The organism is Brevibacterium atlanticum, assembly GCF_011617245.1.
Lineage (GTDB): Bacteria > Actinomycetota > Actinomycetes > Actinomycetales > Brevibacteriaceae > Brevibacterium > Brevibacterium atlanticum.
The window spans coordinates 1322636-1553321 of record NZ_CP050152.1 but is presented as its reverse complement, the minus strand read 5'-3'; the positions used below and the strand labels follow the sequence as shown (position 1 = coordinate 1553321).

Below are 230686 nucleotides of genomic sequence, written 5' to 3'. Positions count from 1 at the left end.
GCGGCGCGGCGACCTTCATGGCCGAATATGCCCCCGACAATCGCCGCGGATTCTTCGGCAGCTTCCTCGAATTCGGCACTCTGGCCGGTATGGCCGCGGGTTCCCTCTTCGTCCTCCTCCTCCAACTCGGTCTCGGCGAGCAGACGATGACGGACTGGGCATGGAGGATTCCGTTCGTCTTCGCCGGCGTCCTCGGCGTCGTCGGCCTCTACCTGCGGAACCAGCTCGACGAGTCGCCCGTCTACGAAGAACTCGATGACGAAGGTCAGGACAAGTCGGTGGGCGAAGTCTTCAAGACTCTCTTCGTCCATTACTGGAAGCAGCTGCTCATCCTCGGCGGCATGGTCGTCGCAGTCAATGTCGTCAACTACACGCTCCTGTCCTACATGCCCACCTACCTGCAGGACCCGGTCGGCATGAGCCCGAACGCCTCTCTGACCGTGATGTTCCTGGCGCAGGCATTCATGATGATCCTCATTCCCTTCGGCGGGATACTCTCGGACAAGGTGGGTCGCAAACCCGTCTGGTACTTCTCGCTCATCGGGCTCTTCGTCGCAGCGATCCCGATGTTCATGCTCATGGCCAACGGATTCATCTGGGCTCTCATCGGCCTCGCCGTGCTCGGCATCCTCTACATTCCGCAGATCTCGACGATCTCGGCGACCTTCCCGGCGATGTTCCCCGGCCCGGTGCGCTTCGCCGGCTTCGCGATCTCCTACAACGTCTCGACCGCGGTCTTCGGCGGCACCGCTCCATCGATCAGCGAAGGCCTCATCGACGCGACGGGCAACACCATCATCCCCGCTTACCTCGTGATGGCCTCGTGCGTGATCGGCTTCATCGCAGCCATCTTCATGAAGGAGACCAAGGGCGCGTCACTGCGCGGAGCGGGTCTACCCGAGGAGGGTGCCGACGTGGTGATGGACGACACCGACCTCGTCAGCGATAAGTAGCCCCGCACGCGATCATTCTTCGGCCACCAGCCCTGATACTCCCCGATCGGGTCCACCGTCTCACGGTGGACCCGATCGGTCTTGACGGGCCCGTTCCCACGTGAAAATCTGAACGAACGATCAGCATGTGCCACGAACCGTTGAGAGGATGCCCGCGTGAAGAGAGCTCTGTACACCGACGACCATGAGGCGTTCCGAGGCACCGTCGCCGCCTTCCTCGACCGTGAGGTGGTCCCTCACCTCGAGGAATGGGAGGAGGACCACCTCGTCGATCGGCAGATGTGGCGCAAGGCGGCACAGACCGGGATCATCGGTCTCGCGATTCCCGAGGAGTTCGGTGGTGCAGGCGTCTGCGACTTCCGCTTCGAGATGGTCCGCAGCGAGGAGATCGCCCGCCGAGGTGTCGCTTCGGCGACGAGCGGGTGGGGAGTCTCGGACGGCATCGTCCCCGGCTATCTGCTGTCCTTCGGAACGCAGGCGCAGAAGGCGAAGTACCTCACCGGCCTGGCCTCGGGAGAGATGATCGGGGCGATCGCGATGACCGAGCCGAATGCCGGCTCGGACCTCCAGGGCATCACCACCAAGGCCGTGCGCGACGGCGAGGACTGGGTGATCAACGGGACGAAGACCTTCATCACCAACGGTGTCCACTGCGATTTCGTCATAGTCGTCGCCCGCACGAACCCCGATGCGAAGCCTTCGCGCGGCACCTCGCTGTTCATCGTCGATGCCGATGCCCCGGGCTTCGAGCGCGGGCGACCGCTGAAGAAGCTCGGCATGGATGCCCAGGACACCGCGGAGCTCTCATTCTCCGATGTTCGGGTTCCCGCCGACGCCCTGCTCGGCGAGCTCGACAGTGGCTTCATCCACCTCATGGTCAATCTGCCCACGGAGCGCCTGCTCATCGGCTCCGGAACCCTCGCCGGTGCGCGGGCGGCTCTCGAGTGGACGGCCGACTACGTGTTCGAACGCCCCGCCTTCGGGCAGACCATCGGCGATTTCCAGAACACTCGCTTCGAACTCGCGGAACTCGAGACCCGCGTCGACGCCCTCGAGGCCTTCATCGACCGCTGCGCGCTGGCACTCAACGCCGGCGAACTCACCGCCGTCGACGCCGCCAAGGCCAAGTACCTCGGCTCGGACCTCGAGATCGAGGTCGTCAACCGGTGTCTGCAGCTCTTCGGCGGATATGGCTACATGCTCGAATATCCGATCGCCCGAGCTTTCAAGGACAACCGCATCCAAGCGATCTTCGGCGGCGCCAACGAAGTGATGAAGGACCTCATCGGCCGCGACATCGCCGGCCGCCACCGGCCCCGCTGACTCACTCGCCGGCGACCTCGAGGAGCACCTTGCCCATGACGGTGCGCTCGTCGAGTTCCTTGATCGCCGCAGCGGCCTTCGCCAGCGGGTAGGTCGCATGGATGCGCGGATCGAGTCGGCCGGCAGCCACATGTTCGCGCACAGCCGCCCACTGCCGGGCAATGAAGTTCGGGTCGCCGTGAGTGGCAGCGCCCCACGCGACACCGTCGACGGAGATGTTCTTCAGCAGCAGGCGATTGACGCGAATCGAGGGGATCTCGCCCGCGGTGAAGCCGAGGACGAGAAGCCGACCGAAGGGAGCGAGCACACGTGTGGAGTCGGTGAAGCGGTCACCGCCGACAGGGTCGAAGACATAGTCCACACCGCCGGGCAGGATCTCCTTGACCGCGTCCTTGAACCCTTCGGCGAAGACGACGTGTCGGGCTCCGAGCTCGCGGACGACCTCGGCCTTAGCCTCGGTGGACACGACCGCGATGACGGTCAGGCCCATCGCCGCACCGAGCTGCACGCTGGCCGAACCGAGACCGCCGGCGGCACCGTGGACGAGCAGGCTCTGCCCCGGCTGGGCGTTCGCCCGCAGCCGCAGCGCGAAGTCGGCGGTGAGCACGTTCATCGGCATACCCGCTCCGGAGGCGAGGCTCACTTCGTCGGGCAGCGGCATCACCTGCGTCTCGTCGGCGACGAGGCACTCGGCGAAGGTGCCCACCCCGGTGATCGCAGCCACGCGGTCACCGACGGCGAAACGCGAGCCCGGGCCCGCCTCGACGACGATGCCGGACGCCTCCGAACCGAGGACGAAGGGCAGTTCGTGCTTCGTCTGATACAGCCCGCGGGTCTGCAGCAGCTCGGGGAAGGTCACACCGGCGTAGGCGACCTCGATGAGGACCTGCCCCTCCCCCGGTACGGGTCGGTCCACCTCGGCGATCTCGACATCATCGGGGCCGGTCAGGGCGGTGACATGAACAGCTTTCATCGGGTCCTCACTTCGCTGTGTTCTGTTCTTCTCGGCCGCACTCATGCGTCTGTCCTCAGACGCTTCCGCGCGTCGGCGCGGCCTGTCCAGACGTATCACATTCCGGCAGTGACCGCGGTCACTTCTTCGGCTTGACTCACACGCCTTGGTTGAATACTGTAAACGAAACTGAACGATTGTTCACTCGGGAGGGTCACCGTTGACACATCCACCGGCAGGTTTCGACACCGCATCCATCGGGCGATGGATCTCACAGCGATTCGGGGTGAGCGACTTCGACGTCGAGGTCATGTCGATCGGCCGGTCGAATCTCACCTTCACGATCACCGTCGACGGCCGACCACGCTGGGTGCTGCGCCGCCCACCGCTGGGACATGAGGGTGGCAGCGCCCACAACGTCGCCCGTGAGGGCAGGATCATGGCTGCGCTCACCGACAGTGCCGTGCCCGTGCCGACGGTCCTCGACATCGTCGACGACCCCGAGGTCCTCGATGTGCCCTTCGTGTTCATGGACCACTGCCCCGGCTTCGCGATCAACACTCCGTCGGACTGGGCGTCGATCCCCGATGAGTCGAAGGCCGACTGCGCCTTCGGCATGATCGATGCCCTCGCAGCCATCCACGCAGTCGACATCGACGCGGTCGGCCTCGGCGATCTGCGCAGGCCGGGCGGACTCATCGAACGGCAGCTGCGACGCTGGCTCGGCCAGGTCGAACAGATCTCCACGCGTGAGACACCGATGATCCACGAGGTCCACGACGTGCTCCTGGAGTCGATGCCCGACCCGGCGGGCAGTCCCATCGGACTCGCACATGGCGACTTCAAACCGAACAACATGATCTTCGCGCCCAGAGGCGGGCTCAATGCCGTCGTCGACTGGGAACTCACCGCCGTCGGCGAGGCGCTCACCGACCTCGGCTACTTCATCGCGATGCTCACAGTGCCCGAGGAGTACACGAGCATCTGGGTGCCGACACCGGCGGACGGCTTCCCCGACACCGAGGCGCTCATCGACCGCTACCAGAAGGTCAGCGGACACGAAGTCCACGACGTCGGCTACTACTCGGCGTTCGCGATGTGGAAGCTCGCCTGCATCCGCGAAGGCGTCTATACCCGGCTGAAGACCGGCCAGATGGGCGATCTCGACCTCGACCCGGAGGTCGCCGGCGAGGGCGTGGAAGACCTCGCCGGTCAGGCCCTGACTCTGCTGGAGAGATCATGAGCACACCACGCTTCGACGGCGCACGAGCCATCGTCACGGGCGCCGCCGGCGGAATCGGGGCGGCCCTGGCCGCCGAGCTGCTCGGCCGCGGCGCCTCCGTCGTCCTCGCCGACCTCGATCCGGCCGTCACCGACACCGCCTCCCACCTCGGCGATCGCGCCCACGCATGGGTCGGTGACGTCTCCACGGTCGACGGCATCGGCGAACTCATCGCGTTGGCCGACGACCGCCTCGGCGGGGTCGATCTCTACTTCGCCAACGCCGGCATCATCGGTCCGGCCATGCTCGGGGACTCCGATGCGGACTGGGATCCGATCATCGACGTCAACATGCGCGCCCACATCCGCGCAGCCCAGGTACTCGTCCCCCGCTGGCAGGAGGCCGGTTCCGGGCATTTCGTCGCCACCGCCTCGGCGGCGGGCCTGCTCACGCAGATCGGGTCGGCAGCCTACTCGGTGACCAAGCACGCCTCGGTCGGCTTCGCCGAATGGCTGGCCATGACGTATCGGGGCGACGGGATCCGCGCCTCGGTGATCTGCCCGATGGGGGTCAACACCGCACTGCTCGATTCCGCCGGAGACGAAGGCGGTGCCGCACAGCGGGCGGTCACCGAGGCCGGGACCGTTCTCGAACCCGAACAGGTCGCCGTCATCGTCCTCGACGCCGTCGAGCGGGACGAGTTCCTCATCCTTCCCCACCCCGAGGTGCTCGAGATGTACCGCATGAAAGGCAGCGACTACGAGCGCTGGCTGCGGGGAATGTCCCGCTATCAGTCCCGATTGAACGAGAGTTGAGGAGTCAACGTGTTGGAGACCACCGAACGCGGACGCGAATACCAGGAGCGGCTGACTGCCTTCATGGACGAGTTCGTCTATCCGGCAGAATCCGTCTACCACGACCAGATGGCCGCGGCGGCGAGCCCGCACACCCAACCGCAGATCCTCGAAGATCTCAAGGCCGAGGCGAAGAAGCGGGGCCTGTGGAACCTCTTCCACCCGCATCCCGACTGGGGACCGGGCCTGACGAACCTCGAATATGCGCCGCTGGCCGAGATCACCGGGCGCAGCATCGAGATCGCCCCCGAGGCGATCAACTGCAACGCCCCGGACACGGGCAATATGGAGGTCTTCACGCTCTTCGGCACCGATGAGCACAAGGAGACGTACCTCCGCCCGCTGCTCGAAGGCACGATGGCCTCGGCCTTCGCCATGACCGAACCGGCCGTGGCCAGCTCCGACGCCACGAACGTCGAGATGCGCATGGAACGCACCGACGAGGGATTCCTGCTCAACGGCCGCAAATGGTTCGCCTCGAACGGCATGCACCCGAACTGCCGCGTGCTCATCGTCATGGGCAAGACCGATCCCACCGCCGAGGTGCACCGGCAGCAGTCGATGCTCGTCGTCCCCATCGACGCCCCCGGTCTCACCGTGGTCCGCAACCTTCCCGTCTTCGGCTACGCCGACCGGGAAGGACACGCCGAAATCGTCTTCGAGAACGTGCTCGTCCCGTTCAAGGACATCCTCAAGGGCGAAGGCGAAGGCTTCGCGATCAGCCAGGCCCGGCTGGGACCCGGCCGCATCCACCACTGCATGCGCGCCATCGGAGCCGCCGAACGGGCGCTCGAGCTCATGGTCAAGCGCGCCGAGTCGCGCGTGACCTTCGGTGAGAAGCTCTCGAATCGGTCGAACATCCAGGACTGGATCGCCGAATCCCGGATCGAGATCGACCAGGCCCGCCTGCTCACCCTGCATGCCGCGGACATGATGGACAAGTACGGCAACAAGGTCGCGAAGAACGAGATCGCCGAGATCAAGGTCGTCGCCCCGTCGATGGCGCTCAAGGTCATCGATCGGGCGATTCAGGTCCACGGCGGCGGCGGAGTCACCGACGACTTCCCGTTGGCCCGGCTCTGGGCGCATATGCGCACCCTGCGGCTGGCTGACGGACCCGATGAGGTGCACAAACGCTCCATCGCCCGCAACGAGATCAAGAAGCACCGAGGCTGAGCCCTCAGCCGTGTCCCGCGGGGACTCGGCACCCATCCGGCCGAGACCGTCTCAGAGGTCTCGGCCGGGAACTGATCTGAAAGGATGTTCGATGACGAACAGCTGGTATGACACTCGTCCCTGGATCACGACGCTGGGCGATCTCGCCCAGGAGCCCTATGTCCTGCCCGACTCGACGCCGCTGGACGATCTTGCCGCGACCGTCGCTGCCTGCGGTGACGAAGAGGCCTTCAGCTACTACGGGTTCCGGCTGACCTGGGCCGAATTCGATCGGCGGACGACGGCGTTCGCGGCGTTCCTCTCCACCCGCGGAATCGCGCCCGGGGCTCGCGTAGGCATCTATGACCAGAACACCCCGGCCTTCGTCATTGCGACCTATGCCATCTGGAAGGCCGGCGGAGCGGTAGTGCCGCTCAATCCGATGTATCGCGGCGAACTCGAGCACATCTTCGCGGACTCGGAGATCAGCGGACTCATCGTGTCGAAGGCTGCGTATCTCGATCGGGTCAAGGACTATGCCAGCGGTCTGCCGCTCGTCGTCCTCAGCGACGATCGCAGTTTCCAGAAGCACGGCCCGGACGCGATCTTCTCGATGTTCGCCGAGCTTCCGGACGTCCCTGATCTGCCCGATTTCGAGGCAGCCGTCGAGGACCATCTCGACACCGACTTCACACCTCACTCCCCCACACCGTCCGACCTCGCTCTCATCGCCTACACCTCGGGCACCTCGGGGCGGTCGAAGGGTGCGGCGGCGACGCATGCGAACATCTCGAGCAATTCGCGCTACTGTCTGCGCAACCCCGAGCTCGGTCCCGGCGACGGCTACCTCACCCTTGCCCCGCTGTTCCACATCACCGGCTTCATCTGCCAGTTCCTCGCCTCGGTCGCCGGTGGCGCCAGGCTCATCCTCAACTACCGGTTCGAACCCGGTTCGTTCATCGCCCTGTGTGCTGCGGAGAAACCCGCCTATATGGCCGGACCCGCCACGGTCTACACCGCCCTGATGGCGCATCCGGACTTCGACCCGGAGAAGTTCTCCTCGTTCAAGTCGATGATGTCCGGCGGGGCTCCCCTGCCGGAGGGGCTGGTCAACAAGTTCGAGGAACGCGCGCACATCTACGTCGGTCAGGGATACGGCCTGTCCGAGACGTGCGCTCAAGTCGCGACCGTGCCGCACGGGTTCAACGCTCCCGTCGACCCCGACAGCGGCAACCTCGCCTGCGGCCTGCCCCAGCCCGACGTCCTCATCCGCATCCTCGATGACGATGGTGAGCCCGTGGGCCCCGGCGAGGTGGGTGAGGTCGCGATCTCCGGACCGCAGGTGGTCTCGAGCTACCTCAACAATCCTGAGGCGACGGCCGCGCAGATCCCCGATGGCGAACTGCACACCGGGGACGTCGGGTTCATGCGTGAGGACGGGTGGCTGTTCATCGTCGATCGCAAGAAGGACATGATCAACGCCTCCGGGTTCAAGGTCTGGCCGCGCGAGGTCGAGGACGTCCTCTACACGCATCCGGCGATTCAGGAGGCCGCGGTCGTCGGCATTCCCGATGACTACCGCGGCGAGGACGTCGCCGCGTTCGTCACTCTCCAACCCGGCGCCGAGGCGACTCCTGAGGAGATCATCGCCTTCTGCCGTGAGCGTCTGGCCTCCTATAAGGCACCGCACCAGGTGACGTTCATCGACCAGCTGCCGAAGACGAGTTCGGGCAAGATCCTGCGCCGCACGATCCGTGCTGACGCCGTCGAGGCAGCGCAGGCGGCACGCGAGGAAGCACAGGGAGCCGCTGGGTCTCACTGAGGGAGGCTCTGACCGCTGTCGCTTCGGTCTGGGGCCGCTCGCCGCAACTTGCTGTCCAAAACCACATGCGAGTCAATCAGCAGATGCGACTGGCAGGACCGCTGAGACTCGCTGGTCGATCGTTCGATTGCTGTCTGGGGTGTGGAAGAGTAGCGTGTCCCCGTGCGGGGACGGAGTGAGTCCCTGAGAAGTGAACAGCGCGAAGAAAGCACGTGGTGAGCATGGGTGACTGGTTCGAATCACGACCGTGGATGGCGACCTGGGGCGATGCGGCTCCGCAGCCGAATGTTCTGGAACCGTCGACGACCGTGGCCGACCTGGCCGCAACGGTCCGGGCACACGGCGAGGCCACGGCGATCAGCTACTACGGTTTCTCGCTCACGTGGACCGAGTTCGACCGCTGGAGCAACGCCTTTGCCTCATTTCTCGTAGCTAATGGGGTCACTCGCGGTGATCGCATCGGCATCTATGACCAGAACACTCCGGCGTTCGTCATCGCGAGCTACGGGATCTGGAAGGCCGGCGGCGCGGTCGTGCCGCTCAATCCGATGTATCGCGGCGAACTCGTGCATATCTTCGACACCGCCGAGGTCAAGGGCATCATCGTCTCGAAGGCGGCCTACCTCGACCGGGTGCAGCCCTTTGCCGAGTCCTTGCCGCTCGTCGTCCTCAGCAATGATGGTGATTTTCAGGTCGAGGGACCGGATTCGATCTTCTCCGCGTTCGCGGATCTGCCGCCCGTCCCCGATGCCTTCGACTTCCGCAGCGTCGTCGCGGAGCACCTCGATAACGGGTTCACTCCTGACCGGCCCGCTCCCGAGGACACGGCTCTCGTCGTGTTCACCTCGGGCACCTCGGGGAAGTCGAAAGGGGCGATGGCCACTCACGCGAATGTGTCGAACAACGCGCGCCAGGCGGTGCGCACCTCGTCTTTCACCCCTGGTGAGGGGTATGCGACGCTCGCTCCGCTCTTCCACATCACCGGATTCGTCAGTCAGTTCGTGGCTGCCGTCGCCGGTGGTGCGCGGCTCGTCCTCAACTACCGTTTCCAGCCGGGTCCGATGTTGGAGCTGTGCCGCCGCGAACGTCCGGCGTATATGGTCGGCCCTGCCACCGTCTACACGGCGATGCTCGCCCACACTGATTTCACCGAGGATCATTTCTCCTCGTTCAAACGCCTCAAGTCCGGTGGAGCTCCCCTGCCCGAGGGCCTCGTCGATCGGTTCGAAGAGAAGACCGGAATCTACCTCCAGCAGGGCTACGGGCTGACCGAGACCTGCGCGCAGGTCGCCTCGGTGCCGGCGGGGATGCGGGCACCGGTGGATGAGAACAGCGGCAACCTCTCCTGCGGTCTGCCCCAGGTCGACACGATGGTGCGCATCATCGACGGAACCGGTGCCTCGCTCGGTCCGGGCGAAGTCGGCGAGGTGGCCGTCTCCGGCCCGTCGGTCGTTCCCGCCTATCTCAACGACCCGGAGGCGACAGCCGCGCAGATCCCCGGCGGAGAACTCCGCACCGGCGATGTCGGGTTCATGGACGAAGACGGCTGGCTGTTCATCGTCGATCGGATGAAGGACATGATCAACGCCTCCGGCTTCAAGGTCTGGCCGCGTGAGGTCGAGGATGTTCTGTACACCCACCCTGCCATCGAAGAGGCTGCTGTCGTCGGCATCCCCGATGAGTACCGCGGCGAGGATGTCGTTGCGTTCGTCACCGTGCAGCCCGGCGCCGAGGTGGCACCGGAGGAGGTCATCGCCTACTGCCGTGAGCGTTTGGCCGCGTTCAAGGCACCGCATCACGTCACCGTGCTCGATCAGCTGCCGAAGACGACCTCGGGGAAGATCCTGCGCCGGACCATCCGTGAGGATGCCATCGATGCCGCCGAGGCGGCGCGGAAGGCGGCGCAGGGGGCAGTGGGCTCCGACTGACGAGTTTCGACGTCGGTCAGGGGATGCGAGAGGCCGGATATTTCTCGGCTGCGCTGCGGATCTCCGGGGTGAGATCCGCGTCGTCGACGATTCCCGCCATCTCCCATCGGCCGTGGACCGGACATCTCTGGAACCGGTCGGCACCGAAACGGATCGATGTGAACGACACCCGAGGGATCCAGCGTGTCCGGTAGTACCCGTCGCCTGAGCAGCGGACGATGACTTCGTCGGCATAGGTCTTCTCGCTCATATGCTCAGGTTAGCGCATGGTCACTTGCCGAACTGAGGCAAGGCGGGTCCGTTCGGTCGGGCACGCGCACGCCGGGGCACCCGCTTCCACTTCGCTCAGCCGAGGCTGACGGTGCGTGCTCCGCCGAGGCGGGCGAACCGGTCGGGCTGGCAGGTGAGCAGGATGACCTGCGCGTTGCGGCCGACATTGCCGAGGATGACGTTGAGCGCGGACAGACGCTTCTCATCGGCGAAGCCGAACGCGTCATCGAGGATCACCGGAGCACCCGAGGACTCATCGACGAGGGTGGCCACGGCGAGGCGTCCGATGAGAGCCAGCTGCTCCTTCGTTCCGCCCGAGAGCGATTCGAAGCTCACCGTGCGGCCGTCTAGCGTCCGGGAGACGATCTCGAGGTCTTCGGAGATCTCCACCGACAGCCCCTGACCGAAGATCACCCGTCCGAGCCGTTCGATCTGCTCCTTGAACGGAGCGACGTACTGTCGCTGCGCTTCTTCCTTGTGAGCGAGCACGGTCTCACGCAGCAGGCGGATCGCCTCCGCCTGCCGGCGCAGTCGTGCCAACCGTGAGCGCTGCGAATCCAGGGTCTCCTCCGCAGCCTTGAGCCTGTCGTAGATGCCCTCTGCCGCCCGGTCGTCGATGAGCGCCGAGAGCCGATCGACCTCCTGCCGACCGGTCTCCTGCTCCTGCTGTTTGCTGTCGAGGAGCTGGAGGGCGTTCTGCAGCCGCATCTCCAGGGTCTCGGGGTCGGCGGCCTCATAGCGAGCCCGAGCCGTTTCGACCTCTCCCTCACGTTTCTGAGTCTGTTCCCGCGCATCGGCGTGTGCGTCCTTCAGCGCCTCATCGGAGTGAGCGTCCCGATCGGCCGCCAGTCGGGCAGATAGGTTCGTCCATGTCGTCATCGCCTGCTCGTGCTGAGCCTGCGCTCGGACCGAGGCGACCCGCGCCTCATCCCGGTCGGTGCGGGTACGCTCGAGTGCGGCGCGGGCCTTGTCGACGGCATCCTGTGCGGAGTCGACGGCTGCCGTGGTCGTGTCGACTCTCGCTTCGAGCTCGTCGATCGTCGTCGCATCGACCTCGTCGGCCTCGGCGACCTCTTCGGTCTCGGACCCAACGTCGCTTCCCGCGGGCTCTCCCGCTTCGACGATGAGCTGTTCGGCTCGGGACAGCGCCGCGTCGAGCCGGTCGCGGTCGTCGTCACCGATGAGCGCCCGCAGCGTCGAGTTCGCCTCGGCCAGCAGCGCTTCGGCATTCGTGCGCACCTCGGCACGCTCACGCGCATGATCGAGCGAATCGACGCCGAGTCGTTCGAGCTCGGCGTCGAGTTCGCTGCGTGCCCGGTCGACGGCGCGGTCGAGTTCGGCTGGGGACTGTCCCGGCCGAACCGTGATGTCGACGACGGAATCGATGACGATGCTCGTGTCCTTGACGACGGCGAACTCGGCATCGGTGTCGTCCGAGAGCGCGGTTCCGTCGATCCTGACGTCGGTGTCCCCGAGTCGCCTGGCGATGATGTGCGCGGCCGCGGCGGTCTTCGCCTTCTCTGCGATGCGCACCTCGGTGACGAGGCCGCCGAGGTGGTCGACGTCCTTCGCCGTCACGGTGATCGACCCGATCGTCGCCCTCGCGTCGGCGACTCTGCCCTCCTGTTCGCGGATGCTCGCCAACCGCCTGCGCAGTTCGCTGACCTCACGGCGTGCGCGGGCATGAGCGAGGCTCGCGGATGCCGCCTTCGCTTCGGTCCGCGCGGTCTCGAGTTCGGCCTGCCTGGCGTCGAGGTCCTGCTGCGCTCGGGCGAAGGCCGCATCCTGATCGCGTTCGGTCTGTATGACGGTCTCCCGGCTCGCTGCCGCCTCTTTCACCGCCGCGTCGGCGAAGGTCGTCTCGGCGATGAGCCGACTGCGACGGTCATGGGCCTCTGCTGCCCGCTCCTCTTCGCGTTTCGCGGATTCGGCCGCCTCGGCGGCACGGTCGAGTTCGGCTTTGAGCCCGGACACGGCCTTCGCCGCCTCTTCAGCTTCCTCACGTTCGGTCACGGCCGCGGTCAGCTGATCGCGGACGGTCTCCAGGCGGTCGGCGGCTCGAGCGTGCCGTTCGACGAGTGCGTCCATGTCCCTGCTGCGCTCGTCGAGGGTCCGGTGGCGCTCTTCGGCGGCCGGGAGCTCTTCGGCGAGCTTCTTCAGCTCTCCGGTCTCCTTGCCCTTTGCCGTGAAGAATTTGAGGTATTCGCCCTCGACCCGGTCGAGGAAGGCATCGTGATCGGCCGGGACCTCCCCCGATGCATTGAGCGCGCCGTGCAGCGCTTTGATCTCGGCCAGCGATGCTTGGGCGAGACTTCGGCCCTGGGCGACGTCGAGGGCATCGAGGAGGTCGACGTCGACGGTTTCGTCGAGGAGAGACAGGAAGCGCTCATGGGCCTCATCGCCGCTGAGCTGCTCGGGCACCGGTGCCAGGATGCGCAGTTCGGTGAAGGGCTGCTTGAGCCAGCGTTTGCTGTAGCGGACCTCGTAGCCGCCAGTGCTCAAGTGCAGTTCCACCTGGGGACCGACATCGGAGCCGACCGGCTGAGTGTCCTTGACGCTGGCCTTCCGGGAGCTCGCTTTGTCCTCGCGCAACTGGGTGATGGCCTGGTGGATCGAAGACTTGCCGATCTCGTTCGGACCTTCGACGACCGTCACGCCGGGACCGAACTCGACGGTGGACTCGGTGATGCCCTTGTAGTCGGTGAGGGTGATCGAGTGGAGTCTCATGAGGTGCTCCTGGCGAATCGGTAGAGCAGGCCGAGGGCGTCCTGGGCCGCGATCGCGGTGTCGTCCTCGGCCGCGGCGCGTGCGGAGAGGTCGTCGAGGGTCTCCTGCAGATACCCGCTCAGACCGAGATCGGCGAAGTCCTCATCGGCGGCGATGACCGCGAGGTCCATGTGCCGCTCCCAGAGGGAGACGAGGGCGAACAGGTCGGTGAAATGGTCGAGGAGCTCATCGAGTCGGGCCTTCGCCGCCGTCGGCAGGGTGCCGCGGAGGATGAGCCAGACCGCGGTGCGGTCCTTGTCCGCCACGGCGTTCATCCGCTGTTCGAACTCGTCGACGTCGGCGGCGGAGTTGAGGTCGGCCTCGATGACCGTGAAGGTCCAGGTGCCGAGGTGGATCTTCTCGACCGCGGCCGCATGGGTGTCGGCGTCGATGTCGACGAGCAGGACGTTGCCCGGATCGTCTTCCCGCCGAGAGGTGACCTCCGGTGCTCCCGGGTACCAGATCCGGTCGGCGACCTCGAAGGTGGCGTGCCTGTCTCCGAGGGCGACGAACTGGGCGCGGTCCTCGCGCAGCAGGGCCCTGAGGTTGTCGGTGTCGATCGTGGCCAACGATTCCCGGTCGGGGTCGAGGACGCTCACGGCACCGTGACCGGCGATGATGCGCACGGAACCGCGAGCCACCTCGGCGAGGTCGGTCGTCGCTGCGGCGACGAGATCACCCTGGGGATGCTTGGAGAACCAGGGGGCACCGACGATCTCGACCCCGGGGACGACTTCGAAAGGATCGCTGTTGCGGAGCACATGGACATGGTCGGGCACGCGCGAGGTGAACGCGGGTGAATCGTAGATCGATGCCGCGTCGAGGGGGTCATGGTTGCCCGGCAGCAGAACGACGGGGACGGTGATCGAGGCGAGCGCTTCGAAGGCGCGCGCGATGATGGCGCGGTCGAGCTGATTGGTCTCGAACACGTCTCCGCAGACGAGTACGAACTCCGCGTCCTGCTCCTTCGCAAGCTCGCCGATGCGGGAGACGACGTCGAGTCGGGCGCGGTGGAACCGGGGGCGAGCTTCCGGGCTGAGGTAGTGGGCCGTCATCCCCAGCTGCCAGTCCCCCGTGGCGATGAATCTCATCTGCTCCTCCTCATCTCTCTCCCATCCTACGGGCGAGTGACTACCGTATCGGCCGGTCATGACACACGTGAGGCACAGCACACTCTGGACAAGGTCCAGGCGCCCCACCTGGGCGAACACGGCGGCCCCGGAGACGGACCACGCGCACACGCCACCGCCTTGACCGATACGACATCTCAAGTACGCGACTACTGCTCGAAACTTAGGTTAGGCTAAACATTTGTGAACTCCACTGCACTGACCGCCACCAGTCTCGTCCTCGGCTACGATCGCACTCCCGTCGTCCACGAGGTGAGCCTGACGATCGCCCCCGGAGAAGTGACCGCGCTGCTCGGCCCCAACGGCTCGGGCAAGTCGACCGTGCTGCGCTCCTTGGCCCGGCTCCACCCGATCACCTCGGGCGAGGTCGTCGTGACCACGAACGAGGAGGACACGCAGGCGAGCGCCCTGAGCGCCAAGGAGTTCGCTCGCATCGTCACGCTGCTCTCCCAGTCGCGCCCTCACCCGTCGGGGTTGAGCGTGCGCGAGATCGTCGCCTACGGCCGACACCCGCACCGCAAGCGCTTCGCCGCGCTCACGGACACCGATCGGGAAGCCATCGATCGGGCACTTGAGCTCACGGGCACCGGCCGCATGGCCGACCGGCCGGTCGATCAGCTCTCCGGCGGCGAACTCCAGCGCGTCTGGCTGGCCACCTGCCTGGCCCAGGACACCGGCGTGCTGCTGCTCGACGAACCGACGAACCACCTCGACCTGCGCTACCAGGCGGAGATCCTCGACCTCATGCGCGAACTCGCCGATGACCACCACATCGCCGTCGGAGTCGTCCTCCACGACCTCGGACACGCGGCCACGGTCGCCGATCACGTCGTCCTGCTCGACCAGGGACGCATCCGTTCGGTCGGCACCTGCGAAGAGGTCTTCACCGCCGACGTCCTCAGCGAGGTCTACGGGCTTCCCATCTCCACGCGCATCGATGCGGACTCAGGCCTGGTCAGGGTCGAGGCCCTCAACCGGCGTCGCCGCCGCGCCGCCGGCAGAGCTCAGGTTCCGCTCGACAGCCCCGACCCCACCCGACGAGGCACGCCTCCACCCGACGAATCACCCGACGAATCACTTCACCCACCGAATCACTCCAACAGCCGAGGCACGCTCGGCCCATCAGAAAGAAGACCATGACGACGACACCTCTGCCGCGCACCGCCTTTGCCGCCTTCGCCTCGGCCACCGCGATCTGCGCTCTCGCGCTCACCGGATGCGGCACCACCGACACCGAGGCCCCGGCCGATGCCCAGTCCACGGCCTCGGCATCATGCGCGGACGACTCGAGCACCACCTCGGCGGATCCGGTCACCGTCACCGACGACACCGGTCACGAAATCACGCTCGACAAGCCGGCGGCGAAGGTCGTCTCCCTCGAATGGCAGTACACCGAAGACCTGCTCTCCCTGTGCGTCGACCCGGCCGCCGTGGCCGATGCGAAGGGCTTCACCACGTGGGACACCGCAGAGAAGCTGCCGGACAGCGTCACGAATGTCGGCACCCGGCAGGAGCCCAACGTCGAGTCGATCCTCTCGGCCGATCCTGACCTCGTCATCATCGAGACGACGAACCGCAAGGACAAGATCGTCGGTCAGCTCGAGGACCAGGGCATCCCGGTCATGGCGATGGCCGGGGCCGACGGAAAGGACCCCGTCAAGTACATGAAGGACACGTTCACCACGGTGGCGGAGGCGACCGGTCGCACCGACCGTGCCGAGACCGTGCTCGGCGACTTCGATGCCACGCTCGAGGAGTCGAAGAAGGCCATCGCCGAGGCGGACCCTGGGACCAAGGACTTCGTGTACTTCGACGGGTGGGTCAACGGGTCGAATGTCGCCCTCCGCCCGTTCGGGCAGGGGTCGCTGATCGGTGAGCTCGGTGAGGAGCTGGGGCTGAAGAACGTGTGGACCGGCGAGGTCGACCCCGCCTACGGCCTCGGCCAGACCGACATCGAGGGCATTGCGAAGGTCGGCGACGCGAACTTCTTCTACACCGGCACCGAGGACCCCGAGTCCGAGGACTATGTCGAGCTGCTGAAGAAGAACGACATCTGGGCGAACATCCCCGCCGTCAAGGACGATCGCACGTGGGCGTTCCCGGCCGGCATCTGGACCTTCGGCGGACCCAAGTCCTCCGAGCAGGCCATCGACGCCTACGTCGACGCGCTGACGAAGTAGTCCATGACTGCACCTGTGTCGGCAACGACCGAGGATAAGACAGCGGCCGAGTCGGCCATGGCCCGGCGCCGCGGTGGTGGGATCGTCGGCGCGATCTCGGCCACCGGGGTGCTGTTGGCGCTCACCGCGGTCCTCGTCCTCCTCTCCGCCTGGCACATCACCCAGGGCACTTCCGGGATCGGTGTGCGTGATCTGCTGGCTTCGCTGATCGGTCAGGGTTCCTCCCTCGCCGAGGCGGGTCCCGGTGCCCGTGACATCCTCCTGGGATCGCGGCTGCCGCGCGTGGGGGCGGGCATCCTCGTCGGCATCGCTCTCGGCGTCGCCGGGGTTCTCTTCCAGTCCCTGGCACGCAACCCCTTGGCCTCGCCGGACACTCTCGCCGTGACGGGCGGAGCGTATTTCGCCGTCACCGTGGTCACGGCCTTCGGCATCGCGATCCCGATGTGGGCCTCGGGCGGCGTCGCGTTCATCGGCGGGCTGCTGGCCGCTGCCCTCGTGCTCGGCCTCGCCGGGGGTGCGGCGGCCTCGACGACCCGGCTCGTGCTCGCGGGCACGGCCACGGCCATGGCGCTGCAGGCCGGAACGTCGACACTGCTCATCCTCTTCTCCGAGGAGACGACGAGCCTCTTCTCCTGGGGGTCGGGCACCCTCAATCAGCTCGACGGGACGGCCGCCGTACGCAGCATCCCCGTCATCGGTCTCATCGTTGTGGGCGCGATCCTCCTGTCCCAGCGTCTGGATCTGCTCGGCCTCGGCGATGATGCGGCTTCGGTGCTCGGAGTCCCGATCCGTTCGACCCGGGCGATCGGCATCCTCTTCGCCGTCATCCTCACCGCCACGGCGGTGACGCTGGCAGGACCGATCGGCTTCGTCGGACTCTGCGCACCGGTCATCGCCCGCCTGCTCGCCCGTATGGTTCCGGTGCTCGGTCGGCATACGGTGATGATCCCGGCGACAGGGCTCATCGGGGCGATCATCGTCATCCTCTCCGATGCCGTGCTGCGCGCGATCGTCGGCGCCACCGAGGCGATCACCCTGCCTTCGGGTGTGACGACGACGATCCTCGGCTCGATCGTCCTCGTCCTCCTCGCCCGGTCGATGCGGTCCTCGGGACCGGCACAGGCCACCTCGGCGGCGAAATCGACGCTCATCGGCCCCAGGCGGGCGAGCGTGGTCATCGGTCTCGGAGTCGTCGTTCTCATCATCGCTGCCGTGCTCGGTCTGCTCACCGGGGAACGGTTCTACCTCCTCGGTGACGGTCTGCTGTGGCTGCAGGGTCAGGCCGCCCCGGTCATCGACTTCGCCTTCGATTCCCGGGCACCGCGGGTGGCTGCGGCGCTGGCCGCCGGCGCCGCGCTCGGACTCTCGGGCACCCTCGTCCAGGCCAGCGCCCGGAATCCCCTTGCCGAACCGGGATTGCTGGGGATCACCGGCGGGGCCGGACTGGGGGCGGTCATCGTCGTCACCCTCATCCCCGGCGCGGGCATCGGATTGGTCTCCGGTGTGGGCATCGTCGGGGCGCTCGTGGCGTTCGCGATCGTCTACGGGCTCTCGTGGCGGGGCGGGATGAATACGGACCGGCTCGTCCTCATCGGCATCGGTCTGTGGTTCGGGTTCACCTCGCTGACCACGCTGTTCCTCGTCCGCGCGAACCCGTGGGACACCCCGACCCTGTTCACCTGGCTGTCGGGATCGACCTACGGTCGGGTGTGGGCCGATGTCGCCCCGGTCGCCCTCGTCCTCCTCCTCGCCGTGCCCGCGGCGTTCGTGTGGACGCGTGAGCTCGATCTGCTCGCCCTCGACGACGATACGCCGAGGTTGGTCGGCGTGGCGCGCGAACCGGTGCGTCTCGCGGTGCTCATCACCGCTGCCGTCCTCGCCGCGGTGAGCGTCTCGGCCGTCGGCGTCGTCGGCTTCATCGGCCTCGTCGCCCCGCATGCCGCCCGCGCACTGGTCGGTGCCCGACATCGTCGGGTGGTGCCGGCCGCGATGATCCTCGGGGCGGTGGGACTCGTCGTCTCCGATGCCGTGGGCCGCACGGTCATCGCGCCGGCGCAGATCCCGGCCGGACTCATCGTCGCCCTCGTCGGCGCCCCGTACTTCGTCTACCTGCTCGCCCGATCGCGGGCGTGAGGGGCGCTGATAGCACGGGCGTGCGGCGCGGATGCCGCGGGTGGGGTCTGCACGGCGTGCTCAGTCCGGACGCGGCCGAGCCTCGCTCGACTGCTTGGCCGAGACCGACTCCGTGCTCCATTCGGCGCTCCGATCGCGAATGAAATCCCGCAGCCGGGACACGACCCGACCGGGCCGCCGAACGGCTGCGCACAGCGCGATCTCGCGGACGTAGCCGGAACCGCTCAACTCCACCTCGGCGACTCCGTCGACCGCTCGCACGGCTCGCGGCAGCAGTGCCACGCCCATGCCGCGTCCGACGAACTCGCGGATCGTGGAGAACTCGGTGACCTCGGTCTTCACCTGCGGCGCGAAACCGGCGGCACGGCACCACCGATCGGTGAGCGCTCGCAGATTGTAGCTGTCCGGTGTGGAGATGAACTCGTCATCGGCGAGCTGTTCGACGGTGATGTGCGCGCGGCGGGCCAACCGGTGGTCGGCCGGCAATGCGGCCACGATCCGCTGAGTCCCAATCACCTCATGCGGCACCTCCGGCGGGGGCGGAATGATGAGCGCGAGATCAAGAGCGCCACTCAGCAGATCGTCGACGAGTTCGGCACCGTGCGCCTGCTTGAGATCGAGCCGGATGCCCGGATGTTCAGCAGCGAAGGCGGCCAGCAGATCGGGAACCTCGCCGGCACCCATCGTCAACGGGAATCCGAATCGGATGGTGCCGTGATCGGGGTCGGCAGCCTCGGCGACATCAGTGAGCGCGGCACCGATCTCGTGCAGCGGCATCCGCACTGCCGCAGCGAGTTCGCGAGCCGCCTTGGTCAGACCGATCGCGCGTCCGTGCGGAACGATCAGAGGCACGCCGAGGTGGTCCTCGAGTCCGTGGATGCGCCGGCTCATCGTCGACTGCGGAATGCCGAGCGCTGCGGCCGCCTCGGTGAGGTGCCCGTCCTGGTCGGCCAACTCGACGAGCTCCCGCAGTGCCGTCAGCGGGACACGGGCATCATTCGATCGTTCCATATTCGGATCATACATATCCTTTTCCTCATTGGACGGATGATTCTTCGGCGCGCATCGTGAAGTCATGTCTTCGCACACCACAGCCTCAGACCATCTGCCCGACGCCGACGTCGTCCTCATCGGCGGAGGAATCATGTCGGCGACGCTGGGCTCGATGCTCACCCAGCTCGAACCCGAATGGCGCATCCTCATGCTCGAAAAGGCCGAGAGCATCGGCGGAGAGAGCAGCGATGCGTGGAACAACGCAGGCACCGGACATTCGGGTTTCTGCGAACTCAACTACATGCCCGACCCGACCGACGGTTCGAAGCCCGCATCGATCGCGGGTCAGTACCACCTGACTCGGCAGTGGTGGTCCGAACTCGTGCGCCGCGGCCTGCTCGACCCACGCGACTTCATCCACGAAACGGCGCACATGAACCTCGTCTTCGGCGCCGAGGACGTCTCCTATCTGCGCACGCGCGTTCAGACCCTGCGCGCCGATCCGCTGTTCGCCGATCTCGAGTACACCGACGACCCTGCCACCATCGCGCAGTGGGCTCCGCTGACGATGGCCGGACGCCCTTCGACCGGTCAGCCCATCGCGGCCGCCCGCCACCCCCGCGGCACGGACGTCGACTTCGGTGCGCTGACCGGCGCGCTCACACGCATCGGGACCACCGAGGTCCGCACCGGCCACGAGGTGACCGGGCTCGATCGGACGGAGGCGGGATGGACGATCACCGGGTCGACCTCGCAGGGGTCGTTCACGGTGCGCGCGGGCACCGTCTTCGTCGGAGCAGGAGGGTTCGCCCTCCGACTCCTGCAGAAGGCGAGGATCCCGGAGGTCCGCGGCTACGCAGTGCTTCCGGTCGGGGCCGCCTTCTACCGGTGCTCCACCCCGTCCGTCGTCGCCGACCACGATGCGAAGGTCTACGGTCAGGCCGATGTGGGTGCGCCTCCGATGTCGGTGCCGCATCTGGACCGACGCGTCGTCGACGGACGCGAGCATCTGCTCTTCGGCCCTTATGCGACGTTCAGCACGAAGCTGCTCAAACACGGCCGCCTCACCGACTTCTTCAGAACCCTGCGCCCCGACAACCTCCACGTCATCGCCGCCGCCGGCCTGCAGAACCTCAGCCTCGTGACCTTCCTCATCAAGGAACTCGCGGCCGGCCCCGCCAAGAAGTTCGCCCAGCTGCAGCGCTTTTACCCGCAGGCGCGGCGGAACGAGTGGACGCTCGCCCCGGCCGGGCAGCGGGCACAGCTGGTCACACCGGATCCGAAGCGGATCGGAGTCCTCCAGCAGGGCACTGAACTCGTCGTCTCCGCCGACGGTTCGATCGCCGGCCTGCTGGGCGCCTCCCCCGGAGCCTCGACTGCGGTCCCGATCATGCTCGACCTGCTCCGGCGGGCCTTCCCCGTCCAGTGGCGGGAGCGCTGGAGCACTGCCATGACCGAGGCCGTTCCTGATCGCGCCCGACAGACGTGGACCGCCGAGGCGGTCGCCCGCACCGTCACCGACACCGCCGAGGCGCTCGACCTGGCACACTCACACCGCTGACATCGGAGATCACCCACAACCGGCCCTGACCCACGGATCAGGGCATTGGCAGAACCCCACAGCGGAAAACTCTCAGCGTTGTGGCAAGTTGAATTGCACGGGGAACGAATCGACTCTAATGTGACTGACAACACTTACCGTTAGGGAGATCACACATGAGGCGTCTGACCCGCAGTTTCGTGGCCATCTGCTCAACCCTTGCGCTGACGGCGGGCCTCGCCGCGTGCAGCGGCGGCTCCGACGAAGCCGGCGGTTCCGGCGACACGATCGTCGCGGAGACGGCGTTCAGCCTCGCAACGATCGATCCCCACCGGCAGTTCGAGTTCACCGGCTCGACGATCGACAACGCCCTCTACCAGACCGCCTTGGAGTTCAAGGACGGCGACCTCACGAAACCCACCGACGGTCTCTGCTCCTTCGAGATGTCCGATGACGACAAGACGATGACGCTGAAACTCAAGCAGAAGGACGCGAAGTTCTCCAACGGCGATCCCGTCACCGTCGATGACATCGTCTTCTCCTTCGAGCGACTCCAAGGCCTCAAGGGCAATCCCTCCTTCTTCCTCGACGGTGTGAAGGTCAAGAAGGTCGATGATGAGACCATCGAGCTCAAGAGCGAGAAGCCCAATCCGGCACTGCCCTACATCCTGCCCAACTCCTCCATCGGCATCGTCAACTCCAAGGTCGTCAAGGAGAACAAGGGAACGACCGACGAAAAGGACGACGCCGAGCAGTTCCTCAACGAGAACTCGCAGGGCTCGGGCCCCTACAAGGTCGACACCTACGACCCGGACAGCCAGGTCGTGCTCACCGCGAACGAGCACTACAACGGCCCGGCACCGAAGTACAAGCGCGTCGTCCTGCGCAACGTCTCGGCCGAAACTCAGCTCACCGACATCCAGTCCGGTCAGGCTCAGGTCGCCTACGACCTCAACTCCGACCAGGCGAACTCGATCGACGACAGCATGGCGCAGAAGACCTCGCTGCCGTCGACGCGCAGCCTCTACATCTTCAACAACATGGACTCCAAGGTCAGCGACATCACGACCAACGAGGACTTCCGCAAGGCCGTGGCCTCAGCCATCGACTACGATAAGATCCTTGAGCTTTCCGGCGAAGGCGCTCAGCGCATGGCCGGGCTCGTCCCGAACGAGTTCAATGGGGCCGTGCCGAAGGACCAGGCACCCGAACGCGACCTGGCGAAGACGAAGAAGCTTTTGAAGAAGTCCGGCTACGACGGTGAGAAGATTCCGTTCCACTACTCGAGCGACCAGTCCGTCAACGGCGTCGACCTCGCCCAGCTCGCCGAGACCCTGCAGGCACAGCTCAAGGAGGCAGGCATCAACCTCGCACTCAAGCCGGCTCCCAGCGCCACGCAGCTCGACGGCTTCCGTTCGGGCAAGCAGCCCATGGGCATCGGCACCTGGGGTGCGGACTTCCCCGACCCGTCGAACTACAACGTCTTCGTCCCCGGCGGCAGCGTCGCCGAACGCGTCAACTGGGACAAAGGCGCCGATCCTGCGATCACGAAGCTCGCCGAGAAGGCTGAGAAAGCCGATGAGGATTCCCGCGGCGACGCCTATGCCACGATGTACAAGTCGCTGTCGGACACCGGGGTGTGGATCCCGCTAGTCCAGCCGGTCGACACCATCGTCGTGGGCAACAGCGTGAAGAAGTTCGTCTCCAACGCGGACACCTCGTTCGACTTCGCAAAGGCAGAGTGAGGATGGCGGAAGCCGCACCAACGGCAGCGTCCACCACCGAGACGACTCCGACCTCAGGCACCACCACCGGTGATGCCGCCCAGAGGATCGAACCGCCGAAGCTTCATCCGCTGCTCCGGTTCATCCTCATCAGAATCGGCATCTCGGTCCTCCTCATCTGGGGCGTGACGATCGTGACGTTCCTGCTCACGAACCTCGTGCCCACCGACCCGGTCGCCGCAATACTGGGCGACCGGGCGGCTGCGGACCCGGAGATCGTGGCGCAGACCCGTGAACGGCTCGGCCTCGACCAACCACTCATCGTCCAGTACTTCACCTACCTGAGCAATCTGCTCCACGGGGACCTGGGAGTCTCCAACCAGACGCGCACCCCAGTGCTCGACTCGATCGGGCAGGTCTTCCCCGCCTCGATCGAACTCGGCATCGGTGCCATCCTCATCTCCGTCATCCTCGGGCTGCTGCTCGGTCTGCTCAGCGCGCTCAAGCAGAACACGATCGTCGACCATGCGATCCGCACGCTCAGCCTCATCGGCATCTCCGCCCCGACGTTCTGGATCGCGACCGTCGCCTACTTCGTGTTCTTCTTCAAACTCCGCGTCATCCCCGGTGCCGGGCGTCTCGATCCGTGGATCACTCCCCCGCCGAAGGTCACGGGACTCTATACGCTCGATTCCCTGCTGGCCGGGCAGATGGCGACCTTCACCAATGCACTCGGACACCTCATCCTCCCCTCGTGCGTGCTCGCCCTGTTCACGATCGGACTGCTCACCCGCTTCTCGCGCTCGAGCGTGCTCGACATCATCAAGTTCGACTACGTCACCGCAGCGAAGGCCAAGGGCCTGCCCACCAGCACTGTCGTGTTCAAATACATCTTCCGCGGCGCCCTGGTCCCGATCATCACCGTCGTCGGACTCGCGTTCGGCTCCCTGCTTTCGGGAGCCGTGCTCACCGAGACGGTGTTCGCCTGGAACGGCCTCGGCCAATACGCTTACCGCGGAGCGACGACGCTCGACTTGCCCGTCATCATGGGGGTCGGCCTCGTCATCGGCATCGTCTACATCATCGTCAATTTCATCGTCGACCTGATCTACGGCTTTGTGGATCCGAGAGTGAGGGTGAGATGAGCATCGGCACTCCCAAATACTCCGCCGAGGGCTCCACCGGCACCGAGGCGGCCGTCCGTGACCCGCTCACCCCCGGTGTGAAGCGGTGGCAGTTCCGATTCCCGAGGTCCCTGCGCACCCCGTTGGGCTTCGTCGGTGCTGCCATCCTCCTCATCTGGCTGCTCGTGGCGATCTTCGCCCCGCTCATCGCCCCATTCGATCCGCTGGCCCAGGACTTCCCACGGCTCGCGGCACCCGGCGGAGAGAATGTGCTCGGTACCGACACTCTGGGTCGAGATGTGTTCTCCCGCATCGTCGTCGCCGCAAGGACCACACTGCCGGCCGCCGTGTTCGTCGTCATCTGCTCGGCGGTTCTCGGTTCGGTGCTCGGAGCGATCGCCGGCTACTTCGGCCGTGCCGTCGACGAGATCATCATGCGTATCGCCGACCTCGTCTTCGCGTTCCCCACGATCATCCTCGCCATGGTCATCGCCGCAGCGCTGGGGCCGGGTCTGAAGAACGCGATCATCGCGATCCTGCTCGTGTCCTGGCCCTCCTACGCCCGTGTCACCCGGTCACTGGTGATGACGGCTCGCAGCAGCGAATACGTCATCGCCGGTCGCCTCCTCGGTTTCAGCGCCGGCCGGTCACTCATCCGCGAGATCGCGCCCAACGTCATCTCACCGGTCGTCGTGCTCGCCACCCTCGACGTCGGCTCAGCGATCCTCACGATGGCCGGCCTGTCATTCCTGTCCCTGGGTGCTGTCCCGCCGACTCCCGACTGGGGCGCGATGATCAGCGAGGGTGTCTCACAGTTCGCCGCCTGGTGGATCGCGTTCTTCCCCGGCCTGTGCATCCTCACCATCGTCATGGCCTTCAACTTCATCGGCGACAGTCTGCGCGACACCCTTGACCCGCACACCGCACAGGAAGTCGGTGAGACGACATCATGAGCATGATCAGCATCAGAGACCTCAATCTCTCCGTCACCACCGGCAAAGAGACCTCGCACATCCTCCGGGACGTCTCGTTCGACCTCGAGGCCGGTTCGATCACCGGAGTCGCCGGTGCCTCCGGGTCCGGTAAGACACAAACCGGGTTGGCCATCATGGGCCTCTCCCCGGCGGGGGCGGAACTGAGCGGAAGCATCGACTTCGACGGCGTCGAACTCGTCGGAATGCCGGCCAAGGCCCACAACCGGCTGCGCGGGGCGCAGCTGTCGATGGTGTTCCAGGATCCGGCCTCGGCATTCCACCCCATGCTCACCGTCGGCGACCAGATCACCGACCATCTGCGGCACCACCAGAAGGTGTCGAAGAAGCAGGCGCTGGCGAAGGCCGTCGACATCCTGGGCCGCACACGGGTCCCCCACCCCGACGAGGCCGTGCGCAAGTACCCGCATCAGTTCTCCGGCGGGCAGCTGCAGCGGATCGCCTTCGCCTCGGCGATCATCTGCGATCCGAAGGTCCTCATCGCCGACGAACCGACCACGGCGCTCGACGTCACCGTGCAGGCCGGCATCCTCCGTCTCCTCCGTGAACTCTGCGACGACCTCGACCTCGCGGTCCTGCTCGTCACCCACGATTTCGGGGTGCTGTCCTCGGTGGCCGATTCCATCGTCGTGATGAAGAACGGCGTCGTCGTCGAGACCGGTGACCGGGAGACCGTGATCACCGCACCGAAGCACGAATACACACGGTCGCTCATCGAATCGCTGCCGGGAGCGGAGGTCGCATCATGACACCGACCGGTCACACCTCGACCCAAGCCCGCGACGAGTCCACCGCCGCCGGTGCCCCGCTGCTCGCGCTCGATTCCGTGTCGTGCGAATACAAGCTCGACGGCGGCGGACGGTTCCGCGCGGTCGACGGGGTCTCCCTGCAGCTCGGACGTTCCGAGGTGCTCGGACTCGTCGGTGAGTCCGGCTGCGGAAAGTCCACTCTGGCGAAGCTCATCTGCGGGCTCGAGAAACCGGCCGGAGGCTCCATCACCTTCGACGGCAGTCCGGTGAGGGCCTTGGGTCTGAAGAAGCGGGCGAAGAGCCTGCTCGGCGTCCAGATGGTCTTCCAGAACCCCTACGCCTCGCTCAACCCCCGGCGGCGCATCCGTGATCAGCTCGAGGACGCCCTCGCTTTGGACCCGTCCGGGAGCTGGAGTGTCGAGTCGCTGCTCGAGGCGGTCGACCTGCCGGCGGACTCCGCGCAGCGTTATTCGCATTCGTTCTCCGGCGGGCAGCGGCAGCGCATTGCGATCGCCCGTGCCTTGGCGGCCGGTCCGAAGGTGCTCGTCGGCGATGAGCCGATCGCCTCTCTCGATGCGTTCCTGCAGGCGCGCATCGCACGGATGATGCGCGACCTCGCCATCGACTCCGGCGCGTCGATGATCTTTATCAGCCATGACCTCTCGGTCGTCCGCGACATCGCCGACCGGGTCGCCGTCATGGAGGCCGGTCGCATCGTCGAGGTCGCGCCGACCGCGGAGATCTGGAACGACCCGCAGCACCCGTACACGAAGAAGCTGTTGGCCGCCATTCCCAAGGTCGACGGTAAGGGCATCATCCCCGGCTGAACGGATCCGCGTCTCGACCGGGTCGAGTGCGCACACAGTCGGGTGCGCGCGGGGCCAGTGCGCACACAGTCGGGGGCGGAAACGCGGTCACGGTCAGAGTGGAAAGGAGACTCAGCATGGTCATGCTGATCCGCGGGGCGGAGATCTTCGCCCCCGAACCGCTGGGGGTCCGCGACATCCTCGTCGAAGGTTCCCGCATCGCCCATATCGGTGAGGTGGATCCGGTCGCCATCGCCGCGTTGCCCGGTGCCCAGGTCATCGAGGCCTCCCGACTCACCGCCACACCCGGCTTCATCGATCCGCATGTGCACATCACCGGCGGTGGCGGCGAGGGAGGCTATGCGACCCGTACTCCGGAGATCGCCGTCACCGACATCCTCCGTTCGGGCGTGACCACCGTCGTCGGCTGCCTCGGCACCGATTCCGTCACCCGCACGCATGCAGGTCTCCTCGCCAAGGCTCGGGGTCTCGAGGAGGAGGGGATCACGACGTTCGTCTACACCGGAAGCTACCAGCTCCCGGCACGCACGATCACCGGGTCGGTGATCGATGACATCGTGCTCATCGACAAGGTCATCGGTGCCGGAGAGATCGCCGTGTCCGAACGACGCTCGTTCCAACCCACGGTCGAGGCACTCGCCGACATCGTCAGTCAGTGCCATGTCGGCGGGCTGCTCAGCGGCAAGGCCGGTGTCACGCACTTCCACGTCGGGTCCCATGAGTCGAGGCTGACCCCGCTCCATCGCCTCCTCGACGACTATCCGATCGCTCCGCCTGCCGTCTACGCCACGCACATCACCCGGGATGAGGAGCTCGTCGCCGATGCCGTTGCGTTGGCGGCGAAGGGAGCTTTCGTCGATATGACAGCCGGTACCTCGACTGTGGAGTCGGTGCGCCGGTATGTCGAGCTCGGCGGTGACCTGGACCGGCTGACCCTGTCCTCGGACGCCAACGGAAGCCTGCCGAGGTTCGATGCCCAGGGCCGTCTGATCGACCTGAAGGTGGCCGACCAGTCGACCCTGTTTGAGCAGGTGTGGGCCTGCGCCGAGTCCAGCGGACTCTCCCTGACCCAGGTGCTCGCCTTCGTCACCGCCAATACCGCCGATGCCCTCAAGCTCTCCCGCAAGGGCCGGATCGTGCCCGGGCATGACGCCGACCTGCTGCTGTTCGATGAGGGCCGGACGCTCCGACACGGTTTCGCCATGGGGCACCAGACCATCAGCGACGGAGAACTGCTGGTCCGTGGGACGTTCGATGCGGCACCGTCTCAGACACCACGATCTCAGTCGCACCCGGACCGCAGCGGTCGGGACTGAACTCAGTCGCGTTGGGTCCGTGCCGATCTCCTCTGCGCGTATTCGCCGGGACTGAAGCCGGTGACGCGGAGGAAGTCGGCGTTGAAATGGGACTGATCGAACCAGCCGAAGCGAGCACCGAGATCGGCCAGGGAATCATCCCATCCGCGGTCGATGGCCCCGACGGCGTCGATGATCCGAGCCCGGGTGAGGATCTTCTTCGCGCCGACTCCGCAGAAGCGGCTGAACAGCCTCTGCAGCGTGCGTTCGGTGACACCGGCACGTTCGGAGAGCATTCTCAGGCTCACGACCTCCGGATCATCGAGGATGTCGAGTAGGTGCTTGAGCCGCATATAACCCCCGGTCATCTGCGGTCGGCGGGAGAGCAGCCACGACTCGACCGCCTCGGCGAGCGCGGAGATGTCCGGGCCATCCGACAGACTGAAGTCCGAATCTGTCAGTCCCAGATCGGATTCGAGGGCGGGAAACCACTGTGCTGCGGGAACGGTGGTGTCGCGGATGTCGGCCGGCATCTGCCCGGAGAAGGCCAAGGTCGCCCCGAGGTGGAAGTTCACCCCGAAGACTCCGCCGCGGCCGAAGATCCCGACGTCGAAGCGTCGCTGCGTCACCGGACCCGTCACCCACACTCCCGGTCCGTCGGTGTTCGCCCGCCGGCTCGTCCCGTATTCGAAGGTCAGGTTGATCGTCGGCTCGGCAACTGTCGCGGTCTGGTAGCTCTCGCCGTCGGGAAGATCCCAATCGACGGCCCAATAGCGTTTGACGAAGGGGCGCAGGCGCTCCGCGACCACGCGGACCGACGAATACTGAGCATGTTCGAGCAGCTCCCCCGGCTTGAGGACGCGACCATAGAGATGCTCGGGCGCCGGTGACGTATTTTTCCTAGTGACGGCATCGTCCATGAGACAAGAATGTCAGACATGACCGACACACAGAACTCCACAGACCCGACCGCCCCCGACAGCACGGCCCAGTCCCCCATCGCCGCTCTGGCCATGGTCACCCTCGACGCCCCGGATGCTGCGGCACTCGGCCGTTTCTACTCCGCCGTCCTCGGCTGGCCGATCGCCTATTCCGATGAGAACTATGCGATGCTCACCGGCCCCAGCCACGCTCTGGGCATCGGCACGATCCCGGACTATCAGCGCCCGAACTGGCCCGATGACGGGCACAAGCAGTTCCACCTCGACCTCGCAGCCGATGACATCGAGGCCGCAGCCGACCAATGTGTGGCCCTCGGCGCCACCCGCGCCGATCCGCAGCCCGGCGAGACCTGGGTCGTGCTCATCGACCCTGCCGGGCACCCGTTCTGCCTCTCGGATGCGAAGAACTGGGGCTGAGCGGGCACATTCGGCCGCTCACTGCACGGTGAATTGGCGGTCGTGCAGACCGGTGGCGGCACCGGGGATGGCAGGCCGTCGCTGCGAGGTCTGGATGTTGCCGTCGGCGTCGATCGCGCGCACGCTCACCGTGTGCGTGTCCCGGCTCAGTCCGGTGAGTTCGCACCGCCACTGCCGCCACGTGTCGGCGGTGAGCTCTTCGCTGAGATCGGCGGTCTGCCAGTCGCCGTTGTCGACGCTCACCTGCACCTTCTCGATCCCCGTGTGCTGAGCCCAGGCCATGCCCGCGGTGCTCACCCGTCCGCCGTCCTTGGGCGTCACGGACGCTCCGGGACGCGGCACGTCGATGCGGGAGGCCACGAGCACCGGCCCATGCGTGGACCAGCCGCGGGTCGTCCAATACGCTTCCCTGTCCGCGAATCGGGTGACTTCGAGGTCGGTCACCCATTTCGTTGCCGAGACGTACCCGTAGAGACCGGGAACGACGAGGCGCGCCGGGTACCCGTGGTCGCGGGGCAGCGCGTGGCCGTTCATGCCCACCGCGAGCAGGGCCGCCCGGTCGTCGGTGAGCACCTCGAGCGGGGTGGAGGCAGTGAAACCGTCATCGGAGCCCGAGAGGACCATGTCCGCCCCGGCCTTCGGCTTCGCTCGGGCCAGCAGGTCCCGGATCGGGTATCCGAGCCACTTCGCGTTGCCGACGAGGTCCCCGCCGACCTCGTTGGACACGCAGGCGAGACTCACGTAGTGCTCTTCGAGCGGCAGGTCGAGCAGCTCGGCCATGGTGATCGTCACTTCGTGTTCGACGAGTCCATGGATGCGCAGCTGCCACGTCTCGGCATCGACCGACGGCGGGATGAGCGCGGTATCGATGCGGTAGAAATCCTCATTCGCGGTCACCAACGGGGTGAGCCCGGTGACGTCGAGTTCGGCCCCGGCCGGTATCTCCGGCGCCGAGGCGGCCGGGCGGGGCAGGACGAGCCGCGTCACCGTGCCTGCCGCACTCCGGGCCAGCGAGGCCGCTGACTGACCGGCGGCGACGGCCGCGATTCCGATCGCACCGAGTCCCGCCGCGAGGCCGAAGAAGGCCCGCCGGTCGGGCCGTCGTGCGTCCTGTTCTCCTGTGACTGTCGCCGGGCCTTCTGCTGGTCGTGCGTCGGGTCGTCCCGCCTCGTCGAATCCCCGGTGTCGGCCGCGATCGAGGAGGTACTGGAGCACGAGGTAGACGATCGCGCCGGCGGCGACCCCGCCGAGCGTCGGCAGCGCGGCGGACAGCTCGTCGCCGGTGGTCACGGTGAGCACGGCGGGCAGCAGGCCGAAGCCGATGAGCAGGACGATCGAGAGTCCCCGTCGGTTGGCACCGATCCAGCCGATGAGCGCCCCGAGTGCGGCTCCGCCGATGACGATGGTGATGACCAGCGCGAGTTTGTCCCCGGTGCCGAAGACCGCGATCGCCGCCTTGATGAGGGCGGTCGGCATGAGCGGGATGAGGATCTGGCCGAGGATGAGCGCCGGGGCCGAGACGATGCCGAGTCCGCGGGCGATGAGTTCGGCGGTGCCGAAGTAGATGACGGTGGCGACGATCCCGGACAGGACGGAGGAGAACGTGCGACGGTCGGTCATCGCTCTTCGCCTCCCCTGCCGGTCCTCATGCGAGCGTGCGACGCAGACGCACGGCAGCCTCGGTGAGGGTGCGGATCTGCTCCTCCTGGGGCGGGCCCGCGGATGTGCCGAGTCCGTGCTCGAGGAGAACGACGATCTGGTCGGCGAGCGCCTGATCGCTCAGCCACGGAACCTCGCGTCCGGCCGAGGCGATGGTCGAGAACTCGGCGAGAGCGTCGACGATCGCCTGTCGTCGGCTGGATGCGGTCGCGGTCGCCTCGTCGAGTTGGGCGGGGCTGAGCGAGATGATCCGGATGCGGAGTCGACGCACCTCGGTCTCGAGTTCCGCCGCGGCTGTGGTCATAGTCCCATGGTAGTCCTCGACCGTGTGTCCGGCTCCGAGGTGGAGCTCAGTCGTCGGCCACCCACACGGTCATCGTCTCCTGATAGGAAGCCAGGGCTTCGGGTCCGTTGTCGCGGCCCCAGAATCCGGACTGTCGCATTCCGCCGAACGGGGTCGCCTCGGTGCCTTCGCTGTAGCCGTTGACGGCGAGCGTGCCCACTCGGATCCGGTCGGCCCACCAGCGCACCCGGCCGATGTCCTCGCACCACACGGTCGAGGCCAGGCCGTAGGGTTCGTCGTTGATCAGGGCCACCGCGGCTTCGCGGGTGTCGCAGCGGACGAGGTGCGTGACGGGGCCGAAGATCTCGCCGCTTCCGAGGCGGCTGTCATCGGGGACGGATTCGATGACGGTCGGCGGGTACCAGGTGCCGGTGGGAGGCACCTCGGCGCGGGTGTTCGCGATCCGCGCGCCCTGGTCCACGGCTTCGTCGACCCAGGTGGTGATCCGGTCGCGGGCTTTCGTGTTGATCACGGGACCGATGTCGGTCGCCGGATCGAAGGGGTCGCCGACGGTCAGTGCCTCGGTCGCGGCGATGAGGGCGGTGCGGAAGTCGGCGAAGCGTTCGTCGTCGGCACCGACACAGATCACCCGCGAGGCGGCCGTGCAGTTCTGCCCGCTCGTGCCGAACGCGGCCCCGATGATGTCGGCGGCGATGGCGGTGAAGTCGCCGGCATGGTCGGCGTCGACGATGTAGCCGGCCCGGCCGCCGAGTTCGAGGGAGACCTTCTTGAGGTTCGACCGGGCGGAGGATTCGAGGAAGGACCGCCCGACTGGGCCGGACCCGGTGAAGGTGAGTACGTCGATGTCCTCGTGCAGCCCCATGGCGGCGCCGATGCCCGGACCTGTGCCGGTGAGCACGTTGAGGATGCCGTCGGGGACGCCGGCCTTCGTGGCGAGGCGGGCGAAGTGGAGGGCGCTGAGTGTCGAGTCCTCGGAGGTCTTGATGATCATCGCGTTCCCGGCGGCCAGTGCGGGGGCGACCTTCCAACCGAGCATGGCGATGGGATAGTTCCACGGCAGGATGGCGGCGACGATGCCGGCGGGCACTGTCGTCACCCACCCCCAGCCGTCCGCGCTGCGCAGGTAGCGGCCGTCATCGTGGGAGATGAGGTCGGCGGCGAACCTCAGGTTCGCGACGACATCAGGGACGTCCTCATCGACGCTGCCGACGGCGATCTTCCCGGCTTCGACGGCGTCGAGGTAGGCGATCTCTGCGGCGTCGTCCTCGACGAGGTCGGCCAGTCGACGCAGCACGCGGGTCCGCAGCGTCGCGTCACCGGCCCAGTCGCCGGTGTCGAAGGCGGTGCGTGCCCGAGTCACGGTCTCATCGAGTTGGTGCCGGCCAGCCGCGGTGAGGCTGCCGAGGACCGTTCCGTCGCTCGGTGAGATGAGGTCGATCTGGTCGCCGTCACCTGTTTGGGGTCGACCGCCGATCCACAGCCCGTTGTCGCCGTCGATGATGGAGCGCAGTGCGGCCTCGCCGCGGTCGCGCAGGGCCTGATCGGTCGTGGTGGTGTCGGTCATCGTTCCTCCTCCAGGGCGGCGATCGCGTCGAGAAGCGCGGTGAGCGATTCCGTGTCGGCCGTCGGCAGAGGTGCGCGCACCGGTCCCTGTTCGTGCCCGCGGCGGCCGAGGGCTTGTTTGATGAGTGAGACGAACGCGGAGCTGCCCTCGATGAGCCCGAGCGCGGATCCGAGCTTCGTCCACAGCTCGACAGCGCCGGCCCAGTCCCCCGAATCGGCGAGTGCCCACAGTCGCTGGCAGTGCTCGGGCAGCAGCCACGCCGAGGCGGCGACCCAACCACTGGCGCCTTGAGCGAATCCTTCGAGGGCGATCCCGTCGGCGCCGACGAAGATCTCGATGTCCTGACCGAGGGTCTCACGCAGTTCACGGATGCGGGTGGCCGCTCCTGAGGTCTCCTTGATACTCCAGAGCCCTCCCGTGTCGGCGAGTGCGGCGAGGTGGTCCGGGAGCAGGTCGGTACCCGTGGAATGCGGGTTGTTGTAGACCATGGCCGGAACCTCGGCGGCGGCCAAGACCGGATGCAGGGCAGCGATGACGGCGTCGGGTTCGAGCCCGCCGTAGAAGGGAGGGGTGACCATGACGGCATCGGCTCCCCAACCGGCGGCCCGGCTGATCTGCGCACTCATCTCGGCCGGGGTGTAGGCCATGCATCCGATGACGATATGGGCACGACCGTCGACGGCGGAGACGAGGGTCTTGATCTGAGCTTCGCGTTCGGCGGGGCTCAGCGCCAGGGCCTCCCCTGTGGCGCCGAGGCCGAGGACGCCGGTCACGCCCGCAGCGACGACCTCGTCGATGCGTCGGCTCAGGGCCTCGAGGTTCTGGGCACCGTCCTCGGCGAAGGGAGTCGTGGGAACGGCGAAGACGCCGCGCATCGGATTCGTCATCGAATGGTCCTCTCAGGAGGTGCGGATGCTGGTCCGGTCTTCGGCGGTGAAGACGGTCCGCCGACGGTCATCGTCGGTATCTCAGACGATAGGCATAAAAGTGATCACAAGCAATGGGGCAGGGCGGAGGCAGAAGGCTGCCAACCGAATTCACCTCGTTCAAGCGTCAGCGCATCTGTCGATAGGTGCACCTATCGACAGATTCGCTCCGCCTTGATCGACAGCCGAAGACCCCGTGAGGATGCCGAAGGGCGGATCCCCATGTGGGAATCCGCCCTTCGATCACATGATCGACTGCGAGTTCAGTCGCTGCCGGTGATCAGTCTCTGAAGTAGGAGATGAGACGCAGGATCTCGATGTAGAGCCAGATGAGGGTGACCATGAGCGAGAACGCGCACATCCAGGAGTACTTCTCCGGGATCTTGTGCTTGACGCCCTCTTCGATCATCTGGAAGTCCATAATCAGGGTCATCGCGGCGAGCACGGTGGCGACGATGCCGATGACGATGCCGAGCGGAATTCCGAAGATGGAGAAGTCGCTTCGAATGCTGGTGCCGGTGAACATGGCGAGCCCGAAGCTCAGGAGCGAGAAGATCGCATAGCCGCCGACGGCGATCATCATGAACTTCATCATCTTCGAGCCGTAGCGCACGCCCTTGAACTTGAAGAGGGCGAGCATGACGCCGAAGACGCTGAGCGTGGCGAGCACAGCCTGGAGGACGATGCCGGGGAACTGCGTTTCGAACAGCGCTGAGATGCCGCCGAGGAAGACGCCCTCGAACGCGGCATAGCCGATGATCAGGGCCTTGTTCGGTTCCTTCTTGAAGGCATTGACCAGGCCGAGGACGAGTCCGATGAGCATCGCCGGGAAGGCGAGCATCGGCACGAACCAGCCGAGGACGGCACCAGCGAGGAGGATGGTGAAGAGCACACCGGTCTTCATCATCACGTCGTCGTAAGTCATCGCACGGTCGGCGACCTGGGGTCCGGCGTTGCGGTTCTCCGCGGCCGGCTGGTTGAACAGGTTGTTGAGTTCCTGATCGGACATGACCGGCTGATTGCGTCCGGCCTGGGCGCCCTGGTTGATCGCCCGGTTCATCATGGGGTTACTCACGGTCGAGATCCTTTCGATCTGAGTAGAATGCTCGCGCCGACGCGGTGCCACGCGAGTGGTGATTCACGATCCAGTCTAGCGACAACACCTGGACGGACACTGAAATTCCCGGCTCCGCCTCGGTGAGCGTTGCACGATCGTAATCCCGGTAGTTCTTGGAGACCGCCGAGGTGGCCGGCGCGGCGGGGCCGGCGAACAGCCGCCCACCCCAGCCGCCGCGCCCTTCGTCACCTCAGCCCATGTGGTAGTCGGTGGCCGATCCGGGGCCCCACGGGATTCCCGTGGCCCACCAGATGAAGAACAGCAGACCCCAGAAGAGGAACATCGCCAACGACAGCGGGATCGTGAATGACAGGAGAGTGCCGATACCGGCGTCCTTCCGGTAGCGCTGGATGAACCCGAGCACGAGGACGAAGTAGGGGCTCATCGGAGAGATGATGTTCGTCGTCGAGTCACCGATGCGGTAGAGCGCCTGCGTGGTCTCCGGGGAGATCGAAAGCAGCATGAACATCGGCACGAGGACCGGGGCCATGAGCGTCCACAGACCCGAACCGGAGGTGAGGAACATGGCGCCGAGCGCGGTGAGCAGCCAACCGCCCAGCAGGATGACGAACGTGCCGGTGTTGAGGGCGCCGAAGAACTCGGCTCCCTTGATCGCGAGGATCTCGCCGAGGTTGGACATCGTGAACAGCGCAAGGAACTGGCTGGCTGCGAAGAAGAGGACGATGACCGGCACGAATGGCAGCAGCCCCTTGGCCATCATCTCCGGAATATCCGCAGTCGTCTTGATCGATCCTGTCACGCAGCCGTAGACGATGCCGACGAGGAAGAAGCCGACACCGATGATTCCGGCGATTCCTGCCATCAGACCCGATTCGGGACCGAAGCCTCCGGCCTCATCGCGGAGGAACGAGTCGGCGGGCAGAGCGAGGAAGAAGAGGATCGCCGCACAGGCGACGATGGCGAGCACGGCGAAGACCATGCCCCGCTTCTCTTTGGGTTCGAGCTCCATCGTGACGTCGAAGTTCTCCGGGTCGTTCTCGTCCTCGGGGTCGAGTTCGATCTGATCGGCGCGTTTGGTCAGCAGCAGCTCGGTCACGAGGGTGACGGCGGCGGCGACGACGAACATGGAGACGAAGTTGAAGTAGAAGTTCGCGACCGGGCTGACCGTGTAGCTGTCGTCGATGATGTGGGCGGCCGACGTCGAGAGTCCGCCGAGGATGGTGTCGAGGGAGTTGACCATCGGCGCCGCCGAATATCCGCCCGAGGTCGCAGCATAGGCGACGACGCAGCCGAGCAGCGGGTTGCGGCCGACGGCCTTGAAGGCGAGCCCGCCGAGCGGGATCATGATCATGTACGAGGCGTCGGAGGCGATCGACGAGGCGGTGCCGGCGAGAGCGACGATGAAGGTGATCCACTTCGGCGAGGCTCCGGCGATGGTTCCGCGCAGCATCGCGGCGATGAGCCCGGACTGTTCGGCCACGGCCACGCCGAGGAGGACGATGATGACGAGTCCCAGCGGCGGGAAGGTGACGAAGTTGTTCGTCGCCCCGGCGACGATCTCGCGCAGCGATTCGGTGCTGAAGAGGTTCGTCACCGCCACCGTCTTATCCGTGGCGGGATTGACCGCGCTCAGCCCTGTGGCGGAGAAGATCGCCGAGAGGATCATGACGATGACGGCCAGTGAGAGGAACAGCCAGAACGGGTGGGGCAGCTTGTTGCCGACCTTTTCGATGACGACCAGCAGTCGCATCAGCCAGTTGAGGTCTGATGAACCGCTGCTCTTCTCATCGGCTGAGGTAGTGGTGCTCGACATGGGTTCTCCTCGGTCGTAGACGCACCGGTCGGTGCGTCGGCCCGTGTGACGCACATGTGAGTGCAATCACGTCGAAGAGACAAGTGTCGTGGACAATCGCTGTTGTGTCACGGCGATCTCATATTCCGGAAGCGCTGAGGCGGCTCATCGCCCCGCGGCCCGATCCCCGGGCGGCCGGCCCGATCCCCGTGCAGCCGCACACGTCGGACAGACGTCTCGTCCGTTGTGCGGACAATGACGAAGCGCGCCGATCGCAGCATGGCTGCGGTCGGCGCGCTCGTTGTCACGCGCTGTTCTCAGCGCTCCACGTCGCCGCGGATGAAGGCTTCGACCGCCTCGTGGGCGGCGTCGTCGTCCTGCTGCTCCGGGGGCGACTTCATGAAGTATGAAGAGGCGGAGATGAGTGCTCCGCCGATGCCGCGGTCGAGTCCGATCTTGGCCGCACGCACGGCGTCGATGATCACGCCGGCGGAGTTCGGGGAGTCCCAGACCTCGAGCTTGTACTCCAGCGCCACCGGGGCGTCACCGAAGTTGCGTCCCTCGAGGCGGACGAAGGCCCACTTGCGGTCGTCGAGCCATTCGACGTAGTCGCTGGGACCGATATGGACGTCACGATCGGCCAGCTCGGCCGAGGTGTTCGAGGTCACGGCCTGCGTCTTGGAGATCTTCTTCGACTCGAGGCGCTGCCTCTCCAGCATGTTCTTGAAGTCCATGTTGCCGCCGACGTTGAGCTGGTAGGTCCGGTCGAGGACGACGCCGCGGTCTTCGAACAGCTTCGCCATCACACGGTGGGTGATGGTCGCACCGATCTGGCTCTTGATGTCGTCGCCGACGATGGGCACACCGGCGGCGCGGAACTTCTCGTCCCATTCCTTGGTGCCGGCGATGAAGACGGGCAGGGCGTTGACGAAGGCGACCTTCGCATCGATGGCGGCCTGCGCGTAGAACTCGACGGCCTCCTGCGATCCGACGGGCAGGTAGCACACGAGCACGTCCGCCTCGGCGTCCTTGAGCGCCTTGACGACGTCGACGGGGTCACGATCGGATTCGACGATCGTGTCGCGGTAGTACTGTCCGAGTCCGTCGAGGGTGGGCCCGCGCAGGACCTCGATGCCGGTCGGTTCGACGTCGGCGAGCTTGATGGTGTTGTTCTCGCTGGCGGTGATCGCCTCGGCGATGTCCACGCCGACCTTCTTGCCGTCGACGTCGAAGGCGGCAACGAAATCGAGGTCACCGACGTGGTAGTCCCCGAACTCCACGTGCATGAGTCCGGGAACCTTCGTCCCAGGCGACGCGTTCCGGTAGTACTCCACACCTTGGATCAGGGACGAGGCGCAGTTGCCCAATCCGGCAATCGCGACTCGAATCGATTTCGTTCCCACAATTCTCCTTTGTTGTTTCGGGTCTCACCCGAATGCCAAGTCTCCCGAGGTTACAAGGGATTGCGCGCCTCGGATATTCCTGACCGAGTCCGGAATTCGCCCGGACCCAACTATTCATCTTAAACTCCTCGTCAAAGTGGCGAGGCATGTGACCGACCGGGTCAGGCGGCCCGGGCGATCGCGGTGTGTCCGTTCAGCTGACGACCAGCGGTTCGAGAACGAGGTCGGGGTGGTTCTTCTCCACGCCCTGCAGCCGCCACCGGTCGGAGAACAGCGCAAGCAGTTCACCGTCGGAACGGTGGAGGACCTCGACGGACCGTTCCCTCGCCAGGGTCGGCACACATTCGGGGGTGGTGCGCCTGGCCAGGGAGAAGTTGAGTCGCTCGAGGCTGCAGGGGGCGTTGAACTCGTTCGTCATCCGGTCTTCGGCGACCTCGAACTGCATCGGACCGACCGCGCCCAGGACCGGAGCCTGGTCGCCGCGCAGGTCCGAGCGCAGGACCTGGATGACGCCTTCGTGGTCGAGCTGTTCGATGCCGCGGCGGAACTGCTTGTACTTCGAGGAGTCCTTGGCCCTGATGACCATGAAGTGTTCGGGCGAGAACGTCGGGATGCCCGGGAACTCGACCTTCTTGTCCAGGTAGAGGGAGTCGCCCACGCGCAGGGCGGAGGCGTTGACGAGGCCGACGACGTCCCCGGGGAAGGCTTCGTCGACGACGTCGCGGTCGCGGCCGAACACCTGCTGTGCGTACTTCGTGGCGAAGGGTTTGCCGGTCGCGGCGTGGGTGAGCACTGTGCCGCGTTCGAAGACTCCCGAGCAGACGCGGATGTAGGCCAATCGGTCACGGTGGTTCGAGTCCATTCCGGCCTGGACCTTGAAGACGAAGCCGGAGAACGGGTCGTCGACGGGACGCGGGACTCCGTCCTTGTCCGGGCGCGCCTCGGCGGCCGGCGCCAGATCGACGAGGAGGTCGAGGAGTTTGTGGATGCCGAAGTTGAGGACCGCAGAGGCGAACATGACCGGGGTCGACTTCCCGGCGAGGAAGGTCTCCTGATCATGGTTCTGCTCTTCCATCTCCATGAGCTCGGATTCGTCGACCGCGGTCGACCACGCATCGCCCTCGAGCTCGGCGGCCGCCTCGGCGGGGTAGGTCTCCTCGCCGGCGATGGTGGCGCCGCCGTCGGTGCGGGTGTACTTCGTGTACTCGCCGGTGAGCCGGTCGAGGACGCCGCGGAAGTCGCCGGACTGGCCGACGGGCCAGGTGATGGGGGTGGGCAGCAGGCCGGTGCGCTGCTGCACCTCGTCCATGAGTTCGAGCGCGTCGAGGCCGGGACGGTCCCACTTGTTGACGACGGTGATGATGGGGATGTTGCGGTGGGCGCAGACCTCGAAGAGCTTCATCGTCTGCGCCTCGAGGCCCTTGGCGGCATCGATGAGCATGACGGCGCAGTCGACGGCCGAGAGCACTCGGTAGGTGTCCTCGGAGAAGTCAGCGTGGCCGGGGGTGTCGACGAGGTTGAACACGGCGTCGCGGTACTCGAACTGCAGGGCGGCCGAGGAGATCGAGATGCCGCGGTCCTGCTCCATCTGCATCCAGTCGGAGACGGTGGCGCGACGCCCTGCCTTGCCGTGGGTGGCTCCGGCCTGACCGATCGCACGCGCGTGCAGGGCGAGCGCCTCGGTGGTCGTCGACTTACCTGCGTCGGGGTGGGAGATGACAGCGAAGGTGCGGCGGCGTGCCGCTTCGCGTCGGATGTCCTTATCGGAATACTGGCCGGAAGTCACCGCAATATCCTATCGTTCTTCTCTTTCGGCCGTCGTGTCCGGTCGGTCACAATGGTGTCCGGAGCGGTCGCATTGCGTCCGGCGTGCTGTCGGCATTGCGTCCAGCGTCCTGTCGGAATCGGCCAATATGCTGGTGGCGATGTCTGAGGAATATGTCGATTACGCCGGCCGTTCGGAGCCGAAGGAACGTTGGCTCAAAGCCCTGCCGCTCATCCTGGCCGGGGTGCTCGGTGCCCCGCTGCTCGCTTTCGCGATCATGTTCTCGTGGCAGATCGCACAGATCACGAAGTACATCTTCGACATCGGCACCTCGGGCTGGGAAGCCTTCGCGATGGTGATGCTCAGCCTCTCCGGTGCCTTCTTCGTCCTCTTCTGGATTGCGTTCCTCTTCATCGGCTCGCGTCGTCGCACGTGGAAGTGGCGGATCTGGTGGGCATCGGCCGCGTTCCTCGTCGCTGCTGCCCTGCCGCTCTGGGCACTGGCCGACAAACTCATCCACCCCGGAGCCTGAGCGGCACACCTTAGAGCTCGCGGCGTCCGCCCCCGTCTTCCTGTCGCCGCGACGGAGCCGGCAGAGATCAGAGCTGCGCGAGTGCCTTGGCGATTCGCTTTTCGGACACCGGGTGGGCGGTGCCCAGCGAATTCGCGAACAGCGACACCCGCAGCTCCTCGACCATGGCCACGACCTCGACCCAGTCTCGCGGCAGCGACACGAGCAGCTGCGACCATTCGGCCCTCGCCAGCTGGGGGAACCGCTTGCCGATCTTCTTCGTCACATCGTCGCTGACACCTGTGATGCGGTCCATGAACTGTTTGTCGCGGATCGGCGAATCCTGCATCCCGCCGATGCGCACGACCTCGGCCTGAACCCAGCGCGGCAGTTCCCGCAGCATCTCGGGCGTCATCGCCGCAGCAGCCTCGGCGCTCACACGCGAGGCCCGCCATGCCTGCACATCGGCGAGGTTCGACAGGATCGCCAACGACGATGCCTTAGACACGAGCTTGTCGAGTTCGGTGGCCGCCTTGAGCGCCTTGACCAGGAACGGCAGCAACGACGAGCAGCTGAGAGGCAGCTGCGCATGGACTTCGGTCTGGAGCCTGTCGAACTCTGCCTCGGTGGCCACCCATGAGGTCTCGGCCGGTCCCAGCCGGTCGTCGACGAGCCCGCGGATACCCACCCGGATGAGGCCGGTGAGCAGTTCGTCGGAAGACTTCTGATGCCCGGCGAGGAGGAGCTTCTCCTCGGTCGTCAGCCCGTCCTGCAGATACTTCAGCGCCTCACTCGACTGCAGTGCCAGCAGCGTGATGAGTCCCTCACGGGTGGCCAGCCGCGCCTCGAGTGCGGTGTCGAAGGCCACGAGGTCGACCGACTGCTGACGGGCGGCAAGCCCGGGCACGACACCGGCCGAAGCCTCATCGGGATCGCCGAGGCTGCCGAACGTCCAACCCGTGAGTCCCGTCTGCGGGGCGAACGAGGTCTGCTTCTGCCGGGCCTTGCGCACCTGCGGCTTCGCCCGTGTGGTCAAGGCGGCAAGATCCTCGCCGAGCCCGACGGTCTTCCTCCCGTCGACGACGCGGAAGGTCAGTCGCAGATGCGCGGGGATCCGGTCCCGGTCGAAGTCCGAAGCCGTGACCGTGATCGGCACCAGGTCGTTCAGCCCTCCCCCACCGGCGCGTTCGCTCAGGTGGGCGGCCAGCACCTCCGGCAGGCTGCCCTGGTACGGGATGAGCGCGGGAAGGATGTCGCGAGCGACATCGGGTGCGGGGACGAAGTAGCGTCGTTTGTTCTTCGGCAGCGACCGGATGTAGGCGGCGACGAGCTCCTCCCGCAGCCCGGGCACCTGCCAGGAGAACTCGTCGACGTCGACGGCGGGCACCGCCTCGGCGGGGATCTCCACGCTCACCCCGTCCTCCGTGCTGCCGGGATCGAACGAGTACCGCAGCTTCGCCTGCGTACCGTCGGCGAGCTCCCATTCCATCGGGAAGTCATCGGCCACCGAGGCGGTGAGCTCCTCACTGTCATCGCTGAGCAGCACCGAGGTGGTGAGGTCGAGCAGGTGCGCATCGCGCCGCTTCTGCTTCTTCCACCAGGAGCGGAAATCCGCCGCCGAGGTGACCCCCTCCGGGATCCGCTCAGCGAAGAATTCGTAGAGGGCATCGTCCTGGTCGAGCACGCGCCGGTTCCGTGTCCGTGACGCCAGTTCCTCGGCCTCGGCGATGACTGCGGCATTGTGGTCGAGGAAACCGAAGCGCTCGTGCCAGTCGCCCTCGATGAGGCCTTTGCGGATGAACATGTCGCGAGCACCTTCGCGATCGAAGGTGCCGTAGCCGACGCGGCGGTCGCTGACGAGGGTGACCCCGTAGAGGGAGATCTTCTCGTAGACCATCGACGCTCCGGCCTTCGTCGACCAGTGGGGTTCGGAATGCTGGCGGGTGACCAGGTCACCTGCGGCTTCGACGACCCAGTCGGGGTCGATCGCGGCGACGGTGCGGGCCCAGAGGCGGGAGGTCTCGACGAGCTCGGCGGCCATGACGAAGTCCGGGTTGACCTTGAACAGGCCGGATCCGGGGAAGATCGCGAAGCGGGTGCCGCGGGCTCCCTGGTAGTCCTTGTGGCGTTCGGACCTCGAACCGATCATCGTCAGCAGACCCGTGAGCAGGGCGCGATGAACGGCGGCGGCATGCGGGTCGAGCTTCGCTGCGGCGACCTGGTGTCCGCCCTCGCCGGCGCTACCGGAGACCGTTGACTTCTTCGCGCTGCGTTTCGCCGCGCTGAGTTCGGCGAAACCGATCTTGCCCTTCGCCCCGGGACCGCCCTGAGCGCTCGGTGCTCCCCGGCTGCCCTTCGTCTGAGCACCACGACCACCCTGCGTGTGAGCGGTGCCGCCGGCCGCCTCGGCGCTGCTGGCAGCCTTCGCACTGCCGGCCGCCTCGGTGCCGTGGATCGCGGAAGCGGACCCGTCGGACTCACCAATGCCGGCCGGGTGCCAGACCGATCTGTCGATGCGGATGCCCGCCGAGCCCAGCAGGGAGCGCAGCTGACCGACGAGGTCCTGCCATTCACGGATGCGCACGAAGTTGAGGAACTCGTCTCGGCAGCGGCGGCGGAACTTCGATGACCCCATGTCGGCCTGCAGGCTCTGCAGGTAGTTCCACAGGTTGAGGTAGGACAGGAAGTCGCTGCCGCGGTGGGTGAAGCGCGCATGCTTCTCATCGGCGGCGGCACGAAAGTCCGCCGGTCTCTCCCGCGGATCCTGAATGGACAGGGCGGCCACGATGACGGTGACCTCTCCCCCGCAGCCGGCTTCCGCTCCGGCGATGACCATGCGGGCCAGGCGCGGGTCGATCGGCAGTACGGTGAGTTTCCGGCCGATCTCGGTGACGGTGATCCTGCCGGTGCTGTCGCTGGTCAGAGCCCCGAGCTCGGTGAGCATCGTGCGTCCGTCGCGGACGGCTCGGGCATCGGGCGGGGTGAGGAACGGGAAGTCGAGGATCTCCTCATCGCTCGAGGCGAATCCGAGCGAGGCCATCTGCAGGATGACGCTGGCGAGGTTGGTGCGCAGGATCTCCGGGTCGGTGAACTCGGGACGGGACTCGAAATCGGTTTCCGAGTACAGGCGGATGCAGATGCCTTCGCTCGTGCGGCCCGATCGGCCCTTGCGCTGATTGGCGCTGGCTTGGGAGATCCGCTCGATCGGCAGTCGCTGGACGCGGGTGCGGTTGGAATACCGGGAGATGCGGGCGGTGCCGACGTCGATGACGTATTTGATGCCGGGCACCGTCAGCGAGGTCTCGGCGACGTTCGTGGCGAGCACAATGCGCGGTCGCGAATGCGGTTGGAAGACCTTCTGCTGCTCCCCGGCCGAGAGCCTGGCGAACAGCGGCACGACCTCCCAATTGCCCATCCGCGGACGTCTGCGCAGGTGATCGTTCAGGGCGTCGGCGGTGTCGCGGATCTCGCGTTCGCCGGAGAGGAAGACGAGGATGTCTCCCGGTTCTTCCGAGCTCAGTTCGTCGACGGCTGAGATGATGCCGTCGGTCTGCTCCTCGACCCCGGTTTCGAAGCTGCCGGAATCGCCGGGTCCGTCGACGTCGTCATCGTCGTCTTCGTCGACGAGGGGTCGGTAGCGGACCTCGACTGGGTAGGTCCGGCCTTCGACGGAGATGATCGGAGCGTCGTCGAAGTGGGCGGAGAAGGACTCCGGATCGATCGTCGCCGAAGTGATGATGACCTTGAGGTCGGGCCGCCGGGACAGCACTTCTCTGAGGTAGCCGAGGAGGAAGTCGATGTTGAGGCTGCGTTCGTGGGCCTCGTCGATGATGATGACTTCGTAGTCGCGCAGCAGTTTGTCGCGGGAGAGTTCGGAGAGCAGGATGCCGTCGGTCATCACCTTCACCCGGGTGGAATCGGCGACCTGCGCGGTGAAGCGCACCTGGTAGCCGATGGTGTCCCCGAGGTCTTCACCGAGTTCGTCGGCGATGCGTTCGGCCACGGTCCGCGCGGCGATCCGCCGAGGCTGGGTGTGGCCGATGAGCCCATCGACGCCGAGGCCGAGGTCGAGGCAGATCTTCGGCAGCTGCGTGGTCTTGCCCGATCCGGTCTCACCGGCGATGATGACGACCTGGTTGTCCCGTATCGCCTCGGCGATCTCGTCCTTCGCGGCGCTGACGGGCAGGTCCGCGGGGTAGGTGATTGTCGGGTTCGACGTCTCCCGCGCTGCCTTGAGGCGGGCTCGCCGCTGCTGATGGTGCGCGGCAGTGGACTTCCGACGCTGGTTCTTCCGCCGCGGCGGACGCTTCGCCCGCGGAGTCGACGAATCCGTGTGCGCGTCAGGACGCGGTGTCGACGATGCTGAGTTCTCCTGTGCCATTGCAGTCACCAGCTTAGTCGCAGCCGCAAGTGCCGTTGGAGGCGTCGAACTGTGGCGAGGAGGGGGTCTCTACCGTGAGGAGGGAATCTCTACCGTTCGGTATTCTCCGCCAGCTCCCGCAGCATCGCCAGATAGGCGTCCCAGTCCAGCTCCTCGGGAATATTCGAGATCTCTGCGTTCAGCCCGACCTGCCCATCGATCCCTTCGCGGACCACATCGACCTGACCGAGGTGGCGGGTGAGGTCGACGAGGACATGGACCATAATCTGTCCCAGGGTCACCGCGTTCATCGGGGCCGGCCAATGCGGAACCTGTCCCGGTGCGTTGAGCGACAGGGAGTCGAATGTCTCGTCCGCGAAAGTCCAGACCCGCCGGTAGAAGTCGAGGACGTCCTCAGCAGACTCCGCTTCAGAGGCGTACCAATCGGCCTGCGGATCGGTGTCGAAGACCTCATCGGCGATCACTTCGTCGCGGTGTGGCCAGGGCCGGTCGAACGTCTCGCCGAAGTACCCGATTTCGACATTGGCCATATGTTTGATCACGCCGAGGAGATTGAACCCGGTCGGTGTCCGCGGCCATCTCAGTTCGCGTTCGCTCAAGCCCTCGAGCTTCCACATCAGCGTGTCTCGCGCTCGCTGGAGAGAGGCCCTCAGCACGGTCTTCATCGCATCGTCGCTGCCCATGGTCTCAGTCTGCACCAATCACGACCGGATGAACACATTGGTCACCTCATCCGCCCCACAGCGGGGCGAGCGCTGAGTAGAGCTGCTGGATGCCGAGGATGATGAAGAGCAGAGCCGTGATCGCCAGGGCGATGTTCGTGTGCAGCTTGTTCGCCCATTTCTTCGGGATCTTCTTGCCGTTGAGGAGCCCGAGCAGGGTCACAGCCAAGAACGGCATGAACAGAGAACCGAGGACGCCGTAGGCGAGGATGAGACCGATCGGTTTGCCGAGGATGAATAACAGCATCGGTGGGAACGTCAGCCACAGAACATAGAACTTGAAGTACTTGCCGCCGGTCAAGGTGTCGGGGTGGCCGCCCGGCTTCTTGCGCATATGGCCCCAGAAATCGGCGAACATGAGCGACACGCCGTTCCACACGCCGATGATCGAGGAGAACGAAGCGGCCCAGAAGCCGACGAGGAATCCGATGCCGACGACCTCGCCATAACGATCTTTGAGCACATCGGCGAGGTCGAGCAGACCCTTGTCCTCGGCGGAGATCGATACTCCTGCCGCACGTACGACCTCGGCGCCGACGATGAGCATGGCGATGACGAAGATGCCGGTCATCACATACGCCATGGTGTTGTCGATGCGCATCACCCGCATCCATTTCGGCGTGTGCCAGCCCTTCTCACGCAGCCAGTACCCGTATGCGGCCAGTGTGATGGTGCCTCCGACCCCTCCTGCGAGAGCGAGAGTGTAGATCACACCGCCCTCGGGAATGATCGGGATGAGACCGGTGAGCATGTCCGGGACGTTCGGTACAGCGATGATCGCGAGTCCGACGACGGTGATGAACATGACGCCCACGAGGGCCGCGGTGATCTTTTCGAACACGGCGTAGCGGCCGAACCACACCATGGCGAAGCCGGCCAGGCCCATGAGTACCGACCATACGGTGAGATTGAGTCCGGGGAACAGCGCGGCCAGAGGCAGGGCGGCAGAACTCATGGCGGTGGCTCCGTAGACGAAGCCCCAGATAATGATGTAAGGGCCGAAATACCACGTTGTCCACCGTCCCAGGGACCGCCATCCCTCGAAGATCGTCTTCCCGGTCGCGAGGCTGAATCGCCCGGCACCCTCGACGAGGACGATTTTGAGGATGACGCCGAGGATGACCGCCCACAGAAGCCCATATCCGAATTGGCTGCCGGCCACCAGGGTGGCGACCATATCGGCAGCACCGACGCCGGTGGCCGCAACGACGAGCCCGGGCCCGATCACCTTCCATTTGGCGGGCCCCGAAGCCTCCTCGATTCCCGATACGGTCTGTGGAACCGCACTGTCGCTGGGTCCGCCGCTCGACTGCTCACTCATTCTGGCACCGCCTTCGTGTTCGGCCGCATACGGCCTCACCGGGCGAACGGGGATCCTCCGTAGGATCTCCTCGGGCATCGGCGGCGCAGCGGTCTCCGTGTGTCCACGACCATCGTAGTCCACTGGGCCGTACGGCACGGAGTTCATCGACTCCTCATCACCGTCGGGCGCGGACTTCCACACCCGGCGGCAGCCGTCAGGGGCTATCCTCGAAGGGTGAGTGACGACAATTCCGGCGAAGACACCCGCAGCAGGATCGCCCGTCGTGTCTTCCCCGACGGCGAGGACCCGGACCCGCGCTTCACCCTGGCCAATGAGCGGACCTTCCTGTCCTGGATCCGCACCGCTCTTGCCTTCATCGGCGGCGGCATAGCCGTCGAAGCCTTCACCTCGGAGATCTTCTCGAGCTGGCTGCGCGCCACCTTGTCGATCGTGCTCATGGTCATCGGCTTCATCCTCGCGTCCGGGGCCGCCGTCCGCTGGCATCGGATCGAATCGGCGATGCGTCGCGGCACCTCGCTGCCGCTGCCGCTCATCATTCCCATCGTCAGCCTCGCCTCGGCACTCGGTGCGGGACTGCTCGTGCTGGTGTTCGCCGGTCTGCTGCGATGACTCCCCGCTCTCCCCGGCCGCGCCCGCCCGGACCGCGCCGTCCCCTGACGCAGCCGCACCCCGATCCGGGCCTGCAGCCTGAACGCACCACTCAGTCTTGGCTGCGGACGGCGCTGACGATGACCGTCGTCAGCCTCGTCTTCGTGCGTTTCATCAACGTCTTCGAGGGCTGGTCGGTCGGTGTCTTCGTCGTGTGTATGGGTCTGGCGATCGCTGCGCTGTCGATGCAGGTCAGGCGCTACCGGTTGGGTGCGGACTCGATCCAGGCCGAACGCGGACGCCCCAGCCCCTGGGCCGTCGTCTTCCTCACCGCCTCGGTGTGTCTCATCGCCGTCATCAGCATCGCCTCGGTCATCAAGATCTCGCTGACATGAGACGCTGTCGTGAGAACCGAGGTGCCGGATCGGTGTTCCTCGTTCTGAGACCGGCGTCCGGACCGCGGTGGCCCGCGCATAGACTTGAGCGCATGAAGGATGCACACGAAGTCGCCACCGCCCCTCTCGTCGCCGTCGGACTCATCGGCGGATTCCTCACCGCCCGCGAGACCGGCATCCGCCCTCTCGGCGGCGTCGTCCTCGCCGCCGCCGGCGGCTATGCGGCCCGCTCCTGGTATGCCAAGTGTGGCTGGCCGGCCGCAGTCGGACTCGGGCTGACCTACCTCGGCGGTTTCGGCGCTTCGCATCCCCTGGCGAAGAAGATCGGAGCCTGGCCCGCGGTGTTCGCCGTCAGTGCGGTCAGCGCCGCCGCTTCCTACCTCGTCTCCGACGCGGCAGAGTCCGACTGAGCCTCTGACGCTCCCACCGCCGGTTGATCTCCTGACCGTCGAACGCCCGACCTGACGCACCCCCATCCGACTGCACGACCGACCGTCACAGACGGCACTCCTGACCCAGAACACGACTGCTCCAGAAAGCGAGGATCGTCTCCCCCATGCTCGCCGTGTTCGAAGGTTTCGCAGTCATCGGCGGGGTCATCCTCGTCGGGTTCATCCTCGGTCGCTCCGGGGTGCTCGGCCCCCACGGTCAGCAGGTCATCGCGAAGCTCGTCTTCTATGCGGGCACCCCGACGCTGCTCTACGTCACCGTCGCCGACACCGATCTCGGGCTGATCTTCAACACCGCGCTCTTCGCCACAGGCGGGTCAGCGATCATCGTCGGACTCCTCCTCTTCGTCCTCACCCGCTGGATCCGCAAGCGCAGCAGCGGTGAGGCCATGTTCTCCGCGTGGGCGACCAGCTACGTCAACATCGGCAACCTCGGCATCCCGATCGCCGCCTACGTCCTCCACGACATCGGCTACGTCGCCCCCGTGCTGCTCTTCCAGCTGCTTGTGCTCGCCCCGATCGGCATGGCCGTCCTCGACGGTGCAGGGAAGAAGCAGCACGATTCACACTGGTACTCCGCGATCCTCCAAGTGCTCAAGAACCCCATCGTCCTCGGCGCCGCGGCCGGTGTGGTCGCCTCGGCGACCGGCTTCGAACTTCCCCGCTTCGTCTTCGAACCCATCGACATGATCGGTGCCACCGCGGTCCCCGGCGCCCTGCTCGCCTTCGGCATCTCACTCAAGGACGGCTGGGCGCTGCCGGTCAAGGGCACCCGTTCTCAGCTGGGCTACATCACGGTCGCGAAGCTCGTCTTCCAGCCGGTCATCGCCTGGGTCATCGGCGGGCCGATGCTCGGTTACGGCGGCATCGACCTCTTCGCCATCGTCGTCACCTCGGCCCTGCCCACGGCGCAGAACGTCTACATCTACTCGATGCAGTACCGCCAGTCCGAGGCGCTCATGCGTGATGCGGTGTTCATCACCACTGTCCTCGCGGTGCCCGCCCTCGTCGTCGTCGCCGCCCTTCTGGGCTGAGGGCCCCACCCGGAACTCAGCTCCACCGCGTACTCCGCTGCACCACGAGCCGCGGCACCACCTCGGCGGGTGGGCCCTAAATCGGCCGCCGTGGCGTGTCCTCCCGGGCTCGAGTCCTGTGGTCACTGACAATGGGGATGTGTCCAGAGACGAGAAGAACGAGACCGAAGACCTCCTGAGCAGGCGGATGAGTTCAGGGTCGGCCAGTGCTGCCGAGAAGCAGTCGTCGACCCCTCTGGAGGCGGCGAACGATCCCTCGACCGACACCGAGGCGTTCGATCCGATCACGGATCCCATCGCCGAGGATGCCCCCAAGCATTCCGCCGATGCCAAGCCCCAGACGGGCCCGGTGAGGGTGGCTCCCGCCCATTCGTCGAATCCGAACGCTCAGTCCGCGAGCACCCGCGGTGCCGACCGATCCTCCTCGACTGGGGCGGCGGATTCCGCGTCGGCGGCATCCGCATCGACCTCGACCGGGGCCACGCGGGAGGTGCCCGCGAACGCACGGACAGCTGTGATGAGCGAGGCCGATTGGGCCGCAGTGTCGAAGGCGGCGACCTCGACCGATTCCCGTGAACCCGAGGTCCCGGAACGTCGCCGCAGCGTCCTCGACGTCATCGGCACGATCTGGATCATGCTCGCCACCCCCTTCGTCCTGCTCGCGCTGGCCGTGCGCTTCGTGGCCTCCGGGATCTTCCTCAAGTTCGAGTACTTCCGGCCCGGGTTCCCGGCTGATCGGTTCGGCTTCGGCGAGGCCGACCGGGAGCACTACGGGACCTACGTCATCGACTATCTGCACAACTTCGATTCTCGGCGCTACCTCGCCGACATCGTCATGCCCAACGGCGAACCGATCTTCATCTCCGATGAACTCAGCCATATGGCCGACGTCAAGGGGCTCATCTCGCTGCTCTACCTCGTTGCGCTCATCGGCCTCATCGGATCCGTCCTCTTCGGCCTCTACATGTGCCGCAAGGGAGGTTCAGGCATCCACGCCGGAGTGCGCCTGGGGTCGATCTTCAGCATCATCTTCATGGCGGCTGTCGCCGTCGTGGCAGTGCTCGGCTGGGACAGTTTCTTCCGCGGCTTCCACAAGGTCTTCTTCAAGGACGGAACCTGGGAGTTCTACGCCGATGATTCGCTCATCCGGCTATTCCCGCCGCAGTTCTGGGTCGATGCGGGCATCGCGGGAGGCGGGCTGTTCGTCCTGCTCGCCATCGTCCTCTTCTGCTTCAGCTTCGCCGGACACAAGAAGCGCCGTGCGGCACGGAAGGCACGTAAGGAAGCCGCCGACGCCGCTTGACGCGCGTCGGCAAGCGGTGTGCCGAATGGCGGTGTGCCGAATGGCGGTGCGTCGGCGAAGAGAGCGTCAGTCGTCAGTTGATGGCGCGTTGCGGGTGAGAGCCCCGCTCCACGGTCCCGGCCGGGTGGTCTTTCCCCTTCCACCCGGCCGAAATTCTTTCTGGACGACTGCAGCACCCGCTGACTCAGAGTTCTTTGGTCGTTCCGCAGCGTTCTGGTTGCCCAGAACGCCGTGGATCGACCAAACATTTGCGGTCACCCACCACAACCCGGCCCACTGCCGGCTCGGAGTCTCCTGCGAGAAGTGATCTTCAGTCGTCGACGGCGTCCCGGCCGCGGCGCACGAGCAGCGGATCGGCCTTGTAGACGACCGAGGTGTCCTTGTCCTCGTAGTCGAACTGGTTGAGGAAGTAGCGCATCGCATTGAGCCGCGCCCGCTTCTTGTCGTTGCTCTTGATCGTGATCCACGGAGCATGGTCGGTGTCCGTGCGGCGGAAAGTCGCCTCTTTCGCCTGCGTGTAGTCATCCCACCGGTCGAGGGACTCGAGATCCATCGGTGAGAGCTTCCACCTGCGCACCGGGTCGATCTGGCGGATAGCGAATCGGGTGCGCTGTTCACGCTGAGTCACGGAGAACCAGAACTTCGTGACGTGGATGCCCGAGTCGATGAGCATCTTCTCGAACACGGGTGCCTGCTCCATGAACGTCTCGTACTCGTCGTCGGTGCAGAATCCCATGACGCGTTCGACGTTGCCCCGGTTGTACCAGGATCGGTCGAACATGACGATCTCACCGCTGGTGGGCAGGTGGGAGATGTAGCGCTGGAAGTACCACTGGCCGGCCTCGCGGTCCGAGGGCTTGTTCAGCGCCACAACGCGGGCGGCACGCGGATTGAGGTGTTCGGTGAAGCGCTTGATCGTCCCGCCCTTGCCTGCGGCATCGCGGCCTTCGAAGACGATGACGTGCTTCGCCCCGGTGTCCTGACCCCAGTACTGGAACTTCAGCAGCTCGACCTGCAGCTTGTACTTCTCGAGTTCGTATTCCTCACGGTCCATCTGCTCGTCGTACGGGTACCCCTCCCGCCAGGTCTCGACGGCCCGGCCCATGGGGTCGATGAGGTGCGGATCCGTGGTCTGGCTGTCCGATACGGTATAGCCCTCCAGCCGGAGCTTGTCGATGTACTCCCGCAGATTCTCTTGGAACAGATTGTTCACGAGATCATTACCTTTCGATCAGGGCACAGAATAGACAGGGCGCAGAGTCGAGCCTCGAGCACGCTAGCGCGGCCAAGTGAATATCAGGTTATGCGATCGACGTCCTGCCGCGGAATGATTCCGATGCTCAGCAGCGGGGCGAGTGCGATGAGCCCGAAGGACAGCGGATAGCCGAAGGCGGTGACCAGGGCGCCGAACCCGGGGCCGAGCAGAGCCGACATGACGAACTGCCCTGTGTTCTGCGCCCCCATGGCCTTACCTGACCAGCGCGGCCCCGCAGCCTCGGCGACGGAGGCGAAGGCGAGTCCGTTGTCGGCGACCGACACCGCCGAGGCGAGGATGAACACGATCGCCGCGACGACCGGGAGTTCGGTGAGTGAGAGGGCGGCGATGGCGACCACGCTGACGACCGCGGCGATCGCGACCACCCGCATGAGGCCGACCCGTGAGCTCGTGCGATCCGAGAGACCGCCGACGACCATGCGTCCGATCGCTCCGATGATCTGCGCGGCGGCGACGATCGCTCCGGCGGTGCCGACGTGGATGCCCTGGTCGGCGATGAGCCAGATGAGGCCGTAGGTGGAGAACGCGAACTGTGGGATGACCAGCAGCGCCGAGACCCCGTGGATGCGCCACAGGAACGAATCGCTGCGGTAGGGATTGATCGCCGAGGTGGCGCCCGGCCGGGTGGATCCGTTCCCGTCCGCTGCCGGTGTGGGAAGGGACGCGTCGGGGACGTCGGTGGCGCTGTCGGGGTCGGCCACCTCGGTGCGGGTGGGAATCGACGGCGGCGGATTGCGGACGAGGGCGAAGCAGATGAGCGCGAGTGCCCCGGAGACGGCGGCGACGTACCAGAGGTAGGCAGGGAACCCACCGGCCGCGGCGATCGGTGGGATCGTTACGGCGGCGATGCTTGTGCCCAGCGGTTGGGACATCTGCCGGATGCCCATGGCCAGTCCCCTGCGGTGGCGGGGGAACCAGCCCATGACGACGCGGCCGCTCGCGGAGTTCACGGAGGCGGCGGCCGCACCGGATGCGGCGATGACGATGACCATCCAGATCGGCGAGTCGACGACGAGGACGGCGACTGCCGAGAACACGGCGGTCAGTCCGATGCCGAGGGTCATGGCCAGCCGTTCGCCGTAGCGGTCGGCGAAGGCACCCCAGGCGATGAGGGTGAGGATGAGACCGAAGCTCGGGGCGGCGGCGACGGTGCCCGCCTGGGTGAGGGTGAACCCGAGGTCGGTGTGCATATAGGGGATGAGGAACGCGGGGCCGGCGATCGCGATGGTCGCCGCCATCTGGGTGAGGACACCGATGACGAGGATGATCCAGGCTTGGGGACTCGGTCCGGTTCTCGTCATGCGTCGAGGCTACCGCCGGGTCACGAGCGGCCGCGGGACGTCTCAAATCGCGGGTTCTGACGTTTGGCTATACAGTGTGTTCTGAGCATTCCCCCTATAGCCCAATCGGCAGAGGCAGTCGACTTAAAATCGATTCAGTGTGGGTTCGAGTCCCACTGGGGGGACCAGAGATATTGGGTCTGACTCTCGTACGCGCGCTCAATCAGCGAACTGGCCACCACGGGGGCATGAGAGCCTGAGTCCGGGCGGCCCATGTGACCGCGTCGCTTTCATCGCTCATGGCCCACTGCATGATCGTTCCGACAAGCGCTCCGCTGAGGAAGGCCACGACGTGCTCGCGACCGTCCGGGATAACTGCGCGCTCTTCTGCTTCGAATACTTCTAGCGCAATGCGAACCCGTGATTGCATACGGGTGTCAATGGCAGCGCGCAGCGCTCCAGACAATCGCGACTCCAGAAGTGAGCGAAACAGCACGCGTTCCCCCGCTACGTGATCAAGTACGTCAACCATCGCCTTCCCGTATGCAGGAATGGCACTGCCATCAGATTCGCTCCTAGTGACAGTCGAAATCTTGTCCAGCTCTCGGGTGACAACATCGACAGCGAACTCGTCCAAAGTCGATGCATGCTTGTAGAAGGTCGTCCGATGCACTCCAGCCGTCTCACAAAGCAAAGCTACGCTTATCGACGAAAATTGCTCGTCCTCCAACAGGACTCGGAGCGCCTTCGTCAAAGCCTCGCGTGCTCGCGTCTGCCTCGGGTCTTCCGCCATGCATGTGCCTCTTTTCAGATCTAATCGACAGATGTAGATTAGTGCTCAGGATCGTACAACGGCGAAGAAGGGCTTCGAGCGAACACCGATCCGATTAGGAGAGTTCCATGGTATTCCCCGTCCTGCAGGACAAAGTCACTGTCGTCACCGGCGCAGCAATGGGAATGGGCGAGGCAACGGCACGTCTCTTCGCTCAGGCTGGTGCTCAGGTCGTCGTCGCCGACTTCAACGACGAGAAGGGGCGCTCAGTCACGGACGACATCGTCGCGAACGGCGGTGAAGCATTTTTCGTCAAAGTGGACGTCTCTTCGAGTGAGGACGTCAGGCAAATGATCGAGGCAACCGTTGAGAAATACGGCCGCCTCGACGGCGCCGTCAACAATGCGGCAATCACACCGGACGACAAGAATGTAGCGGAGTTCGACGAAGACTACTGGGACCGGCTGATGTCGGTTGACCTCAAAGGCACCGCTCTATCCATGAAGTACGAGATCCAACAACTCTTGAAACAGGGCGATGGGGGCTCAATCGTCAATATCTCGTCAGTGTCGGGTTTCCGGCCGCAGCCTCAGAACATTGCCTATGTCGCGGCAAAACACGGAGTCGTCGGCATGACGAAGGTCGCTGCTCTCGAATATGGAGGAGAGAACATTCGTGTGAACTCGGTCGCTCCGGGCGCGATCGACACCCCAATGCTGCGCGGGGCCCTCGAGCAGTTCGGCTTCACGGCCGAAGAATATGCACCGCAACTGAGCCTCCTCAATCGCTTCGGCCAGGCTGACGAGATCGCCCAGGCGAGCCTGTGGCTCATCAGCGACCAGTCCTCGTACCTCACCGGTACAACCATCCACGCAGATGCCGGCTACACGGCACGCTGATTCCCAGCGAGATCCCTCCGCTCAGGCATTGGGCGAGAGCTCGGTTCCGGCCCCGCGGCGACGGATCGTCGGAATCGTCACTCCTGCATTGTCGGCTTCATGGCCCGCCGGCGGCAGAGGCTTGCCGCACGGCAAGGTGCTTGTCGCCGTCTTGCCCGAGTCTGATGAGCCACTTCGGCTCGTCGCACTCGCTGTGGCAGCACCGGCGACTGCCGCTTCGGCCGCAACCCCAGCGTCACTCTTTACCTCACCGGGCGCCACCTCGGCGACGGCGGCCTCATGGGCTGCCCGGTGAGCCTTGAGCTCATCACGCAATCGTTCGGCACTCTCTGCGCCGACGATCTCGAAGCCGCCGTCGACGATCATGTCGAGGTCCTCCTCCGCGGCCTGCCCCTCCGAGGTCAGATAGTCGCCGAGGAAGAGCGAATTGGCCACGTGCAGCGACAGCGGCTGCAGCGAACGCAGATGCATCTCCCGGCCGCCGGCGATGCGCAGCTCGCGGTCCGGGCAGAGGAACCGCACGGCGCAGAGAATCCGCATGCAGTGCTGCGGCGTCAGCGTCAACGCGCCCTCGAGCGGGGTGCCGTCGAAGGGAATGAGGAAGTTGACCGGGATCGAATCGGAATCGACGGCTTTGAGCGCTTCGATCGCCTCAATGATCTGCTCGTCCGTCTCCCCCATGCCGACGATGAGCCCCGAGCACGGGGAGAGTCCTGCGCCGCGGGCCTTGTCCACGGTGTCGACACGGTCGGCGAACGTGTGGGTCGAGCAGATATCGGGGTAAAGGGATTCGGCAGTGTTGAGGTTGTGGTTGTACGCGTCGACCCCGGCATCCTTGAGCCGCTGTGCCTGACCGTCCTTGAGGAACCCGAGACACGCGCAGACCTCCACGTCGGGAGTGGAGGACTTGATCTCCTCGACCATGCCCGAGACGCGCTCGACGTCCCGGTTCGAGGGGCCCCGCCCTGATGCGACGAGGCAGACCCGTGACGCACCTCCTGCCAGGCCGAATTCCGCCTGCCGCTTCGCCTCATCCTTCGGCAGCCATGAGTACTTGAGGATGTCGACTTCGGACCCCAAACGCTGCGAACAGTAGCCGCAGTCCTCCGGGCACAGCCCGGATTTGAGGTTGACGAGGTAGTTGACCTTGACGTGATTGCCGAAGTGCTCGCGGCGCAGCTGCGAGGCGGCCGCAACGAGATCCAGCAGGTCCTCATCAGGCGACGACAGGATCGCACTGGCATCGGAGGCGGTGGCCGGAACGCCGGCGAGCACGCGCTCGGCGAGAATTTGATAGCTATCCATGTTGTCATTATTGAACACCGTTCAGGAGAGTGCAAAATCACATCTTCCAGCCCGAGCGGGCAGAATAGTGTGATGACCCCCATACTTCTCACCGTCGGTGGTCGGCCACAGTTCGTCGATGGGACCCATGACCCGCGGCTCGCCGAGGCGGCTGGACCGGCCGTACTCCTCGACGTCGACAGCGTTGCCGAGGACGACTCCAACTCCAGCCCCGGCCCCGATTCTGACACCAACCCCGAAGCACCGTCGCTCAGCGATTGCATCAGCGCACCCAACCGCCCCCTCGCCTACCGGGAAGCGGGAGCCGACTGGACGGACATCGATTTCGAGGCCGCCGACCACTGGGTGCAGATGGGACCGGCACTGCGGCGCCGCCTCGGCGAGGATCACCTGGCGACCCTCGACGTCAGCGAGTTCAAGGTGGCGACGAACGGCGGCAGCGCCTCGATCATCACCAACAATTGGGTGCATTCGGGTTCGCCGCGGGTCTACCGGGTGGCCGGCCGACTGCGGGAGTTCGTCACCACGCTCGGTGAACTCGCCAGCAACCGGTGAAGCCGCCAGCGACTACTGAGCGAGGTCGAGCTCGGCCCGGCGATCGCGATTGTCGATCACCTCGGCGACATTGAGCTCGGCCCACCGCCGCAGAGCGGTCACGGGAGCCTGGAGCGAGCGGCCGAGTGCGGTGAGCGAATACTCCACGCGCGGCGGCACTTCACCAAAGGACTGCCTGGTCACGAGCCCGTCAGCAACGAGCGATCGCAGCGTCGAGGTGAGCACCTTCGGAGTGATGCCGCCGATCGACTGTCGGATCTCACCGAACCGCTTCGGGCCGTCATCGAGGATCTCGATGATGAGCACCGTCCACTTGTCGCCGACGCGGTCGAGGACGACACGAGTGGGGCATTCGGGGTCGAAGGCGTCGCCTTCCCAGGAATCTCTGATCTTCACACCCCAATAGTATCTTTGAGGTACTCGGTTTCCAAACGATAGCGTCATGATGTCAGCACAGGAGGAACCACCTCGGCGCCGTCACCGCGGCGTCTGCAGAAAGGAACACACCATGAAGATCGCACTCTTCGGAGCATCCGGAATGATCGGCTCCCGCGTCACCGCCGAGGCGGCCGGCCGCGGCCTCGACGTCACTGCCATCACGCGCTCGGGCAGCGACGTGCCCGGTGCCGTCCGCAACCTCAAGGGAGACATGGCCGACCCGGAATTCGATGCCACGATCGCCGCTGAACATGACATCATCGTCTCCACTACCGGTCCCAGCCGCACGGGTGGCGATCATCAGGAGTGGCTCGATGCGCTGAAGACACTGGCCGAGAACAGCGGAGACACTCGCGTCTTCGTCGTCGGCGGAGCCGGATCACTGTGGGTCGGCGACACCATGCTCAAGGACACCGAGGGCTTCCCCGCCGCGTACAAGGCCGAGTCGGAGACCGGCACGAAGGCTCTCGAGCTCCTGCGCGCCGGAAATTGGTCGCCGTGGACGCTCATCTCCCCCGCCCCGGAGATCGCCCCCGGTGAGCGCACAGGATCGTACAAGTCCGAGCTCGAGGTTCCAGCCGGAAACGCGATCTCGGCCGAGGACTTCGCCGTGGCGATGGTCGATGAGATCGTCACACCTGCGCACATCGACGCCCGGTTCACCGTCGCGAACTGATCGCACCATCACCGAGGCGCCCCCCTCACTGCGAGCTGCAGCGGACCGAACCCAGTGACGGGGAACAACCTCGGCGGATATCAGACGACCCCGGGATGCCTCATCGGCATCCCGGGGTCGTTCGTCTCACCAGGTCTGAGACTCAGGCCTTGGCGGCTTCCTTGGGTTCCTTCTTCGGAGCCGGCTTCGAGTTCGCGGCTTCGACGAAGTTCTTCCGCGGCACGTCGAGGTCGGCCAACGGCATGGCATCGCGGCCGAGGACGGCGCTGAGGAACCAGTTGCCGAAGACCCGGACCTTGCGATCAAGGGTCGGGATGGCGTAGCCGTGGTAGGCGCGGTGCATGAGCCACGCGAGGAGTCCACGAGCTTCGAAGTCGCCCATCTGCGAAACGCCCTTGTACAGTCCGAGACCGGCGACCGTGCCGATCGTCTTGTGGAAGTACTGCTTGAACTCGGTCTCTCCGCGCAGAGCGGCGAGGACGTTGGCGGCCAGCACGGGAGCCTGACGCACAGCGTGCTGAGCGTTGGGCACGCAGAAGCCAGCTACGCCGCCGCCGGAGAGGTCGGGGACTGCAGCGTTGTCGCCGGCGGCCCAAGCACCCTCGACGACACCGTCATCGCCCTCGACGCGCAGATCCGCACGAACGGTGACGTTGCCGCGTTCGTTGATCGGCAGGTCGGAGTCGATGAGCATCGGGTTGGCCTTGACGCCGGCCGACCACACGATGGTGTCGGCGTCGAACTCTTCGCCGTTCGAGAGCTTGATGTGCTTGTCGGTGCAGTCCTGGAGGAAGGTCTCGAGGTAGACGTCGATGCCGCGTTCGCGCATGTGCTCGACGACCCAGCGGGCCTGCGCCTCGCCGACCTCGGGCATGACGCGGCCGAGAGCCTCGACGAGGACGAAGCGGACGTCGGCCTCGGTGAGGGTCTCGTACTGGGCAATCGCCGAACGGACCATGTCCTCGAGTTCGGTGAGCAGCTCGATGCCGGCGAAACCGCCGCCGACGAAGACGAAGGTCAGTGCCTTGCGACGCTCTTCGTCGTCTTCCATGAGCGCAGCGTCGGCAAGACGGGAGAGGAGGTGGTCGCGCAGTGCGACGGCTTCCTCGATGCGCTTGAGGGCGATCGCGTTCTCCTTCAGGCCCGGGATCGGCAGCGCACGAGCGACCGAACCGGAGGCGAGGATGATGTGATCGTAGTCGAGCTCGAATGCCTCATCGTTCTCAGGTTCGATGGTGGCGAACTTCTCAGCGTGGTTGATCGAGGTGACCTTCGCGGTGATGACCTCGGCGCCCGGCAGATTGCGACGCAGCGGCACAACGGCGTGACGGGGCTCGATCGAACCAGCCGCCACCTCGGGGAGGAACGGCAGGTAGGTCATGTACGGGTTGGGATCGACCACGGTGACGGTGGCTTCGCCCCGTCCGAGGTTCTTCAGCAGATTCTGAGCGGCGAGGAGACCGACGGAGCCCCCACCGACGACGAGGATTCGTGGACGCAGTTTCGAGTTTCTGATGAGTGCCATATGCCCATGCTAGACCCTTGTGAAAACTTTCACTAATTGTTTTCTCACAAGGTTCGAACACCGCAGATCAGAGCACATTTCGCTCCTCCTCGTCAGCGTCGGCGGCGAGCAAAGGTGATGATCGAGGCCACGATGAGGCCGAGCGCGAGCAGCGCACCGACGCCGAGAGCGGCGAATCCGAGAACAGGCGTCGACTGGGTGGCGGCGATATCGGTCGGAGCCACTGCCTGCGGACCCTCGGTCTCATCCGGTGACGCCGTCTCCGTCTCTTCGGTTGTCGCATCACCGCGCCGGTGCATCTTCACCCAGTCCTCGAGCTCCTTCTCAGCAGAAGGCGCGTTGCCGGGAGTCTTGGATTTGAGTGCCGCTTTCGGGTCGAGTCGGCCCCACCCGACGATCGGATCGGGCTTGCCCTTCTTGGTCACACCCTTGTGGCCGGAGACCGGTTTCGCGCTCGACTGCAGCTTCGCCCGGACCTCGTCGGCGCTGAGCTTCGGATTGTCGGCCCGCATCAGCGCGGCGACTCCGGAGACGATCGGGGCCGCGAAGGAACAGCCCTGTCCTTCGGCGTATCCGCCGCTGTAGTAGGGAATCGGAATGTCCTTGGCCGGGCCCATGAGGTCGACGGCCGTACCCGGGGCCGTGGAGTCGTCGAGCACCTTGCCGCTCTTGTCCAGTCCGCCGACGCCGATGACTCCCGGCACCGTTGAGGGCGACCATGCCTGTGTCGCTCCCTGTGAGGCGTTGCCGACGCAGGCGACGACGAGCACGTCCTTCTTATAGGCGTACTCGAACGACTTGTCCCAGCTCTCCGGCCAGCCCGGATCGTCCCACCCCAAGGACATGTTGATGACCTTCGCTCCGGAGTCGACGGCCCAGCGCATGGCCTTGTCGGCCTGTTCGCGGGTCGAGCCGGATTCCTTCGGTCGGTCCGGGCCCAGCCACATCGATGCGGAGAGGATCTGCGCATCGGGGGCGACACCGGTCGGTCCTGCTCCCGTGCCCTGACCAGCGATGACTCCGGCGACGGCGGTTCCGTGGTGGATCGTCGTCGATCCGCCGATCGGGGTCGTCCCGTCCTTGCCGAGTCCGCTGAAGTCCATGGCCTTCGTCACCACACCGTCGAGGTCCTCGTGGTCGGTGTTGACGCCGGAGTCGATGACGGCGACCTTGACGCCTTTGCCGGTCGAGGTCTTCCACACCTTGTCGATGCCGTAGTCCTTGATGAACCACTGGCCAGGTCCGGCCTTCGGGGCCGCGATGACCGGCTGTGTGGTGCCGACGACGAGGCCGAGGATGAGCGCGGTGACTGTGGCGAGTCGGGCGGCGGCTCTCACGAGCTCGTCAGCGCAAGGTCGAGCGCGGTCCCGTCGAGGATGTCGGTCTCCGAGATGCGGATGTCCAGCTGACCGCCCGCCGCGGCCACTGCCGTCTCGAAGCGTTGGACGATGCGGGCGAAGAGCAGGGAGCCGGCTCCGATGACATCGACGCGACCCGGGTGCATGTACGGAAGTGCCGCCCGAGAGCTGCGATCCATGGCCAGCAGCCTGCGCGATTCGCCGGCGATGTCGGCCACGCTGATATGGGCGCCGTGGATGCGTTCGCGCTGGTAGCTCTCGAGTCCGAGGATGCCTGCGGTGATGGTGGTGACAGTGCCGGCGACACCGATGAAGGTGCGTGGGGCGGAGAAGTCGACGATCTGTGCCGCCTGGTCGAGCTGAGCGTCGATGTCGGTCAGCGCGGCCCGGATCTGAGTGTCGTCAGGGGATTCGACGGGCATGTGCCGCTCGGTCAGGCGCACGGATCCGATGTCCATGCTCACCGCGGCGTCGACGTCGTCGGTGCCGAGAACGAGTTCGGTCGACCCTCCACCGAGGTCCATGACGACGAAGGGGGCTTCGGCGCCGGACAGGTTCGCGGTAGCACCGAGGAAGGACAGGCGAGCTTCTTCGTCACCGGTGATGACGTCGGGGACGATGCCGAGGATCTCGAAGATGCCGGCGAAGAACTCGTCGCGGTTCTTCACGTCGCGGCTGGCCGATGTCGCGACGAATCTCAGCTTCTCCGGCTGGTACTCAGCGGCCACCTCGGCGAATTCCCGCGCCACGGCGAAGGTGCGCTCGAGGGCCTCGGGCGCGAACTCACCCGTCGCGTCCACGCCTTGGCCGAGGCGGACGATGCGGGTCTCGCGACGGAGGTCGGTGAGTGTCCCATCGACGACATCGGCAATGAGCAGGCGCAGGGAGTTCGTCCCGCAGTCGAAGGCAGCAATGCGCATGATCGGATCCTCGTCAGTCGGTTCGGGCGGTGGTGGCATCGGGCGCGGAAGCGTCGGCGGGATCCGGAGCTCCAGCCTCGGCGACGGGCGGGACGTCGTCCATGAACGACAGCGCACGGTCACCGATCGGGTTGACCCCGGGCCCGGTTGCCAGCGAGTGTCCGACGAGTGCGTGCAGGCATTTGACTCGGGTGGGCATTCCGCCGGCCGAGTAGTCCTTGATCTCCTCGACCTCGGCGAGGCCGGCTGCGGCTCCGATCTCGGAGCGGACATCGAGGTAGGCCCGGTGGGCGGCGGCATAGGCGGCCGCGAGGTCCTCGTCCGCGGCGACCTCAGTCGTCCATTCGGCCATGATTCCCGAGGCTTCCAGCCGGGAGCATTCGGCGACGTAGGCGGGGTGGGTGAGGTAGAAGGTCGTCGGGAACGGGGTGCCGTCCTCGAGACGCGGGGCGGTGGCGACGACGAGCGGCTCACCGGTGGCACTGCGGGCGGCGATGCCGACGACGCCGCGGGGAATGCGTCCGAGCTGACCCTGCAGGGTCGCGAAATCCGCCTCGGTGCATTCTGTGATCATCAGTTCTTCTCCACGGTATTGCCGACCTCTTGAATCGACTCCAGCAACTCAAGGTACCAGGCTTGCTTGCGAACCGGCTCCTCGGACTTCGAATCCTCGGCGACGGCTTCCTGGTTGGTGACGATGACCGCGTTCTTGCCCTTCTCCACGTAGTACTGGTCCTCCCGGGCTTTGCGTTTGATGTAGTCCGGGTCCTTGAGGTTCTCGTTCTTCTGCTCGAGGCTCTTGACCTCGGATTTCGTGGTTTCGATCTCGTTGTTCAGGGCCGCGATCTGTTGGGCCTGTTTGAGTGCGGAGTTCAGCGGCGAGAGGAAGGCGAAGAGGACGATGGCGATGACGAGGAGAAACATTCCGGTGCGCCAGGACATGCGACGGCCGCGGACCTCGGCGGACTCGTCGGCCTCGACGACGGGTTTCGGCCGTCGACGAGGGGAGGCTTTGCCAGGAGCCGATTTCGGGGCACTGCGTCTGGGCTTGCTCGGGACCATGCTTCTTTCCTCTGCGACTGGGGATCGGGGAAGTGTGTCGCAACAACTCCAAGTCTGCCGTGTCCGCATGCGCAGCGCGAGGATTTGAACCCCGTGGCGTGTTCGCGCGTTCGGGCGATCGTACGAACGCCCCAATGCACCGAGCCGGGGCCTGAGCGATCGATGATGATCACTCAGACCCCGCCTCAGCAGCAAGGTTCGGCTCCACCTCGGCGATTCCGGTGTGAACCGGCACGCGCTTCAGGCCCTGACGCGCGAGTCCGCCTCAGGCTTCGAAGCGCGGGAACGCCTTGCGTCCGGCGTAGCGGGCGGCGTCACCGAGCTGTTCTTCGATGCGCAGCAGCTGGTTGTATTTGGCGACGCGCTCGGACCGGGCGGGTGCTCCGGCCTTGATCTGGCCGGCGTTCGTGGCTACGGCGAGGTCGGCGATCGTCGTGTCCTCGGTCTCGCCCGAGCGGTGCGAGATCATCGTCGTGTACCCGTTGGTCTGTGCCAGGGACACGGCGTCGAGGGTCTCGGTGAGGGTGCCGATCTGGTTGACCTTGACCAGCAGCGAGTTCGCGGTGGCATTGTCGATGCCGCGCTGCAGACGCTCGGGGTTGGTCACGAACAGGTCGTCGCCGACGAGCTGGACCTTCGAACCGATCGTCTCGGTCAGCGTCGCCCAGCCGTCCCAGTCGTTCTCGTCCAGCGGGTCCTCGATGGAGACGAGCGGGTACTTCGCGAGCAGCTCCTCGTAGTAGGCGGCCATCTCCTCGGCGGTCTTCTTTCCGCCTTCGAAGTCGTAGACGCCGTCGTTGTAGAACTCGGAGGAGGCCACATCGAGGGCGACGGCGATGTCCCGTCCGGGACGGTGGCCGGCGATGTCGATGGCCTCGAGGATGAGATCGAGTGCCGCGGCGTTCGAGTCGAGGTTCGGAGCGAATCCGCCCTCATCGCCGAGTCCGGTGGACAGTCCGCGTTCCTTGAGCACGCCCTTGAGTGCGTGGTAGACCTCGACGCTCCACTGCAGCGCCTCGCGGAAGCTGGCCGCACCGATCGGGGCGATCATGAATTCCTGGATGTCGACGTTCGAGTCGGCGTGCGAACCGCCGTTGAGGATGTTCATCATCGGCACGGGCATGACGTGGGCGTTCGGTCCGCCGAGGTAGCGGTAGAGCGGCAGGTCTGCCGAGACTGCGGCCGCTCGGGCCACGGCCAGGGAGGCGCCGAGCATCGCGTTCGCGCCGAGGCGGGACTTGTTGTCGGTCCCGTCGAGCTCGATGAGGGCCTGGTCGACCAGACGCTGATCGTCGCTCTCGAGGCCGATGATGGCTTCGTGGATCTCGTCGACGACGGCGTCGACAGCCTGGGTCACACCCTTGCCCAGGTAACGCTCGGGGTCGCCGTCGCGCAGTTCGACGGCTTCGAACTCTCCGGTGGAGGCACCGGAGGGAACGTCGGCACGGCCGACGGACTCATCGGCCAACAGCACTTCCACCTCGACGGTGGGGTTTCCCCGGGAATCCAGGATTTCGCGGGCATTTGCGGCAACGATCTCAGCCACTGATTACTCCTTAGCTATGGGTTTCACATGGGGAACATGCGCCTGCAGGACAGCTTAATGCACCGCGTAGCCGGGCTCACGCCGTGTTCGCCGCCGGTTCGAGCAGGCAGTCGCGCAGCCGCTGCGGAGTCGACGGGTCCATCCCATGCGCGAGCAGGTACGCCTCCACTCCCCCGCCGGTGTCGTTCGCGTTCGATGAGGACGCGCGGCCCTCGCCGACGCCGGTGCCTTCTCCCTTCGCCGAGGCGGCCCCGTAGTCGGCATCGATCCGATCGAGGAGGTCGTGCATGAGTCCGGGTGGGGCGGCGGTGGCGGTGGCGGCGAGATTGCGGGAGATCCCCGCATCGGCGAAGTCGCGGGTGATCGAGTCGAGGAACCCGTCGGAGAGATGAGTGGAGGTAATCGCGTATTCGTCGACGATCGCGCTGCGTCCCACGCCGAGGAGGTCGAGGACGAATGCTCCCACCACCCCGGTCCGGTCCTTGCCGGCAGAGCAGTGGAAGACGACTCCGACCCCGCAGTGCTCGGCGATCGTATCGACGGCGAGCGCCAGACGGTGGCCGAAGTGCGTGATCATGAGGTCATAGATCCGTTCCAGAGAGCGGTCGCTGAGATCCATGCCGGACGCGGCGGCTGCGGCTTTCATCTCGTCGACGCTCAGCGGACGGGCGGGGAAGAAGTGATCGTCGAAGATCGGCAGTTCGATCCGGTGCACGTCGAGGCCGTCGACGGCGTCGGGCAGCTTCGCCCGTTCACCGATGTCACGCAGGTCGATGACGGTCTGAATGCCCAGCTCATCGAGATCCGCTCTCGCGCGATCGGTCAGCTGAGCGAGGCCGTCGGCGCGGAACACCAGCCCGTGGCGCACCGCCGTATCCCCTGCCCGAGTGGGCGCACCTCCGAGGTCGCGGAAGTTGAAGGTGCCTTCGATGTCGAGCCGTTCCAGGCTCATCGCTGCTCGTCCTCGGACTGCTGCTCCCCGGACGGGTGGCTCTCGACGTTGTTCTCGTCGTTCCTTTCCGCCTTCTCTTCGGCCTTGATCCGGCGGTATTCGCGTTCGACGTCGTCCAAGTCGGGCATCTCATCTCCGGCATCGTCGCCGAAGGCCAGCGGGTGCCGGCGGATGAGCTTCTCCTCGAGGCCGTCGATGATGGTCCCGAGGCTGTGCCCGTATTCGTGGCCGCCGCTTTCGTCGAGCAGCGCGGAGTGGAAGAGCACCTGGTAGAACACGTCGCCGAGTTCGTCGACCACTGCCGCACGATGAGTCGTACTCGGTGAGTCGGCATAGTCCTCGAGTGCGACGATGAGTTCCTCGGTCTCCTCGCGCGCGTACTTCTCGAGGCTGCGGTGGTCCTGCCGGCTCGACCAGGGGCAGCGTCGACGCAGGGTCGCCATCGTCTCAACCACCTGCCGGGTTGCCGGGCCCTGTCCGGATGCGGATGCCTCCACGAATCGTCCTCCTGACGACACGAACGGCCCCCACCACCGAGGCGGTGAGGGCCGTTGCGTCGTTCACTTCGAGAATTTGTCCTTGACCGAGTCGCCGAAGTCCTTGACGGATTCGCCGATGTCCTTGGCCTTGGCCTTGAGCTGATCGGTGGCGCCTTCGGCCTTCAGCTCGTCGTCACCGGTGACGTCACCGATGGTCTCCTTGGCCCGTCCGCCGAGGTCTTCGGCCTTGTTCTCGAACTTGTCGTCAACGCCCATGGCGATTCTCCTTCGTCGAATGGTGTATCGCTTACCGCGGATCGGTCCGCATTTCGCACTCTACGCCACTGCCGCCTCGGTGGTGCGACCGATTCGAGAACAGTCGGGGAGTTCTCAACTCTTCTGCACAGCGGTCTCGTCCGTCGCTTCGGACTCGACGACGGGCACGATCGCGTCGAGGAACTGGTGTGCCCACCGCAGGATGTCCGAATCGGTCATCTCCTTGGCGTCGAAGCCGGTGCCCGCCATCGGCTTGGGCACGAGCACTGACCGGATCGCTGGTTTGAGCAGCGACTTCGGGTAGAGGCGTTTGAGCCTGACCACCTGGGAGTCTGCGAGTTCGAGCGGGCCGAAGCGGATGAAGTTGCCCTGCACGACGATGTCGCTGACCCCCGAGGACCGGGCGCGGATGCGCAGGCGGGCGACGTCGGCGAGCACTCCGACGGCCTCCGGGTAGGGTCCATAGCGGTCGACGAGTTCGGCGAGGACTTCCTGCAGTTCGGCTTCGTTGGCCGCAGCCGCGAGCTTCCGGTACGCCTCGAGGCGCAGTCGCTCGTGGTCGACGTAGTCGGCCGGCAGGTGGGCGTCGACGGGCAGTTCGATGCGCATCTCCGCCTCGGGTTCGGTGTCTTCCCCGCGGAACTTCGCCACAGCTTCCCCGACGAGGCGGACGTAGAGGTCGAATCCGACTCCCTCGATGTGCCCGGACTGCTGACCGCCGAGGAGGTTGCCGGCACCGCGGATCTCGAGGTCCTTCATCGCCACCTGCATGCCCGCCCCCAGTTCGGTATGGGCAGCCAGCGTGGTCAGCCGGTCGTGGGCGGTCTCGGTCAGCTGAGTGTCCGGAGGGTAGAGGAAGTAGGCGTAGGCGCGCTCGCGGCCTCGACCGACGCGTCCGCGCAGCTGGTGGAGTTGAGAGAGTCCGTACTTGTCGGCGTTGTCGATGATGAGCGTGTTCGCATTCGCGATGTCGATGCCGGTCTCGACGATCGTCGTGCATACGAGCACATCGTATTTCTTCTCCCAGAAGTCGACGATGACCTGCTCGAGCCGCGTTTCGTTCATCTTTCCGTGGGCGATGGCGATTCTGGCCTCGGGCACCATCTCAGCGATGTGCCCGGCCACCGCCTCGATGTCGCGGACCCGGTTGTGGATGTAGAAGACCTGGCCCTCACGCATGAGCTCGCGACGGATCGCGGCCTTGATCTGCTTGTCCTCGCGTCTGCCGACGTAGGTCAGCACCGGGTGCCGTTCCTCGGGTGGTGTGGCCAGGGTCGACATCTCGCGGATGCCGGTCACCGCCATCTCCAGGGTGCGCGGGATGGGGGTCGCCGACATCGCGAGCACGTCGACGTTCGTCCGCAGCGCCTTGAGCGTCTCCTTGTGCTCGACGCCGAAGCGCTGCTCCTCGTCGATGATGACCAGTCCGAGGTCCTTGAACCTCACCTCACCGCTGAGGAGGCGGTGGGTGCCGATGACGAGGTCGAGCTTCCCGGCGGCGAGATCCTCCTTGACCTTCTCGGATTCCTGTTTGGTCTGGAACCGCGACAGGGCACCGAGGGTGACGGGGAATCCCGAATACCTCTCGGCGAAGGTCTCATAGTGCTGCTGGACGAGCAGGGTCGTCGGCACGAGCACGGCGACCTGTTTGCCCTCCTGGATCGCCTTGAACGCGGCCCGCACCGCGATCTCTGTCTTGCCGTAACCCACATCACCGCAGATCAGACGGTCCATCGGCACCGTCTTCTCCATGTCCGACTTAACCTCGTCGATGGTCGTGAGCTGGTCGGCGGTCTCGACGTAGTGGAACGCGTCTTCGAGTTCGCGCTGCCATGGGGTGTCGGGACCGTAGGCATGGCCGACGGTGGCCTGCCGCGCCGAGTAGAGGCGGATGAGCTCTCCGGCGATCTCCTTGACGGCCTTGCGTGCCTTCGCCTTCGTCGTCTGCCAGTCGGCGCCGCCCATCTTGTTGAGGTTCGGGTTCTCCCCACCGACGTAGCGGGTGACCTGGTCGAGGGCATCGCTGGGCACGTAGAGACGGTCGCCGGGCTGGCCGCGTTTGGCCGGGGCGTACTCGATGATGAGGTATTCGCGGGTGTGCTTGTTCGCACCCTTGCCCGTGGTCCGCTGCGTCATCTCGACGAACCGGCCCACGCCGTGCTGATCGTGGACGACGTAGTCGCCCGGGGTCAGGTTGAGCGGGTCGACCTGATTGCGTCGGCGGCGGGTGGGCAGGCGTCGCATGTCCCGCGTCGAGGTGGCCGCCGCCCGCCCGAGGACATCGGCCTCGGTGAGCACGGCGAGTCTGAGATCGTCGAAGACGAAGCCGCCGAAGGAGGTCGCCGTGGTCACGGTGACGAGGGCTTCGGGCAGGTCGGTGGGATCCTCGACGAAGCTCGCGGGTACTCCGGCCTCGGAGAACACCTCGACCATCCGTCTGCCTGGCCCCGGGCCCTCGGTGAGCACAAGGATGCGCCATTTGTCGTGGACGAGGCCCTTGACGTCGGCGAGGATCGCCTCGACATCGCCGGCGTAGCCCTTCGGCGTCCGGGCGGGGACGGCGAAGATGTTCTCCTCCGGGCTCGCCAGCTCCTCATCGTGGGCGAAGCCGCCGATCTCCCACCACGGCAGGCCGATGAGGCGAGCGCCCTCGGCCATCTCGGCGACGGTGCGGAAGGTCGCGGCCGACAGGTCGATCGGGGACTCTCCCCCGGCGGCGGCACCGGCCCAGGCGGCCTCGAGGAATTCGTTCGTCGTCTCCACCAGGTCCGCGGCGCGGGCCTCGGCGCGTTCGGGCTCGGTGATGATGATCTTCGACGCAGACGGCAGCAGCGCGATGATCGGCTCCATTCCGTCGGCGAGGACGGCGGAGAGGGATTCCATGCCTTCGACGGCGACTCCCCCGGCGATCTTCTCGAGCATGTCTGCCGCGCTCGGCACGGTCTCGGCGAGTTCACGCGCACGGGCGCGGACCGAGTCGGTCAGGAGCAGTTCGCGGCACGGCGGCGCCGAGAGGCGCAGTGGCTCTTCTCCGTCTTCGGCGGGGATCGACCGTTGGTCGCTGACGGAGAACTCGCGGATCTCATCGACCTCATCGCCGAAGAACTCCACCCGCAGCGCCCGCTCGGCCGTGGCAGGGAAGATGTCGACGATGCCGCCGCGGACGGCGAATTCACCGCGCCGGGAGACCATGTCGACGCGTGAATAAGCGAGTTCGGTCAGCCGCTGCGACAGATCGTCGATCTCGCACTCGTCGCCGACGGAGAGTTCGACGGGTTCGATGTCGCCGAGTCCCTTGGCCAACGGCTGGAGGAAGGCGCGGACGGGGGCGATGACGAAGGTCAGTTCCCGACCGGGGATCGGGTGGGTCAGGCGGCGGAGCACCTCGAGGCGTTGGCCGACGGTGTCCGATCGCGGGGACAGCTTCTCGTGCGGCAGCGTCTCCCAGCTGGGAAAGACGGCGATCGATGCGGCCGGAACCCAGTCGGCGAGCGCCTCGGCGAGGTCTTCTGCCTCACGCGTGGTGGCCGTGACGATGAGCTGCGGCGCACCAGTCGAGGCCACCGTCCGGCGCAGGATCGAGGGCCACAGTCCCTTGATCGCGTCGATCGTCCCACCGCTCGTGCTCGGGTCGTTGAAGGCACCGACGAGTTCGGTGATGGTGGGATTCTGGCGTGTGAGATCGAGTCCGTTGAGCACCCGAACATTCTAGGCCACCGGGCGGACACGGCCCAGCCTGTGCGGGGTCGAGCGAAACCGTTCGAAACGTGTGAGGATGAGCACATGGCGAAGAGGAGAACTGTCCTTGCAGGTCTGGCTGCCACGGCTCTCCTGCTCTCGGGCTGCACGAACGATGCCGATGATGACATCGAGGTCGCCGAACGGTGGGACTTCCACTCTCGCCCGGATCTCGGATCGCCGAAGGTCGACATCGACTCCGGTTCGTTCCCCGACGACGGGGATCTGTTCCTCGCCCCGAAGGGCCAGACACAGACCGACGAGAAGTCCTGGGTCGGCGGCCTCATCCTCGACGCGGACGGAGAGCCGGTGTGGATCCGTGAGAATGAGGGCACCCTGTGGGACCTGCGGGTTCAGCAGTATCAGGGCGAACCGGTGCTCACGTGGTGGGAGGGCCTGGCCGAGACCCCGCACACCGCCGGAGAGGTCGTCGTCCTCGACACTTCGTATCAGGAGATCGCCCGAGTCGGCATGGGCGGGGATCTGCCCAAGGACACCTCCGACCTGCACGAGACGACGATCACCGACGACGACACTATGTTCCTGCTCTCCTACGTCAAGAAGCAGACGGACCTGTCCTCGGTCGGCGGTGACGCCGACGGCTGGGTCTGGGAGGGCGTAGTCCAGGAGGTCGACATCGCCACTGGTGAGCCGCTCGTCGAATGGCATTCACTCGACGACGTCCCCGTCGACGAATCCGAAGCCGAGCTCAAGGACGGGGAGGGGACGAAGGACAAGCCCTACGACTACATCCATCTCAATTCCGTCAGCGAGGACGACGGTGGGAATTCGCTCCTCGTCTCCGCCCGCAACATGCATGCGGTCTACCAGCTCGATCGGAAGACCGCAGACCTCCGTTGGGTCCTCGGCGGCAAAGCTTCGGACTTCGAGATGGGCGAGGGCGCGACCTTCGCCTGGCAGCACGACGCCCACCGGCGTGCGGACGGGACGATCACGCTCTTCGACAATCACGCCGCGCCCCGCCTCGGCGATACCCGCGGCCTGCGCCTCGACGTCGATGAGAAGGACAGGACCGCCGAGGTGGTCACCGAATACTCCGCCCCCGACGATCGATCATCGGGCAGTCAGGGCAACCTGCAGGAGCTCGACAACGGCAACGTCGTCGTCGGTTGGGGGTCGGAGCCGTTCGTCTCCGAATTCTCCAAGGACGGGAAGCTGCTGAGCGACCTCACCTTCACCGGCGGATCGAACTACCGGGCCTATCGCTTCGACTGGCATGCCCGACCGACCGCGCCGCCGACCGCGACGAAGTCCGAGCCGCAGACCGGCGTCACCCGCATCCATATGAGCTGGAACGGTGCCACCGAGGTCGCGTCCTGGCGGGTGCTCAGCGGTGATGACGTAGACCATCTGGCTGAGAACACCGAGGTGGAGCGCTCCGGATTCGAGACCGCGGCCGACATCACTCCGAAAGGGTCGACGATCGTCGTCGAAGTTCTCGACGCCGACGGAGAGCCGCTCGGTTCGACACAGGCAGTCGAGCGCGAGAGCTGAGGCCCGAGTGCCCGGCCACGAAGAGCCGGCAAGCGTGAGAACATTGCGAAGTGATAACGGGCTTAACGGAACGATCACGATTGCCCGCGGGCCGCGGATTTTCGGGGTTCTCCAATCTTCATCACCCACAATTGGACCATGAGTTCCAACCACTCCCCCCGTTTCTCCGACGAGGAATCACGGATCCTCTTCGGATCCGATTCCTCCGCCGGGTCTCCCCACTCCGGTCGCTCGGCGAACCCTCCGGTCGCCCACCTGAATACGAGCGTCAACCGCGATCATCATCTCTCGCGCTTCGTTCCGGTGCTCGTGCTGCTCGCGGTCATGTGGGTCGTCGAGATCGTCGACACGCTCCTGCCGATCGATCTCGATCAGTTCAGCCTCGAGTCCTGGCATCCGCTCTCGCTCTACGGCCTGGTCACCTCGCCGCTGCTGCATTCGGGCTTCGGCCATCTCATGGCCAACACGTTCCCCTTCCTCGTCCTCGGACTCGTCATCGCCGTCGAGGGGTCCCGCCGGTTCTGGCAGGTCACGGCCATCACCGCTCTGGCCTCCGGGCTCGGAGCCTGGCTGACGACCCTGCCCGGACACCACATCATCGGGGCCTCGGGCATCGTGTTCGGATTCTTCGGCTATCTGGCCGTGCGCACCTGGTTCACCGATGACATGCTGCGCAAAATCGTCTACTTCGTCATCGGGTTCTTCATCTTCGTCACCTATGGTGCGTCGATGATCTTCGGAATGCTCCCGCAGGCCAACGACATCTCCTGGCAGGGGCATCTCTTCGGGCTCGCCGGCGGCGTCTTCGCCGCATGGCTGCTCCACCGCAGGCGTGCGGGGGCGGACCAGACGAGCTGAGGCCGGATCGCACGTCGCAGGGCTCGTACGCTCAGCGTCGTGCCCTTACACTCATCGTGGCCCTTCACTCAGCGTGAGTGGAACTTCTGCTGCGCTGTGTCCAGACCCTCGTTGATGAGGGACTCGACAGCATCGGCAAGGTCGGCGAGAAAGATCGGCAGCGTCTCCCGCTCGGCCTTTGCGAACGGGCGGAGCACATAGTCCGCGGTGTCCTGCCGACCCGGAGGCCGTCCGACGCCGGCACGAACTCGCAGATAGCTCTTCGTGCCCAGCACGGAGGTCATCGACCGCAGACCATTGTGTCCGCCCTCTCCCCCTCCGAGCTTGATCTTGATGGTGTCGAAGGGGATATCCACGTCGTCGTGGACGGCGATGATCCGATCGGTCGGAATGCCGTAGAAGTCGGCGAGCTGACGCACCGGCCCGCCGGATTCGTTCATATACCCGGTCGAGGTTCCCAGCACCACCCGGGGTCCGGGCACACCCGGCACGCTGCCGCTGGGCAGTCGCCCGGTGCCGACATTCGTGCGCAGCTTCGTCCGGGTCAGCGTCGTCCCGATGCGGGAAGCGAGCTCAGCCACGACCATCTGCCCGATGTTGTGACGGGTCGATTCGTATTTCGGCCCCGGATTGCCCAGGCCGAATACCAACCATGCCTCGTTCGTCATTGCCGTTCTCTCCCCTGGTGTCTGCCGCTCAGGTGTCTCGCCGCCCTCGTGCAGGGCCGGTCTCCGCTGCCCTCGTGCCGGGCCGCCCAACTGATGTCCGGATGCTGCCCGACAGAGACGACTTCGGTGGGCCGCCACAGGGACGGCCCACCGAAATCACTCATCAGTTGAAGCTCGTCGCGACACCGCTCGGGACCGCGACGATGAGGAATCACTCCTCTTCGGAGCTCTCTTCCTCGGTGGACTCCTCGTCGGTCGACTCTTCGTCGGTCGACTCTGCCTCGGTGGCGTCTTCCTCGGCGTCGGACTCGGTGTCCATCTCGGCCTCTTCGGAGACGTTGACGACGAGCTGCTCCGGATCGGCCACGAGCTCGACGCCGGCAGGCAGCTCGACCTGGCCGGCGAGCACGTGCTCGCCTGCAGGGCGGCCCTCGACGGTGACCTCGAGGCTCTCGGGCAGCTTGGTCGCATCGGCGAGGACGAGCAGCGTCGACTCGACCTGCGAGACCATGGTGCCGGGAGCGGCCTCTCCGACGACGTGGACGGGAACGTCGACCTCGATCTTCTCACCGCGCTTGACGATGATGAGGTCGAGGTGCTCGATCTCACGACGGACGGGTTCGATCTGGACGTCGCGGGCGATGGCCAGGACGTTCTTCGAGCCGTCGGTGCTCTCGATCTCGAGCAGGGCGTTGGCGTGCTTGAGGGCCATCATGGTGGCGTGGCCTTCGAGCGAGATGTGGACGGGGTCGCCGCCGTGTCCGTAGACGACGGCGGGGATGCGGCCCGCACGGCGGATGCGACGTGCTGCGCCCTTGCCGAACTCATTGCGAGCTTCGGCCAGAAGTTTGAAGTCAGCCATTTTCTCTCCTTCGTGGTGAACTTATCTCCAAGCACCACGGCGAAACAGCCTGGATCCGCTGCGAACTGTGAGCAGGCGAACCGAATCGGTTCGTGCAGCTCGCGGGACGTCGGCCGCGTCGATCACGGAGACAGCAGTCTCCCTCGCCGAGGCAACCCCACTAGTCTACGGCACTGTCTGCGGCGGCACCAAGTCGACCGACGACGGCATCGGCGCAGGCGTCGATGCCGGTCTCGGTGAGCAGGATGTCGTAGTGGTTCGTGCCCTGCACGTCGATGACGGACAGCCGCGGCCACTGTTTCGCGTAGTCCTCGACGAGCTCGGGCGGATAGAGCCCGGGTTCGGCGGCGACGAGATCGCGTTCGGCGAAGAGGAAGACGACCTCACCCTGCCGATCCTTATCCCCCATCACCGTGGCCAGCGCATCGGCGTAGGCGGAACCGGTGTACATGTCGGCCGAATCGGACTGCATGGCTTCGACCGAGGTGGAAGGTTGGAACGAATGGTCGTCCTTGGCCGCGAGGTCGTAGACGAAGCTCTCAGTGGCCACGGTGTCGAGTCCGTCGACGAACGCCGGGTGGGCGGCGAAGAACGCGAGGTACTCCTCGACCGTGGCAAAGCTCATCGACAGACGCTCGGCGGCGGGGCCGAGCACGGCGGCGATGAGATCGTCGGTGTCGAGGTCATCGTCGTTGAGGTCATCGACCGGGTCACCGCCGGTCGGCTGCCCCACGGGCAGCGGAAGTCCGCCGTCGATGAGCACGGGTCCGCGGAAACGTCGAGCCGCCTCGGCGCCGGTGTCATCCTCATCGCTCATCCCCGCGAGGGTCATCGCAACGAAGCCGCCCATCGAATGCCCGACGAGGACCACTGGTCCCTCAGGGGCGAAGGCGTCGATCGCGGCGCGGACGTCACGGGCGTGGGCCGCCATGCCGAACGGTCCCGGCAGGGTCCGGGAATCGGCGCGACCACGCAGGTCGGGGCCGATGACGCGGACCTCGGGCAGAGCGGAGACGAGACCGGCGAAGAACAGATGGTTCGAGGTGATGCCGTGGATGACGCAGACCGTGGGCACATGCCCGGGCCCGGCGGCCACGGGCTCCCACACCCCCACGGACAGCTGACCGCCGTCCACGTCGACCCGGTACCGGTTGTAATCGTGTGACGACATCGTCGCGGATCCCTTCGTCGCTTCCTCCCAGTGTAGAACGAAGACGGTGCGGAGACGACGAACCCCGAGTCGATGATCGACTCGGGGTTCGTTCGGTGCGCCGCGATCGGCCGCGACGTCCGCGCAGGGGCGCGTTGTCCTCGCAGGCCTGCGGCAGGAGGTCGTCGGCTCAGACCTCGAAGAGGCTGGTGACCGATCCGTCTTCGAACACTTCGTGCACGGCACGGGCGATGAGCGGGGCGATCGAGAGGATGGTGAGCTTGTCGAAGGTCTTGTCCACACTCAGCGGCAGGGTGTTGGTGACGATGACCTCTTGGGCCACGGAGTTCGACAGGCGTTCGACGGCCGGGCCGGAGAACACCGCATGCGTGGACACGACGATGACGCCGGTGGCGCCGGCGGCCATGCACGCGTCGGCGGCCTGGACGATGGTGCCGCCGGTGTCGATCATGTCGTCGACGAGCACGCAGGTGCGTCCCTCGACCTCACCGACGACGCGGTTGGCCTTGGTCTCGTTCGGGCGGGTGATGTCGCGGGTCTTGTGGATGAACGCCAGGGGCACTCCGCCGAGTGCGTTCGACCAGTTCTCGGCGACCTTGATGCGGCCGGCGTCGGGCGAGACCACGGCGAGATCGCCGGGGTACTTGTCCTTGACGTAGCCGGCGAGGATCGGCATGGCGATGAGGTGGTCGACGGGGCCGTCGAAGTAGCCCTGGATCTGCGCGGTGTGCAGGTCGACGGTGATGATGCGGTCGGCGCCGGCGGTCTTGTAGAGGTCGGCGACGAGGCGGGCGGAGATGGGTTCGCGTCCGCGGTGCTTCTTGTCCTGGCGGGCGTAGGGGAAGAACGGTGCGATGACCGTGATCCGCTTGGCCGAGGCACGCTTGAGGGCGTCGACCATGATCAGCTGCTCCATCAGCCATTCGTTGATGGGTGCGCAGTGGGACTGGAGGACGAAGACGTCGCTGCCGCGGACCGACTCGGAGTACCGGACGTAGATCTCACCGTTGGCGAAGTTGTAGATGTCGGTGGGGAGGAGTTCGGTCCCCAGGTTCTCCGCGACTTGTTCGGCGAGTTCGGGATTCGCCCGACCGCTGACCAGGACGAGCTTCTTGTCGCCGGCCGTCGTTATCTCATTCACTGATCCGGTTCCCCTTCGGATGCGTTTTCGGCCGCCTGCGCTGCAGACGTGCCGGGACGATTGGTTTGGACCCAGCCCTCCAGGTTGCGCTGTGGGGCCACCGAGATGGCCAACGCTCCTGCAGGGACATCCTTGCGCACCGTCGTGCTCGCACCCGAATAGGCGCCGTCGCCCACCGTGACAGGGGCGACATACATATTGTCCGAGCCCATGCGTGCGTGCTTGCCGATGACGGTGCGGTGCTTGTTGACGCCGTCGTAGTTGACGAACACCGAGGCGGCTCCGATGTTCGTGCCCTCGCCGATCTCGGCGTCGCCGACGTAGGACAGGTGAGGAACCTTCGCTCCCTTGCCGATGTCGGCATTCTTCGTCTCCACGAAGGTGCCGATCTTTCCACCCTCGCCGAGGCTGGTGCCCGGTCGCAGGTAGGCGAACGGTCCGACGTCGGCGTCGGGGCCGATCCGGGCGAGTTCACCGTGCGTGCGCACGACGTGGGCGCCTGCGCCCACCTCGGTGTCCTTGAGAGTGGTGTCCGGTCCGATCACGGCGCCGGCGGCGATGTCGGTGGCGCCGAGCAGCTGGGTGCCGGGCAGGACGGTGACGTCCTGACCGATCGCGACGTCGACGTCGATCCAGGTGGTGTCGGGGTCGATGATGGAGACCCCGGCGCGCATGAACTTCTCGCACTGCCGGCGGTTGAGCTCCTTGCCCAGCTGCGCCAGCTGCACCCGATCGTTTGCGCCTTCGACCTGCCACAGGTCGTCGGTGGCGGTGGCGGCGACGGGACGGCCGGCCTCGCGGGAGTGGCCGATGACGTCAGTGAGGTACTTCTCTCCCTGCGCGTTGTCGGTCGTCAGGGAGGCCAGACCCTCCTTGAGCGCCGCAGCGTCGAAGGCGTAGATGCCGGAGTTGATCTCGCTGATGGCGCGTTCGGTCTCGTCGGCGTCCTTCTGTTCGACGATGCGCAGCAGGGATCCGTTCGCGTCGCGGACGATGCGTCCGTACCCGGTGGGGTCGTCCACCTCGGCGGACAGGACGGTCACGGCATTGGACGCGGATTCGTGGACGGCGACGAGGCCGTTGATGGTCTCCGTGGTCAGCAGCGGAACGTCGCCGTAGGTGACGACGATGGTGCCGGTGAGGTTCTCGGGCAGCTGGGTGAGCGCGCATTCGGTGGCCCGGCCGGTGCCGGGGACCTCGTCCTGATCGGCGATGAGCAGGGTGCGCTGGGAGGCCAGGGGCAGGGAGTCGAGATGAGCGACGAGCTGGTCGCGTTCGTGACGGACGACGACGATGAGGTGCGCGGGCGCGGTGCCTGCCGCGGCGGACACGGCGTGGTGGAGCAGGGAGCGCCCTCCGATGGGATGCATCACCTTGGGAAGCGCCGACTTCATGCGGGTTCCCTGGCCGGCGGCGAGGACGATGACGGCGGTCGGTGATGTCTGCGACATTGTTGAATCCTTCGCAAGTCGGATTGGGCCAGCTCCGCCCATAGGATTCGAACCTATACTGCACGGCTCCAAAGGCCGGCGTGCTGCCATTACACCAGGGCGGAACAGCGTGCACCAGTTCAGGGGCCCGCGCTCACGAGACACCATCATGCCACTACGATGAAATCTATGGAAATTCTACGCGAGATTCTGCTGACCCTGCATCTGGTCGGCATGGCGATCATCGTCGGCGGCTATTTCACGGTCATCCGCTCGCCGAAAGTGGTGCCCGGGATGCTCCATGCCTCCTATCTGCAGCTCATCACGGGACTGCTGCTCATGGGCCTGGCGGAGATGGGCGACGACGATGTCAACCATATGAAGCTCGGCATCAAACTCGTGGTGGCCATCCTCGTCACCGTCTTCGCCTTCCTCGGCAATAGGAAGGAGAAGGCCGTCGTCGCATCAGCGCCCGCGGAGGGCGGTGTCGCCACAGCGGTGAAGAGCCCCTCGGCCACGCTGGCGCATCTGACATTCGCCTTCGCGGTGCTCAACGTCCTCATAGCCGTCTTCCTCCACTGATTGCTACCCGACGGCGGCCCAGCAACCTGGCGCCAGGTTGCTGGGCCGCCGTCGGGTAGCAATTGGGGTGTGGGAGGACGGTGGGATCGTGTCGTGTCAGATGCTGACGGTATCGTTGATCGCGACATGACTGCTGCAGCTGAACACATCGACCATGCCGCCGGTGCCGAGACCCGAGCGGCCGAACTCCTCACCGGGCTCAATCCCCGCCAGCGCGAGGCCGTGATCCACACCGGGTCCCCGCTGCTCATCGTCGCCGGTGCCGGATCGGGCAAGACCACGGTGCTCACTCGCCGTATCGCCTATGCGCTGGCCACGGGACGTGCCCATCCCGGCGAGGTGCTCGCCATCACCTTCACGAACAAGGCAGCGAAGGAGATGGCCGAACGCGTCTCCTCCATCGTCGGCCCGGCCTCTCGCGCGATGTGGGTCTCGACGTTCCACTCCTCCTGCGTCCGCATCCTCCGCCGGGAGGCGAAGGTGCTGGGCATGAAGTCGAACTTCACGATCTATGACGCTCAGGACGCTCAGCGCCTCGTCGCTCAGATCCTCAAGGAACTCGGCCTCGACACGAAGAAGTATGCGCCGCGGGCCATACTGCATCGGATCTCGAACCTCAAGAACGACCTGCAGACCCCCGACGACTACATCCCACGGCCGAACAACCCCGCCGATGAGGTGCTCGCCGACGTCTTCAAGCGCTACACCTCCCGCCTGCGGCTGGCCAATGCCTTCGACTTCGACGATCTCATCGCCGAGACGGTTCACCTCTTCGGAGCCTTCCCCGAGGTGGCCGATTCCTACCGTCGTCGCTTCCGCCACATCCTCGTCGACGAGTACCAGGACACGAACCCGGCCCAGTATGCACTCATCAAAGCCCTCGCCGGGGATGGTGCCGGAGGGACCACAGGTGCCGAACTCACCGTCGTCGGCGACGCCGACCAGTCCATCTACGCCTTCCGCGGGGCGACGGTGCGCAATATCGTCGAGTTCGAGAAGGACTTCCCGAACGCGGACACCATCCTCCTCGAGCAGAACTACCGCTCTACGCAGAACATCCTCGACGCGGCGAACGCGGTCATCGCGAACAACGACGACCGTCGTGAGAAGAAGCTGTGGACCTCCGAGGGCTCGGGTGAGCCGATCATCGGGTGGGTCGCCGAGAACGAGCAGGGCGAGGCTCGGTTCATCGTCGACCGCATCGATGACCTCATCGACGAGGAGAAGTACACCTACGGTGACTTCGCCGTCTTCTACCGCACGAACGCACAGTCGCGTGCGATCGAGGATGCCCTGGTGCGGTCGGGCATTCCCTACAAGGTCGTCGGCGGCACCCGCTTCTACGAGCGCAAGGAGATCAAGGACGCCCTCGCTTACCTGCGTGTGGTGGCGAACCCCGATGACGACGTCAATCTGCGCCGCATCCTCAATGTGCCCAAACGTTCCATCGGCGATCGCACCGAGGGCCTCATCGCTGATTTCGCCGACCGTGAGGGCATCAGCTTCTTCACCGCGCTGAGCCGCCTCGATGAGATCCCGCACCTGAGTTCGCGGGCCCTGACCTCGGTGCAGAAGTTCTACGATCTCATGCAGGATCTGCGGTCGACGGCCGAGTCCTCGCCTCTGTCGCGGGTCATCGAAGCGATCCTCGAACAGTCCGGTTACCTCGAATCGCTGCAGAAGAGCACGGATCCGCAGGACGAATCCCGAGTGGACAATCTCGCCGAACTCGTCGCCGTGGCCGAGGATTTCGTCGCCACCCGTGAGGCCGCCGCCGTCGATCCCGACGGCGATGACTCCGGTTCCCAAGCGTCGGATGGTCAGTCCGCAGTCACGACCGATGAGGCAGACACCGACGCCGAGGCGACCGAGCGTGACGACGAATCGACCGGTGCGCAGACCGCCACGTCCGCAACCGGCGATGACGAGGCTGCAGAGAGCGAGGAATCGGCTGTCGAAGCGGCGCCCGGGGTGGGTCCTGCGGCCATCGACCAGTTCCTCGAGCAGGTGGCTCTGACCTCGGACACCGATCAGATCCCTGATGCCGAACTCGGCCAGGTCACACTGATGACGCTGCACACGGCGAAGGGGCTGGAGTTCCCGGTCGTCTTCCTCACCGGACTCGAGGACGGCGGCTTCCCCCATGCTCGGTCGTTCGAGAATCCACAGGAACTCTCCGAGGAACGGCGTCTGGCCTATGTCGGACTCACGCGCGCCCGTCAGCGACTGCTCGTCACCCGTGCCGAAACCCGCAGCATGTGGGGTCAGCCGCAGTACAACCCGCCGAGCCGGTTCCTCGGTGAGATCCCGGAGAGCCTCATCACCTGGGAGAACACAGGCAGCTTCTCTGGTGGATTCGGAACCGGCGGGCTGTCCGGAGGATTCGGATCGGGAGGGTACGGCGCCGGCGGATACGGTTCCGGCGGCTCTTCGTCCGGCTACTCCGGCGGCTCCCGGGGCTTCGGCTCGTCGCGATCGACGGGCGGTTCATCCCGGTCGCGGTCGGGTTCGGGTGCTTCGGCGCCGGTGGCCGGGTTCCCCAACCGGATCCGCCCGAATCGAGAGGTCGTCTCCGTCGAGGTCGGAGAGAAGGTCTCGCACGAGTCCTTCGGCCTCGGCACCGTCACCGAGGTCAACGGGGTCGGTGACAAGACCGTCGCGGTCGTCGACTTCGGTTCGGCCGGGTCGAAGCGACTGCTGCTGCGCTACGCCCCGATCGAAAAGCTCGGCTGATCTGCTCCGGGCTCGAACCACTCAGGCAACAAGCTCACCGCCGCATAGGCTCAGTACGACATAAGAAAGCGCCGAGGCGAACTTCCGTTCTCCTCGGCGCTCTGTCCATGCCGGACGCGGCTATGGATTAAGAATCAATCGTTGCCAAGCTTGTCGTCGGCTCCGTCGCGACCCTGATTGATCTGGTCTTCGAACTTTCCACCGGTGACATTGTTGGCTGCGTCCGCGGCCTTATCCAGGCCCTGGTCGCTGATCTCTTCACCCTTATCGCTATTCAAGGCGTCCTTGGCTTTGTTAGTAAGATCGTCGAGTCCCATGCTGTCTCCTTTCATCGGAAAAGGTTCGAAGCGAACCTCTGACGACACTCACCTTGCCACTGATTCCGTCGTGACGACACCGGCGGGTTCCATTTCCCAGAGAATGCACATAATCGAGGTCACCGCGACTGCGGGACGATGAACGCCAGTCCGATGAGAAGCACCGCGAACAGCACACAGGTGGCGATGTCGACGGCCTTCGACCGATTGGTCCACACTTCGCTCCACGTTGGCGGCATCGCTCGGAACACGGCCAGGCCCGCCGGCACCACGGCCAATACGACAGCGCCGAGGCGGAAGTCGATGAAGCTGCACGCAGCGGCGGCGATCGCCCCGAGGAGGCACCCGAGCAGCACCCAATCGCGACGGGTGGGATGCGCGTAGCGGCGCTTCCAATAGATCCATCGCTTGGAGATCGGGCCTCTCCCCCGCCCCCGCCGTGCGTGACGGGGGTGAGGGTGTCGCATCTCAGTGGAAGAAATGGCGGCTCCCGGTAAGGTACATCGTGATGCCTGCCTCGGCGGCGGCCGCGATGACTTCGTCGTCGCGGATCGATCCACCCGGCTGCACGACGGCGGTGACTCCCGCGTCGATGAGGATCTGCAGACCGTCCGGGAACGGAAAGAAGGCATCCGAGGCGGCGACGGAACCGGCAGCGCGTTCGGATCCGGCACGTTCGACGGCCAGTTTCGCGGAGTCGACCCGATTGACCTGGCCCATGCCCACACCGACGGAGGCTCCGTCCTTCGCGAGCAGAATGGCGTTGGACTTCACGGCCCGTCCGGCCCGCCATGCGAATTCGAGGTCGGCCAGAACCTCCGGCGACGCCGCCGATCCTGCGGCCAGAGTCCAGTTCTCCGGAGAGTCCCCTTCGGCCTGGAAGGCATCACGGTCCTGGACGAGGAATCCGCCGCTGATCGGCTTGATCTCCGAGGCGGGCACGTCGACGTCGCCGAGTTCGAGCAGGCGCAGATTCTTCTTCGTCGACAGGATCTCCAGGGCCTCCTCGGTGAAGGAGGGTGCGGCGAGGCATTCGGTGAAGATCGGTTTGATCGATGCCGCGAGTTCGGAGTCGACCTCGCGGTTCGTCGCGATCACCCCGCCGTAGGCAGAGAGCGGATCACAGGCGTGGGCAGACGCGTGAGCGGCTGCAGCGGTCTTGCCGACGGCGATCCCACACGGGTTCGCGTGCTTGATGATCGCCACGGCAGGCTGGTCGAAGTCGAAGGCCGCACGGATCGCAGCATCGGTGTCGGTGTAGTTGTTGTACGACATCGCCTTGCCGCCGAGCAGCGTGGCCCCGGCGATTCCGCGGGTCCCGTCGGCGTAGACAGCGGCGGCCTGATGCGGGTTCTCTCCGTAGCGCAGGTCCGCGATCTTCTCTCCGGTGATCCCGGCGAAGGCAGGCTGGTCATCGGTGCCGAGCTCGGCGGCGAACCATGCGGCCACGGCGGTGTCATAAGCCGCGGTGTGGGCGAAGGCGCGGGCAGCGAACGAGCGTCGCGCCGCGAGGTCGAATCCCTCTCCTGCCGCTGCATCGAGCACAGCCTGGTAATCGGTCGGATCGGTGACGACGGTGACAGTGGGGTGGTTCTTCGCAGCTGCGCGCACCATCGAGGGTCCCCCGATGTCGATCTGTTCGATGCAGTCGTCGAAGCCGGCGCCGCTGGCGACCGTGTCGGCGAAGGGATAGAGGTTGACGATGACGAGGTCGAAGGGGTCGATCTCGAGCTCCGCCAGCTGATCGAGGTGATCGGGTTTGCGGGAATCGGCGAGGATCCCGGCGTGCACGCGCGGGTGGAGGGTCTTGACCCGCCCTTCGAGACATTCGGGGAACCCGGTCAGCTCTTCGACCTTCGTGACCTCGACCCCCGCCTCGGCGATCTTCGCAGCCGTCGACCCGGTCGACACGATCTGCACGCCGGCGGCGCTCAGTCCGCGGGCCAGATCCTCCAATCCGGTCTTGTCGTAGACGCTGATCAGCGCTCTCTTGATCGCGCGGGTTCCTGTCACAGATCCTCCTTGAGGTTCGGTCGCCGGTCGGTTCTTCGCACGGCTGGGTTCAGTTCGGCACCGTCGCCGAGGTGGCATATCCGCGGACATGCCGGCCGTCGACGACGAGGTCGGAGTGGGCGAGGTGGGCGAGGACACGGACGAGTTCCTCCCGTTCGCGGGTCTTGATCCGTTCGTGCACGGTCTCCTCGGTGTCATCGTCCCCGATGGGCACGGCGTACTGCGCGATGATCGGACCGGTGTCGACGCCGGTGTCGACGAGGTGGATGGTTCCCCCGGTGATCTTCACCCCGTGGGCGAGCGCGTCACGGACCCCGTGCGCGCCGGGGAACGAAGGCAGCAGCGCCGGATGCGTGTTGATGATCCGCTGCGGGAACGCCGCGACGAAGCTCTCGCCGAGGATGCGCATGAATCCCGCCGAAACCACCCAGTCGGGTGCGTACTCGGCGACGGTCTCCCGCAGGTCTTCGTTCCACGTCGCACGGTCTGAGAAGTCCTTGGGACTGACGACGAAGGTCGGCACATCTTGGCTGCGCGCCCGGTCGAGGACACCAGCCGTCGGCGAGTCCGAACCGACGGCGCAGATGTCGATACCGCGCGCACCATCGGCGAATGCGTCGATGACTGCCTGCGTGAGGGTACCGGAGCCTGAAGCCAGAAGAACGATGCGCACCCGCACAGTCTAACGTCTGAGACGGAACGAGGCGCCCCGGCACTCAGCACCCGGACACCACCCGACGTTCGGGCACAGGTCGGAGTTCGGACGCAGGTCGACGTTCCGGCACCTCCCGCCGAGGCATTTGTCAGTCGTCTGTGAGAAACTGACGGAGTGACGTCACCAAACAGCACCGAAGAGAAGAAGGCCCCGACTCCCGAAAAGGAGCAGCAGGCGGCTCCGGCACGACACGGGCTCGTCCTCATCCTGCTCATCCTCGCCTCGGTGCTGACGTTCACCTACCAGCTGCCGTTCAAGCTCGCCGCCGTCGGTTTCGCCATCGCCGCAATCGTCTGGTCGGTGAAGTACATCGTCGCCGTGGTGAGGACGAAGCAGCGGAGGAACATGTCGTTGGGCATCCTCGGCGGACTGCTCAGCCTCTATCTCATCTTCTCGACGATGTCATCGGTCATCCTCTGGCCGGTGCAGTCGAAGTACGAGGAGTGCCTGCGTGACGCGATCACCCAGCAGGCTCAGCTGTCCTGCACGAGCGAATACCAGACGGGTCTCGGCGACTGGTTCAAACAGATCACCGGCCAGGATCTCGACATTCCCGACACCAAGTGAGAACGGCGCCTTCCGGCACCTCAGACCTGCCCGACTGAGCACCCATCCGTGAACAGCGGCGCGCCCACGTGTCGCTGAGCACGGCCCTCAACCCGGCGTCTCTGCTCAGCGTCACAACTGACTCTGGCATCCCTCCTCAGCGGACCTCATCGTCATCAAGGGCGACGGTGCTGTCTCCGAAGTACTCGCCGTCAACGTCGACCCCGAGACCGTCGTCGCCCGGTCCCGCCTGAAGGTTCGCCAGGCGGATGAGCAGCAGACCGACGAGCATCCCCACACCGATCCACGCAGTGATCACCAACGCCGAGGTGAGCGCCGGAGGACCGAAATCGGCGAGTCCCAGCGGACCCAGGGCACCGAACGAGAAGAGTCCGAGAGCCTCCCCACCGACGAAGACGATCCCGGCGGCGATGCCGATCCCCGGCCACGAACTCTCGGCCACTTCACGTGCACGGAATCGCCCGAGGATGGTGCAGAGCAGACCGAGAAGGATGAGAAGCACGGGCGCGATTGCCGTCCATGCCGGATAGTCGACGGTGAGCAGCTGGAGTGCCGGCACATCGGGGACCGGTGAGGCGGTCGCGCTGAACGCCGAACTCGTACCCGCTCCCCCGAGGACGACGCCGGTGCCGGCAGACCAGGAGAGAGCCGAGAAGAGAATGCCCGGAGCGAAGAGCACCTGCACGATGAGGAGGCCGATGCCTGCGGCGACCGGCGAACTGTAGACCTGCATCGAGTCGGTCACCTGCTCCCAGCCGAGAACGAACCCGACCACGAGGATGATCACCGCAGCGGCGAGAGCACCCCAGACCAGCCGGCGGGCGAGTCTGACCCCGACGTCCCAAGTTCGGTCGTCGAGAAGTCGCAGTCCCGGGAAGTCGCCGACGCCGCGAGCACGGACGCAGCCGACGAACAGCGCTGTGACGAGGAAGAGGAATAAGCGGAGGAAACCGAGCGGAGTCATCGTCGCCTGCCCGACTGCGAGCGCAAGAGCCAACAAGGGGGCAGCATAGGCGACCGTGAACGTGCCCAGTCCGGCTCCGACGATCGTCCACCACTGCCCCAGCTCGACCTCATCGTCGTCCCAGTCAGCGGCGGCGACGCCCGTGACCAGTCGCTTGACGGCAGCGGCCACGAGCAGCCACAGCCCGAGAGTGACGAGGCTCGGTGCCAGGGAGAAGTCGAAGCCGAGGGTGGTCACGCTCAGTCCCGAGATCGCCGCCCACAGTGCGAATGCCCATTCGGGGACGGCCGAATAGGGCAGCTGTGAGCCGAGCCCGATGATCCAGAAGACGATGGCCGCCACGAAGACGGCGGGCACCACGATGAGGTCGATCTTCACGACTTCGATGAGTGCGTTGACGATCGTTCGGCGGAGGGTGTGGGGGTGGGGAGAAGTCTGCATCACCACCATTTTCGCTGACTTCGGGTCAGCTTCCCGGTATTGACAGCGCGATTCCCTGTTCTGGGAAGTACAATTGCGCCAGGACAGGCTTGTACACGCAAAGGATGAACCCCACGATGAGCAACGGGAACGATCACCCCAATTTCCCGCCACCACCCAGCGAGCCTCCGGAGAGCGGCGGCGCGAAGTCGCCTGCGGAGCACACCGACGGCGACCGGGGTTCGGCCGGCGCTGACGATGTGAGCCCCGCGACGTCCTCCCCTTCCGAGGAGTCGAACACCCCACCCGAGGCGGCTGAATCGTCGCAGTCGTCTGCCGACTCGTCGGCCCCCGATGGCCAGGCACCTCCGCTCGGCAGCCCCAATGATGATTCGCCGGCCCGGCCCACTGTGACGCCTGCCGCCTCGCAGCAGGACCAGTCCCCACAGTATTCGTCACCGGGGTCGCAGGCCGGTCCCGGCCAGCAGGGTCAGGGCCCACAGCAGGTCGGCCCACCCCAACAGCCGAATGAAGCTCCGGCCTACCCGCCGGCGGGCCCCTACCCCGGTGCCGGCCCACAGAACGGCCCGTACCAGAATAGCCAGTACCAGAACGCGCAGAATTCGAGTGCCCAATACCCGGGCGGTCAGACCGGCACGCCCTACCCGGGGGCACAGAACCAGGCCGCACCGCACCAGGCCGGGCAGAGTCAGCCGGGCCAGTACCAGACCGGTTCGGGCCCGAACCCGAACCAGACCGGCTCAGGGCCCGGACAGTCGCAGGCGATTCCGCAGCCGGCACCGGCTCCGGGCTTCGCCGGCTCCCAGACCGCTGCGACTCGGGCCGATTCCCGACCGCAGAAGAAGAAGAGCAAGCTTCCGCTCTTCATCACTCTCGGTGCGGTCGCTCTCGTCATCATTCTCGTGCTCGTCGGCTTCCTCGTCATCGGCAGCGTCAATAAGAACAACTACGGCCCCGACAAGGTGGCCGCGGACTACGTCGAGGCACTCAACAAGGGCGACTTCGCTGCCGCGGAGAAGATCGCGCCCTCACCACGCCCGGAGGGCACGAATCTCGATCTCCTGTCGAAGGAGTTCACCGACGCGTCCTCCGCGAAGATCGAGAAGGCCAAGGTGGAGTCGTCGAAGGTCGACGGGGACAAGGGCACTGTCACCGTCTCGTATGAGCTCGACGGCAGTCCCTACAATGTCGAACTCGCAGCGAAGAAGGATGGGAAGCAGGATCTGTTCTTCGACAAATGGACGATGACCGGACCCGACCTCAACGTCGTCTCGCTCGACGTCCCCGCCGCCGACGGTCTCACCGTCAACGGTGAGGACTACAAAGTGAAGTCGGGAACCACCTCGTTCGCCGTCTACCCCGGCAACTACGACTTCAAGATCCCGTCGAACAAGTGGATCTCGGAGGCTTCCGACACCGCCGGAGTGAACTTCCCGAAGGCCTTCGCCCCGGGCGGTCAGCCGAATGAGGGGCAGGTGTCTCCCACGACCCTCAACCTCGACCTCACCCCCACGGATAAGTTCCAGAAGGAAGTCCAGAAGCAGGTCGAGGCCGAGCTCAAGAAGTGCTTCGACAATAAGAGCATCAAGCCCAAGTGCAAGTTCATCAAGTTCGACCCCACCGAGATCCCTGTCGGCGGTTCGGACAAGAAGCTCGACGATCTGGCGAAGAAGGACACCGCGAAGTGGACCATGAAGGACATGCCCAAGGTGAAGGCCTCGTTCGGTGCCGGTGACACGACCACCGGTTCGTTCTTCACCGAGGAGCCCGGCAAGTTCGACTTCACCGTCGACGGCAAGGCGGCCGGTTCCTCCTACTTCTCCAACGGCAACACTCTTTCGGTCTCCGGCAGCGTGAAGATCGACGGTGACAAACTCAAGGTCGAATTCTTCGACTTCTGAGTCTCTCCGCCGCACCGCGACACCCGCTCTGCGGTACCCGCACCGCGACCCTCAACGGGCGGTGGTGAGCGTTCAGCTCATCGCCGCCCGTTCTGGCGTCTCAAGGCCGACGGCATCGTCGAACCAGGCGCCGGCGGCCATGACGAAGTCGTCGGCGAAGCGTCGACCGGTGAACTGAGCCCCGATGGTCCGGCCATCGGGCATGAACCCGGCCAGCACCGTCGCAGCGGGCTGTTCGGACATGTTGTAGGGCATGGTGAATCCGATGTGTCCCATCGGCTCGTGCACCTTCGGATAGGGCATCGGCTGCTCTGCCGGGAATGCGGCGTCCGGTGAGGTGGGCGAGATGACCAGGTCGAAGTCGGCGGTGGCCGCGATGGTGCGCCGCCGGATCTCCTGCACACTGTGATAGCAGTTCATCAGCTCGACGCCGGTGGTGTCCGCCCCGTCCTGGGCCCACTGCTGGATGTACGGCAGGATGAGGGCCTGTTCCTCGACCGGCAGCGCCTTGAGGTCGGCCCACGACCGCACTCGCCAGAACAGGTCCATATCGTGAAGCAGATCATCGTCGATGAACGGCTCGATCGTGACGATCTCCGCGCCGGCCACCGCGAATCTCTCGGCCGCCTCGGTGATGGTGGATCGCACCTGAGCATCGACGGCCACTCCGCATCCGGCATCGAGGTGCAGACCGATCCGCAGCCCGCGCGGATCGAACTCAGCGTCTCCCCTGCTTCCGGGTCCGGGTGGAAGGTCGTCGGAGGCGATACGCGGCAGCCGCGAATAGTCCCGGTCATCGGGGGCGGAGACGATGTCCATGGCAGCCCGGACATCCGACATCCGGCGTGCGAGCGGACCGGCGCACCGCCCGAGGTAGGGCGCATCGAGAGGGATCCGACCGAAACTGGGCTTGAGCCCGGCCAGGCCCAGCCATGTGCACGGCAGCCGGATCGATCCGCCGATATCGGAGCCGATGTGGATGGGACCATACCCGGCCGCAGCCGCCGCACCCGCGCCGGCGCTCGATCCACCGGTTGTCAGTCTCGGGTCGAGCGGTGAGCGGGTGATTCCGTGCAAGGAGGAGACTCCCGAGGACAGCATTCCCCAGTCGGGCATCGTCGTCGATCCGAGGATGACGGCGCCGGCTTCTTCGAGCCTCTGTGTGATCGGTGCGTCGTGGTCGGAGATCGGCATCTCAACCCACGCGTGGCCGCCGGGCAGGGGCACGCCTCGGCGGGCGATGTTCTCCTTGATCGTCACCGGCACACCGTCGAGGTCGCTCAACGGCCTGCCCTCACGCCAGCGAGCGGCGCTGGCCACGGCGGCGGCCCGGGAACGGTCATCGTCGCGGTGGAAGAGGGCGTTGATGACCGGTTCGCATTCGTCCATCCTCTCCACGACCGCGGCGTGCACCTCGATCGGGTCGAAGTCTCCGGATGCGTATCCGGCCGCCATAGCGGCCGCACTCTGATCGGCAAGCGTGGTGGTCACGTTCCGCCCTTCCTCTCGATGGTTCTGGTGTCGTGTACGCGATTCTTGCGTTTCCGGTGTTGTGCGACCGGTGCTCGTGTGCCTTGTGCCCGGTACCGAAGCCGGTTCATCCGGTGGCGGCGAGCGCCTCGGTGAGGCTCGGTGTGGCGGCGATGAGTCGCCGCGTGTAGTCCTCCTGCGGGTCCGAGTAGATGTCGTCGGTGGCCCCGGTTTCGACGATCCGCCCGTCCTTCATCACGATGATCTGCGAGCACAGGTGTCTGACGACACCGAGGTCGTGGGAGACGAACAGCAGCGTGAGCGCATAGTCCTCGACCAAGTCGGTGAGCAGGTTGAGCACCTGGGCTCGCACCGAGACGTCGAGCGCGGAGACAGGTTCGTCGGCGACGAGGATCTGCGGCCGGGTGACCAGGGCACGGGCGATCGAGATGCGCTGACGCTGCCCGCCCGAGAACTGGTGCGGATAGCGCCGCAGGGACTGCCCGTCGAGGTCGACGGCCGCGATCATCTCCTCGACCCTGGCCCTTCTCTCGTCCTTGTCGACCCCGGCCGCGACGAGCGGTTCGGCGACGATGTCGGCGACTCGCATGCGCGGATCGAGCGATGCGAACGGGTCCTGGAACACGATCTGGAGGTTCTCCCGCAGCGAGCGCAGAGCGGCGGAGCTCGCCGCTTCGACCCGGATGTCGCCGACCCTGACATGCCCGGTCGTGGGCCGGTCGAGACCCGAGAGGATGTTCAGCAGTGTCGACTTCCCGGACCCGGATTCGCCGACGATGCCCAGTCTCTCCCCCGCGGCGACGCTGAAGTCGATGCCGCCCAGAGCCGTGACGTCCGCCCGGCGACGACCGAAGAGGCCCCGACCCGTGAAGATGCGAGTGACATCGGAGACCTCGATCAGCGGTTCCGATTCCGCCGCCGAGGCGGCCCCGCCCCTGTCATCGGCCGCACCGTTTCCGTCACCGGAGAGATTCCCGCCAGCGGCTTGATCCCCATCGGCCGCGCGGTCGGCAGCGACGACTGCCCCAGCGCCCTCGCTGTTCGCCCTGCGGCCCGTATCCTTTACGTGGCCCGTATCCCTCACCCGGTCTGTAATCGTCGTCTCCGCCGCCGAAACACCGGTCGGCACGCGCGGTCCCTGATAGTCGAGCGCGGTCTTCAAGGTGAACAGGCGACCGCGATCGTCGGTGGACTCGAGATCGGACGAAGCCAGCAGCCCGCGGGTGTATTCGTGCTGAGGTGCGGTGAAGATCTCGGTGACGGTGCCGGTCTCGACGATCCGCCCCCGGTACATGACGATCACCCGGTCGCAGACACCGGCGACGACAGCGAGGTCGTGGGTGATGAACAGCAGCCCGGCCTCCACGGCGGCGACACGTTCGGCGATGAGTTCGAGCATGCGCCTCTGCACGGTGACATCGAGGGCGGTCGTCGGTTCGTCGCAGATGAGCAGCCTCGGCGAGTTCGCGAGGGCGATGGCGAGCATAACCCGCTGCCGCTGCCCACCCGACATCTGATGCGGATAGGCGAAGCGCGCACTGTCGGGGTCGGGCAGATGGACATCGGCGAGGAGTTCGCGCACCCGTCCCGGGATCTGCGCGCGGGGGACCCTGCCGTGGAGGCGCAGCACCTCGCCGATCTGGTCGCCGATGCGCATGAGCGGATTGAGCGCACTCATCGGCTCTTGGAACACCATGGAGACGATGTCCGAGCGCAGCCCGGCCAGGGTCTTCTCGTTCGCTTCGAGGAGATTGCCGGCGTGCCCCTGCAGGCGCACGCTTCCCTGCGCGTGAAGCTCTTCTGGCAGCAGCCCCATCACGGACTGTGCGGTCAGCGATTTGCCGGACCCGGACTCCCCGATCAGGCCGACCCGCTCCCCCTCCGCCAGGCTCAGGCTCACCTGGTGCAGCACGGGAGTTTCGGCGCCGGCAGGAGTGATGGTGAGGTCGCGGACCTCGAGCAGGTTCTCAGGCACTCCGGGCCTCCATCTTCGGGTCGAAACGGTCGCGCAGGCCATCGCCCAAGAGGTTGAAGCCGAGGACGGCGAGCGCGATGAACAGTCCCGGCCACAGCGCCAGCTCCGGATGGGTGGACAGGAACTGCTGGGACTCCTGGAGCATCCGCCCCCAGGAGGGCACCGGCGCCTGGGTTCCGAGTCCGAGGAAGGACAGCCCCGCCTCGGCGAGGACGGAGATCGCGAACGCCACCGAGGCTTGGACGATGACCATTCCGGCGATGTTCGGCAGCACATGGACGACCGCGATCGCCGGGATCCGACGATTCGACGCCCGCGCGGAGCGGACGTATTCGGAGCCGAGCACCTGCAGCGTCCCGGACCTGGCCACTCGCGCGAACCCGGGGATCGCCGCGATGCCGACGGCGATCATGGCCGGGCCTGTGCCCGGGGAGTACACAGCGGCGAAGATGATCGCCAGGAGCAGGGCCGGGAAGGCCAGCAGGATGTCGTTGGCGCGCATGATCACCGCGTCGATCCACATCCCCCACGGCTGCTTCGCGAAGATCGCGGACACGATCCCGATCGGGGTGCCGATGAGCAGCGCGATGCCCACGGACACGACGCCGACCATGAGCGTGATCCTCGCTCCGTACATCACCCAGGTCAGGGTGTCCCGGCCGAATCTGTCGGTGCCGAACGGGTGGGCGGGGCTGCCCGAACGGAGCCTGGCGACCGGGTCGATCTCGCTGGGCCCGTACGGGGTCCAGATGAAGGAGACCAGGGCGAGGCCGAGGATGAGGATGACGAGGCAGGTACCGATGATCATCGAGGAGTTCGGCCGCAGGCGTGAGCGACGGCGTCCCGTCGCAGGTTCCGACGCCGAGGCGGTCGCTGCGCTCACGTCGAGGGCGACGTCATCGCGGGGGCTGTTCGCACCGGTGGGGATCTCACTCATGCGGCGTTCCTGATTCGGGGGTCGACGACGGGCACGAGGATGTCGACGATGAGGTTGATGATGAGCACGAGCAGCACGAGGACTATGACGATGCCCTGAACGGCGATGAGGTCGCGGTTGGCCACCGCGCGGACGAGTTCGGAGCCGATGCCCGGCAGGACGAAGATCTGTTCGATGATCACCGCACCGACGAGCAGGGTCGCCAGCTGCACACCGGCGACAGTGATGACGGGGATCGCGGCGTTGCGCAGACCGTGGACGAACAGGGCTTTCGTCCTGGTCAGGCCCTTCGCTCGGGCGGTGCGGATGAAGTCCTCGCGCATGACGTCGAGCACGGCCGAGCGCACATAGCGGGTGAGGATGGCCGCCTGCACCAGCGCCAGTGAGACCACGGGCAGGACGAGCCGGAGCAGGAAGCCGCCGACACCCTCGATCGGAGCCATCCAGCCCTGGGATGGGAACCATCCGAGGGTGAGTGAGAAGACGATGACGAAGATGATGGCGGCGAGGAAGTTCGGGATCGCGATGCCCACCTGGCTCGCCGCGGAGATCGTCACTCCGATCCAACTGCGCTGTTCGAGTGCGGCGAAGGTGCCCAGCGGCACGGCGATGAGGATCGACAGCGCAATCGCGGCGATGACGAGGATCGCGGTGACCTGGACGCTGTCGACGATGACCGGGGTGATCGCCGCACCTGTGACATAGGAGGTGCCGAAGTCGCCGCCGAGCATGCCGACGACCCAGTCGACGTAGCGGACGACAGGGGGCCGGTCGAGACCGTACTGGGCCTCGAGCGCCGCCACCGCCTCAGGGGTGGCGTTGGTGCCGAGAGCCACCTGCGCCGCATTGCCGGGCAGCAGGCTCATCAGGGCGAACACCACCACCGAAGCGACGATGAGGGAGAGCGCGAACTGGATCGCTCGGTTGGCTGCGTAGGTGAGCATCGAACGGATCGATCACTTCCAGCTGAGGTCCGCGATCTTGAACGCGTCGGAGACCCGGTTGGCGGGGACGCCCTCGATGTCGGCCCTGGCGATGACGAGATTCGGGAACAGGAACAGGAAGTCCGAGGCGGCGTCGTCGGTGATCGTCTTCGCGATCTCCTTCATCCCGGAGATGTACTCTTCCTCCGTTCCGGTGTCCGCCTTCTCAGCGATCTTCGTGATCTTCGCATCGTCGTAGCCGATGTAGTAGTCCTTGGAGAACACGGTGAGGATGTCCCGCGGTTCGGCGTGGTTGATCACCGACATGTCGAAGTCGTGCTCGGTGAACGTCTTGTCCAGCCAGACAGCGGGGAACTCCTGGGTCGTCACCTTCGCCTTGAGTCCGACCTCTTCGAGCTGGGCGGACACTATCTCGGAGATCGCCTTCGCATACGGCAGGTTGGGCACGGTGAAGGAGAACTCCTCCCCCTTGATCCCGGCCTCGTCGACGAACTCCTTCGCCTTCTTCGGGTCGTACTTCCAGACCCCGGTGAGATCTTCGTAGTACGGATCGGTCGGCGGGACCATGGAGCCGATGAGTTCGCCGTAGCCTGCCCAGGCGGTGTCGAGCACGGCCTTGCGATCGATGGCGTACATGACGGCTTCGCGGGCCTTCTTGTCCTTGAAGATCCCCTTCGCATTGTTCATCGACAGCACGACTTCGCCGTTGGTGGTCCCGGAGACGATTTGGTAGTCGTCGCTCTGGAACTCTCCCGCCAGTTCGGGGGCCTGGAGGTTGGAGACGAGGTCGATCTCTCCGGACTTCAGTGCATTCGAGGCCGACACCGCGTCCTTGAAGTATTTGAACTGCACGGAGTTGAGAGCGGGTTTGTCACCCCAGTAGTCGTCCCTGGCGGTGAAGTCGATCGACTGGCCGCGGGTGAACTTCTCGATCTCGAAGGGGCCGGTGCCGATGGCCTTGTTGGCCAGGTCCTTCGTGCCCTCGGTGTCGAAGACGGCGCCGACGAGGCTGGTGAGGTTGAACAGCCACGTGTTCGACGGCTTCTTCAGCTCGATCTTCACGGTGTCGTCGTCAGGGGTCTCGATGGACTTGACGATGTCCATCTTCGACTTCAGCGCGTTCTTCCAGTCCTTCTGCACCCGTTCATAGGAGTACTTCACGTCCTTACTGGTGAGGTCGGCGCCGTTGGAGAACTTCACGCCTTCCTGCAGTTCGAAGGTGTAGGTCGTGCGATCGTCGGAGAGCGACCAGTCCTTGGCCAGCGCCGGCTGGATCTCGCCCTCACCGTCGAGGCGGACGAGAGATTCGTAGACGTTCTCCATGAGCGCTTCGGGGATGGCGACCCCCGAGGTGGAGGTGAAGTCGAGGTTGGCCGGTTCGGCGGTGAAGGCGATGGTCATCGAGTCCTTCTTCGCGTCCTCGCCCGAGTCCGATGCCCCGGCCGAACAGGCCGTGAGCAACAGGCTCACAGCGGCTGCGCCCGCCACCCACGTCATGATGCGCGGAGTCTTCATTGTTCTCCTCGAATTCGCCGACCGCGAAGCGGGTCGTTCGCCAAACACCCAAGCATCGTCAGTCTATCCGAATTTCTCACCAGGTGAGGCGACGAAGTTCGCATGCTGGGCCCGGTCGCGGGCGAATGAGTCCCGATGCCGACGGCGGGCAGGGTCGGACTGGTGCTTTGGGCCCGCACCTGGCTCTCAGCGGGCCTGAGCCCGACTACCCGTGGGCCTGCGCCCGTCCCTCAGAGGTCGGGTTCGGCGGCGAGGAGCTCTGCGAGGGCGTCGAAGGCGATCCGGCGGTGGGAGCGGGAGTTCTTCTCTTCGGCGCTCATCTGCGCGGCACTGATCGTCGACCCCTCGGGAACGAAGATCGGGTCATAGCCGAAGCCGTTCTCGCCTCGGGGTTCGGTGGCCAGGGAACCTGGCATGACGCCCTCGGTGGTGAATTCGCGGCCGTCTGCGGTCACAGCGGCTGCGGCGCACCGGAATTGGGCTCCTCGGTGCGCCTCGGCGATGTCGCTCAGCTGCGCGAGCAGGAGGTCAAGGTTGGCACGGTCGTCGCCGTGTGTGCCCGACCACCGGGCGGAGAAGATGCCCGGCGCCCCGCCGAGGACGTCGACGCTGATGCCCGAGTCATCGGCGATGGCGGTCTTCCCTGTCGCCGAGGCAGCGGCGCGGGCCTTGATCAGCGCGTTCTCGACGAAGGTCACTCCGGTCTCGGGGACATCGTCGAGTTCCGCCTCGGCGGCGGTGAGCACTGTGGTGTCGGCACCGAGGACGGGGCGGAGGATGGTCAGCAGCTCCCGCTTCTTGCCCTCATTGTGAGTGGCGAGGACGAGGGTCGTCACTGTCCGAGCACCTCGTTCTGGATGCGGGTGAGGTCGGTGCACCCCTTGGCAGCGAGGTCGAGAAGCTGGCCGAGTTCGTCGCGGTCGAACGGAGCACCCTCGGCAGTTCCCTGGACTTCGACGAACTTCCCCGATCCGGTCATGACGACGTTCATGTCCGTCTCGGCACGCGAGTCCTCGACATAGGGCAGATCGAGCAGCGGCTGCCCGTCGATGATGCCGACGCTGATGGCGGCGATGGAGTCGATGATCGGGTTGTGGGCGGCGGGGACGAGCCCGGTGGACCGCCCCTTGTCGATGGCCCTGGCCAACGCCACATAGGCACCGGTGATCGAGGCGGTACGGGTTCCTCCGTCGGCTTGGAGGACGTCGCAGTCGAGGACGAGTGTGTTCTCTCCCAGCTTCTCCATGTCGATGACAGCGCGCAGGCTGCGGCCGATGAGGCGAGAGATCTCATGGGTGCGGCCGCCCTGTTTGCCCTTGACGGACTCGCGGGTGCTGCGGGAATCGGTGGCCCGCGGCAGCATGGCGTATTCGGCGGTGACCCAGCCGCGGCCCTGGCCCTTGAGCCAGCGGGGCACGCCTTCGGTCAGCGAGGCCGCGCAGAGGACGCGGGTGTTGCCGAACTCGATGAGAGCCGACCCCTCTGCGGTGTTGATCCAGTCGGGGGTGATCCTGACTTCACGGAGTTCGTCTGCCTGACGGCCGTCTGCGCGCACTGTCTGCCTCTTTCGTTTCGTCGTTGCGGATTCTTCTGCTGCGGCTTACGCCGCCTCGCCCGAGCTCACATGTCCCGGACTCACACCGTCCAGGTGGCTCCCGGTTTCGCGAGTTCGATGGGACCGCGGAATTCGCCGGCTGCCTCACCGCGGACGATGGAGCAGTCGGTCCAGGTCGGGATGTGGGTGAGCACGAGAGAGGCCACCTCGGCGTTCTGGGCCACTCGCCCGGCCCGCTTTCCGGTGAGGTGGATGCCTCGGGCGGTGTCGCGGTCCTCTTGGAATGCCGCTTCGCAGAGGAAGAGGTCGGCATCCTTCGCGGCGGCGACGAGGTTGTCGCATTCGTCGCTGTCCCCGGAGTAGGTGATGACGCTGCCTTTGGCATCGGTGATGCGCAGCGCGTAGGCCTCGACGGGATGATCGACGAGGAAGGACTCGATCGTCAGCGTACCGATCTGGTGTCGGCTGCCGTGATCGAGATCGGAGAATTCGAAGGCGTGGTCGAAGTCCGAATCGTCTCCCCCGTTGGCGACCGGTGAGCGACCGGGATCGGTGTAGTAGGCGCGCGTCAGCCGCTCCTTCGCACTGGGAGGGGCGAGGACCGGGGTGCGGGTGCGGATCGTGCCCGTGTCGGAGATGTCGCCGTTGAAGTACTTCGGATCGAAGCAGTGCTTGACGTAGAGCCCGGTCATGTCCATGCAGTGATCCGGGTGCAGGTGGCTGAGCACGATTCCCGACAGGCGGTCGGTGTCGATCGTCTGCTGGAGCGGGCTGAGCGCACCCGAGCCGAGATCGAGGATGATGCGGGTGGGCGTCTCCTCGTCGGATTCGATGAGATAGCAGCTGGCGAGGGCGCCTCGCCCGGGGAAGGAGCCGGCAGTGCCGATGGCAGTGAGTTTCATGTCTCGTCATCCCCTTGCGCCTGGTCCAGCAAGGTCGTCGTCAGTCGGTCCTGAATCCAGGTCAGGAAATCGTACAGGGTCAGGGTGAGGTCCTCCGATTCGGAGAGGTCCTCGCGGTGAGCGTACTTCTCCTCCTGCGCTTCCTCGGTATCGATGCCCAGGCGCACGGCGAACACGAGCCGCAGGTCGTTGAGTCCCTTCATCCAGGCCAAGACCTCGTCGCGGTTCAGGGTGATGTCGTTGCCCTTGCTCAGTCCCAACAGCACGATGCGCACATTGTGCGCCTTGGCCTGTTTGAGGTCGTATTCGGTCAGTCGCCGGAACTCGGCGGAGCGTTCCGCGTCCTCGGGGTCGACGTCGGGCAGCAGACGCAGCAGCGCCGGATCCTCGGGGCGAGGACGGTCGACGAGTCCCAGACGGGCTTCCCAGTTCTCCGAATCCGGTCGATCGGCATCGTCATCGGTCTCCGACAGGAGTGCTGCGAGGTCGGTGAAGACCGTGAGCATGAGAGAACGTTCGTTGTCCTCGAGTCTGAGGACGATGTCGTCCCCACGAGCGTCGATAGCGGCCATAGATCAGTCGGATCCTGAATCGGGTTGGCAAGCGGCCCACAAGCCGTATTCGTGCATCGCCTGGGTGTCGCGCTCCATGGCTTCGCGGCCACCCGTGGCGACGACGGAGCGGCCGTTCTCGTGGACTTCGAGCATCAGGGAGTCGGCCTTGTCCTCGGAGTAGCCGAAGTAGCTCTGGAACACGAAGCTGACATAGCTCATGAGGTTGACCGGGTCGTTGAAGACCACCGTCCGCCAGGGCTTGGCCAGGTCTTCGGCCGGTCGGACGTCGACGTCCGGCTCCAGCACTGGTGTCGTTGGATTGCTCACGTTTCCAGCTTACGGCAGAAGACTGACGCTGTCGTGACGTAAGATCGCGCCTATGAGTGATCTCACACGCGCCGATTCGACGGCATTCTTCACGGATCAGTACGAATTGACGATGGTGCAGGCCGCCTTGGAATCGGGCGCTGCACACCGCAAGAGCCTCTTCGAAGTCTTCGGCCGCACGCTTCCTGCCGGTCGTCGCTACGGTGTCGTCGCCGGCACCGGCCGGATCCTCGAGATGATCCGGGACTTCCGCTTCGACGACGCCGAGCTGTCGTATCTCAGCCGTGAGCAGATCGTCGACGATCGCACCATCGACTGGCTCTCGAACTACCGGTTCTCCGGGACTATCCGCGGCTATGCCGAAGGCGAGATCTACTTCCCCGGCTCACCGCTGCTGACCATCGAATCGACGTTCGCCGAGGGTGTCATCCTCGAGACGCTCATCCTCTCAGCGATGAACTACGACTGTGCGGTCGCCTCGGCGGCTTCCCGGATGGCGCAGGCAGCCGGTGATCGTCCGTGCGCGGAGATGGGCGGACGACGCACGAACGAGCATGCCGCAGTGGCGGCGGCTCGGGCGGCCGTCATCGGCGGTTTCGCGTCGACGTCGAATCTGGCCGCTGGCCTCAGGTACGGACTGCGTACGATCGGGACCTCGGCGCATTCCTTCACCCTCCTCCACGACTCCGAACGTGAGGCCTTCGCTGCTCAGCTGAAGTCGCTGGGTCAGGACACGACGCTCCTGCTCGACACCTACGACGTCGAGGAGGCGCTGGCGACTGCGGTCGAGCTCGCCGGGACGGATCTCGGCGGGGTGCGGATCGATTCCGGGGATCTCATCGAACAGGCCAGGGAGGTCCGGGACGGTCTCGACCGCCTCGGCGCCCATGACACGACGATCACGGTCACGAGCGACCTCGACGAGTACGCGATCGCAGCGCTGGCGGCCTCCCCCGTCGATTCCTACGGAGTCGGCACCCGTGTCGTCACCGGTTCCGGAGCACCGGCGGCCGGCTTGGTGTACAAGCTCGTGGCGCGCGCCGACGAAGCCGGGGAATGGACGTCCGTGGCGAAGCATTCGTCCGGCAAACCCTCACGGGGCGGTCACAAGGAAGCCCTGAGACTCATCGACGGTGCGATCGCCGTCGAGGAGGCCGTCGGCATTCCGTCCCTGCCGGGAGACGTCGGTGAGGGGCGTCGTCTCAGCGTCGATCTCGTCATCGACGGTGAGATCGACGAAGCGTTCATCGGGGCGGCCGGTGTGAAGAAGGCCTGTGCACGACACGACGAGTCACTGGCCGAACTGCCGCGCTCGGCACGCCGTCTGCAGGACGGCGAGCCGGCCATTCCGACGATCTTCTACACGGCCTGAGCCTCTCCCGGCATCACTTCTTGCCGACGAACCAACCCTGCAGCTTTGCGATCCGGGCCTGGATCTGTTCGCGCGTGGCCTGGGCCACGGCCGGTCCGCCGCAGGCCTTGCGCAGTTCGACGTGCACGTTCTGATGCGGCGTGCCGGTGCGGCGTGACCAGGCGCCGACGAGGCTCTGCAGCTGGTTGCGCTCTTCCTTCATCGCCCGGTGTTCGAGTTCGCTGGTGGCCGTCTCCGGTTCCGGGGGTCCTGCCGCGGTCTTCCGTTTGGCCTGCCTGGCCTGTTGGGTGCGCAGCAGTTCGTGAACCTGATCGGGTTCGAGCAGCCCGGGGATCCCGATGAAGTCGAGTTCGTCTTCCGAACCGATGGCACCGCCGGTGCCGAATTCGCCGCCGTCGTAGAGCACCCGGTCGAACAGGGCTTCGGCTCCGAGTGCTTCGAAGGAGCCGAGCTGGTCGGACGAGGCTCCTTCGTTGCGGTTCGCCTGTTCCATGGCCTGCTCGTCGAAGACGACGACATCGTTCTCGTCCTCGTTCCTCGGGCGATCGAGGGCGTGGTCGCGTTCGACTTCCATCGTGTTGGCCAAGGCAAGCAGAACCGGCACGGAGGGCAGGAACACCGAGGCGGTCTCTCCGCGCTTGCGAGCACGCACGAAGCGTCCGATCGCCTGCGCGAAGAACAGCGGGGTCGATGACGAGGTCGCGTAGACGCCGACACACAGACGTGGGACGTCGACGCCTTCGGAGACCATGCGCACGGCCACCATCCAACGGTCGGTGGAGTTCTGGAACTGCTCGATCCGCTCCGAGGCGCCGGCCTCGTCGGAGAGCACGACCGTCGGCTTCTCGCCGGTGATGTCGTGGAGGCGTTTGGCGTAGGCGCGGGCCGCCTCCTGGTCGGTGGCGATGACGAGGCCGCCGGCGTCGGGGACGGTGCGGCGGACCTCGGTCAGTCGGAGGTCAGCGGCCTTGAGCACGGCGGGGATCCAGTCGCCCTTCGGGTCGAGCGCTGTGCGCCACGCCTGGGCGTTGATGTCCTTCGTCGTCTCCTCGCCGAGCACGTGTGACATCTCGTCGCCGGCCTTGGTCCGCCAGGACATGGCTCCGGCGTAGGCGAGGAAGAGGACGGGGCGGACGACGGAGTCCTTGAGCGCGCGGCCGTACCCGTAGGAGTAGTCCGCCACCGAGGTGCGGATGCCGTTCTCGTCGGGAGCATAGGTGACGAACGGGATCGGCGACGTGTCCGACCGGAACGGGGTTCCGGTCAGGGACAGTCGGCGCACGGCCGGACCGAAGGCCTCCCGGACCGCGTCACCCCATGACAGCGCGTCACCGCCGTGGTGGACCTCGTCGAGGATGACGAGGGTGCGGCCGGCGGCGGTCCGGTTGTGGTGGAGGACCGGCTTCGCCGCCACCTGGGCGTAGGTCAGGGCCACTCCGTGGAATCCGGGCGCATGTCTGCCCTGCGAGTTCTTGAAGTGGGGGTCGAGTTTGATGCCCACACGCGCCGCCGAATCTGCCCACTGCACCTTGAGGTGTTCGGTGGGGGCGACGACGGTGACGCGGTTGACGACCCGCTGGGCCAGGAGTTCGGCCGCCAGACGCAGAGCGAATGTGGTCTTACCGGCCCCGGGGGTCGCGACGGCCAGGAAGTCCTTGGGCTGCTTCTGGAAGTAGAGTTCGAGGGCCTCCGCCTGCCAGGCACGCAACTTTCCGGCCGTTCCCCAAGCGGCGCGTTCGGGAAAAGCCGGTGGAAGTTGTTCTGCAGCGGAGGTCCCTGGTGCTGATGGGAGACGTTCCGCGGACATCTACTCCTGGGGTCCTTCGGACATCGTCTCGTAGATCTCTTTGCACTTGGGGCAGATCGGGAACCGCTCTGGGTCGCGGGTGGGGACCCACACCTTTCCGCACAAGGCGATCAACGGAGTCCCGGTCACCATGGACTCCATGATCTTGTCCTTGGGAGCGTAGTGGCTGAAGCGCTCGTGGTCTCCGGGCTCGACAAGCTGCTCGGACTGCTCGCGCTCGATCGTTGCTGAACCGCCTGAAGCTGGAATGGTCATGGCTCCATTGTAGTTCCCTAGAATGTGAGTCATGGACCAGGCCCACGACGAATCCCTCACAGAACGCTACCGGGAACTCAGCGATGACATCGCCGCGGCCGTCGCAGTCGTCTCGGCGACCCGTGGCAGCGCACTGCACGCGATCACCGTCGATTCCTTCCTCGATGTCTCCTATGATCCGCCGACCATGGCCGTGAGTGTCTATTCCGGTTCGCGGATGATGGAGACGCTGGAGGCGAGCTCGCACTTCGCGATCTCTCTGCTGAATTCGGAGCAGCGGGACCTCTCCGAACGTCTCGGAGCCTCGGGGCAGCCGTTGTACGGCTCGCTCAAGGGCATCGACACCTTCCCTGCTCCGCAGGCCGGTCAGCCCGTGCTCACCGAGGCGATCGCCTGGTTCGAGCTCGAACTCACCGAGGTGCTCGAGGTGGCCACGCACAACATCGTCGTCGGTGAGGTGGTGGCTCTGGGTGCGGGGAAGAACGCGGGCACGAGTCGCCCCCTGCTGCGGTGGCGCAAGGGCTACGGAACCATCGGACCTCGCTGAGAGCAGCGCACGTCTGGCTGGGCGTGGCAAGCGTCCCGAGCGGATGCGGGCGGAGTACCCAGAGCCGCGGTAGACACTCCAGGCTGAAACCACCGGCCCGGCACGAGACATGCGAAGAACTCCGCCCCGGGCTGATCCGCTTCAAACAGAAGCTGTCCAGGCCGGGGTGCGGGGCTCGTCACTGATCGTGTTGATCAGATGTGTCCATGGTGTCGACACAGCGGATCCGCTCGGTCAGCTGCTCACACGACTCCCTGGGCGAGCATCGCCTCGGAGACGCGGATGAATCCGGCGATGTTGGCGCCGGCGACATAGTCACCGGGTGAGCCGAACTCGTCGGCGGCGGCTGCACAGCTGTCGTGCACGTCCCCCATGATCTCGGCCAGACGTGCCTCGGTGAAGTCGAAGTCCCACGAGTCGCGGCTGGCGTTCTGCTGCATCTCCAGTGCGCTGGTGGCGACGCCGCCGGCATTCGCCGCCTTGCCCGGGGCGAAGAGGACGCCCGCCTCGGAGAAGATTCTCGCGGCTTCCGGCGTGCACGGCATGTTCGCACCTTCGGCAAGGGCGATGACTCCGTTCTTCACCAGCGTTGCGGCCGAGTCACCGTCGAGCTCGTTCTGCGTCGCACATGGGAGTGCGACATCGACCTCGACGTCCCAGACGTTGCCGCCTTCGTGGTAGGTGGCGCGCCCACCGCGCTGCTCGACGTACTCGGAGATGCGGCCGCGCTCTTCGAACTTGATGCGCTTGACGAGCTCGGTGTCGATGCCGTCCGGATCATGGATGAATCCCGAGGAGTCGGACATGGTGATGACAGTGCCGCCGAATGCGTTGACCTTCTCGGCGGCGAAGACCGCGACGTTGCCCGATCCGGAGACGGAGACGGTGCGCCCGTCGATGTTCTTCTTCGCGGCGGCGAGCATGTCCTTGAGGAAGTAGACGACACCGAATCCCGTCGCCTCCGTGCGCACCATGGAGCCGCCGTAGGACAGGCCCTTGCCGGTGAGCACACCGGCCTCGTACGAGTTCGTGATCCGCTTGTACTGTCCGAAGAGGTAGCCGATCTCGCGACCGCCGACGCCGATGTCGCCTGCCGGCACGTCACGGTATTCGCCGATGTGGCGGTAGAGCTCGGTCATGAATGACTGGCAGAAACGCATGACCTCACGGTCGCTGCGGCCCTTCGGGTCGAAGTCCGATCCGCCCTTGCCGCCGCCGATGGGCAGTCCGGTGATGGCGTTCTTGAAGATCTGTTCGAAGCCGAGGAACTTGACGATGCCGAGGTTGACGGTCGGGTGGAAGCGCAGTCCGCCCTTATAGGGGCCGAGAGCCGAGTTGAACTGGACCCGGAAGGCACGGTTGATCTGAACGACACCGGAGTCATCGAGCCAGGGGACACGGAAGATGATCTGGCGTTCGGGCTCGCACAGACGCTCGAGCGCCGAGAGTTCGAGGTATTCGGGATGCTTGTCCACGACAGGACCAAGGGAATGGAGAACTTCCTGTACCGCTTGGTGAAACTCCGACTCTCCGGGATTGCGCTGGAGAACTGTGTCGAAGATTGGCTGCAGTGATGGATGTAGACTCATGCGCACAAACATATCGGGGCCCGTATAACACGGTTCCTTACGACCAGATGATGGACATCGCTGTCTGCTCACTTCAAGTGGGATATATACGCGAATTGCCTGTCATCGGCGGTAGAAGGCGGAATGGAGAAATGGAACGCATGGATATCGAGGAGATCTGGCCGCCCTATGCACTTCGTCTGTCTTCGGGAGATATGGAGCTTTCACCGGTTCGGTAAGCCGACATTCCCGAACTCGCAGCGATCGCCCGCGGAGGCGTGAGACGCAATGGTATTCAGGCCTTCCTCGTCGACTGGGATTCCGGCAGTGATGAGCAGGTCGCCCGGAACCTCGCTCAATATCACTGGGCGACACGTGCGAACCTCACCCTCGAGGAGTGTCGGAGAAGCTCGGCTACTCGCCCAACGGTGACCAACGAACCATCGGCCAGGATGGGAGCACCCAAATTGAGAACAAGATAGTGCTTCGCTCTGAGGACTACCGACACCAGCCTGGTGAGGTCAACGTGACCGGTGCGGAACCGGTCCGTGCCTTCCTCGGCCTCAGCTCCTGATGCCGCGGTTCGATCGCCTCATTCAGGCCGTAGCCCACCTGTGGACCCGAGCACCATTCGAAGAACGCGTTCCGCCTTGAACGAGAAATAAGCCGAGTAAAAGACGACCGGCTTGGCCTCGAGTGCACCGTGCACACCGACCCTCTCCCAGCAAGAGCGGACGAACCCACAGCCACATCTTGGGCGGCCGCAGGAGAACGACCGGATGCACCGCTGCAACGGCAGGTGAATACACGAATGGCCCCGCTCAGCCCAACAGGGTCGAACGGGGCCATCCCCACACACATAGGAAGGAGGGAGCCCGCACAAACGGACTCCCTCCCGTAAAGAATATTGCGGCAGTCACCTACTCTCCCACAACCACCAAGTTGCAGTACCATCAGCGCGAATGGGCTTAGCTACCGGGATCGGAACGGTTAACCGGGCGTTTCCCCACCACTATCACCACCGCAAAACCACACAGACCACCACCACAACCCCACAAAAAAGAGGCCTCAGGCGGTAGTGGTCCAAGAACCGCACAGCGAACGCGAACACCCCTGATGCAACACCCCACAAGGAGCGGATCTTCAAACAATCATTCAGAGCAACAAAACTCGCACACACACACCAACCACAATTTTGTTGGTTGAGTGAGTGATCGGTGTATTAGTACCAGTCAACTCCACACATTACTGCGCTTCCATACCCGGCCTATCAACCCCATCATCTATAGGACACCTCCCCTGCCTCAAAGGACAGATGGAAATCTCATCTCGGAGCAGGCTTCCCGCTTAGATGCTTTCAGCGGTTATCCATCCCGAACGTAGCCAACCAGCCATGCTCCTGGCGGAACAACTGGCACACCAGAGGTTCGTCCGTCCCGGTCCTCTCGTACTAAGGACAGACCTCCACAAATTTCCTACGCACGCAGCGGATAGGGACCGAACTGTCTCACGACGTTCTAAACCCAGCTCGCGTACCGCTTTAATGGGCGAACAGCCCAACCCTTGGGACCGACTCCAGCCCCAGGATGCGACGAGCCGACATCGAGGTGCCAAACCATGCCGTCGATATGGACTCTTGGGCAAGATCAGCCTGTTATCCCCGAGGTACCTTTTATCCGTTGAGCGACCACGCTTCCACAAGCCATGGCCGGGTCACTAGTCCCAGCTTTCGCTCCTGCTCGACACGTCCGTCTCACAGTCAAGCTCCCTTGTGCACTTACACTCGACACCTGATTGCCAACCAGGCTGAGGGAACCTTTGGGCGCCTCCGTTACTCTTTAGGAGGCAACCGCCCCAGTTAAACTACCCATCAGGCACTGTCCCTGAACCCGATCAGGGTCCGAAGTTCAGGAATCCACTATGGTCAGAGTGGTATTTCACCGATCGACTCCACCCACACTAGCGTGCAAGTATCCTTGTCTCCCACCTATCCTACACAAACCACACCGAATCCCAATACCAAACTATAGTGAAGGTCTCGGGGTCTTTCCGTCCTGCTGCGCGTAACGAGCATCTTTACTCGTAATGCAATTTCGCCGAGTTCGTGGTTGAGACAGCAGAGAAGTCGTTACGCCATTCGTGCAGGTCGGAACTTACCCGACAAGGAATTTCGCTACCTTAGGATGGTTATAGTTACCACCGCCGTTTACTGGGGCTTAAATTCTCCGCTTCACCCACAAAAGGGTTAACAGGTCCTCTTAACCTTCCAGCACCGGGCAGGCGTCAGTCCGTATACATCGACTTACATCTTCGCACGGACCTGTGTTTTTAATAAACAGTCGCTTCTCTCTGGCCTCTGCGACCACCACCAGCACATCCCACCGCAAAGGGTGGTTCACCGGGATGGTCCCCCTTCTCCCGAAGTTACGGGGGCATTTTGCCGAGTTCCTTAACCACGATTCTCTCGATCACCTTAGTATTCTCTACTCGACCACCTGTGTCGGTTATAGGGTACGGGCAACACACACCCTCACGTCGATGCTTTTCTCGGCAGCAGAGGATCACCAGATCACCCCACCAAATGTGGGGCGCCCATCAGCTCTCACACCATGTGTGGGGACGGATTTGCCTACCCCCACGTGCTACCACCTTAGACCGTGACTACCATCGCACGGCCTGGCTACCTTTCTGCGTCACACCTCACGCTTACCGACTCCACACTCAGGTCCCCCCAGCATCCCCAACAACAGATCCGAAGACCCATAGGAGGAGTTTGGGGGTTAGTTTCGTGTGTTTTGGTACTGTCGGTTGTGTGTCGGTACCAGAATATCAACTGGTTGTCCATCGACTACGCCTGTCGGCCTCGCCTTAGGTCCCGACTTACCCAGGGCGGATTAGCCTAGCCCTGGAACCCTTGGTCATCCGGTGGACGGGTTTCTCACCCGTCTTTCGCTACTCATGCCTGCATTCTCACTCGAGACGCCTCCACCACTAGTTCACACTGCAGCTTCACCGGCGACTCGACGCTCCCCTACCCAACACCACACCATTACGGTTATACGTGGTGCTGCCACAACTTCGGCGGTGTACTTAGCCCCGCTACATTATCGGCGCTCAATCACTTGACCAGTGAGCTATTACGCACTCTTTCAAGGATGGCTGCTTCTAAGCCAACCTCCTGGTTGTCTTCGCAACTGAACATCCTTTCCCACTGAGCACACGCTTAGGGGCCTTAGTTGATGGTCTGGGCTGTTTCCCTCTCGACAATGAAGCTTATCCCCCACTGTCTCACTGCCACGCTGAACCTTGACTGGCATTCGGAGTTTAGTTGACGTCAGTAACCCGGTGGGGCCCATCAGCCATCCAGTAGCTCTACCTCCAGCAAGAACCACGCAACGCTGCACCTAAATGCATTTCGGGGAGAACCAGCTATCACAGAGTTTGATTGGCCTTTCACCCCTAACCACAGGTCATCCCCTCCATTTTCAACTGAAGTGGGTGCGGGCCTCCACGCGCTCTTACACACGCTTCACCCTGCCCATGGCTAGATCACTCCGCTTCGGGTCTAGGACACGCGACTGTAACGCCCTATTCGGACTCGCTTTCGCTACGGCTACCCCACACGGGTTAACCTCGCCACGCACCGCTAACTCGCAGGCTCATTCTTCAAAAGGCACGCCATCACAGCCATCAAGATGCTGCTCTGACGGATTGTAAGCACATGGTTTCAGGTACTCTTTCACTCCCCTCCCGGGGTACTTTTCACCATTCCCTCACGGTACTCATCCGCTATCGGTCATCAGGAAGTATTTAGCCTTACCAGGTGGTCCTGGCAGATTCACACGAAATTCCACGAGTTCCGTGCTACTCGGGTATCTACACACCATGCGGCAGCAGTGTTTCGTCTACGGGACTCTCACCCACTCCGGTCCTGTTTCCCACCAGGTTCGACTACACCACACACTCACACAGCCCGGCCATGCTGAACCAGAACATGCACACCCCACAACACCCACGCAGCAACACCAGCACGCTCTCACACTACGAAGGTTTAGGCTCATCCAGTTTCGCTCGCCACTACTCCCGGAATCATTATTATTTTCTCTTCCTGCGGGTACTGAGATGTTTCACTTCCCCGCGTTCCCCCCACATGCCCTATATATTCAGACACGGGTCACCACCCTCACAGATGGCGGGGTTTCCCCATTCGGACACCCTCGGATCAACGCCCGTTTATCGGCTCCCCGAGGCTTATCGCAGATTTCCACGTCCTTCATCGGCTCCTGATGCCAAGGCATCCACCATGCGCTCTTACACACTCACCCCACCCCATCAAAAGATGGTCGGCATGCGTGTGCGCGAAAAAATATTTCATCACTCTACGATGATCACAAGAAAATCACATTACATCACACCACACACACTGTGTGCGGTATGGATGCTCGCGTCCACTATACGATTCTCAAACCACTACCAAACACCACCCACAAACCCAACCACCATTGTGGCTGCCCGTGGTGCGGGTCGGTCCTGTTGGTTGAAACCACACCCAACACCGAAGTGTCGGGGTTTGTGATTCCAGGACCCAATAACGTGCCCGTTCTAGCCCACCAGTTCCCCACCGTCACACAAGGCACATACCTTGACGACGCTGAGCCGATGAGCGGGAGTTGTGATGTTCCACCCTTGAGCTCCCAACCATGACCACGCACGGGCCACGCGTTGGGGTTCTGATGTGCGCTCCTTAGAAAGGAGGTGATCCAGCCGCACCTTCCGGTACGGCTACCTTGTTACGACTTAGTCCCAATCACCAGTCCCACCTTAGACGGCCCCCTCCCACAAGGGGTTGGGCCACCGGCTTCGGGTGTTACCGACTTTCGTGACTTGACGGGCGGTGTGTACAAGGCCCGGGAACGTATTCACCGCAGCGTTGCTGATCTGCGATTACTAGCGACTCCGACTTCACGTAGTCGAATTGCAGACTACGATCCGAACTGAGACTGGCTTTAAGGGATTCGCTCACCCTCACGGGTTCGCCTCTCTCTGTACCAGCCATTGTAGCATGCGTGAAGCCCAAGACATAAAGGGCATGATGATTTGACGTCATCCCCACCTTCCTCCGAGTTGACCCCGGCAGTCTCCTATGAGTTCCCACCATCACGTGCTGGCAACATAGAACGAGGGTTGCGCTCGTTGCGGGACTTAACCCAACATCTCACGACACGAGCTGACGACAACCATGCACCACCTGTACACCAGCTCCAAAGAGAAGAACTGTTTCCAGAACGGTCCAGTGTATGTCAAGCCTTGGTAAGGTTCTTCGCGTTGCATCGAATTAATCCGCATGCTCCGCCGCTTGTGCGGGCCCCCGTCAATTCCTTTGAGTTTTAGCCTTGCGACCGTACTCCCCAGGCGGGGCACTTAATGCGTTAGCTACGGCGCGGAGAACGTGGAATGCCCCCCACACCTAGTGCCCAACGTTTACGGCATGGACTACCAGGGTATCTAATCCTGTTCGCTCCCCATGCTTTCGCTCCTCAGTGTCAGTTACAGCCCAGAGTCCCGCCTTCGCCACCGGTGTTCCTCCTGATATCTGCGCATTTCACCGCTACACCAGGAATTCCAGACTCCCCTACTGCACTCTAGTCAGCCCGTACCCACTGCACGCGCAACGTTAAGCGTTGCGTTTCCACAGCAGACGTGACCAACCACCTACGAGCTCTTTACGCCCAATAATTCCGGACAACGCTCGTACCCTACGTATTACCGCGGCTGCTGGCACGTAGTTAGCCGGTACTTCTTCTGCAGGTACCGTCACTTCCGCTTCTTCCCTGCTGAAAGCGGTTTACAACCCGAAGGCCGTCATCCCGCACGCTGCGTCGCTGCATCAGGGTTTCCCCCATTGTGCAATATTCCCCACTGCTGCCTCCCGTAGGAGTCTGGGCCGTGTCTCAGTCCCAGTGTGGCCGGTCGCCCTCTCAGGCCGGCTACCCGTCGTCGCCTTGGTAGGCCATTACCCCACCAACAAGCTGATAGGCCGCGAGCCCATCCCCAATCGAAAAACTTTCCACCAACCCTCATGCGAGGGAAGGTCGTATCCGGTATTAGACCCAGTTTCCCAGGCTTATCCCGAAATCAGGGGCAGGTTACTCACGTGTTACTCACCCGTTCGCCACTCATCCACCCAAAGCAAGCTTCGGGCTTCAGCGTTCGACTTGCATGTGTTAAGCACGCAGCCAGCGTTCGTCCTGAGCCAGGATCAAACTCTCCATAAAAAACATGGTACGAATGAATCCCAGCAAGACAGCCAACCCCTCACGGGGTGAGAAGGTTGACCAAAAAACAACCAAACACCCGAAACGCTCACCCCACTATGTTGCGGGAGGTTCGGCGAAGAACCACCCACACGAAGGATGAACACAGATGCTTGGCCGTGTGATTGTCTCACCAGAAAATAAAATGTTCTGGCATCACAACTTGTTCAAACAAACACGCTATTGGATTCTCAAACCACAAACACACACCCATCACCACACACAAGCGTGTTCACTGGGGGTATCAGTTTCTGTTGTGCACTTTTCGTCTTGCGACTCGCTGTGCCAGCGGATGTCTACTCTACATGGTTGTTCCGGCCCGTGCAACTCGAAGTTCATCTTCGTTTTACCCGAATCGTTCCCGATGAGAGCGACTGTCGCCGTTCCTTGCGGCTCGGCAACCCGGACAACGATACACACATCATCATCGGTGCGCAAAACGACGTCGAACGCTGGCCGTTCGACGCTCGCGCCGACAGTTGCACGGGCCTCAGAACAGCCGTCGAAACCTGCCCGACTTCCGCTTGAGGATCGGTTGTCAGCCGACCGGCTGGGTGAGCTCCGGAGTGTCATTGCGGACATTGCCCACTGCCTTGCCGACCTTGTGTCGGGTCACACTTGCAGGGTCGACGTGATCCAGGGTCGCAGCCAACAGTTCGGGGACGTCGTTGCTGAGCACTCCCGGGTCGATCCAATCATCGATGCGCTCACGCCCGAGGAACACCGGCATTCGGTGATGGACTTCGGAGAGATGTCCAGCCGACTCCATGGTGAGGATCGACGTCGAAACCAGCCAGCTCTCGTCCGGCTGCTTCCAGAACTCGAAGAGACCGGCCATGAACAGAGGGTCCTTGCCCGCGGCGCTCATCATCCACGGCTGTTTGCCGCCCTCCGCCGTCTCCCATTCGTAGTAGCCCGGGATCGGCAACGCACAACGGCGGCGCCTGATCGCCTGCCGGAACATCGGTTTGTCCAACACGGTCTCGGATCGGGCGTTGAAAGCCTTGAAGCCGATCTTCACATCCTTCGCCCACGAAGGAACCAGGCCCCATGACGCGGTCTCAAGTCTGCGATGGAGCTGACCCTCTTCATCGAGGCGCTCGACGACGATCGGGACGAACGATCCCGGTGGAACGTTGTAGCGCGGCGAATAGTCATAGGAGACGACGTCCAGCCGAAGCTCATCGGCGAGATCCGCCGGATCGAGAGACATATTGAGTCGACCGCACATGCGCCCATCCTCTCACTTCACTACACTGTCGACAATGGCGGCAGAAGAGAAGACACCCAGCAGACTCGACCCGATCGAGGAGTCCCGTCGGCAATGGTTGGCCCACGGATGGACCGAGGCCGCCGACGGGATGACGACGGTGATCTCGGTGATGAGGATCCACCAGCTCTTCCTGGCCCGAGTCGATGCCGCGCTCAAGCCCTTCGCCCTCACCTTCTCCCGCTACGAAGTCCTCACGCTGCTGTCCTTCACCAGGTCGGGCACACTGCCCATGTCGAAGATCTCGGCACGCCTGCAGGTCCATGCCACCTCGACGACGAACTCCGTCGACCGCCTGGAGAAGGCCGGCCTTGTCGCCCGCCGCAGCCATCCCGACGATCGTCGCACCACGCTCGTCGACCTCACCGACGCCGGCCGGGCACTCGCCGCACAGGCGACGACTGCCCTCAACGCCGAAGTCTTCTCCTCTCCGGACTTCTCCGGCATCGATCTCGATTCCCTCCTCCCCCACCTCGCGACGCTGCGCTCAGGTCTCGAGGACCACAGCTGAGCGGACAGGGACTCCACCCCTCCCCGGCCCTCCCCTGCACTGAACACGGCAACCGCGGAGCCGCCTCGGCGCTCATTTAGTTGGACGTCCAAGTAATTGCGACGTATCGTGGTGCCAGTCACCCTTTTGCGCCGGATCACTGGAGGAATCATGTCCCGCAGCACAGCAGCTGCCCTGCCCTTCGGTCTCACTGACGAACAGCAGACCGTCTCCGGAATGGTGCGCGAGTTCGCCGATACCGAGATCGCCCCGCACGCCCTCGAATGGGATGCCGAACACTTCTTCCCCGTCGACGTGATCAGGAAGTCCGCCGAACTCGGGATGGGCGGAATCTACGTCAGCGAAGAGGCCGGCGGAACCGGGATGGGCCGCATGGATGCGGCCCTGATCTTCGAGGCGATGTCGACCGGATGCCCCTCGGTCGCCGCCTATATCTCCATCCACAACATGGTCGCGTGGATGATCGACAAATTCGGCAACGACGACCAGAAGGCGAAGTACCTCACTCCCCTGGTCTCGATGGACCACCTCGGCAGCTACTGTCTGACCGAACCCAACGCCGGCTCCGATGCCGCGGCCCTGCGCACCTCGGCGCGGGAGGACGGTGACACCTACGTTCTCAATGGCGTCAAGCAGTTCATCTCCGGCGCGGGCACCTCGGAGACCTACCTCGTCATGGCCCGCACCGGTCAGGACGGCTCCCGCGGAATCTCCGCCTTCATCCTCGAGAAGAACATGGAGGGACTGAGCTTCGGCCCCAATGAGCAGAAGATGGGGTGGCGCGCCCAGCCCACCCGCCAGGTGATCATGGAGAACGTGCGCGTGCCGAAGGAGAACATGCTCGGCGAGCCCGGGCAGGGATTCAAGATCGCGATGTCCGGCCTCGACGGGGGTCGCCTCAACATCGGCGCCTGCTCTCTCGGCGGCGGGCAGTCGGCTCTCGAGAAGGCCATCGTCTATATGGGCGAGCGTCAGGCCTTCGGCACCGAGCTCTCCGGTTTCCAGGCGCTGCGCTTCGAGGTCGCACAGATGCAGGCCGACCTCGAGGGCGCCAGGTCACTGCTGTGGCGAGCGGCGAACGCCTACGACGCCGGCGATCCCAACACCTCCCTGCTGTCCGCGATGGCCAAGCTCAAGGCCACCGACACCGGCTTCGACGTCGCCAACCGGGCACTCCAGTTGCACGGCGGCTACGGCTATCTGACAGAGTATGGAATTGAGAAGCTGGTTCGTGACCTGCGCGTCCACCAGATTCTGGAAGGCACCAACGAAATCATGCGCGTGATCATCTCGCGCAAGAGCACAGGAGTGGGCTGATATGACAGAACCTTCGGCACAGGCGGCGGACGAACCCGTCATCACCTCGGTATCCCACGGGGTTGGCCGAATCGAACTCAACCGACCGAAGCTGATCAACGCGCTCAGCCAGGACATGGTGGGCGCCATCGACGACGCCCTCAACGCTTGGCGCGACGACGACTCGGTCTCCATCGTCCTCGTCACCGGTCGCGGAGAACGCGGCCTGTGCGCAGGCGGCGACATCAAGGCCGTGTACAACGACATCGTCGCCGGCAGCGATGAGAACGCGGAGTTCTGGAACCGCGAGTACAAGATGAACTACGCGATCTCCGAGTTCCCCAAACCCTACGTCGTGATCATGAACGGCATCACCATGGGCGGCGGGGTCGGGATCTCCGGGCACGGCTCGCACCGCATCGTCACCGATTCGACGAAGGTCGGAATGCCCGAGACCGGAATCGGACTCTTCCCCGACGTCGGCGGCACACACCTGCTGGCCAATGCTCCGGGAGAGCTCGGCACCCACCTCGCTCTGACCGGTCAGCCGGTCGGCCCGGGCGCCGCGATCGCCCTGGGACTGGCCGACCACTTCGTTCCCGATGCCCAGGTCCCCGAGCTCATCGACGACCTCACCGCCGGTGAGGATCTCGACACCGTCATCGGCAAGTACGCAACCGAGGCACCGGAGAACGAACTCGCCGAGGCGGCCGACTGGATCGACGAATGCTACGTGGGCGACAGCGCCGAGGACATCGTCGCGGCCCTCGCCGCGCATGCCGATCCCGCTGCGCAGGCCACCGCCGAGCTCATCGGGACCAAGGCCCCCACCTCGGTGAAGGTGACCCTGGCCGCCGTCCGCAACGCCGAGACGATGACGCTGGCCGAGGTCCTCGAACAGGACTACCGCGTCGCGGTCACCCTCACCGGGCTGCCCGACCTCAAGGAGGGCATCCGCGCCCAGGTCATCGACAAGGACCGCAATCCGAAGTGGAACCCGGCCTCTCTGTCCGAGGTCAGCGACGAAACCGTCCACTCCATCCTCACCACCGATCACGAAGAGAAGGTGTTCTCATGAGCGAATTCGAAACCATCCTGACCGAGGTCGCCGACGGAGTCGCGACCATCACCCTCAACCGCCCGAAGGCGCTCAATGCGCTCAATCTGCAGGTGCTCACCGAGGTCACCGAGGCGGCCGCCGGCTTCGACGCCGACGACTCGGTCAAGGCGATCATCATCACCGGCAGCGACAAGGCCTTCGCCGCCGGCGCCGACATCAAGGAGATGTCGAGTCTCGACTTCGCCACCGCCTACAAGGCGGACTGGTTCGCCGGGTGGACGCGACTGACCGACGTCCGCAAGCCGATCATCACTGCGGTGGGCGGCTTCGCGCTCGGCGGCGGCTGCGAGCTCGCGATGATGGGCGACATCCTCATCGCCTCGACGAAGGCGAAGTTCGGCCAACCCGAGATCAACCTCGGCGTGCTGCCGGGCATGGGCGGATCACAGCGTCTGACCCGCGCGGTCGGCAAGGCGAAGTCGATGGACATGTGCCTGACCGGACGGATGATGGGCGCCGAGGAGGCCGAGCGTTCCGGACTCGTCGCTCGCGTCGTCGAGCCCGAAGAGCTCATGACAACGGCCAACGAGATCGCGCAGACGATCGCAGCCAAGTCCCGGATCGCCTCGGCGATGGTCAAGGAGGCGGTCAACACCGCGTTCGAAACGACCCTGGAACAGGGGCTGCGCTACGAACGCCGCCTCTTCCACTCGACCCTGGCCACGAACGACCAGACCGAGGGCATGGCCGCCTTCGTCGAGAAGCGCGAGCCGGACTTCACGGATTCCTGAGCACAGCGACCGGCCCAACGATGGCGCAGACTCAGCGGGGTCTGCGCCATCGTCGTCTCCGGACGGAGGCGGCCCGAGAACCTGCGCACCGCCTCGGCGAGGGGGGCAACGGTCCGCGGAATCGACAGCCAGCCGATGTGGCGGATATCGCATTTAACAAACGTTCAGTTAGAGTGGGAACATGCATTCATCGACTCAAGGAGGCATCGTGAAACCACTCACCGATCTGCGCTCCCAGCTGCGTCTGCCCGTCTTCGCCTCGCCCATGTTCATCGCCTCCGGGCCCGAACTCGTCAAGGCTCAGTGCCGGGCCGGGGTGGTCGGATCCTTCCCCACGCTCAACGCGCGCCCGGCATCACAGCTGACCGACTGGCTCGACGAGATCACCGAATCGAACGCCGAATACTCAGAGACCCACCCGGATCGACCGGCCGCCCCGTTCGCGGTCAACCTCATCGTGCACCGGTCGAACAATCGCCTCGAGCAGGACCTCGCCGAGGTGGTCCGACACCAGGTCCCGATCGTCATCACCTCTTTGGGCGCCCGTGAGGAAGTCAACGACGCCGTCCATTCCTACGGCGGCGTCGTCCTCCACGACGTCATCAACAACCGCTTCGCGCACAAAGCTGTCGAGAAGGGAGCCGACGGAGTCATCGCCGTGGCCGCCGGTGCCGGCGGCCATGCCGGCGCCCAGTCCCCGTTCGCGCTCGTCCAGGAGATCCGGTCCTGGTTCGACGGCCCCCTGCTGCTTTCGGGAGCCATCGCGCACGGTCGCTCGATCCTGGCTGCCCTGGCCGCCGGCGCGGACTTCGCGTACGTCGGTTCGGCCTTCCTGTCCACGCCCGAGGCGAACGTCGTCGACGACTACCGCCAGATGATCGTCGATTCGGGTGCCGAGGACGTCGTCTACTCGAACTACTTCACCGGGGTCAGCGGCAACTACCTGCGCGGATCAATTGTGAACTCCGGGCTCGATCCCGATGATCTTCCCGAATCCGATCCGTCGAAGATGAACTTCGCGTCCGATCCGAACTCGGATGCGAAGGCCTGGCGCGACATCTGGGGTTCGGGCCAGGGCATCGGCGCGCTCGGCACGCAGCGCACGACCGGCGAGCTCGTCGAGACCTTCGCGGCCCAGTACGAGACGGCAAAGGCAGAGCTGCGGGCACGCCTGGGCTGAGCTGCCCAAGCACTTCTCAAAGACCAGCTAGACCTCCATTTGCTACCTGACGGCGGCCCAGCAACCTCGCGCGAGGTTGCTGGGCCGCCGTCAGGTAGTAAGTGGGGGCGGGTCAGATGGTCGAGATGATTCCGCGTTCAGTCAGGCGGGAGGACAGTCCCGCACCGTCCGGCGCATAGATCCACGGCACTCCCTGCCCGCGACCGTGGCGCTTCGAGCGGCCGCCGGCCCACACCGCCTCACCGACGGTGAGCTGACGGATGGCCACAGCGGCGACGTTCTCCGGATGGTTTTCGACGAATTCGCCGTAGACCTCTTCGTCCTTCTGCCCGTCGTCACCGATGAGCAGCCACTTCATCCACGGGAACTCCCGGGACAGCCGCTCGAGCATATTGCGCTTGTGCTCCTTGCCCGACCGAAAGACCCGCGTCGTCGTCGGACCCCAGTCCGTGAGCAGCAGCGGCCCCATCGGATAGAGGTTGCGGGAGAGGAAGCGTTTGATCGTCAGGGCCGAATTCCACGCGCCGGTAGACAGGTAGATCATCGGGGTCGACGGACGCATGAAGGTGATCCGGTCATAGAGCACAGCCATACCCGCCACAGGTGAACGCGCATGCTCGCTGAGGACAAACGTGTTCCACGCGGCGAGGAAAGGCCTGGGCAGCGAGGTGACCATGACGGTGTCGTCGATGTCGGAGATGATCCCGAAGGTCGAGTCCTCACCGATGATGCGCACAGCCGCAGAGTCGACGAGGGAACCATCGGTCCACAATTCGATCTCCGTCTCCCCCGGCTCGAAGTCGCCGGGAATGACCGTATCGATGATGCCGCCCCGGTCCGAGGTGACCATGTGCTCTTCGTCGTTGACCCGCACCCACGCCGTGTCATTGGGCAGAGGCACGCTGACGAAGGACTTCCACCCGCGGATACTCGCGTGGATGTCCGCCGCCGGCTGCCCGTTGGGAGTGAGCACCAGACGTCCGAGGACCCGCACCCAGCCGGTACCGCCGTACGTGTCGTAGGCGATGACGGTGCGCTGATAGCTGTGGTCGGTCGCCCGGTTCTGGATCCACCCGTTGAACCGGTCCTCCACCCGCGCAGCGGTGTGCAGCATGTCCGGTGTGAGATTGAGCGGACCCTCCTCGGGCTTCTTCCTCGCCATGATCAGATGAAGCCGATCTTGTCGTAGACCTCGCGCAGGGTCGCCTCGGCGATCTCGCTGGCCTTCTCGGCTCCGCGGTCGAGGATGGCCTGCAGCTGAGCCCGGTCCTCGAGGAGTTCGAGCGTACGCTCCCGCACGGGGCTGAGGGTCTCCACAGCCACCTCGGCGAGGTCGACCTTGAGATGTCCGTACATCTTGCCCTCGTAGTCGGCGACGATGTCGTCGACCGTGCGGGAGGTCAGTGAGGAGTAGATGGTCAGCAGATTCGACACCCCGGGTTTGGTCTCAGGATCGTAGGCGATCTCGGTGCCGTCATCGGTCACGGCGGACTTGATCTTCTTCGTCAGCGCCTTCGCATCGTCGAGGATGTCGATGCGCCCCTGCGGGCTCGGTTGGGATTTCGACATCTTCGCACCCGGGTTCTGCAGGTCATAGATCTTCGCAGTGGCCTTGAGTATCTGCGCCTCGGGGACGACGAAGGTCTCTCCGAACCGGTAGTTGAACCGTTCGGCGAGGTTGCGGGTCAGCTCGAGATGCTGGCGCTGATCCTCCCCGACGGGGACGAGCTGCGGATTGTAGAGGAGGATGTCGGCGGCCATGAGCGCGGGATAGGTGAGCAGGCCGAGGGACACGTGCTGCTGCTTGGCCGACTTGTCCTTGAACTGCGTCATCCGACTCGCCTCACCCATCGAGGTGGTGCACTCGAGGACCCAGGACAGCTGCGGGTGTGCCGGAACCTGGGACTGGACGAAGATCGTCGACTTCTCCGGATCGATCCCGGCCGCGATGAACTGGGCGGCGGTGCGCAGGGTGCGCTCGCGCAGGTCGGCGGGATCCTGTTCGACGGTGATCGCGTGCATGTTCGCGATGAAGTAGAAGGCGTCGTGCGACTCCTGATGCGTCACGAACTGCTGCAGCGCCCCGATGTAGTTGCCCAGATGCAGGGAATCAGAGGTGGCTTGGATGCCGGAGACAGTGCGTGGCAGAGAAGAGTTCGTCATGATCCTATGATGCCATCCTCACCACCGGCCGCTCATGGCCGGTCCCGAATGCGGACTCGGCCGTGGGCGGTCGACGGTCGGCGGGTTCGAACTCGTCTCGCGCACGTGATCCTCACGCCCGTGATCGGCGAGACGAAACAGGGCGGACGAGCGGTATAGTGACTTGCAGATCACATGAATCGCCAAGGTAACTCACACTTCTCGGTCAAGCGTCGAGGACAGTCCCCGCCGGGTCGATTATGAGGAGCATTCCGCGATTCCTATGCAGCACTCTCAAGGAGGAGGATTATGTCGGTCGAATACGTCAAGACCGAAGACGACCTGCCACCGGTCGCCGTGGTCGAGAAACCGCGGTGGACGCCCGCGAAGATCGTACTCTGGGTGGTCATCGCCCTGGTCGCCGCCGCCGGCTGGGCAATGATCGCCTTTGTCCGCGGCGAGGAGATGTCTGCCAGCTGGTTCGTCGCCGCCGCCGTCGGCAGCTACCTCATCGGCTTCCGCTTCTATGCGAAGTTCATCGAATGGAAGATCTGCCGACCCGACCCGAAGCGGGCGACCCCCGCGGAGCTCAATGACAACGGCCGCGACTTCGCTCCGACCGATCGCCGGGTCCTGTTCGGACACCACTTCGCGGCGATCTCCGGTGCCGGTCCCCTCGTCGGACCGATCCTCGCTGCCCAGATGGGCTACCTGCCGGGCACCCTGTGGATCATCGTCGGCGTCATCCTCGCCGGCGGCGTCCAGGACTACATGGTGCTGTTCTTCTCGATGCGACGCAACGGCCGGTCCCTGGGGCAGATGACCCGAGACGAACTCGGCCGCACCGGCGGCATCATCGCCTCAATCGGCATCATCCTCATCATGGTCATCCTCATCGCGGTCCTCGGTGTCGTCATCATCAACGCTCTGGCCGAAAGCCCATGGGGCGTGTTCTCGATCGCGATGACCATCCCGATCGCCGTGTTCATGGGCATCTACATGCGCTACCTGCGTCCGGGCAAGGTCATCGAGACCTCGGTGATCGGCGTCGTCCTCCTCGTCATCGCCATCGTCGCCGGCGGCTGGGTCCACAACTCGCCGTTCTGGTCCGAGGTCTTCCACCTCGACAAGGTCACCCTGGCCTGGTGCCTGATGATCTACGGCTTCCTCGCTGCGGTCCTGCCCGTCTGGGTGCTGCTGGCGCCGCGTGACTACCTGTCGACATTCATGAAGATCGGCACCATCGTGCTGCTGGCCGTGGGCATCCTCATCGTCAACCCGAGCGTGCAGATGCCGGCACTGACCGAATTCGCCTTCAACTCCTCCGGTCCGGCCTTCGCCGGAGCGCTGTTCCCGTTCCTGTTCATCACTATCGCCTGCGGGGCGTTGTCGGGCTTCCACGCCCTCATCTCCTCCGGAACGACACCGAAGCTCATCGAGAAGGAGACCCAGGCCCGCCTCATCGGCTACGGCGGAATGCTCATGGAATCCTTCGTCGCGATCATGGCGCTGGTCGCCGCGATCTGCCTCGACAAGGGTCTGTACTTCGCGATGAACGCGGCCGAGCCGCTGACCGGCGGCACCGTGCAGGGGGCCTCGGACTTCATCAACAACTCGCTCGGCATGTCCGGTGTCGAGACCAGTCCCGAGATCCTCGATCAAGCGGCCAAGGACGTCGGCGAGGAGAGCATCGTCTCCCGCACCGGCGGTGCTCCGACGCTGGCGATGGGCATGGCCCACATCCTCCACAACGTCTTCGGCGGACCAGCTTGGATGTCGTTCTGGTATCACTTCGCGGTGATGTTCGAGGCCCTGTTCATCCTCACCACGATCGATGCCGGCACCCGCGTCGCCCGCTTCATGCTCAGCGACGCTCTCGGGAACTTCTCGAAGAAGTTCCGCGACCCCTCGTGGACTCCGGGAGCGTGGCTGACGACCGCGATCATGGTGGCCGCCTGGGGATCGATCCTGCTCATGGGAGTCACCGACCCCCTCGGCGGAATCAACACGCTGTTCCCGCTGTTCGGCATCTCGAACCAGCTGCTGGCGGCGATCGCTCTGGCTGTCATCTTCGCGATCGTGTGCAAGATGGGCATGGCCAAATGGGCGTGGATCCCCGGCATCCCACTCGTCTGGGATCTGCTGGTGACGATGGTCGCCTCCTGGCAGAAGATCTTCTCCGCGGATCCGAAGCTCGGCTACTGGGCGCAGCACTTCGCCTACAAGGATGCCCTCGCAGCCGGCGAGACCTCGATGGGCAACACCGAAGGGGTGGAGGCGATGAGCGCGGTCGTGCGCAACACCTTCGTCCAGGGCACGTTGTCCATCGTCTTCGCACTCCTAGTCGCCATGGTCGTCGTCATGGCGGTCTGGAAGTCGATCGAGGCAGTGCGGAAGGGTTCGCTGCCGACCTCGGAAGAGGAATTCGTGCCCACGCAGCGGTTCGCCCCCGCCGGACTCATCGCGCGCAAGCCCGAGCGCGAGCTACAGGAGCAGTGGGACGAGCACAATACAGGGAGGCAATGACGATGAGCACCACCCATCCGCTGACCAACATCGCCCGTGACCCCTGGGGGTCCCTTCGCCGAGGTGGGGCCTGGGTGCACTGGTACCTCAAGGAGATCATGGGTGAGAACGCCTACCTCCACTACATCGAGTCCTACGAGCGCCGTCACGGCACTCGCGAAGGGGCCATGGAGGAGAAGGAGTTCTGGCGTGACCTCACCGACGAACAGGACCGCAATCCCAAGGCCCGGTGCTGCTGAGGCAGTGAGCTGCCGCTGAGGAGCAACACTCGCGGCGGTCGATTCCTTTTCGAGGGTCGGCCGCCTCGGCGAATGACGGAGCCCGGGTGCTCAGGACATGATGTCCTGAGCACCCGGGCTCCTCGTCTGTCTGCGATCCTTCGGGATCGAGGTCACGCGCACGGCTGCCGGGCCCCACCTCGGCGAGGTTGCCCCACCTCGGCGGTGTGGCTCGGCGGTCAGGCCTTCGCGGCAGGCAGGTCGTAGTCGATGACCAGCGGGGCGTGATCCGACCAGCGCTCACCCCAGCTGTCGGCACGGTCGACGGACGCGCTGACGGCCGATTCGGCGAGGGCCGGGGTGGCCATGTGGTAGTCGATGCGCCAGCCGGCGTCGTTGTCGAAGGCCTTCCCCCGCATGGACCACCAGGTGTAGGGCCCGTCGACGTCTCCGCTGAGCTTCCGGTGGACGTCGACGTAGCCGACGTCGCCGAAGAATCCGTCGAAGTAGGCGCGCTCTTCGGGCAGGAATCCGGCCTTCTTCCGATTGGCCTTCCAGTTCTTCAGGTCGCGTTCGGTGTGGCAGACGTTGAGGTCACCGGTGACGAGCACATGGTCGGCGTGCTCGGCCAGCTGCGGCATCCGTTCGGTCATCCGATCGAGGAAGCGGTACTTGTCCTCCTGTTTGGGGGTGTCGACCTCGCCGGAGTGGACGTAAGCGGACACGAGGGTGAGCAGCGATCCGTCGCCGAGGCGGTAGTCCGTCTCCACCCACCGTCCGGCCCGATCGAAGTAGCCGTCGTCGCCGAGTCCTTCGCGCACGGACTCCGGTTGGGCGCGCGCCATCACGGCCACTCCCGCACGCCCCTTGGCCTCCGCATCGTGGCTGATAGTGGTGTAGCCGGTGTCGGCGAGGACGTCGAGTGCGATGTCGTTGGCCGCGCGCACTTCCTGCAGGGTGATGAAGTCGGGTTTGGCGGCATCGACCCAGGTGGGCATCCCCTTTCGCCATGCTGCGCGGATCCCGTTGACGTTGACTGAAGCTATCCGAATCATGTGTTCTATCATGTCATGAGCGCACTACTCTTCCGGGACAGGGCGTTATAGAGTGAGAGTAAGCACGAATACATCAGGAGGCGCAATGGCCGTTGACGAAACTATCGAAGCCGAGCAGCTGAGCATCAGTCCGCTCGACGAAGTCGACGCCCGTGAGATGCGAGATTTCCTGTTGGGAGCACAGAAGAACTTCTGGGGCGACAGGGATCTCAGCGGTGACCACGATGCCTACTGGTTCCGCCAGTTCGTGACCTCGGGACTCGTCGCCCGGTACCGTTCGGAGATCGTCGGCTATCTGCTCGGCGTCATCCCTCATGACGGGCCGGCTTACATCCACCTCGTGGCGGCCCGCACCGATTTCCGGCACCAGGGCATCGGCCGTCACCTCTACCAACACTTCATCGATCATGCCCGACAGCTCGGCGTCTCCTCGGTGCAGGCGACTACGATGCCCGAGTCCTCCGGCGCGATTTCCTTCCACTCCTCGCTCGGTTTCAATGGTGAACTCATCGAGGACTACGCCGGTGCCGGCAACCCACGGGTGTTCTTCGAACTCAAACTCGCCGAAGACTGACCCTCCCCTACTACCTGACGGCGGCCCAGCAACCTCGCGCGAGGTTGCTGGGCCGCCGTCAGGTAGTAATCAGGAGGTGCGCTGGGCGGTGTCGACGACGTTCTTGAGCAGCAGGGCTCGGGTCATCGGCCCCACTCCGCCGGGGTTCGGCGAGATCCATGACGCCACCTCGGCAACACCGGGGTCGACGTCGCCGACGATCTTCGACTTCCCCGTCTCCGGGTCCTCCTCGCGTGAGACCCCGACGTCGAGCACGATGGCACCGGGCTTGACCGACTCGGCCTTGACGATGCGCGCGGCACCGGCGGCCGCGACGATGACATCGGCCTGCGCCAGCAGTTCGTCGAGGTTGCGCGTACCGGTGTGGGTCAGCGTCACCGTCGCATTGTGTTCACGCCGGGTCAGCAGGGACCCGATCGAACGACCGACCGTGACTCCGCGGCCGATGACGACGACGTGCTTGCCGGCCAGCTCGATGCCGTTGCGGCTGATCAGTTCGATGACTCCGCGCGGAGTGCACGGCAGCGGAGTCGTGATCTCCGAGTTGACGTTGAGCATGAGGCGACCGAGGTTCGTCGGATGCAGTCCGTCAGCGTCCTTCGCCGGGTCGATCGCCTCGAGGATCGTGTCCGTGTCGATGTGACCCGGCAGAGGCAGCTGCACGATGTAGCCGGTGCACTCATCGTTGTTGTTCAGCTCATCGATGACGGCCAACAGCTCGTCCTGACTCACCGTCTCCGGCAGCTCGCGGCGGATGGACCGGATGCCCACCTCGGCGCAGTCGCGGTGCTTACCGGCGACGTACCATTTCGAACCGGGGTCCTCCCCCACCAGCACGGTGCCCAGTCCGGGAACGATCCCGGCCTTCGCGAGCTCGGCCACCGTCTCGGTGAGTTCGTCCTTGATCTGCTTCGCGCAGGCTCTGCCGTCGAGGATCTGTGCACTCATCAGTACTGCTCCAGTCCGTCGTAGAGGGGGAAGTCGTCGCTGAGCTTCTTCACCCGTGCGGCGAGAGCCTCGACGTCGGCACCGGGCTTGAGGGCTTCGGCGATGACGTCGGCGACCTCGGTGAACTCCGCGTCGCCGAATCCGCGTGTGGCCAGCGCCGGGGTGCCGATGCGCAGACCGGAGGTCACCATCGGCGGGCGGGGGTCGAACGGCACGGCGTTGCGGTTGACGGTGATGCCGACCTCGTGGAGGAGGTCTTCGGCCTGCTGCCCGTCGAGGGCGGAATTGCGCAGGTCGACGAGCACCAGGTGCACGTCGGTGCCGCCGGTGAGCACGGTTGCGCCGGCCTGGGCGACGTCATCGGCGAGCAGACGCTCGGCGAGGATGGCCGCACCGCGCACGGTCCGCTCCTGACGTTCCTTGAACTCGGCGGCGGCGGCGAGCTTGAAGGCCACGGCCTTGGCGGCGACGACGTGCATGAGCGGTCCGCCCTGCTGGCCGGGGAAGACCGCGGAGTTGAGCTTCTTCGCGTACTCCTCCTTACCGAGGATGAAGCCGGAGCGAGGTCCGCCGATGGTCTTGTGCACCGTCGAGGACACGACGTCGGCGAAGGGAACGGGGTTCGGGTGCAGGTCTGCGGCGACGAGGCCGGCGAAGTGGGCCATGTCGACCCACAGCTTCGCGTCCACCTCGTCGGCGATGTCGCGGAAGGCCTGGAAGTCGAGCTGGCGGGGATAGGCCGACCAGCCGGCGACGATGACCTGCGGACGGTGCTCGAGAGCCTTCTCGCGCACCTTGTCCATGTCGATGCGGTAGGTGTCGGGGTCGACCTCGTAGGAGGCGACGTCGTAGAGACGGCCGGAGAAGTTGATCTTCATGCCGTGGGTGAGGTGTCCGCCGTGAGCCAGGGAGAGACCGAGCATCTTGTCGCCCTGCCGAGCCAGCGCATGCATCACCGCGGCGTTGGCCGACGCCCCCGAATGCGGCTGGACATTGGCGTATTCGGCCCCGAAGAGGCTCTTGGCACGCTCGATGGCGAGGTTCTCGGCGACATCGACGTGTTCGCATCCGCCGTAGTAGCGCTTACCGGGGTAACCCTCGGCGTATTTGTTCGTCAGCACCGACCCCTGTGCCTGCAGCACGGCGCGGGGGACGAAGTTCTCCGAAGCGATCATCTCGAGAGTCGAACGCTGGCGGCCCAACTCGAGGTCGAGGACCTCGGCGATCTGCGGATCGATGTCTGCAAGCGAGGCCTGCATCGAGTTTTCGGTCATTGAGTACTCTCCTGTGGCATCCGATGTGGTGAGTGGGACAGCGCGATCAGCCGCCGCGAACACCCGCAGACCATGCTAACAGCGAAGGCCGCGCCCACAGCGGGCTGACCGTCATGCGGATGCCTTCGTCACCGGCGCTCCGGACGTGGTCACCGCCTGCCCTCCGGACGTGGTCACCGCCGGCCCTGCGGGCGCCGTCCTCACGTGTCATGGTCCAACCGCGTCCGAGCACGCCGAATACGTCATGGACGAGACCACCGATTAGGATGCAGACCATGAGCAGAGAATGGATTCTGAGAGTCACCTGTCCCGATGCGACCGGAATCGTCCACGCCGTCACGGGAGTGCTCGCAGGTCGCGGAGGCAACATCACCGAATCCCAGCAGTTCTCCTCCCCCGATTCCCAGCAGTTCTTCCTCCGCCTCGAGTTCACGACCGACGATGGTGTCACCATCGAATCACTCGAATCCGACCTCGCCGAGGTGGCCGACCGTTACGGGATGACCGTGAGTCTGCAGCCGGTGGAGAAGAGGACCCGGACCCTCATCCTCGTCTCGAAGGCCGCGCACTGCCTCAATACGCTCCTCTTCCAGCATTCCTCTTCCCAGCTGCCCATCGACATCGTCGGCATCGCCGGCAACCACGACTCGCTTCGGCCCCTGGCCGAGTTCCACGGCCACGACTTCCACCACATCCCCATCACCCGCGAGACGAAGCCGGAGGCCGAGGCGAAACTGTCCGCGCTGGTCGATGAGCTCGACGTCGAGCTCATCGTGCTGGCTCGCTATATGCAGATCCTCTCCCCTGAGCTCTGCGACCGCCTCGAGGGTCGGGTCATCAACATCCATCATTCGTTCCTGCCCAGTTTCAAGGGTGCGAAGCCCTACCACCAAGCTCATGCGCGGGGTGTGAAGATCATCGGCGCCACCGCACACTACGTCACCAGCGACCTCGACGAGGGCCCGATCATCGAACAGGACGTCGCCCGGGTCGATCACAATCGAGCGATCGCCGACTTCGTCCAGCGCGGTCAGGACGTCGAGGCGGCCGTGCTCGCACGGGCCGTCGCCTGGCATGCGCAGGGCCGGGTGCTCATGGACGGCCACCGCACCGTCGTCTTCAACTGAGGCTCGTGCTCGACTGAGTATCGTACTCAGCCGAGCCCCACCTCGGCGGGGTGCCTCCGTCGAACCGGCGTCCGCCCTCCGAGCGCCGGTGCGCACTGTCGGCGCCCAGCTTCTGCCAAGGCAATTCACACGTCCGGGCACTTCTCCTGTAGGGTCGCGTCGGCCTACCTAAGGAGCTGACCTCTCGTGACAGAGACGACCTTCCGGACGATAGCGATCGTCCTCTACTTCGCCGCCATGCTGGCCATCGGCTGGTTCGCCTATCGGAAGACGAAGAACAACCTCGACGACTATATGCTCGCCGGGCGCGGGCTGCGCCCATCCGTGGCGGCGCTCAGCGCCGGCGCCTCCGACATGTCCGGCTGGCTGCTCATGGGCCTGCCGGGTGCGATCTATGTCTCCGGGCTCATCGAAGCCTGGATTGCCATCGGCCTGACAGCCGGTGCCTGGGTCAACTGGAAGCTCGTGGCTCCGCGCCTGCGCGCCTTCACCGAGAACGCGGGTGACTCGATCACGATCCCCAGCTTCTTCGAACAGCGGCTGACGGACCGGACCCGACTGCTGCGGATCGTCTGCGGCGTCATCATCCTCGTGTTCTTCACCTTCTATGTCTCGTCCGGAATGGTGGCCGCGGGCAAATTCTTCGAATCGAGCTTCGGCCTCAACTATCTCGGCGGAATGCTCCTCGTCGCGGCTGTCACCATGATCTACACGCTCTTCGGCGGGTTCCTCGGGGCGACGCTGACCGATGTGGCGCAGGGCCTGCTCATGTTCGCGGCCCTCGTCGCCGTACCCATCGTCGCCGTGATCAATGCCGGCGGACCGGCCACCGTCATCAACAATGTCAGGGACATCGACCCCGGACTCCTCAGCCTCCTCGGCAGCGAACCGTTCTGGGCCAGCGGCGCCTACCTCGCCGTGATCTCATCCTTGGCCTGGGGGCTCGGATACTTCGGCCAGCCGCACATCATCGTGCGCTTCATGGCCCTGCGCTCTCCGGTCGATGCTGCGGTCGCCCGACGCATCGGCGTCAGCTGGATGGGTATCTCCGCCCTCGGTGCCGTGGCCACGGCCATCGTCGGGATCTCGTACTTCTCCCAGCACGCCGATATGGAGCCGTCCGACGCGGAGACCGTGTTCCTCGATCTCGCGCAGATCCTCTTCCATCCCTTCATCGCCGGGCTGGTGCTCGCCGCGGTACTGGCCGCGATCATGTCGACGGTCTCCTCGCAGCTCGTCGTCACCTCCTCGGCGCTCATCGAGGACCTATTCAAGATCGTCGCTCTGCGCGCCGGGTCGACACGTACGCTGCAGGACAAGACGTATGTGCTGCTCGGCCGCCTCGGCGTCCTCGTCGTCGCCATCATCGCCGTGGTCCTGGCGATCTCTCCGTCGAACAGCATCCTCGACCTGGTGGCATTCGCCTGGGCGGGCTTCGGAGCCTCGTTCGGACCGATCGTGCTGCTCACCCTGTTCTGGAAGCGTCTGAGCAATTGGGGCGCCCTGTTCGGTCTGCTCTCCGGAGCCGTCGTCGCGTTCGTATGGGGCCAGGTGAGCACTCCGCTCACCGACGACATCTACGAGATCATCCCCGGCTTCATCGTCAACCTCGTCGTAGCGATCGTCGTCAGCCTGTTCACATACAAGCACGATGCGGAATCCGACAGGGAGTTCGACGAGTCCGTGGCCCTCTCTCGGGTGAAGAGGCAGCCTGTGGCAGGACGCTGAGCCTCCGAGGCAGCGCACTGCCGCGCGCATAACCTACAGTTCGCGGCACCTCGCACCGTTCCTGCGGTGCGCGGTGCCGCGAAGTGTATGCGCAGGCACCAACGCGCTGAGTCGACGTTGACGTTGCGCTCTGCGGGTCAAGCCTGCGCACGAACACTCGCACGCTCGCAGGACTGCACACGAGCACAGCCCAGCAGGCGCCAGCGGTGAATACACGTCGGGCGGGCATCCGATGTGGATGCCCGCCCGATGTGTTCGGCGGCGGCTCCGTCACACGGAGCAGACCGCCCAGAGGATGTTACTTCTCCTCAGCAGCCTCGGTGGACTCTTCGGCGGTCTCGGCGTCGGCCTCGACCGGAGCCTCGTCGACGACCTCAGCATCAGCCTCGACGACCTCGGCCTCAGCCGGTGCCTCTTCGGCTTCTGCCGGAGCCTCGTCCGCGGCGGGAGCGGCAGCGGCGGTGGCCTGCTCGGCTTCCTTCACGGTGGCCTGCTTCGGCGAGTAGGGCTCGAGGACCAGTTCGATGACGGCCATCGGCGCGTTGTCGCCGGGGCGCGGACCGATCTTGGTGATCCGGGTGTAGCCACCGGGACGCTCGGCCATGGTCTCGGCGATCGAGGTGAAGAGCTCGTGCACGATCGACTTGTCGGTGATCTGACCGAGCACGCGACGACGTGCTGCCAGGTCACCCTTCTTGGCGTTCGTGATCATCCGCTCGGCGACCGGGCGCAGGCGCTTGGCCTTGGTCACGGTCGTGGTGATCTGCTTGTGCTCGAACAGCTGAGCTGCCATGTTGTTGAGCATCAGGCGCTCGTGTGTGGGCGATCCGCCGAGGCGGGGGCCCTTGGTGGGGGTTGGCATTGTGAGTTACTCCTAGGTCTAAATCAGTACTGTTCGTCTTCGACGTAGGACTGGTCCTCATCAACGAGACCGGATTCGAATCCGGCAGGACTGTCCTTGAGGCTGAGGCCGAGCTCGTTGAGCTTCGCCTTGACCTCGTCGATCGACTTCGAACCAAAGTTGCGGATATCCATCAGGTCGGCTTCGCTGCGAGCAACGAGCTCACCGACGGTGTGGATGCCCTCACGCTTGAGGCAGTTGTAGGAGCGCACGGTCAGGTCGAGATCTTCGATGGCCAGCGCCAGGTCGGCGGCCAGGGCCGCGTCCACAGGCGAGGGTCCGATCTCGATGCCTTCGGCTTCGACGTTGAGCTCTCGAGCCAGGCCGAAGAGCTCGACCAGGGTCTTGCCCGCCGATGCGATGGCATCACGCGGGGTCATCGAGGGCTTGGTCTCGACGTCGAGGACGAGGCGATCGAAGTCAGTGCGCTGTTCGACACGCGTGGCTTCGACCTTGTAGGTGACCTTGAGAACCGGGGAGTAGATCGAATCGACCGGGATCCGGCCGATCTCTGCATCCGCGTTCTTGTTCTGCGCGCTCGACACATATCCGCGTCCGCGTTCGATGGTCAGTTCCATATCCAGACGACCTTCACCATTCAGCGTGGCGATGTGCAGGTCCGGATTGTGGATCTCGACCCCAGCGGGAGCAGAGACGTCGGCAGCGGTCACAGTGCCGGGACCCTGCTTGCGCAGATAGGCGACGACCGGTTCGTCGAATTCGGACGACACGACCAGGGACTTCAGGTTGAGGATGAATTCGGTGACATCCTCCTTCACTCCCGGAACGGTGCTGAACTCGTGGAGGACTCCGTCGATCCGGATGGATGTGACGGCGGCACCAGGAATCGAGGACAGCAGGGTCCGACGAAGCGAGTTGCCGAGGGTGTAGCCGAATCCGGGTTCGAGCGGTTCGATGGCGAACCGTGAGCGGTTATCGGAGACGATTTCTTCCGTGAGCGTTGGGCGCTGTGCAATGAGCACGTGGGCTTCCTTTCAGCGAACATCCGCTATATGACGTTCGCACTGCACGTCATGGCATCAGGCCATGAAGAACGGTTCGGGTTATCTGGGAATCCGTTCTGCGACCGATGTCGGACCGTGATCCGACATCCGTTGCAGTTTCAGGATCAGCCGCGGCGGCGCTTGGGGGGACGGCAGCCGTTGAACGGAACCGGGGTGACATCCTGGATGGTACCCAGTTCCAGACCGGCGGCCTGCAGCGAACGGATCGCGGTCTCGCGGCCCGAGCCCGGGCCCTTGACGAACACGTCGACCTTCTTCAGGCCGTGTTCCTGCGCCCGACGAGCGGCCGATTCGGCAGCCATCTGAGCGGCGTACGGGGTCGACTTGCGCGAACCCTTGAAGCCGACCTCACCTGAGGAGGCCCAGGAGATGACAGCACCGGACGGGTCGGTGATCGACACGATGGTGTTGTTGAAGGTTGATTTGATGTGGGCCTGGCCGGCGACGATATTCTTCTTCAGCTTGCGGCGAGGCTTGCGCGCTGTTGCGGCGCGTGACTTGGGAGGCATATGTCCTTACTCCTGATCGAGGTGGTTGGTCCTAGCCAACCGGGTGAGCGAGTTACTTCTTCTTACCGGCCACGGTGCGCTTGGGTCCCTTGCGGGTACGCGCATTCGTCTTGGTCCGCTGTCCGCGAACCGGGAGACCGCGGCGGTGACGCAGGCCTTCATAGCTTCCGATTTCGACCTTGCGGCGAATATCGGCGGCCACCTCACGACGGAGGTCACCCTCAACCTGGAATGTGCCCTCGATGTAGTCACGCAGCTGGACGAGCTCTGCGTCGCTCAAGTCCTTCACACGGGTATCAGGGCTGATTCCCGTTTCGGTCAGGGTCTGGCGCGCACGGGTGCGGCCCACACCATAGATGTATGTCAAGGCGACCTCCACGCGCTTTTCACGCGGGATGTCGACTCCGGCAAGTCGTGCCATAGGTACGTATCTCCTGTTGTTGTTTCGGAGGTGCTGATGCAAACCTGTCCCTGGTCTCCCAAGGTCTCCGGCCCCCGACCGGAGGTGTCGTCCTGCGATTCACGGCCCGGAGGTGAACACTTCCGAACCGCTCATGCGCAGATGGCGAGGTTTGCGCGGGTGTGGTGCTGCTTGAGACTCCCGGAGGAGCCTCGATCTGCTGAAAGAGCTGCTCAGCCCTGACGCTGCTTGTGGCGCGGGTTGGAGCAGATGACGATGACCCGGCCGTGACGGCGGGTAATCTGGCAGTTTTCGCAGATCTTCTTGACGCTGGGCTTAACCTTCATCGTTTTTCCTTCTTTCGGTCCTTGTTCCCGACGGGAGCAAGACGCGAATGATCGAAGATCCTTACTTGTACCGGTAAACGATTCGTCCGCGCGAGAGGTCATAGGGAGACAGCTCCACGATGACCCGGTCCTCGGGAAGGATGCGGATGTAATGCTGACGCATCTTTCCGGAGATGTGCGCCAACACCTTGTGCCCGTTGCTCAGCTCAACCCGAAACGATGCGTTCGGCAGAGCCTCGACAACGGTCCCTTCGATCTCAATGACCCCTTCTTTTTTGGCCATATCGTTCGCTAACCTCGTATTCCCGCGATACCCTCGCGTTCGACGTAATCGTGTATCACCGACTCACGTCGGCGACCCCTTGGACTGCAGTCCTCGTCACCACATGAAAAGGAGTGGATGGCAGAAGCCGCCCACATCCGAAAAAGGGTGAGTTGAGTGAGAACAGACCAATCATCAACCTTACACTACGGGCGATGAATCTTCCACACGGTGCTCGCTTCACAGCGTGAAGTCACTTACAATCTCTCCTTCGCCGAGGCGGCCCTGCCCTCGGCCGGTCCGTGACGGTTCAGCGACCGCCGCAGTCCCCTCCCCCGCCGCAGCCGCATCGGGCCCGACCATCGGGCCCGACCGCAGGCGAGCCGGGAACGGATAGGTTCCGTTCCCGGCTCGCTCACTGCTCACTCATCCGCTGCTTCCTTTCGAGGCGGAGGTCGCATTGCGGATCATTCGTCAGTGCGCAGCGGTCTTTCGCCTCGAGGCGCGATAGACGAGCCCGCCGGCTGCGAGCAGGGCGAGTGCGGCGGCGATCAGCGGCAGGAATTCGGCGCCGGTCCGAGGAAGGTGCCCGCCTCCGCCGCCGCTGCCGTTGTTGTCCTGACCGTCCGCAGACCCATCAGACGAACCCCCGTTCGACCCGGCAGTCGCTCCGTCCGAACCTCCGTCATCGGATCCGCCGCCCTTCGGGTCGTCATCGTCCTTTCCGTCCTTGCTTCCGTCATCGCTCTTCCCGTCGTCTTCGCCCACAACCGTCAACGTAGTGTTCGCGGCGGTCTTGCCGTCGGCGTCAAGGACCTGGACGACGTAGGCCCCGGGCTCGGCAGCCTTGGGCACGGCCACCTCGGCGGTGGCATTTCCGCCGTTGTCGGTGCTCAGCTTGCCGAATGTGCCTCCGGTCTCGAACTCCACGGTGTAGGCCTGCTCGGATCCGAGATGCTTGACCGTGGCCCGCACGTTGTCACCAGCGTGGACAGTGTCCTTCGAGAGAGTGAATTCGTCGGCGCGGAAGGTATCCATCTTGCACCGGTTGGGCAGAGTGATGGTCTCGTCCCTGTCGTCGACAGCGGTGTCGGGCTTGGGCAGCTTCGGCCCGAAGTCACCGAGCTTGGGCAGGGTGCCCTTCGTCAGGAACCCGTTGACGGTCACGTCCGTGCACGCCTTGTTCTCATCCCCGGACATATACGAAGTGTGCGAGGCCCCCGAGACCGAGAGCAGGCTGCCGTCGATCGTGCGGGCCAGCTTCACTCCCGCGGCATACGGTGTCGCGGAGTCGTGCGAGGTAGACACTACAAGGACGTTCGGCACGGCTGTCAGATGCTTCGGCTTGGGCAGTGTGCCCTTGAACTTCCAGAAGTCGCAGTAGTCGTAGACTCCGGGAGACACCGATGCCGATTGGAACGGACCTGCCTCGTCGTAGCGCTTGGCGAGGTCGCGCAGCTCCTTGATGTCCGGCTTCTTGCCGAAGCTGTTCTCATCGGTGCAGCGGATATTGGTGAAGGCCTGCAGCATCGGGTCGTAGTGGCCCTCTGCGTCGCGTTCGTTGTAGCTGTCGGCCAGCTGCATGAGCACTCCCGCGGAGTCTCCCGTTTTCAGCTCAGCCAGCCCCAGTGCCAGATCTGGCCACAGGGATTCGGAGTACAGCGCCTGGATGACACCGGTGCGCGCGTCACCGAATGTGACGTCGCGGTCATCGCCGTCGACGCCGGTCGGCACCGGGTTGCCTTCCAGAGCTCGGAGGATCTTCTGGTTCGCCTTCGTCAGAGCGTCTCGATCGTCGATGCCGTCACCAAGTGCGCAAGTGAAGGTCTCGTCAGCCAAGCTCTCCAGGTGCTTGGGGAACTCGATTCCCTCATAGGTTTCGGCCCAGGTCCTGCCTTCGGCGCCCTTGGCCGAGCAGTCGAGGGCGAATTGCTCGAAGGTGCCCTGGAAGCCGGCGATCTGCTTGACCGAGTCGTCTTCGCCCTCGTCGGCGTCTTGGGCCTTGACGACCTTTCCGCTGGCGTCGAGGTAGGTCTGCGGGTCCTTGTTGATGTCCTTCAGTGCCTTATAGGCTTCGACATTGCCCGGGTCCACGGCCCCGTCAAGGACGAGCCTCCCGACGTTCTGCGGGAACTTCTGAGCGTAGACGTAGCCGAGCCGTGTGCCATACGAGAAGCCGATGTAGTCGAGTTTCTCGTCCTGGCTGGTGGACCGGATGAGGTCGAGGTCGCCCACGGCATCCCAGGTGCCGAGGTGCTTCATCAGGTTCTCCTGGCCATCCTCGCCGAGGTCGAACAGTTTGCCGGTGTTCTCGATGCAGTCGTCGGCATAGCGTTCGTACTGCTCGTTCAGCAGGTCTTCTGCCTCGTCACGGTCACCGGCCCAGGCGTCTTCGGCACGGTCGGCGTCGAGCTGCTCATCCGTCGAGCACTGCGAGAACGGCATCGAGCCGCCGGTGCCTCGAGGGTCGAAGCCCACGAGGTCGAAGTTCGCGGCGAGGTCGGGTTCGCTGATGGCTCCAGCCACACCCATTGTCATGCCGGAACCGCCGGGTCCGCCGGGATTCCAGGCCACGGTTCCCTGAGACTTCGTCTTCTCGAACTTGCCGTCGACGACCTTGCCGGAAGGCACCTTCATCATGGCGATGGCGACGTTGCCGGCCTTCGGGTTCTTCGCATCGATAGGCGCGATGACGTAGCCGCATTCAGGTGTGCGTCCGATCCGCGAGGTGTAGTCGGGGTACCCGAGTTTCTGGCAGTTCTCACCGCTGAGATCGACGCTCTGGTTATAGTACTTCTGCAGCCCCGACGGAATGTTTCCGGCGCCTGTGCCGCCGCCCTTGGGATCGGAGATCGTGTACGTGCCGTCGTCCTGACCGAACAGTTCCTTGGCCAGCTCCGGATAGAACTCGTCGAGGTCGGCATCGGCCGCGTCCTCTTCGTCTTCGGAAGGCGACTTCTCAGCAGGAGTCTCGGACTCATCCTCTTCCCCATCATCGGCAGCAGTGGAGTCGGTGGGCTCGGGCGTCGGGTCGGAATCTTTCGCATCCGTCTCGTCCGGGTCGCTGACCGTGAAGTCGTCGCTGCTCTTGAGGTTGTCGTCGGTCTTGACGATGTAGGTACCGGGTTCCAGCGCGGACCCGTCGAGTTCCGCGTCGAGAGCGTCGCCTCCGGTGGCCAGTTCCGTCTCCGTGCCCTTGACGGTCTCGTTGTTCGAGGCGTGCACGATCTTCAGGCCGGTTCCGGCCTTCGCGCTCAGCGTCACGGGAACGACGAGTCCAGGCGAGGCCTCGACCTCTTCGTCGATGCCGAGCGTGATTTCGAATTTCTGCTTGTCGCTATCAGTGGGCTGAGGGGAAGACTCGGTGGTGGACGTCTGGGATGCGGCGGACTCCGGAGTGGGTGCGGCGAAGGCGGATGTGCCCCCGGCCAGCAGCAGGGAAGCGCCGATGATCGACGCTCCCAGAACACGCGAAGACCCCTTGAATGTGATTCGGGTCATAACGGCTACAGTAACGTACAGATAACGTTCAGAGACTTTTCATACTCTTTGTTATCGTTTCGTTATTTGAGACGACGACTCATCCGGGACCGGCACCAGATCATCGTCCATGACAGCACAAGTCAGAGGCCACCTCGGCGAACGGATATCGACTGCTACCGTGGGCACTGCGCCGGGGAATCCTGCGCAGTCGAACCGTGACCGACGGTCATATGATCGTGACCATCAAAGGAGAATGAGCGTGCTGGATCTCGACGCCATCACCCAGGAGTCCCTCGTCGCCAAGGGAGGCCGCAAGTGGTCGACCTTCCCAGGGTCGATCGGTGCCTTCATCGCCGAGATGGACTTCGGTGTCGCTCCCGCCGTCCGGCAGGCACTGCGCGAAATCGACGAGCGCGACCTCTACGGGTATCCGCCGTACGACATCAACGCGGATCTCAAGTCCGCAACCTCCGAGTTCTGCTCAGACCGTTACGGTTGGCAGGTCCCCACCGAACACATCGCGCCGGCCAGTGACGTCGTCGCCGCTTTCATCGGCGTCCTCACTCATCTCACCCCCGCCGGCACCCCGATCGTCCTGCCGACGCCCGCCTATATGCCGTTCTTCAATGTTGCGCGCGCCACCGACCGCGAGCTCATCGAGGTGCCGATGCTGCGTTCGGAGACCGGCTGGGCGATGGATCTCGACGCGATCGCCGCCGCACTCACCCCGGGTGCCACCCTCCTGCTGTGCAATCCGCACAACCCGATCGGCAAGGTCTACACAGAAGCCGAGCTCCTCGCCCTCGCCGAGGTGGTCGAGTCCGCCGGAGCCCGAGTCTTCTCCGACGAGATCCACGCCCCCGTCGTCTACGACCCCGCCAGACACATTCCGTACGCGACTCTCACCGACGCGACCGCCGCCCACACCACCACGGCGACTGCGGCGTCGAAGGCCTTCAACATCCCCGGTCTCAAGTGCGCCCAGCTCATCCTCACTTCGCCTGAGGATCGGCAGCGGTGGGCCCAGAGGGGCATGTTCGTCTCCGAGGCCGCATCGAATCCCGGGATCCTGGCGACCACCGCTGCCTACAGGCATTCACGGGACTGGTTGGCCGAGATCAACGGCTACCTCAAGGGCAACCGTGACCTGCTCACGGATCTCGTCGCCACGCTGCTGCCGAATGCCGCGTATATCCAGCCCGAGGGAACCTATCTGGCGTGGCTGGATCTGCGCGGATACGGTCTTCAGACGGATCTGGCCAAGCACATCGAATCCCGCGCCGAGGTGGCTGTGACCGAGGGGCGCCTGTGCGGCGAGGTCGGAGTCGGTCATATCCGTGTCAACTTCGCACTCCCCCGCCCTCTGCTCACCGAGGCGATCGAGAGGATCGCCCGGAACCTCTGACCTGCGCGGCTGACCTCAGGCGGCTGTCTGCCGGTCGGCTCGGCACGTTGCGCCGACCGCCAGTTCCCCTCAGGCGGCCGAGGGAGGCACGGGCGTGACTCCGTAGGGCGCCAGCCCGGATGCTCCCCCATCCTCGGCGGTGAGCACCCACACTCCCCCGTCGTGGCGAGCTACGCTGTGCTCCCAATGGCTCGCGCGTGAGCCGTCGGCGGTCACGACCGTCCAGTCGTCGGACAAGGTCACGGTCTCGGAGCTGCCGTTAGTGAGCATCGGTTCGATCGCCAGGCACATCCCCGGCCGGATCTTCGGCCCGTTCGACCTGGCACGGTAGTTGAGCACATCGGGAGCCATATGCATGGCGGTGCCGATGCCGTGTCCGGTGAACTCTTCGACGAGCCCGAGCTGCGGGTGCGCCTCGGTGACGTAGTCGTCGATGGCGTCGCCGATGTCGCTGATCTTCGTTCCGGTGGCGAAGGCGGCGATTCCTGCCCACATGGCCGCCTCGGTGGCGGCAGACAGGTCACGATCGGCGGTTGTACCCGCCTCATCGCCGCCGACGATCATCGTGAGCGCGGAGTCCCCGTGGAAGCCCTCGACGATCGCGCCGCCGTCGATGGAGACGAGGTCACCTGACTGCAGCACCTTCGAACCGGGGATGCCGTGGACGATCTCCTCGTTCACGGAGATGCACACGACGGCGGGGAATCCCTGGTAGCCCTTGAAATTCGACCGTGCCCCGGCCGCGTCGATGACGGCCTCGGCAGCGGCGTCCACCTCGGCGGTGGTGGCACCGGGAACGGCCGCGGACCGGGCCGCTGACAGCACTTCGCGTGTCAGCTGCCCGGCCCGATGCATGCGTTGGAGCTCCGCAGGAGACTTCAGCTCGATCCGTGGTCCGAAGATCATCGAATGGCGGAGAGGATGCGCTCGGTGATGGCATCGACCTCGCCGAGGCCATCGACCTGGCGCAGCAGTCCGCGGTCCCGGTAGATATCGGTCAGCGGCTGTGTCTGCTCCGCATAGACGTCGAGACGGTGACGGATGACGTCCTCGCTGTCGTCGCTGCGGCCTTCGGTCTGGGCACGGGCGAGCAGACGGGCGACGACCTCGTCGGTGTCGGCGGTGAGTTCCACGACGTGTTCGATCGCCTTGTCCTCGGCAGCGAGGATCCGGTCGAGTTCGTCGACCTGGGCGCTGGTGCGCGGGTATCCGTCGAGGAGGAAGCCCTCGGCTGCGTCGGCCTGGGACAGACGATCGGCGACCATCGAGTTCGTGACTTCGTCGGGCACGTATTCGCCGGCGTCCATATAGCGCTTGGCAAGCTTGCCGAGTTCCGTCTCACCCTTGACGTTCGCGCGGAAGATGTCTCCGGTCGAGATGGCGGGAACGCCGAGTGCCTCGGACAGGCGTGCGGCCTGTGTTCCCTTGCCGGCGCCGGGAGGGCCGATCAGAATGATGCGTGAACTCATAAGGTGTCCTTCCAATGGTTGTCCGCTGAACGTCAGCGTCCGGTCGTGATCAGCGCAGCAGACCCTCGTAGTGGCGCTGCTGCATCTGCGCGTCGATCTGCTTGACGGTCTCGAGGCCGACACCCACGACGATGAGCAGCGAGGTGCCGCCGAACGGGAAGTTCTGGTTGGCGTTGATGAGCACCAAAGCGATGAGCGGGATCAGAGCGACGAAGGCCAGGTAGAGCGAGCCGGGGAAGTTGATGCGGCTGAGCACGTAGCTCAGGTAGTCGGCGGTCGGTCGTCCCGCGCGGATGCCCGGGATGAAGCCGCCGTACTTCTTCATGTTGTCCGCGACCTCTTCGGGGTTGAAGGTGATCGCGACATAGAAGTAGGCGAAGAAGATCGTCAGCAGCGCGTAGACGGTGATGTAGAGAGGATGGTCACCGCGGGTGAGATACGTGTTGATCCACTCGGCGCCCTTCGACTCCGGGTCGAAGAACTGCACGATCAGGCTCGGCAGGTAGAGGACCGAGGAGGCGAAGATGACGGGGATGACGCCGGCCATGTTCACCTTGATCGGGATGTAGGTCGACGTGCCGCCGAACATGCGACGGCCCACCATGCGCTTGGCGTACTGCACCGGGACTCGACGCTGCGACTGTTCGACGAAGACGACGAGGGCGACGAGGACGAGGCCGACGGCGAGGACGATGAGGAAGATGTCGACGCCCTGCTCGCGGAAGATCGCACCGAGCGAGGACGGGAAGGCTGCGGCGACCGAGGTGAAGATGAGCAGCGACATGCCGTTGCCGACACCGTGCTCGGTGATCTGCTCGCCCAGCCACATGATCAGGCCGGTGCCTGCGGTGAGCGTGACCACGAGGACCGCGATCCCCCACCAGGTGTCATTGGCGATGAGGTCCTGGCAGCCTTCGACCTGTCCGAAGAGCGCGCCGGAGCGGACGGTGGCCACGAGCGTCGTCGCATTGAGGATCGCGAGACCGATCGTGAGGTAGCGCGTGTACTGGGTGAGCTTCGCCTGACCGGAGGCGCCTTCCTTGTGCAGAGACTCGAAACGCGGGATGACCACGCGCAGCAGCTGCACGATGATGCTCGCGGTGATGTAGGGCATGATGCCGAGGGCGAAGATCGACAGCTGCAGCAGAGCGCCGCCGCTGAAGAGGTTGATCATCGCGAATCCGCCCTCATTGAGCTGAGGCGAAGCCACGCACTGCTGGACCTGCGTGTAGTCGATGCCCGGGGAAGGAATGAACGAGCCGAGTCGGAAGATGACAAGAATGCCCAGGGTGAAGAGGAGCTTCTTCCTCAAGTCGGGCGTTCTGAAAGCCCTCCGGATTGCGCCGATCAAGCGTCCTCCTCGTTGGGGGATGGAAAAGTCAGAGTCGTGGTCGCGACCTGGCGAATGGGAACAAATACCTGCAAAAGACTACCAGGATATGAGCCTCAGGCCGAAACCGACGAAGGCTGGACGAAGGGTGCGCAGACGCTGTGTGTGAGCATGTGAGACGCCTGCGACGATGCCTGCGCCCCGCCTCGGTGCCGATGCGCAGGCAGGTATGCAGAAGGGGGCGGTCACCTCTCGGTGACCGCCCCCTCAACCCGGAGCCTGGGACCCGCGCAGCGGGAACCGATCAGGCTACGGTGGTGCTTCCGCCTGCAGCAGTGATCTTCTCGGCTGCGGAGCCGGAGAACTTGTCTGCAGTGATGTTCAGGGCCACGGTGATCTCACCGGTGCCGAGGACCTTGACGGGCTGCTTCGGACGCACAGCACCCTTGGCCACGAGGTCGGCGACGGTGACGTCTCCGCCCTCGGGGAACAGTGCCGACAGCTTGTCGAGATTGACAACCTGGAACGTCACCTTGGCGGGGTTCTTGAACCCACGCAGCTTCGGCAGACGCATGTGCATCGGAGTCTGGCCGCCCTCGAAGCCGGCAGGAACCTGGTAGCGGGCCTTCGTGCCCTTGGTTCCGCGACCGGCGGTCTTGCCCTTCGAAGCCTCACCGCGACCCACGCGGGTCTTCGCGGTCTTGGCTCCGGGGGCCGGACGGAGATCGTGCAGCTTCAGCGAGTCGTTGTTCGACATATCAATCGACCTCTTCCACAGTCACGAGGTGACGCACGGTATTGATCATTCCCCGGATCTCGGGGCGATCTTCCTGCACCACGACGTCGTTGATCCGCTTGAGACCGAGCGAACGCAGCGTGTCACGCTGGTTCTGACGGCCACCGATGGCGGACTTGCGCTGAGTAACCTTGAGCTTTGCCATCAGGACTTCGCCCCACTTTCAGCAGCTGCGCGCAGCAATGCATGCGGAGCGACCTCGTCGACGGGGAGGCCGCGGCGAGCCGCGACTTCCTCAGGACGTTCGAGGTTCTTCAGCGCAGTGATCGCGGCGTGCACGATGTTGATTGCGTTCGACGAACCCAGCGACTTCGACAGGATGTCCTGGACACCCGCAGCGTCGAGGACCGCACGGACGGGTCCGCCGGCGATGACACCGGTACCGGGAGCGGCCGGACGCAGCAGGACGACGCCTGCGGCTTCCTCGCCCTGGACCGGGTGCGGGATGGTCTTCTGGATGCGCGGGACGCGGAAGAAGTTCTTCTTCGCCTCCTCGACACCCTTGGCGATGGCGGCAGGAACTTCCTTCGCCTTGCCGTATCCCATGCCGACCATGCCGTCGCCGTCTCCGACCACGACGAGAGCCGTGAACGAGAAACGACGTCCGCCCTTGACGACCTTGGACACGCGGTTGATCGTCACGACATGTTCGATGAACTGGTTCTTGTCGTCACGGTCGTTGCGACCGCCGCGTCCACGGCCTTCACCGCGTCCACGACCCTGGCCGCCCTGTCCGCGGCCGCGGGAGGAACGGTCACCGCTGTTGTCATTGCTGGTCTCAGCAGTCGCCTGCTGATCCTTGTTCTCTTCAGTGCTCATAGGGCCAATCCTCCTTCACGGGCACCTTCGGCGATTGCCTGCACACGGCCGTGGTAGGCGTTGCCTCCACGGTCGAAGACGACGGCTTCGATTCCGGCGTCCTTGGCGCGCTGGGCCACCAGCTCGCCCACCTTGCGGGCCTTGCCGGTCTTGTCGCCTTCGAATGTCCGCAGGTCGGCTTCCATGGTGGAGGCCGAGACCAGGGTCTTGCCGACGGTGTCGTCGATGACCTGGACGAAGACGTGGCGCGTGGAACGAGTCACTGAGAGGCGAGGGCGCTCGGCCGTTCCGCTCACGTGCTTGCGCAGACGAACGTGACGACGCTTGCGAGCAGCAGCCCTGCCCTTGCCGTAGCTTTCCTTCTTGCCAAAGGCCATCTTTACTTACCAGCCTTTCCGACCTTGCGACGGACGTTTTCGCCGGCGTAGCGCACACCCTTGCCCTTGTAGGGTTCAGGTTTGCGCAGCTTCCGGATGTTGGCAGCGGTCTCGCCGACGAGCTGCTTGTCGATTCCGTGGACAGCGACCTTCGTCTGACCGTCGACGCTGAAGGAGATTCCCTCCGGCGGTTCGACGACGATGGGGTGGCTGTAGCCGAGGGCGAACTCGAGGTTCGATCCCTTGGCCAGGACACGGTAACCGGTTCCGACGATCTCGAGGGCCTTCGAGTAGCCTTCGGTCACACCGACGATCATGTTGTTGATGAGCGTGCGGGACAGTCCGTGCAGCGAACGCGATTCGCGCTCTTCGTCCGGACGGGCCACGGTGATGACACCGTCGTCGAGCGATACGGTGATCGGTTCGGCGATGGTGACGGACAGCTCGCCCTTCGGTCCCTTGACGGCGACGTTCTGGCCGTCGACGTTGACCTCGACGCCGCTGGGAACGGAGATCGGGTTCTTGCCAATACGTGACATCTTCTTCTCTCCTTCCTTACCAGACGTAGGCGAGGACTTCCCCACCCACACCCTTCTTGGCGGCCTGACGGTCAGTCAGGAGACCTGACGACGTCGACAGAATGGCGATGCCGAGGCCACCGAGAACCTTGGGCAGGTTTGTGGACTTCGCGTAGACGCGCAGTCCCGGCTTCGACACACGGCGCAGACCGGCGATGGAACGTTCCCGGTTCGGTCCGAACTTGAGGTCCAGCAGGAGGGTCTTTCCGACCTCGGCGTCTTCGACGCTCCAGTCGGTGATGTAGCCCTCAGCCTTCAGGATCTCGGCGATGTTCGACTTGAGCTTCGAGAACGGCATGCTGACGTCCTCGTGGTAAGCCGAGTTGGCGTTGCGCAGACGCGTAAGCATGTCTGCGACTGGATCAGTCATTGTCATTTGGGCACTTGCCCTTCCTCGTTACGGTTTCCGCCCACATGTGCGTGCTTGGACCTGCAACGTAGAGATTATTTTGTCTTGAACGGGAACCCGAGGTGACGCAGCAGGGCACGTCCCTCATCGTCGGTCGTCGCCGTGGTGACCACGGTGATGTCCATGCCGCGGACGCGGTCGATCTTGTCCTGATCGATCTCGTGGAACATCGACTGCTCGGTGAGACCGAAGGTGTAGTTGCCGTTTCCGTCGAACTGGCGGTCCGAGAGTCCGCGGAAGTCGCGGATACGCGGCAGAGCCAGGGTGATGACGCGATCGATGAACTCCCACATCCGGGCTCCGCGCATGGTCACGTGGGCGCCGATGGGCTGGCCCTCGCGCAGCTTGAACTGAGCGATGGACTTGCGAGCCCGGGTCACGACCGGCTTCTGACCGGTGATCAGAGTGAGGTCGTTGATGGCGCCTTCGATGAGCTTGGAATCGCGCGCGGCGTCACCCACACCCATGTTCACGACGACCTTGGTCAGTCCGGGAACCTGCATGGGGTTGGCGTAGCCGAATTCATCCTGCAGCTTCGCAACGATCTCTTCGCGGTAAACCTGCTTGAGACGCGGTGCGGGACGGCTGGTGGTTGTTTCCGTCATCAGATCTCCTCCCCGGTGCGACGCGAGTAGCGAACCCGAACGGTCTTGGTGCGACCGTCACGCTCGACGCTCTCCTCGCGGTATCCGACGCGGGTGGGCTTGTTGTCCTTGGGGTCAACGAGCGCCACGTTGGACACGTGGATGGGGGCTTCGTGAGTCTCACGGCCACCAGCGGTGCCGCCGGCCTGAGTCTGCGTAGCCTTCTTGTGCTTGATCACGCGGTTGACGCCCTCAACGAGGACGCGGTTGCGTTCGGGGTAGACGGCAAGGACCTTGCCCTGCTTACCGCGATCGCCGCCGCGTGAGGCGCGAGCGCCTGCGATCACCTGGACGAGGTCGCCCTTCTTGATCTTGAGCTTGTTCGCCATGCTCACAACACCTCCGGTGCCAGGGAGACGATCTTCATGAACTTCTTGTCGCGGAGTTCGCGTCCCACGGGCCCGAAGATACGGGTTCCGCGCGGCTCCCCTTCGTTCTTGAGGATGACAGCTGCATTCTCGTCGAACTTGATGTAGGAGCCGTCGGGACGACGGCGTTCCTTGGCGGTGCGAACGATGACGGCCTTGACCACGTCGCCCTTCTTCACGTTTCCGCCGGGGATTGCGTCCTTGACGGTTGCCACGATGGTGTCACCGATCGAGGCGTAGCGCCGACCGGAGCCACCCAGGATCCTGATGGCCAGGATCTGCTTGGCGCCAGTGTTGTCGGCGACTTTGAGTCGCGACTCTTGCTGAATCACTATTTTCTCCTGTCGTCGCGCCGGTTCTCACACGCACGCATGAGCCTTGCGGAACGGATTCATTGACATTTCACCCCGTTCCCGGTAGCCGCCCGCAGCCTGATGCAGGCGACGGGCGGGACCGGGTGGGAGGGGCGGCGTTGGCTACTTGGCGCGCTCGATGATCTCGGCGAGCCGCCAACGCTTCGCGGCCGAAAGAGGCCGCGTCTCGGCCACGAGGACGAAATCGCCGATTCCGGCGGTGTTCTCCTCATCGTGGACCTTGTACTTGACCGACTTGCGCATGACCTTGCCGTAGAGGCGGTGCTTCATGCGCTCCTCGACCTCGACGACGATGGTCTTGTCCATCTTGTCGGATACAACGTAGCCACGTGCGGTCTTGCGGGTGTTGCGCTCCGCAGCATTGGCCTCAGTGTTCGTGGTCTCCGCCATCACTTGCCCTCTTCCTTAGCATCAGCGGGGTTCGGACGGATGTCCAGCTCCCGCTCGTTGAGCACGGTGTAGATACGAGCGATGTCGCGACGCACGGCCTTGAGGCGACCGTGGCTCTCCAGCTGGCCGGTGGCCGACTGGAAACGCAGGTTGAACAGCTCGGCCTTGGCCTTCTTGAGCTCTTCGAGCAGACGCTCGTTGTCGAAACCGTCCAGTGCGTCGATGGAAAGGTTCTTCGAACCGATTGCCATTCTCACTCACCACCTTCGCGGGCCACGATGCGGGCCTTCAGCGGAAGCTTGTGGATCGCCAGGCGCAGGGCCTCACGAGCAACTTCCTCGGACACACCGGCGAGTTCGAACATAACCCGACCCGGCTTGACATTGGCAACCCACCACTCGGGCGAACCCTTACCGGAACCCATGCGGGTCTCGGCAGGCTTCTTCGTCAGGGGGTTGTCGGGGTAGATGTTGATCCACACCTTGCCGCCGCGCTTGATGTAGCGGGTCATGGCAATACGTGCGGCCTCGATCTGCCGGTTGGTGACGTAGGCGGGCTCGAGAGCCTGGATGCCGTAGTCACCGAAGGACACCGTCGTGCCTCCCTTGGCGGCGCCGCCCCGACGGGGGTGGTGCTGCTTGCGGAATTTCACTCGACGAGGGATCAACATGTCTCAGCCCTCCGATCCGGCCTCAGCCGCGGGGGCTTCGGCGTTGTTCTCTGTGGTACGGGCCTGGTCGCCGCGGCGCGGAGCGCCTTCCTGACCACGTCCGCGGCCGCCACGACCGCGCCCACGGCCACGAGGGCCACGAGCAGCAGGAGCCTTGGCCTGCTCGGCGGCAAGCTCCTTGTCGGTCAGGTCGCCCTTGTAGATCCACACCTTGACGCCGATGCGTCCGAAGGTGGTGTGGGCTTCGTGGAAACCGAAATCGATGTTCGCACGCAGGGTGTGCAGGGGCACACGTCCTTCGCGATAGAACTCGGAACGGCTCATCTCAGCACCGCCGAGGCGGCCCGAGCACTGCACGCGGATGCCCTTGGCACCTGCACGCTGAGCGCTCTGGATCGCCTTGCGCATCGCGCGGCGGAAGGCCACGCGGCTGGCGAGCTGCTCGGCAACACCCTGCGCGACGAGCTGTGCGTCGACCTCAGGGTTCTTCACCTCAAGGATGTTGAGCTGAATCTGCTTGCCGGTGAGCTTCTCGAGCTGACCGCGGATGCGATCGGCTTCGGCTCCGCGACGTCCGATGACGATGCCCGGACGTGCGGTGTGGATGTCGACGCGGACACGGTCACGCGTGCGCTCGATGTTGACCTTCGAGATGCCGGCCCGCTCGAGGCCGGTGTTCATCATCTGGCGGATCTTGACATCTTCGAGCACGTAGTCCTTGTAGCGCTGCCCCGGCTTGGTCGAGTCAGCGAACCACTTCGACTTGTGATCCGTGGTGATTCCGAGTCGGAATCCGTTCGGATTGATCTTCTGGCCCATTAGCGGTTCCCCTTCCGGCTCTTACGCTGAGGCAGGTCGTCACCGCTGGCCAGGACCACGGTCACGTGGCTGGTGCGCTTCTCAATGCGAAACGCACGACCCTGGGCACGCGGACGGAACCGCTTCATGGTCGGCCCCTCATCCACGAAGGCTTCGGAGATGACCAGTTCGTTCTCGTCGAACGCAACGCCTTCCTCGTCGGCCCGGACACGCGCATTGGCGATGCCGGAGGCCACGAGCTTGTAAATCGGATCTGATGCCGACTGTTCTGCAAACTTCAACACTGCAAGTGCTTCGGTCGCCTGCTGACCACGAATGAGGTCGACGACGCGCCGAGCCTTGCGAGGCGTAACGCGCAGGTAACGCGCCTTAGCCTTGGCTTCCATCGCTTCCTTCTCTCTTATCTAGGATCGAAAGAGTGCCCCGCCTCAGCGGCGGCGACCCTTGCGATCGTCCTTTTCGTGGCCACGGAACGTCCGTGTCGGTGCGAACTCGCCGAGCTTGTGTCCGACCATCGACTCAGTGATGAAGACGGGGACATGCTTGCGTCCGTCATGTACTGCGATGGTGTGTCCCAGGAAGTCCGGGATGATCATCGAGCGACGAGACCAGGTTTTGATGACATTTTTGGTGTTCTTCTCGTTCTGACGAGCCACCTTCTGGTAGAGGTGTTCGTCGACGAAAGGACCCTTTTTGAGGCTACGAGGCATAAGTCAGTACTCCAATCAGCGCTTCTTGCCGGTCCGGCGACGGCGCACGATGTACTTGTCGCTCTCTTTGTTCGGCCGGCGTGTGCGGCCCTCTGGCTGACCCCACGGGCTGACCGGGTGACGACCACCCGAAGTACGGCCCTCGCCACCGCCGTGCGGGTGGTCGATCGGGTTCATCACGACACCGCGGACGGTCGGGCGCTTGCCCTTCCAACGCATACGGCCTGCCTTGCCCCAGCTGATGTTCGACTGCTCGGCATTGCCGACCTCACCGACGGTCGCACGGCAGCGCGCGTCGACGTTGCGGATTTCGCCCGAAGGCATCCGCAGCTGCGCGAACCGACCGTACTTGGCCACCAGCTGCACGGAGGAACCGGCGGAGCGCGCGATCTTGGCACCGCCGCCGGGACGCATCTCGACAGCGTGCACAACGGTACCGACTGGGATGTTGCGCAGGGCAAGGTTGTTGCCCGGCTTGATGTCTGCACCCGGGCCGGCCTCGACCTGCGCACCCTGCTTGAGGTTGTGCGGGGCGATGATGTAGCGCTTCTCTCCGTCTGCGTAGTGCAGCAGAGCGATGCGAGCCGTACGGTTCGGGTCGTATTCGATGTGTGCGACCTTCGCCGGAACGCCATCCTTGTCATGGCGGCGGAAGTCGATGACACGGTACTGACGCTTATGACCGCCGCCCTGGTGGCGAGTGGTCACGCGTCCCTGACTGTTGCGGCCGCCGCGCTTGGGCAGCGGACGCAGAAGCGACTTCTCCGGTGTAGACCGGGTCACTTCGACGAAGTCGGCGACCGACGAGCCACGGCGGCCCGGAGTCGTCGGCTTGTGCTTACGGATTCCCATGAGTCTTTTCCTTCTTTGACGAAGGATCGCTTAGAGCGATCCACCGAAGATGTCGATCGATCCGTCCTTGAGGGCGACAATGGCACGCTTGGTGTCCTTGCGCTTTCCCCAACCGGTGCGGGTGCGGCGGCGCTTGCCCTGACGGTTCAGGGTGTTGACCTTGGCGACCTGCACATCGAAGATCGATTCAATGGCGTGCTTGATCTCGGTTTTGTTCGAGTTCTGATCGACGATGAAGGTGTACTTGCCCTCGTCCATCAGGCTGTAGGTCTTCTCCGAGACGACCGGAGCGACGATGATGTCGCGCGGGTCCTTGAAGTTCAGACTCATGATGCGTCCTCCGATTTGCGGTTGCCGCTCAGGAACGACTGCAGAGCTGCCTCGGTGAACACGATGTCATCGGCGAGCAGCACATCGTAGGTGTTGAGCTGATCGGAGGTGAGCACGTGGACGTGGGGCAGGTTGCGCACGCTCAGGTAGGTGAGCTCGTCGTCACGGTCGAGCACCACGAGGGTGTTCTTGCGGTCGGACAGGCCGGCCAGTGCGGCCTTCGCCTGCTTGGTCGACGGCGTATCGCCGGTGACCAGGTTCTTCATCACGAAGACCTGATCCAGGCGTGCACGATCAGACAGAGCACCGCGCAGAGCAGCGGCCTTCATCTTCTTGGGGGTCCGCTGCGAGTAGTCGCGCGGGACCGGTCCGTGCACGATTCCGCCGCCGTTGTACTGGGGAGCGCGGATCGAACCCTGACGGGCGTTGCCGGTTCCCTTCTGGCGGTAGGGCTTGCGACCGCCGCCGCGAACCTCGGAGCGGGTCTTCGTCTTGTGCGTACCCTGACGGGCCGCAGCCAGCTGCGCAACGACGACCTGGTGGATCAGCGGCACGTTGGCTGGCACGCCGAAGATCTCGGCGGGCAGGTCAACGGATCCGGCCTTGGCACCGGCGGCGTCGATGACGTCGACTGTCTTGACATCAGTCATTTCGTTCAGGCCTCCTTCACGGCCGAGCGAACGAGGACGACTCCACCCTTGGGGCCGGGAACGGCGCCCTTGATGAGCAGGAAGTTGTTCTCGCTGTCCACGGCGTGGATCGTGAGGTTCTGGGTCGTGTGCTTGACAGCGCCCATACGGCCCGCCATGCGCATACCCTTGAACACGCGGCCCGGGGTCGCGGCTCCGCCGATCGACCCTGGCTTGCGGTGATTGCGGTGCTGACCGTGGGAGGCACCGACACCGGAGAAGCCGTGACGCTTCATGACACCGGCGGTTCCCTTGCCCTTGGTCTTCGCGGTCACATCGACCTTGATTCCGGCGTCGAACGTGTCGACTCCGAGTTCCTGGCCGAGCGCGTAGTCAGCAGCGTCTGCAGTGCGCAGCTCGACGAGGTGGCGACGCGGGGTCACGCCGGCCTTCTCGAAGTGGCCTGCGGTCGGCTTGTTGACCTTACGCGGATCGATCTCGCCGAACGCGATCTGCACAGCGGGGTAACCATCGGTTTCCTCGTTGCGGATCTGCGTGACGACGTTGTTTCCGGTGGCCACAACGGTCACCGGCACGAGGTTGTTCTGCTCATCCCAGACCTGGGTCATGCCCAGCTTGGTTCCCAGAAGGCCCTTGACCTTGCGGGTGGTCGGGAGAGCGGATGAACGAGTGTTCGCCATTGCTGCCTCCCTTAGAGCTTGATCTCGATGTTGACGTCGTCAGCGAGGTCGAGACGCATGAGCGAATCGACGGCCTTCGGCGTCGGATCGACGATGTCGATCAGACGCTTGTGCGTGCGCATTTCGAAATGCTCACGGCTGTCCTTGTACTTGTGCGGCGAACGGATGACGCAGTACACGTTCTTCTCCGTCGGCAACGGCACGGGGCCCACAACAGTCGCACCTGCGCGAGTGACGGTGTCCACGATCTTGCGTGCGGCACTGTCGATCACAGCGTGGTCGTACGACTTGAGCCGGATGCGGATCTTCTGTCCCGCCATGGCGTCGTCTCTTTCTTCAGTAACTTCCGGCCATCAACCTGCAGAGCATCTGGGATGTCTGCGGTCTGTGCCGGCTGACCATGACCGACCCCCGAGGTCGGGCGTGTCGACTGATCCTGGCGGAGAAATTCTCACTTCTCGCCTGAACGCCGACGGCGCTTCTACTCATTGGCTGCTCGGTCCGAACCCGCTTGATGCAGATTCATCGATCCGATAGTGTTCCGGGCTGTTCGCGGTATCGCTACCGCAGTGCAGGGGTCAACGCCCAAAACGCAACCTCACTATCTTGTCACATAGCACTTCACCCGCGCAATTCCGGGGTGCAGGCTTGTGAGCGATCTCTCAGGGCAACGCACAGGCGTCACTCCCCCGGTCATCGCGCAGCGCCCTTCCACTGCTTCGAATGTCACCGTCTATTGGAAAGGCCCGCGTGCTGCCACGCGTGCACTTCCGACATGCAGTAGCGCGCATCTGCTGCCGGAGGGCGCAAGTACAGCCTGCGCAATGCTTCCAAACAGACCGAGGGCCGCAACCCTCGAAAGGATTGCGGCCCTCGGCTCTGGTACTCAGTGAGTCAGATCAGGCAACGATCTTGGTGACTCGACCGGCGCCGACGGTGCGGCCGCCCTCGCGGATGGCGAAGCGGAGGCCGTCCTCCATGGCGATCGGCTGGATGAGCTCGACCGACATGTCGGTGTTGTCGCCGGGCATGACCATCTCGGTGCCCTCGGGCAGCGTGATGACGCCGGTGACGTCCGTGGTCCGGAAGTAGAACTGCGGACGGTAGTTCGAGTAGAACGGGTTGTGACGTCCGCCCTCGTCCTTGCTCAGGATGTAGACCTGGGCTTCGAACTTGGTGTGCGGGGTGATCGAACCCGGCTTCACGATGACCTGACCGCGTTCAACGTCTTCGCGCTTGGTGCCGCGCAGAAGCAGACCGACGTTCTCACCTGCGCGAGCATCCGGCAGGGTCTTGCGGAACATCTCGATAGCGGTGACGGTCGTCTTGGACGACTTCTCCTTGATGCCGACGATTTCGATTTCGTCGTTCGGCAACAGGACGCCGCGCTCGACACGACCGGTGACGACGGTTCCACGACCGGTGATCGTGAAGACGTCCTCGACGGGCATGAGGAACGGCTTGTCAACGTCGCGCTCCGGCTCCGGAACGTTGTCGTCGACGGCGGCCATGAGTTCCTGGACGCTCTTGATCCACTTCTCGTCGCCTTCGAGGGCCTTGAGAGCGGACACCTGGACGACGGGAGCGTTGTCCCCGTCGAACTCCTGGCTCGAGAGCAGGTCGCGAACCTCGAATTCGACGAGCTCGAGGAGCTCCTCGTCTTCGACCATGTCGGACTTGTTCAGAGCCACGACGATGTAGGGAACGCCGACCTGACGAGCGAGCAGCACGTGCTCACGGGTCTGCGGCATCGGACCATCGGTGGCGGCAACGACGAGGATGGCGCCGTCCATCTGTGCAGCACCGGTGATCATGTTCTTCACGTAGTCGGCGTGACCCGGGGCGTCGACGTGAGCGTAGTGACGCTTCTCCGTCTGGTATTCAACGTGCGAGACGTTGATGGTGATGCCGCGCTCCTTCTCCTCAGGTGCGTTGTCCACCTGGTCGAAGGCGCGAGCCTCATTGAGATCCGGGTACTGATCCGCCAGGACCTTGGTGATCGCGGCGGTCAGGGTGGTCTTTCCGTGGTCAACGTGGCCGATGGTGCCGATGTTGACGTGCGGCTTAGTCCGTTCGAAACTAGCCTTTGCCACTGGGTTCCTCCTCGTGGTTGTCAAAAGATATGCGGTACATATCTTAGACCTTCTGTTGGTTATCTTTCATTCCGGTGAACATGTTCTTGATCACCGGGGCGACCGGATTCCGGAGATTACTCTCCGCCGCGCACCTTCTGGATGATCTCCTCGGCAACAGCCTTCGGGACCTCCGCATAGCTGGAGAAAGTCATCGAGTACACCGCACGGCCCTGGGTCTTCGACCGCAGATCACCGATGTAACCGAACATCTCCGACAGCGGGACCACAGCCTTGACGACCTTCACACCGGAAGCATCGTCCATCGACTGAATCTGGCCACGCCGGGAATTCAGGTCGCCGATGACGTCACCCATGTATTCCTCAGGGGTGCGCACCTCGACGTCCATGACCGGTTCGAGAAGAACCGGGTTCGCCTTCCTGACGGCCTCCTTGAGGACCATCGATCCGGCGATCTTGAATGCCATCTCCGAAGAGTCGACATCGTGGTAGGCACCGTCGACCAGTGTGGCCTTGATGCCGACCAGCGGGTAACCGGCGAGGACACCGAGCTGCATGGCGTCCTGGATGCCGTCATCGACGCTCGGAATGTACTCGCGCGGAACGCGTCCGCCGGTGATGGCATTCTCGAACTCATAAATCGTATCGCCTTCGACCTCGAGCGGTTCGAAGGTGACCTGGACCTTCGCGAACTGTCCCGATCCACCCGTCTGCTTCTTGTGGGTGTAGTCGTACTTCTCGACAGTGCGGCGAATGGTCTCGCGGTAGGCGACCTGCGGCTTGCCCACGTTGGCCTCGACCTTGAACTCGCGACGCATGCGGTCGACGAGGATGTCGAGGTGGAGTTCGCCCATGCCGCGGATGACGGTCTGGCCGGTCTCCGCGTCGAGCTCGACCTGGTAGGTCGGGTCTTCCTTGACGAACTTCTGGATGGCCGAGGACAGCTTCTCCTGGTCGCTCTTCGTCTTCGGCTCGATGGCCACGGAGATGACAGGCTCCGGGAAGGTCATCGACTCGAGGGCGATCGGGTTCGCAGGATCGCAGAGGGTGTCACCGGTGGTGGTGTCCTTGAGACCGATGAAGGCGTAGATGTGGCCGGCGAAGGCCTCTTCCACAGGGTTCTCCTTGTTGGAGTGCATCTGGAAGAGCTTGCCGACGCGTTCCTTCTTGCCCGAGGTGGTGTTGAGCACCTGCTCACCGGACTTGACCTGGCCGGAGTAGACGCGCACGTAGGTGAGCGCACCGAAGAACGGGTGCGATGCGACCTTGAACGCGAGAGCCGAGAACGGCTCGTCCTTCGCAGGCTTGCGGGTGAGCTCCTCTTCCTCGTTGCTCGGGTTGTGCCCGATCATCGGGGGAACGTCGAGCGGCGAGGGCAGGTAGTCGATGACCGCGTCGAGCATGGGCTGGACGCCCTTGTTCTTGTATGCGGAACCGCACATGACCGGGAAGGCCTCGGAGTTGATGACGAGTTCGCGGATGCCCGCCTTGATCTCGTCCACCGTGAGCTCTTCGCCGTCGAGGTACTTCTCCATGAGCGCTTCCGTGCTCTCGGCGACGTCTTCGACGAGCTGCGCACGGTACTCTTCGGCCTTGGCCTGCAGATCCGCGGGGATCTCGACCTCGGTCATGTCCTGACCCATCTTCGACTCGTCGGGCCAGGTGTAGGCCTTCATCTTCAGCAGGTCGACGACACCGGCGAATTCGCTCTCGGCGCCGATCGGCAGCTGGATGACCAGCGGCTTGGCACCGAGGCGGTCCTTGATGGTCTGCACGGTGAAGTAGAAGTCAGCACCGAGCTTGTCCATCTTGTTGACGAAGCACACGCGCGGGACGTCGTACTTGTCGGCCTGACGCCAGACCGTCTCCGACTGCGGCTCCACGCCCTCCTTGCCGTCGAACACTGCGACGGCGCCGTCGAGGACGCGCAGCGAGCGCTCGACCTCGACGGTGAAGTCGACGTGGCCGGGGGTGTCGATGATGTTGATCTGGTTGTCGTGCCAGTAGCAGGTCGTCGCGGCCGACGTGATCGTGATGCCGCGTTCCTTCTCCTGATCCATCCAGTCCATCGTGCCGGCGCCGTCGTGGGTCTCGCCCATCTTGTAGTTCACACCTGTGTAGAAGAGGATGCGTTCGGTCGTAGTGGTCTTACCGGCATCGATGTGGGCCATGATGCCGATGTTGCGGACCTTGTTCAGGTCGGTGAGCACGTCAAGTGCCACGGTGTCTCTCTCTCTTCGATGATTTGCTCGACTCCCCCGAGCTTATCGGCCGGCAGATGCCGCGGAGGATGTCCGCCGGCCGAACAGCAGGGAAGGCGATTACCAGCGGTAGTGGGCGAAGGCCTTGTTGGACTCGGCCATCTTGTGAGTGTCCTCGCGGCGCTTGACTGCGGCGCCGAGGCCGTTGCCGGCATCGAGGATCTCATTCATGAGTCGTTCGGTCATGGTCTTCTCGCGACGCTGACGGGCGTAGCCCACCAGCCAGCGGAGGGCCAGGGTGGTCGAACGAGTCGGGCGAACATCCACCGGCACCTGGTAGGTCGCTCCGCCGACGCGGCGGGAGCGGACCTCGAGGGACGGACGGATGTTGTCGAGAGCCTTCTTCAGGTTGACAACGGGGTCGTTGCCGTTCTTCTCGCGGGTGCCTTCGAGGGCACCGTAGACGATCCGCTCTGCGGTCGAGCGCTTGCCGTCGAGCAGGATCTTGTTGATCAGCTGCGTGACGAGCGGTGAGCTGAAGACCGGGTCAACGACGATCGGTCGCTTGGGTGCAGGACCTTTGCGTGGCATTACTTCTTCTCCCTCTTCGCACCGTACTTGCTGCGGGCCTGCTGACGGCCCTTGACACCCTGGGTGTCGAGCGAACCGCGAACGATCCGGTAGCGAACACCGGGCAGATCCTTGACGCGGCCACCGCGCACGAGCACGATCGAGTGCTCCTGCAGGTTGTGTCCCTCGCCCGGGATGTAGGCGGTCACCTCGATCTGGCTCGAAAGCTTGACACGAGCGACCTTGCGAAGAGCCGAGTTCGGCTTCTTGGGGGTAGTGGTGTACACACGGGTGCACACTCCCCGACGCTGCGGGCTGCCCTTGAGGGCAGGAGCGTCGGATCCTGCTGATTTCACATGCCGTCCCTTGCGGACGAGCTGCTGGATTGTCGGCACTAAGCGTTCTCCATTTGCTTCTCGATAGACCTAATTCCCAATTCCGGCCACGACCGCAGTCATGTCTGTGAACCGTGGGACATATCCGACTGAACATCAGGTGAAGCTCGGCTCCCGATGCCAGTAACCACGCGGTCATTCGTACCCTGCGCTCGGGTGTGTCGCGCAGACACGTCCCGACAGAGTCGATTTCCCGGCGGCCTGCATCATCGAATTCTCACAAGGGGCCCGAGCCTCACAGATCGCTCGGCAGGATCATCCGACGACGCAGATAACACAATCAGTCGCTTAACAGAATATCTCTCTTCCGCGCGTCTGGTCAAAATCGTCGACGAACCACCCTACCCCATCGACCGCGCTCCCCCACGCGCACAACCGATCGCACGTCCACACTCCCGGGTCGTGAAGGTCTTCGCCTCGGCGATCACCTCGGCGGACATTCTCACACCCGGGGCCACCTCAGCGGACGTCATCACGCTTTCCTTGACTGATTCAAAAGAAGCAGGCATCCTTATGGTGTGAACGGGACGAATCATGGACATGTCGAGGAGCCTGCCGCAGCCCTGCGGCAGACCTCTCTGCGTGTGACGAAACAGCGGGTCGCCGTGCTCGAGGCCGTGCGGGATCATCCTCACGCGGACACCGAGTCCGTCATCCGCTCCGTCCGCGTGTCGCTGCCGACGGTCTCTCATCAGGCCGTCTACGACTCGCTCCACACTCTCACGGAGGTCGGGCTGCTGCGCTGCATCCAGCCGTCGGGTTCGGTGGCTCGATATGAGCGGCGAATCGGGGACAACCATCACCACCTCGTGTGTCGGTCCTGCGGTCTCATCGTCGATGTCGACTGCACGGTCGGACACGCACCGTGTCTGGTTCCCTCTCATGATGCCGGCTTCCGCGTCGAGGCGGCCGAGGTGACCTTCTGGGGCCTGTGCCCCGACTGCGCGGACTCCGGTTCCGCAGCGGACACCGACAGCCATGCCTCGGCTGTGTGAGACCAGTGCTTCGTTCATGCCATCCCTCTCCTCGCGGGGAGACACCTGTGTCCTCTCTGCGAGGTCAGCCTTCGTCGTCAAACGGGTCGCTGAAGCCGACCCGACTGTGAAAGGAACACGATGACCGACACGACCACCGGCGGCTGCCCAGTCGTCCACACGAGTTCGGAGCCGACACAGGCTTCGGACTCGGACAACCTGGTCAACCCCACCCAGGGCGATTCCAACGCCCAGTGGTGGCCCAACCGTCTCAACCTCAAGATCCTCGCGAAGGGTCAGCCGGCGCGCGATCCCATGGATCCCGACTTCGACTACGACGCCGAATTCAACAGCCTCGACTACTACCAGCTCAAGGCCGACATCGAAGAGCTGCAGAAGACCAACTCCGACTGGTGGTCGGCGGATTTCGGGCACTACGGCCCCTTCATGATCCGCATGGCCTGGCACTCGGCCGGCACGTACCGCGTGCAGGACGGCCGCGGCGGCGGCGGTGAAGGACAGCAGCGCTTCGCTCCGCTGAACTCCTGGCCGGACAACGTCTCGCTCGACAAGGCCCGCCGTCTGCTGTGGCCGGTGAAGAAGAAGTACGGCAAGAAGATCTCCTGGGCCGACCTCTTCATCCTCGCCGGAAACGTCGCCCTCGAGTCGATGGGCTTCAAGACCTTCGGCTTCGCCGGCGGACGCAAGGACGTCTGGGAGCCCGACAACGACGTGTACTGGGGCTCGGAGACCGAATGGCTCGGCACCGACAAGCGCTACGTCGGCAACCGCGAACTGCAGAAGCCGCTGGCCGCAACGACCATGGGCCTCATCTACGTCAACCCCGAGGGTCCCGAGGGCGAGCCGGATCCGCTCAAGGCCGCGATCGACATCCGCGAGACCTTCGGCCGGATGGCGATGAACGACGAGGAGACCGTCGCCCTCATCGCCGGCGGACACACCTTCGGCAAGACCCACGGAGCCGGACCCGAATCGCACAAGGGCGCCGATCCCGAGGCCGCACCGCTTGAGGAGCAGGGACTCGGCTGGAAGTCCGACTTCGGCACCGGACAGGGCAATGACTCGATCGGTTCGGGCATCGAGGTCACCTGGACCTACCACCCGACCCGGTGGGACAACGAGTTCTTCCACATCCTCTTCGCCTATGAGTGGGAAGTCTTCGAGAACGAAGGCGGACACCTGCAGTGGCGTCCGAAGGACGGCGGCGGAGACGACATGGTGCCGATGGCCCAGGGCGACGAACGCCGCGAGCCGCGCATGCTCACCACCGACCTGTCCCTGCGCTTCGACCCGATCTACGGAGAGATCTCCCGGAAGTTCAAGGACGATCAGAAGGCCTTCGAAGACGCCTTCGCCCGTGCCTGGTTCAAACTCACCCACCGTGACATGGGACCGTCCACCCGCTACCTCGGCCCCGAGGTTCCGAACGAGGAGCTCATCTGGCAGGATCCGGTCCCGGCCGGCACCCAGCTCGACGAGGCACAGCTCGCCGCTGTGAAGGCCGCGGTCCGGGATTCCGGTCTCACCGTCTCCCAGCTGGTCTCGACCACCTGGGCAGCTGCGTCCTCGCATCGCGTCTCCGACATGCGCGGCGGCGTCAACGGCGGTCGCCTGCGCCTCGAGCCGCAGCGCAGCTGGGAGGCCAATGAGCCGGCCAAGCTCGCCGAGGTGCTCCCGGTGCTCGAGGGCATCGCCGAGTCGACCGGTGCTTCCTTCGCCGATGTCGTCGCCATCGCCGGTGCCGTCGGCATCGAAACCGCTGCGGCTGCCGCCGGTCACGCGATCACCGTGCCCGTGTCCACGGGTCGCGGCGACGCCACCCAGGAGCAGACCGACGTCGAGTCATTCAACTACCTGGAGCCGACACACGACGGATTCCGCAACTACCTCACCGAGGATCTGCCGCTCAAGGCCGAGTACCTGCTTCTCGACAAGGCCAGCCTGCTCGGTCTCACTCCTCCGGAGCTGACCGTCCTCATCGGCGGTCTGCGCGTGCTCGGTGCGAACTTCGAGGACTCCGACCTCGGCGTGTTCACCAACCGTCCGGGTGAACTGACGAACGACTTCTTCGTCAACCTCCTCGAGCTCGGCAACGTCTGGAAGCCGATCGGCGACTCGGAGACGGCAAACGTCTACGAGTGCTTCTCCCCCGAGGGCGAGAAGCTGTGGTCCGGCAGCCGCGTCGACCTGCTCTTCGGTGCGAACTCCGAACTGCGGGCCATCGCCGAGGTCTACGGCTCCGATGATGCCGGCGAGAAGTTCGTCGCCGACTTCGTCAAGGCCTGGAGCAAGGTCGTCGAGGCCGATCGCTTCGATCTCCACCGCTGAACCGCATGATGATCTCTGAGAACTGAGAGGTCCTCGGATTCACAGCACGATGCCCCCACCGATTGCGGTGGGGGCATCGTCGTATCCGGGTGAACCGTGGCAGCCAGGCCGGCTGGGAACCGGCCCGGCTGGGAACCAGTCCGGCGGGGAACCAGTCCTGTTGGGGACTGGGTTCACTCGTCCCGATTGAGGACGGCGAAGCCGGTGAAGATCTGCTCGAAGTGGGTGACAGCGGAGTTGTCGACCGTCGCATCGCCGCTGCGCGCCGAGGTGGTGTCCACGGTCGAATCCGACCCGTCGGAGTCCCCACCGGAGTCCGCGTCAGTGCCGGAGTCCGAATCGGTGCCGTCTTGTGCGGTGCCGTCGGTTCCGCTCCCACTCGAATTCGTTCCGTCCGACGAGCTTCCGTTCGAGCCGGAGCCGTTCTGATCACCCGGCATGCCGTTGGATTGACCACCGGGCATGCCGCCCCCGTCCGACTGTCCGCCCGGCATGCCTCCGCCGCCCTGTTGGCCGCCGTTCTGAGTGCCTCCGCCCTGCTGTCCGCCCATGCCACCAGGTCCGTTCTGGCCCCCGGGACCCTGACTCGTCCCCGAATCGTTCGACGCGATGGCCGCCGAGGCGCCGATCGCTCCTCCGGCGAGTCCGCCGACGACGAACAGTGCCGAACCGGCCAGCACCGCGGGGACCAGTGGGACACGGCGCTTCTGCTTCCGCGGACCCGCTGTGGTTCCGAACTGTGCGGTCTGTGCGGGCGCACCGTAGGGGTTCGCCCAGGGCCGCGACCCTGCAGAGCCCTCGGAGCGTGGGTCGGGCACCGACCGGGAGGCATGGTCGGAAGTCTGGGTGCCGCTCTCGCCGGGGTTCTGGCTGGGGTTCTCGCCGGGGACCTGGCCGGAGTTCTGGCCAGCGTGCTGATTCTGATTGGGGTTCTCGTTCTGATTGGGGTTCTGGTTCTCGGTCATGAAATCTCCTCTGGTGATCGGTGATTCCACTGTCGGACCCCGTGCTGTAGCCCTTCCCAGTCGTACCTGTGGTCAGCCTGTGCGATTCGGCTCAGGCGACGGGCAGTCGCAGTTCGAAGGTCGTTCCCGAGTCCGTGCTCGACATCGCGATGCTGCCGTGCATGAGGTCGACGAGGCCGGCTGCGATCGCGAGCCCCAGCCCAGAGGATCCGCCCTTGGCGCCGTCCTGCCGTGCCCGCGAGGGATCCCCCCGGACGAAGCGGTCGAAGACCCTGTCGCGGATATCAGGCGGAATGCCCGGCCCATCGTCGCTGATGCGGATCGCCACGACATCGCTGGGCAGCTGCCCCGAGACCGGCTTGTGCGTCGCCTGCGCCTCGATGTGCACCCTGGTGCCCGGAGGCGTGTGCACACAGGCGTTCGTGAGGACGATCGACACGACCCGGCGCACCTGGCCGACCTCGCCGCGCACCTCGAGAGCCTCCGGCGGGACGTCGAGTGAGATCGAATGGTCGGGGTTGACCACATGGGCGTCCTCGACGAGCTCGATGAGCAGGGAGGAGACATCGACGGTGTCCTCACTCGTCGGCTGACGGCCGGCTTCGAGTCGTGCGAGGAGCAGAAGGTCGTCGACCAAGGAGGACATCCGCATCGCTCCGGAATCGATCTTGCCCAAGGAGGTGGCCACCTCGGCGGGCAGATCGTTGCGGTACGGGCGGGTGAGATCGGCCCAGCCGCGGATCGTCGCGATCGGAGTGCGCAGCTCATGAGAGGCGTCGGCGACGAAGCGTCGCATCTGCTCCGTGCCCCGATAGCGCTCCTCGAGGGCGGACCCGACATGGTCGAGCATCCGGTTGACCGAGGCGCCCACGTCGCCGACCTCCGTGCCCGGAACCGCGAGTTCGGAGGGGACCCTGAGCGCGAGCTCGGGTTCGCCGGCACTGAGCTCGAGGTCGGTGACCTCCCGCGCGGTGCGGGCGACCTCCCTTAGGTCGCGCAGCTGCCGGTGGATGATCACGGCCATGAGCGCGGCCGTGGCGAGGACGCCGATGAGGACGACGAACGCGGTCGTCCACGCGGTGCGCTCAAGAGCACCGTCGACATTGCCCTGGGGGACCCCGTACACGGTGGTGGTTCCTCCGTCGTCGAAGGCCACGACCCGGTAGGAGCCGAATCCGGGCACCCGCACGGACTCGTGGGCGGACGCACTTCCGCCGTGATCACTGTCTCCGGACGCGCCGCCGTCGGACGCACTGCTTCCGGAGGCACTGCCGTCGGACACGCCACCGCCGGTTTCGACGTCGAGCAGGGCGTCGATGGCCGCCGCGGACAGGGCCCGCGGTCGGCTCAGCCCCGCCTCGGCGATGAGCCCCTCTCCCCCGTCGCCGGAGTCGACGACGACGAGAGCACCATCGCCGACACCCGGTTGGAAGAGATAGCGCAGAGCCGAATCGACAGCCGCCGACGATTCGTCACCCCCATCCGAGGTTCCCGGATTCCCGGTCGCCCCGGGGCCCGCGCCGGGCCCGTCGCCCGAACGCGCATGCGAGGTCATCGACGTCAGCTGTGCATCGAGGTCGGACATGAGCGAGCCGCGCACGCTCAGCCAAGAGGCGGTGCCGATCCCGGCCCCGACGAGGAGGAGGACGAGGCCGGCGAGGACGATGAGCCTCGTCTGCAGTCGCCACCGACGCAGGGTCACTGCTCCGCCCGCAGGATGTATCCGGCTCCGCGCTTGGTGTGGAAGAGGCTCGGCAGCTCCGGGAACGGAGTGTCGATCTTCTTGCGCAGGTAGGAGACGTAGAGTTCGACGATGTTGCCGTTGCCCCCGAAGTCGTAGTCCCACACCCGGTCGAGGATCTGGGCCTTTGAGAGCACCACCCGCGGATTGCGCATGAACAGCAGCAGCACCTCGTATTCGCGGGCGGTGAGTTCGATCGGCTGACCGGCGCGGGTGACCTCGTGGGAGCGCTCGTCGAGTTCGAGGTCACCCACGCGCAGGACGTCGTCCTCGTCGACCGGAGCGGCCGAGGCTCCACGGCGCAGACGCACCTCGATGCGGGCGATGACCTCATCGAGGTTGAACGGCTTCGTCACATAGTCGTCCCCGCCCAGCCGCAGGCCCGTCAGCCGATCGTCGACCTCGTCGCGGGCGGAGAGGAAGACGACAGGAGTGTCGATTCCCTCACCGCGGATCTTCTCGATCACGGCGAACCCGTCGAGGTCGGGCAGCATGACGTCGAGGACGATGGCGTCGAAGTGTTCGCTCCTGGCCAGCGTCACGGCCTCACGGCCGGTGCCGACCCCTTCGGCTTCCCAGCCCCTGACGTGGCAGGCCATGACGAGGAGTTCGGAGAGGTTCGCTTCGTCGTCGACGATGAGGATGCGCGCCGGCGGATTCGCTGTCGGGTTCATAGCTCGATTATCCCCTCATCCGGCGCTGAGATCGTAGAGCGAAACGGAGTCGACGGTGGTCGCCTCGTAGTTCGCCTCGACCCAGGCCGCGATCTGCGACGACGACGAGTCCGAGTCCCCGCCGCCTGGACCTTGGCCGCTGGAGCCCGATCCGATGTAGTAGTGGATCCTGCCCTCGGCCACGAGCTGTTTGAACTCTGCGAGGCTGGGCGAGGGATCGGTGCCGTTGAACCCGCCGATCGCCATGACGGGCTCGTCGAGCGCCAGCTGGTATCCGGCGGCTTGGTTCGCCCCGGTCGCCGCAGCCGCCCATGTGTAGTCCGAGGCGTCCTGTTCGAGCAGCTCAGTGAGTTCGTCGGAGGGTTCCGAGCCGTTGAGCAGACCGCCCATTCCGCCTCCTCCCCCGCCGGGTCCGCCGGTGCCGGTCTCCGAGTTGCCTGCCCCGTCGGTCGTTCCGGTGGCGCCGCCGCCTGTGCCTCCTGTGGGGGCTCCGCCGCCGGGTCCGCCGCCGCGGGCTCCTCCCCCGCCTGGCATTCCTCCACCGCCGGGTCCGCCGCCCATTCCCGAGCTCGTGCCGGCGATCGTCACGATCGATCCCTGCGTCGTACCGGCGATCGTGCGCACGGCCAGCTGAGCCGGAATCGCGGCGCTGCCGAGGATTGCGAGGGCGACGAGCACCGAGGCGAGCGCCGCACCGAACCTGCGGTGAGCGGTGACGATGAGGACCAGTGCCCCGAGGATCGAGACGATGAGCACGGCCCAGCGCAGGATGCCGGGAATGCCGGTCATATCGGAGCTGAGGATGAACTGCCATGCCCCGGTCAGGGCCCACGCGACCGCCAGCAGCAGGCGCGGGAGGGATCCGGACCGCTCGAGCAGCACGGCGAGGCCGAGGCCGATGACGACGGCGATCGCGGGAATGAGCGCGACCGTGTAGTACTCGTGGACGATTCCGTTCATGTTCGACAGCACGAGCCAGGTGATGACGAGCCAGGCACCCCACATGAGCAGTCCCGCGCCGAGGCTGCCCGTACCAGAGGAGCCGACCCTACCTGAGGCTCCGGATGCGGGCACCGCACGGTCACCGGCCGTGGCGGTGGGGACACGGCGACGGCGGGCCACCTCGGCGAGGATGAGAAGAACGATCGTGACGACGAGGAGGAACAGGGCTGTGGGCAGGAACCACGACACCTGTTGGCCGAAGCTGCCGCTGAACAGTCGGGTGATGCCCGTTTCGCCCCATCCGCCGCCTTGGCCGCCTCCTCTGCCTCCGACGGAACCCGTCTCGTTGCCGGTGAGGCGTCCGAACCCGTTGTAGCCGAAGGTGAGTTCGAGGAACGAGTTCGACTGGGAGCCGCCGACGTAGGGCCTCGAGTCGGCGGGAGTGAGTTCGACGAGGGCGATCCACCAGCCGGCGCTGACGATCATCGATCCGAGCGGGACGAGCAGCCACAGCAGGCGGCGCGGCCAGGAGGTGCGGGCGAAGAACACCCATGCCAGGGCGAGGCCGGGCACGATGAGCAGGACCTGGAACTGCTTGGTCAGGAACCCGAGGCCGAGGCAGATTCCGGCGAGGCCGAGCCAGCCGGCGATGCGGCGTGCGCAGCGGCGCGTCCGGGGTTCGGTGAGGACGCGCAGTGCATGCTGCGTCGCAACGACCGCGCCGATCATCAGGGTCACGAGCAGGGCATCCGGGTTGTTGAACCGGAACATCAACGCCACCACCGGGGACACCGCGAAGATCCCGCCGGACGCCAGCGCCGCAGCCTTCTCGAGGCCCGATCCGACGTGGGATCGCAGGCTCAGCCGCACCGAATGGACGATGAGCAGCACGCTCACTCCGGCCAGGAGGACCTGGGGCAGAAGCATCGAGAACGACGAGAACCCGAAGACGCGGGCGCTCAGGGCCATCAGCCACAGGGCGGCCGGGGGTTTGTCGACGGTGATCGCATTCGCCGAGTCGAGGGACCCGAAGAGGAAGGCCTCCCAGTTCTCCGAGCCTGCTTGCACGGCCGCCGCATAGAAGGAGTTCGCCCAGCCGTTGGCACTGAGGTTGGCGAGGAAGGCGGCGATCGTGCCGAGGGTCAGCACGGTGAGCACCGCCGGGTACCAGTGCCGTCGCAGGCCACGGGTGCGGGTGCGCGTCGGAGTGGTGTGAGTCTCAGACATGGTCGATGTCCTTCGCGTCGTTGTGCGCCTGATCGACTGCGGTCACCGCGGCGGGGCGGGAGTGACTGTGGGAGCCGCGGGCGCCGCTGTGCGAGCCGCGAGCGAAGACCCAGGTGCGCATGAGCACGAAGCGGACCACGGTGGCGGCGAGGTTCGCGAGCGTGAGCACCGCGAGCGTGCCGACGCTCGCCCACGGCCCGGTGAACCCGGCTGCGACTGCCAGCCCCGCAGAGGTGAAGGCCAGGCACAGCCCGAAGGCCGCCAAGCCTTTGAGCTGGGAGGTCAGTCGGTGGTGCGGGGACCGCACCCCGAAGGTGTGAGCGCGGTTGAGCGCTGTGTTCGCGATCGTCGACAGGAGCAGTGCGATGATGTTCGCCGCGGAGTCCGAGACGAACTGGACGCCGAGGAGGAAGAGCACGGCGTAGAGCACGGTGCTGATGATCCCGACGTCGATGAAGTGGAGGATCTGCGCACCGGTGTTCGGTGCGGGGACCTCGTGCCCGATCCGGGTTCGCCCGCCCGTGCGCAACCGGACGATGCCTTTGATGTCCTTCCACGCCGTGTTGACCACGTCGACTGAGGAATCCGGGTCGTCCGTCCAATCGGTGCCGAATTCATGGATGCGGAAGCCCGCCCATTCGGCGCGGGCGAGCAGCTCCGTATCGAAGAACCATTCGGTGTCCTCGACCTGAGGCAGCAGTTCCTTCGCCGCCCGCGACGACAGTGCTTTGAAACCGCACTGGGCGTCGCTGAATCCGACGCCGAGGCTGACCTTGAGCAGCCGGTTGTAGCAGCGGGAGATGATCTCGCGCTTGATGCCTCGCTCGATCGCGAGTCCCGGCTGCAGGCGGGAGGCGATGGCGACATCGGCCAGGCCTGACCGGATGACCTCGACCATCGGGTCGAGGACGCGGATGTCCGTGGCGAGGTCCACATCGGTATAGGCCACGACGTCAGCCGTCGACGCCTGCCACACGCGGCTCAGGGCACGACCGCGGCCCTTCTGCTCGAGGCGGACGTATTCGACTTGAGGATGACTCGCCGCCAGGGTTGCGGCGATGTCGGGAGTCGCATCAGTGCTCGCGTTGTCGGCGATGATGATCGTGACCTCGGTGCCGCGGGCTGGCTCGACGGCGAGGAGGACCTCGATCGAAGCGGCCAACGAGGCTTCCTCGTTGTACACCGGGACGACGAGGTCGACGGTGGTGGTCGGACGGGTGGCTGTGTCTGCTGTCTGCGTCTGCTGCCAGGCGCTGCTCTCATCTCTCATGTCCTCCACATTCGCGGGACCGTTTAGGCCCAGCATTGGTTCAACCTGTGGCCCTGCTGTGGAGTCCTCACCACGTCAGTCAGTCCGACGACACAGAGTGAGGACCGCTACACTGGGCACCATGGCCGACGACGACTCCCCTTCTCCTCAGCGGCGCATCCGCGCCTCCGACCAGGACCGCGATGATGTCCTCTCCGTGATCACCGATGCCGTGACGAACGGTCGCCTCGATCCCGAGGAGACGACCGAGCGGCAGGATGAGGCCATCGGTGCGAAGTTCCTCGACGAACTCCTCCCGCTCATCGACGACCTGCCCGAAGGCGACAGCCTCCACCGCAGGCTCGCTCGCCAGACCGGGCAGGCCCCCGGACCTGCGGCGCCGGGATCGGAGCTGGCCCGACGCGGACCGGCCGAACTCTCCCCCGCCGCGGAACCGGGATCAGCCTCACCGATGAACTCCGTGGCCATCATGTCCGGGCGCCGCCTCGACGTCCCGCCCGGCACCGCCGAAGTCACCACCTACGCACTCATGGGCGGGGATGACATCGACCTGTGCGATGTGATGGGCCCGGGAGTGACGGTCGAGCTGAATTCGTACGCGATGTGGGCCGGCAACGATGTCTTCGTGCCGCCGGGAGTGCGCATCCGCGACGAGACCATCAACATCATGGGCGGCAATGACATCCACGGTCCCGCCCAGGGCGACGGTTCGAACGGGACCGTCATCCTCAAGGGCCTCTCACTCATGGCCGGGCACGACGTCCGGCTTGCCAAAGGTTATCGAGCAAAGGATCAGGGTCAGCTGGAATGAAGATCGGTGTACTCACCTCGGGCGGGGACTGCCCCGGCCTCAACGCTGTCATCCGCGGCATCGTCCGTAAGGGCATCCGCGCCTACGACGCCGAGTTCGTCGGCATCCGCGACGGTTGGCGCGGCCTGCTCGATGACGACATGTTCGATATGACGATGCTCGATGTCCGGGGACTGTCCGGACGCGGCGGAACCATCCTCGGCACCTCGCGCACCCACCCCTACGAAGACGGCGGCCCGGAGCGGATGCGCGAGGTCATGGCCGCCCACGGCATCGACTCGCTCATCGCCATCGGCGGGGAAGGCACCCTGGCCGGAGCCTCACGACTGGTTCGCGAAGAGGGCCTCCACGTCGTCGGAGTGCCCAAGACCATCGACAACGACCTCGGCAACACCGACTACACCTTCGGATTCGACACCGCCCAGTCCATCGCCACCGAGGCCATCGACCGACTGCGCACCACGGCCGAATCCCACCACAGGTGCATGGTCATCGAGGTCATGGGTCGCAATGTCGGCTGGATCGCCCTCCACGCCGGAATGGCCGCCGGCGCCCACGCGATCCTCATGCCGGAGTTCCCTGTCTCCTTCGAACAGATCTCCGCGTGGGTCCGCTCGGCCCGGGACCGCGGACGGGCCCCCATCGTCGTCGTCGCCGAAGGGTTCATCCCCGAAGGTCTGGACTCACAGGTCGCCGACCAAGGCGTCGACAACAAAGGGCGGGTCCGCCTCGGCGGGATTGCGAACTACCTGGCCCCGAAGATCGAGGAGATCACCGGAATCGAATCCCGGGCGACGATCCTCGGGCACCTGCAACGAGGCGGCTCCCCCACCGCGTACGACAGGGTCCTGTCGACCCGGCTGGGGATGGCGGCCGCCGATCTCGCTCAGCACGGCCATTGGGGCAAGATGGCCAGCCTCAAGGGCACCGACATCGTCTCGGTCGAGATGTCATCGGCCGTCGACAGCCTCAAGTCGGTGCCGCTGCACCGCTGGGAGGAAGCACAGGTCCTCTTCGGCTAGGACAGCCCCACCGAGACAACGGTGGAGCGCCGAGACACCTGTGCACACACAGTGGTCTCGGCGCTCCACCGTTGTCTCGGCATCTCTGGAGCCTGGTCACCATACAGAAGGGGCACCCACAGGATGGTGGGTGCCCCTTCTGCTGTCTCAGCTCTTCAGCCGCTCAGCTTCAGCTGAACGCGCCGTAGTCGTAGTCCTCCAGCGGGATGGCGGAGCCGGAATCGGCCCCGATGCCCGCGTAGAAGTCGCCGTAGCTGTTGGTGAACATCTCGGCCTTGGCCTCTTCGGTCGGCTCTACCACGAGGTTGCGGTGCGACTGCAGGCCGGTGCCCGCAGGGATGAGCTTACCGAGGATGACGTTCTCCTTCAGCCCCATGAGCGTATCCGACTTGCCTTCCATGGCCGCCTCGGTGAGGACGCGGGTGGTCTCCTGGAAGGAAGCGGCCGACAGCCACGACTCGGTGGCCAGCGAGGCCTTCGTGATGCCCATCAGCTCGTCACGAGCCGATGCGGGCTGGCCGCCTTCGGCGACCACACGACGGTTCTCCGCCTGGTAGCGGCCGCGGTCGACGAGCTCGCCGGGCAGCAGATTCGTGTCGCCGGACTCGATCACGGTCACGCGACGCAGCATCTGCCGCACGATGACCTCGATGTGCTTGTCGTGGATGCCTACACCCTGCGACCGGTAGACCTTCTGGACCTCCTCGACGAGGAAGCGCTCGGCCTCACGGCGACCGCGGATGCGCAGCACCTGCTTCGGATCGACGGCACCGACGATGAGCTGCTCACCGGCCTTGACGTGCGCTCCGTCCTCGACCATCAGGCGGGCACGCTTGGAGACCGCGTGCTCGATCTCCTCGCTGCCGTCGTCCGGGGTGATGATGACGAAGCGCGTCTTGCGGCTGTCGTCGATCTTCGCCCGGCCGGTGGCCTCGGCGATGGGGGCGAAGCCCTTCGGGGTGCGGGCCTCGAAGAGCTCGGTCACACGCGGCAGACCCTGGGTGATGTCACCGGTCGACGCTGCGGCACCACCGGTGTGGAAGGTACGCATCGTCAGCTGGGTTCCGGGCTCACCGATCGACTGAGCCGCGACGGTGCCGATGGCCTCGCCGATGTCGACGAGCTTGCCGGTCGCCATCGAGCGACCGTAGTGCTCGGCGGAGATCTGCGCATCGGAATCCGCGGTCAGCACCGAGTGGACCTTGAGCTCCTCGATGCCGGCGGCCACGAGGGTGTCCACGGTTGCCGCGGTGACATCGGACTTCGCCGGGACGATGACATTGCCATCGGCATCGGTGACGTCGTTGACGGTGAGTCGACCGTAGACGCTGGTCTCGGCATACTCGTGCGGCACGAGGTTGCCCTCGTGATCGCGTTCGGCCACCGGCAGGGTGATGCCCTTGTTCGAACCGGCCTCCGCGGTGCGGATGATGACGTCCTGGGACACGTCGACGAGTCGACGGGTCAGGTAACCGGAGTCAGCGGTACGCAGAGCGGTGTCGGCCAGACCCTTACGAGCACCATGCGAGGCGATGAAGTACTCGAGCACCGCGAGGCCCTCACGGTAGTTCGACACGATCGGACGCGGGATGATCTCACCCTTCGGGTTCGTCACCAGACCGCGCATGCCGGCCAGCTGGCGGACCTGCATCCAGTTACCGGAAGCACCGGACTCGACCAGGCGGAGCACCGAGTTCTGCTCGGGGAAGTTCGTGCGCATGACCTGGTCGACCTTCTCGGTCGTCTCGGTCCACAGCTTGACGAGCTCGTTGCGGCGCTCGTCGTCGGTGAGCGCACCGAGTTCGTACTGCTGCTGCACCTTCGTGTCGATGGCCTCGGCCTCGGCGAGGATCTCGGTCTTCGCCTCGGGCGAGACGACGTCGGACATCGCGACGGTGATGCCCGAACGCGTGGCCCAGTGGAAGCCGCCGGCCTTGAAGTTGTCCAGCGTGTGGGCGACCTCGACCTTCGGGTACTCCTCGGCGAGGTGGTTGACGATCCGGCTCAGGGCCTTCTTGTCGATCGTCGAGTTCACGAACGCGTAGTCGGCAGGCAGGTATTCGTTGAACGTCGCACGACCCAGGGTCGTGGCCACATCCAGTGGGTCACCGGCCGTCCAACCCTCGGGAACGTCGATGTCGTCACCGGGGACGACGTTCTCCAGGCGGATCGTGATCGGCGCACCGAGGTCGAGCTCTCCGCGGTCGAAGGCCATGATGGCTTCGCCCATTCCGGAGAACGACCGTCCGTCGCCGGCCAGACCCTTGCGCTCGGAGGTGAGGTGGTAGAGACCGATGATCATGTCCTGCGAGGGCATGGTCACGGGCTTGCCGTCCGAGGGCTTGAGGATGTTGTTGGCCGAGAGCATGAGGATGCGGGCCTCGGCCTGTGCCTCGGGGCTCAGCGGCAGGTGAACAGCCATCTGGTCACCGTCGAAGTCGGCGTTGAACGCCGAGCACACGAGCGGGTGCAGCTGGATGGCCTTACCCTCGATGAGCTGGGGCTCGAACGCCTGGATGCCCAGACGGTGCAGGGTCGGTGCGCGGTTGAGCAGCACAGGGTGCTCGGTGATGACCTCTTCGAGGACATCCCACACCTGCGGGTGCTGACGCTCGACCATGCGCTTGGCCGATTTGATGTTCTGCGCGTGGTTGAGATCGACCAGGCGCTTCATCACAAACGGCTTGAACAGCTCGAGCGCCATGGTCTTGGGCAGACCGCACTGGTGCAGGTGCAGCTGCGGACCGACGACGATGACCGAACGGCCAGAGTAGTCCACGCGCTTGCCGAGCAGGTTCTGACGGAACCGGCCCTGCTTGCCCTTGAGCATGTCGGACAGCGACTTCAGCGGGCGGTTGCCCGGTCCGGTCACCGGACGTCCACGACGACCGTTGTCGAACAGCGAATCAACAGCTTCCTGCAGCATCCGCTTCTCGTTGTTGACGATGATCTCGGGAGCACCGAGATCGAGCAGACGCTTGAGACGGTTGTTGCGGTTGATCACGCGACGGTAGAGGTCGTTGAGATCCGAAGTCGCGAAGCGGCCGCCGTCGAGCTGAACCATCGGGCGCAGCTCCGGCGGAATCACCGGAACCACATCGAGGACCATACCCTCAGGGTTGTTGTCGGTGGTCAGGAACGCGTTGACGACCTTGAGGCGCTTGAGTGCACGGGTCTTGCGCTGGCCCTTGCCGGTGGCGATGAGCTCACGCAGCTTCTCGGCTTCGCCTTCGAGGTCGAAGTCGATGAGGCGCTTCTGGATCGCCTCGGCGCCCATCGCACCGGTGAAGTAGAGGCCGAAGCGGTGGAACATCTCGCGGTAGAGGCTCTCGTCACCTTCGAGGTCATTGACCTTGAGGTTCTTGAAGCGGTCCCACACCTGCTCGATACGGTCGACCTCACGGTCGGCGTTCTTGCGCAGCTTGTCCATTTCCTTCTCGGCGGTGTCGCGCAGCTTCTTCTTGGCCTGGGCGGTGCCGCCCTCGGCCTCGAGCGCTGCGAGATCCTCTTCGAGCTTCTTGGCACGACGGTCGATGTCGGCGTCACGGCGGGTGCCGATCTGCTGCTTCTCGACGTCGATCTTGTTCTGCAGGCTGGGCAGATCGCGGTGACGGGAGTCCTCGTCGACCGAGGTGATCATGTAGGCAGCGAAGTAGATGACCTTCTCAAGGTCCTTCGGAGCCAGATCCAGCAGGTATCCCAAGCGGGAGGGAACACCCTTGAAGTACCAGATGTGGGTCACGGGAGCGGCGAGCTCGATGTGGCCCATACGTTCACGGCGCACCTTGGCACGGGTCACCTCGACGCCGCAGCGTTCGCAGATGATGCCCTTGAAGCGGACGCGCTTGTACTTTCCGCAGGCGCACTCCCAGTCGCGGGTGGGTCCGAAGATCTTCTCGCAGAAGAGTCCGTCCTTCTCCGGCTTCAGGGTGCGGTAGTTGATGGTCTCAGGCTTTTTCACCTCACCGTGTGACCACCCGCGGATGTTCTCCGCGGTGGCAAGACCGATGCGCAGTTCATCAAAGAAATTGACGTCAGGCACGTAAATCCTCTTTCCTGGCGATGAACTTCTCGTTCATCGCAAAGTTGTGTCGGTTGAAGTGGAAGTCCTCAGACTTCTTCTACGGTCTGTGCTTCGCGGCGGGAGAGGTCGATGCCGAGCTCTTCGGCGGCACGGTAGACCTCGTCCTCCGACTCGCCCATCTCGACCTGGCCGCCGTCGGAAGAGAGAACTTCGACGTTGAGGCACAGGGACTGCATCTCCTTGATGAGGACCTTGAACGATTCGGGGATTCCCGGATCAGGCAGGTTCTCACCCTTGACGATGGCTTCGTAGACCTTCACACGGCCTGGGATGTCATCGGACTTGATCGTCAGAAGCTCCTGCAGGGTGTAGGCGGCGCCATAGGCCTCGAGGGCCCAGACTTCCATCTCACCGAAGCGCTGACCACCGAACTGCGCCTTACCACCGAGCGGCTGCTGGGTGATCATCGAGTACGGTCCGGTCGAACGTGCGTGGATCTTGTCGTCGACGAGGTGGTGGAGCTTGAGCATGTACATGTAGCCGACGGAGATCGGGTACGGGAACGGCTCACCGGAGCGGCCGTCGAACAGCTGCGCCTTGCCCGAGTTGTCGATGAGGCGGTCCCCATCGCGGTTCGGGGTCGTCGAATCCAGCAGTCCGCGCAGCTCTTGCTCGTGCGCACCGTCGAAGACCGGGGTGGCCAGGTTGGTGCCGGCCTCGGCTTCGCGAGCGGCCTGCGGCAGCTCGGCGGCCCACTCGGGGTTGCCTTCGATCTTCCAGCCCTGCTTCGAGATCCACCCGAGGTGGATTTCGAAGACCTGGCCGATGTTCATACGACGCGGAACACCGTGCGGGTTGAGGATGACGTCGACGGGGGTTCCGTCGGCGAGGAACGGCATGTCCTCGACCGGCAGGATCGTCGAGATGACGCCCTTGTTGCCGTGGCGGCCGGCCATCTTGTCACCGATGGTGATCTTGCGGCGCTGAGCCACGTAGACGCGGACCATCTGGTTGACGCCGGGGGAGAGCTCGTCGTCGTCCTCACGGTCGAAGACGCGGACACCGATGACGGTGCCGATCTCACCGTGGGGAACGCGCAGCGAGGTGTCGCGGACCTCACGGGACTTCTCACCGAAGATCGCCCGGAGCAGACGCTCTTCCGGGGTCAGCTCGGTCTCACCCTTCGGGGTGACCTTGCCGACGAGGATGTCGCCGTCGGTGACCTCGGCGCCGATGCGGATGATGCCGCGGTCGTCGAGATCGGCCAGTGCGTCGGGCGAGATGTTCGGGATGTCCCGGGTGATCTCCTCGGCGCCGAGCTTCGTGTCGCGAGCGTCGACCTCGTGCTCCTCGATGTGGATCGAAGAGAGCACATCGTCCTGGACGAGGCGCTGGGAGAGGATGATCGCGTCCTCGTAGTTGTAGCCTTCCCAGGACATGAACGCCACGAGGAGGTTCTTGCCCAGAGCCATCTCACCGTTCTCGGTGGACGGTCCGTCGGCGAGGACGGCGCCGGTCTCGACGCGGTCTCCCTCGTCGACGAGGATGCGCTGGTTGTACGAGGTGCCGTGGTTCGAACGCTTGAACTTCGAGGCCTTGTAGGTCAGCTGCGTTCCGTCGTCGGCGAGGACGGTGACGTAGTCTGCCGAGACCTCGGTGACGACACCGGACTTCTCGGCGACGATGACGTCACCGGCGTCGACGGCGGCACGGTACTCCATGCCGGTGCCCACGACGGGAGATTCGGCCATCACCAGCGGCACGGCCTGACGCTGCATGTTCGCACCCATGAGGGCACGGTTGGCGTCGTCGTGTTCGAGGAACGGAATCAGGGCCGACGCCACGGACACCATCTGACGTGCGGAGACGTCCATGAAGTCGATCTGGTCGTACTGGACCAGCTCGGCCTCACCGCCGCCGCCCTTCGGACGGGCCAGGACCTCGACCTCGGCGAAGCGCTGCTCGTCGGTCAGCGGAGCGTTGGCCTGCGCGATGTTGTACTCGAGTTCGTCATCGGCGGTCAGGTACTGCGTCTGGTCGGTCACGACTCCGTCGATGACCTTGCGGTACGGAGTCTCGATGAAGCCGAACGGGTTGATCCGCGCGTAGGAGGCCAGCGAACCGATGAGGCCGATGTTCGGACCCTCGGGGGTCTCGATCGGGCACATGCGGCCGTAGTGCGAGGGGTGCACGTCACGGACTTCCATAGCGGCGCGGTCGCGGGAGAGGCCGCCCGGTCCCAGTGCGGAGAGACGACGCTTGTGGGTCAGACCCGCGAGCGGGTTGTTCTGATCCATGAACTGGGAGAGCTGCGAGGTGCCGAAGAACTCCTTGATCGCAGCCACTACGGGGCGGATGTTGATCAGGGTCTGCGGGGTGATCGCTTCGACGTCCTGGGTGGTCATGCGCTCACGCACGACGCGCTCCATACGGGACAGACCCGTGCGGATCTGGTTCTCGATGAGCTCACCGACGGCGCGGATGCGGCGGTTGCCGAAGTGGTCGATGTCGTCGAGCTTGACGGACAGGTCGACCTCTTCGCCGTCGCGGGTGCCCTTGGCGGTCTCCACACCGGCGTGCAGCGACACGAGGTAGCGGATGGTCGCCACGATGTCCTCGGTGGAGAGCACCGAATCGGACAGCGGGGCTTCGACGCCGAGTTTGCGGTTGACCTTGTAGCGGCCGACCTTCGCCAGGTCGTAGCGCTTCGGGTTGAAGTACAGGTTGTTGAGCAGGTTGCGGGCCGCCTCGGCGGTCGCCGGCTCTGCCGGACGCAGCTTCTTGTAGATGTCGAGCAGCGCTTCGTCCTGCGTGTTGACGGTGTCCTTGGCCATCGTCTCGCGGATGGACTCGAACTCGCCGAACTCCTCGAGGATCTTCGCTTCGGTCCAGCCGAGGGCCTTGAGCAGAACGGTCACGGACTGCTTGCGCTTGCGGTCGAGGCGGACGCCGACCTGATCGCGCTTGTCGACCTCGAACTCGAGCCAGGCACCGCGCGACGGGATGATCTTCGCAGTGAAGATGTCCTTGTCCGTGGTCTTGTCGACGCTGGATTCGAAGTAGGCGCCGGGCGAACGGACGAGCTGCGAGACGACGACGCGCTCGGTGCCGTTGACGATGAACGTGCCCTTGTCGGTCATGAGCGGGAAGTCACCCATGAACACTGTCTGGCTCTTGATCTCGCCCGTGTTGTTGTTCATGAACTCGGCGGTGACGTACAGCGGCGCCGAGTAGGTCATGTCGCGTTCTTTGCACTCGTCGATCGAGTACTTCGGAGCTTCGAACCGATGCTCGCGGAACGACAGCGACATGGATCCGCCGAAGTCTTCGATCGGCGAGATCTCTTCGAAGATGTCCTCGAGTCCCGAGGTCGTCGCAACGGAGTCGTCACCGATCTCAATGGCCTCGGCGACGCGGTCCTGCCACGCCTCCGATCCGATCAGCCAGTCGAAGCTGTCCGTCTGCAGACCGAGCAGATCGGGAACCTCGAGAGGTTCGCGAATCTTCGCGAAGGAAATTCTCTTGGGGGGATTAGCGGTCCTGGTGTTGTCGTTGGCGGCGGCCAATTGGTTCCTTCCGAGTGCTTCACCATCTGATACGTCGTCTGCCCACTCGTCTTCGCTTCGCCGAGCCGAAGGTGTGTCGGATTTCGACTCCCGGCATCGACGTGGTTCACTTGAGTGGAAATGACGTGCCCCCCGCTATATGAAGGCACACCACAGGCAGAACGATGCAAATATCAAGCTTATAGCATCGGGTCAAGTCCTGCAAGCCTGCATTCGTCTCCCGGTCGCCGCAGCCTCCGGCCCAGCGGCCACTGTCACGCCCCGTCGTCCGTGCCCGGCGCCTCGAGCACCTTCCTCCACACTCCTACCCACGCCCAGGTCTCGAACCCCACAGCGTCGTTGATCGCGAGCATCCACGAATTCTCGACCGCATTCCACGTGTAGATCCTCTCGACCGACGACTCCCGACCCAGCGCGACGAGGGTCGCGAACTTCAATCGCGCGCCGAGGCGGTGCCCTCGGTGCTCGCGGGCGACGATGGTCGACCCCTGCCAACCGACCTGCGGTCGGTCTGCCGAGTGCGCGACCTCGGTGAATCCGGCCGCAGTCTGCCCGAGCAGAGCCAGAGACGTGGTGAGCACCTCGGCGCTGGCCGTCCGTTCTGCGTCCAGGGTTCTGACCCGATCGGCGTCCCAGACCTCCTCGTCGCCGAACTCCGCGGCTCCCGGCACATCCGTCGACATCCGCTGGTGCAGCAGAGCGACCTGGTCGAGGCGATGTTCGGGCGTCGGACCCTGCCAGGTCTCGATGACGTAGCCGTCGGCCGCCTCATCGCCGATCGGATCTCCGCTGAGCTCTTCCGCCCCCCCGGCAGCTGCGACCGAGCAGCGTTCGAGTTGGATGAACGAATAGCCGTGCCGGTGGAGGAAAGCGACGTCGGGCTGTCCGCTCGGCAAGGATCCCTTCCCGATCTGGGCTGCCAGATGGGCCCGTCCAGGTGCGGCGTCGCGCACCGTCGCCGGAAGCTCGCAATAGCTCGTCAAGCGAGTGCGTCCGTCGATCCGCATCTCCTCTTCCATGACGGTGAGCAGCCGCCCGCCGATCCCCTGACCTCGGTGGGCAGGGTGGACCGCGCACCACAGCTCTGCGGTGTCACGGTTGTCGGACAGAGGCAGAAATGCCACGCCTTTGGCCACTATGGACCCACCGAGTCGGACGATCCACGTCGTGTGAGTCTCATAGGCGGTCGACGAACTCAGCTCACGGCGCAGTTCGGCTTCCCGCGGATCGAAATCCTCCCCGAGTCCCGAAGCATGATTGATCTGTGTGTCGAAGGCGAGGATTTCGGGCAGGACGGCCTCGATCGCAGCCCCGTCGTGGTCCCCGGGTCGGATCCTCGTGATGTCCATCTGTGCACTCCATCGTCGCCGTCGGCAGGCTCATCGGTGGATTGGCCGCCTGTCGCCATTCTAGACTTCGACCATGGTCAGTGTGCATGTCATCAGTCTCGATCCGGCCGGGGTCAGCTGCGGGCTCGTCATCGGCGAGGAGCGCTGCCTCATCGTCGACGCCGGCCCCGGGCCTGCCGCGGCCCGCCATCTCATCGACCGAGTCGCCGCACTCAGCGAGCATGAGCACGGAATCGTGCCGCCCGTCGACCTGGTTCTCACCCATGATCATTGGGACCATTTCTTCGGTGCCGCAGCCCTGCTCGCCGCCGGAGTTGAGACTGTGCATGCCTCGTCGTCCTTCTCCGCCGACCAGGAGGCGACGGCATGGATCGCTCTCGACGAGGTGCGCAGCGGTGAGGACCTCGGCGATGGGGCCTCGGCCCGGTGGCTCGCCCAGCTGCCCGAGGATCCGGGCGCCCTCGTCGTCCCTGTCTCCCCTGTCGACGAGACACCGGGAGACGTCGGCAGCCTCGACCTCGGCGACTGTGCTGTGGAGTTCCACGTGCTCGGAGGTCACTCCACGGCCGATCTCGTCGTTCGGCTCCCTGAGGCGGGCATCGTCTTCGCCGGAGACCTCATCGAAGAGGGCGCTCCTCCGCAGGCCGGGCCCGACGCCGCACTGAGCCATTGGGCCGACAGTCTCCGCACACTCCTGTCCTTCACCGAGGCGGAGGTCTTCGTACCCGGGCACGGAGTTCCGGTCGACCGCGCGTTCGTCCGCCGCCAGCTCGAGGACATCGATGGGCTCCGTATGCGGCAGGACGAGGGCGACGTCGCGCTGCCGACGCGTGCGGTGCCGGGTTCGCCTGATCGGAGCATCCCGCGCGAGGTCCGGCTGTTCTGATCCGGCTGTTCACAGTCGCTAGTGGTCACCCGGCTGTTCCCAGCCGTATGTCCTGATCAGTGTGTCCTGATCCGCGCGCTCAGCTCGGATCGTCGGCGTTCTTGTGCAGGGCGGTGACGAGATCTCGACCGATCGCACCGAAGAGGGTCTGCGACCAGACGCTGTCGACGTCGACGTAGGGGCGATCGCCGTCGTAGATCCATTGCAGCGTGCGGCCGTCGGCGAGATCGTCTCGGCAGTCCGCGCATACGGGCACACGAACGCTGCGCCGTTTCCCGCTCTCCGCCGCCGAGGTGATCACCTGCTGCAGCGAGGTCGCTTCGCCGTGGAGCGGGTTGACCGTGCAGAGGCTCTGCGGCAGGGCACCGGTGGAGCGGGACGACTCCGCCGCCCGGGTTCCGCGCCGACTGCGCCTGTGCAGACTCACCTCGGCGATCTCACGTCCTGCCTCACGCAGCAGTACCATCGCTCCGGCGAGGTCGATGCGTTCGGAGTCCTCGTCGTCGACGATGCGACGGGCGATCGCGTAGGCGTCGAGGCTGCGCTCGACCCGTCCCGCGTCATCTGGCCCGAGGTTCTGCGTCTGCAGACTCTCGATCCGTGCGGCGAGCTCCGTGGTCTCGGAGCTGATCGACTCGCGCAAGGACGTCCTCTGCAGTGTGTCGACCCGATCGAGCAGTCGAGCAGGGAGTTCGAACTGCCTCCTGGTCCGCAGGGCCGCAGCGCGCTGCCGACGACTCCTCGTCAGCCACACGGCACCGATGACGAGCGCGAGCACGAGGATCGCGCCGCCGAGGAAGAGCGTCGGGAAGGAGTTCGATCCGTCCACGGTCGCGACCTCGCTGCCGGGCGCCTCCTGCCCGGTCGAGGACTCCGCCTCGGTGCGGGCCTGCGGGTGGGCATAGAGATCGAGGAGGGTGTTGAGCTTCGTCACCGAGGGTGTGCTGACGTTCCACGACTCGCGGGCGATCGAGAGCTGATCCGTCACCTGCACGTACTGATCATGATCGGATTCGAAGCGCACATCCACAGCGATCTCCGAATCGCCGTTGATCATGATGAACGCACCGTCTCCGCCGTGGAGGACCTTGATCTGCTCGAGCAGATCCGCATCGAGGGAATCCTCGTCGACGGCGATGACGAAGACCTCGAAGTCGAGCCCCTGAGTTGTCTGCCGGGCCTGATCGAGCAGTTCGGCATTGAGGGAGCCGGCGACAGACGAATCGATGTGGAAGGGATCGTCCTCGAGCGCCTCGGCGATCTGCTGGGCATCTGCACTCATCTGTGTCCGTTCCTCTTCCGCAGCTGTCTGATGACGAGCACTCCCCCGACGCCGAGGCCGCCGCCGATGATGACACCGAAGATCGCTCCGGTCACGGCCCCGCCGATCGGGTAGGCGAGCTCCCGTGGATCCCGAGCGGTGTCCTCGTTGACGATGACCGGCTGACCATCGTCGTCGATCGTGCGCGAATAGCTTTCCGCCGGATCCTCGACGTCGACGGCGGTGAGAGCCTGCGCATAACGCAGCGCGGTCTCGGATGCGTCGTCGTCGGCGTCGGTTTCGGGCATGTCGGTGAGGCGGCGGACCGCTCCACGGTCACCGATGCCCTCGGAGACCTCACCGACGACGAGGACGGTGGCCGCCTCGTCGGGCAGCTCTCTGGCGATCCTCGCCGCCAGCAGGTCGGTCTCTCCGTCGGCGTCGTCGAGGTCGGAGTCCGACAGTATCGCCACGTAGATCGGCACGTCGAGGTCGTCCACTGTCTCGCGGACCGCGTCAAGACTCGCGTCGTCGACGTCGAAGGCGCGGTACTCGTCGATGTGGATGGGATCATCGGCGAAGGAGCGGGCGATGTCCTGGTAGCGGGTCCGGTCGTAGTCGGGATCGTACTGGCCCTCGATCCGGTCAGAGTAGATCGAGTCGACGACGATCTCGTCGCTCTCCTCGGCGGCAATCCGTTCGGCTCTCGCGGCATCGAACCGGTTGGCACTCAGCAGCGCCGCGCCCACGGCCATCACTCCGACGATGATGATCGCCGCGATCCACTTCAGCCTCGAGGGTCCCTGTGCAGTCATCGGCGACCTCCCGTGGAGGTCGCCTCGGGGCTGGTGCGGCTGTCCAGCAGCGCGTCCTCGAGAGGTTGGAAGCTCCCGAAGCCGGACTGAGCGTAGGCGTCGGAGCGCCGGAAGTACGGCACAGGTCTGCGCGAGCCGCGACGCTTGGGCACCATCAGCCGTTCCGGTTCGCCTCCGGCATCGATCTCGTTCCGGCAGTCCGCACAGAGATCGACGGTCAGCGTCGTTCCCGGTTGCCGCAGCACGAACTCCTCGACGCCTGTCCGGTGGTGCGGGAAGAGGAAGCAGAAGCGCGGTTCCTGGTCTGCCGAGGCCGATCCGTGCAGTCGTGCGCGCACCCAGCGGGCGGTGGTGACGAGGACGTTGACGGCGTGACGATGGGAGAAGTCCCGGTCCTCAGCCCAATCGGGGTGATCGGTCAGCAGAGTACTCAGCGCTTCTTGGACGCGTCGACCACGGTCGTAGACGTCCCAGGACTCGTCATCGATGGGTTCGGGCAGCGGTTCGAGCGCCTTCTGCGCCTTCCTCTCCAACGACCCGCCTCCGACGAGGGTCGGGCTCGTCGTCAGGGATTTCCGCCATGAGTACTTCGTGCGGCGTCGGAGCAGCCAGACGCTGACTCCCAGCGCCGCGGCGGCAGTCGCTGCGAACACGAGTCCGTCAGGATTGTCGTTGTCGAGCCCGGTGGCTTCGATATAGTCCTCGTCGCGGTCTCCGACGTCCCGGGTGTCGAAGTCCGGCGGCGCGGGCGGATCCGTCGAGCGTGCGGCGGCGACGAGGACACCGAGCTGATACGGAACGGCGAGTTCGACCGGCAGGAAGTCGTCGCTGCCTGACCGGGCCAGCATGTCGGCGGCCTTCGGCATCGCCGGTCCGCTGTCTCCGACGAGGTACGCATAGGAGCGGGCGGCGTTCTCGGCTTCGCTGATGAGGACGAGGGTCTGGTCCTCCCCGCTGTCCTTGTGCATCGCATAGGCGAGATCCGAGGTGAAACGGCTCCAGTCCTCTTCGGCGGCGGGAGCGATGCCGGGAACGATCGCCACGAAGTGCGAAAGACCTGTCTCCGCGGTCGTCTGCGACGCCTTCTCGATCGCGGTGCGCTGATTGTCGGTCAGTCCCGCAGCGATGATCGGGTCGATGAATACCGGATCGGCCTGCCAAGCATCTCGAATCCGCGCGCGCAGAGTCGACAGCAGCTCCGCCTCGGTGGTCTCAGTCACCCCTCAAGGATAGGGCAGGACCGATCGACGCGCGGACCGGGTCATGTTGCCGTCCTGCCACATCCCCACCGAGGCTCTGCACGCGGCGGCGTCGAGCCCTCCGTATCAGATGCGACGAACCCCGCAGCACTGTGCTGCGGGGTTCGTCGATTCAGGCAGCGGTCAGGCCGCTGCCTGCGGAATCACTTGAGGGTGACGGTGGCGCCGGCAGCCTCGAGGGTTTCCTTGGCCTTCTCGGCGTCTTCCTTCGAAGCGCCTTCGAGGACGGGCTTGGGGGCTCCGTCGACGAGGTCCTTGGCTTCCTTGAGTCCGAGGGAGGTGAGTCCACGAACTTCCTTGATGACGGGAACCTTCTTCTCGCCGGCCGATTCGAGGATGACGTCGAATTCGGTCTGCTCTTCGGCGGGAGCGGCGTCTCCGCCACCGGCTGCAGGAGCGGCGGCAACGGCGGCCGGAGCGGCAGCCTCAACGTCGAATTCCTCTTCGAACTTCTTGACGAACTCGGAGAGTTCGATGAGGGTGAGCTCCTTGAAAGCTTCGATGAGCTCGTCGGTGGTGAGCTTAGCCATGGTGGCTAGTCCTTCCTGTTTTGGTCACCTCAGGTGACCGGGTTTGGTTGGGGGTGATGCTCAGGCGTCGGAAGCAGGAGCGTCGTCCTGCTTCTCGCGGAGGGCATCGACAGTGCGCGCGGCCTTGACCAGCGGAGCGGTGAAGAGGTAAGCCGCCTGGTGGAGGCTTGCCTTCATGGCACCGGCTGCCTTTGCAAGCAGCACTTCGCGGGATTCGAGGTCGGCGAGCTGGTTGACCTGCTCGGGGCTGAGTGCGGCTCCATCGAAGTAGCCGCCCTTCACCACGAGCTTGTCGTTCGCCTTGGCAAAGTTACGCAGAGCCTTGGCAGCCTCAGGGGGTTCGCCGTTGACGAACGCGATCGCGGTGGGCCCGTTGAGGTGCTCATCGAGACCGGTGATCCCGGCTTCCTTGGCTGCAATCTTGGTCAGCGTGTTCTTTACCACGGCGTAGCTGACGTTCTCACCGAGAGAAACGCGCAGTTCTTTCATCTGCGCGACGGTGAGACCGCGGTACTCGGTCAGCAACACAGCGTCGGAGTTCTCAAACTGCTGTTTGATCTCCTCGACTGCGGCTGCCTTGTCTGGCCTCGCCATGGTGTTCCTTTCATAAGTCGTCCGGTCTTCCCCGACAACGCAAAAAGCGCTCCACGCAGGAAGGCGTGAAACGCTTGAACGAAGAGTACATGGCACTCATCGAGCAGAATCTCGAGCTCACCTGCGTGGGTCACTCACTGGGAGTCTTCGTCTGCGGGCATCGAGATTCGATGGCGAATTCCGATGGATCCACAGAGACCGACGGTCTTGGGTGGTTCAAGTCTAACGAAGCTGACCTCAACAAGTCCAATCCGCCCCATTTGCTACCTGACGGCGGCCCAGCAACCTCGCGCGAGGTTGCTGGGCCGCCGTCAGGTAGTTCTGGGAGGCTGTGGTCGGTTGCGGTCAGTATTCGATGACGACGCGGCCGTCGATCTTACCGTGCTCCATCTCGTCGAAGATCGCGTTGATGTCCTCTAGCGGACGCTTCGAGAACGTCGGGTGGATCTTGCCGGCGGCGTAGAACTCCAGCGCTTCGACCATGTCCTGGCGGGTGCCGACGATCGAGCCGCGAATCGTCAGTCCCTTGAGGACGATGTCGAAGATCGGAGCCGGGAAGTCACCGGGCGGCAGTCCGTTGAAGACGATGGTGCCGCCTCGGCGGGTCATGCCGATCGCCTGCCCGAACGCCGCCGGGTGCACAGCGGTGACGAGGACGCCGTGGGATCCGCCGACCTTCTCCTGGATGATCTCGGCCGGGTCCTCGGCGAAGGCGTTGACCGTGATCTCCGCGCCGTGCTTCTTCGCCAGGGCGAGCTTGTCGTCGGCGACGTCGACCGCGACAACGCGCATACCCATCGCCACCGCGTACTGCACCGCGATATGGCCGAGTCCGCCGATTCCGGAGATGACGACCCACTGCCCGGGCTTGACCTCGGTGCGCTTGAGTCCCTTGTACACGGTGACTCCCGCACACAGCACAGGGGCGATCTCGTAGGGGTCGGCACCCTCGGGGATCACGGCGGCGAACTTCGTATCGACGAGCATGTACTCACCGAACGATCCGTCGACTCCATAGCCGCCGTTGACCTGCTGTTCGCACAGCGTCTCCCAGCCCTGGCGGCAGTGCTCGCACGTTCCGCAGGCCGTCCACAGCCAGGCATTCCCGACGAGCTGTCCGACCTCGACGTCGGTGACGCCCTCACCGACTTTCTCTACGGTGCCGACGCCTTCGTGTCCGGGGATGAGTGGGATCTTCGGCTTGACAGGCCAGTCGCCGTGGGCGGCGTGGAGATCGGTGTGACAGACTCCCGAGGCGATGAGTTTGACGAGGGCCTGACCGGGACCGGGTTCCGGGATCGCGTTGTCTCCGACGGTGAGGTCCTTGCCGAAGTCCTCGACGACTGCTGCTTTCATTCCTGACATCATTCGCTCCTTTGAGACGATGGTGGATTTCGTGATCAGTCGGGGTTTGAGAATGTTGCCGACATACCCGACGGCGGCCCAGCAACGTGGCGCCAGGTAGCTGGGCCGCCGTCAGGTAGCAATTGGGTCAGAAGAAACCCTGGGCGTTGTCGGAGTAGCTGACGAGCAGGTTCTTCGTCTGCTGGTAGTGGTCGAGCATCATCAGGTGGTTCTCACGTCCGATACCCGACGCTTTGTATCCGCCGAAGGCCGCGTGGGCCGGGTAGGCGTGGTAGTTGTTCACCCACACACGCCCCGCCTGGATGTCCCGGCCGGCACGGTACGCGGTGTTGCCGTTGCGCGACCAGACACCGGCACCGAGGCCGTAGAGCGTGTCATTGGCCGTGGCCAGGGCATCGTCGTAGCCGGAGAATGTCGCCACCGAGACCACGGGTCCGAAGATCTCCTCCTGGAAGATGCGCATCGTGTTCGAGCCCTTGAAGATCGTCGGCTGGACGTAGAACCCCCCGGCCAGATCTCCGTCGAGTTCGGCCTTCGCACCTCCGGTGAGCACCTCGGCGCCTTCCTGACGTCCGATGTCGAGGTAGGACATGATCTTCTCGAACTGGTCGTTCGAGGCCTGCGCTCCCATCATCGTGTCGGTGTCGAGCGGGTTGCCCTGGACGATCTTCTGCGTCCTGGCCACGACCTTCTCAAGGAAGGGATCGGCGATCGAGTCCTGGATGAGTGCGCGGGACGGGCAGGTGCAGACCTCTCCCTGGTTGAGAGCGAACATCGTGAAGCCCTCCTGGGCCTTGTCCGCGAATGCGTCGTCCTGATCGAGCACGTCCTCGAAGAAGATGTTCGGGGACTTGCCGCCCAGCTCGAGGGTCACCGGGATGATGTTCTGGGAAGCGTACTGCATGATCAGACGGCCCGTGGTCGTCTCACCCGTGAACGCGATCTTCGAGATCCGCTTGTTCGACGCCAGCGGCTTACCGGCCTCGAGACCGAAGCCGTTGACGACGTTGAGCACGCCTTCGGGCAGCAGATCAGCGATGAGCTCGACGAGGACGAGGATCGACGCCGGAGTCTGCTCGGCAGGTTTGAGGACGATCGCATTGCCGGCAGCCAGCGCCGGGGCGATCTTCCACACGCCCATGAGGATCGGGAAGTTCCACGGGATGATCTGTCCGACGACACCCAGGGGCTCGTGGAAGTGATAGGCCACGGTATCCTCGTCGATCTGTGACAGTCCGCCCTCCTGCGCACGGATGGCGCCGGCGAAGTAGCGGAAGTGATCGACGGCCAGAGGCAGATCGGCATTGAGCGGCTCGCGGATCGCCTTCCCGTTGTCCCAGGTCTCGGCGACGGCGATCATCTCGAGGTTCTCCTCGATGCGATCGGCGATCTTGTTGAGGATGTTCGCGCGCTCGGCCACCGAGGTCTTCCCCCAGGCGGGAGCCGCTTTGTGCGCCGCATCGAGGGCGAGTTCGATGTCCTCGGCAGTGCTGGCCGGAACTTCGGTGAACACCTGACCGGTGACCGGGCTGGGATTCTCGAAGTAGTTCCCATTGACCGGGGGCACCCACTGACCGCCGATGAAGTTCTCGTAGCGGGGCTTGAAGGTGACGAGCGATCCGTCCTGACCTGGCTGTGCGTAGACAGTCATTGCAACTCCTTTGATGCGTCTGATTTCACCGGATGATCTCCGTGTGAGCACGACGCTACAGAGGGCAACGTTGCATGTGGGTTGCATCACACCGTCGCAGGGCCGGACGGGCTTCAGCAGCCGAGTGCCTCCAGTCGCACCACGGCGGCGTTGCGCTCCGCCGCCTCGGGCGGAGCCAGGCGGAGCACGGTCATGAGCACCTCGGCGTCATCGCGGAAGTCAGGCAGATTCGCATACCGCCACAGCTGCTGCCAGGTGCCGTCCTGAAGCAGGGTCTCGCGCATGAGCGCATCGACCTCATCACCGATCTCCCGCACCCCCGGGGCGTCGGAGTCCGGCAGGACGGGGCCGCCGTAGTGTCCCAGAGCAGTGTCGACGTCCCCGCGAGCCAGGGCCTGACAGGTGCGGTCGAGGTCGGAATCGAGGTCGCCGAGCAGGCGGTAGGGGCGCGCATCGATGCGCAGCCCGCCGAGGCCGTCGATGGCCTTTCGCAGGCGTGTGATCTCGGCGCGGACGGTGACTTCGCTGCCACCGACCGGCCACAGACGTTCGACGAGACCCGACCCACTGATCCCGTCGGGACAACGATGGAGAAGCAGCAGGATCTCAGCGTGGCGACGTGTCAGTGAGACCGCCGCCCCCTCCGGGCCCTGCAGAGCGGGGACCGAACCGAAGACACTGAGCTCGCTGCGCACAGCCTCGGCGCCGGAGCGATCCATGTGTTTCGGGCGATACAGCTGGGAGAGTTCGGCACCGGCCGCCTTCGCGGTTGAGGCCAGCAGCGGCAGGACGATCGAGGACACCGCGTCGTCTCCCCCGGTGACGTCGATGATCCCGATGACCTGCCCGGTCAGCGGATGAGTCACGGGCACGGCGCTGCAGCTCCAGGAGTGAACGTCCGGGGCGAAGTGCTCGGCCTGGCTGATCTGCACCGGCGACCCCGATCGCAGGGCGAGGCCCGGCGCCGAGGTGCCCATGACCTCCTCCGACCAGTCCGTCCCCGCGAGAAATCCCATGGCTTCGGCTCGATCACGAACACCGCGTTCCCCTTCGACCCACAGCAGGCGGCCCTGTTCATCGCCGAGGGCGGCGAGCAGGCCGGCATCTTTCGCGGGTTCGATGAGGTGCGACCGCAGCAGAGGCATGATCGAGTGGAAGGGGTGCCGGCGCCTGACCTCGGCGAGCTGCTCGGCTTCGTAGGCCACGCGCACTCGTGCTCCCGCGGGATCATGCAGGCGGTCGAGCGAGCGATTCCACGATTCCAGCACCGAGGTGCGTACTCCGCCGGGGCGCGAATCACTGCCCTCCCCCGATACGGCAGGGCGCGACGAGGACGGTTGAAGTCGGTCGTGTGCCAGGCGCACGGTGGCCTGATAGTCGTCCTCAAGCAGCAGGGTCGAATGCATGGCTGACGGTCCACCTCCATCGGCGGTGTCGGAAAAGAGCCTCGATTGTTCATAATCTAACCGCGAACCATCCCCCGAGCAAGACCAGTCTGACCCCCAAGACGCTCCCTATTGCTACCTGACGGCGGCCCAGCAACCTCGCGCGAGGTTGCTGGGCCGCCGTCAGGTAGCAATAAGGGAAGGGCGGGGAGTGATCTCTCACTCCCCGCCCTTCCCTTAAGGCGAAACCTGTCTGCGTGTCAGCCGATCACACGCGCAGCGCCGAGGCGTCGACCGGAACGGCGGGGCCGTTCGAGGTCGTCACGGTGGCCTTGCTGATGTAGCGGCCCTTCGACGAAGCCGGCTTCAGACGCAGGATCTCTTCGATCGCGGCGTCGAAGTTCTCCTGCAGAGCGTTCTCGGCGAAGGAGACCTTTCCGATGATGAAGTGCAGGTTCGAGTGCTTGTCGACGCGGAATTCGATCTTTCCGCCCTTGATGTCGGAGACGGCCTTGGCGACATCCATGGTCACGGTTCCGGTCTTCGGGTTCGGCATCAGTCCGCGGGGACCGAGCACCTTACCGAGTCGACCGACCTTGCCCATCATGTCGGGGGTCGCAACGGCGGCATCGAAGTCGGTGAACCCGTCGGCCACCTTCTCCAGCAGGTCATCGGAGCCGACATAGTCAGCACCTGCTTCACGGGCAGCTTCTGCACGGTCGCCGGCAGCGAACACCAGGACCCGAGCGGTCTTACCGGTACCATGCGGAAGGTTGACGGTGCCGCGCACCATCTGGTCCGCCTTGCGGGGATCGACCCCGAGGCGGAGGGCGACCTCGACGGTGGCGTCGTACTTCGCCACGGTGGTCTCCTTGGCCAGGGCGATCGCCTGAGCCGGTTCGTAGTTCACATCTGCGGCGATCTTCTCAGCCGCGGCCTGGTAGGCCTTCGAACGCTTTGCCATCTGCTTTACTCCTTGCAGTCGTGGTGTGGGCTGCGTGGGCCCTGCCACTGTGTGGGGTGAGGTCTCAGACCTCGATGTCGGTGGTGATGCCCATGGAACGCGCGGTTCCGGCAACGATGCGGTCGGCCTGATCCAGGGTGTTGGCGTTCAGGTCGGGCATCTTCGTCGTGGCGATCTCACGCACCTGGTCGGCGCTCAGGTGAGCGACCTTGACGGTGTGGGGAGTAGCCGAACCCGACTTCACTCCGGCGGCCTTCTTGATGAGTTCCGCGGCCGGCGGGGTCTTGAGAACGAAGGTGAACGAACGGTCTTCGTACACGGTGATCTCGACGGGGACGATGTTTCCGCGCTGGGATTCTGTGGCGGCGTTGTAGGCCTTGCAGAATTCCATGATGTTGACGCCGTGCTGGGCAAGCGCCGGACCGATCGGAGGAGCCGGGTTAGCGGCACCTGCCTGAATCTGGAGCTTGACGAGGCCGGCTACCTTTTTCTTGGGAGGCATGTACGGTCCTTAATCTTGAAGTTTCGATGTGCCAGACAGATACGGCACATCGTTCGACAGCGGCCTCGGATGCAGGCCGCAATCAAACCACACCAGTATTCCATGCGCGCGACCCCGGGAGCAAATGCTCGTGAGGCGGATCACCGAGCCGATCACCCGTTCAAGCGCAGGCCCCGATATCGGCCCGCGGACACTTCGATATCCGGACTCAGCCTTGAACGAGGGAAGGCCGTCGGACTACCGTCGCCGAGGCGGCTGCCCGGGCAACAGCAAAGGGGCCCGGATTCCTCCGAGCCCCTCCGCGAGCGATCGCGTGCGCGATCAGCTGATCAGTGCGGTTCTCACAGCTTCGACACCTGGTCGAAGCCGAGTTCGACGGGAACATCGCGTTCGAAGATCGAGAGCAGAACGGTGAGCTTCTGCGACTCCGGACGGATCTCCTGGATGGTGGCGGGGTGACCCTCGAACGAGCCCTCCTTGACGAGGACGGACTCGCCGACCTCGAACTCCACCTCGGTGACCGGAGCCGGCTTCGCAGCCGCCTCGGCGGCCGGGCCTTCGGCAGCGGCGGCTTCGGCCTGACGCTCTTCGAAGATCGGGGCGAGCATCGAGAAGACCTCGTCGATGGACAGCGGGGTCGGGTCGTAGGCATTGCCGACGAACCCGGTGACTCCCGGGGTGTGGCGGACCGCGCCCCACGACTCATCCGTCAGTTCCATGCGGACGAGCACGTAGCCGGGGATGCGGACGCGACGGACCTGCTTGCGCTGGCCGTTCTTGATCTCCACGACGTCTTCCATCGGGACCTGGGCCTCGAAGATGAACTCTTCGAGGTTGAGGCTCACAGTGCGGTTCTCGAGATTCTGCTTGACCCGGTTCTCATACCCTGCGTAGGAGTGGATGACGTACCAGTCACCCTCCTGCATGCGCAGTTCGGACTTGAACTCCTCGGCTGGGTCGGTCTCGTCACCGGCGTCTGCTGGGGCGTCACCCTCGGCATCGTCACCCTCGGCAGCGTCACCCTCGGCAGCGTCACCCTCGGCTGTCGACGCTGCGGAGTCCGCGGCGGATTCGACGTCGGCGTCATCGGGCACAGCTGCCTCGGCGTCGGCGGACGGAGTTTCGGTTTCGGGCACCACAGCGGCACCCGACTCCTCGGGGGTGACGTCCTGGGTCTCAGGGGTCTCCTGCTCAGGTGAATTGGTATCCGACACCGATCAATTCCTCGCTTCGCGTGTTGTGATTCCCGTTTGGGAGTGAAGTTTCAGCTTTAAGTGTGCCACTGGGAAGAGCGTGTCACCACAGGGGCCAGAGCGGAGTTCCGCCGAAGACGAAACCGACGAGCTTGCCGAACACCAGGTCGAGGACCGTGACGAGGGCCATCATGAACAGGATGAAGCCCAGCACCACCAGGGTGTAGTTGACCAGCTGCTTCCGCGTGGGGGTGACGACCTTCTTGAGCTCCGCCACAACTTCGCGGAAGAACTGCAGGATTCGTCCGAAGAATCCGAGCTTCTTGGGACCGGAGGCACTGCTGGGTGCGCTGCCAGTCTTCTTTGCCGGTGTGTCGCTCACACATCCTCACTCGGTCGGGTTCAGTCAGGGCTTCACAATTGTTCGTGCCAGTCGAGGACGGCGCCTAGCCGATGAGACTTCGGCAGAGTCAACTGCGCAGGGGTGACAGGACTCGAACCTGCAACCTACGGTTTTGGAGACCGTTGCGCTACCAATTGCGCCACACCCCTTCGATCAGACGACCGAATCGTGACGATCCGGTTGGTGTCCAACCACGAGAAACGAGCATACCGTGCCCGACCGCCGTTCGTCGAACCGAGACTCGGGCCGGGGCCGGCGGTGTGTCGGCGCTCACTCATTCACCCGCTTCACCCTCCGGAGGCTGAGCCACCGTCGGCAGGGGTGAGGGGAAACGCACCCATGGGTCGATGATGACCTTCTGGTCGGGCGTGACCGTGATGATCTGGACGTCGATCGGGCGCTTCGTGGCGTTGTCGACGCGGATGATGCTCAGCTCAGCGTTCATCTTCAGCGGGCCCGGGGTCAGTGCGTTCGCGAGCGCCCCGCCGGTCGTCGAGCTGAGGTAGCGGACTCCCGATCCGAACGTCTCGGGGCCGACCCGGCGGTGCCAGTGTCCGCTGAGCGCGTAGTCGACGCAGCCGGTGCGCAGGGACGGCGCCCCGACGGCGGCATCGTGGATGAGCATGATGTCGAAGTCCGTGTCACAGGCTTCCTCGGCCAGCCGTTTCGCGTACTGGTCGGCGGTGAGATCGGTCTCGAGCTGCGGCCCGGAGCCGAAGACGGTGCGCCTGGGGTCCGGCGCACCGAAGAAGGTGACTCCGGCCATCTCTGCGCTCGAATCCTCGAGCACCTTCCAGCCGCGGGTCTTCGCGTGTCCGGTCGTCTCCTTCGAGTCGTGGTTGCCCTTGACCATCATGCGCGGCAGCCTCTCCGGCAATTCGTCGTCGAGGACGTCGAGGCAGTAGTTCTCCGCCGAGGTGCCTGTCATGGTGATGTCGCCGCCGTCGATATAGGCATCGGCCCCGCTCATATCGGCTACGGCCCCGACGACCCGGGCCATGCCGATGTTGCAGTGGATGTCGGATCCGTAGACGAACGTCGACACTCCTTCGTCGGATGCGCCGCCGGAATCATCGCCGGCGGTCGTATCGCCGCCGTTCGCATCGCCGTCCTCATTCGCCCCGCCCGCGTCGTCGCTCGACTCGTCGTCCTGGCCGCCGATCCCCGCAGGCGGGACCATCCCGCGGTCGCTCCAATTGCCCGTGATCGGCCGCTGATTCCACTGCGACCTCAGCGTGGTCAGCACCTGGTCGTAGAAGGCATCGTTGTCGTCGGCGAAGTCCTTCACTGCGGCGAACGCGGTGTCGATGATCCCGCCGAGGCGGCCGGTGACCTGGGAGCCTGCCAGCGGGGTGCCGTCGAAGGCCGGGTCCGGGGCGATCGGCTTCGGTCTCTGCGCCACGACGGTCCCGAGGCCGGCGAGGACGATCGCGACCACCATGGCGATGCCGATGAGCTCCCTGCCCGCGAAGGCGCGCATGACCGACTCGAGGCGCTGCGGACCGAGCACGGCGGCAAGACCGACGAGCCCACCGGTGAGCAGGCAGACAGCCAGCGACCAACGGATGAGGACCTGCTGCAGGAGGCCGGCGACGACCTGATCGACCTGCGCCTGCGGGGCCGAGAACAGGGCCGCATAGGAGGCGACGTCGCCGCCGAGGGCGTCGACGGCTCCCCCTCCGGTCTCGCCGCTCCCACCGTCGTCGGCCCGATCCGGATCCGCGGCCGGGCGGTCGTCGTCCCGGTCCTCTCCGGACACCGGGATCTCGCCGATGTCGACGCGCAGCCCGAGTCCCAGCGTAATGTAGTCCTCGGCCGGCACGAGGAGCGTGCCCAAGGGACCGAAGTCGACGGTCAGCCGGGAGTCGGCGGTGATCCGGTACTGCGCCTCATGCGGGCCGAAGGTGAGATCGGCCCGGGAGGTGAACACCGCCCACGGCAGCGTCAGGACCGCGATCGCCGCGAGGGCGATGAGGAGGCCGGTGGTTCTGCGACGTGGTGACACTCCCCCAGTCTAAGGAAGTGCTCAGCTCTGCAGGGAACAGCCGACGAAGGTCGGTTCCGGTTCGAGAGTGATGCCGAAGGCGTCCTCGACGCCGGAGACGATCGTGCGGGCGAGTTCGATCACGTCGACCGTCCTCGCGTGTCCCCGGTTCGTCAGCGCCAGGGTGTGCTTGCTCGACAGGGCCGCGTTCCCTTCCCCGACGCTGAAGCCCTTGGAGAAACCGGCGCGTTCGATCAGCCAGGCCGCGCTGGTCTTCGTCTTCCCCTCGATCTTCGCCCCGCTGAGCGGATCGGTCACCGGGTACCGGGGAGCCTCGGCAGGCAGCGCGGCGGCGTCATCGACGATGGGGTTGGTGAAGAAGGATCCCGCCGACCACGAGTCATGGTCGGCAGGGTCGATGACCATCCCTTTGGACCGGCGCAGCGCGATGACGTTCTCGCGCACGAGTGCTGCCGGGACGCGGGTGCCGATCTCGACGTCGAGCGTGGACGCGAGCTGGGCGTAGCGGACCGGCAGCGACTCGTCGCTGTGCTGGAGGTCGAAGGTCACCGAGAGGACGACGAACTGGGGGCTTCCCGTCGCGATCTGCGCACGCTTGAGCGCCGAGGTGCGGTAGCCGAATTCGAGTTCGACGGCACTGAGGCGGCGGACCTGACCGGCGACGCGATCGAAGACTTCGACGGAGGTGATGAGTTCGCCGACCTCGGTGCCGTAGGCCCCGACGTTCTGGATGGGCGTCGCCCCGACGGAGCCGGGGATGCCCGAGAGCGCCTCGAGCCCGGAGAGACCGAGGTCGAGCGTGCGGGAGACGAATTCGTCCCAGTTCTCCCCCGCCTCGGCGGTCACCTGGGTGTCGGTGGTCGAGGTCTCAGTCGTCGTCACCCCGGTGGTGCGGACGACGCACACGGTGCCGTCGAATCCTTCGTCGGCAATGAGCAGGTTCGACCCGCCCCCGATGAAGAGGACGTCGGCAACATCCTCAGCCCCTGGTTCCAGCTGGCGGGCTGCGCAGAATTCGAACAGCTCATCGCGGGTCTTCGCCACGGTCACCTGCCGGGCGGGCCCGCCGAGGCGGAAGGTCGTGAATGTCGACAGATCCTCACTCACGGCCGCGGTCACCGGGAGATCCGCACCTGGGTCCGGCTGAGGACATCGGTCTCGCCGGTCTTCACGGTGATATCGATGCGAGCGGTGCCCACGGCGGCGTCGACCGCTCCGACGGTGGCGGTGAGCGCCAGCGACGTCGTCGGGGTCGCCGGTGTTCCGGATTCGGCGTCGGGGACGAGGACGGGGGCGGAGAAGCGGGTCCGGTAGTCGCTGATCGCGCCGGGGTCGCCGAGCCATTCGACGATCGGCGCGATGACCACGGCCATCGAGAGCATGCCGTGGGCGATGACCCCGTCGAGACCGACCTCACGGGCGAAGCGTTCGTTCCAGTGGATCGGGTTGTGATCGCCCGAGGCCGCGGCGTAGTCGATCAGGGAAGCACGCGAGAGCGGGATCTCGGTCTCGACGACGGTGTCTCCGATGGTCAGCTGGGAGAAGTCGATGGGGCTCATTCTCCGTCTCCTCTCACGACGATGGTCGACGTCACGGTGACGACCGGCTGCTCGGCGGCGTCGGTGAGTTCGGTGCGGGTGGTGATCATGGCGTTGTCGCCTGCGGCACGGACACCGTCGACATGGGTCACGGCCGAGAGCGCGTCGCCGGCGACGATGGGACGGGTGAAGGAGAACTGCTCGGAGCCGTGGACGACCTTCGAGAAGTCGATGCCCGATTCCGAGTCGGAGATGTAGGCGGCCTCGGACTTCTGCGCGATGATCACGGCGAAGGTGGTGGGTGCGACGACGTCGCGATAGCCCAGTGCAGTGGCAGCCTCGGCGTCGAAATGGTAGTCGGCCTTCGCCCCGGTGGCGAGCGCGAATTCCGCGATCGCCTCCCGTGAGACCTCGTAGGGCTGAGGCAGGGCGAACGAGGCTCCCTGCTTCTCGGTATTCACCGGCATATCCGCTCTCTTTTCCGCTGTGGTCAGTATCGTCTCCAGCCTAAAGCACGGCCCCGCTGCGATGCCCACCGGCGAGGAATTGACCGTTCGTTCGTGTCCGGTTCATACAATTCCTGCACCATCGGGTTCACGACTTCAAAACTGGTATATGTTGTCCACATCACATTTGCTAAGGAGTAGTGCGATGCCGAACGAACCCCGAAGTGCAGGCCCTGCGAGTCCCGATCGGCAGGAGACGAAACCCGCATCCACGTCTCGTGACGGCGCTCCTGCCGACGTCGAGGTGGCCGTCGCCACTGATGCGGCGTATACCGGCGAAGAGGCCGAGCGTGTGCAGATCAGACGTCCCCTGCGCAACGTCTCCGAGGTGCGCCACTTCTTCCGGACGAATCAGACCCCGATCTACTTCGTCGGCGCCACCCCGTTCAATCTGCTCGGCATCGACCGCTGGGTGCGCAACTTCTCCTATGTCACCTACTACGACGGGTGGGACGGCGCACACCCGCGGGTGTTCTCACCGCGGTACAAACCGTATGTGGAGTTCGAATCGGGTGAGGCCATCAACAACTGGCTGCTGCTCAATGCCGAGGTGCGGGCGCATATGACGCGCAACGTTCCCCACGGTGAGAAGGTCAAAGTGGCGATGGTGTTCTTCGATGAGGAGACGGAGAGGATCTGCCGGGAACTCGGCTACGATCTCATCCTGCCCTCGGCCACGCTGCGCAATCAGCTGGATTCGAAGATCGAGACGACGAAGCTCGGCAATGAGGCCGGTGCGTTCTCCGTTCCCAATGTGCTCACCACCTCCGATACGTACGACGAGCTCAATGACAAGGCCGCCGAGGCGGGGCTCGGTCACGACCTGGTCGTGCAGACCCCGTACGGCGATTCGGGGAAGACGACGTTCTTCATCTCCGCCGAATCCGATTGGCAGACGCACAAGGACGACATCGTCGGCGAGCAGCTGAAGGTGATGAAGCGGATCAACAACATCCCGGTCGCCGTCGAGGCGGTCATCACCTCCAGCGGAGTCGTCGTCGGCCCCTACCTCACCGAGCTCGCCGGCTTCGCGGAGCTCACCCCGTACAAGGGCGGCTGGTGCGGCAATGAGATGAAGCCCGACGTCCTCAACGCCGAGCAGCGGGCGCAGACGCGTGACCTCGTGCGCAAGATGGGTGAAGGACTGCGCAGACGCGGATATCGCGGATTCTTCGAGGTCGATGTCCTCGTCGATCTCGACAACGACGACTGCTACCTCGGTGAGCTCAACCCGCGCATCTCGGGAGCCTCGGCGATCACGAACGTCACCGCTGGCGCCTATGCCGATGTGCCGCTGTTCCTGTTCCACCTGCTCGAATACCTCGATGTCGAGTTCGATCTCGACATCGATGAGATCAACGCTCGATGGGAGGAGCTCTCCGGCGCCGACGAATGGAGCCAGATGATCATCAAGGAGACGGCTCCGATCACTGAGTACATCACGCATTCTCCGCTGACGGGTCAGTATTACCTCGACCAGTACGGGACGCTGACGTACAAGCGCGCCGCCCTCGACTGGCACCCGCTGCAGAACGGCAGCGAGGTGTTCTTCCTGCGCATCTTCGGGGCCGGGGACTACCGCTGGAAGGGCGCCGATCTCGGTGTGCTGGTGACGAAGAATCCGCTCCAGACCAATGTCGGCGGACCGGATGCGCTGAGTATCAGGGCCAAGCACTTCATCGATTCGATCCGGGCCATGTACGCCGGAGTCCCGGTCGTCGCCGAGGATCCGGCTCCCGCCCTCGGCGGGCCGGGAGCCAAGGGCGACTGAGCGGAGAATCCTCGATGGTAGCCTCGTCACGAATCGCGTGACGAGGTGAGCGCCCGCTGCGGACGCGATCATTCCAGCCACGACCGAAAGGTGAACCGTGACCGACCCGTCACCGGACAATGCCCTGCCCACCCCCGCCTCGGCGAATGACGATGACATCTCCGTCGTCGACCCTGCGGTCGGCGTCGCGCCCGGAGTCGATCCAGCGTTCGGTGCGGATCCGGCCGTCGGTGTCGATCGGGACAACTGGCAGGATCCCGGCAATGTCCGGTGGTCGTTTCAGAACGTCGCACAGGTCCTGCCGACCACTCCGATCTCGCGCGGGAGCGGTCCGGTGGCCGAACTGCCGGTCGATCTGCAGGACCTCGGCGAGGTCGAGATCCCGGCTACGGAGTTCTCGGATGCGCGCAGCGTCCGCAGCGTCATCGAATCCACCGATACGGATGCTTGGATGCTGCTGCACAACGGCACGGTGCTCACCGAGGAGTACTTCGGTGAGATGACGCCCGGCACCGAGCATCTGCTGATGTCGGTGTCCAAGTCCCTCGTCGGCACCGTCGCCGGAGTGCTGGTGGGTTCGCGCGACCTCGACCCGAACCGTCTGATCACCGACTATGTGCCCGAACTCGCCGACTCCGGGTATGCCGGGGCCACGGTCCGGCACGTCCTCGACATGCGTTCGGGCATCCGCTTCTCCGAGGACTACCTCGACCCGCATTCCGAGGTCAGGCAGATCGAGGAGTCGATCGGCTGGTCGGAGGCGAAGCGGGAGGACCCGGGCATCGGAATGTACGAGTTCCTCACCTCACTCGGGGCGAAGTCCGAGCACGGTGGGGTCTTCGAATACCGCTCGTGCGAGACGGATGTGCTCGGTTGGGTGTGCGAGAAGATCGCCGGCGAGCCCATGCAGACGCTCATGTCACGGGTGCTGTGGTCGCGGATCGGCGCGGAGCAGGATGCACTCATCGCCACCGACCAGTACGGGGTCGGAATGTTCGACGGCGGCATCAACACGACGCTGCGCGACCTGGCCCGCTTCGGATACGTCTACGCCAACCGCGGTCAGTCACTGACCGGCCAGCAGGTCGCCCCGACGACGTGGATCGGGGACACGCTGACGACCACCGAGGACGTACGGCAGGCCTTCGCCGGGGGCCCCGGGGACAACCGGATGCCCGGCGGAGCGTACCACAATCAGTTCTGGTTCCCTTTCCCCGATTCGCATGCCTTCCTCGCCCTGGGCATCCACGGCCAGATGATCTACATCAACCCCGGAGCGAATCTCGTCGGGGTCAAGCTCTCCAGCTGGGGTCTGCCGCAGGACGCCGGGAAGCTCTTCCCGACGATCCGAGCCTTCGAAGCACTCGCCAAGGCCGTCAACTCCCCCGGCGCGGAGTAGCCCGGGCTGCGCTGGGACAGCTGGCCGCCCCACCATCTGGCCTGAACTCGCTCGTGTGTCCGAACAGCCACATGTGTCCCCGGATCCGCACACGGCCCGGCGTTCGTGGGCTATGAGCCATGGCAGAATCAAAGGGTATCGACAACGTTTGTGATCGCCGAAGTGCGAAGGAGTAAGACGATGACACCGATTCGCCGTTCGACCTGGATGCCCCGCTTGATGACCCTGGCCGCGGGCACAGCCCTGGCCCTGTCGCTTTCGGCCTGCGGGGGTGGCGACGAACCCGCCGAGGGTGAGACGTCGGAAGCGGCACAGGCCACCGAGGACTCGTCGGACGGCGGTGGATTCGGCGGAGATGCCGTCGAATCGGAACCTCCTGAGACCCAGGCTTCGGAATCCGACGAGAAGGAGCCGACCGACACGAAATCGACCGACCCGTTCGCCGATGCCGCCAGGACGACCAGCTGGGCCAGTGACGACGGTATGAAGATTGACAAGAAGGGCAACGGCACCGTGCCTGCCTCGTCGATCGAGGCCGACCTCGTCGACCTGTTCGAGAACAAGGTGAAGATGACGGTGAAGAAGGCCCATTGCGATGAGGACATGGATCTCCGGGAATGGTACGGGTTCGAATCCTGCCAGGTCGTCGTCAAGGACAAAGAGGCCTACAACGGTGAGAAGAAGTACTTCGGGACCGTGAAGATCGTCGACCACAAGGATCAGATGGTCAAGTACGAGCTCATGTTCCCCGGCATCGACAAAGAAGACTTCGATTTCAAGGATTGACCACTGCTAGGGAGCGATCGCCGAGGCGGCCCTGCCCTGATCATCCGCCACTGACGGATTGCGTGGCCGCTCCAGTGTCCAGGCCAGCTCCAGAGTGCACGCCCGCCCCTGACTGTGCAGCCGTCTCTGAGTGCACCGCCGCGTTCTCTTCGTCGCCCGCACGACTCTCGGTCGTGTGGGCGACGAATCGTTTCCTGGGGTGTCCGGACGAACCGGTGATGACGTAACGGCCGGCCGCCTCGGCGCCGGGATCCTCCGAATCCGCAGCGACGGCCGTCGTCTCCCCCGCATTCGACGATGTCGGATCCGTGTCGACCAGTGCTTCGCGGACGATCCGTCGCGGATCGTACTGGCGGGGATCGAGCACCTGCCAGTCATCGACTCCCACCGATTCGGCGGCTCGGTCCCGGGCGCTGTCGATCTGCGTCCTGAGCAGGCGAACCGCTTCGCCGAGCTTGTGCGCATAGGCGGGCAGTCGGCTCGGGCCGATGATGATCGCGGCGATGATGCCGATGAGGACGATCTTCTCGAAGCTCAGGCCGAACATGACCGGCTCCCTTCTGTGGACGAGGACGGATCCGTTGTCGACGTCGGGTCCGTGGACGAGATCGGGCCGGTGGTGACGGTTCCTACTGCGATCGAGGACCGTGATCGCTCGCTCCGCGGCGCCTCGCTCCGCGGCGCCTCGCTGCGTGACCGATCGATCGGCGTGGAATCGTAACCGCGCGACCGGTCGTGCACCCATGCGATGGCGAGCGCCGCGAGGAAGAGCAGTGCCATCGGAGCGGCGACGAAGAACATCGAGAGCACATCGGCGGCGGGGGTGACCAGGGCCGCGAAGACGACGATCCCGACGATGCTCACCCGCCATGCCTTCGCAATCGTCCGCGCCTGGAGCACTCCGATGAAGTTGAGGACAACGAGGAAGACCGGGAGGACGAAGGCGATGCCGGTGGCGATGACGATCTTGAACACGAAGTCGAAATAGTACGACGCCTGCAGGATCGTGCTGTCCTCGGATGAGGCGAAGGAGGTGAGCACTTCGACCATCCGCGGGAAGACGTAGAGGCCGGTGAGACAGCCGGCGACGAAGAGAGGAAGTGCCGCGCCGAGGAAGCCGAACGTGTACTTCTTCTCCTTCGCCGTCAGCCCCGGGGTGAGGAACCCGAAGAGCTCCCCCAGCCACATCGGGCTGGAGAGGATGATGCCCGAGTAAACAGCGATGCGCAGCTGGAGGTCGAAGGCGCCGGTGACGCTGTCGTAGTTGAGCGAGGCGCTGCGGGAGGCGGCGAGCTCGGTGATCGGGGCACGGAGGACGTCCATGACCAGGTCCGAGGTGAGGTAGCCGATGACGGTGCCGATGAGGAGCGCCACCGCCGCGCGCACCGCCCGTCTCCGGGCCTCCCGCAGGTGCGCGGACAGCGGCATCTTCTCGGCGGTGGCGGTGCTCATGAGCGGGCTCGAACGGCCGATGTGTCGACGGAGTCACCGAGGTTCGGATCAACCCTCGCCGAGGCGGGGGTGTTATCGCCCTCAACCCTCGCCGGGGCGGGGGCGGAGTTCCGTGTGGGTGCGGAGTTCCGCCCGGCCTCGGCGGAGGTGCGGTTCGAGGTGCCGGCCGGTGTCCCGGCCACCGGATCCGTGATGATCGGGTCGGTCACCGCCTCGTGGACCTGGACAGCGTTGGCGTTCTTGTCAGTCTCGGTCGTTTCGTCCTTGAGGATGCGCACGGACTGTCCGAGGCTCTTGGCGAGCGCGGGCAGCTTGGCGGCTCCGAAGACGAGGATGATGATGGCGAGGATGATAAGGGCGTGCCAGCCCGTGAGGTTGTGCAGCATGATGGTGAGCCTTTCGAATGGGTGTTCTGGTGCGGTGGTAGACGGAGTAACGCGATGGACGGGCGCTCAACTGTCGTCGCTGCCCGACGACTCGTTGCCGGAGGACGCTCCCTCAGGCGGTTCTCCGCCCTCCGGCCCCGCGCCGCCTTCCGGCGGAGTTCCGCCCTGGCCGCCGCCTTCGCCGCCGGGTGCCGCGCCGCCGGTCGGTTCGGTCTCGGTGTCGACAGGAACGTCGAGGGAGGCCACATACCCGGAGTCGGTGTCGCCGCTGATCGTGGCGAGTTGGTGCTCTCCTCCGTCGTCGCCGAAGACGTTGTCGTCATCGAGGCTGATGTTCGCGAGGTTCTTCGCCGACCCGTCGTAGGCATCGAGCTTGAACACGGCGTTGCAAGCGTCCTCGGGCAGGGCCATCTGCGAGGTGGCGATTGCATTCTCGGCATCGGTGATGGAGTCGACGTCGGGGTAGACCTCGAAGTGGATATGCGTCCACCGGCCCGAATAGCAGCCGGGGAAGACGGAGGTGAAGGTGACCTCTCCCTGGGAGTCGGCGACCTGCACGCCGCGCAGCCAGGTCGCATCCTCGACCCCGTCGGAGTACATCGAGTAGCGGCCCTGCGCGTCGCAGTGCCAGGCGTAGACGGCCACACCGTCGAAGGCCTGATTGTCGTTGGCCATATCGGTGACCTTGAGGGTGAAGGTCAGCGGCACCCCGTCGACGGTGTCGGTGCCGTCGATGTTCGAGCGGATGTCCGAGCGCACGATTCCGGACTCTTCGAGGATGTCGGGCCCGTTAGAGCCGTCTGCCGGGTACGGACCGGCCGTTTCGTCGGGGATCTCGGTGACCGATCCGCTGCTGCTCGAGCCTGTCGATCCTGAGGCTCCGGAGGTGCAGGCGGCCAGGGCCATGGTGCCGACGCCGGCGCCGACGAGCCCGAGGACTCCGCGTCGGCTGAAGAGGGTGCGGATATCGAACGAGGCGCCTTGATCGACGACCTCCTCGTCCGGGCGGTCGAGGAGCCTGCCTTCATAGGCGGGTCCGTTGGGAGTCTGGTCGGGTTCGGGTACGCGAGCCATGAGCTGTCCTTCCTTCGATGATGTGTTGACACCATCGTGGTGACCGGCTCTGGCGTGGGACTGTGGTGCCCCTATGCCGGGGCTGAGGATGCTCAGACGGGTTGTGTTCCGTCCCACCAGTCGAGGACCCGCTGGGCCTGCAGCGTCACCCATCTCGAGGGTTCGCCCGGCGGCACATCGACGTGGAACCAGACGTCACCGTCGAGGCGATGGTCCTGACTCCAGGCGCCGTCAGCGGATCGACGTGTGCGGATCGCCTCCACCGCCTCTTCCATCCGCGGATCTGTTGCGAGGCCGTCGATCATCCGCGCCTCGCGGAAATGATCGAGCGCCGGAAGGATGCCGTAGAACCACCGCCGGGGATGGAACAGCGCCAGGGCACGGTCGTCGAAGGGTTCACCGGTGCCTCGGCGGCGGAACAGGTCACGGGAGAGGAGGTACTCCTCTCCCCCTGCCCTCGCGCGCTGCACGCGCGCCCTGTCTCCGGTGACCTTCACGTAGTCGAGGAGGGCGACGAGTGCGTTGAGGGTGGAGTGGAAGGACGCGACCTCCGACCCTTCGACCCATTCGCAGTTCCACCCGCCGTCGGGCAGCTGATGGTCGAGGAACCAGTCGACGAGGCCGTCGACGTCGGCACCCAGCCACAGGCCGTTCGACAGCGTCCACGAATTGATGCACACGTCGACCTCACCGCCCCAGTAGGGCAGATCCTCGTATTCCCATCGTGCCGACTGCAGCTTCTCCGCTGTTCCCTCCAGCGCCGAGGCGGCCGCTCCCCATTCGCGCAGGTCCTTGAGCGCCCACGTCGTAGCCGTCCAGGGCTGTGATCCGTCATCGTCGAAGGCGAAGTCCGCAGGGAAGAACGCTCCACCGGCCCATTGTCCGTCGGAGTCCTGGTGGGACAAGAGCTCGGCCCCGAATCCCTCGTGGACGACTCTCGCTCGAGTGGCCTGCCAGGTCGCCTCGTCGGCGCCGAGCAGGTCGCGTTCGACCTGCCACCTCAGCGCCGGGTCGGACTCAAGCAGCCAGTCTGACAGTTGTGTATCGATCATCGTTGATCTCCCACCCTGGTCGAACGGTTCCTTCGAGGATAGGCGCCGAGGCGGCCCTTGACTACTTTTCGAACACAGGGTCTTCCAGGGCGATCAGTGCGCTCGTTGCCGTCGGCGCAGAGATCAGAGTTCCGCTCAGTCGCGCAGTGACCGCTCCCAGGCCAGGGTCGCCAGCGCCGCGGCTTGGTCGGGGAGGTGAGCATCGTCGAACTGGACTTCCGGCGAGTGATTCGTCGCAGCGGTCGCCGGATCGATGCCTTCCGGTGAGACGAAGAAGAAGACGAAGGCTCCCGGCACCTGTTCGAGTACGTACGAGAAGTCTTCGGAGCCCATGACCGGATTCGGTGCTTCGACGACGCGTTCGGCACCGAAGCGTTCGGTCAGGGTCGTCAACGCGAACTCGGCTTCGTGACCGTCGTTGATCGTCACTGGGTACTGTTCGTTCCAGACCACCTCGGCGGTGCAGCCGTAGGCGGCTGCGATCGACTCGGCCAGCCGGGTCGCTCGTTCCGGGAACTTCCGCGTCGTCTCCGCAGAAAGCGTGCGCACCGAAGCGCCGAGCTTCGCCGAGGCGGGAATGACGTTGACGGCGTCTCCTGCCTCCAGCTGAGTCACCTCGGCGACGATGGGGTCGAAGACGCTGAACGATCCCGTGATCATCGAATACAGCGCCTGGCCGAAGTCGAGAAGCGGACGGACGGGGTCGACGGAGTCCTCCGGTCGGGAGCTGTGGCCGCCCTTGCCGTGCATCGTCACATGGAGGGTGTTCGCTCCGGCCATAACCGTACCCGGTCGGGTGACGAACGTTCCCGGCGCTCCGGGGGCGACGTGGATCGCGTAGGCCGCATCGGGCGCCTGGCCGATGGCGTCGAACATCCCCTCGTCGAGCATGATCTTCGCCCCGCCCATGCCTTCCTCTCCCGGCTGGAACATGAAGGCCACGGTCCCCCGCAGTTCGGCCTGATGGGCGGCGAGCAGCTTCGCGGCACCGACGAGTCCGGAGACATGGAGGTCGTGCCCGCAGGCGTGCATGTTGCCGTTGGCCGAGGCGAAGTCGAGTCCGGTGTTCTCGACGACGGGGAGGGCATCCATGTCCCCGCGCAGCAGAACCGTCGGCCCGGACTGACCTCCGCGCAGGACCGCGACGATCGAACTGAGGTCTTTGCCGAGGGTGATGTCGAGCGGCAGGCCCTCGAGGGCTGCGAGGATCAGGCGCTGAGTGTTCGGCAGTTCGAGTCCGATCTCGGGGTTGCGGTGGAGGTCGCGGCGCAGTTCGCGCAGTTCTGTGCTCAGTGCTGCGGACTCTGCGGTGAAGTCGATCGTCATGGTGGTGTCCTTCTGTCGTGGGTGTTCCTCGACCGAGTCGGTCGCGGAGATTGTACGTGCCGTCCGAGCGACGGCGTTCATGGTGTCGGGAACAGCATCTCGACGAGATGGTCGAGCATCACCCTATCTGCGCGAGACAGCGGAATGCCGAGTCCTGTGAGCTGCGGTGGAAGGTCGGGGCCGCTCGCGTCCTCGTCGACGTCCTCGTCGGGGTCGGGTATCGGAGGCAGCGAACTGACCAGATCCGGATCGGGCCCGCGCAGGTGATGATCGGTGTGCGATTGGAAGAGCTCGCCGAGCGACAGAACGAGGTCTTCTCCTCTCAGGCACGTCGTTCCCGAGGCTCCCGGTCGTGCGCCCGACCCGACGAGTTGCAGCGACAGCGGCAGACCCCGTGAGTCGAAGCCCATCGGGACGGCGAGTGCCGGATTTCCGGTTGCACAGAAGGCCGCGGTCAGGTTCCAGTCGTCCTGAGGGGTTCCGCCTTTGAACACGTAGGTCGGTGCGGACGACGGCCACGTCGGCAGCGCTAGGACGGTACCCCCGTCGAGGAGGCTCTCGAGTCGCCCGCGCAGCTCTGCGGCTGAACGAAGTGCCGCAGCGTAGGTTCTGTCGGACACCAATGCACCGGCCAGCGCGAGGCGGCGGAAGGACCGTCCATAGTCGTTCCAGCGCGAGACCAGCTGCTCACGGTGGACGTCGTACATCTCGCGAAGCATGATCGTCAGAGTCGCCGTGATGAGGTCGTCGAGGTAGGGCAGGTCCGCTGATCCGACGTCGAGTCCCAGCGTCTCGAGTGTACGCAGACTGTCGTCGAAGGCGGCGGCCACCTCTGCGGAGATCCGCGGTGAGCCGATGACCTGCCTCGGAACGAGCACCCGTGTCGGCAGTTCCCGCAGTGAGGAACCGACGGGTACTCCGCGCATCACTTCGAGCAGCAGACGGCAGTCCTCGGCGGTTCTGGCCATGGGACCGACGATGTCGAGGCTCGGGGCCGCGGGCAAGATGCCCTCCATCGGCAGCGAGCCGGCTGTCGGCCGCAGTCCCGTGACTCCGCAGTAGGCGGCGGGTATTCGGCAGCTGCCGGAGGTGTCGGTCCCCAGTCCGACTGAGATGATTCCGAGACTGATCGCGATCGCGGTTCCGCAGCTCGATCCCCCGGGCCAACGGGTCGGGTCCCAAGGGTTGCGGGGAAGCGGGAATCCGAGCGCAGGATCCGGCCGGCCGGCTGCGTGTTCGACCATCGTCGTCGTACACGCAATCACTCCCCCGGCCTCACGCAGTCGGCCGACGACCTCGGCGTCACGGCCTCGGTGGAAATCTCGATCGAAGACTCGACTCTGGGAGGTCGGGACCGCCTCGGCGACAGCGATGTTCGCTTTGATCCCCAACAGGAGACCGGAGAGAGGTCCGCTGCTGTCCTCGCTCGCGCCGATCGCCGAATCGTCGAAGCGTTCGAGGATGGCGCCGAATCTGTCGTTCACTTCATCGGCGATGGCGAATGATGCGGCCACACGATCGTCGGTCGGTGTGTCCCCGGACGTCGTCTGGGCGATCTGCGCCCGCAGGTCAGCGGCCGGGCGAGCAGTGCCTGTGTTCACTGTGCCAGCAGAGGCCGGACGGGTGCCGAGTCGAACCACGCTGCGGTGTCCTTGACCACTGCACCGCCTTGCACAACGGCCTTGACGTTGTCCGGTGTCGCCAGCGGAGTGATGTCCTCGAGCGGATCGAAGTCGATGATGATGAGGTCCGCGAGCTTGCCCTCTTCCAGGGTTCCCAGATCGGAGTCGAGGCGGAGCAGTTCGGCGGCGTTCTTCGTTCCTGCGACGATCGCCTGCATCGGGCTCAATCCGAGCTCGACTGCGTGGACGGGCTCGCGCAGGTTCTCACCGTGCGGGCACACCCCGGAGTCGGTGCCGAGCGCGACCTTGACCCCGGCCGCCAATGCGGCGGCGACGCGTTCGCGGGCAATGGCCGACCACTTCACCTTCTTCTCGTACAGGTAGCCGGGAACCGCTGCCGGGTCGGGGACGCGCAGGGCGCTGCTGAGAGTCGGGACGAGGAAGGTGCCGTGCTCGAGCATCAGCTCGATGCCCTCGTCGTCGATGCCGTAGCCGTGTTCGACCGACCTCACTCCGCCGCGGATGGCGGCTTTGATGCCTTCGGCACCCTGCGCATGTGCGGCGACCGGCTGGCCGGCACGCTTTGCGGTTTCGGCGACGATGAGCCTCACGTGTTCTTCGGGGACACCGATGTCGTCTGGTGTGTCAGAAGGACTGGACACTCCTCCGGTTGTGCAGACCTTGATGACGTCGGCACCGCCGCGAATGAGGAGGCGGATCGTCCGCCGCACATCGTCGTCGGTGTCGATGATCGGATTGACCGGCATGTGCATCGGCACTGCACGCCCGTTGGGCATCGTGAAATCCGTGTGCCCACCGGTCGGTGACAGTGGTGCGAGTGCGAGATGGGTGCGCGGGCCCTGGATGAGTCCGGCCGCGATCGCGTCGCGGTACCCGCGGTCGATTCCGCCGAGGTCGCGAGCCGTGGTCACTCCGGCCATGAGCGTCTTCCGGGCGTTGAGCGCTGACCTGAAGGTGCGTTCCGACTCGAAGCGGGCCGCGTCGGCGGGCTGATCCTCGATCGACATGCCCAAATGGACATGGGCATCGATGAACCCGGGCAGAATTGTTCTGCCTTCCAGCGCAATGAGTGTGGCGTCGGCTGGAGCGGTCTCACGTGCCGGTCCCGCATAGGTCACGCGGCCATCCCTGACCTCGACCTCGGCATCGGTGATCGGAGCGTTGCCGGTGCCGTCGATGAGGGTGGCTCCGCGCAGCACCAAGTGATCTGCGCCGGTGATGGTGGAGGGAAGCTGTGCAGTGGACATGGGGTTCCTTTCGCGGTGGAGCAATGGGCAGATCGGCCAGGGATCGATTGGATCTGATAACTCTTCAGACGCCTTCGCGCGTCTGGTCTGCTGCGATGTCGGCGGCCGAGGTGGGTTCCTCCGTGCTGCTCTCGGGACGGATCAGCGCGAGAAGCACCGGGCAGAGACCGGTGGCTGCGGCGCAGATCACCCAGATGGAGATGTATCCTCCTACGCTGGAGGCCCCGGCCTCGGGAATGACGAACATCCCGAGGATGAGCGCGAACACGGCTCCGGCCAGTGCGCCGCCGAGTGTCTTCACGGAGTTGTACACACCGGTGGCGATACCTGTCTCGTCGGCGGGTGAGGCCTCAGTGGTCGCGGCGGGAAGGCCGCCGAGCAGGAGCCCGGATCCGAAGCCCGCGAGCGCGATGCCGATGACGACCAGCGGCAGCGAACCATGGCCGACGATGAGGAACAGCTGGGAGATCGCCACGGTCGCCGAACCGAGAACGAGAACACCTTTGAGCGAGATGCCTTTTGCGATGTAGGCGTAGACGGCGGCACCGACTGCGGCGAGGAGCATGTTCGTGCCGTTGGTCAGAGAGATGGTTCCTGCACTGAGGTCGAATCCGTATCCGACCACCTCAGGTCGGCCCGCAAGGAAGGTCGTCGTGATGCTCTGAGTTCCGAAGAGCACCATTCCGAAAAGGAACGAGGTGACATACACGGGCCAGAGTCGGTTCGAGGTGAGCAAGCGCAGGTTGAGTGCGGGAGAACTGGTGCGCAGCTCCCACCAGACGAAGACACCGATGAGGACGATCGCAACGGCGATGAGCGCGAAGCCGAGGCCCGCCTGGGAGGTGACGGCCTTGATGCCCGTGAGAAGCGCCAGCATGAAGAGAGCAAGAAGGATGAAGCCGAGCCAGTCGATGACCGGTGCGGTCCGCGAGGTCGATTCCGGGACGAGGGTGAAGACGAAGACGGTCGAAACGGCGACCATCACCACCGGAACCATGAGCTGCCCGGCTGTGGATGACAGCAGGGAGGAGAACAGTCCGGCTGCGAGTGATCCGATCAGGGCTCCGATCGTCAATGCGGAGATGAGCATGCCGATCGCGCGACGCGCCGTCTCGCCTTGGATCTGATTATGCACGATCGCCAGTTCCAGCGGCAGCCAGACGGCAATCGGTCCGGTCAGCACCCGGCCCAGCAGGACCAGCGGATAGTTGGGGGCGAGTGCGACGAGCACGGTGCCGATGAGGACGGTGACGATGCCGATACGCAGGATGCGCCGATGTCCGAAGATGTCGCCCAGTTTCGAGAGGATCGGGACACAGACGCCCGCAGTGAGTGTCTGCACGGTGATGAACCAAGCGATCGAAGCGTCGGAGACGCCGAGGTGGTCGCGCACGGAGTCGAGCAGAGGCAGGTAGTAGCCCTGCAGGAATCCACTGGAGAATTCGACGAAGACGAGAAAGCCGACGACGGCGAGGATTCTCTTGTTCGATCTCGTGGCGAGTGTCGGATCGGGGCTGGTCATTGAGGTCCTTTCACGGGGTATCGGGTCGGTGCGGCGACGGCCTCGTCGCAACAGCACCGGGTGTCATCGGCCGGTCGTCGGCGAGCGGCCGACGAGCGAACACACGAGACTGCGGTAGGTGTCCCTGAGCGCGGCATCGTCGGTGCGACTGGAGTCGGGCTTGAGAGTGATGCGGAAGAGGGTGAAACCGGCGAGAGTGTCGATGATGAGGTCATGATCGAGTTCGTCACTCATCTGGCCGCGGTCGACGGCCCTGGAGAGGATCTCTCGTCCCATGGCATGGCGGACCTTCATGAATGACTCAGAGATGATCGGAATGACGTCCATGTTGAACATGGCCAACAGCAATCCGTTGTTCTTCGCGTCGTCTTTCGACCGGCGAAAATTCTCGAGATTCTGCCACGCGTGCTCGACGAGGTCGTCCACCACGTCACCGGTGTCGGGCAGTTCGCCGAGCGTGAGTCCATCGACGAGGGCCGCCGCGACGAGTTCGGGTTTTGTCGGCCACCGCCGGTAGATCGTCGTCTTGCCGCAGCCCACGAGCGAGGCGATCTTCTCGATGTTGAGGTTGACGAATCCGTGCTCCTCGAGCTGAGATCGCACGGCCGCGAGAACACGTCGGGTCAGGTCGTCATCGAGGGGTCGACCCTTCGTTGTGTTCTCGGTCATATTCAGAGCATTGCATACGTCACATCCATTACGCAACACAACGTATCGTTTCGAAACTCGACGCGCGAAACCGAAGGTGTGCATAAGGGTTGCAGGGCAGCCGAGGGTGTGTGTACTGGTCGCTGGGCACGAACCCCCGGACCCGTCGATCAAGGCGCAGCGCGTCTGTCGACCCGCGCACCATTCGATATGCGCGCTCCCGCTGGATCGAGGTCGGAGTCCGGTTCGCGGGCGCGAAAAAGGCCCCTCACCGAGATCGAATCTCAGGTGAGGGGCCTGTCTGTAGCGGGAGGGGGACTCGATCCCCCGACCTCACGATTATGAGTCGTGCGCTCTAACCAGCTGAGCTACCCCGCCCCAGCGCCGCATTTGAGGCGGCACGAGAGCCCCGAAAGGGAATCGAACCCTTGACCTTCTCCTTACCATGGAGATGCTCTGCCGACTGAGCTATCGGGGCAACAGGTAAGAATTTACACGGCTTTGCGCGGCCGGGGCAAATCGGGATTCGGTGACCTCACTCACAAGCCCCGAAATCGGCAGGATCGGTCGGCTGCCGTGCCCACAACACCCGTGACCGTGCGATTCAGCAGCCTACTTCACCGGGTCGAATCGTCCCGCCAGGAAGCCCTGCAGGCGGCCCGGATGATTGGTGATGATCCCATCGACCTCGGCATCGAGGAGCTCCCTCCATTCGTTCATCTCATCAGCGGTCCAGACGAACACGCCGAGGTCGTTGTCCCGGATCTCCGTGACCACGGACCTCCGCACCGAAAAGCCCTTGTACGAGGGATTGATCGCCACCGCTCCGAGTTCGCGGGCCACCTCGATATCCTCGGGCTTGGGCACCATCCGCAGCAGGAACCGGGCGACCATCGGAAGCATGTCACGGCAGGTCTCCAACGTGACGGTGTTGAAGGACTGCACCACCATCCGATCGGCGATGCCGGTCTCGACGACCAGTTCGGAGATCCTCGCCACCGCACCCGATGACCACTCCCCCTTGAGCTCGAGGAGGAGTTCACCGCCTCGGTGCTGGATCGAACGCATCACCGCCGACAGTGTCGGTACCCGCACGCCGGTGAACCCGGGCCCCATCCAGGACCCGGCGTCGACGAAGGAGAGCTCCTCGGCGGTGAGATTGACGACCGGCCCCTTCCGATTCGTCGTCCGGTCGAGATCGGGGTCGTGGAGGATCACCGGCACACCGTCGGCACTCGTCGAGGTGTCGACCTCGATGAAGTCGACCCCGAGCGCACGGGCGGCATCGACAGCGGCGAGACTGTTCTCCGGCACCACCGCCGAATAGCCTCGGTGAGCGATGACCAGGGGGCGGCTGCCCGAACCGGGGCGTTCGACTATGCCTCGTTGGTGGAGGAACTGCAGGAAACTCATACCTCCACCCTATGCCCTGACCCCGATGACCGCCGCGCGAACAGCAGTGGCGCAGTCCCGGTGATCAGGAAATCTCACCGAAACCTCCGAACGGAGACCATCACGTAGTATCTTGTGATCCGGTTCACTTTCCGATTCTAAGGACCATCTATGGAAGCCATCTTCGCTGCCGCCATCGTTCTCGCGTTCATCGCGTTGGGCGAATTGATCTCGATCTGGTCGAAAGCCCGCGTTCCCAGTCTGCTCGTGGCGATGCTCGGCATCTTCATCTTCGCGAAGATCGGCATCGTCCCGGACTCCGTCGTCGACGATTCGATGCTCGTCCAGATCTACACCATCCTCGTCGCCCCTCTGCTCTTCCACATGGGTACGCTCATCCCGCTGCGAGTGATGCTCAAACAGTGGCGCTCGGTGATCATCGCGGTCGCAGGCATGCTCGTCGCGGTTCTGCTCATCCTCGCCGTGGTCGCCCCGATCTTCGGCTTCGAGACCTTCGTCGCCGGCTCCGGCCCACTGGCCGGAGGCATCGTCGCCACCAGCCTGACGACCGAAGGACTCACAGCCCACGGAGCCGCCTCGTCGATCATCGTCCTCCCGGCATTGGTCCTCATGCTCCAGTCGCTGCCGTCGATGCCGTTGACGAACTTCCTGCTCCGTCGCTACGCAACGAAGCTGCGCGACAGCGGTGAACTCGAGGAGCTCGCCCACGCCCACCACGAAGAGGAAGCCGAGGCCGCGCAGAAGAAGAAGCTCATCACCCTGCCGTCCTTCCTCGTCGACAACCAGCTGTTCATGCTCTTCCTCATCCTCGTGGGCGGATCGATCGCCACTCTCATCGAGATCCCCACGCACATCCCGTCCTCGATCGTCGCTCTCCTCCTCGGCATCCTCGCCACTGCGATAGGCCTCTCCCCCGACAAGGCGATGGAGAGGTCGAACTCGTTCGGCATCGCCATGGCAGGCGTCATCGCGATCGTCATGGCCCCGCTCGTGACCGCCTCGGTACAGGACGTCATCAACGCCTTCCTCCCCACTGTCTCCATCCTCATCGTCGGCGGCGCCGGCATCGTCCTCGGTGGGTTCATCGCCACGAAGCTGCTGCGATGGAAGGCCCCGCTGGGCATGTCGGTGGCGCTGACCGCGATGTACGGCTTCCCCGCCGACTACCTGCTCACCAACGAGGTCGCCCGCTCGATTGCCCGCGACGACGACGAGAAGGAAGCTCTCCTCAACGTCATGCTTCCGCCGATGCTCGTCGGCGGCTTCACCTCGGTGTCCGCCGGATCGGTCGTCATCGCCAGCGTCCTCGTGAGCCTGCTGTGACGTCTCCCGACTACCCTCATGCCACGCGAACTGTCTTCCCACGCGAAAGGACACCATGAACGATCTGCTCGCCGAGGGCGAAGCACTGCTGCCCGAACTCCAGGACCTGCGCCGCTCCCTCCACGCGAATCCTGAGATCGGCCTCGACCTGCCCCGGACCCAAGCTGCCGTCCTCGAGGCCCTGGCCGGTCTCGATCTCGAGGTGACCACGGGTGAGGGCACCACCTCGGTGGTCGCCGTTCTGCGCGGAACGCATCCGAACAAGCCCGTCGATGCTCCCGCCGTGCTGCTGCGTGGAGACATGGACGCACTCCCCGTGGCCGAGGAGACGGACGAGCCGTTCGCCTCGACGAACGGGCACATGCACGCCTGCGGACACGATCTGCACACCGCAGGACTCGTCGGAGCCGCGCGACTCCTCCACGCCCACCGGGAACTGCTGGCCGGGGACGTCGTCTTCATGTTCCAGCCCGGGGAGGAAGGCTACAACGGAGCGTCGGTGATGATCGATGAAGGTGTGCTCGATGCCGCCGGGCAGCGGGCGATCGCTGCGTTCGGAGTCCACGTGCTCCCGCGTCCACGCGGCGTCGTCGCGACCCGCCCGGGGACTCTGCAGGCGGGGTCGAACACGCTTCGGGTGACCATCCACGGTCGTGGTGGGCACGGCTCCCAACCGCTGACCGCCGTCGACCCGGTACCGGCCCTGGCCGAGCTCGTCACAGCGTGTCAGAATATGGTCAGCCGCCGCATCGACGTCTTCGACCCCATCGCGATGTCCGTGACCCAGCTGCGCGCCTCGGACGCGATCAACGTCATCCCCGCCTCGGCGTCCATGGGCGCGACAGTGCGCACACTCTCCGACGACTCCCTCGACATCGTCCGCACCCGATCGAAGCAGCTGGCCGACGGCATCGCCGCGGCCCACGGCTGCACCGCCGAGGTGGAATTCGACGCCCAATACCCGGTCACGGTCAACGACGTCGACGAGACAGAGTGGGCGATCGGCGAACTCGGGAGCCTCCTCGGCGAGGACCGGGTGGAGGTGCTCGCGCAGCCGATCATGCCGAGTGAAGACTTCTCGTTCGTGCTCCGCGAGGTGCCCGGCACGTATCTCATGTTCGGGGCCGAGCGCACCGACGTTCCCGCCGATCGACAGGGCAACAACCACTCCCCCTTCGTCATCTTCGACGATTCGGTGCTCGGCGATCAGGCGGCCCTCCTGGCCCACCTCGCGATCGAGAGACTGGCGAAGGAGACGATGACGGCATAGTCGCAGCCATGCGTCTGATCTGACACATCCGCATCCCCCGCCGCCGTGCGAACCCACCTACCGTGGTCAGTGTGAATACCTCGGTCCCGCGCCATCGCGATCTCACCCTCGACCTCGCCAGAGTCGTGTGTGTGCTCGTCGTCGTCTTCGTCCATCTGCTGCTCGTCAGCGTCGGTCGCAACCCGGACGGCACGCCCTTCATCATCAACCCCGTCTCCGGGCAGCGGTGGTTCGCGCCGGCGACCTGGATCGCCGAGATCATGCCCATGTTCTTCGTGGTCGGCGGTTTCGCCGCCAGGGTCGGCTGGGAGTCGGCGCAGCGTCGCGGCGAAACCGCCTCGACGTTCGTGCGCACCCGTCTGCGTCGCCTCGCGCTGCCGGCCCTCCCGCTGTTCATCGTCCTCACCGTCGCGCTCATCATCGTGAGTGCCATCGGTGTCGAACCCGGCCTGGCCGGGGCCATCGCCGTGCCCGTCGGCTCGGTGCTGTGGTTCCTCGCCGCGTACGCACTCGCCCAGGCACTGGCCCCGTGGATGATCCGCTGGCACGAACACAACCCGTGGCTCGCCCTCGTCGTCCTCTTCGCGGGAGCGTTCTTCGTCGACGTGGTCCGCCTGGTCGTCGGCATCCAAGGGCTCGGTCTGGGCCGGATCCCTGCCGAGGGCTACGGCATCGGCGATGAGCTCTTCGGCCTGCCCAACGTCGCATTCGTCTGGCTCTTCGCCCAGCAGATCGGCTTCTGCCTGCGTGACGGCTGGTTCTCCCGCGTGCGCTGGTGGAATCTGGTCCTCATCGTCGCCGGCTTCGCGTGCCTGGGACTGTTGGTCATTCTCGGTGAATATTCGGCGAGCATGCTCACCAACCAATGGCCCCCGACCCTGCCCCTGGCCGTCCTCGCCGTCATCCAGGCGGCCCTGTTGACCCTGCTCCACCGCCCGCTCACGGCGATCATGGGGACGAAACCGGCCCAAGCCATCGTGTTCTTCCTCGGCTCCCGGCTGATGTCGGTCTACCTCTGGCACGTCCCGGCCATCGTCCTGCTCACCGGAATCCAGTTGCTGTGGCTGCCGATGCCCGACCCCGGCACCGGCGCCTGGTGGCTGACCCGCCCGCTCTTCGTCGTCGCCGTCGTCGTCATCGTGTGGGCTATCTCGAGCGTCACACGACGGTGGGAGAGCCCGCAGCCGATCCTCTCGCCGAGGTGGCCCTCCGCCGCCGTCACGACCATCGCCGTCGCCGTGTTCATCGTCCAATCACTGGCGATCTCGAGCTACGGACTCGATCTGCCGCTGGCGATCCTCGGCCTCGCGTGCACCGCCGCTGCGGTCATCCTCACCGGAGGTTCGCACGCCGACGACGGATCATCCGCAACCGCCTCACCTGCGGAAGAAGTGCCACCACCGCCGAGGTGACCCACCGGACCCAGCATCACCGTCCACCGCTTCCGGGCCACCGTCGCTCCGTGGTCGGTCGCTCGAGGGCGTCGACGGTTGCCCACTCGAGGGCGGGGCCACCTCGGCGCTGTCGGTCTTCGTGGTTCGGTGGCTGCGTCGCAGCCGCCACGCGCGGACTTCCTTCTCCACGTCACGCGGAGGGGTGAAGACAGGCGGGCCCTCCCTCAGATCCATCACCGCTTCGCGGACCCGCGCGTTGAACCCGGCGAGGTAGTCGCGAACGTCGGATTCGCTGGTGAAGGCGTCGATGGTGTCGTCGAGGACGGCGTTCTCCTTGCGCAGCTGGAAGGCGGCAGGAGCGACGCCGTTGATGCCCTCGTTGTCCATCTTCTGCTTGATCCACCAGTCGGGATCGGAGGACCCGTGCAGGCCGGTCAGCGGCTTGCCGAGCCCGGGCAGATCGTCGAAATCCCCGCGCTTGATGGCCTTGTCGAGGGCGGATTCGACCACGGCGTTGCGGTCCTCGAGCGAATTCAGTCGCCGAGGAGTCTCGCCTTCGCTCGGTTGGTCGCTCATGGTCGCGCCTCTCCCGTCTGCTGTCCTCATACGCTAGGCTCCTCAGCGCAAGGTTCGCAAGGGGCACTCCGGTATGCGAAACGGCCCCGTGTCCTGTGTTTCCACAAGTCACGGGGCCGTTCCTTCTGCGTGGCAGATATAGGATTCGAACCTATGAAGGCAATGCCGGCTGATTTACAGTCAGCTCCCTTTGGCCGCTCGGGCAATCTGCCGCAGTCAGCGCTCGATGAGCACCTGAAAAGAATACAAGGCTCGGACCCGAATCACCAACTCGATTGACACACATCACATCCGGGACCCTCCACTAGACTTGAGCTTGAGAGTCACACCCGCCGAGCGCGGGTCCGAAGTCAACGAGCACAAGGAGCATCCATGGCCAGCGAATCCTCATTCGACATCGTCAGCAAGGTCGATCGCCAGGAGGCGGACAACGCGCTCAACCAGGCAGCGAAGGAGATCAACTCCCGCTACGACTTCCGCGGCACCGACGCCTCGATCGCCTGGAGCGGCGAGGCCGTGCAGATGAAGGCCAACAGCGAGGACCGGGTCAAGGCCATCCTCGACGTCTTCCAGTCGAAGCTGGTCAAGCGCGGCATCTCACTGAAGTCCCTCGAGGACGGCGACCCCTACCCCTCCGGCAAGGAATACCGCATCGACGCTTCGATCAAGGAGGGTATCGACAAGGACAATGCGAAGAAGATCTCGAAGATCATCCGCGACGAAGGCCCCAAGGGCGTCAAGGCGCAGATCCAAGGAGACGAGCTGCGAGTGAGTTCGAAGAAGCGCGATGACCTGCAGGAGGTCATCTCCCTGCTCAAGAGCCAGGACCTCGAGATCGACCTCCAGTTCACGAACTACCGCTGAGGTCGGTGCCGCTCACTCACTGCGCACTCCCTCGGCGAAGTCGAGCAGCTCGGCTGTAACGGTCGAGTTCATCTGATCATCGCCGATGCGGGGCGAACCGTCGCCTTTCTGCGCACCGTAGTCGCCGAAGCTCGCATGGTTGGCTCCCGGAATCTCGACCATCCTCGCCGAGTCGGGGAGCTTCTCACGAGCGTCAGTGACTTTCTGCGGTGTGGAGAGTCCGTCCTCGCTGCCGGAGAGGCTGAGCACCGGAATCGGATCGTCGGAGAGATCGGCGGCGCAATAGGAGCCGAAGAGCACGAGCGCATCGGCCTCACCGGCGGCGGAGCAGGCGCGGACCCCGCCCATGGAATGCCCGCCGACCATCCACGACTCGGTCCCTGGCGAATAGTCCGTGAAGACGGACAGACCGCGCGGGTCGACGATGGCCAGGCGCAGCCACGGTTTGACGATGACGACCGTGGCAGAGCCTTCGGCAACGATCCCGCTCAGACGCCGGGCATAGGCTGCCGCATCGACCTTCGCCCCGGGGTAGAAGACGAGACCGATCGAAGTCGTCGTCTCCTCGGCCGGGTGCAGCACGACAGCGTCCGCATGCTCTTCGACGGTGATCGTCGGGTCGGTGAGGACGGATTCCCAGGCCTCCGACTCGGCGTGCATCACTCCCGACTTCGCCCGGATCACCAGCCCGAGAACGGCGAGGACACAGAGCGCCAGTACACCGGCCACCACTCGGATAGCCCAGCGGCGTACTGTTCGGATGGAAGTCACTCAAGGAGTCTACGCGTGACCTCGGGGATGGCCACCATACCCCACCCACCGGTCGGCCGCGCGACGATGACGGACTGAGTCGTCTTCTGACCGAACCGTACGTTCCTTGACCCTCACATGACGGGCTGCGACGCCGATCATCGGCTCGCCCCGCACGCATCCGCCGCCGCTGTGAGGATGGCGGCATGTCCACCACTCTCACCACGCAGCGGATCTCCGCCTCGGCCCCGGCCTCCGCGCTCGAGACTCAGCCGGCAGCCCGGCACCGCCTGCGCCGAGCGCTGCCCTTCGAGGTCATCCCGCCCCGGTTCGAGAAGCAGGCCGCACGGCTGCAGGGACTGCTGCGGTTCCTCGACTCGCCCACCCCCGTCACCACCTCGGCCGTGGCCGCCGACGACCGACAGAGAAACCACAACACAGAAGGAAACACGTTGATGACCAGTGCATTCCCCCAGGCCACGATCACCGGTTACCCGCGCATCGGAGCCCGACGCGAACAGAAGAAGGCCCTCGAATCCTATTGGGCCGGCCGCATCGACGCCGCTGAGTTCACCCGGGCCGTGCATACCCTGCGCATCGACACCTACCACCGGCTGCGTGCGCTCGGCCTCACCGAGGACTACGCGATCCCCGTGTCCTACAGCCACTACGATCATGTCCTCGACACCGCTCTGAGCGTCGGCCTCATCCCCTCCGAGACCACCGGCACCGACTTCGACCTCGACGACTACTTCGCCCTCGCCCGCGGTACCGATCGGCGTTCGCCACTCGAGATGACGAAATGGTTCGACACGAACTACCACTACCTCGTCCCCGAGCTCGAGGACTCGACGACCTTCAAGGCTCACCCACAGCATCTGCTCTCCCTCGTCTCCGAGGCCAGGGCCGCCGGCCACCTCGTCCGCCCTGTCCTCGTCGGACCGGTCACCCTGCTCACTCTGGCGAAGACAGCGGCCAGCACCACCACCTCGCCGCTGGACCGGCTCGAGGAGCTCACCACCGTCTACCTCGACGTCATCTCCATCCTCGCCGCCGCCGGCGTCGAATGGGTCCAGCTCGACGAACCGGCGTTGGTCACCGACGCTCCCGGCATCCCCGATGAGAAGCTCGCCGAAGCGGCCGGGCGCACCTATGCCGCCCTGTCCAGGGCGAGAACACATCCGAAGATCTTCGTCACCGCCCCGTACGGGACCCTGCGGTCCGGGCTCTCGACACTGGCGACCTCGGGCATCGATGCCCTCGGCGTCGATATCTCCGCAGCCACCCGCAGCCTCGACCCGGGGTACCTCGACCGCGTAACCGCCGAAGTGCCCGAGTCGACCCACCTCGTGGCCGGGGTCGTCGACGGCAGGAACATCTGGGCCGATGATCTGCGGACAAGCCTCGAGGTCCTCTCGTCGCTGGGCCGCGAGTCTCTGAGCGTCTCGACCTCGACCTCCCTGCTCCACGTGCCCTACACCGTGGCCGACGAATCCGCGCTCCCGGTCGACGTCGCCTCCTGGCTGTCCTTCGCCGAGGAGAAGGTCAGCGAGGTCGAGGCGCTGTCGACCGCCCTGTCCTCCGGTGCCGAGGCCCGCACCGAGGCATTCAACCGTTCGGATCGTGCCCGCCGCACCCGCGCCGTGTCGGTGCGGGTCCACAACGCCGAGGTGGCTTCCCGCACCGCGGCCCTGGCCGGTGACGACGGCTTCCGCTCCGACTATACGACGAGGCAGGAGGCGTAGGCCGGCCTCGCGATCCCGTCGCTGCCGACGACGACCGTCGGATCTTTTCCGCAGACGGCCGCGGTCCGCCGGGCCCGCGCCGATCATCGTCGAATGGTCGACGTACACCGCGACGCAGACGGAACGTCCGGTCAAGGGTATGCTCACCGGCCCGGTGACGATCCTCGCGTGGTCCTTCGTCCGCGATGACGTGCCGTTGGCCGAATCGGCCGATCAGATCGCCTTGGCGCTCTCGGACGAGGCCTCCGACCTCGAAGCGGCCGGTATCGGCATCGTCCAGGTCGATGAGCCCGCCCTGCGAGAGCTGCTGCCTCTGCGGGAGGCCGACCGGAAGTCCTACCTTGACTGGTCGTTGCGCTCCTTCCGACTCGTCAATTCCCGAGTCGCTCCCGGAACGCAGATCCACACCCATCTGTGCTGTTCGGAGTTCGGGGAGATCATCGACGCGGTCAACGCCCTCGATGCCGATGTCACAAGTATCGAGGCGGTTCAGTCACGGATGGAGGTGCTCGACGACATCGCTAGCTTCGACTTCGTCCGCGGAATCGGGCCCGGTGTCTACGACCTCCATTCGCCGAGGGTGCCCTCGGTCCGCGAGCTCACCGAGCTCACCGAGCTCATCGATGCCGCACTGGCGAAGGTTCCGGCCGACCGGCTGTGGGTAAACCCCGACTGCGGACTCAAGACCCGCGGCTGCTCGGAGGTCCGCGCCCCGCTGGCCAACCTCGTCGCCGCCCGTGATGTCGTTCGCTCCTGTAATACGGTGAGTGAGAGCGCGCTGGCGGGAGGACTCACGTGTGCCGCGGCGGCCCCGCCGCTCTGTCAGCGCCGCCCGAGAGCTCGCCCCATACGACCCGAGCCCCCACCTCGGCGATGGTCAACAGCTGTCCTCTCGTCACTCCTCGGTTCGACTGCGCCGAGAGTCCCTGCCACAGAGTCTGCACATAGTCGGCGAGGTGCTTCGCCGAGGTGCTACCGGTCAGCTCGCCTTCGTTGATCGCCCGCACGAATCGCTCTTGCAGCGCTGCCGCGTTCGCCGCGCTCGATTCCTCGATGAGGCGGCGAGCGTCGAGAGTCTCTGGCGAATCGATCATGATCGCGCTCGTCACCATACACCCGGGATGAACACTCGGATCCGGGGTGAATTCCATGATCGATCCGCGGAGCAGGCTGGTCACCACATCAGGGATCAACGGCTCCGCCAAAGCGGACTCGTAGATTCGCGAGTACCGATCGGCATAGGTCCTCACAGCGGTGGCGAACAGCTCGGCTTTGCTGCCGAAAGCCGAGTACAGACTCGATGTCGACATACCGAGTGCGGACGTCAGCTCCCGCGTCGAGGTGCCGTTGTAACCGCGACGCCAGAAGAGTCTGGCCGCTTCGCGGATGGCGACTTCGCGGTCATAGCTCGGCGGGCGCCCTCGGGAACTCATCCTTGCATTCTAGATCATCTGCTACATAATAGCTTTATGGAACAGATGATTCAGAAACAGATCGGCCTGAGAGACGGAAACTTCCTGACGGTCGACATCCACCAAAAGAGCGATTCGAAAGCCGCCGAGGACGATGGCGAGCAGACACCGGTCGTCATCCTCCCGGGAGTGATGAGCGATGCGCATGCATGGCGAAAGGTCGCCCGGGCCATTCGAACGTGGACGAGCGTCGCCGTCATCAATCGCCGCGGACGACGACCATCGGCACCTCTGCCGGAGACCTATTCCCTGGAGATGGAAGTGGACGACCTCGCTGATGTGCTCGCGCACCTCGGCTCTCGGTCCGTCGTCGCGTGGAGCTACGGTGCACTCATTGCGCTGCACGCCGGCAACCGCTTCGACCTCGACCGCCTCATCGCATACGAACCCGTCGAGCGCCCATTCGGCGCCGACGCTCTCCCTGTGCTGCGCGACGCATATACGGCCGAGGACTGGGATCGAATCGTCGAGATCGTCAATCGCGACATCTCCGGATTCGACGAGTCCCACGTCCGAGAGCTGCGATCGAACCGCCGGTCATGGAACGCGCTCACAGAGCTCGCACATCCGCTTTACCTCGAGACCGAGGCCATCAACCTCATGGAACCGCCCGCGGAATATGGAGCGCGCATCGGTCTGATCGATCTCATCGTCGGCGGTGAGAACCTCGGCGAGGCGCCCTATGGGACCTCATTCGCCGATGTCTTGGAACGAATTCCCGGGGGCCCGCACTCACGTGCTGGAAGGCCAAGGACACATGGCACATCTGGAGGACCCGGCCGGCTTGGCCGACCTCATCGACGACATCGCCACGGACGGGCGGGCCACCTCGGCGTGGGGAGACTGATCCTGGGCCCCGGACACGGCTCAGCTCACGGCGATGCCCGATCCTTGCCGCGGTTCATTCGTGGCGTCGGGGCAGTTCGAGGGGAATGTAGTACAGGCCCTTCGAGTCCTCTTCCACACTGACCCGCAGGCGATCGTCGACGGCGATGAAGTCGTTGACCTTGATGGTGCCCTTCGTCTCGCTGAGTTTGCGCACAGCGAAGGCCGGGATGAGGCCCTGCCGTCCCGAACTGTCGACGGCCAAGGCGTATTTGGGTCCCGTGGCACGCACTCGGACGTCGATCGCACTCTGCTGCTCACGCACCGCCACCGGATCGAGTTCGTGTTCGGGATCGGTCAGTGCAGTGAGCTCGACGGCCAGAGTGTCGGCCATGTCATCGACGGTGGCGAGCATATTCGCCATCGCCCGGGCGAATTCCCCGTGCAGCTTGCTCGGCTTCATCGCGGCGCCCGGTTTGTACATGTCCTCATGGGTCAGTTCGCTCCAGGCATCCTGAAGCCGGGTCTTGACCTGGATTTCAGCGAAGACGGGTTGCCCCTGGTCAGAGGGGATGCGAAGAATGACGTGGCAGGCTCGGTAGCCGCTGGCCTTCGGAGGATTCGTGTAGTCCCGCGACTCGATGAGGTCGAAGGAGCCGAGCTGTTCGGGGTCGCGCAGAGCCTCGAACATCATCTTCTGGTCACGTGGGGACTTGCACAGCACCTTGATGCCGACGATGTCGCGGATCTGGTCCTCGACGTCGTCGGTGTCGCGGACTTCCAGCTGCGGATCCTCATCGAACTTCTCGGTCAGCTTGGCCAGCGTCCTCGCAGCATCCTTGATCCGGTGCCCGTCGACGTCGAGGCGGGAGATGTCCTTGTCCTTGAGCAGGCCCTTCTGCTGCTCCTTGAGCCAGTGTTTGATCCGCACGGCCGCCGTCTGCCAGGCATCGAGTCGTTCGACGTAGGCGCGTTCGACGACCGTTCTCAGCTCCGATTCTTGGCTCACGGGGCCTCCCTGCCTGTTTTCGGCGCGCACACCGGTGCGCAGTGGACGTTTCCGACTCTACGCGTCGGGACCATCCCACACCGGCAGCGACTCGTCACCCCGGTGCACCTGGAGGAGATGCCGCGAGCGGTAGGACGTGCGGCGACCGGTGAGGGATGCTGCCGCCGCGGACGGTGCGGTGTGCCGCAGGCGGCAGGGTGTTCCGCCACCGGTGCGGCTCAGCACTGCCGGGGCGGGACGTTCGGAGAGGCTCAGTGGCCGGAGGCCGCCTGCCCAACCGACTCCGAAGTGACGTTGCCACGGGCCTCTGCCAGCATCGCCTCGCGGGTGGCGAGCTTGATCCGTTCGCGGCCCTCGGCCTCGCCGGCGGCCTTCTCAGCGGCCTCGACGCGGTGGTAGCCCTCCCAGTCGACGTAGTCGATGCCCTTGGACTCCAGCAGGTCGACGATCGCCGACTCGTCGGGGTACACCGGCTCGGTGAGTGCTCCGGCCTCACGGTCGGCGAAGACATGCCCGATCGTCTCCAGCGCATCGCCCTTCGTGTGCCCGATCAGCCCGACGGGTCCGCGCTTGATCCAACCGGTGGCGTAGACGCCCTGGACCACATCGGCCTCGGCGGCCTGCGTCTGATCATCGGCATCGACGACTCGGCCCTCGTGGTTGGGGATCACGCGCTTGCGGTCGTCGAAGGGCAGCTGCGGCAGTTCAGTGCCGGCATAGCCGACCGCACGGTAGACCGCATCGAGCTCCCAGTCGTGGAAGGCTCCGGTGCCAGTGACCCCGCCGGATCCGTCGAGTTCCATGCGTTCGGTGCGCAGACCCTCCACCCGATCCTCGCCGAGGATGGCCACCGGTGCGTGGAGGAAGTGCAGGTGGAGTCGGCGCTTGGCTCCAGTGGGCTCACGCATCGTGAAGTCGGTGAGGGTCTTCGCCACCTGCTTGACCTGATTGCTCGACTCGATGGCTTCCATGGACCCTTCGTCGAACTCGAAGTCTTCGGGGTAGACGATGATGTCGACATCCTTGACGTGACCGAGTTCGCGAAGTTCCAGAGGCGTGAACTTCGCCTGCGCCGGGCCGCGGCGACCGAAGATGTGGACATCGGTGACCTGCGAGGACTTCAACCCCTCGTACACGTGATCGGGGATCTCCGTGGTGTGCATGTCATCGGCCTGCTTCGCCAGCACACGCGCCACGTCGAGTGCGACATTGCCATTGCCGATGACCGCGACTCTCTCGGCGTCCAAGGGCCAGGTCTGGCCGACGTCGGGATGGGAGTCGTACCAATTGACGAAGTCCGCGGCCCCGTACGAGCCGGGCAGATCGACGCCGGGCAGGTCGAGTGCGGCATCGACGAAGCAGCCGGTGGAGAAGATGACGGCGTCATAGCGGTCGGTGAGTTCTTCGAGGTGGAGGTCGACGCCGTATTCGACATTGGTGAACAGGCGGATGTCACCGCGATCGAGGACCTTGATGAGTGCGTTGATGATGCCCTTGATCCGCGGATGGTCAGGGGCGACTCCGTAGCGGACGAGGCCGAAGGGAGTCGGCAGACGGTCGAAGAGGTCGATGCTCAGTTCGAAGTCGCGTTCCGCCTTCGTCATGAGATCCGCAGCATAGATCCCGGCAGGGCCGGCGCCGACGATGGCCACCCGGAAGGGACGAGTCATTCTCACACCTCTCTAGTCAGTCGCCCCCGAGTCTATCGCCAATGTAGGCAATCCTTACAAGGACGTGACCAAACTCGCATTCGTCTCAGACCGGCACCCCGGGCGCGAGCGCTTCGGAAGGCTCACTAGACTGACGTCCGTGAGCCAGAATCCTGCCCCCGACGACGCAGCGATCCGCCGCGCCGGACTGATCAACGGCCTCGGCGCCTACCTGCTGTGGGGCGTCATGCCGCTCGTCTTCGCGGCCGCAGCACCCACCGGTGCCCTCGAGCTCGTCTCGCACAGGGTCATCTGGTCGCTGGTCTTCTGTGCGGGCCTCCTCGCGTTCACCGGCGGCTTCGTCCGCACCTGGCAGATCATGCGCTCTCCGCGGACCTTCGGCCTCCTCGTGCTCGCCTCGGTGCTCATCGCGATCAACTGGACGACCTTCATCTACGGCGTCGAGACCAACCAACTCGTCGAGATCTCGCTCGGCTACTATCTCAACCCGCTCATCTCCATCGGTCTCGGCGTGATCTTCCTCGGCGAGAAGCTGCGACCCCTGCAGTGGACGGCCGTGGGCTTCGGTCTGCTGGCCGTGATCATCGTCGGTATCGGCCTCGGCCGCATGCCTTACCTCTCCTTCATCGTGGCACTGTCCTTCGGCCTCTACGGCCTCGTGAAGAACAAGGTCGGAGGGCGGGTCGGCGCACTCGAGGGCATGACCGTCGAAAGCCTCGTCCTCACCGTGCCCTCGGCGATCTACCTCCTCTTCATCGCCTCACAGGGTCTGCAGACGTTCAGCGGATTCGGCGGCTGGCACGTCGCTGTCATCATCATCACCGGCCCCGCCACTGCCATCCCGCTCATCCTCTTCAGCGCCGCCGCCCGCCGCATCCCTCTGTCCTGGGTGGGCATGCTCCAATACATCACCCCGACCATCCAGTTCATCCTCGGCATCACAGTCCTCGGCGAAGCGATGTCGACACCGAGGTGGATCGGCTTCTTCATCATCTGGATCGCCGTCATCCTGCTCTGCACCGACCTCGTCCGCGCCAGCAGGCGCCGTTTCTGACCCTGATCTGAACCCGCGGCACCTCTCTATTGCTGCCTGACGGCGGCTCAGCAACCTCGCGCGAGGTTGCTGAGCCGCCGTCAGGTAGCAATTGGGGCGAGCCCCAGGATTTCCCGCTCGGATCGTCTCCGGCCCTTGACACCCCCATAGGCGCCATGGTTCATTAGTTAGGTAACTAACCAATGCACATGGAGCCGAGAATGATCGACGACGCCAAACCCCTCTTCATCCAGATCGCCGAGAAGGTCGAGGACTCGATCCTCAACGGAACCCTGCCCGAACTCTCGCGGGCTCCGTCGACGAATGAACTCGCCGGCTTCTACACCATCAACCCGGCCACTGCCGCCAAGGGCATCAATCAGCTCGTGTCCAAGGGGGTGCTGGAGAAGCGCCGCGGAATCGGCATGTTCGTCACCGAAGGCGCCCGAGCACTGCTGATCAACGAGCACCGCACCACCTTCTCCGAGAACTTCATCACTCCGCTCCTCGCCGAGGCCAATCGCCTCGGACTGGGCTCGAAGGACGTGATCGCGCTCATCGAAGAGCGCTCCCGAGAACTCCGCCTGACCACCGCCATCGACCCGACCACCACCGATCCGAGAGCGCTCGATCCGACCACACTCGATCCGTCCGCAGCGAAGGGATGACCCATGAACTCCGTCATCGAGGTCCGCCACCTCACCAAGACGTACAAGAACACCACCGCACTCGATGACATCAGCCTCACCATCGAGAAGGACTCGATCTACGGACTGCTGGGGCGCAACGGCGCCGGCAAGACGACTCTGATGTCGATTCTCACGGCCCAGAACTTCGCCACCAGCGGTGAGGTCGCGGTCTTCGGGGAGGATCCCTACGAAAATGCCCGGGTGCTGGCCCGCATGTGCTTCGTCCGCGAGAGCCAGAAATATCCGGACGATTCGAATGCCGGTCACGCACTGGCGAACGCCCGGCTGTTCTTCCCGCACTGGGATCAGGCCCTGGCAGAGGAGCTCACAGACGACTTTCGCCTGCCTCTGAAGACGATGACCAGGAAGCTCTCCCGGGGACAGCAGTCCGCCATCGGCGTCATCATCGGGCTGGCCTCCCGCGCCGAGATCACCTTCTTCGACGAGCCCTATCTCGGCTTCGACGCCGTCGCCCGGCAGACCTTCTATGACCGCCTCATCGCCGACTACGCCGAGCATCCGCGCACTATCCTGCTCTCGAGCCACCTCATCGACGAAGTCGCCGATCTCATCGAGAACGTCATCGTCATCGACCGCGGCCGCATCATCATGGACGAGACCACCGAGGAGGTCCGCAATCGCGCGGTCAACGTCGTCGGAGATGCCGACGCGGTCAACCGCCTCGCGGCCGGTCGCGAGGTCATCCACCGCGAATCCCTCGGTCGGGTCGCCTCGGTGACGATGCTCGGCCGGCTCAGCAGAACCGACTGCGAGTTCATCGCCGAGGCCAACCTCGACCTCACGCCTGTCTCCCTGCAGCAGCTCATCGTGCGCAGCACACAGACCGATTCCACCGACCGTCCCGCAGCCGACGCCGAAGTCAGGAGCCTGCAGTCATGACCGCTGCGATCGAACACCCGCCCCGAACCGCTCCCTCGCGTCCGAGGAACCGCACGCTGGGAGTCATCCGCCTCCAGTTCACCAACACCCAGACCTTCGTCTGGGTCCCCGCCCTCGTCCTCGGCGGGATGTGGCTCATCACCCTCATCATCTACTGGATCATCTCGGCATCGGGCGTCGACGGACCGATGTACAGCGGCGGGTCACAGGCTCCGCTGTGGTATTTCGCCGTCGTCGGAGCCCAAGCGATGAACCTCACCTTCTACTTCTCCCAGGCTATGAGCCTCACCCGTCGCGAGTTCTACCTCGGCTCTCTCATAGCTGCCGCGATCAGCGCCGTTGGAGTCTCCGCCGTCTTCGTCGCCCTCGGCCTCATCGAACAGGCCACGAACGGCTACGGGATGGGCGGCTACTTCGCCTACCTGCCGTGGGTGTGGGCGAGCGGACCGCTCGCCGCCGGCTTCATCTACTTCGTGCTCACGATGCTGTGGTTCGTCCTCGGCTTCTGGTTCGCCATCGTCAACAAGCGCTTCGGTGCGCTCATCCTCACGCTCTCGATCATCGTCATCGCTCTGGTGCTGTTGGCCGGTGCCGCCTGGCTGAGCTTCAACCAGTCCTGGGGTGAGCTGTGGATGTGGCTGGCGAACACGCAGGCGATCGGCCTGGCCTGCTGGGCACTGGGACTGACCGCGGTCTTCGCGCTGGGGTCGTATCTCACTCTGCGCCGCCTGACCTCGTAGCCCGCGTTCGCCGACACCTTCGCCGAGGCGGCCGACACCGCCGGTGGATCAGCTCAGCACCACCAGCGCTCCCCCGGCGAGTATCGCGGCCACCGCCACGGCGGCACCCATCCCCGCGATCGTCCTCCACCCCATCGCCTTGCCGACCATGACCATCGACGGAATACTCAGGGCCGGCAGGGCGATGAGCAGAGCTCCCGTGACGCCGGCACCGACGCCCAGGGGCAGAAGGGTGAGGATGATCGGGATCTCTCCCCCGGTGGGGATGACGAGCAGCGTCGCCACCACCGCCACAACGAGCACCGCACCGGCGCCCAGCTGCGCTTCGAGCCCGTAGACCCCGGTCAGCCACGGAGCGAGCAGCCCGACGAGGAAGACGAGCGCGAGATGCTCGGGCACGAGGATGAGTGTGAACCGGCCCAGGGACCGCAGGTAGCGCACGGGCAGGGAGGACAGCCTCGGCGAGGTAGGACTCGGGTCGGGCACCTCATCGGCACCTCCCGTGATCCACCGTCCGATGAGAGCGCTCGCGCCGACGGCGACGAGGAGGGCGAAGACGATGCGCACGGCCACGTACTGCCACGGCAGGACGAGGCTTAAGAAGATGAGCACGGCCGGGTTGAGCAGCGGATTGCCGACCCAGTACGCCAGCGCCGCTGATCGTCTCACCCCGGTGTCGCGCAGACCGGCAGCAACGGGGGCCGCGCAGCAGGTGCACATCATGCTCGGCGTGGACAGGGCAGCTCCGACGAGGGCCTGACCCGTATGGCTGCGGCGGTTGAGCAGCCGCAGCAGCCAGTCACGAGGCACGAGGGCATCGATGGCAGCAGCGACGAGCAGTGCCACGAGCAGAGCCTTCCACACGGCCGTGAAGTACACGAGCGTGAAGTCCCAAGCACCTGCGAGCGAGATCGTGTCGCCGGCCGCGTCGAAGAGCGGACTGCCGTCCCACACGGAGGTCTGGCTCATCGTCCACGCCTTGTCCCAGTAGGGCAGCCATTTCGACCAGCTCAGCCCCACCACGAGGACGGCGACGAGGACGCCCAGTCCGATCCAATCGGCGTGAGCCAGTCGCCTTCTCGAGGGCTGTGTCGGCAACGGTGCCGCGGGGCTGGTCATCGCTGTTCGTCCTTGCTTCGGCCGCAGTGATGCGGAACGGGAAATTCAGCCGGAGAGGTTCAGGAGGTGCGGGAGACGACGGAGTCGGCGAACGCGAACAGGGAGTCCTTGACCTGACCCGCCGGCAGCGGTGCGAGTGCGGCCTTCGCCTCATCGGCCCAACGCAGAGCCTCGGCACGGGCACGTTCGGTCACGGGATGTGCGGCCAGGGCGGCCCGGGCGGTCTCCAAGGCGGCGTCGGAGCTCAGATCCGCATCGAGGAGGCGCACCACCTCGGCGGCGGAATCGTCACCGTCGGCGGCTGCCGCCCGCACGTAGAGCACGGGCAGGGTCGGGACGCGTTCGCGCAGGTCCGTGCCCGGGGTCTTACCGGACTCGGAACTCGTCGTCGTGAGGTCGATGATGTCATCGGCGAGCTGGAAGGCCACTCCCACCCGCTCACCGAAGGTGCGCACGGGGTCAGCCAGGGCCGGATCCGCGCCGGAGAACATGACCCCGAACTGCGCCGAGGTGGCGATGAGCGAGCCCGTCTTGTCCGCGAGCACCTGGATGTAGTGGTCGATGACGTCGTCGCCTTCGGGCGGTCCGGCGAATTCGTTGAGCTGGCCGAGGACGAGGCGTTCGAAGGTCTCTGCCTGGATGCGCACAGCCTCGGGGCCGAGCTTCGCGGTCACTCCGGAAGCCTTGGAGAAGAGCAGATCCCCGGTGAGGATGGCCACCGAGTTGCCCCACACCTCGTGGGCGGCCGGTGCCCCACGGCGCACCGGGGCGTCATCCATGACGTCGTCGTGGTAGAGCGAGGCGAGGTGGATGAGCTCGACGGCCACGGCTGCGTCGATGATGTCCTCGGTGTCGGCCTGCCCTAACCGGGCGGTGAGCAGCACGAGGTTCGGGCGCGCGCGTTTGCCGCCGGCGGCCAGCAGGTGCTTCGAGGTCTCGTCGGGCAGCCGACGCATCTGCGCGGTCACCTCGTAGAGCCTGGCCTCGACGGCGTCCAACTGAGTCGAGATCTCCGCCGCGAGCTGGGCGTCGTCACCGGTGAAGGTGGCCTGAGAGGCTGGGTGGCTCATGTCCTCGTCATTCGTCGTAGTCGGTGGCTGTCCTCGCCCGAGGGCTCAGCCGTTGCTGGTGGCCGGGACGATTCGGGTCAGGGCGTCGATCACCCTGTCGATGAGATCGGCGTGGGAGACCTTCGGGTCGCGGTAGAGGTTCGCCAACAATTTGACGACGAACTCCATCACAACGTCAACACCCATACCGTACTTGATTCCGAACTGCATGAGCGCAGGGTGGCCGATGATCGAGGCGAAAACCCTCCCGAGGGTGAAGTAGCCGCCCAGGGAGTTCCCGAGCAGTTCGGGGTATTCGGCCAGTCGTGCGCGCATCACGTGCTGCGGATAGCGGGAGTACGTGGAGATCACGTCGGCGGCGATGCGCGCGGATTCCAGCGCGTAGTCGATGCCCTCCCCGTTGAACGGGTTGACCATTCCGCCGGAGTCGCCGACGAGCAGCAGCCCACGGTGGAAGTGCGGGGTGCGGTTGAACGCCATCGGCAGGGCCGCGGACTTGATCGGTCCGAGCTCGGTGGATTCGTCGATGCCCCATTCGTGGCCCATGTCCGCAATCCACTGCCCCATCACCGAGCGCAGGTCGACGGATCTGAACTGCGGCGAGGAGTCGAGCAGGCCGGCGCCGATGTTCACCGTGCCATCGCCGAGGGGGAAGATCCAGCCGTATCCGGGCAGGGTCTCGGATTCGCCGTTCGCGTTGCTCGAGCGCATCTCGACCCAGGACTCAATGTAGTCGTCGGCGTGCCTCGGCGAGGTGTGATAGGCGCGAGCGGCGATGCCCATGGGCCGGTCGTCGCGCTTCTCCAGCCCCATGGCCACGGCCAGGCGGGAGGAGACTCCGTCGGCGGCGATGACGATAGGGGCGCGGAAGTGGGCTTCGGGTCCGACACGACGCCCCCGGTGATCGGTGCCTGAGGCGTGCACTCCGCGGATCCACCCGTCCTCGCCGATGTCCGGAGACATCGCCTTGACCTGTTCGAACAGACGGGCACCGCTGCGCTGGGCGTGCCGGGCGAAGGCCTCGTCCATGCTCATGCGGGGGCGGGTCAGCCCGAAGTTCGGGGTGCCGTCGATGTCGGGCCAGTCGAGTTCGAGTCGGTGGCCGCCGCCGATGAGCCGCAGCCCCTTGTTCGGGTGCCAGCCGTCGGCCGGCTGCAGGTCCATGCCGAGGAAGCCGGCTTCCTTGACCGCACGCGGGGTCAGGGCGTCGCCGCAGATCTTGTCGCGGGGGAAGCCCGACTTCTCGAGGATGATGACCTCGTGTCCGGCCTGGGCGAGGTAGGCGCCGATCGCCGATCCGGCCGGGCCGGCACCGACGACCACGACCTCGGCGTCGAATTCGTTCACGGTTTGAGGGCGTGATGGACGGCGACGATTCCGCCGGTGAGGTTGCGGTACTTCACCTGGTCGAACCCGGCGTCGAGGATCTGATGGGCGAACGCGTCCTGGTTCGGCCAGTCGCGGATCGACTCGGCCAGGTAGACGTAGGCCTCGGGGTTCGAGGACACGGCGCGGGCCACGGCTGGCAGCGCCCGCATGAGGTATTCCTTGTACACGAGGCTGAAGGCGTCGAGGGTCGGGGTGGAGAATTCGCAGATGACGAGGCGTCCGCCGGGTTTGAGCACACGCCGCATCTCGCCCAGGGCCGTGTCGACGTCGTGGACGTTGCGGATGCCGAAGGAGATCGTGACGACGTCGAAGCTGCCGTCGGCGAAGGGCAGGTCCATCGCGTCGGCGTAGATGAAGTCGATCTGCGGGTGGCGGCGGCGCCCTTCGGAGAGCATGCCCGCCGAGATGTCCCCGGCGACCACCTCTGCACCGTGGTGGGTGAACGTCATCGACGATGTGCCGGTTCCCGCGGCCAGATCGAGCACCCGTTCGCCGGGTCCGGCGGCCACGGAATGGGCGACGGTGCGCCGCCAGGAGCGGGCGAGACCGAAGGTGAGGACGTCGTTCGTGAGGTCGTAGCGGGAGGCGACATCATCGAACATCGAGGCGACGTCGTCGGGCTGCTTGTCCAGCTGGGCACGGTTCATGCCCTCATTGTCTCAACACCATCGCGCAGACGGCGAATCCGGATCCCCGGACTCACGCGGGTGCGGATGTGGAGATCGCCACATTCGCCGTTCCCACCAGTGCCGTGCCCTCTCGGGTCCTTGTCCGGGCACAGCGGTCCTCGCGTCCGGGCACAGCGGTCCTCGTCTAGAATCGAAGCGACATGACTACGACATACGGCACCTCCGATATCCTCGCCGCTCCCCCACGTCTGAACGTGGCCTCCCGCTTCGTCGACGACGTCGATCCGGGGCCGGGCTTCCCGTTCGAGTCCGGTCTGCCGACCACTGTCGAGCAGACCCTCGAGCTGCTGCCGACGACGGCGTTCTCGTGCTGGGTCCGCGACACCTCCGGGCTGATCGGCTTCGGACGGACGATGCGCATCAGCGCCCGCGGTCCCGAACGGTTCGCCGAACTCTCGCGTGCTTGGTCGGCGATCGCCGAGGCGGCCAGTGTCGAAGACGAGGTCGCCCTGCTCGGGTCCGGTCTGATGTGCTTCGCCACGGTCGCGTACTCCGGGGAGTCGAGCGTCGATTCGATCCTCCACATCCCCGAATTCGTGCTCGGTCGGCGCGGTGGCCGCGTGTGGCTGACGTCGATCACTACCGCTGATGAGCATCCCGTGCCGCCGGTGCTCCACCCCGAGCCGCTGCGCCGCATCGAGTCGGCGACGTCTGAGCCGGGTGAACTCGATCCGACCAGGTGGGCCCGACTCGTCGAACAGGTCTCGGCGATGCTCACCTCCATCGACACCTCCGCCGAGGTGGACGCGTTCACCGACGATCCGACGCTGCGCAAGATCGTCCTCGCCCGCGACGAGGTGGTCACCACCGAGAACGACATCGACGTGCGGGCCGTGCTCGGGGCACTCAACCGCAGCTATCCGAGCTGCTGGACCTTCGATGTCGCCGGGCTGATCGGGTCGACGCCGGAGCTGCTCATCGGGGTCGAGAACGGTCGGGTGACCTCCCGCGTGCTCGCCGGGACCTATCGGGTGGAGAAGAACCCGATGGAGGAGATGCCGCAGGCGAGGAAGCTGCTGAGCGCACACAAGGACAGCACCGAACACGCTTTCGCCATCGCATCGCTCCAGCGCAGCCTCGGTTCGGTCGCCGAGGACGTCACCGTCGATGAGCGTCCGCACCTGCTGCCGTTGGCCAATGTCATCCACTCGGCCTCGGATGCCCAGGCGCAGGTGCCGGCGGACTCCGACCTCAATGCCCTCGACATCGCCGCCGCCGTCCACCCCACTGCCGCTGTCGGCGGGTACCCGCAGGCGAGCGCTGTCGCCCACGTCGATGAGCTCGAACCGCTCGACCGCGGCCGCTATTCGGGTCCCGTCGGGTGGATGGACGGGCGCGGCAACGGCCAGTTCGGCATCGCCCTGCGCTGTGGCCAGCTCGAGGACCGCAACCGGATCCGCCTCTACGCCGGTGCCGGGATCATGCCCGATTCGGATCCCGCCACCGAGGTGGCCGAGACGAATGCGAAGTTCGCCCCGATGCGCCGCGCGCTGGGTCTGGAGTGAGCACGTGGGCCGCTCACGAGCAGAGCGTTCGTGCGCTCGCGTGGCTGCCTGACGGGACGGATACCGACCGTCTCTTCCCCTCCCAACTGGGCACCAGTCGATCCGACCCGGCACAACCTGGCGAGGACGTATTCATTGCTGAGGCTCTGAGCACTCGGTATTTCGCGAATCTCTCCGATGCGCAGGTCGAGAAGGGCAATGTTCCGGTCGAGCATCGTGACAGCTCGGGAGAGCGGATCGACCCGGCCGTCGATGACAGTGTCTACGTCGGTATTGAGGCCCGCGATTCGACGGGGTCGCCGTTCGGACTGATCTGGTACTCGCTGGCCGTAATCCCGGAAACCGACTGGCCCCTGCTCGCTCCGGTGCATGCCGCGATCGCCGATCCAGCGACCGTCGAGACTGCGACAGGCAGCGTGACCGGCACGCTGACCGCCGCGGATATCGATCCGCCGGTCTCGCGCATGGTCGACGACGGCGATTGGTACGACAAGGAGATCATCTGGTTCCCGGAGTGGCACATCGATGTCGACCGCTACGATCGCCTCCTCGACTCTGGCGGGCGAGCGCTGTTCGACGTGGCTGGAGACGCATTGTCGACAGCACGATCGTGCTTCGAGCGTGCTGAGTTCGTCCGTCCTGCGACAGTGACGATCACTCCCCTGCCGGCAGGGAACGGCCACAGCTTGGCAGTAGAGGACGACGCGTCCGAGCCGGGTGACGCGTCCTCTCACGGTGGCGGTGAGCTCACTGCCTCTGGGTTCTCGATCGTCGGTGAAGCTTCGACGATCAGCTTCCTGCGCACCGATGACACCTATATCGAAGTCATCCAGACCGGCAGCCAACGCACGCCGCTCGAACGGCTCTGGCAGCTGCCCCGTAGGCTGTGTGCCCAGGTCCTCACCAGGCCACGCCGGTAGGCCTTTCGGCCGCTCACTCATCGGTGCGGCCAAAAATCGCGTCGAGGGTGACGTGATCCTTGACCGCAACGGTGAGTGAGAAGGCAGCCACAGCGAAATGCTGTCAGCCAGTCACCGAAATTCCCTGACCTTGTCCCGGGCCCACTTTGCGAAAGTGAGAGCCGGGCGGCCGGAGGGGGTACTCCTTGTGCCCACGCAGAGGGCCGTTGGCTCAGTAGTGGTAGCGTGCCTGAAGAATCACGAGATCATCGTCGACCACGAGATAGACCAGTCGGTGCTCATCAGTGATGCGTCGCGACCACGCACCTTGCGCTCCGTACTTCAGCTGTTCGGGCTTGCCGATGCCGGAAAACGGTTCACGCAGGCAGGCGTCGACGAGTGTGTCGATGCGCTTCAGGATCTTCCGGTCGGCAGTCTGCCAATGCTTGTAGTCCTCCCAGGCCGACTGGTCCCAGACCAGACGCACTCAGGCTTCCTTGTCTGAGCGATCGAGATCGTGAACCTCGACCTTTCCACCGCGGGCACGGTCGTAGGCATCGAGCAGGCGGCGGGCGTTGGCCGGCGACCGGAACAGATAAGCGGTTTCCTGCCATGCGGCGTACTCGTCGGCTGGCATCAGGACAGCATTGCCCTTGCGAGAGACGATCTCGACGGCATCACGGTCCGCATTCACCCGCTCAATGAGCGGGAACAAGGTCTTGCGCGCCTCGCTTGCGCTGATGGACATGTTGAGAACCTCCTCATTCAAAAGAGTGGTACATGTTTATGGTACCACAGCCACCATCGAGCAGTCACCGGAACTCCCCGGCGTTGTCCCGGGCCCACTCTGCGAAGGTGAGAGCCGGACGGCCCACGAGGCGCTCAACCTCGTCGGTGATCGGCTCCGGGTCATCCATTAAACGCTCCCATGCGTCGAGCATCACCTCGGGAAGGTCGAACTCCGCCGCCGCTCGTCCTCGGTCGGTTTCCTCCCAATGCAGCTTCCTGCCGATCGCTGTGCCGATCTCGTCGACCTGTTCCTCCTGAGAGATCAGCTCCGGCCCGGTGATCACGTAGTCGCGGCCATGGTGACCATCGTTGATCAGCGCCTCAACGGCTACGGCGGCCATATCCGTTTCGTGGATGAGCGGCCGCGCCATCTGCCCGAAAGGCCAACGAACGACGTCTCCTGCAGCGATCTGAGTGACCCACTGCCTCGCATT

Annotated in this window: 209 protein-coding genes, 6 tRNA genes, 3 rRNA genes and 2 pseudogenes (2 of these 220 cut by a window edge); 70 read left to right on the top strand and 150 right to left on the bottom strand. The window is 65.0% G+C overall.

The features are described from left to right. Together GUY23_RS06835 and GUY23_RS06830 are read left to right on the top strand one after the other, a co-directional pair. On the top strand, positions 1 to 953 hold the 3' portion of the coding sequence (locus GUY23_RS06835; RefSeq protein WP_166970866.1) for an MFS transporter. 427 nt of this gene lie to the left of the window's left edge; 953 of the gene's 1380 nt are visible here — the last part of the coding sequence; the start codon falls outside the window, past its left edge; the stop codon is at positions 951 to 953. A 156-nt stretch (positions 954 to 1109) separates the two neighbouring features. Continuing rightward, positions 1110 to 2276 (top strand): acyl-CoA dehydrogenase family protein, encoded by a 1167-nt coding sequence (locus GUY23_RS06830; RefSeq protein ID WP_166970864.1) that lies wholly within the window; start codon positions 1110 to 1112, stop codon positions 2274 to 2276. A 1-nt stretch (position 2277) separates the two neighbouring features. On the opposite strand, the gene GUY23_RS06825 is transcribed toward GUY23_RS06830, so the two are convergent. Further along, positions 2278 to 3249: an NADPH:quinone oxidoreductase family protein gene (locus GUY23_RS06825; protein WP_166970862.1), complete on the bottom strand. Its 972-nt coding sequence runs from the start codon at positions 3247 to 3249 to the stop codon at positions 2278 to 2280. Positions 3250 to 3514: 265 nt separating this feature from the next. Between GUY23_RS06825 and GUY23_RS06820 the strand changes: the two genes are divergently transcribed. From GUY23_RS06820 to GUY23_RS06800, 5 genes are all read left to right on the top strand, one after another. Continuing rightward, positions 3515 to 4471 (top strand): phosphotransferase family protein, encoded by a 957-nt coding sequence (locus tag GUY23_RS06820; RefSeq protein WP_228282773.1) that lies wholly within the window; start codon positions 3515 to 3517, stop codon positions 4469 to 4471. Further along, a complete protein-coding gene (locus tag GUY23_RS06815; RefSeq protein ID WP_166970858.1) occupies positions 4468 to 5265 on the top strand; it encodes an SDR family oxidoreductase in 798 nt (265 codons plus the stop codon). Before GUY23_RS06820 ends, GUY23_RS06815 begins: the two co-directional genes overlap by 4 nt. 9 nt (positions 5266 to 5274) lie before the next feature. Then, the gene (locus GUY23_RS06810) at positions 5275 to 6480 is read left to right on the top strand and encodes an acyl-CoA dehydrogenase family protein (RefSeq protein ID WP_166970856.1); all 1206 of its coding nucleotides are present in this window, start codon (positions 5275 to 5277) and stop codon (positions 6478 to 6480) included. Positions 6481 to 6571: 91 nt separating this feature from the next. Then, positions 6572 to 8281: a class I adenylate-forming enzyme family protein gene (locus GUY23_RS06805; RefSeq protein WP_166970854.1), complete on the top strand. Its 1710-nt coding sequence runs from the start codon at positions 6572 to 6574 to the stop codon at positions 8279 to 8281. A 221-nt stretch (positions 8282 to 8502) separates the two neighbouring features. Then, positions 8503 to 10209, top strand: coding sequence for a class I adenylate-forming enzyme family protein (locus tag GUY23_RS06800; RefSeq protein WP_166975741.1), 1707 nt, complete (start codon positions 8503 to 8505; stop codon positions 10207 to 10209). Positions 10210 to 10225: 16 nt separating this feature from the next. Here GUY23_RS06800 and GUY23_RS06795 read toward each other — a convergent pair whose 3' ends face one another. The 3 genes from GUY23_RS06795 to GUY23_RS06785 all read right to left on the bottom strand — a co-directional run bounded on the left by GUY23_RS06795 (position 10226) and on the right by GUY23_RS06785 (position 14336). After that, complete coding sequence (locus GUY23_RS06795) at positions 10226 to 10459, bottom strand: hypothetical protein (protein WP_166970852.1); 234 nt, start codon at positions 10457 to 10459, stop codon at positions 10226 to 10228. A gap of 95 nt (positions 10460 to 10554) precedes the next feature. Next, entirely contained in the window at positions 10555 to 13206 is a 2652-nt protein-coding gene (locus GUY23_RS06790; protein WP_166970849.1) for an AAA family ATPase, read from the bottom strand. Beyond that, positions 13203 to 14336 carry a metallophosphoesterase family protein gene (locus tag GUY23_RS06785; protein WP_166970847.1) on the bottom strand — a complete coding sequence of 378 codons (1134 nt, stop codon included), beginning with the start codon at positions 14334 to 14336 and terminating at the stop codon, positions 13203 to 13205. The genes GUY23_RS06790 and GUY23_RS06785 overlap by 4 nt, the downstream gene beginning before the upstream one ends. Positions 14337 to 14558: 222 nt before the next feature. Here GUY23_RS06785 and GUY23_RS06780 point away from each other — a divergent pair, with 222 nt between their 5' ends. The 3 genes from GUY23_RS06780 to GUY23_RS06770 are packed head-to-tail and all read left to right on the top strand — an operon-like array spanning position 14559 to position 18688. Then, a complete protein-coding gene (locus tag GUY23_RS06780) occupies positions 14559 to 15515 on the top strand; it encodes an ABC transporter ATP-binding protein (protein ID WP_166970846.1) in 957 nt (318 codons plus the stop codon). Next, positions 15512 to 16555 (top strand): ABC transporter substrate-binding protein, encoded by a 1044-nt coding sequence (locus tag GUY23_RS06775; protein ID WP_166970844.1) that lies wholly within the window; start codon positions 15512 to 15514, stop codon positions 16553 to 16555. Before GUY23_RS06780 ends, GUY23_RS06775 begins: the two co-directional genes overlap by 4 nt. A 3-nt stretch (positions 16556 to 16558) precedes the next feature. Next, complete coding sequence (locus GUY23_RS06770; RefSeq protein ID WP_166970842.1) at positions 16559 to 18688, top strand: iron ABC transporter permease; 2130 nt, start codon at positions 16559 to 16561, stop codon at positions 18686 to 18688. 60 nt (positions 18689 to 18748) lie between these two features. Here GUY23_RS06770 and GUY23_RS06765 read toward each other — a convergent pair whose 3' ends face one another. Then, entirely contained in the window at positions 18749 to 19699 is a 951-nt protein-coding gene (locus GUY23_RS06765; RefSeq protein WP_166970840.1) for a LysR family transcriptional regulator, read from the bottom strand. Positions 19700 to 19763: 64 nt separating this feature from the next. Between GUY23_RS06765 and GUY23_RS06760 the strand changes: the two genes are divergently transcribed. From GUY23_RS06760 to iadA, 7 genes are all read left to right on the top strand, one after another. After that, complete coding sequence (locus GUY23_RS06760) at positions 19764 to 21242, top strand: malate:quinone oxidoreductase (protein ID WP_166970839.1); 1479 nt, start codon at positions 19764 to 19766, stop codon at positions 21240 to 21242. A gap of 155 nt (positions 21243 to 21397) precedes the next feature. Further along, positions 21398 to 22966 (top strand): ABC transporter substrate-binding protein, encoded by a 1569-nt coding sequence (locus tag GUY23_RS06755; RefSeq protein WP_166970837.1) that lies wholly within the window; start codon positions 21398 to 21400, stop codon positions 22964 to 22966. 2 nt (positions 22967 to 22968) lie between these two features. Next, entirely contained in the window at positions 22969 to 24090 is a 1122-nt protein-coding gene (locus GUY23_RS06750) for an ABC transporter permease (protein WP_228282772.1), read from the top strand. Further along, on the top strand, positions 24087 to 25022 hold the full coding sequence (locus GUY23_RS06745) for an ABC transporter permease (RefSeq protein ID WP_166970835.1): 936 nt from the start codon (positions 24087 to 24089) through the stop codon (positions 25020 to 25022). Before GUY23_RS06750 ends, GUY23_RS06745 begins: the two co-directional genes overlap by 4 nt. Next, a complete protein-coding gene (locus tag GUY23_RS06740) occupies positions 25019 to 25810 on the top strand; it encodes an ABC transporter ATP-binding protein (protein WP_166970833.1) in 792 nt (263 codons plus the stop codon). Before GUY23_RS06745 ends, GUY23_RS06740 begins: the two co-directional genes overlap by 4 nt. Continuing rightward, the gene (locus GUY23_RS06735; protein ID WP_166970831.1) at positions 25807 to 26637 is read left to right on the top strand and encodes an ABC transporter ATP-binding protein; all 831 of its coding nucleotides are present in this window, start codon (positions 25807 to 25809) and stop codon (positions 26635 to 26637) included. Before GUY23_RS06740 ends, GUY23_RS06735 begins: the two co-directional genes overlap by 4 nt. Positions 26638 to 26753: 116 nt before the next feature. Further along, complete coding sequence (gene iadA, locus GUY23_RS06730) at positions 26754 to 27953, top strand: beta-aspartyl-peptidase (RefSeq protein ID WP_166970829.1); 1200 nt, start codon at positions 26754 to 26756, stop codon at positions 27951 to 27953. A 2-nt stretch (positions 27954 to 27955) separates the two neighbouring features. On the opposite strand, the gene GUY23_RS06725 is transcribed toward iadA, so the two are convergent. Continuing rightward, a complete protein-coding gene (locus GUY23_RS06725) occupies positions 27956 to 28852 on the bottom strand; it encodes a helix-turn-helix domain-containing protein (RefSeq protein ID WP_166970827.1) in 897 nt (298 codons plus the stop codon). A gap of 18 nt (positions 28853 to 28870) precedes the next feature. Between GUY23_RS06725 and GUY23_RS06720 the strand changes: the two genes are divergently transcribed. Next, positions 28871 to 29290, top strand: coding sequence for a VOC family protein (locus GUY23_RS06720; RefSeq protein ID WP_166970826.1), 420 nt, complete (start codon positions 28871 to 28873; stop codon positions 29288 to 29290). 18 nt (positions 29291 to 29308) lie between these two features. Here the strand turns inward: GUY23_RS06720 and GUY23_RS06715 are convergent, their stop codons facing one another. The 8 genes from GUY23_RS06715 to GUY23_RS06680 all read right to left on the bottom strand — a co-directional run bounded on the left by GUY23_RS06715 (position 29309) and on the right by GUY23_RS06680 (position 39802). Continuing rightward, positions 29309 to 30910, bottom strand: coding sequence for a molybdopterin-dependent oxidoreductase (locus GUY23_RS06715; protein WP_166970824.1), 1602 nt, complete (start codon positions 30908 to 30910; stop codon positions 29309 to 29311). Positions 30911 to 30935: 25 nt separating this feature from the next. Next, the gene (locus GUY23_RS06710) at positions 30936 to 31253 is read right to left on the bottom strand and encodes a hypothetical protein (RefSeq protein ID WP_166970822.1); all 318 of its coding nucleotides are present in this window, start codon (positions 31251 to 31253) and stop codon (positions 30936 to 30938) included. A 46-nt stretch (positions 31254 to 31299) separates the two neighbouring features. Continuing rightward, positions 31300 to 32817 carry an aldehyde dehydrogenase family protein gene (locus tag GUY23_RS06705; RefSeq protein ID WP_166970820.1) on the bottom strand — a complete coding sequence of 506 codons (1518 nt, stop codon included), beginning with the start codon at positions 32815 to 32817 and terminating at the stop codon, positions 31300 to 31302. Further along, positions 32814 to 33704 (bottom strand): dihydrodipicolinate synthase family protein, encoded by an 891-nt coding sequence (locus GUY23_RS06700; RefSeq protein WP_166970818.1) that lies wholly within the window; start codon positions 33702 to 33704, stop codon positions 32814 to 32816. Before GUY23_RS06700 ends, GUY23_RS06705 begins: the two co-directional genes overlap by 4 nt. Before the next feature lie 319 nt (positions 33705 to 34023). Next, positions 34024 to 34806, bottom strand: coding sequence for a Bax inhibitor-1/YccA family protein (locus tag GUY23_RS06695; RefSeq protein WP_166975735.1), 783 nt, complete (start codon positions 34804 to 34806; stop codon positions 34024 to 34026). Between the two features lie 244 nt (positions 34807 to 35050). Beyond that, positions 35051 to 36634 (bottom strand): AbgT family transporter, encoded by a 1584-nt coding sequence (locus tag GUY23_RS06690; RefSeq protein ID WP_166970816.1) that lies wholly within the window; start codon positions 36632 to 36634, stop codon positions 35051 to 35053. Positions 36635 to 36930: 296 nt separating this feature from the next. Continuing rightward, positions 36931 to 38016 (bottom strand): inositol-3-phosphate synthase, encoded by a 1086-nt coding sequence (locus GUY23_RS06685; protein ID WP_166970814.1) that lies wholly within the window; start codon positions 38014 to 38016, stop codon positions 36931 to 36933. 193 nt (positions 38017 to 38209) lie between these two features. Beyond that, complete coding sequence (locus tag GUY23_RS06680) at positions 38210 to 39802, bottom strand: peptide chain release factor 3 (RefSeq protein WP_166970812.1); 1593 nt, start codon at positions 39800 to 39802, stop codon at positions 38210 to 38212. A 139-nt stretch (positions 39803 to 39941) separates the two neighbouring features. Between GUY23_RS06680 and GUY23_RS06675 the strand changes: the two genes are divergently transcribed. After that, on the top strand, positions 39942 to 40313 hold the full coding sequence (locus GUY23_RS06675) for a hypothetical protein (RefSeq protein WP_166970810.1): 372 nt from the start codon (positions 39942 to 39944) through the stop codon (positions 40311 to 40313). 67 nt (positions 40314 to 40380) lie between these two features. Here GUY23_RS06675 and hrpA read toward each other — a convergent pair whose 3' ends face one another. The 3 genes from hrpA to GUY23_RS06660 form a co-directional block, all read right to left on the bottom strand. Next, positions 40381 to 44673 (bottom strand): ATP-dependent RNA helicase HrpA, encoded by a 4293-nt coding sequence (gene hrpA, locus GUY23_RS06670; protein WP_166970808.1) that lies wholly within the window; start codon positions 44671 to 44673, stop codon positions 40381 to 40383. An 89-nt stretch (positions 44674 to 44762) separates the two neighbouring features. Next, on the bottom strand, positions 44763 to 45356 hold the full coding sequence (locus GUY23_RS06665) for a DinB family protein (protein ID WP_166970806.1): 594 nt from the start codon (positions 45354 to 45356) through the stop codon (positions 44763 to 44765). 46 nt (positions 45357 to 45402) lie between these two features. Further along, the gene (locus tag GUY23_RS06660) at positions 45403 to 46716 is read right to left on the bottom strand and encodes an Nramp family divalent metal transporter (RefSeq protein WP_166975732.1); all 1314 of its coding nucleotides are present in this window, start codon (positions 46714 to 46716) and stop codon (positions 45403 to 45405) included. 216 nt (positions 46717 to 46932) lie between these two features. On the opposite strand from GUY23_RS06660, the gene GUY23_RS06655 reads away from it, so the two are divergent. From GUY23_RS06655 to GUY23_RS06635, 5 genes are all read left to right on the top strand, one after another. Continuing rightward, positions 46933 to 47328 carry a YidH family protein gene (locus GUY23_RS06655; RefSeq protein WP_166970804.1) on the top strand — a complete coding sequence of 132 codons (396 nt, stop codon included), beginning with the start codon at positions 46933 to 46935 and terminating at the stop codon, positions 47326 to 47328. Further along, positions 47325 to 47702: a DUF202 domain-containing protein gene (locus GUY23_RS06650; RefSeq protein WP_166970802.1), complete on the top strand. Its 378-nt coding sequence runs from the start codon at positions 47325 to 47327 to the stop codon at positions 47700 to 47702. The genes GUY23_RS06655 and GUY23_RS06650 overlap by 4 nt, the downstream gene beginning before the upstream one ends. Positions 47703 to 47794: 92 nt before the next feature. Then, a complete protein-coding gene (locus GUY23_RS06645) occupies positions 47795 to 48112 on the top strand; it encodes a hypothetical protein (RefSeq protein WP_166970800.1) in 318 nt (105 codons plus the stop codon). Positions 48113 to 48258: 146 nt separating this feature from the next. Next, positions 48259 to 49185 (top strand): AEC family transporter, encoded by a 927-nt coding sequence (locus GUY23_RS06640; protein WP_166970798.1) that lies wholly within the window; start codon positions 48259 to 48261, stop codon positions 49183 to 49185. A gap of 139 nt (positions 49186 to 49324) precedes the next feature. Further along, a complete protein-coding gene (locus GUY23_RS06635) occupies positions 49325 to 50488 on the top strand; it encodes a TIGR01906 family membrane protein (protein ID WP_228282771.1) in 1164 nt (387 codons plus the stop codon). A 310-nt stretch (positions 50489 to 50798) separates the two neighbouring features. On the opposite strand, the gene ppk2 is transcribed toward GUY23_RS06635, so the two are convergent. Continuing rightward, complete coding sequence (gene ppk2 / locus GUY23_RS06630) at positions 50799 to 51701, bottom strand: polyphosphate kinase 2 (RefSeq protein WP_166970796.1); 903 nt, start codon at positions 51699 to 51701, stop codon at positions 50799 to 50801. Positions 51702 to 51784: 83 nt separating this feature from the next. After that, a complete protein-coding gene (locus tag GUY23_RS06625; RefSeq protein WP_166970794.1) occupies positions 51785 to 53065 on the bottom strand; it encodes an MFS transporter in 1281 nt (426 codons plus the stop codon). A 90-nt stretch (positions 53066 to 53155) separates the two neighbouring features. Here GUY23_RS06625 and GUY23_RS06620 point away from each other — a divergent pair. Beyond that, positions 53156 to 53232: transfer RNA gene (locus tag GUY23_RS06620), tRNA-Leu, on the top strand. Positions 53233 to 53267: 35 nt separating this feature from the next. On the opposite strand, the gene GUY23_RS06615 is transcribed toward GUY23_RS06620, so the two are convergent. Then, entirely contained in the window at positions 53268 to 53837 is a 570-nt protein-coding gene (locus GUY23_RS06615) for a TetR/AcrR family transcriptional regulator (RefSeq protein ID WP_166970792.1), read from the bottom strand. Between the two features lie 107 nt (positions 53838 to 53944). Here GUY23_RS06615 and GUY23_RS06610 point away from each other — a divergent pair, with 107 nt between their 5' ends. Continuing rightward, positions 53945 to 54715, top strand: coding sequence for an SDR family NAD(P)-dependent oxidoreductase (locus GUY23_RS06610; RefSeq protein ID WP_166970790.1), 771 nt, complete (start codon positions 53945 to 53947; stop codon positions 54713 to 54715). Between the two features lie 21 nt (positions 54716 to 54736). Here the strand turns inward: GUY23_RS06610 and bioB are convergent, their stop codons facing one another. Continuing rightward, on the bottom strand, positions 54737 to 56020 hold the full coding sequence (gene bioB / locus GUY23_RS06605) for a biotin synthase BioB (protein WP_166970788.1): 1284 nt from the start codon (positions 56018 to 56020) through the stop codon (positions 54737 to 54739). A gap of 72 nt (positions 56021 to 56092) precedes the next feature. On the opposite strand from bioB, the gene GUY23_RS06600 reads away from it, so the two are divergent. Continuing rightward, positions 56093 to 56575, top strand: coding sequence for a hypothetical protein (locus GUY23_RS06600; protein ID WP_166970786.1), 483 nt, complete (start codon positions 56093 to 56095; stop codon positions 56573 to 56575). Positions 56576 to 56587: 12 nt separating this feature from the next. Here GUY23_RS06600 and GUY23_RS06595 read toward each other — a convergent pair whose 3' ends face one another. Then, complete coding sequence (locus GUY23_RS06595; RefSeq protein ID WP_228282770.1) at positions 56588 to 56971, bottom strand: winged helix-turn-helix transcriptional regulator; 384 nt, start codon at positions 56969 to 56971, stop codon at positions 56588 to 56590. A 112-nt stretch (positions 56972 to 57083) separates the two neighbouring features. Here GUY23_RS06595 and GUY23_RS06590 point away from each other — a divergent pair, with 112 nt between their 5' ends. Then, a complete protein-coding gene (locus GUY23_RS06590; RefSeq protein ID WP_166970782.1) occupies positions 57084 to 57689 on the top strand; it encodes an NAD(P)-dependent oxidoreductase in 606 nt (201 codons plus the stop codon). Positions 57690 to 57831: 142 nt separating this feature from the next. Here the strand turns inward: GUY23_RS06590 and GUY23_RS06585 are convergent, their stop codons facing one another. The 10 genes from GUY23_RS06585 to mfd all read right to left on the bottom strand — a co-directional run bounded on the left by GUY23_RS06585 (position 57832) and on the right by mfd (position 69506). Further along, positions 57832 to 59214, bottom strand: coding sequence for an NAD(P)/FAD-dependent oxidoreductase (locus GUY23_RS06585; RefSeq protein WP_166970780.1), 1383 nt, complete (start codon positions 59212 to 59214; stop codon positions 57832 to 57834). A gap of 92 nt (positions 59215 to 59306) precedes the next feature. Next, entirely contained in the window at positions 59307 to 60551 is a 1245-nt protein-coding gene (locus GUY23_RS06580; RefSeq protein WP_166970778.1) for a S8 family peptidase, read from the bottom strand. Further along, positions 60548 to 61492, bottom strand: coding sequence for a Ppx/GppA phosphatase family protein (locus GUY23_RS06575; protein WP_166970776.1), 945 nt, complete (start codon positions 61490 to 61492; stop codon positions 60548 to 60550). Before GUY23_RS06575 ends, GUY23_RS06580 begins: the two co-directional genes overlap by 4 nt. Before the next feature lie 13 nt (positions 61493 to 61505). Continuing rightward, positions 61506 to 62066, bottom strand: a complete 561-nt coding sequence (locus GUY23_RS06570; protein ID WP_166970774.1) for a DUF501 domain-containing protein — start codon at positions 62064 to 62066, stop codon at positions 61506 to 61508. Then, positions 62066 to 62554 (bottom strand): FtsB family cell division protein, encoded by a 489-nt coding sequence (locus tag GUY23_RS06565; protein WP_166970772.1) that lies wholly within the window; start codon positions 62552 to 62554, stop codon positions 62066 to 62068. The genes GUY23_RS06570 and GUY23_RS06565 overlap by 1 nt, the downstream gene beginning before the upstream one ends. 265 nt (positions 62555 to 62819) lie before the next feature. Continuing rightward, positions 62820 to 64100, bottom strand: a complete 1281-nt coding sequence (eno, locus tag GUY23_RS06560; protein WP_166970771.1) for a phosphopyruvate hydratase — start codon at positions 64098 to 64100, stop codon at positions 62820 to 62822. A gap of 76 nt (positions 64101 to 64176) precedes the next feature. After that, positions 64177 to 65052, bottom strand: coding sequence for a tyrosine-protein phosphatase (locus GUY23_RS06555; RefSeq protein ID WP_166970769.1), 876 nt, complete (start codon positions 65050 to 65052; stop codon positions 64177 to 64179). Further along, positions 65049 to 65549, bottom strand: a complete 501-nt coding sequence (locus tag GUY23_RS06550; RefSeq protein WP_228282769.1) for a MazG nucleotide pyrophosphohydrolase domain-containing protein — start codon at positions 65547 to 65549, stop codon at positions 65049 to 65051. Before GUY23_RS06550 ends, GUY23_RS06555 begins: the two co-directional genes overlap by 4 nt. A 63-nt stretch (positions 65550 to 65612) precedes the next feature. After that, entirely contained in the window at positions 65613 to 65807 is a 195-nt protein-coding gene (locus GUY23_RS06545; RefSeq protein ID WP_166970767.1) for a CsbD family protein, read from the bottom strand. Between the two features lie 114 nt (positions 65808 to 65921). After that, entirely contained in the window at positions 65922 to 69506 is a 3585-nt protein-coding gene (gene mfd, locus GUY23_RS06540; protein WP_166970765.1) for a transcription-repair coupling factor, read from the bottom strand. 84 nt (positions 69507 to 69590) lie between these two features. Here mfd and GUY23_RS06535 point away from each other — a divergent pair, with 84 nt between their 5' ends. Further along, complete coding sequence (locus tag GUY23_RS06535; protein ID WP_166970763.1) at positions 69591 to 71060, top strand: arylsulfotransferase family protein; 1470 nt, start codon at positions 69591 to 69593, stop codon at positions 71058 to 71060. Between the two features lie 138 nt (positions 71061 to 71198). After that, the gene (locus tag GUY23_RS06530; RefSeq protein WP_166970761.1) at positions 71199 to 71918 is read left to right on the top strand and encodes a rhomboid family intramembrane serine protease; all 720 of its coding nucleotides are present in this window, start codon (positions 71199 to 71201) and stop codon (positions 71916 to 71918) included. 68 nt (positions 71919 to 71986) lie between these two features. Here the strand turns inward: GUY23_RS06530 and pth are convergent, their stop codons facing one another. From pth to GUY23_RS06500, 6 genes are all read right to left on the bottom strand, one after another. Continuing rightward, the gene (gene pth / locus GUY23_RS06525) at positions 71987 to 72586 is read right to left on the bottom strand and encodes an aminoacyl-tRNA hydrolase (protein ID WP_166970759.1); all 600 of its coding nucleotides are present in this window, start codon (positions 72584 to 72586) and stop codon (positions 71987 to 71989) included. A gap of 211 nt (positions 72587 to 72797) precedes the next feature. After that, positions 72798 to 73448, bottom strand: a complete 651-nt coding sequence (locus tag GUY23_RS06520; RefSeq protein WP_166970757.1) for a 50S ribosomal protein L25/general stress protein Ctc — start codon at positions 73446 to 73448, stop codon at positions 72798 to 72800. A gap of 160 nt (positions 73449 to 73608) precedes the next feature. Further along, complete coding sequence (locus GUY23_RS06515) at positions 73609 to 74619, bottom strand: alpha/beta fold hydrolase (RefSeq protein WP_166970755.1); 1011 nt, start codon at positions 74617 to 74619, stop codon at positions 73609 to 73611. 169 nt (positions 74620 to 74788) lie between these two features. Next, entirely contained in the window at positions 74789 to 75760 is a 972-nt protein-coding gene (locus tag GUY23_RS06510; RefSeq protein WP_166970753.1) for a ribose-phosphate diphosphokinase, read from the bottom strand. Next, positions 75757 to 77211 (bottom strand): bifunctional UDP-N-acetylglucosamine diphosphorylase/glucosamine-1-phosphate N-acetyltransferase GlmU, encoded by a 1455-nt coding sequence (gene glmU / locus GUY23_RS06505; RefSeq protein ID WP_166970751.1) that lies wholly within the window; start codon positions 77209 to 77211, stop codon positions 75757 to 75759. Before glmU ends, GUY23_RS06510 begins: the two co-directional genes overlap by 4 nt. Positions 77212 to 77243: 32 nt before the next feature. Beyond that, a tRNA-Gln gene (locus GUY23_RS06500) sits at positions 77244 to 77315 on the bottom strand. Between the two features lie 64 nt (positions 77316 to 77379). Between GUY23_RS06500 and GUY23_RS06495 the strand changes: the two genes are divergently transcribed. Together GUY23_RS06495 and GUY23_RS06490 are read left to right on the top strand one after the other, a co-directional pair. Further along, positions 77380 to 77772 (top strand): hypothetical protein, encoded by a 393-nt coding sequence (locus tag GUY23_RS06495; protein ID WP_166970749.1) that lies wholly within the window; start codon positions 77380 to 77382, stop codon positions 77770 to 77772. 126 nt (positions 77773 to 77898) lie between these two features. Continuing rightward, a complete protein-coding gene (locus GUY23_RS06490; RefSeq protein WP_166970747.1) occupies positions 77899 to 80505 on the top strand; it encodes a UvrD-helicase domain-containing protein in 2607 nt (868 codons plus the stop codon). Between the two features lie 134 nt (positions 80506 to 80639). Here GUY23_RS06490 and GUY23_RS06485 read toward each other — a convergent pair whose 3' ends face one another. From GUY23_RS06485 to purN, 4 genes are all read right to left on the bottom strand, one after another. Further along, a complete protein-coding gene (locus tag GUY23_RS06485) occupies positions 80640 to 80822 on the bottom strand; it encodes an antitoxin (RefSeq protein ID WP_166970746.1) in 183 nt (60 codons plus the stop codon). Positions 80823 to 80941: 119 nt separating this feature from the next. Continuing rightward, a complete protein-coding gene (locus tag GUY23_RS06480) occupies positions 80942 to 81289 on the bottom strand; it encodes a DUF3017 domain-containing protein (protein WP_166970744.1) in 348 nt (115 codons plus the stop codon). Position 81290: 1 nt separating this feature from the next. Further along, positions 81291 to 82835 (bottom strand): bifunctional phosphoribosylaminoimidazolecarboxamide formyltransferase/IMP cyclohydrolase, encoded by a 1545-nt coding sequence (purH, locus tag GUY23_RS06475; protein ID WP_208085503.1) that lies wholly within the window; start codon positions 82833 to 82835, stop codon positions 81291 to 81293. A gap of 49 nt (positions 82836 to 82884) precedes the next feature. Beyond that, positions 82885 to 83508, bottom strand: coding sequence for a phosphoribosylglycinamide formyltransferase (purN, locus tag GUY23_RS06470; RefSeq protein ID WP_166970742.1), 624 nt, complete (start codon positions 83506 to 83508; stop codon positions 82885 to 82887). Between the two features lie 156 nt (positions 83509 to 83664). On the opposite strand from purN, the gene GUY23_RS06465 reads away from it, so the two are divergent. Then, positions 83665 to 84117 (top strand): hypothetical protein, encoded by a 453-nt coding sequence (locus GUY23_RS06465; RefSeq protein ID WP_166970740.1) that lies wholly within the window; start codon positions 83665 to 83667, stop codon positions 84115 to 84117. Between the two features lie 136 nt (positions 84118 to 84253). Here GUY23_RS06465 and GUY23_RS06460 read toward each other — a convergent pair whose 3' ends face one another. After that, on the bottom strand, positions 84254 to 85522 hold the full coding sequence (locus GUY23_RS06460) for a cell division protein PerM (protein WP_208085502.1): 1269 nt from the start codon (positions 85520 to 85522) through the stop codon (positions 84254 to 84256). Between the two features lie 116 nt (positions 85523 to 85638). Here GUY23_RS06460 and GUY23_RS06455 point away from each other — a divergent pair, with 116 nt between their 5' ends. Next, positions 85639 to 87423: a zinc ribbon domain-containing protein gene (locus GUY23_RS06455; RefSeq protein ID WP_166970738.1), complete on the top strand. Its 1785-nt coding sequence runs from the start codon at positions 85639 to 85641 to the stop codon at positions 87421 to 87423. A gap of 72 nt (positions 87424 to 87495) precedes the next feature. On the opposite strand, the gene GUY23_RS06450 is transcribed toward GUY23_RS06455, so the two are convergent. The 10 genes from GUY23_RS06450 to clpS form a co-directional block, all read right to left on the bottom strand. After that, a complete protein-coding gene (locus GUY23_RS06450) occupies positions 87496 to 88914 on the bottom strand; it encodes an amidase (RefSeq protein WP_228282768.1) in 1419 nt (472 codons plus the stop codon). Positions 88915 to 89020: 106 nt separating this feature from the next. After that, positions 89021 to 90931, bottom strand: coding sequence for a dipeptide ABC transporter ATP-binding protein (locus GUY23_RS06445; RefSeq protein ID WP_208085501.1), 1911 nt, complete (start codon positions 90929 to 90931; stop codon positions 89021 to 89023). Continuing rightward, complete coding sequence (locus tag GUY23_RS06440; RefSeq protein WP_166970734.1) at positions 90882 to 91826, bottom strand: ABC transporter permease; 945 nt, start codon at positions 91824 to 91826, stop codon at positions 90882 to 90884. The genes GUY23_RS06445 and GUY23_RS06440 overlap by 50 nt, the downstream gene beginning before the upstream one ends. Then, the gene (locus GUY23_RS06435) at positions 91823 to 92770 is read right to left on the bottom strand and encodes an ABC transporter permease (RefSeq protein WP_166970732.1); all 948 of its coding nucleotides are present in this window, start codon (positions 92768 to 92770) and stop codon (positions 91823 to 91825) included. The genes GUY23_RS06440 and GUY23_RS06435 overlap by 4 nt, the downstream gene beginning before the upstream one ends. A 12-nt stretch (positions 92771 to 92782) precedes the next feature. Next, positions 92783 to 94285: an ABC transporter substrate-binding protein gene (locus GUY23_RS06430; protein ID WP_166970730.1), complete on the bottom strand. Its 1503-nt coding sequence runs from the start codon at positions 94283 to 94285 to the stop codon at positions 92783 to 92785. Between the two features lie 230 nt (positions 94286 to 94515). Continuing rightward, positions 94516 to 95121, bottom strand: coding sequence for an RdgB/HAM1 family non-canonical purine NTP pyrophosphatase (rdgB, locus tag GUY23_RS06425; RefSeq protein ID WP_166970728.1), 606 nt, complete (start codon positions 95119 to 95121; stop codon positions 94516 to 94518). After that, positions 95118 to 95840, bottom strand: coding sequence for a ribonuclease PH (gene rph, locus GUY23_RS06420; protein ID WP_166970726.1), 723 nt, complete (start codon positions 95838 to 95840; stop codon positions 95118 to 95120). The genes rdgB and rph overlap by 4 nt, the downstream gene beginning before the upstream one ends. An 80-nt stretch (positions 95841 to 95920) precedes the next feature. Then, positions 95921 to 96742, bottom strand: coding sequence for an MBL fold metallo-hydrolase (locus tag GUY23_RS06415; protein ID WP_166970725.1), 822 nt, complete (start codon positions 96740 to 96742; stop codon positions 95921 to 95923). Further along, entirely contained in the window at positions 96739 to 97314 is a 576-nt protein-coding gene (locus tag GUY23_RS06410; RefSeq protein ID WP_166970723.1) for a DUF2017 family protein, read from the bottom strand. Before GUY23_RS06410 ends, GUY23_RS06415 begins: the two co-directional genes overlap by 4 nt. A gap of 3 nt (positions 97315 to 97317) precedes the next feature. Further along, positions 97318 to 97623, bottom strand: coding sequence for an ATP-dependent Clp protease adapter ClpS (gene clpS, locus GUY23_RS06405; RefSeq protein WP_166970721.1), 306 nt, complete (start codon positions 97621 to 97623; stop codon positions 97318 to 97320). Between the two features lie 52 nt (positions 97624 to 97675). On the opposite strand from clpS, the gene GUY23_RS06400 reads away from it, so the two are divergent. Continuing rightward, positions 97676 to 98995: a nicotinate phosphoribosyltransferase gene (locus tag GUY23_RS06400; protein ID WP_166970719.1), complete on the top strand. Its 1320-nt coding sequence runs from the start codon at positions 97676 to 97678 to the stop codon at positions 98993 to 98995. Between the two features lie 13 nt (positions 98996 to 99008). On the opposite strand, the gene GUY23_RS06395 is transcribed toward GUY23_RS06400, so the two are convergent. Together GUY23_RS06395 and GUY23_RS06390 are read right to left on the bottom strand one after the other, a co-directional pair. Beyond that, complete coding sequence (locus GUY23_RS06395; RefSeq protein WP_166970717.1) at positions 99009 to 100802, bottom strand: DEAD/DEAH box helicase; 1794 nt, start codon at positions 100800 to 100802, stop codon at positions 99009 to 99011. Then, entirely contained in the window at positions 100803 to 101057 is a 255-nt protein-coding gene (locus tag GUY23_RS06390) for a DUF3039 domain-containing protein (RefSeq protein WP_035320920.1), read from the bottom strand. 31 nt (positions 101058 to 101088) lie between these two features. On the opposite strand from GUY23_RS06390, the gene GUY23_RS06385 reads away from it, so the two are divergent. Further along, the gene (locus GUY23_RS06385) at positions 101089 to 101604 is read left to right on the top strand and encodes a flavin reductase family protein (RefSeq protein ID WP_166970715.1); all 516 of its coding nucleotides are present in this window, start codon (positions 101089 to 101091) and stop codon (positions 101602 to 101604) included. 242 nt (positions 101605 to 101846) lie between these two features. Here the strand turns inward: GUY23_RS06385 and gdhA are convergent, their stop codons facing one another. After that, positions 101847 to 103193: an NADP-specific glutamate dehydrogenase gene (gdhA, locus tag GUY23_RS06380; protein ID WP_166970713.1), complete on the bottom strand. Its 1347-nt coding sequence runs from the start codon at positions 103191 to 103193 to the stop codon at positions 101847 to 101849. A 376-nt stretch (positions 103194 to 103569) separates the two neighbouring features. Between gdhA and GUY23_RS18585 the strand changes: the two genes are divergently transcribed. Next, positions 103570 to 103746, top strand: coding sequence for a hypothetical protein (locus GUY23_RS18585; protein WP_228282767.1), 177 nt, complete (start codon positions 103570 to 103572; stop codon positions 103744 to 103746). Between the two features lie 333 nt (positions 103747 to 104079). Here GUY23_RS18585 and rrf read toward each other — a convergent pair. The 4 genes from rrf to GUY23_RS06355 all read right to left on the bottom strand — a co-directional run bounded on the left by rrf (position 104080) and on the right by GUY23_RS06355 (position 110699). Further along, a 5S ribosomal RNA gene (gene rrf, locus GUY23_RS06370) occupies positions 104080 to 104198 on the bottom strand. A gap of 176 nt (positions 104199 to 104374) precedes the next feature. Beyond that, positions 104375 to 107497, bottom strand: a 23S ribosomal RNA gene (locus GUY23_RS06365). Between the two features lie 423 nt (positions 107498 to 107920). Further along, positions 107921 to 109447 (bottom strand): 16S ribosomal RNA (locus tag GUY23_RS06360). The 16S, 23S and 5S rRNA genes sit together here, the layout of an rRNA operon. A 577-nt stretch (positions 109448 to 110024) precedes the next feature. After that, complete coding sequence (locus GUY23_RS06355) at positions 110025 to 110699, bottom strand: SOS response-associated peptidase (RefSeq protein ID WP_407647381.1); 675 nt, start codon at positions 110697 to 110699, stop codon at positions 110025 to 110027. A gap of 52 nt (positions 110700 to 110751) precedes the next feature. Between GUY23_RS06355 and GUY23_RS06350 the strand changes: the two genes are divergently transcribed. From GUY23_RS06350 to GUY23_RS06330, 5 genes are all read left to right on the top strand, one after another. Next, on the top strand, positions 110752 to 111267 hold the full coding sequence (locus GUY23_RS06350) for a MarR family winged helix-turn-helix transcriptional regulator (protein ID WP_166970709.1): 516 nt from the start codon (positions 110752 to 110754) through the stop codon (positions 111265 to 111267). A gap of 150 nt (positions 111268 to 111417) precedes the next feature. Continuing rightward, entirely contained in the window at positions 111418 to 112584 is a 1167-nt protein-coding gene (locus tag GUY23_RS06345) for an acyl-CoA dehydrogenase family protein (RefSeq protein ID WP_166970707.1), read from the top strand. A gap of 1 nt (position 112585) precedes the next feature. Further along, positions 112586 to 113641 carry an enoyl-CoA hydratase/isomerase family protein gene (locus GUY23_RS06340; protein WP_166970705.1) on the top strand — a complete coding sequence of 352 codons (1056 nt, stop codon included), beginning with the start codon at positions 112586 to 112588 and terminating at the stop codon, positions 113639 to 113641. Further along, the gene (locus GUY23_RS06335) at positions 113638 to 114414 is read left to right on the top strand and encodes an enoyl-CoA hydratase (protein ID WP_166970703.1); all 777 of its coding nucleotides are present in this window, start codon (positions 113638 to 113640) and stop codon (positions 114412 to 114414) included. The genes GUY23_RS06340 and GUY23_RS06335 overlap by 4 nt, the downstream gene beginning before the upstream one ends. A gap of 208 nt (positions 114415 to 114622) precedes the next feature. Continuing rightward, positions 114623 to 115594 (top strand): NAD(P)H-dependent flavin oxidoreductase, encoded by a 972-nt coding sequence (locus GUY23_RS06330; protein WP_228282766.1) that lies wholly within the window; start codon positions 114623 to 114625, stop codon positions 115592 to 115594. Between the two features lie 112 nt (positions 115595 to 115706). On the opposite strand, the gene GUY23_RS06325 is transcribed toward GUY23_RS06330, so the two are convergent. After that, the gene (locus GUY23_RS06325) at positions 115707 to 116756 is read right to left on the bottom strand and encodes an App1 family protein (RefSeq protein ID WP_166970699.1); all 1050 of its coding nucleotides are present in this window, start codon (positions 116754 to 116756) and stop codon (positions 115707 to 115709) included. A gap of 2 nt (positions 116757 to 116758) precedes the next feature. Continuing rightward, positions 116759 to 117757 (bottom strand): tryptophan--tRNA ligase, encoded by a 999-nt coding sequence (gene trpS, locus GUY23_RS06320; RefSeq protein ID WP_166970697.1) that lies wholly within the window; start codon positions 117755 to 117757, stop codon positions 116759 to 116761. 288 nt (positions 117758 to 118045) lie between these two features. Here trpS and GUY23_RS06315 point away from each other — a divergent pair, with 288 nt between their 5' ends. Then, positions 118046 to 120262, top strand: coding sequence for a carbon starvation CstA family protein (locus GUY23_RS06315; protein ID WP_166970695.1), 2217 nt, complete (start codon positions 118046 to 118048; stop codon positions 120260 to 120262). Further along, positions 120259 to 120501, top strand: coding sequence for a CstA-like transporter-associated (seleno)protein (locus tag GUY23_RS06310; RefSeq protein ID WP_228282765.1), 243 nt, complete (start codon positions 120259 to 120261; stop codon positions 120499 to 120501). Before GUY23_RS06315 ends, GUY23_RS06310 begins: the two co-directional genes overlap by 4 nt. A gap of 218 nt (positions 120502 to 120719) precedes the next feature. Here the strand turns inward: GUY23_RS06310 and GUY23_RS06305 are convergent, their stop codons facing one another. Beyond that, positions 120720 to 121535 carry an exodeoxyribonuclease III gene (locus GUY23_RS06305; protein ID WP_208085500.1) on the bottom strand — a complete coding sequence of 272 codons (816 nt, stop codon included), beginning with the start codon at positions 121533 to 121535 and terminating at the stop codon, positions 120720 to 120722. 85 nt (positions 121536 to 121620) lie between these two features. Here GUY23_RS06305 and GUY23_RS06300 point away from each other — a divergent pair, with 85 nt between their 5' ends. Beyond that, the gene (locus GUY23_RS06300) at positions 121621 to 122109 is read left to right on the top strand and encodes a GNAT family N-acetyltransferase (protein WP_166970691.1); all 489 of its coding nucleotides are present in this window, start codon (positions 121621 to 121623) and stop codon (positions 122107 to 122109) included. A 69-nt stretch (positions 122110 to 122178) separates the two neighbouring features. Here the strand turns inward: GUY23_RS06300 and GUY23_RS06295 are convergent, their stop codons facing one another. Both GUY23_RS06295 and glyA read right to left on the bottom strand, forming a co-directional pair. Continuing rightward, positions 122179 to 123057 (bottom strand): bifunctional methylenetetrahydrofolate dehydrogenase/methenyltetrahydrofolate cyclohydrolase, encoded by an 879-nt coding sequence (locus GUY23_RS06295; RefSeq protein WP_166970689.1) that lies wholly within the window; start codon positions 123055 to 123057, stop codon positions 122179 to 122181. After that, positions 123057 to 124331 carry a serine hydroxymethyltransferase gene (gene glyA / locus GUY23_RS06290; protein WP_323127155.1) on the bottom strand — a complete coding sequence of 425 codons (1275 nt, stop codon included), beginning with the start codon at positions 124329 to 124331 and terminating at the stop codon, positions 123057 to 123059. The genes GUY23_RS06295 and glyA overlap by 1 nt, the downstream gene beginning before the upstream one ends. Positions 124332 to 124606: 275 nt before the next feature. On the opposite strand from glyA, the gene purU reads away from it, so the two are divergent. Together purU and putP are read left to right on the top strand one after the other, a co-directional pair. Further along, on the top strand, positions 124607 to 125458 hold the full coding sequence (gene purU / locus GUY23_RS06285; RefSeq protein ID WP_166970687.1) for a formyltetrahydrofolate deformylase: 852 nt from the start codon (positions 124607 to 124609) through the stop codon (positions 125456 to 125458). Between the two features lie 186 nt (positions 125459 to 125644). Continuing rightward, positions 125645 to 127186 (top strand): sodium/proline symporter PutP, encoded by a 1542-nt coding sequence (gene putP, locus GUY23_RS06280; protein WP_166970685.1) that lies wholly within the window; start codon positions 125645 to 125647, stop codon positions 127184 to 127186. Between the two features lie 298 nt (positions 127187 to 127484). Here the strand turns inward: putP and rplQ are convergent, their stop codons facing one another. The 7 genes from rplQ to GUY23_RS06245 form a co-directional block, all read right to left on the bottom strand. Continuing rightward, positions 127485 to 128048 carry a 50S ribosomal protein L17 gene (rplQ, locus tag GUY23_RS06275; protein WP_166970683.1) on the bottom strand — a complete coding sequence of 188 codons (564 nt, stop codon included), beginning with the start codon at positions 128046 to 128048 and terminating at the stop codon, positions 127485 to 127487. Between the two features lie 23 nt (positions 128049 to 128071). Further along, positions 128072 to 129070, bottom strand: coding sequence for a DNA-directed RNA polymerase subunit alpha (locus GUY23_RS06270; protein ID WP_166970681.1), 999 nt, complete (start codon positions 129068 to 129070; stop codon positions 128072 to 128074). Positions 129071 to 129216: 146 nt separating this feature from the next. Next, on the bottom strand, positions 129217 to 129621 hold the full coding sequence (gene rpsK / locus GUY23_RS06265) for a 30S ribosomal protein S11 (protein ID WP_166970679.1): 405 nt from the start codon (positions 129619 to 129621) through the stop codon (positions 129217 to 129219). 52 nt (positions 129622 to 129673) lie between these two features. After that, complete coding sequence (gene rpsM, locus GUY23_RS06260) at positions 129674 to 130042, bottom strand: 30S ribosomal protein S13 (RefSeq protein WP_025777905.1); 369 nt, start codon at positions 130040 to 130042, stop codon at positions 129674 to 129676. A 212-nt stretch (positions 130043 to 130254) separates the two neighbouring features. Then, positions 130255 to 130368, bottom strand: a complete 114-nt coding sequence (rpmJ, locus tag GUY23_RS06255) for a 50S ribosomal protein L36 (RefSeq protein WP_009884960.1) — start codon at positions 130366 to 130368, stop codon at positions 130255 to 130257. Positions 130369 to 130429: 61 nt separating this feature from the next. Further along, positions 130430 to 130651 (bottom strand): translation initiation factor IF-1, encoded by a 222-nt coding sequence (gene infA / locus GUY23_RS06250; protein ID WP_009379245.1) that lies wholly within the window; start codon positions 130649 to 130651, stop codon positions 130430 to 130432. Between the two features lie 453 nt (positions 130652 to 131104). Then, a complete protein-coding gene (locus GUY23_RS06245) occupies positions 131105 to 134131 on the bottom strand; it encodes an alpha/beta fold hydrolase (RefSeq protein WP_166970677.1) in 3027 nt (1008 codons plus the stop codon). 235 nt (positions 134132 to 134366) lie between these two features. On the opposite strand from GUY23_RS06245, the gene GUY23_RS06240 reads away from it, so the two are divergent. Then, positions 134367 to 135518 (top strand): MalY/PatB family protein, encoded by a 1152-nt coding sequence (locus tag GUY23_RS06240; protein WP_228282764.1) that lies wholly within the window; start codon positions 134367 to 134369, stop codon positions 135516 to 135518. Between the two features lie 69 nt (positions 135519 to 135587). Here GUY23_RS06240 and map read toward each other — a convergent pair whose 3' ends face one another. The 27 genes from map to rpsL all read right to left on the bottom strand — a co-directional run bounded on the left by map (position 135588) and on the right by rpsL (position 153042). Beyond that, positions 135588 to 136424 (bottom strand): type I methionyl aminopeptidase, encoded by an 837-nt coding sequence (gene map / locus GUY23_RS06235; protein ID WP_166970675.1) that lies wholly within the window; start codon positions 136422 to 136424, stop codon positions 135588 to 135590. Then, positions 136421 to 136987 carry an adenylate kinase gene (locus GUY23_RS06230; RefSeq protein WP_166970673.1) on the bottom strand — a complete coding sequence of 189 codons (567 nt, stop codon included), beginning with the start codon at positions 136985 to 136987 and terminating at the stop codon, positions 136421 to 136423. Before GUY23_RS06230 ends, map begins: the two co-directional genes overlap by 4 nt. A gap of 49 nt (positions 136988 to 137036) precedes the next feature. Beyond that, positions 137037 to 138338 carry a preprotein translocase subunit SecY gene (gene secY, locus GUY23_RS06225; RefSeq protein ID WP_166970671.1) on the bottom strand — a complete coding sequence of 434 codons (1302 nt, stop codon included), beginning with the start codon at positions 138336 to 138338 and terminating at the stop codon, positions 137037 to 137039. 283 nt (positions 138339 to 138621) lie between these two features. Then, positions 138622 to 139074 (bottom strand): 50S ribosomal protein L15, encoded by a 453-nt coding sequence (gene rplO, locus GUY23_RS06220; protein ID WP_166970669.1) that lies wholly within the window; start codon positions 139072 to 139074, stop codon positions 138622 to 138624. Between the two features lies 1 nt (position 139075). Continuing rightward, complete coding sequence (rpmD, locus tag GUY23_RS06215; RefSeq protein ID WP_166970667.1) at positions 139076 to 139258, bottom strand: 50S ribosomal protein L30; 183 nt, start codon at positions 139256 to 139258, stop codon at positions 139076 to 139078. Further along, a complete protein-coding gene (gene rpsE, locus GUY23_RS06210; protein WP_228282763.1) occupies positions 139258 to 139932 on the bottom strand; it encodes a 30S ribosomal protein S5 in 675 nt (224 codons plus the stop codon). Before rpsE ends, rpmD begins: the two co-directional genes overlap by 1 nt. Beyond that, positions 139929 to 140309, bottom strand: coding sequence for a 50S ribosomal protein L18 (gene rplR, locus GUY23_RS06205; protein ID WP_166970665.1), 381 nt, complete (start codon positions 140307 to 140309; stop codon positions 139929 to 139931). Before rplR ends, rpsE begins: the two co-directional genes overlap by 4 nt. A 2-nt stretch (positions 140310 to 140311) precedes the next feature. Further along, complete coding sequence (rplF, locus tag GUY23_RS06200) at positions 140312 to 140848, bottom strand: 50S ribosomal protein L6 (RefSeq protein ID WP_166970663.1); 537 nt, start codon at positions 140846 to 140848, stop codon at positions 140312 to 140314. 16 nt (positions 140849 to 140864) lie between these two features. After that, on the bottom strand, positions 140865 to 141263 hold the full coding sequence (gene rpsH, locus GUY23_RS06195; protein ID WP_166970661.1) for a 30S ribosomal protein S8: 399 nt from the start codon (positions 141261 to 141263) through the stop codon (positions 140865 to 140867). Between the two features lie 68 nt (positions 141264 to 141331). Further along, positions 141332 to 141901, bottom strand: a complete 570-nt coding sequence (rplE, locus tag GUY23_RS06190) for a 50S ribosomal protein L5 (RefSeq protein ID WP_166970659.1) — start codon at positions 141899 to 141901, stop codon at positions 141332 to 141334. After that, positions 141901 to 142269 (bottom strand): 50S ribosomal protein L24, encoded by a 369-nt coding sequence (gene rplX / locus GUY23_RS06185; RefSeq protein ID WP_166970657.1) that lies wholly within the window; start codon positions 142267 to 142269, stop codon positions 141901 to 141903. The genes rplE and rplX overlap by 1 nt, the downstream gene beginning before the upstream one ends. 2 nt (positions 142270 to 142271) lie before the next feature. Then, complete coding sequence (gene rplN, locus GUY23_RS06180; protein ID WP_166970655.1) at positions 142272 to 142640, bottom strand: 50S ribosomal protein L14; 369 nt, start codon at positions 142638 to 142640, stop codon at positions 142272 to 142274. Between the two features lie 144 nt (positions 142641 to 142784). Further along, positions 142785 to 143072, bottom strand: coding sequence for a 30S ribosomal protein S17 (gene rpsQ, locus GUY23_RS06175; protein ID WP_166970653.1), 288 nt, complete (start codon positions 143070 to 143072; stop codon positions 142785 to 142787). Then, complete coding sequence (gene rpmC / locus GUY23_RS06170) at positions 143072 to 143323, bottom strand: 50S ribosomal protein L29 (protein WP_135537474.1); 252 nt, start codon at positions 143321 to 143323, stop codon at positions 143072 to 143074. Before rpmC ends, rpsQ begins: the two co-directional genes overlap by 1 nt. 2 nt (positions 143324 to 143325) lie before the next feature. Continuing rightward, on the bottom strand, positions 143326 to 143742 hold the full coding sequence (gene rplP, locus GUY23_RS06165; RefSeq protein WP_166970651.1) for a 50S ribosomal protein L16: 417 nt from the start codon (positions 143740 to 143742) through the stop codon (positions 143326 to 143328). 3 nt (positions 143743 to 143745) lie between these two features. Then, complete coding sequence (gene rpsC, locus GUY23_RS06160) at positions 143746 to 144561, bottom strand: 30S ribosomal protein S3 (protein WP_166970649.1); 816 nt, start codon at positions 144559 to 144561, stop codon at positions 143746 to 143748. Then, positions 144561 to 144947 carry a 50S ribosomal protein L22 gene (gene rplV, locus GUY23_RS06155; protein WP_166970647.1) on the bottom strand — a complete coding sequence of 129 codons (387 nt, stop codon included), beginning with the start codon at positions 144945 to 144947 and terminating at the stop codon, positions 144561 to 144563. The genes rpsC and rplV overlap by 1 nt, the downstream gene beginning before the upstream one ends. 42 nt (positions 144948 to 144989) lie before the next feature. Beyond that, entirely contained in the window at positions 144990 to 145271 is a 282-nt protein-coding gene (gene rpsS / locus GUY23_RS06150; protein WP_135537125.1) for a 30S ribosomal protein S19, read from the bottom strand. 15 nt (positions 145272 to 145286) lie between these two features. Further along, entirely contained in the window at positions 145287 to 146123 is an 837-nt protein-coding gene (gene rplB, locus GUY23_RS06145; RefSeq protein WP_166970645.1) for a 50S ribosomal protein L2, read from the bottom strand. 30 nt (positions 146124 to 146153) lie between these two features. Then, on the bottom strand, positions 146154 to 146453 hold the full coding sequence (gene rplW / locus GUY23_RS06140) for a 50S ribosomal protein L23 (protein WP_166970643.1): 300 nt from the start codon (positions 146451 to 146453) through the stop codon (positions 146154 to 146156). Beyond that, positions 146450 to 147103, bottom strand: a complete 654-nt coding sequence (gene rplD / locus GUY23_RS06135) for a 50S ribosomal protein L4 (protein ID WP_166970641.1) — start codon at positions 147101 to 147103, stop codon at positions 146450 to 146452. The genes rplW and rplD overlap by 4 nt, the downstream gene beginning before the upstream one ends. 5 nt (positions 147104 to 147108) lie before the next feature. After that, positions 147109 to 147783: a 50S ribosomal protein L3 gene (rplC, locus tag GUY23_RS06130; protein ID WP_166970639.1), complete on the bottom strand. Its 675-nt coding sequence runs from the start codon at positions 147781 to 147783 to the stop codon at positions 147109 to 147111. Positions 147784 to 147794: 11 nt separating this feature from the next. Further along, on the bottom strand, positions 147795 to 148103 hold the full coding sequence (gene rpsJ / locus GUY23_RS06125) for a 30S ribosomal protein S10 (protein ID WP_009379191.1): 309 nt from the start codon (positions 148101 to 148103) through the stop codon (positions 147795 to 147797). Between the two features lie 579 nt (positions 148104 to 148682). Continuing rightward, positions 148683 to 149876 carry an elongation factor Tu gene (gene tuf / locus GUY23_RS06120; protein ID WP_166970637.1) on the bottom strand — a complete coding sequence of 398 codons (1194 nt, stop codon included), beginning with the start codon at positions 149874 to 149876 and terminating at the stop codon, positions 148683 to 148685. A gap of 116 nt (positions 149877 to 149992) precedes the next feature. After that, entirely contained in the window at positions 149993 to 152098 is a 2106-nt protein-coding gene (gene fusA / locus GUY23_RS06115) for an elongation factor G (RefSeq protein ID WP_166970635.1), read from the bottom strand. Positions 152099 to 152197: 99 nt separating this feature from the next. After that, on the bottom strand, positions 152198 to 152668 hold the full coding sequence (gene rpsG, locus GUY23_RS06110) for a 30S ribosomal protein S7 (RefSeq protein ID WP_166970633.1): 471 nt from the start codon (positions 152666 to 152668) through the stop codon (positions 152198 to 152200). Further along, positions 152668 to 153042, bottom strand: coding sequence for a 30S ribosomal protein S12 (gene rpsL / locus GUY23_RS06105; protein ID WP_166970631.1), 375 nt, complete (start codon positions 153040 to 153042; stop codon positions 152668 to 152670). Before rpsL ends, rpsG begins: the two co-directional genes overlap by 1 nt. 518 nt (positions 153043 to 153560) lie before the next feature. On the opposite strand from rpsL, the gene GUY23_RS06100 reads away from it, so the two are divergent. Beyond that, a complete protein-coding gene (locus GUY23_RS06100; RefSeq protein WP_166970629.1) occupies positions 153561 to 154037 on the top strand; it encodes a Fur family transcriptional regulator in 477 nt (158 codons plus the stop codon). Between the two features lie 120 nt (positions 154038 to 154157). After that, complete coding sequence (gene katG / locus GUY23_RS06095; protein ID WP_166970627.1) at positions 154158 to 156365, top strand: catalase/peroxidase HPI; 2208 nt, start codon at positions 154158 to 154160, stop codon at positions 156363 to 156365. Between the two features lie 173 nt (positions 156366 to 156538). Here katG and GUY23_RS06090 read toward each other — a convergent pair whose 3' ends face one another. The 5 genes from GUY23_RS06090 to GUY23_RS06070 all read right to left on the bottom strand — a co-directional run bounded on the left by GUY23_RS06090 (position 156539) and on the right by GUY23_RS06070 (position 163184). Then, complete coding sequence (locus GUY23_RS06090) at positions 156539 to 157330, bottom strand: hypothetical protein (protein ID WP_166970625.1); 792 nt, start codon at positions 157328 to 157330, stop codon at positions 156539 to 156541. Between the two features lie 91 nt (positions 157331 to 157421). Then, positions 157422 to 159032 carry a sensor histidine kinase gene (locus GUY23_RS06085; RefSeq protein ID WP_166970623.1) on the bottom strand — a complete coding sequence of 537 codons (1611 nt, stop codon included), beginning with the start codon at positions 159030 to 159032 and terminating at the stop codon, positions 157422 to 157424. Next, positions 159029 to 159745, bottom strand: a complete 717-nt coding sequence (locus GUY23_RS06080; protein ID WP_166970621.1) for a response regulator transcription factor — start codon at positions 159743 to 159745, stop codon at positions 159029 to 159031. The genes GUY23_RS06085 and GUY23_RS06080 overlap by 4 nt, the downstream gene beginning before the upstream one ends. Before the next feature lie 15 nt (positions 159746 to 159760). Then, positions 159761 to 161914, bottom strand: coding sequence for an ArnT family glycosyltransferase (locus tag GUY23_RS06075; RefSeq protein ID WP_208085498.1), 2154 nt, complete (start codon positions 161912 to 161914; stop codon positions 159761 to 159763). After that, the gene (locus tag GUY23_RS06070; RefSeq protein ID WP_166970619.1) at positions 161907 to 163184 is read right to left on the bottom strand and encodes a glycosyltransferase; all 1278 of its coding nucleotides are present in this window, start codon (positions 163182 to 163184) and stop codon (positions 161907 to 161909) included. The genes GUY23_RS06075 and GUY23_RS06070 overlap by 8 nt, the downstream gene beginning before the upstream one ends. Before the next feature lie 121 nt (positions 163185 to 163305). Between GUY23_RS06070 and GUY23_RS06065 the strand changes: the two genes are divergently transcribed. Both GUY23_RS06065 and GUY23_RS06060 read left to right on the top strand, forming a co-directional pair. Next, positions 163306 to 163995 (top strand): DUF1707 SHOCT-like domain-containing protein, encoded by a 690-nt coding sequence (locus tag GUY23_RS06065; RefSeq protein WP_166970617.1) that lies wholly within the window; start codon positions 163306 to 163308, stop codon positions 163993 to 163995. Continuing rightward, positions 163992 to 165017: a 6-phosphofructokinase gene (locus tag GUY23_RS06060; protein ID WP_166970616.1), complete on the top strand. Its 1026-nt coding sequence runs from the start codon at positions 163992 to 163994 to the stop codon at positions 165015 to 165017. The genes GUY23_RS06065 and GUY23_RS06060 overlap by 4 nt, the downstream gene beginning before the upstream one ends. Before the next feature lie 169 nt (positions 165018 to 165186). Here GUY23_RS06060 and GUY23_RS06055 read toward each other — a convergent pair whose 3' ends face one another. The 3 genes from GUY23_RS06055 to GUY23_RS06045 form a co-directional block, all read right to left on the bottom strand. Next, the gene (locus GUY23_RS06055; protein ID WP_166970614.1) at positions 165187 to 169059 is read right to left on the bottom strand and encodes a DNA-directed RNA polymerase subunit beta'; all 3873 of its coding nucleotides are present in this window, start codon (positions 169057 to 169059) and stop codon (positions 165187 to 165189) included. A 68-nt stretch (positions 169060 to 169127) separates the two neighbouring features. Further along, positions 169128 to 172607, bottom strand: coding sequence for a DNA-directed RNA polymerase subunit beta (gene rpoB / locus GUY23_RS06050; RefSeq protein ID WP_166970612.1), 3480 nt, complete (start codon positions 172605 to 172607; stop codon positions 169128 to 169130). Between the two features lie 254 nt (positions 172608 to 172861). Then, positions 172862 to 173956: a GNAT family N-acetyltransferase gene (locus GUY23_RS06045; protein WP_166970610.1), complete on the bottom strand. Its 1095-nt coding sequence runs from the start codon at positions 173954 to 173956 to the stop codon at positions 172862 to 172864. A gap of 73 nt (positions 173957 to 174029) precedes the next feature. Between GUY23_RS06045 and GUY23_RS06040 the strand changes: the two genes are divergently transcribed. After that, positions 174030 to 174842, top strand: a complete 813-nt coding sequence (locus tag GUY23_RS06040) for an MBL fold metallo-hydrolase (RefSeq protein ID WP_166970608.1) — start codon at positions 174030 to 174032, stop codon at positions 174840 to 174842. A gap of 79 nt (positions 174843 to 174921) precedes the next feature. Here the strand turns inward: GUY23_RS06040 and GUY23_RS06035 are convergent, their stop codons facing one another. From GUY23_RS06035 to GUY23_RS05955, 17 genes are all read right to left on the bottom strand, one after another. Next, the gene (locus GUY23_RS06035) at positions 174922 to 176124 is read right to left on the bottom strand and encodes a hypothetical protein (RefSeq protein ID WP_166970606.1); all 1203 of its coding nucleotides are present in this window, start codon (positions 176122 to 176124) and stop codon (positions 174922 to 174924) included. After that, entirely contained in the window at positions 176121 to 176918 is a 798-nt protein-coding gene (locus GUY23_RS06030) for a hypothetical protein (RefSeq protein WP_166970604.1), read from the bottom strand. Before GUY23_RS06030 ends, GUY23_RS06035 begins: the two co-directional genes overlap by 4 nt. Then, on the bottom strand, positions 176915 to 178138 hold the full coding sequence (locus GUY23_RS06025) for a hypothetical protein (RefSeq protein ID WP_228282762.1): 1224 nt from the start codon (positions 178136 to 178138) through the stop codon (positions 176915 to 176917). Before GUY23_RS06025 ends, GUY23_RS06030 begins: the two co-directional genes overlap by 4 nt. Positions 178139 to 178320: 182 nt before the next feature. Further along, positions 178321 to 178707, bottom strand: a complete 387-nt coding sequence (gene rplL / locus GUY23_RS06020) for a 50S ribosomal protein L7/L12 (RefSeq protein ID WP_166970602.1) — start codon at positions 178705 to 178707, stop codon at positions 178321 to 178323. Positions 178708 to 178767: 60 nt separating this feature from the next. Further along, a complete protein-coding gene (rplJ, locus tag GUY23_RS06015; RefSeq protein ID WP_166970600.1) occupies positions 178768 to 179301 on the bottom strand; it encodes a 50S ribosomal protein L10 in 534 nt (177 codons plus the stop codon). Positions 179302 to 179646: 345 nt separating this feature from the next. Continuing rightward, positions 179647 to 180666, bottom strand: a complete 1020-nt coding sequence (gene adhP, locus GUY23_RS06010; protein ID WP_166975698.1) for an alcohol dehydrogenase AdhP — start codon at positions 180664 to 180666, stop codon at positions 179647 to 179649. Between the two features lie 127 nt (positions 180667 to 180793). Then, a complete protein-coding gene (gene exaC / locus GUY23_RS06005; protein ID WP_166970598.1) occupies positions 180794 to 182317 on the bottom strand; it encodes an acetaldehyde dehydrogenase ExaC in 1524 nt (507 codons plus the stop codon). A 113-nt stretch (positions 182318 to 182430) separates the two neighbouring features. Then, positions 182431 to 183723: a helix-turn-helix domain-containing protein gene (locus GUY23_RS06000; protein ID WP_166970596.1), complete on the bottom strand. Its 1293-nt coding sequence runs from the start codon at positions 183721 to 183723 to the stop codon at positions 182431 to 182433. 247 nt (positions 183724 to 183970) lie between these two features. After that, positions 183971 to 184666: a 50S ribosomal protein L1 gene (gene rplA / locus GUY23_RS05995; RefSeq protein WP_166970594.1), complete on the bottom strand. Its 696-nt coding sequence runs from the start codon at positions 184664 to 184666 to the stop codon at positions 183971 to 183973. Between the two features lie 64 nt (positions 184667 to 184730). Continuing rightward, a complete protein-coding gene (rplK, locus tag GUY23_RS05990; RefSeq protein WP_166970592.1) occupies positions 184731 to 185168 on the bottom strand; it encodes a 50S ribosomal protein L11 in 438 nt (145 codons plus the stop codon). Positions 185169 to 185509: 341 nt separating this feature from the next. Continuing rightward, on the bottom strand, positions 185510 to 186382 hold the full coding sequence (gene nusG, locus GUY23_RS05985; RefSeq protein ID WP_166970590.1) for a transcription termination/antitermination protein NusG: 873 nt from the start codon (positions 186380 to 186382) through the stop codon (positions 185510 to 185512). Positions 186383 to 186464: 82 nt separating this feature from the next. Further along, the gene (secE, locus tag GUY23_RS05980) at positions 186465 to 186743 is read right to left on the bottom strand and encodes a preprotein translocase subunit SecE (RefSeq protein WP_166970588.1); all 279 of its coding nucleotides are present in this window, start codon (positions 186741 to 186743) and stop codon (positions 186465 to 186467) included. Between the two features lie 97 nt (positions 186744 to 186840). Beyond that, positions 186841 to 186913, bottom strand: a tRNA-Trp gene (locus GUY23_RS05975). Positions 186914 to 187038: 125 nt separating this feature from the next. Further along, complete coding sequence (locus GUY23_RS05970; RefSeq protein WP_228282761.1) at positions 187039 to 188769, bottom strand: metallophosphoesterase family protein; 1731 nt, start codon at positions 188767 to 188769, stop codon at positions 187039 to 187041. 21 nt (positions 188770 to 188790) lie between these two features. Then, positions 188791 to 189876, bottom strand: a complete 1086-nt coding sequence (locus GUY23_RS05965; protein ID WP_166970586.1) for a UDP-N-acetylmuramate dehydrogenase — start codon at positions 189874 to 189876, stop codon at positions 188791 to 188793. A gap of 8 nt (positions 189877 to 189884) precedes the next feature. Next, a complete protein-coding gene (locus tag GUY23_RS18580) occupies positions 189885 to 190328 on the bottom strand; it encodes a MaoC/PaaZ C-terminal domain-containing protein (protein ID WP_166970584.1) in 444 nt (147 codons plus the stop codon). Next, positions 190325 to 190774, bottom strand: a complete 450-nt coding sequence (locus tag GUY23_RS05955) for an FAS1-like dehydratase domain-containing protein (protein WP_166970582.1) — start codon at positions 190772 to 190774, stop codon at positions 190325 to 190327. Before GUY23_RS05955 ends, GUY23_RS18580 begins: the two co-directional genes overlap by 4 nt. 184 nt (positions 190775 to 190958) lie before the next feature. Between GUY23_RS05955 and GUY23_RS05950 the strand changes: the two genes are divergently transcribed. From GUY23_RS05950 to GUY23_RS05940, 3 genes are all read left to right on the top strand, one after another. After that, entirely contained in the window at positions 190959 to 192584 is a 1626-nt protein-coding gene (locus tag GUY23_RS05950) for a biotin carboxylase (protein WP_166970580.1), read from the top strand. A 97-nt stretch (positions 192585 to 192681) separates the two neighbouring features. Further along, entirely contained in the window at positions 192682 to 193983 is a 1302-nt protein-coding gene (locus GUY23_RS05945; protein WP_166970578.1) for a serine hydrolase domain-containing protein, read from the top strand. Positions 193984 to 194163: 180 nt separating this feature from the next. Beyond that, positions 194164 to 194769 carry a hypothetical protein gene (locus GUY23_RS05940; protein ID WP_166970576.1) on the top strand — a complete coding sequence of 202 codons (606 nt, stop codon included), beginning with the start codon at positions 194164 to 194166 and terminating at the stop codon, positions 194767 to 194769. A gap of 40 nt (positions 194770 to 194809) precedes the next feature. On the opposite strand, the gene GUY23_RS05935 is transcribed toward GUY23_RS05940, so the two are convergent. The 13 genes from GUY23_RS05935 to GUY23_RS05875 all read right to left on the bottom strand — a co-directional run bounded on the left by GUY23_RS05935 (position 194810) and on the right by GUY23_RS05875 (position 206532). After that, positions 194810 to 195316, bottom strand: a complete 507-nt coding sequence (locus GUY23_RS05935; protein WP_166970574.1) for a twin-arginine translocase TatA/TatE family subunit — start codon at positions 195314 to 195316, stop codon at positions 194810 to 194812. Beyond that, entirely contained in the window at positions 195304 to 196221 is a 918-nt protein-coding gene (gene tatC / locus GUY23_RS05930) for a twin-arginine translocase subunit TatC (RefSeq protein WP_228282760.1), read from the bottom strand. The genes GUY23_RS05935 and tatC overlap by 13 nt, the downstream gene beginning before the upstream one ends. Further along, positions 196218 to 196607 (bottom strand): twin-arginine translocase TatA/TatE family subunit, encoded by a 390-nt coding sequence (locus tag GUY23_RS18485; RefSeq protein WP_228282759.1) that lies wholly within the window; start codon positions 196605 to 196607, stop codon positions 196218 to 196220. The genes tatC and GUY23_RS18485 overlap by 4 nt, the downstream gene beginning before the upstream one ends. Positions 196608 to 196673: 66 nt before the next feature. Then, positions 196674 to 197681: an intradiol ring-cleavage dioxygenase gene (locus GUY23_RS05920; RefSeq protein ID WP_166970572.1), complete on the bottom strand. Its 1008-nt coding sequence runs from the start codon at positions 197679 to 197681 to the stop codon at positions 196674 to 196676. A gap of 92 nt (positions 197682 to 197773) precedes the next feature. Continuing rightward, positions 197774 to 198733 (bottom strand): prenyltransferase/squalene oxidase repeat-containing protein, encoded by a 960-nt coding sequence (locus tag GUY23_RS05915; RefSeq protein ID WP_166970570.1) that lies wholly within the window; start codon positions 198731 to 198733, stop codon positions 197774 to 197776. Between the two features lie 135 nt (positions 198734 to 198868). Then, positions 198869 to 200059 (bottom strand): M20 metallopeptidase family protein, encoded by a 1191-nt coding sequence (locus tag GUY23_RS05910; protein WP_166970568.1) that lies wholly within the window; start codon positions 200057 to 200059, stop codon positions 198869 to 198871. Positions 200060 to 200136: 77 nt separating this feature from the next. Next, the gene (locus GUY23_RS05905; protein ID WP_166970566.1) at positions 200137 to 201660 is read right to left on the bottom strand and encodes an amidase; all 1524 of its coding nucleotides are present in this window, start codon (positions 201658 to 201660) and stop codon (positions 200137 to 200139) included. After that, positions 201657 to 202949: a metal-dependent hydrolase family protein gene (locus GUY23_RS05900; protein WP_208085493.1), complete on the bottom strand. Its 1293-nt coding sequence runs from the start codon at positions 202947 to 202949 to the stop codon at positions 201657 to 201659. The genes GUY23_RS05905 and GUY23_RS05900 overlap by 4 nt, the downstream gene beginning before the upstream one ends. A 64-nt stretch (positions 202950 to 203013) precedes the next feature. After that, positions 203014 to 204471 carry an MFS transporter gene (locus GUY23_RS05895; protein ID WP_166970564.1) on the bottom strand — a complete coding sequence of 486 codons (1458 nt, stop codon included), beginning with the start codon at positions 204469 to 204471 and terminating at the stop codon, positions 203014 to 203016. Positions 204472 to 204534: 63 nt separating this feature from the next. After that, positions 204535 to 205140, bottom strand: coding sequence for a TetR/AcrR family transcriptional regulator (locus tag GUY23_RS05890; protein WP_166970562.1), 606 nt, complete (start codon positions 205138 to 205140; stop codon positions 204535 to 204537). Positions 205141 to 205423: 283 nt separating this feature from the next. Next, positions 205424 to 205497, bottom strand: a tRNA-Met gene (locus GUY23_RS05885). A gap of 27 nt (positions 205498 to 205524) precedes the next feature. After that, positions 205525 to 205597 (bottom strand) — tRNA-Thr (locus tag GUY23_RS05880). Positions 205598 to 205731: 134 nt separating this feature from the next. Then, positions 205732 to 206532, bottom strand: a complete 801-nt coding sequence (locus tag GUY23_RS05875; RefSeq protein WP_166970560.1) for a glycerophosphodiester phosphodiesterase — start codon at positions 206530 to 206532, stop codon at positions 205732 to 205734. A gap of 150 nt (positions 206533 to 206682) precedes the next feature. On the opposite strand from GUY23_RS05875, the gene GUY23_RS05870 reads away from it, so the two are divergent. The 3 genes from GUY23_RS05870 to GUY23_RS05860 all read left to right on the top strand — a co-directional run bounded on the left by GUY23_RS05870 (position 206683) and on the right by GUY23_RS05860 (position 210537). Next, positions 206683 to 207855: a hypothetical protein gene (locus GUY23_RS05870; protein WP_166970558.1), complete on the top strand. Its 1173-nt coding sequence runs from the start codon at positions 206683 to 206685 to the stop codon at positions 207853 to 207855. Between the two features lie 55 nt (positions 207856 to 207910). Continuing rightward, positions 207911 to 209125 carry a M20 metallopeptidase family protein gene (locus tag GUY23_RS05865; protein ID WP_166970556.1) on the top strand — a complete coding sequence of 405 codons (1215 nt, stop codon included), beginning with the start codon at positions 207911 to 207913 and terminating at the stop codon, positions 209123 to 209125. Positions 209126 to 209196: 71 nt separating this feature from the next. Further along, positions 209197 to 210537, top strand: coding sequence for an acyltransferase family protein (locus tag GUY23_RS05860; RefSeq protein WP_166970554.1), 1341 nt, complete (start codon positions 209197 to 209199; stop codon positions 210535 to 210537). Here the strand turns inward: GUY23_RS05860 and GUY23_RS05855 are convergent. Together GUY23_RS05855 and GUY23_RS05850 are read right to left on the bottom strand one after the other, a co-directional pair. Further along, positions 210502 to 211095, bottom strand: a complete 594-nt coding sequence (locus tag GUY23_RS05855; protein WP_166970552.1) for a DnaJ family domain-containing protein — start codon at positions 211093 to 211095, stop codon at positions 210502 to 210504. The two genes, GUY23_RS05860 and GUY23_RS05855, sit on opposite strands and share 36 nt — an antisense overlap. Positions 211096 to 211225: 130 nt before the next feature. Continuing rightward, positions 211226 to 211307 (bottom strand) — tRNA-Tyr (locus GUY23_RS05850). Between the two features lie 160 nt (positions 211308 to 211467). Between GUY23_RS05850 and GUY23_RS05845 the strand changes: the two genes are divergently transcribed. Further along, on the top strand, positions 211468 to 211959 hold the full coding sequence (locus GUY23_RS05845) for a YajQ family cyclic di-GMP-binding protein (protein WP_166970550.1): 492 nt from the start codon (positions 211468 to 211470) through the stop codon (positions 211957 to 211959). A 12-nt stretch (positions 211960 to 211971) separates the two neighbouring features. Here the strand turns inward: GUY23_RS05845 and GUY23_RS05840 are convergent, their stop codons facing one another. Further along, entirely contained in the window at positions 211972 to 212730 is a 759-nt protein-coding gene (locus GUY23_RS05840) for an alpha/beta hydrolase (RefSeq protein WP_166970548.1), read from the bottom strand. Between the two features lie 185 nt (positions 212731 to 212915). Here GUY23_RS05840 and GUY23_RS18835 point away from each other — a divergent pair, with 185 nt between their 5' ends. The 3 genes and pseudogenes from GUY23_RS18835 to GUY23_RS18825 form a co-directional block, all read left to right on the top strand. Then, positions 212916 to 214454 carry a hypothetical protein gene (locus GUY23_RS18835; protein ID WP_208085611.1) on the top strand — a complete coding sequence of 513 codons (1539 nt, stop codon included), beginning with the start codon at positions 212916 to 212918 and terminating at the stop codon, positions 214452 to 214454. Positions 214455 to 214466: 12 nt separating this feature from the next. Beyond that, complete coding sequence (locus tag GUY23_RS18830) at positions 214467 to 214643, top strand: hypothetical protein (protein WP_323127162.1); 177 nt, start codon at positions 214467 to 214469, stop codon at positions 214641 to 214643. Beyond that, positions 214594 to 215130: pseudogene (locus GUY23_RS18825) on the top strand (5-methyltetrahydropteroyltriglutamate--homocysteine S-methyltransferase); the annotation flags it as partial. The gene GUY23_RS18830 and the pseudogene GUY23_RS18825, both read left to right, overlap by 50 nt. 115 nt (positions 215131 to 215245) lie before the next feature. Here the strand turns inward: GUY23_RS18825 and GUY23_RS18475 are convergent. After that, a complete protein-coding gene (locus tag GUY23_RS18475; RefSeq protein WP_208085490.1) occupies positions 215246 to 215887 on the bottom strand; it encodes a TetR/AcrR family transcriptional regulator in 642 nt (213 codons plus the stop codon). Positions 215888 to 215923: 36 nt separating this feature from the next. Here GUY23_RS18475 and GUY23_RS18925 point away from each other — a divergent pair. Beyond that, positions 215924 to 216535, top strand: a pseudogene (locus tag GUY23_RS18925) (alpha/beta fold hydrolase); the annotation flags it as partial. Between the two features lie 292 nt (positions 216536 to 216827). On the opposite strand, the gene GUY23_RS05825 reads toward GUY23_RS18925, so the two are convergent. Both GUY23_RS05825 and GUY23_RS05820 read right to left on the bottom strand, forming a co-directional pair. Continuing rightward, positions 216828 to 217760, bottom strand: a complete 933-nt coding sequence (locus tag GUY23_RS05825; protein ID WP_166970546.1) for a GTP pyrophosphokinase — start codon at positions 217758 to 217760, stop codon at positions 216828 to 216830. A 251-nt stretch (positions 217761 to 218011) separates the two neighbouring features. Further along, complete coding sequence (locus tag GUY23_RS05820; RefSeq protein ID WP_166970544.1) at positions 218012 to 219430, bottom strand: FAD-dependent oxidoreductase; 1419 nt, start codon at positions 219428 to 219430, stop codon at positions 218012 to 218014. 139 nt (positions 219431 to 219569) lie between these two features. Here GUY23_RS05820 and rarD point away from each other — a divergent pair, with 139 nt between their 5' ends. The 4 genes from rarD to GUY23_RS05800 all read left to right on the top strand — a co-directional run bounded on the left by rarD (position 219570) and on the right by GUY23_RS05800 (position 222792). Then, positions 219570 to 220484, top strand: coding sequence for an EamA family transporter RarD (gene rarD, locus GUY23_RS05815; RefSeq protein ID WP_166970542.1), 915 nt, complete (start codon positions 219570 to 219572; stop codon positions 220482 to 220484). Positions 220485 to 220684: 200 nt separating this feature from the next. Then, positions 220685 to 221131, top strand: coding sequence for a GntR family transcriptional regulator (locus GUY23_RS05810; RefSeq protein WP_166970540.1), 447 nt, complete (start codon positions 220685 to 220687; stop codon positions 221129 to 221131). Between the two features lie 3 nt (positions 221132 to 221134). Further along, the gene (locus tag GUY23_RS05805) at positions 221135 to 222052 is read left to right on the top strand and encodes an ABC transporter ATP-binding protein (RefSeq protein ID WP_166970538.1); all 918 of its coding nucleotides are present in this window, start codon (positions 221135 to 221137) and stop codon (positions 222050 to 222052) included. Beyond that, positions 222049 to 222792, top strand: a complete 744-nt coding sequence (locus tag GUY23_RS05800) for a hypothetical protein (RefSeq protein WP_166970536.1) — start codon at positions 222049 to 222051, stop codon at positions 222790 to 222792. The genes GUY23_RS05805 and GUY23_RS05800 overlap by 4 nt, the downstream gene beginning before the upstream one ends. Positions 222793 to 222840: 48 nt before the next feature. On the opposite strand, the gene GUY23_RS05795 is transcribed toward GUY23_RS05800, so the two are convergent. Genes GUY23_RS05795 through GUY23_RS05780 form a run of 4 tightly spaced genes read right to left on the bottom strand, consistent with a single transcriptional unit; the run spans position 222841 to position 227017 of the window. Continuing rightward, on the bottom strand, positions 222841 to 223911 hold the full coding sequence (locus GUY23_RS05795) for a permease (RefSeq protein WP_166970535.1): 1071 nt from the start codon (positions 223909 to 223911) through the stop codon (positions 222841 to 222843). 59 nt (positions 223912 to 223970) lie between these two features. Beyond that, the gene (locus GUY23_RS05790; protein WP_166970533.1) at positions 223971 to 224981 is read right to left on the bottom strand and encodes a polyprenyl synthetase family protein; all 1011 of its coding nucleotides are present in this window, start codon (positions 224979 to 224981) and stop codon (positions 223971 to 223973) included. A 45-nt stretch (positions 224982 to 225026) separates the two neighbouring features. After that, on the bottom strand, positions 225027 to 226328 hold the full coding sequence (locus GUY23_RS05785) for a geranylgeranyl reductase family protein (RefSeq protein WP_166970531.1): 1302 nt from the start codon (positions 226326 to 226328) through the stop codon (positions 225027 to 225029). Continuing rightward, positions 226325 to 227017, bottom strand: coding sequence for a demethylmenaquinone methyltransferase (locus tag GUY23_RS05780; RefSeq protein WP_166970529.1), 693 nt, complete (start codon positions 227015 to 227017; stop codon positions 226325 to 226327). Before GUY23_RS05780 ends, GUY23_RS05785 begins: the two co-directional genes overlap by 4 nt. A 182-nt stretch (positions 227018 to 227199) precedes the next feature. On the opposite strand from GUY23_RS05780, the gene GUY23_RS05775 reads away from it, so the two are divergent. Beyond that, positions 227200 to 228564: an isochorismate synthase gene (locus tag GUY23_RS05775; RefSeq protein ID WP_166970527.1), complete on the top strand. Its 1365-nt coding sequence runs from the start codon at positions 227200 to 227202 to the stop codon at positions 228562 to 228564. Continuing rightward, positions 228561 to 229484: a hypothetical protein gene (locus GUY23_RS05770; protein ID WP_166970525.1), complete on the top strand. Its 924-nt coding sequence runs from the start codon at positions 228561 to 228563 to the stop codon at positions 229482 to 229484. The genes GUY23_RS05775 and GUY23_RS05770 overlap by 4 nt, the downstream gene beginning before the upstream one ends. A 211-nt stretch (positions 229485 to 229695) precedes the next feature. Here the strand turns inward: GUY23_RS05770 and GUY23_RS05765 are convergent, their stop codons facing one another. The 3 genes from GUY23_RS05765 to GUY23_RS05755 form a co-directional block, all read right to left on the bottom strand. Further along, complete coding sequence (locus GUY23_RS05765; RefSeq protein ID WP_166970523.1) at positions 229696 to 229950, bottom strand: Txe/YoeB family addiction module toxin; 255 nt, start codon at positions 229948 to 229950, stop codon at positions 229696 to 229698. Beyond that, complete coding sequence (locus GUY23_RS05760; RefSeq protein WP_166970521.1) at positions 229951 to 230211, bottom strand: type II toxin-antitoxin system Phd/YefM family antitoxin; 261 nt, start codon at positions 230209 to 230211, stop codon at positions 229951 to 229953. Positions 230212 to 230275: 64 nt separating this feature from the next. Continuing rightward, on the bottom strand, positions 230276 to 230686 hold the end of the coding sequence (locus GUY23_RS05755; RefSeq protein ID WP_166970519.1) for an SDR family oxidoreductase. 429 nt of this gene lie beyond the right edge of the window; only the last 411 of its 840 coding nucleotides appear in the window; the start codon falls outside the window, past its right edge; it ends in the stop codon at positions 230276 to 230278.

What these genes read in the sequence shown, in the direction of transcription:
- GUY23_RS06695 (WP_166975735.1), bottom strand. Translation starts at nt 34,806, where the DNA reads ATGATGAACCGGGCGATCAACCAGGGCGCCCAGGCCGGACGCAATCAG.
- GUY23_RS06335 (WP_166970703.1), top strand. Translation starts at nt 113,638, where the DNA reads ATGAGCGAATTCGAAACCATCCTGACCGAGGTCGCCGACGGAGTCGCG.
- GUY23_RS06600 (WP_166970786.1), top strand. Translation starts at nt 56,093, where the DNA reads ATGACCCCCATACTTCTCACCGTCGGTGGTCGGCCACAGTTCGTCGAT.
- exaC (WP_166970598.1), bottom strand. Translation starts at nt 182,317, where the DNA reads ATGACTGTCTACGCACAGCCAGGTCAGGACGGATCGCTCGTCACCTTC.
- rpmC (WP_135537474.1), bottom strand. Translation starts at nt 143,323, where the DNA reads ATGGCAATCGGTTCGAAGAACCTTTCCATCGACGCACTGGACGGTTTC.
- GUY23_RS06825 (WP_166970862.1), bottom strand. Translation starts at nt 3,249, where the DNA reads ATGAAAGCTGTTCATGTCACCGCCCTGACCGGCCCCGATGATGTCGAG.
- GUY23_RS06530 (WP_166970761.1), top strand. Translation starts at nt 71,199, where the DNA reads ATGAGTTCCAACCACTCCCCCCGTTTCTCCGACGAGGAATCACGGATC.
- GUY23_RS05935 (WP_166970574.1), bottom strand. Translation starts at nt 195,316, where the DNA reads ATGTTCGGCCTGAGCTTCGAGAAGATCGTCCTCATCGGCATCATCGCC.
- GUY23_RS06515 (WP_166970755.1), bottom strand. Translation starts at nt 74,619, where the DNA reads ATGTCGTCACACGATTACAACCGGTACCGGGTCGACGTGGACGGCGGT.
- GUY23_RS05955 (WP_166970582.1), bottom strand. Translation starts at nt 190,774, where the DNA reads ATGCCGGTGAATACCGAGAAGCAGGGAGCCTCGTTCGCCCTGCCTCAG.
- rplD (WP_166970641.1), bottom strand. Translation starts at nt 147,103, where the DNA reads ATGACTGATGTCAAGACAGTCGACGTCATCGACGCCGCCGGTGCCAAG.
- GUY23_RS06795 (WP_166970852.1), bottom strand. Translation starts at nt 10,459, where the DNA reads ATGAGCGAGAAGACCTATGCCGACGAAGTCATCGTCCGCTGCTCAGGC.
- GUY23_RS06460 (WP_208085502.1), bottom strand. Translation starts at nt 85,522, where the DNA reads ATGCAGACTTCTCCCCACCCCCACACCCTCCGCCGAACGATCGTCAAC.
- rpsQ (WP_166970653.1), bottom strand. Translation starts at nt 143,072, where the DNA reads ATGGCGGAGACCACGAACACTGAGGCCAATGCTGCGGAGCGCAACACC.
- GUY23_RS06495 (WP_166970749.1), top strand. Translation starts at nt 77,380, where the DNA reads ATGGAAATTCTACGCGAGATTCTGCTGACCCTGCATCTGGTCGGCATG.
- pth (WP_166970759.1), bottom strand. Translation starts at nt 72,586, where the DNA reads ATGACGAACGAGGCATGGTTGGTATTCGGCCTGGGCAATCCGGGGCCG.
- rpsK (WP_166970679.1), bottom strand. Translation starts at nt 129,621, where the DNA reads ATGCCTCCCAAGTCACGCGCCGCAACAGCGCGCAAGCCTCGCCGCAAG.
- GUY23_RS06650 (WP_166970802.1), top strand. Translation starts at nt 47,325, where the DNA reads ATGACTCCCCGCTCTCCCCGGCCGCGCCCGCCCGGACCGCGCCGTCCC.
- adhP (WP_166975698.1), bottom strand. Translation starts at nt 180,666, where the DNA reads ATGTCAGGAATGAAAGCAGCAGTCGTCGAGGACTTCGGCAAGGACCTC.
- GUY23_RS06245 (WP_166970677.1), bottom strand. Translation starts at nt 134,131, where the DNA reads ATGACCCGAATCACATTCAAGGGGTCTTCGCGTGTTCTGGGAGCGTCG.
- GUY23_RS06345 (WP_166970707.1), top strand. Translation starts at nt 111,418, where the DNA reads ATGTCCCGCAGCACAGCAGCTGCCCTGCCCTTCGGTCTCACTGACGAA.
- GUY23_RS18475 (WP_208085490.1), bottom strand. Translation starts at nt 215,887, where the DNA reads ATGAGTTCCCGAGGGCGCCCGCCGAGCTATGACCGCGAAGTCGCCATC.
- GUY23_RS06295 (WP_166970689.1), bottom strand. Translation starts at nt 123,057, where the DNA reads ATGAGTGCACAGATCCTCGACGGCAGAGCCTGCGCGAAGCAGATCAAG.
- GUY23_RS05795 (WP_166970535.1), bottom strand. Translation starts at nt 223,911, where the DNA reads ATGACCAGCCCCGCGGCACCGTTGCCGACACAGCCCTCGAGAAGGCGA.
- infA (WP_009379245.1), bottom strand. Translation starts at nt 130,651, where the DNA reads ATGGCCAAAAAAGAAGGGGTCATTGAGATCGAAGGGACCGTTGTCGAG.
- GUY23_RS05865 (WP_166970556.1), top strand. Translation starts at nt 207,911, where the DNA reads ATGAACGATCTGCTCGCCGAGGGCGAAGCACTGCTGCCCGAACTCCAG.
- GUY23_RS06625 (WP_166970794.1), bottom strand. Translation starts at nt 53,065, where the DNA reads ATGACGAGAACCGGACCGAGTCCCCAAGCCTGGATCATCCTCGTCATC.
- GUY23_RS06720 (WP_166970826.1), top strand. Translation starts at nt 28,871, where the DNA reads ATGACCGACACACAGAACTCCACAGACCCGACCGCCCCCGACAGCACG.
- rplA (WP_166970594.1), bottom strand. Translation starts at nt 184,666, where the DNA reads ATGGCAAAGCGTTCGAAGGCCTACCAGGCCGCGGCTGAGAAGATCGCC.
- GUY23_RS06040 (WP_166970608.1), top strand. Translation starts at nt 174,030, where the DNA reads ATGGTCAGTGTGCATGTCATCAGTCTCGATCCGGCCGGGGTCAGCTGC.
- rplE (WP_166970659.1), bottom strand. Translation starts at nt 141,901, where the DNA reads ATGACGGAAACAACCACCAGCCGTCCCGCACCGCGTCTCAAGCAGGTT.
- GUY23_RS18835 (WP_208085611.1), top strand. Translation starts at nt 212,916, where the DNA reads ATGTCCACCACTCTCACCACGCAGCGGATCTCCGCCTCGGCCCCGGCC.
- GUY23_RS06585 (WP_166970780.1), bottom strand. Translation starts at nt 59,214, where the DNA reads ATGGCACTCATCAGAAACTCGAAACTGCGTCCACGAATCCTCGTCGTC.
- GUY23_RS06615 (WP_166970792.1), bottom strand. Translation starts at nt 53,837, where the DNA reads ATGGCGGAAGACCCGAGGCAGACGCGAGCACGCGAGGCTTTGACGAAG.
- GUY23_RS06700 (WP_166970818.1), bottom strand. Translation starts at nt 33,704, where the DNA reads ATGACGAATCCGATGCGCGGCGTCTTCGCCGTTCCCACGACTCCCTTC.
- GUY23_RS06745 (WP_166970835.1), top strand. Translation starts at nt 24,087, where the DNA reads ATGAGCATCGGCACTCCCAAATACTCCGCCGAGGGCTCCACCGGCACC.
- GUY23_RS05915 (WP_166970570.1), bottom strand. Translation starts at nt 198,733, where the DNA reads ATGATCGATACACAACTGTCAGACTGGCTGCTTGAGTCCGACCCGGCG.
- GUY23_RS06485 (WP_166970746.1), bottom strand. Translation starts at nt 80,822, where the DNA reads ATGGGACTCGACGATCTTACTAACAAAGCCAAGGACGCCTTGAATAGC.
- GUY23_RS06385 (WP_166970715.1), top strand. Translation starts at nt 101,089, where the DNA reads ATGGACCAGGCCCACGACGAATCCCTCACAGAACGCTACCGGGAACTC.
- GUY23_RS06325 (WP_166970699.1), bottom strand. Translation starts at nt 116,756, where the DNA reads ATGGCGAGGAAGAAGCCCGAGGAGGGTCCGCTCAATCTCACACCGGAC.
- GUY23_RS06400 (WP_166970719.1), top strand. Translation starts at nt 97,676, where the DNA reads ATGAGTGATCTCACACGCGCCGATTCGACGGCATTCTTCACGGATCAG.
- rpsS (WP_135537125.1), bottom strand. Translation starts at nt 145,271, where the DNA reads ATGCCTCGTAGCCTCAAAAAGGGTCCTTTCGTCGACGAACACCTCTAC.
- GUY23_RS06000 (WP_166970596.1), bottom strand. Translation starts at nt 183,723, where the DNA reads ATGCATTCGACCCTGCTGCTTGAGGACGACTATCAGGCCACCGTGCGC.
- GUY23_RS18485 (WP_228282759.1), bottom strand. Translation starts at nt 196,607, where the DNA reads ATGCTGCACAACCTCACGGGCTGGCACGCCCTTATCATCCTCGCCATC.
- GUY23_RS06350 (WP_166970709.1), top strand. Translation starts at nt 110,752, where the DNA reads ATGGCGGCAGAAGAGAAGACACCCAGCAGACTCGACCCGATCGAGGAG.
- GUY23_RS06520 (WP_166970757.1), bottom strand. Translation starts at nt 73,448, where the DNA reads ATGGCTGACTTCAAACTTCTGGCCGAAGCTCGCAATGAGTTCGGCAAG.
- GUY23_RS06035 (WP_166970606.1), bottom strand. Translation starts at nt 176,124, where the DNA reads ATGAGTGCAGATGCCCAGCAGATCGCCGAGGCGCTCGAGGACGATCCC.
- GUY23_RS06430 (WP_166970730.1), bottom strand. Translation starts at nt 94,285, where the DNA reads ATGAAGACTCCGCGCATCATGACGTGGGTGGCGGGCGCAGCCGCTGTG.
- GUY23_RS06390 (WP_035320920.1), bottom strand. Translation starts at nt 101,057, where the DNA reads ATGACCATTCCAGCTTCAGGCGGTTCAGCAACGATCGAGCGCGAGCAG.
- purU (WP_166970687.1), top strand. Translation starts at nt 124,607, where the DNA reads ATGAGCAGAGAATGGATTCTGAGAGTCACCTGTCCCGATGCGACCGGA.
- rpsM (WP_025777905.1), bottom strand. Translation starts at nt 130,042, where the DNA reads ATGGCACGACTTGCCGGAGTCGACATCCCGCGTGAAAAGCGCGTGGAG.
- GUY23_RS05780 (WP_166970529.1), bottom strand. Translation starts at nt 227,017, where the DNA reads ATGAACCGTGCCCAGCTGGACAAGCAGCCCGACGACGTCGCCTCGATG.
- GUY23_RS06060 (WP_166970616.1), top strand. Translation starts at nt 163,992, where the DNA reads ATGAAGATCGGTGTACTCACCTCGGGCGGGGACTGCCCCGGCCTCAAC.
- GUY23_RS05870 (WP_166970558.1), top strand. Translation starts at nt 206,683, where the DNA reads ATGGAAGCCATCTTCGCTGCCGCCATCGTTCTCGCGTTCATCGCGTTG.
- GUY23_RS06710 (WP_166970822.1), bottom strand. Translation starts at nt 31,253, where the DNA reads ATGACCACAGCCGCGGCGGAACTCGAGACCGAGGTGCGTCGACTCCGC.
- GUY23_RS06440 (WP_166970734.1), bottom strand. Translation starts at nt 91,826, where the DNA reads ATGAGTGAGATCCCCACCGGTGCGAACAGCCCCCGCGATGACGTCGCC.
- hrpA (WP_166970808.1), bottom strand. Translation starts at nt 44,673, where the DNA reads ATGGCACAGGAGAACTCAGCATCGTCGACACCGCGTCCTGACGCGCAC.
- rplF (WP_166970663.1), bottom strand. Translation starts at nt 140,848, where the DNA reads ATGTCACGTATTGGCAAGAACCCGATCTCCGTTCCCAGCGGCGTCGAG.
- tatC (WP_228282760.1), bottom strand. Translation starts at nt 196,221, where the DNA reads ATGAGCACCGCCACCGCCGAGAAGATGCCGCTGTCCGCGCACCTGCGG.
- rplJ (WP_166970600.1), bottom strand. Translation starts at nt 179,301, where the DNA reads ATGGCGAGGCCAGACAAGGCAGCCGCAGTCGAGGAGATCAAACAGCAG.
- GUY23_RS06030 (WP_166970604.1), bottom strand. Translation starts at nt 176,918, where the DNA reads ATGACTGCACAGGGACCCTCGAGGCTGAAGTGGATCGCGGCGATCATC.
- GUY23_RS06575 (WP_166970776.1), bottom strand. Translation starts at nt 61,492, where the DNA reads ATGCGCATTGCTGCCTTCGACTGCGGGACGAACTCCCTGCGCCTGCTC.
- GUY23_RS06490 (WP_166970747.1), top strand. Translation starts at nt 77,899, where the DNA reads ATGACTGCTGCAGCTGAACACATCGACCATGCCGCCGGTGCCGAGACC.
- rplW (WP_166970643.1), bottom strand. Translation starts at nt 146,453, where the DNA reads ATGAGTCTGAACTTCAAGGACCCGCGCGACATCATCGTCGCTCCGGTC.
- GUY23_RS05760 (WP_166970521.1), bottom strand. Translation starts at nt 230,211, where the DNA reads ATGTCCATCAGCGCAAGCGAGGCGCGCAAGACCTTGTTCCCGCTCATT.
- rplP (WP_166970651.1), bottom strand. Translation starts at nt 143,742, where the DNA reads ATGTTGATCCCTCGTCGAGTGAAATTCCGCAAGCAGCACCACCCCCGT.
- GUY23_RS06300 (WP_166970691.1), top strand. Translation starts at nt 121,621, where the DNA reads ATGGCCGTTGACGAAACTATCGAAGCCGAGCAGCTGAGCATCAGTCCG.
- GUY23_RS05895 (WP_166970564.1), bottom strand. Translation starts at nt 204,471, where the DNA reads ATGACCAGCCCCGATCCGACACTCGCCACGAGATCGAACAAGAGAATC.
- GUY23_RS06445 (WP_208085501.1), bottom strand. Translation starts at nt 90,931, where the DNA reads ATGGCCTGCGCGACCGTTTCGACCCGAAGATGGAGGCCCGGAGTGCCT.
- rplO (WP_166970669.1), bottom strand. Translation starts at nt 139,074, where the DNA reads ATGTCGAACAACGACTCGCTGAAGCTGCACGATCTCCGTCCGGCCCCC.
- GUY23_RS05820 (WP_166970544.1), bottom strand. Translation starts at nt 219,430, where the DNA reads ATGACTCGTCCCTTCCGGGTGGCCATCGTCGGCGCCGGCCCTGCCGGG.
- GUY23_RS06740 (WP_166970833.1), top strand. Translation starts at nt 25,019, where the DNA reads ATGAGCATGATCAGCATCAGAGACCTCAATCTCTCCGTCACCACCGGC.
- GUY23_RS06045 (WP_166970610.1), bottom strand. Translation starts at nt 173,956, where the DNA reads ATGGACATCACGAGGATCCGACCCGGGGACCACGACGGGGCTGCGATC.
- GUY23_RS06340 (WP_166970705.1), top strand. Translation starts at nt 112,586, where the DNA reads ATGACAGAACCTTCGGCACAGGCGGCGGACGAACCCGTCATCACCTCG.
- GUY23_RS06230 (WP_166970673.1), bottom strand. Translation starts at nt 136,987, where the DNA reads ATGAGTTCACGCATCATTCTGATCGGCCCTCCCGGCGCCGGCAAGGGA.
- rplX (WP_166970657.1), bottom strand. Translation starts at nt 142,269, where the DNA reads ATGGCGAACAAGCTCAAGATCAAGAAGGGCGACCTCGTCCAGGTGATC.
- GUY23_RS06805 (WP_166970854.1), top strand. Translation starts at nt 6,572, where the DNA reads ATGACGAACAGCTGGTATGACACTCGTCCCTGGATCACGACGCTGGGC.
- rplC (WP_166970639.1), bottom strand. Translation starts at nt 147,783, where the DNA reads ATGGCGAACACTCGTTCATCCGCTCTCCCGACCACCCGCAAGGTCAAG.
- GUY23_RS06080 (WP_166970621.1), bottom strand. Translation starts at nt 159,745, where the DNA reads ATGAACCCGACAGCGAATCCGCCGGCGCGCATCCTCATCGTCGACGAC.
- GUY23_RS05855 (WP_166970552.1), bottom strand. Translation starts at nt 211,095, where the DNA reads ATGAGCGACCAACCGAGCGAAGGCGAGACTCCTCGGCGACTGAATTCG.
- rpsG (WP_166970633.1), bottom strand. Translation starts at nt 152,668, where the DNA reads ATGCCACGCAAAGGTCCTGCACCCAAGCGACCGATCGTCGTTGACCCG.
- GUY23_RS06570 (WP_166970774.1), bottom strand. Translation starts at nt 62,066, where the DNA reads ATGATCACAGAATGCACCGAGGCGGATTTCGCGACCCTGCAGGGTCAG.
- rpsH (WP_166970661.1), bottom strand. Translation starts at nt 141,263, where the DNA reads ATGACAATGACTGATCCAGTCGCAGACATGCTTACGCGTCTGCGCAAC.
- rplQ (WP_166970683.1), bottom strand. Translation starts at nt 128,048, where the DNA reads ATGCCAACCCCCACCAAGGGCCCCCGCCTCGGCGGATCGCCCACACAC.
- GUY23_RS06790 (WP_166970849.1), bottom strand. Translation starts at nt 13,206, where the DNA reads ATGAGACTCCACTCGATCACCCTCACCGACTACAAGGGCATCACCGAG.
- GUY23_RS06785 (WP_166970847.1), bottom strand. Translation starts at nt 14,336, where the DNA reads ATGAGATTCATCGCCACGGGGGACTGGCAGCTGGGGATGACGGCCCAC.
- GUY23_RS05805 (WP_166970538.1), top strand. Translation starts at nt 221,135, where the DNA reads ATGAACTCCGTCATCGAGGTCCGCCACCTCACCAAGACGTACAAGAAC.
- rpsC (WP_166970649.1), bottom strand. Translation starts at nt 144,561, where the DNA reads ATGGGCCAGAAGATCAATCCGAACGGATTCCGACTCGGAATCACCACG.
- GUY23_RS05940 (WP_166970576.1), top strand. Translation starts at nt 194,164, where the DNA reads ATGACACCGATTCGCCGTTCGACCTGGATGCCCCGCTTGATGACCCTG.
- GUY23_RS06535 (WP_166970763.1), top strand. Translation starts at nt 69,591, where the DNA reads ATGGCGAAGAGGAGAACTGTCCTTGCAGGTCTGGCTGCCACGGCTCTC.
- GUY23_RS06240 (WP_228282764.1), top strand. Translation starts at nt 134,367, where the DNA reads ATGAGCGTGCTGGATCTCGACGCCATCACCCAGGAGTCCCTCGTCGCC.
- rplB (WP_166970645.1), bottom strand. Translation starts at nt 146,123, where the DNA reads ATGGGAATCCGTAAGCACAAGCCGACGACTCCGGGCCGCCGTGGCTCG.
- GUY23_RS05790 (WP_166970533.1), bottom strand. Translation starts at nt 224,981, where the DNA reads ATGAGCCACCCAGCCTCTCAGGCCACCTTCACCGGTGACGACGCCCAG.
- katG (WP_166970627.1), top strand. Translation starts at nt 154,158, where the DNA reads ATGACCGACACGACCACCGGCGGCTGCCCAGTCGTCCACACGAGTTCG.
- GUY23_RS06645 (WP_166970800.1), top strand. Translation starts at nt 47,795, where the DNA reads ATGAAGGATGCACACGAAGTCGCCACCGCCCCTCTCGTCGCCGTCGGA.
- GUY23_RS06555 (WP_166970769.1), bottom strand. Translation starts at nt 65,052, where the DNA reads ATGAGCCTGGAACGGCTCGACATCGAAGGCACCTTCAACTTCCGCGAC.
- GUY23_RS06760 (WP_166970839.1), top strand. Translation starts at nt 19,764, where the DNA reads ATGTCTTCGCACACCACAGCCTCAGACCATCTGCCCGACGCCGACGTC.
- rpmJ (WP_009884960.1), bottom strand. Translation starts at nt 130,368, where the DNA reads ATGAAGGTTAAGCCCAGCGTCAAGAAGATCTGCGAAAACTGCCAGATT.
- GUY23_RS06395 (WP_166970717.1), bottom strand. Translation starts at nt 100,802, where the DNA reads ATGTCCGCGGAACGTCTCCCATCAGCACCAGGGACCTCCGCTGCAGAA.
- rpmD (WP_166970667.1), bottom strand. Translation starts at nt 139,258, where the DNA reads ATGGCAAAGCTCAAGGTTACTCAGCGCAAGTCCGCCATCGGTGGCCGT.
- GUY23_RS06090 (WP_166970625.1), bottom strand. Translation starts at nt 157,330, where the DNA reads ATGACCGAGAACCAGAACCCCAATCAGAACGAGAACCCCAATCAGAAT.
- GUY23_RS05890 (WP_166970562.1), bottom strand. Translation starts at nt 205,140, where the DNA reads ATGACCGAGAACACAACGAAGGGTCGACCCCTCGATGACGACCTGACC.
- bioB (WP_166970788.1), bottom strand. Translation starts at nt 56,020, where the DNA reads ATGGATAGCTATCAAATTCTCGCCGAGCGCGTGCTCGCCGGCGTTCCG.
- GUY23_RS05900 (WP_208085493.1), bottom strand. Translation starts at nt 202,949, where the DNA reads ATGTCCACTGCACAGCTTCCCTCCACCATCACCGGCGCAGATCACTTG.
- GUY23_RS06065 (WP_166970617.1), top strand. Translation starts at nt 163,306, where the DNA reads ATGGCCGACGACGACTCCCCTTCTCCTCAGCGGCGCATCCGCGCCTCC.
- GUY23_RS06665 (WP_166970806.1), bottom strand. Translation starts at nt 45,356, where the DNA reads ATGGGCAGCGACGATGCGATGAAGACCGTGCTGAGGGCCTCTCTCCAG.
- GUY23_RS05810 (WP_166970540.1), top strand. Translation starts at nt 220,685, where the DNA reads ATGATCGACGACGCCAAACCCCTCTTCATCCAGATCGCCGAGAAGGTC.
- GUY23_RS06480 (WP_166970744.1), bottom strand. Translation starts at nt 81,289, where the DNA reads ATGCGACACCCTCACCCCCGTCACGCACGGCGGGGGCGGGGGAGAGGC.
- GUY23_RS06415 (WP_166970725.1), bottom strand. Translation starts at nt 96,742, where the DNA reads ATGAAACTCACTGCCATCGGCACTGCCGGCTCCTTCCCCGGGCGAGGC.
- GUY23_RS05875 (WP_166970560.1), bottom strand. Translation starts at nt 206,532, where the DNA reads ATGAGTTTCCTGCAGTTCCTCCACCAACGAGGCATAGTCGAACGCCCC.
- rplV (WP_166970647.1), bottom strand. Translation starts at nt 144,947, where the DNA reads ATGGAAGCCAAGGCTAAGGCGCGTTACCTGCGCGTTACGCCTCGCAAG.
- GUY23_RS06725 (WP_166970827.1), bottom strand. Translation starts at nt 28,852, where the DNA reads ATGGACGATGCCGTCACTAGGAAAAATACGTCACCGGCGCCCGAGCAT.
- GUY23_RS06800 (WP_166975741.1), top strand. Translation starts at nt 8,503, where the DNA reads ATGGGTGACTGGTTCGAATCACGACCGTGGATGGCGACCTGGGGCGAT.
- GUY23_RS06610 (WP_166970790.1), top strand. Translation starts at nt 53,945, where the DNA reads ATGGTATTCCCCGTCCTGCAGGACAAAGTCACTGTCGTCACCGGCGCA.
- rplL (WP_166970602.1), bottom strand. Translation starts at nt 178,707, where the DNA reads ATGGCTAAGCTCACCACCGACGAGCTCATCGAAGCTTTCAAGGAGCTC.
- GUY23_RS18580 (WP_166970584.1), bottom strand. Translation starts at nt 190,328, where the DNA reads ATGAGCCCCATCGACTTCTCCCAGCTGACCATCGGAGACACCGTCGTC.
- GUY23_RS06410 (WP_166970723.1), bottom strand. Translation starts at nt 97,314, where the DNA reads ATGGCCGCTATCGACGCTCGTGGGGACGACATCGTCCTCAGACTCGAG.
- GUY23_RS06705 (WP_166970820.1), bottom strand. Translation starts at nt 32,817, where the DNA reads ATGACCGACACCACCACGACCGATCAGGCCCTGCGCGACCGCGGCGAG.
- GUY23_RS05910 (WP_166970568.1), bottom strand. Translation starts at nt 200,059, where the DNA reads ATGACGATCGACTTCACCGCAGAGTCCGCAGCACTGAGCACAGAACTG.
- GUY23_RS06755 (WP_166970837.1), top strand. Translation starts at nt 21,398, where the DNA reads ATGAGGCGTCTGACCCGCAGTTTCGTGGCCATCTGCTCAACCCTTGCG.
- GUY23_RS06565 (WP_166970772.1), bottom strand. Translation starts at nt 62,554, where the DNA reads ATGGTCCCGAGCAAGCCCAGACGCAGTGCCCCGAAATCGGCTCCTGGC.
- GUY23_RS06455 (WP_166970738.1), top strand. Translation starts at nt 85,639, where the DNA reads ATGAGCAACGGGAACGATCACCCCAATTTCCCGCCACCACCCAGCGAG.
- glmU (WP_166970751.1), bottom strand. Translation starts at nt 77,211, where the DNA reads ATGTCGCAGACATCACCGACCGCCGTCATCGTCCTCGCCGCCGGCCAG.
- GUY23_RS06715 (WP_166970824.1), bottom strand. Translation starts at nt 30,910, where the DNA reads ATGACCGACCGTCGCACGTTCTCCTCCGTCCTGTCCGGGATCGTCGCC.
- iadA (WP_166970829.1), top strand. Translation starts at nt 26,754, where the DNA reads ATGGTCATGCTGATCCGCGGGGCGGAGATCTTCGCCCCCGAACCGCTG.
- GUY23_RS06675 (WP_166970810.1), top strand. Translation starts at nt 39,942, where the DNA reads ATGTCTGAGGAATATGTCGATTACGCCGGCCGTTCGGAGCCGAAGGAA.
- GUY23_RS06750 (WP_228282772.1), top strand. Translation starts at nt 22,969, where the DNA reads ATGGCGGAAGCCGCACCAACGGCAGCGTCCACCACCGAGACGACTCCG.
- GUY23_RS06815 (WP_166970858.1), top strand. Translation starts at nt 4,468, where the DNA reads ATGAGCACACCACGCTTCGACGGCGCACGAGCCATCGTCACGGGCGCC.
- GUY23_RS06070 (WP_166970619.1), bottom strand. Translation starts at nt 163,184, where the DNA reads ATGAGAGATGAGAGCAGCGCCTGGCAGCAGACGCAGACAGCAGACACA.
- GUY23_RS06775 (WP_166970844.1), top strand. Translation starts at nt 15,512, where the DNA reads ATGACGACGACACCTCTGCCGCGCACCGCCTTTGCCGCCTTCGCCTCG.
- GUY23_RS06690 (WP_166970816.1), bottom strand. Translation starts at nt 36,634, where the DNA reads ATGTCGAGCACCACTACCTCAGCCGATGAGAAGAGCAGCGGTTCATCA.
- rpsJ (WP_009379191.1), bottom strand. Translation starts at nt 148,103, where the DNA reads ATGGCGGGACAGAAGATCCGCATCCGGCTCAAGTCGTACGACCACGCT.
- GUY23_RS06315 (WP_166970695.1), top strand. Translation starts at nt 118,046, where the DNA reads ATGTCGGTCGAATACGTCAAGACCGAAGACGACCTGCCACCGGTCGCC.
- GUY23_RS06310 (WP_228282765.1), top strand. Translation starts at nt 120,259, where the DNA reads ATGACGATGAGCACCACCCATCCGCTGACCAACATCGCCCGTGACCCC.
- rplR (WP_166970665.1), bottom strand. Translation starts at nt 140,309, where the DNA reads ATGGCCTTTGGCAAGAAGGAAAGCTACGGCAAGGGCAGGGCTGCTGCT.
- rpsE (WP_228282763.1), bottom strand. Translation starts at nt 139,932, where the DNA reads ATGAGCACTGAAGAGAACAAGGATCAGCAGGCGACTGCTGAGACCAGC.
- GUY23_RS06735 (WP_166970831.1), top strand. Translation starts at nt 25,807, where the DNA reads ATGACACCGACCGGTCACACCTCGACCCAAGCCCGCGACGAGTCCACC.
- GUY23_RS06640 (WP_166970798.1), top strand. Translation starts at nt 48,259, where the DNA reads ATGCTCGCCGTGTTCGAAGGTTTCGCAGTCATCGGCGGGGTCATCCTC.
- GUY23_RS06545 (WP_166970767.1), bottom strand. Translation starts at nt 65,807, where the DNA reads ATGGGCGTTGACGACAAGTTCGAGAACAAGGCCGAAGACCTCGGCGGA.
- GUY23_RS05775 (WP_166970527.1), top strand. Translation starts at nt 227,200, where the DNA reads ATGACTACGACATACGGCACCTCCGATATCCTCGCCGCTCCCCCACGT.
- GUY23_RS05950 (WP_166970580.1), top strand. Translation starts at nt 190,959, where the DNA reads ATGCCGAACGAACCCCGAAGTGCAGGCCCTGCGAGTCCCGATCGGCAG.
- rplK (WP_166970592.1), bottom strand. Translation starts at nt 185,168, where the DNA reads ATGCCTCCCAAGAAAAAGGTAGCCGGCCTCGTCAAGCTCCAGATTCAG.
- GUY23_RS06435 (WP_166970732.1), bottom strand. Translation starts at nt 92,770, where the DNA reads ATGCTCACCTACGCAGCCAACCGAGCGATCCAGTTCGCGCTCTCCCTC.
- glyA (WP_323127155.1), bottom strand. Translation starts at nt 124,331, where the DNA reads ATGACCGAAAACTCGATGCAGGCCTCGCTTGCAGACATCGATCCGCAG.
- GUY23_RS06590 (WP_166970782.1), top strand. Translation starts at nt 57,084, where the DNA reads ATGAAGATCGCACTCTTCGGAGCATCCGGAATGATCGGCTCCCGCGTC.
- gdhA (WP_166970713.1), bottom strand. Translation starts at nt 103,193, where the DNA reads ATGAGTCTACATCCATCACTGCAGCCAATCTTCGACACAGTTCTCCAG.
- GUY23_RS06770 (WP_166970842.1), top strand. Translation starts at nt 16,559, where the DNA reads ATGACTGCACCTGTGTCGGCAACGACCGAGGATAAGACAGCGGCCGAG.
- GUY23_RS05920 (WP_166970572.1), bottom strand. Translation starts at nt 197,681, where the DNA reads ATGGCTCGCGTACCCGAACCCGACCAGACTCCCAACGGACCCGCCTAT.
- GUY23_RS06660 (WP_166975732.1), bottom strand. Translation starts at nt 46,716, where the DNA reads ATGAGTGAGCAGTCGAGCGGCGGACCCAGCGACAGTGCGGTTCCACAG.
- GUY23_RS06305 (WP_208085500.1), bottom strand. Translation starts at nt 121,535, where the DNA reads ATGATTCGGATAGCTTCAGTCAACGTCAACGGGATCCGCGCAGCATGG.
- map (WP_166970675.1), bottom strand. Translation starts at nt 136,424, where the DNA reads ATGATCTTCGGACCACGGATCGAGCTGAAGTCTCCTGCGGAGCTCCAA.
- trpS (WP_166970697.1), bottom strand. Translation starts at nt 117,757, where the DNA reads ATGACGAACTCTTCTCTGCCACGCACTGTCTCCGGCATCCAAGCCACC.
- GUY23_RS05845 (WP_166970550.1), top strand. Translation starts at nt 211,468, where the DNA reads ATGGCCAGCGAATCCTCATTCGACATCGTCAGCAAGGTCGATCGCCAG.
- GUY23_RS06355 (WP_407647381.1), bottom strand. Translation starts at nt 110,699, where the DNA reads ATGTCTCTCGATCCGGCGGATCTCGCCGATGAGCTTCGGCTGGACGTC.
- GUY23_RS05800 (WP_166970536.1), top strand. Translation starts at nt 222,049, where the DNA reads ATGACCGCTGCGATCGAACACCCGCCCCGAACCGCTCCCTCGCGTCCG.
- GUY23_RS06765 (WP_166970840.1), bottom strand. Translation starts at nt 19,699, where the DNA reads ATGGAACGATCGAATGATGCCCGTGTCCCGCTGACGGCACTGCGGGAG.
- GUY23_RS06075 (WP_208085498.1), bottom strand. Translation starts at nt 161,914, where the DNA reads ATGTCTGAGACTCACACCACTCCGACGCGCACCCGCACCCGTGGCCTG.